This window comes from Nocardia sp. NPDC049220 (genome assembly GCF_040647855.1).
Classification (GTDB): Bacteria; Actinomycetota; Actinomycetes; order Mycobacteriales; family Mycobacteriaceae; genus Nocardia.
Window position 1 is genome coordinate 1 of sequence record NZ_JBEZDA010000001.1, and the last position, 230,686, is coordinate 230,686.

Genomic DNA, 230,686 nt, shown 5'->3' on the forward strand with positions numbered 1-230,686 from the left:
ACCGCCGAACCACTCATCACCACACCAGCAACCACCAAAACCGAGACGGTCATCGGAGCAGAAACACGCATTCGACCACACCCATCCTCGACGTCTTTGGGAGCGGTTGTCCGGGACATCCCTTGTCCGGGTAGCTCAGGACAACGGTGTCCAGGTTACCCATCGGTCAGGTAGTTGTTCGGTATTTCCGGTCAACGATCGGCGCCGGGTGGTGAATCCGGTGGCGCGGCCGGATTTCGGCCAGAGATTTTTTTGCGAGCGGGCTTTCCGGGTTTTTCCGAACGAGTCTCCTGGACCGCGGATTCCGCGGTGTCGAGCCGATCCAGGATCTCCTTCATCTCCTCTAGTTCACGGCGCAGGTAATCGCGCGTGGCCACTTCTCCGATGGCGAGTCGCAACGCCGCCAACTCACGCGCGAGGAACTCGGTGTCCGCCTTGGTCTGCGCGGCCCGCACGCGGTCCTCCTCCAAGGAGACCCGGTCGCGGTTGTCCTGCCGGTTCTGCGCAAGCAGGATCAGCGGCGCGGCGTACGCGGCCTGCGTGGAGAACGCCAGATTCAAGAGAATGAACGGATACGGGTCCCATCGCAGCGCGAGCACGAACACGTTCAAGACGATCCAGATCAGCACCACGATCGTCTGCATCGCCAGATAGCGCCCCGTGCCGAGGAACCGCGCCACCCGTTCGCTGCTGCGCGCCAGAGCCTCGGCGTCCCAGTCCAACCGGAACCGGGTCTCCATCGGTGTCTCCAGACGCTGACGCGCGCTGCTGTAGCCGACTCGCCCCGCGGGGTCTTTGTCACTCATGCCCGAGCATCCCGTCGTGCGTCTCTTCCTCGTCGCGCCAGTCCTCAGGCAGCAGGTGGTCGAGCACATCATCGACGCTGACCGCGCCGAGCAAGTGATTCTCCTCATCCACCACGGGGCCACAGACCAGGTTGTAGGTCGCGAAGTAGCGGGTCACCGCCGCTAGCGGGACATCGGGGCGCAGCGGCGCGAGGTCGGCGTCGAGAATCCCGCCGACCATGTGGGCGGGCGGCTCCCGCAGTAGTTGCTGGGTGTGCACCGAACCCAGATAGCGGCCGGTTGGCGTGGCGGTGGGTGGACGGACCACGAACACCATGGAGGCGAGCGCGGGGGTCAGATCGGGGTTGCGCACCCGGGCCAGCGCCTCGGCTACCGTGGTGGCCGGCGTCAGGATGATCGGCTTCGGCGTCATCAAGCCACCCGCGCTGTACGGGGAGTGTTCCAGCAGCCTGCGGACCGGCTCGGATTCCTCCGGGTCCATCAGTGCCAGCAGCGATTCGGCCTCTGCCGCGGGCAGTTCGCCGAGCAGGTCGGCGGCGTCGTCGGGGTCCATCGCCTCGAGCACGTCGGCTGCTCTGCTCGACTCCAGATGGCTGAGCAGTTCGACCTGTTCGTCGTCCGGAAGTTCCTGCACGACATCGGCGAGGCGTTCGTCGTCCAGTGCGAGGGACACCTCGATGCGCCGCTTCTCCGGCAGCTCGCGCAACAGATGCGCGACGTCGGCCGGACGCATCCCCTCGAACTGTTCCAGCAGTTGGGTGACGTCCTGCCCCGGCCTGCCGATTTCGTACGTGGTCAGGCCGGACACTCGGACCCAGTCGACCACGTGCACGGTCCGGCGCCGACCCAGCCTGCGATGCCCGCGCACGGCGACCCTGGTGACCAGCCAGTCCCTGGTGCGAGTCTGCTCGATGCCGAGATCGACCACGTGCACGTCGACGCCGTCCAGGTCCGGCAGGTCGGGATCCTGTACGCGCACCGTCGAGTCCACGATCTGCGCGAGCGCCAGCATTTCGCCGGGTCGCTGGGTGAAACGACGCAGGCTGACCGTTCCGGTGTTCAGCGTGACCACGCCGGGTTCGATCGCCGTCACCCGCAAGATCGGCACGAAAATACGCCGCCGGGTGGGCAGTTCGACGACGAGGCCGTGCACGCGCGGTTGCTGACGGTCGGACCGGATGGCGACGACGACATCGCGGACCCGGCCGATAGACTCGCCATCCGGCCCCAGCACCACCAGGCCGGCCAGCCTGGCGACGTACACCCTGGTAGCTGCCATGCTGCCAGGCTAGAGGTTCGCCGGCGGGTGTTCGCACCGCGCCACGATCGACGGGAGTGATCATGCAGCCGCGCCGTTCGGTGCTCGCTTGCCCCGGCAGCAACAAGAAGATGATCGACAAGGCTAAACAGCTCCCGGTCGACGAGGTGTTTCTCGATCTGGAGGACGCCGTCGCACCGGTCGCCAAGGCAGCGGCCCGCGCGAATATCGTGGCCGCTCTGAACGACTCCGGGTGGGGGAACCAGCTGCGTGTGGTCCGGGTGAACGACTGGACCACCGAATGGACCTACGCCGATGTGATCGCCGTGGTCGAGGGTGCGGGGACCGCGCTGGACGCGATCCTGCTGCCGAAGGTGACCGATGCCGGTCAGGTACGCGCGCTGGATCTGCTGCTGACCCAGCTCGAGAAGTCCTGCGGCCTCGAGGTCGGGCGTATCGGCATCGAGCCGCAGCTCGAGAACGCACTCGGCCTGCGCAACATCGACGCGATCGCCACAGCGAGTACTCGGGTGCAGGCGCTGGTCTTCGGCCCCGCCGACTTCATGGCGAGCATCAACATGCGCACCCTTGTGGTCGGTGAACAGCCGGAGGGCTATGACACCGGCGACGCCTACCACCACATCCTGATGACCATCCTGCTCGCCGCCCGCGCACATGGACTGCAGGCGATCGACGGCCCCTACCTTCAGATCCGTGACATCGAGGGCTTCCGGCGAGCGGCCGCGCGCACCGCGGCGCTCGGTTTCGACGGCAAGTGGGTGCTGCACCCCAGTCAGATCGCGGCGGCGAACGAGATCTTCAGCCCGCGCCAATCGGACTACGACCGCGCCGAGTTGATCCTGGACGCGTACGCCTTCCACACCTCGGCGGTGGGCGGCGCGCGCGGCGCGGTGCTGCTCGGCGACGAGATGATCGATGAGGCGAGTGCCAAGATGGCACAAGTGATCGCGGAGAAGGGCCGAGCGGCCGGAATGACGCGCACCACGTGGTTCGCACCACCGGAGCATCGGTCGGAATAGCACAATAGAGGCATGACGAATCCCATGGGGAGCTCCAATCGCGCGCGGCAGGGCTTGCCCACGCCGCCGTCTGGCTGGCCGGTCGCCTCGTACCCGACCTACGCCGAGGCGCAGAAAGCGGTCGACTATCTGGCCGACAACCAGTTTCCGGTGCAGGACGTGACGATCGTCGGTGTCGACCTGATGCAGGTCGAGCGGGTCCTCTACCGGCTGACCTGGGGCAAGGTCATCGGAGGTGGCGTGGTGTCGGGGGCTTGGCTCGGCCTTTTCCTCGGCCTGCTGTTGAGCCTGTTCACCACCAGCGGCGCGCTGGGTCCGCTGGTGGTCGGCTTGATCGGCGGCATCATCTTCGGTGTCATCTCGACCTCGATCCCGTACGCGGCGACCAGAGGGCAACGTGATTTCGCGTCCACCATGCAGTTGGTCGCGGGCCGCTACGACGTGCTGTGCGACCCGAAATCGGCCGAGCAGGCGCGCGACATGCTCGCGCGGCTGGCCATCTGACGCATGGATGTGCTGGCGTCGGTCCGCGCCGATGTGCTGGACCATTTCGGGGTGGACGCCGCGCGCGTGGACGCGGCGTCGGTGACTTTCCTCGGTGTCGAGCCGATCGAGATCCTGCGCATCGTGGCCGGCGATCTGGTGCACTACGTGACGCTGGGCGGGTCTCGGCATCCGATGGGCGATCCCACGGCGCTGCTCGCGGATCCGTTGCGCGGGCCGCGGGCGGAGCTGGTTTTGACGCTGCGATCCGGGGTTGGTGCGAGTTCCGGGCTGGCCAAGTCGCTCGGCATCCTTGCTGCCGCGCCCGTGGTAGAAGGCGTTGTCCTGCAAGCGGACGCGTTGATGGAGTTGGGTGAGTCGATGTGGCATGACGCGCCGTTCACCTCGGTCCTGCTCGGTGACAGTGACATTCCCGACGTGGTATTGCCGGATCCGGCCGAGCCCGTGCGGTACTTCACGGTGACGCCGGTGACTGCTACCGAAGCGGCGTGGGTACGGGTGCGTGGCGCGCAGGCACTGCGGGATGCGTGGCAGGAGGCGGGTATCGACGTGCGCGATCCGACGCGTCCGGCGGCCAACTTGTGATCGCCGACCGCGACCGAGCGGCTACAGCCACTTGTTGCGATGGAAGTTGAGGTATAGACCCGTGCACACGATGATGATGACCAGCCACACCGCCGGGTAACCCCAGACCTGGTGCAATTCCCACATGTGGTCGAAGTTCATGCCGTAGATGCCCGCGATCATCGTCGGCACGGCCGCGATCGCGACCCACGCCGAGATCTTGCGCATGTCGGTGTTCTGCTGCACGCCGATCTTCGCCAGCGCGGCGCTGATCAGCGCACTGAGCGCCTCGTCGAAATCGTTGATTCGTTCGGCGACGGTGGTGTGGTGCTCGGCGACGTCGCGCAGATAGCGGCGAACCTCCTTGGGCAACGGTAGATCCGGTTTATGGCCGAGTAGTTGTAGGGCCGCCGCGAGTGGGTTCACCGCGCGTCGAAGCTCCACCACCTCGCGTTTGAGCTGATAGATCGATTCGACGGTGATCTTGCTGCGCGGGGTGAAGACTTCCTCTTCCATTTCGTCGATGTCGTTCTCGACCGACTGCGCCACTTCGATATACGAGTCGACCACCCGGTCGGCGATCGCGTGCAACACGGCGCCGGGACCGAGCGACAGTTGGGCCGGAGTCTCTTCCAATGCACTGCGGACCTCGGCGAGCCCGGAATGTTCGCCATGCCGGACCGCGACCACGAAGTCGGGTCCGGTGAACACGACGATCTCACCGGTCTCGACGATCTCGCTGACGCTGTGCAATTCGTGCTCGACGTAGCTCACGGTGCGCAACACCAGCAGCAGCAGGTCGTCGTAGCGCTCCAGCTTCGGCCGCTGGTGGGGCTGTACGACGTTCTCCACGGCCAACTGGTGCAGCCCGAAGGTGCTCGCGATATCGGCCATCTGCGTCCGGTCCGGATCATGCAGACCGACCCAGACGAATCCGGTCCCGCGACCACGGACTTCTTCCAGCGCTTGCCGGTGCGTGAACCGGCCCGGGAGACGCTTGCCCTCCACGTACACGGCGCAGTCGACGATCGCCCGAGCCGTCGGTACCGGGATGGGCTGCCGCGGCTGCGTCGTCCGGCCGGGACCGCGGAAGGACGACAGCGAGGAAAAGGAGGCCACGGTGCGATGCTACGTCCCGGTGTGCCGCGGCGGGCGCCTGCGCGTGTGGGCAGGGATGCGAGCACTGTAAGACTGGGGGAGTGCGCATCGACCTGCATACTCATTCGACCGCTTCCGACGGTACCGACACTCCGGCCGAACTGGTGCGGAACGCGGCCGCCGCGGGACTGGATGTGGTCGCGATCACCGACCACGATACGACGGCAGGATGGGCGGAGGCGGTTGACGCACTGCCGAAAGGGATGACCCTGGTCCGCGGTATGGAGATGTCGTGTGTCGGACTCGGTGCGGATGGCTGGCCGGTTCCGGTCCACCTGCTCGCCTACCTGTTCGACCCGGCCGATCGCATTTTCGCCGATGAACGCGAGCGGCTACGCGCCGAGCGGGTGAATCGTCTACGGGCCATGGCGGAGCGGATGGCGGCCGATGGGCTCCCGATCGACCCCGACGCCGTGCTCGCCTCGGCCGGGCCGTCCGCTGGTCGTCCGCATCTGGCGCGGGCGCTGGTCGAGGCGGGCGTGGTGGCGAGCGTGGACGCGGCATTCGCCGAACTGCTCGCCCCGCACGGGCGCTACTACGCGGAGAAGGCCGATACCCCGCTGCGTCGCGCGGTCGAGATGATCGCCTCGGCCGGTGGCGTGAGCGTGCTCGCGCACACCAGGGCGCGCAAGCGGGGCCGGTTGCTCGCGCTCTCGGACATCCGCGAGCTGGCCGCGCTCGGGCTCGGCGGTCTGGAGATCGCCCACCCGGACCACTCCGAGGCCGATCGCGTGCTGCTGACCGACCTGGCCGCCGAACTCGGTCTGCTCACCACCGGCTCGTCGGACTATCACGGCGCCAACAAGACCATTCGGCTCGGTGAATTCACCACCGATCCCGCGCACTTCGAGGAGTTGGCGGGCAAGGCGACCGGAGTGCCGGTGGTCGCCTCGTGAGACCGGTGCGTGGGCTGAGTGGAATCGTCGCCGCCGGCACCGTCGTCCTCATGCTCGTGGTGGTGGGTACCGCTGTCATCGCCGACCGGCGCGGGTTTCCCGGGCCGGGCGGGGAGTCGGTGACCTGGCACGTGGTGGCGGCCGTCATTGCCGTTGCGGCGCAGATGTATTCGGATAGACATCGGGGTTCGGCCGCCTTTTCCGGATCAGCGGTCGTTTTTATCGTGGCCGGATTATTGCTCTGGACACAATGGTGGAGCTGAGATCCCGGTTTTAGTTGCGGCCGGGTGAATTGTGGCCGAACATTTCTCTTTGTGGATGTACTCGAGACGGACGTCCTGATCCTCGGCGGTGGCCCCGCCGGGACTTGGGCCGCCGTCTCGGCCGCTGCCACGGGGATGGGCGTCGTTGTCGCCGACAAAGCGCGCTGTGGGTCCAGTGGACCGACCGCGTTCGGTACCACGTCGCTGTGGAACATTCCGCCCGGACCCGCACGGGACGAGGCGGTCCACCACGAATACGCGCATGGTGGCGGACTCGGCGATCCGGATTGGATGTACCGCGTCCTGGAGGAAACCCACCAGCGCGTGGAACAGCTGGCCAGGTGGGGCAATCGGCTGCCGGCTGGGGCATCCGACGGCGGGCCGCGGCGGCTGTACCTGGACGGTGCGGGCTATCTGCGTCGCATGCGCCGCGGCGTACTCGCGGCCGGGGTGCGGATTCTGGACCACCATCCGGCGATGCAACTGCTCGTCGATCGGGACGGTGTGGTGTGCGGTGCGACCGGGTTGGCTCCGCACGAGGGCTTTCGGCGGTGGACCGTGCGTGCGCGCGCGGTCGTGGTCGCCACGGGGGGTTGCGCGTTCCTGTCGGGTAGGGCGGGCACCGACGTGGACACCGGCGACGGGCTGCTGTTCGCCGCGGAAGCGGGCGCCGAACTGTCGGGTATGGAGTTCTCCAACGCCTATGGTCTGACCGCGTTGCCGCGCGCCAGGACGTCCGCGGCGCGTTCGAGTTTCGCGTCCGGACTTGCCCTGCGGTTCGCCACGTTCTACGACGAATCCGGTGCCGTCGTCGACGGGCATCGGGCCGAGGCGTTCGCGGCCATCGCCGACGGGCGCCAGGTGTTCGCGGCATTCGACGACGTCCCGGAGGCGGTCCGCCGCTGGCTGGCGCGCCACGGCGTGCTCGACCACACCGGACGGGTGCCGCTGCACGCCGTCCTGGAGGGCACCGTGCGCGGCACCGGCGGCCTGCGGATCACCGGACCGGACTGCGCCACCACCGTCGCCGGGCTCTACGCCGCGGGCGACGTCACCACCCGAGAGCCGATCACCGGCGCGATCAGTGGGCTCGGTGGCCAGGGTGGCGCGTGGGCCATCGCCTCCGGTGTCTGGGCGGGTACGGCGGCGGCGGGGTTCGCGCGTGGCGCGGATCGGCGCGGGCCCGCGTACGAGGTGCCCGGCGCCGGGCTCAACGCCGTGGCCCGGATCGACCCCCGGGCAGTGGTCGGGCTGGTGCAGGAGCACACCTTGCCGCTGCGGCGCAGCTACTGGCGCAGCGCTGGTAGCTTGCGCGACAGCATCGGCGAGCTCGACGGGATGTGGCCGGGAGCGGAATTCGATCTCGGCGGCAGTGGCGTGGATCGGTTGCGCGCCAGACAGGCCGCCGCGCTGCTGGCGGTGGCGCGGTGGACGAAATACAGCGCGCTGATGCGAGCCGAGAGTCGTGGCATGCACCGCCGTACCGATCATCCCGGTGCGGCGGAGAGTTGGCGGGTGCGGCTGATGTCTGGTGGGATGCGCAGCGTGTGGGTGCGACCGGAAGGCCGCAGGATGATGCCGAGGGAGCACGCGTGCGAAATCGTCGCCTAGGTCTGCTCTCCGCTCGGCGTCACGCGATGGGGCAGCTCACCCGACAGCCGCCGTGAGCTTCCAGTTTCCGCTGACCCGACAATTTTTCCGCCGCGAGCACCGCGGCTCGACGGCGCGCGACACGGCCCAGCGAAACCAGTTTGGCAACTCGCCTACCGAACTGGCAGAATGTGTCGGATTCCTACTCGAGCCACCGCCGGGTAGGGGAGTACGGAGATCTCCGCCTCACGACGCACCGTCGCGACTCGAGGATCATGCCGCATGTTCTGTCCGGACTCACCCGTCCGGTTCTCGCTCCGAGGACCAGTGCCGCGACACGTCTTCGAGATTTCGGCAAGCCGCGTTCGTTTGCGCGTAGCCATCTCGAAACCTCCCGTTCAGCGCACCCGATGAGCGTAATGAATCACCTTTTGCTAATTACCCGGTGGTAACCGTCCCCCGGTTTAGCCCGATCCGAGCAGGAGTGAAATCGTGTCACCTGTGACTGACGCACCGAATGCCACCGAAAGCCTTTCCGAAATCACGCACGACGAAATTTTCGCGGGACACCTCGGCGGCAAACTTTCGGTCGAACTCAGCTCTCCGTTGGAGACGCAGCGCGACCTCTCGATCGCCTACACCCCGGGTGTCGCGCAGGTAAGCCGCGCGATCGCACAGGAGGAGGCGCTCGCCAAGCGCTACACCTGGACCGACCGGCTGGTGGTCGTGGTCAGCGATGGCACCGCGGTCCTCGGCCTCGGTGACATCGGCCCCCGCGCCTCGCTGCCCGTCATGGAGGGCAAAGCCGCGCTGTTCAAGAAGTTCGCCGACCTGAACTCGATCCCGATCGTCCTGGACACCAAGGACGTCGACGAGATCGTCGATACGCTGATCCGCCTTCGCCCGAGCTTCGGCGCGGTGAACCTGGAGGACATCTCCGCGCCGCGCTGCTTCGAGATCGAGAAGCGGGTCATCGAAGCGCTGGACTGCCCGGTCATGCACGACGACCAGCACGGTACTGCCATCGTGGTGCTCGCCGCGCTCAACGGCGCGGCGAAGGTGCAGGGTCGCGATATCGCGGGCCTGAAGGTCGTGGTGTCCGGAGCGGGCGCGGCCGGTGTCGCGTGCACGAACATCCTGCTGGCCGCCGGTGTTCAGGACGTCATCGTGTTGGACTCGAGGGGCATCGTCAGCCGCGACCGCGGTGACCTCAATGAGGTGAAGGCGGAACTGGCCACCCGGACCAACCCCAGGGACCTCACCGGGGGAGCCGCTGAGGCGCTCGCGGGCGCTGATGTGTTCCTCGGCCTGTCCGCCGGTCTGATCGCCGAAGAGCTCATCGGTTCCATGGCGCCGGAGTCGATCGTGTTCGCCATGTCCAACCCGGACCCAGAGATCCACCCCGACGTCGCGCGCAAGTACGCCGCGATCGTGGCCACCGGCCGGAGTGACTTCCCGAACCAGATCAACAACGTGCTGGCGTTTCCGGGCGTCTTCAAGGGTGCGCTGGACGCGGGCGCGCGCCGCATCACGGAGGGCATGAAGATCGCCGCCGCCAACGCGATTCTCGGCGTCGTCGCTGACGAGCTGGGCCCCGAGAAGATCGTGCCCAGTCCGCTCGACCCACGGGTCGCGCCGGCTGTCGCCGAGGCCGTCGCCGCCGCTGCCCGCGCCGAGGGCGTCGCGTAGCAGCTCGGCTCGATCGACCGAAGGCGCTCCGCTCGTTTCGAGCGGAGCGCCTTCGCGGTTTGTCGCGGGTTCGCGTGCGGCCCCGATGAATTCAGGCCGCGGTCGGCAAGTCGATCGCGGGAGCGATTGTCGGTCGCGGTGATCGGCGCAGCCGACCGGTGCCCGGCGCGCCGGCCCACACGGTGAAGGCCAGCAGGCCATCGAGCAGCATCGCAAGGACTGCCACCAGGAGGGCGCCGACCAGCACCCGGTCGTAGCGGTACAGGCTGATGCCGTCGAAGATGTAGCGACCGAGCCCGCCGAGGTTGACGTAGGCGGCGATGGTCGCGGTGGCGACGACCTGGAGGGTGGCGCCCCGGAGGCCGGTGAGCAGAATGGGCAGTGCGTTGGGCACTTCCACCCGGAACAAGATCTGGCGTTCGGTCATGCCCATGGCGCGTGAGGCGTCCACGACATCGGCTGGGACGTTCGCGATCCCGGCGTAGGCGCCCGCCAGCAGTGGTGGGATACCGACCGTGACCAGGGCCAGCAGTGGCGGGATCAGCCCAAGCCCGAGTAACAGCACCAGAAATGTCAGCAGGCCGAGTGTCGGCAGGGCGCGCATGGCGTTGGCGAAGCCGACCAGCACCGCCGCTCCGCGCCTGGTATGGCCGATGACCAAGCCCAGCGGCACCGCGATCACCGTGGAGATGGCGATGGTCAGGACGCTGTACCAGAGGTGCTGGGCGATCCTGGTGCCGATGCCTGCCGGGCCGCTCCAGTTCGCACCGTCGGTCAGATAGTGCCAGGCGTCGAGGAAAAAGGTCATGCGGCAGTGCCTTTCGCTTTCGCGGTTCTGGCGTCGGCTCGTACCCACGGCGTCGCCCAACGCCCGAGGCCGTACACCACCCGGTCCGCGAGTAAGGCGAGCACCAGCGTCACGATGATGCCCGCGATGATCTCATCCGGATAGTCGCGCTGATACCCCTGGGTGAACAGCTTCCCGAGTCCGCCGACGCCGATCAACGCGCCGACCGACACCATCGCGATGTTGGTGACCACCACCACCCGCAGACTGGACACGAAAACCGGGAGAGCAAGCGGCATGTCGACGGTGAGCGTCCGGCGCAGCGAACTGAAACCAACCGCGTCGGCCGCATCGAGCACGGTGACGGGCGCCGAATCCAAGGCGGCGGGGACCGCGATCACCAGCAGCGCCGTCGAGTAGATGGTGAGCGCGATGATCACATTGAACGGATCGATGGTCGAAATCCCCACCAGCGGAGGGATGATCACGAACAGTGCCAGCGACGGAATGGTGTATGCCAAACTCGCCACGGTCACCGTGACCCGCCGCAGCCACGACACCCGGCGAACGAGCGCGCCGATCGGAATCGCGATCACCAGCGCGAGCAGCAGCGGCACCAGCGCGAGATACAGATGGGTTCCGGTGAAACCCATGATCTCCGCGAAGTTGTCGATGAGATACTTCATGTCGCCTTCCGGATCTCGTTCACCCGGTCGTTCACGACACGTCCTGTTCGAAGAAGTGCCGGTTGCGTTCCGCGTCCTCGGCGGCGCGCTGGCCGGCCAGTTGCTGCAACACTTCGGTGGCCAAGACCCCACCACGCACCGATCCGGAATCATCCACGGCGACACCGATCCCGGAGGGTGAGGAGATCGCGGCGTCCAGCGCCTGGCGCAGATCCCCCGTCGAGGTGAACAGCGAGCCGCCCGCGGCCATGCTGTCGCTGAGTGCGCGCCCGGAACGCAGCGACTCGACGCCGGTCACATCCACCCAACCGAGCGGTTTGCCGGCATCGTCGACCACCAGCACCCATTCGCCGCGGTCCAGCCGCAGCGAACCCACCTGCTCCGCGACCGCGGTCCGGATCTCGTGCAGCGGTACCTCGTTCGCGGTGCGGAAGGACAGTCCGCGATACCCGCGGTCGCGGCCGACGAAGTCGGCAACGAAGTCCGTGGCAGGCTGGGCGAGTAGGTACCCAGGGGGGTCATATTGCTGCAGCACCCCGCCGCGGCCGAATACCGCCACTCGGTCACCCAGCGTGATCGCCTCGTCGATGTCGTGTGTGACGAACACGATGGTTTTATTCAGTTCCGCCTGTAGCCTTTGCATTTCGACCTGCAGTTCGGCCCGTACCACCGGATCGACGGCGCTGAACGGTTCGTCCATCAGCAACACCGGCGGATCGGCGGCCAGTGCACGGGCCACACCGACGCGCTGCTGTTGACCGCCGGACAGCTGCGCCGGGTATCGCCCGGCCAGCGATCGGTCCAGGCCGACTCGGTCGAGAAGGTCGAGCGCCGCGGCGCGTGCCGCACGGCGTGAGTCACCGCGCAGCATCGGAACGGTGGCGACGTTGTCGATGATCGTGCGGTGCGGCAGCAACCCGCCGCTTTGGATCACGTACCCGATGCCGAGGCGCAGCCGCACCGGATCGACCGCCGAAATATCCTGTCCAGCAATGGTGATCGTGCCGGAGCTGGGGGTGATCATCCGGTTGATCATCCGCATCGAGGTGGTCTTTCCACAGCCGGACGGGCCGACGAACACGGTGAACGAACCGGATTGAATGTGCAGGTCGAGGTTGGTCACGGCGTGTGTGCCGTCTGGATAGGTCTTGCTGATACCGGAGAACTCGATATCGGACAACAGTTCTCTCCTAGCCGATCGGTGTGTTCAGCCCCTGGGCGGCGACCCAGGCCACTGCGGCGGCGCGCGGCTCGGTTTTGCCGGTGCCCGAGACGGCCTCGTTCAGCTTGGTCAGCTCGGTGGTGGTCAGCTTGGCCGACGCCGCGGCGAGCGTCGCGAGCGCCTTGTCCGACTTCTTGGCCGCGTTGAACAGCGGGACGATGTTCTGTGCCGCGAAATTGTGCTTCGGGTCGGTCAGCACCACGAGATCGTTTTGCGCGATGGCGGGCGAGGTGGTGAAGATGTTGGCCGCGGTGACCTGACCGTCGACCAAGGCGCGCACCGTCGCGGGGCCGCCGCCGTCGGCGATCGGCACGAAGTTGTTCGCGGCGATGTCGAGACCGTAGTTCTTCTTCAGGCCGGGCAGCCCGCCCGCGCGCTCTTGGAATTCGGCGGGTGCGCCGAACTTCACCTCGGCGGCATGCGCGGCCAGATCGGCGATGGTGTGCAGGTTCCAGCGTTCGGCGGTAGCGCGGGTCACCACGACGGCGTCGGAGTCCTCGCCGGGCGCGGGGGTGCCGATGGCCAGGTCGGAGCCGAGTGCCTTGCCGAGCGCAGTGTCCACGTCGGTCGCGGTCGTCGCGGTCGCGCCGTTGTCCAAGTACTGCAGGAGGTTGCCGGTGTACTCGGGAAGCACCGAGATGGCGCACTGCCGCAGCGCGGGGATGTAGGCTTCGCGGCTACCGATGTTGAGTTTGGTGTCGACGGCGAATCCGTTGACCCGGAGCACCTCCGCGTACACATTGGCCACGGTCTCGGACTCCGGGAAATTCGCCGAACCGACGATCAGTCCATCGCCTGCGCAGTTGCCGGTGCCACCGAGCGGATCAGAAGTGCCGCACCCGGACAGGATCATGGCTGTCGCGAGCACCGCCGCGGCGGCGACGAGTCGGGAGGCTCGTGGCACGGAGGGCCCGTGCCAGGCGGCAGCGGGAGTTCTGGTGGATTTCACGGGAGTCCTTCCGGCATGACGGGCGGTGCGCAGTCTCGGGGCCGAACGACCACCGGTACATTCTGGGTGTCCATACTGCCCGCTTCGGAATGTTCCTGTCGGCTGAGTCGGTCTGTCGGAGAGTTGGTGTCGTCGGATGGTGGTGGCCGCGTCGGTGCGGATGATGGCTCGATCCCTGGTCATCGCGGCCGTCACGGTCGCGGTGTCATGCGGGAACGACGCGTCGGTGCCGTTCATCACGGTCGGTGCGGGCGATTCGGTGGAGTCCGCGGTACTCGCCGAGATCTACGCAGGCGCGCTGGCGCGCACGGGTGCGCGGACCGCGGTCCAATCGGGCCTGGGCGGCCGCTCCAACTATCTGGCCGCGCTCGACGCGGATCGGGTTCAGCTGGTTGGCGAGCACACCGGCGCGTTGCTCGCCTATCTCGATGAGCATGCGGCCGCACGCCTGCCACAGAAAGTCGAGGCCGCGTTGAGTGCCGCGCTGCCCGAGGGACTCGTGGTCTCCGATATCGCCGATGGTGCTGATCTCCGGCCGCGAGTGCTGCTGACCGAGCAGATGTCGACGGTTGACAGCGTGCGATCCATCGGAGATCTGATCCCGCGCTGCGGGGTGCTGACCGTCGGCGTGGTGTCCGCGCCCGGCCCGCTGCCGCTGCCGGCTGGGTCGGATCAGGTGACCGGGTGCGCCTTCGCGTCCACCGTGGCGTTTCCGGATTCGGCCGCGCTTCGAAAGGCTTTGCTGGACGGTCAGGTTCAAGCCGGAGTGCTGACCGGTCCGCCCGAACTCACCCCTGGTGTGACTGACGGGATCACTGTGCTGACCGACGACGACTACGCCGTGCGCGCCGAAAATGTGCTGCCGCTGTTCCGCAAAGGGTTGCTCGACCAGCAGCGGATCAAGAAGCTGAATTACGTCGCGGGCGAGTTGCGGACCGACGATCTCGCGGTCATGATCCGCCGTGTCCGGGACGAGGGCGCCGCGCCCGGCGAGGTCGCGCGGACCTGGTTGGACGCACACGCGTTGTAGGGACCCGTCGCAGACGGGACTTCACCGGGTCGCGGACAATACTTCGCCTGGTCACGGCAATTTCGCGAGCGGAGCGGAATCTCCGCTGATCCGTCGCTGCATTCGGTGTCCTTCGGCCAGGCCGTGAAGGTGACAAGTCTTCCCCAGCGCGAATTGCGCGAGCGCGTCGCCGGCTGCTCGGAACACCGGTCCAAATCGTCGACGCATCCATCGGACGTGGGGGTCGTCGCGGGGCCAAAAGGTGTGTTCGCGGCCCTACGTGCTCATCGCCGAACTGTCGGTGCTGGCGCCGACTCGTGTGCGCCGATCGGTACGGCAGACGCCCGTGTGGTCAACGAGTGATTGACCGCGCGGTGCCGTGTCCGCGCTGCGCAGTTCGGCACCGCGCCCATCGCACGCTGAATGTGGACTCCGACGGCTTGCCGTCTGTTGTTTCGCACCGTATATTCCACATGGAATATTAGAAGCGGAGTATGTCGGTGGCAGGGGCTAGCGTGCATCCGCAATGGTCTCGGCTCGTCGATGACAGCGGACCGGAGGACGGCGAGGCGATCTATGGGAGGTGACCGGACATGGCGCAGCAGGCGTACCCGCCGGCGACGCCGTTGGCGATCGCCGTACTCGCACTACTCGAAGAGCGGCCGATGCATCCGTACGAGATGTATCAGACGCTGATCACCCGCCGGGAGGACATGCTGATCAAGGTGCGGCCCGGCTCGCTGTATCACACCGTGGCCAGGCTGGCCGACCAGGAACTTGTTCGTTCCGAAGGCGTCGACCGGGCGGGAAACCGCCCCGAACGCACCACCTACCGGATCACCGCGCGCGGCAGGGACGCGCTACGCGATCGGATCGCCGAGATCGTGCGCAGGCCGATCGCGGAGTACCCGATATTCCCGGTGGCGCTCGGGGAATTGCACAACCTTCCCAAGCGGGACGTTCTCGCGCTGCTGCGTGAACGGCTCGGCCATCTGGACACCGAGATCGCCGATGTCGACATGCTGATCGCGTGGGCGGAGGAGCACGTCGTCCCACGTCGCTACTGGATCGCACTCCCGTATCTGCGCACCTCGCTCGACGCCGAGGCTGCCTGGGTACGCGATTTCATCGCCGAATTGGACAGTGGCGCAGTCGAATGGGCCGAATTCGACCCGGAGACCGGCGCGCGCAGCACCCAACCCGACCAGACGTGGGCGGACATCGGCTCGCGGCCGCCGCCCGTGCAGCGCAGGTCGGCGGCAAACTCCCCAGCGGATCTCAGCGTTTCGAAACCGAGTTAGGAACCGAATACATGTCCATACAACGTAATCCGTGGCATGCGCTGTCTGCGCTGGTCGTTGGATTCTTCATGATTCTGCTGGACATGACGATCGTCGCGGTCGCCAATCCCGCGATACTTTCTGATCTGCACGCCGATATCTCCCAAGTGATCTGGGTGACCAGTGCCTATCTGCTCAGCTACGCGGTGCCGCTACTGGTCACCGGCCGGCTGGGGGATCGCTTCGGCCCCAAGAACATTTATCTGATCGGTCTCACGGTGTTCACCGCCGCCTCGTTGTGGTGCGGTCTGGCCGGCACCATCGGGATGCTGATCGCCGCGCGTGCCGCGCAGGGGATCGGCGCCGCGCTGATGACACCGCAGACCATGGCGGTGATCACCAGGACTTTCCCGCCGGACCGGCGCGGCGCGGCCATGGGTCTGTGGGGCGGCGTCGCCGGTCTGGCGACCCTGGTCGGCCCGATTCTCGGCGGCGTGCTGGTCGACGGACTCGGATGGCAGTGGATCTTCATCGTGAACGTCCCGGTCGGCATCATCGCCTTCGCACTGGCGGTGTGGTTGGTGCCCGCCCTGCCGACCAGCGAGCACAAGTTCGACATTCTCGGTGTGGTGCTGAGCGGTGTCGGCATGTTCCTGCTGGTGTTCGGTATCCAAGAGGGCAACAGCTACGACTGGTCACCGCGTATCTGGTTGCTGATCGGCGCGGGCCTGCTCGTGCTCGCGGTGTTCGTGGTCACCCAGGCGCGCAGCACCGGTGAGCCGTTGTTGCCGCTCAGCCTGTTCCGCGACCGCAACTTCGCGCTGTCCAACGTGGCAATCGCCGCGATGGGAGCGGCGGTGACCTCGCTGATGGTGCCGCTGTACTTCTATCTGCAGGCGGTGCGCGAGATGTCACCGACCAAGTCCGCGCTGGTGTTCGCGCCGATGGCGGTCATGACCGGCGTCGCGGCCCCGCTGATCGGCAAGTTCGCCGACAAACTGCACCCGAGGATCGTGCCCACCGTTGGCTTCGCCCTGTTGGCGCTGTCGGTGTTCTGGTTCTCCACGCTGATGGAACCGGACTCCTCGCTCGCCTGGTTCCTGGTGTCCGCGGCGCTGGGAGGCTTCGCCAACGCGTGTATCTGGGCTCCGCTGGCGGCCACCGCCACGCACAACCTGCCGGTGCAGCAGGCGGGTGCGGGCGCTGGTATCTACAACACCACCCGCCAGGTGGGTTCGGTGCTCGGCAGCGCGGCGATCAGTGCGCTGGTAGCGGCCAGAATGACCGCGAACGGGCTCGGCGGCGGCCAAGGCGCCGAGGGCGGCGCGGGCCAAGGGCCGATCCCGGAGTTCGTGAAGGATACGTTCAGCACGGCGCTGCGCGAGTCCACGCTGCTTCCGGCAGGCATTCTGCTCATCGGAGTCGTCGCTTCGGCGCTGTTCCTCCGCCACGGTCGGGCCGCCCCGGCGGGCGTCCAGAAAATCCGCGCAAAGGCCGATTCCCTGGCTGACTGACGTCGTCGACTCCGTGCCCCGCCAGACCTGTATGCGCAGGGCACGGATCATCGACGCGTCGGCCGATCACTCGAGTGCGACGGCGCTAGGCCGGGTTCGAGATGTGATCACAGCGCTTGCTGCATCAGGGCGAGTTAGACAGTCTGGTGGTCTGTCAGGCGACCGTCCCGCCCGCGTTGCGGATCAGCCGATGGAGCACTTTCACCGTGGTGACGTAGTCCGCGTCGTCGATGCCCTCGTGGAGGGCGGCGCGGATCGCGGGCGCGTTGCGTGCGAGGTCGACGCGGGCCTGTTCCCCCTCCTCGGTCAGCCATAGCCGGTGCTCGGCGTCCCGGGTCAGCCAGCCACGCCCCAGTAGCGCCTCGGCCTCCGCTGCCAGATCGTCTTCGGGGCGGATATAGGAGGTCATAGCCTCCTGTAGCTCGGGCAGGGTCATCCCCTCGCCGTCGGGAGAGATGTCGTTGGCCGACAGATTGCGTAGCAGCCAGAACTGGGGCTGGGTGTAGCCCTTTTCGGCCTGCTGAGCCCGGGTGTACGCGATGAGCGCCTCGTAGGCGACACCGGTCCAGTACGCGGCTGGTTGTCCGGCGAGTTCGGCGTCGGAAACCTGTGGGGTCGTCATGGGGTCCATTCCTGATATTTCGGTGCGGAGCCTGCGCGCTGTGCAGGTCGTGGTGAGAAGGTAGGACATCACGTTTGGTTGAGGTCAAGGAGGTGATCCTTCGGACGCCATCGGTGCGAACACGGAATCCAGCCTCAGGTGCGAGCCGAGGCGGGTGCAAGGGTGATCAAGCCCGTGGAACGATCCAGGCATGGCTCGCGGGGATCTGACGGACGAACAATGGTCGTGCCTGGAGGTGGTGTTACCGCCGCTGCCGCAGATGGGACGCAAGCCGAGGGTTCGACGGCAGGTTTCGACGCCATCTGATGGCGGTCGAGAACTGGCTCGCCCCGGCGGGATGTTCGCCAGCGGTACAGGCCGTGGGAGACCGCGTACACGGTGTTCCGGCAGCCGGTCGACCGCCGGATCGGTCTGCTCGAAGTTCAGCGAACGTAGTGATATGGCGGTCACCCAAGCGCCGATCGACCACCCTTTGCCTACCATCGGCAACTCTCACCCACTGTTGGCGCTCTCGTCTGGTAGTGCGGAGGTCTTCGCGAGCGACCAGTGCGGAGGGGCGTTGGGAAGCTCACCTTGTATTGATCTTTGTCTGCCCGGACGTTGCTGCTCGAGCACGGTCCTGGGGCGGACGTTTCAAGCGGGAATCAATTGACCTGGACGGTGACCGCGGGGTAGCCGGTCGCGCCGTCGGGGACGACATCGCTGCGCTCGGACGTCTGGGTTTCGCCGCTGCCGTCGGTGGCGCGGGCTCGGATGGTGTGCGGGCCGACAGTGGCATCCCAGTCGAAGACCCACTGCCGCCAGGTGTCGACGGATGGTTCGTCGGCGACGCGGGTCTGCTGCCATGCGCCGTTGTCGATCTGCACCTCGACGCCGCGGATTCCGCGATGTTGCGCCCAGGCGACACCGGCGATGGGGACGCGGCCCGGCGTGATGCGACTGCGGCCACGCGGGGTATCGATACGCGTGCCGGTCTTGATCGGGCCGCGGGCCGACCAACCGCGGCGGGTCCAGTAGGCAGTGGCGCGGTCGAACCGAGTAACTTCCAGTTCGGTCACCCATTTGGTTGCGGAGACATAGCCGTAGAGACCGGGGACGACCAGACGAGCAGGGTAACCGTGTTGCGCCGGAAGGGGTTCGCCGTTCATACCGACGGCCAGTAAGGCGTCGCGTCCGTCGGTGAGAATCGATAGCGGCGTGCCCGCCGTCCAGCCGTCGGTACTGTGCGAGAGCACCATGTCGGCGTCCTGATGCGGTCCCGCCGCGGCGAGCAGTTGCGCCAGGCGATATCCGAGCCAGCGGGCGTTGCCGATCAGGTCGCCGCCGACTGGATTCGACACACAGGCGAGGGTGACGAAGTGTTCCTCCGCGGGCAGCTTCGCCAAATCCGCCCAACTGAGGTGGATCTCGCGATCCACCATGCCGTGGATACGTAGCGACCAGTCGTCGGTGGACACCTGCGGCACGATCAGCGCGGTGTCGATCCGGTAGAAGTCGTTGTTCGAGGTCAGGTACGGCGTCAGCCCAGGGACGCGCAAATCGACGCCGGGTGCGAGTGGTGGTGCGGGGGTGCTGGGCCGCGGCAACCGCACCGCGGCCCGCTCGCCGGAAATGTCGCGCCGCCGGGAGCCGAGAAGGCGCCCGCCGACACCGGTGGCCGCGGCCAACCCACCGGCCACCAACAGACCTTGCAAAACCTGTCTGCGCTCCGGTGCGACTTGCCGTCCCGCACTGTCGAGCGCCGTCGGGGATGACGCCGGAGCAGACGGCACCGCAGTGGTGTCCGACGGCGATGATGCTTCCTCACCGTCGACGGATCCAGACCCGGCGTCGTCGGTGTCGTGGCATTGCTGCCCAGCGGCGGCGGACGCGGGCAACGGGGGAGCCGGCGTCGCCCGGGTACGCTGCGCTGTCGGGGTTCGCGAAGCGGTGGCCGCTCGGCCTTCCCGGTCAGCAGCAAGTTTTTCGACCTGGGCCGCATTCTCGATTCGACGTGTCAGCACGCGCAGCGCGTAGATTCCGACAGCGACGCCGATGACGGTCGGCAGCGCGGCGGAAATTCCGGTGCCGGTTACCGCCGCGACGGTGGTGATCACTCCGAAGGAGGCCAGCAGCCATGATCCGGCGGAACGTGTTGTGCGTTCCACCGCTCCGGCCAGGCCGGCGAGGAGAATGGCGACCACGCCCATGATCAGGTACAACACGACTTTGTCGTTCGTGCCGAATGTCGTGATCGCCCATTCGCGCATCCTGTCGGGCGTGTGGTCGACCACGACAGCGCCCAGGGCGTTGAGCGGTGCGCTGTCGGCACCGACGAAAGACGCGAGCAGTTCCGCGACGCCGAGCGTCAGTCCCGCTGAGACGATCCCAGCCACTACCCGTAGTCGCAGATCGGCCATGAATCGAGCCTACTGGTGGTCCGCCCGACAAATTGTGACCATTCGATGACGTGCGAACCCGCCGGTGCTACTGGGCGAACTCAGCGGCGCGGTGTTGCCGGCTCTCGTCGCCGCGCCGGAACTGTTTCCGGCGCGCTCGACGATGTCGGTTCGCTGAGTTGGTAATGGTCTGAGGTTGGTGCCCACGTCCGGATACGCGAAAGGTGCTGCCCGCATGCGTATCGCGGGTAGCACCTTTCGGGGACCGTCAGCTATAGATCTTCGCCACGTCGGCGGAGTGCTGCTTCATCACGACCGCGCGCTTGAGCGACATCTTCGGGGTGAGCTCACCGCTCTCCTGCGTCCAGTCGACGGTCAGGATGCGAATCTTCTTGATCTGTTCGGCGTGTGAGACCTTCTTGTTCGTCTCGGCTACCGCGGTGTCGATCTCGTCGATCAGGTCCGGGTTCTCGATCAGCTTCTCCACCGGGGTGTCCGCGGGCAGACTGTGGCGTTCCTTCCAGCCGGGCAGCGACTCGGGGTCGAGAGTGATCAGCGCGCCGATGAACGGCTGGCCGTCGCCGACCACCATCACCTGACTGATCAGCGGGTGCGCCCGCAACGAGTCCTCGAGCATCGCGGGAGAGACGTTCTTGCCACCGGCGGTGACGATGATCTCTTTCTTGCGGCCGGTGATCGTGATGTAACCGTCCGCGTCGATGGCGCCGAGGTCACCGGTTTTGAACCACCCGTCCACGAGGCTGTCCTCGGTCGCCGCCTCGTTGCCCCAGTAGCCGTTGAACACCACCGAGCCGCGCAACAGCAGCTCACCATCCTCCGCGATCTTGGCGGCATGACCCTCGATCGGCCTGCCGACCGAGCCGACTCGAATGTGCCCCGGGGCGTTCGCGGCGACGGCGGCCGTGGTCTCGGTGAGGCCGTAGCCCTCGTAGATGGTCACCCCGACGCCGCGGAAGAAATGGCCGAGGCGCGCGCCGAGTGGGCCGCCGCCGGACATGGCCACCTCGCACCGGCCGCCGAGTGCCGCCCGCAGTTTGCTGTAGACCAGCTTGTCGAACAGCGCGTGCTTCAACTTGAGCGCGATCCCGGGCCCGCCGTTGTCGATCGACTCGCTCCACGCGATGGCGGTGTCGGCCGCGGCGTCGAAGATTTTGCCCTTGCCGCCGTCATGTGCCTTCTGTTTGGCGCTGTTGAACACCTTCTCGAAGACGCGCGGCACCGACACGACGAAGTCCGGCTGATAACTGCTGAACTGCTCGACCAAGGTGGACCAGTCGGCGGTGTGCGCGACCGCCACTTTGGCGTCGAACGCGGTCAATGCCAGGCCGCGTGCGTAGACGTGCGCCAGCGGCAGGAACGCGAGGGTCTTCTTGCCCTCGGTGATGTGCTTGTCGAACGCGATCCGGGTGGACGCCGACTCGGCGTAGAGGTTGGCATGCGAGAGCATGACGCCTTTGGGCCTGCCGGTGGTGCCGGAGGTGTAGATCAGGGTGGCCGGCGACGCGGCATTGACCTGAGCGCGGCGGTCGTGCACGACTTGGTCGTCCAGCTCGGCGCCCCGGGTGATCAGCTCGTCCACCGCGCCCTTGTCGATCTGCAGGACCTCCTGCAGATCCGGCAGCGACCCGGTGCCGATCTCGTCGATCACCTTGCGGTGCGTGTCGTTGTCCAGGACGAGCAGCTTGGTCGCGGAGTCCTGCAGGATCCACTTGGCCTGCTCGGCGGCGGAGCTGTCGTAGATGGCGACGGTGCAACCGCCGGCGGCCCAGATGGCGAAGTCGAAGACGGCCCACTCGTATCGGTTCGGGGCCATGAGGCCGATGCGATCGCCGAGTTCGATGCCGGAGGCGATAAGGCCTTTGGCGACCCGGGTAACGGTTTCCGCGAATTCGGTGGCCGTCACGTCCCGCCAGCCGCCACTGACGTTCGGTACGTTGAACAGCACCACGGTCGGTGACTGCTCGGCATGGCGGAAGACGTTATCGGAATTGTTCGCGTCATCCGGGACGGTGTAAGAAGCCGGGACTTCGAACTCTCGCATGTGGGCCCTTCCACGTGGGTTTACTCGCCAGTAATGTACGACACCTGTGTCAGGGCCGTGCGCCGACCACCGAAAACAGATCCGAAAGCGATCGCGGACTACGGGACCGCTCCGTATTCATCCTAAGTCGCGCAGGTGCACCGGTCGGATAGCTTCGCGCAGGAATTCGGCGAGTTCGCACAATGCGGCTGACGCGGGCGCCACCAGCGCGGCCTGCAATTGCGCCACGTGCCAAAGGTTCGTGCTTTCCGAATAACGAACCCGCACATCCGCTGCCCGCAGCGCGACGACCAACTCGACGCACTGCCCATGCAGCAGTTCGCCGACATCGACCTGGACGTAGGTCGGCGGCAGACCGCGCAGCTCGCCGTTCAGCGGAGCGTAGCCGGGGTCGGCCGGGTCGCCGGCGCCGAGGTAGGCGGCCGCGCAGGCGCGCGACCAGCGCTTACTGGTCACCAGATCGCGTTCGCGGTCCGGGATCCGGTTGGGGTCGGTCCATGGCGCGATCAGCCCGAGCGCGGCCGGCCTGGTCCCGTGCCGTGCGATCAGCCGCTGCGCCAGCGCCAACGAGAGGCCACCGCCGGCGGAGTCACCGGACACGGCGATCTGGTCGGGGCGGTAGCCGGTGCTGGATACCAGCTCCAGGAACGCTGACTCGGCATCGTCGAGCGCCGCGGGGAAAGGATGCTCCGGGGCCAGTCGGTAGTCGAGAGCGTAGACCGCGCAGCCGGTATCGCGCGCTAGCCGGGCCGCCAGCGAACGGTGCGTCGCGATCGAACCGACCGTGTACCCGCCGCCGTGCAGGTAGAGGACGGCGCCGTGGGCGGAGGTGCTCGCGAACCCGATCCGTTCGGCTGGTCGGCCGCCCAGGCGCAACGTCTGCACGACGGTCTGCGCGGGCAGCAGTTGGGCTCGCGAACTCATGTCCAGCAGCCTGCGCTGCATCGGAAACGGCAACCGCTGGTCGAGCGTGATCCGGTAGATCGAATGCAGCACCGCCCGTGCCACGGGCAGCGGAAGGTTGATGTCCCGCATGGATGCTCCTTGGATTAGTCAGGGTAAGAAGCGGCGTTCGACCTCGGCCGCGATGCGCTGGTACCCCGAGGCTGTCACCCGGACGAACAGGTCCAGCAGCTTGGCTTCCGCGCCGACCAGTACCCGGCCGTGGCCCTTGCGTACCCCTTCGGTAATGGTCTGCGCGGCCATCTCGGCGGTGTGGACGGCCAACTTCTTATCGAACGTCGAGGCGGCTGACGCGGCGTCGATGCCCTCGGCGTAGGTCGCATTGCGCGCCACCGCGGTCTTGATGCCGCCGGGGTGCACGCAGGTGACCTTGACCGGGTTCCGCGCGACCAACATTTCTTGCCGCAGCGACTCGGTGAAGCCGCGGACAGCGAACTTGGCTGCGTTGTACGCGCTTTGGCCGGGGACCGCGATCAGGCCGAACAGGCTGGACACATTGACGATGTGACCGTCACCGGATTCGATGACCATCGGCAGGAAAGCCTTGGTGCCATTCACAACGCCCCAGAAGTCGACGTCCATGACGCGCTCGAAGTCTTTGAACTCGGAGCGGATCACCTCGCCGTGGTGGGCGATACCTGCATTGTTGTACACCTGGTGCACCGTGCCGAAGTGCGCCTGCACCGCATCGGCGTAGCGCAGCACCGCTTCGCGTTCGACGACGTTCAGCCGATCGGACTCCACCTCGGCGCCGCGCTCTGCGCAGCGTCGGGCGGTTTCGGCCAGTCCCTCGGTGTCGATATCCGACAGCGCCAGTCGCGCGCCTCGCCTGGCCAGATTCTCCGCCAGCGCACGGCCGATTCCGGACCCCGCTCCGGTGATCACACATACTTTGTTGTCGAAGTAAGCGTCATTGCTCACGGCGCCACCGCTTCCTGGTCGGCTCGGAAGGTCGATGTGTCGTAGGCCGCCACATCGAAAATCTTTGTCATTCTGCGGAATTCGAAAGTGAAATCAGGCCACAACGTGGTGTTGTTCCCGTGCTTGTCCAGATACCAGCTCGAGCATCCGCCGGTCAGCCAGACACTGCCGGCCAGCTTCGCCTGCAGGTCTTTGTTATAGGCATCCTGCACGTCCCGGCGCACCTCGACGGTACGTAGTTTCATCCGGTCGACGGTGGCCAGCGCGTCGGCGATGTAATTGATCTGCGATTCGATCATGTACACCATCGACGAGTGCCCGAGGCCGACGTTCGGTCCGAGCAGGAAGAACATATTGGGGAAGTTGGCGATCGAACTGCCCTTGTAGCCTTGCTGGCCGCTGTCATCGAACACCTCTGACAGGGTGCGGCCGTCGCGGCCCACGATCGTGTCATAGGTCGGCGAGTCGGTGACGTGAAAGCCGGTCGCGACGATCAGGGCGTCGATCTCGCGCTCGGTGCCGTCCTCGGTGCGGATCGAGTTCTTGCGTACCTCGGCGATCGGGTCGGTGACCACGTCGACATGGGGGCGAGTCAGCGTCGGGTAGTAGTCGTTGGAGATCAGCATGCGCTTGCAGCCGATCCGGAAGTTCGGGGTGACTTTGGCGCGCAACTCTCGATCGCGGATCTCGTGTCTGAGTTTGCCCTTCGCGATCATTTCGAACAGCCGCATCAGTCCGGGGAATTTGGCGAGACCCAGAACCTGGGTCTCGCGTGCGGCGTAAACCCCGGCGCGATACATGCGCTGGAAACCGGGCACATACTGGAAGGCGAGCCGTTCGGCCGTGGTGTACGGGCGGTCGTAACGAGGTAGCAACCACGGCGCCGTGCGCTGATAAATGTCCAGGTGGTCGACCTCGGGGGCGATGGCAGGCACGATCTGGATGGCCGAGGCGCCGGTGCCGATGACGGCGACCCGCTTGCCGGTCAGATCGGCGTCATGATTCCAGCGTGCGGAATGGAAGACCTCGCCTTCGAACTCGCTGATGCCCTTGATGTCCGGCAGCGCGGGTTCACACAGTGCACCGACGGCGCAGACCACGGTGTCGGCGGTGAAACTGCCCTGGGTGGATTCGATCTCCCACACCGAGCGGTCGTTGTTCCACCGTGCGCTGGTCACGTCGCAATCGAAGATGTGTCGATCGCGCACACCGTAACGCTGGGACACCGCTTGGATGTATCGCTGGATCTCGCCTTGTCGGGAGAACGAGCGCGACCAGTTCGGATTCAGCGCGAACGAATACGAATACAGCTGGGAGGGGACGTCACAGGCCGCGCCGGGATAGGTGTTGTCGCGCCAGGTGCCGCCGACGTCGCCGCCGCGCTCCAGTACGAGGTAATCGCGCCGCCCCTGCTCGGTCAGTCGGATGGCTAGGCCCAGACCCGCGAATCCGCTACCGATGATGATCGTCTTGACATGGCGCGCGGGCCGGTTGACGACAGCTTTGTCTGTGACCTTGCGACTCATATACGTGAGCGTACGATTTTGTCGAGCGTGGGTCAACGATATTGACCAACGTTCAGTAGGGTGGCCCCGTGGGTAGTAGAAATCCGGGTACCACAAGTCCGGGTACCACAAGTCCGGGAGAAGCCACGAAGCGTACCCGGCTCAGTCCGGACCAACGCCGCGAGCAATTGATCGCGTTGGGCGCCGAGATGCTCGGCCAGCGCGCCTACGAGGATATCTCCGTCAGCGAAATCGCTGCCCAGGCCGGCATCTCGCGCGGCCTGCTGTTCCACTACTTCCCGACCAAGCAGGACTTCCGGCTGGCGATCGTGCGGCACGCCAACGCTGAACTACTGCACCGGATCGCACCCGACCGTCGACTCGCTGCGTTCGCGATGCTGCATGATTCGGTCGATCGTTACATCGACTACGTCAGCGAGAACCGCACGTCTTACCTCGCGCTGCTGCGCGGCCCTACCAGCGTCAGCCCGGACCTGGCCCCACTGGTCGACCAGACCCGCGACGCCATTGTCGACATCCTCCTCACCGAGGCGCCGGTCTCGGACGCCGACCACCCCCGCCTCGCGCTCGCCGTCCGCGGCTGGATCGCCTTCGTCGAGGAGGTCACGCTGAGCTGGATCCGCGCCGAGTCCATCCCGCGCGAGCAGCTGATCGACCTGTTGGTCGAGTCGTTGATCGCTATCGCGTACTCCCTCGACCCGGCGTTGGCTGCCGCGCTCCGCGGCCGATGAGCCTTCAGGTCCGTCGACGGGGTGGACGACCGCCACGATCGTTGCCCGTCCACTGTGGCGCGCCTTCCGCTCCATCATGTGACCTCGCGTCCCGGATCGAGCATTGATCACGATCCGCCCCGGCGCAGCCGAGGATCGGACGCAGACGCCTGGCCATCGCCACGGACAGCGCAGACATTCGCAGGTGGGTGGCAAGGGGCGGCGATGGTGTGCCGCTTCGACCGTCGTCGATGCGCACACCGTCGCGTCGGCCCCGTCGGCATGTCGCCCGCGGAGTGCCCTTTCGTCGTCAATACCCTGCTCTTACAGTGCCTTTCGGGATTTCGTAGAGTGTTGCGCCGAGTACCGTCAAGTGGTCGATGGTATGGGACGCGATGGAGGTGGCCGCCGGTGTTGGTCATCAGCGAACGAACGACGGCACCACGATCCGGGCAGCGTGTGCTCGGCTGGATGCGGTCCTGGACCGGGCAGTACGTCATTGTGGGAGTGGCGATATCGGGGTGCTCCTTACCCGACCGTATCGGCGAGGGCGAACTGCGAGAAGCCGACTTGGTCGTGATCACGCCCAGGGCCGCGGTCGTCGTCGACGCGCAGGGAACGGTGCCGGAAGCCACTGCCGGTGTTCTCTCGGTGCAGGCCGACGGGCGGTGGCGACTGTCCGAGTTCGACGGCGACCCGATTCAGGTGCGCGACACCGATGGCAGTCCATTCGATCAGGTGATGAACAACGTCGCCACTCTGACGGAACTGGTGCGCGATCACCACGCCGATGCCGTCGTCGACGGCCTGATCGTGGTGGTGCCACCCAGGGAGTCGACCCTCACGCTCAACATCCAATCACGCAGACGTGGTTGCGGGGTGGTGCTCGGATCCGCACCCGTCGATCTGCGCGCCTGGTTTCACCGCACCGCGAGCCGAAAGCTCGTCTGGACCGCCGAGCGCGTGCACGCCCTGCTCGGCGACCTCGACCTGGGCGCGGAGGTCTCCATCGAAGACCTTGTGGCGGACGGATTTCCGGCGGAGCGGCGGCAGTACATCGGGACCACGTCAGTGGCCGGTGCGGCGCACGAGCCGCCTCCGGTCGACGACGTATCGGCCGCCGATGCTTCGCGCGCCATCGGTAGCCCCGCGAAACCGGACATGCCGTTCTCGCGTTGCACACCCGGACAGCCGGACCTCATGCCGATCGCGCCGCAATCCAACACATCAGCGCCGAAGCGCCCGATCGAATTCGATGACGTACCAGACGAGGACGATCAGGCAGCGTGGGCGTCGGACCGACCGGTGCTGCCACCCGCCGCGAAACCCGCCCCGACGCATTTCGCCGAGTCGGAACCCTACGCGCCAGATTCCGCCGAGCCGGAACTCTTTCCAGCGGATTCTGCCGAGCCGGATTCCTACGCACCAGAACCTGCCGCGCCGGACCCCCTGTCGTCGGGCGCGGCGATCGATCCCGCGGCGCCGTCGATCTCGTCAACCTTCACCGACCAGTGGTCGTCCTGGATCGAATCCGACGATGGTCGCCCATTGCGGACGCGCCCCGCGCCGTCACCTCCGCCGACCCGGCGGCCATGGTGGTCGGACGAGGGTGCCGAAGAGCGGCCACCGCGGCGGTCCGCCGCACGGACCATCGTCGAGCGTCGCCCGCGGCTGTCGGACCTTCGACGATTGTCCGCCGTGCTCGCATGTTCGCCCGGCCGCACCACCGGAGCGCCGAAGCCGGTTACGCATCGCGCGCAACAGATCGCTGCGGTGGCATCGATCGCGGTCATCATCGGTGCCGTGTGGCTGTTATCCGCTGCCTGCTCGACTCCGCACGGTGACTCCGGCGAACAGCGACCTTTGCCCGTGTCGACCACGGAGGACGTCGCACCACCTCCGATCGTCACAAAAACCCCGGCTCAACTGAACCTGCTGCCGCTGTGTCTTCCGTTTCGATCCGATTGTTGACCCCTGCGGACCGGTGACGACGCTGGGCATGCGCGATGCCCAACTTTGCCGACCCACGGTTATCGCTACAACAGCCGGCCTCGGCGAAGTTCCCAGTTGGGGGAAGCCGGCTTTCACGTTTCGCCACATCTGTCGATTAGCGTTTCGGCGCCCGGCTCTCGTCTCCTGGTGGAGGTATTGATGACACTCGCGCCCCTGTCCACATCGGTCGCTCCCGGGCCCCGTCCGTCGGCGTCGCTCTCGACGACCATTGCATTTCAACGAGATCCGCTCGGGTACCTGTCGAAAGCGTTGGAGCGGTACGGGAACGTGGTCCGCGTGCCCGTCCTCGGCATGCCGATGGTGGTGATCAATCATCCGGACGATGTCAAGAAAGTGCTGCAGGACAACCATGTCGACTTCGACAAGGATGCGAAGATTTTCGAACTGGTGAGTCCGCTGCTCGGTGATGGACTGATCAGTGTGGTGGGCGGGGCCAGTTGGATGAGCCGGCGTCGCCTGCTGCAGCCCGCGTTCCATCGCAGGCGCATCGAGGACATGATGCGGGTGATGTCGGCACACACCGAGGACATGCTCCAACGGTGGAGCGGATTCGCCTCGGGCGGTACGGATATCGATGTCGGTCGCGAAATGTCGAACCTTACGCTGCGCATCGTGGCTCGCACGCTGTTCGCGATCGACATCGGCGCGGACGGACAGACGCATCCGTACGCACAGGCACTGGACGTCTTTATGAAGGAACTGTCGGCGTACCTCAAGTTCCCGGTGATTCCGCTGCGGGTACCGACGCCAAGTCATCGCAGGTTCTGGAGAAACCTCCGCATCATGGACGGTTTCGTGTACGACATGATCAGCCGGTACCGCGCGGGTACGGCGGAGGATCAAGGTGACCTGCTGTACATGCTGATCAACGCGCAGGACGCCGACACCGGCGAGAAGATGGACGACCGCCAACTGCGCGACGAAATCTCCAGCTTCCTCTTCGCCGGACACGAGACCAGTGCCAACGCCCTCACCTGGACCATCCAGACGTTGACCGAACACCCGGATGTCGAAAGTCGACTCAGAGCGGAGATCGACAGCGTGCTGGGCGACCGTGAGCCGACCATGGCTGATCTGCCGAAGTTGACCTATCTTGCCGCGGTCATCAACGAGAACCTCCGGATCAACCCGCCGATCTGGCAGATCATGCGGAACGCACGCGTCGACAACGAGCTCGGCGGCTATCGCGTCCCGGCCGGTTCCAACGTCTTCTGGAGCCCCTACCTGGTACACCGGAATCCTGATTTCTGGCCGGAACCCGAAAAGTTCGACCCGGATCGCTTCGCGCCCGAGATTGCGCGGAGCATCCACAAAGGTGCGTTTATTCCGTTCAGCGCCGGGCCGCGCATCTGTATCGGCAATACCTTCGCGCTGGCCGAGATCCAATTGATCCTGACGCGCATCCTGCAGCGCTTTCACTTCGAATCACGTACCGAGTTGCCCCTGCGCAAGGTGCCGGAGGCCACGGTGCGTCCGAACAAACCCATCCGTATCGCATTGCAGCCGCGTTAGACGTTCCAACCAGACACGAACACCGGGCCGAATCGTCCTAGCCAGGGCGAGATCGGCCCGGTGCCGGGTCGAGCGGTCGGCGCGTTTCGAACTATCGAGGATCGACATGTAGTCGAGGGCGGCGTCGGGCGACCGCACGGACGCGGCGTCGTCCGGCGTTCCGTCGGCGTGCACTTCGGTCCATCCGTTCTCGACTCGGTTGCGGCGTCGCCAGTGCTATTTGATCAACCGCACAGCGGACGTCGCCCAGTTCTGCCATCCGGCGAATCCGGAGCCGGCTGAGGCACATCGAGCGAATCGGAAGCCGAGCATGTTGGCGGTGATCGGCCAACCGCTATTCCGTAGCTTATGCTACGGTGCGGCGGATGGGGGTGCCTACGAGAATGATTCCAGGCGTGTGACTTTCATTGTCATTGCGGTCGAACGCGTCCAGCTGAAGTGCCCAAACGATATGTCGAATGGCTATATTCGCAGATCGGTTCGCTGCCAGTCGTTTTGACGCAAGTCGGCTTGCTCGAGCGTCCGGTACGGGCCACCCGGTGCTGTCGGAATCGGTGCGGGAGATGTCGGGTACGCGACTGCACTCTTCCCGCTAATCGCCCTAAGCTCCCTGTTGGCCCCGATGAGCCTCGGCAGAGTCTCTCGACCTTCACGGGGCAGAAGGGCTTTGCCATGTGTACCAACAGCTGACGACCATGTCGGGCAGTTGTGCTGCGGGACGCGAAACGGTATCGACGCCTGACGTGGGTGCGCGATGGCCGTGGAGTCGAGCCGCGGCCGAAGGCCTGATCCGCTGAATGGCGCGTCGAATATGCTGCATGCCATCGACGAACGTCGCCATGCCTTCGCGGTTATTGCGCCATGAACACACACATCCCGCGACAACGACCATCTGCTAATCACCGTCGACGCCCACCATGCTCCGTTCGGGATCGAACGCGACGACGAACTTCTGTTCCCCCCAGCGCTTCTCGTAGAATGTGCAACGAATAGTATGCCGCACGAGTTCTGCCCCTCGATTCCAGATCTAGAGACGATATCGATTCCAACTGCACGAATATCTACGTCGCCGTTACGCGCAACCTCTCGCGTGGAGGCATTCCTGAGAGACGCCGATTACGACGGCCCACGACTCGTCGTCGATCTCGACGTGGTGCGGCAGCGATATTCGGCATACGTTCACGCCATGCCGGGCACTCGGATCTACTATGCCGTAAAAGCCAACCCCGCGCCGGAAGTACTCCAGATCCTGGCCGACCTCGGCTCATGTTTCGACACCGCTTCGATACCGGAAATCGAAGCGGTCCTCGCTCTCGGCGTCGCTCCGGATCGTATCTCCTTCGGGAATACTATAAAGAAAGAAGTCGATATTTCTCGGGCGCATGCCATGGGGGTTCGCCTGTTCGCGTTCGACTCGGATGCCGAACTGGAGAAGATCGTCCGTTCGGCCCCGGGCGCGCAGGTATTCTGCCGGGTCCGCTGTGATGGAACAGGCGCGGATTGGCCGCTGTCGCGGAAATTCGGTTGTAGTACCCGTACGGCGGTAGAACTGCTACTCGAAGCACATCGGAAAGGTCTCGATGTGCAAGGTGTTTCGTTCCACGTCGGATCGCAGCAACGTCGAGCCGAGGCATGGGATGTCGCGCTGGCGACGGTCGCCGATGTCTATCGAACGTTGTGCGAGCGTGGCCTGAAAATGCCTGTGATCAATATGGGTGGCGGCTTTCCTGCTGCACAATACCGGGAAGAAGTGCCACCCATCGACGATTACGCCGCTTCGATCGATCACGCACTGCGCCGTCATTTCGATTGGACGTTGCCCGAAGCCATCATAGAGCCGGGCCGTGGCCTGGTTGCCGATGCTGGAGTGATCGAAGCCGAGGTTGTCCTGATCGCTCGAAAAGACCAATCGGGACCCCGGTGGGTTTATCTCGATATCGGTAGGTTCGGGGGCTTGGCGGAGACCGAGGATGAAGCGATCCGTTATGTCATTCGCACGCCGAAGGATGGAGACGACCTGGCGCCGGCAATCCTCGCCGGTCCCACATGTGACTCGATCGACGTCTTGTACGAGAAAGAGCCGTATTGGTTGCCGGTGTCTCTGGAAATCGGCGATCGGGTTCGTATCGAAGCTGCCGGAGCGTATACCGCTTCTTATTCCTCTGTGGGATTCAACGGTTTCGCGCCGCTTCAGTCATATTTCGTCTGACAAATACTGATCAAATATCCGATGGGACCAGGTACATGACTGCAACGGTTGGACCGGTACCGCTGGCAACTGCCAGCGCTGGCCAGCGCACGCACAACCCGCTTTGGCTGCATTTCACCCCTGAAAGCAGCCGAACCGACTTCCCCGTCATCGTTCGCGGCGAAGGAGCGCACGTATGGGACTCGAACGGCAAACGATACCTCGATGGGCTCGCCGGCTTGTTCGCTGTACAGGTCGGGCACGGGCGAGCCGAACTCGCTGAGGCTGCCGCGCGTCAGACACGAGAGCTGGGTTATTTCCCACTGTGGGGGTTTGCGCATCCCGTCGCAATCGAACTTGCCGAACGACTGATCGCCACCACGCCCGGCGACCTCGATCACGTCTTCTTCACGGTCAGCGGTGGGGAATCGGTCGAAACCGCGTGGAAGTTGGCACGTAAGTACTGGAAACTCGTCGGAAAACCGGGCAAGCACAAGGTGATCAGTCGGCACATGGCCTACCACGGGACCTCCATGGGGGCACTCTCGATCACCGGCCTTCCCGGTGCGAAGGTCGATTTCGAGCCACTGGTTCCTACCTCTACCCGCGTCCCGAACACCAATTTCTACCGTGCCGACGCGCACGCAGACGACCACGAGGCTTTCGGACGATGGGCCGCCGACCGTATCGAGGAGGCCATCGAGTTCGAGGGAGCCGACTCCGTGGCCGCGGTCTTCGTCGAGCCGGTACAGAACACCGGTGGCTGCTTCATCCCGCCACCCGGATACTTTCGGCGCGTTCGGGAGATCTGCGATAAACACGACGTCTTGCTGATTTCAGATGAGGTCATCTGCGCATTCGGTCGGCTCGGCTACGAATACGGCGCCCAACGATTCGGTTACGAGCCCGACCTCATCACCATTGCCAAAGGGCTCACGTCGGGCTACGCACCGCTCGGCGCCGTACTGATCAGCGAGCGTGTCGCCGAATCATTCCGGCATGGTGCCACTTTCATGCACGGCTCCACCTACGGCGGCCATCCCGTCTCCTGCGCGGTAGCACTCGCCAACCTCGACATCATCGAACGCGAAGGCCTCTACGAGCACGTCCGGACCAACGAAGCGTTGTTCTGCTCGACCCTCGGAAAACTGTTGGATCTGCCGGTTGTCGGAGATGTTCGCGGAGTCGGATACTTCTACGCGGTCGAGATCGTCAAGGACAAGAACACCAAGGAGTCATTCAGCGCTCAGGAGACCACACGCATCATTCAGCACCATGTGTCCAAGACGCTCTTCGAGTCCGGTTTGCATTGTCGAGCCGACGATCGCGCAGAACCGGTCATCCAGCTGGCGCCACCTCTCATCTGCGATCGAAGCCACTTCGTGGAGATCGAACAAATTCTCCGAGCGGCGTTGGAAGGGGTATCGGCCCTGCTCTGATGCGACCAGCCTCCAGCGACGCCCGTGGCCCGCAATCGTTCTCGTCAGTCGCCTGTGCCGCACGCTGGAGTCGAGACTGCCGCATTCGGCAATGTCCCCTAGTACTGCAACGGCACCTTGGATGATTCGGGGCCGATGAGTTGTGGACGGCTGCGGCGTCTGTGATGTGGAAGGGTTCCTTCGCCATCGAGGAGAGTTTGTGGTGAATTACATCGCTGGAGGTTTTGCGGTCGATCCTGACCTGGTCGACGCTGTCGAGGCGACGACGGCGGTTGTTCGTGGCACGGTTGCGCCGTCTGAGCTGCGCGACTTCTTCGATACATCGTTTCGCGTGTTGTCGGAGGTCGTCGCTGCGCAAGAAGCGGTGATCGGTGGTGGGGCGTTCGGCTTGTATCGGGGAGTGTCGGGCGGGTTGATCGACCTGGAGGTCGGGTTCCCCGTCGATCGGGTCGTCCGACCGGAACGCGGTGTCATCGCCGGTAGTCTGCCAGGCGGCCGGGTTGCTCGAGTCGTGCATCTCGGTGGCTTCGACGGTTTGAGCACCGCATGGGATCGGTTGCGGTCCTGGATCGACGAGCGTGATTGCCTCCCTGGCCCGGTGCGGTGGGAGGTGTATCACACGCGACCGGCTCCGGACATGGATCCGGCTGATCTTCGTACCGAACTCAACTGGCTCGTCAACGCTGGTTGAGGGCTGCGACCGACACTCGGGTGAGTGGGTGGCCTCGGCGTTCGTAGTGGCTGAGGCGGGCTTGGTGTTGCCGGCGGCGACGACATCGTGACCAGCCGCACTTCATCGGCTGGGTTGACAGGTCGCAGAACGAGATTCATCAGCAACCGGCGTATTTCGGGTAGGGCCAGCGCGATGCCCTCATCGTCTGGGCTGGTTTCCCTTTTGCAACAGCTCTGGAGCGGCCAGCCATGCCAGGGCGAGCATGGACAACGTGATGTGGGCATACCGGGCCCGATAGGCGCGGACCCGGTAGTCGTCGAGGCCGGCCTCGTTCTTGGCCTGCTGAAACGCCTCCTCGATGTGCCAACATGATCCGGCGACCCAGGCCAGATCGGCCAGGCGGGAGGTCTTCGGCCCGTAGCAGACGTAGTAGGCGACCTCGGTCGGGTCGCTGATCGAGCGTCGCGCCAGCAGCCAGCAGCCAGCAGCCAGCAGCCAGCAGCCAGCAGCCAGCAGCCAGCAGCCAGCAGCCAGTGGCTGCGGCCTTTGGCTCAGGTCCCGCCGATCGGTTTGCGGACCCAGTCGTATCCGCGGGTCCGTGCGCGCCCGCGCCGACCGACAGCCGCTGCCACGACGACACCGACATCTCGGCCACCAGCACATCGATCCGCTCGATCCGGCCGGGTGGCGAGCCGGTCGTCGCAGCGGGTGGCCATCACATGGAACACGTCACGCTGCTCCAGTCGTTGCCGCAGGTAACCGGCCTGGCCGTAGGCTCCGTCAGCGGTGAACCAGGAAAACGGCACCCGCGCCGCCAACACCCGCTCGAGCATGGCGATGACCTGGCGGGGCTTGGTCGCGAACTCGACCTCGTCGGGGATACCCGCCGCACGGCAGCGCTGCCGGTCCTCTGTCGACGACTGCGGGACATCCAGCTCCCGATCGATCAACGCGTGCCCGTGCCGCGACGTGTAGGCCAGGAAAACCCCGGTCTGGCAGTTCTCCGTACGTCCGGCGGTACCGGCGTATTGCCGCTGAACCCCGGCCGAGCGCACTCCCTTCTTCAAGAACCCGGTCTCATCGGCCGCCAACACCGCCTCCGGGTCACCTAGCTGCTCGACCACGTAATCACGAAGGTCATCGCGCACCCCATCGACATCCCAGCAGCATCACCCAGGTGCCGTTGCAGTACTAGGTCGCCGGGGCGTCCCTGTGCCAGCATGTTCGCCCGGCGGTCCGCAGCGTTCCACGGCTGGGGCCGGGTGAGCCGGTTGCGGTGGGTTTCGCTCGATTCTGCAATCCAGCGATAGATATCCCCAAGGCGGATAAGGTGATTCGGGTCACAACACGCTGTCTGGTAGACCGCAAGGAGCTGGGATGGTTCGCCACACCTCTGACCCGGCGCATCGACAGGTCGCAGCGGCGAATCACTGGTCCAGCGCGCGCGCCCTGATCAAGAGCGTGCGCCTATGGCCCATCGGCACCAAGGGAGCTCATCGATGTCTGTCCGCAAATCCTCAATGCTTTGGCTGGTGTTGGGGATCGTCCTGATCATCGGCGCGGTGATCATCAAGTTCGTGGCGTTGCCGTCGCTGACGAAACTGCCCGCCGACCTGAACCAGGCGCAGAAGTACGAAGGCACAGTGCAGGCGCTGAATCCGCAGGCGTTCGCGTCCAACGATCTGGCGAATCTGCTCACGCCGGAGCTGCCGATCACCGCCGACCGCTCGCTCACCGTCGACGCGGTCGACGGAGACACCGCCATCATCACCAGCAAGGCGGTACTCAACCTGCCGGACGCGTCCACGCAGGACGATGTGCACACCTATGCCGTGAACCGCGTGGACTATTCGCCGGTCGCGATTAGCGAAAGTCAACAACAGTCGCTGGTCCCCGCGGACAAGCAGGCAACGTTCGAGGCGCACAGTGGCATAGCCTTCAGCTGGCCGATGGATCCGCCGAAGGATGGCACTACCCTCTACGACTCGGTGACTCGCTCAGCCCAGGCGGCCACCTACATCGACGAGGGCACTCTCGCCGGCCGCGAGGTGTTCAACTACAAGGTGGATGCTGCCGGTCCGATCACCAGCCCGACTGTCCTCGCCCAATTCAAAGACTTCCCGAAGCAGCTTCCCAAGACGGCGGTGGCCGGCTTGTTGCAGGCGGGTGTCGTACCGGAATCATCGCGCGCGATCCTCACTGCGGCACTGCCGACCCTGCCTGACGTGGTGAACATCGGGTTCGGCAGCACGAATGTGATCGCGGCCGCGGTGGACAATCGACTCGGCGCGCCGCTGAAGGTCGACCAAGCCCAAACGATGGCGGTGACCGTTCCGGTAGACGGAAAGGACGTGCCGACGCTTCCGCTGTCGATCGTGAAGCTGCATACGGCGGACTCCGAGGTTTCCGCCGCCGCGGACACGATGTCGAAGAACTCGACGATATTGTCGGTGCTCGGAATATGGCTGCCGGTCGCTCTGGTGATCGTCGGGATCGGCCTCGCCGTGCTCGCCCTGGTCCGCTGGCGCAAGCCTCGGACGACAACTCCGTGATCTGCCGCCACCGCGCTGTCGCGGGCCTGCTCCGACACCCTCGATAGCTGTCGAGATGTCGCCGGGGCGGGACTGCCCAACTGCCGGCGACACAGTCGGTCGAAAGACGAACGCCGGGTCGAATCGCACTGAGTGAGAGAGCGATTCGACCCGGCGTCAGGTCCGGGGACTATGCGGTCGGTTCGAACGCTTCCGCGACGATCTCGGCCTGCTCCACCGCATGCACCTTGCTCGAACCCGAAGAGGGGGCCGACATGGCGCGGCGGGAAATGCGGCGCAGTCTGCCGAGGCGGTCGGGCAGAATCTCCGGGAGGTTGAGGCCGAAGAAGGGCCATGCGCCCTGGTTGGCCGGTTCCTCCTGGACCCAGACGATGTCGGTGGCGTTGGCGTAACCGGCCAGCGCCTCGTTCAGGCGGAAGGTCGGCAGCGGGTAGAGCTGCTCGATCCGTACGATCGCGACATCCTCACGCTTCTGCTTGGCCTTCTCGGCAGCCAGCTCGTAGTAGAGCTTGCCGCTGGTCAGCAGAATCCGCTTCACCTTGCTGCGGTCGCCGATGCCCTGCTCGTAGGCGGGCTCGTCGAACACCGAGCGGAACTTGCTCTCGGTGAAGTCCTTCAGGTCCGAGACCACGGCCTTGTTGCGCAGCATCGACTTCGGGGTGAAGACGATCAGCGGGCGGCGGATGCCGTCCAGTGCGTGCCTGCGCAGCAGGTGGAAGTAGTTCGCCGGGGTGGACGGCACCGCGACGGTCATCGAACCTTCCGCGCACAGCTGTAGGAAGCGCTCGATGCGGCCGGAGGTGTGGTCCGGGCCCTGGCCCTCGTGGCCGTGCGGCAGTAGCAGCACGACGTCCGACAGTTGGCCCCACTTGGCTTCACCGGAGGAGATGAACTCATCGATGATCGGCTGGGCGCCGTTGACGAAGTCACCGAACTGCGCCTCCCACAACACCAGCGCATTGGGGTTGCCCAGCGAGTAGCCGTATTCGAAACCGACAGCGGCGAATTCACTCAGGGCCGAGTCGTGCACCGCGAACCAGCCCGGGTGCTCGCTGCCGATGTTGTGCAGCGGGGTGTACTCCTCGGCGGTCTTGCGGTCGATGATCACCGCGTGCCGCTGGGTGAAGGTGCCGCGACGCGAGTCCTGACCGGTCAGGCGCACCGCGCGGCCCTCGTCGATCAGCGTGCCGAAAGCCAGCAACTCGGCGAAGGCCCAGTCGACTTTGCCCTCGTAGGCCATTTCGCGACGCTTCTCCAGCACCGGCTTGACCCGCGGATGCACGTTGAAGCCATCGGGCACGTTGAGGAACGCGTCGCCGATGCGTTGCAGGACCGTCTTGTCCACGGCGGTCACGACGGTCGCGGGCACCGTCTGGTCGCCCTCGACCGATTCGCTCGGTTCCGGCGAATACTTCTCCAGCTCACGGACCTCGTTGAACACGCGCTCCAGCTGGCCCTGGTAGTCGCGCAGCGCGTCCTCGGCCTCTTTCAGCGAGATGTCGCCACGGCCGATCAGACTCTCGGTGTAGGCCTTGCGGACCGACCGCTTGGTGTCGATGACGTCGTACATGTACGGCTGGGTCATCGACGGGTCGTCGCCCTCGTTGTGGCCGCGACGGCGGTAGCAGATCATGTCGATCACGACGTCCTTGCGGAACTTCTGCTTGAAGTCGACCGCCAGACGCGCCACCCAGTCGCACGCCTCCGGGTCGTCGCCGTTCACGTGGAAGATCGGCGCGCCGATGAACTTCGCGAGGTCGGTGGAGTACTCGGTGGAGCGGCTGTTCTCCGGCGCCGTGGTGAAGCCGATCTGGTTGTTCACCACGATGTGGATGGTGCCACCGACGCGGTAACCGCGCAGACCCGACAGGTTCAGCGTCTCGGCGACCACGCCCTGACCGGCGAACGCGGCGTCGCCGTGCAGCATCAGCGGCACAACCGAGTAGCCCTCCGGGCCATCGCCCTTGTCCAGCAGGTCCTGCTTGGCGCGGGCCAGACCCTCCAGGACCGGGTCGACCGCCTCCAGGTGGGAGGGATTGGCGGTCAGTGAGACCTCGATCTCGTTGTCGCCGAACATCTGCAGGTAGGTGCCGTGCGCGCCGAGGTGGTACTTCACGTCGCCGGAGCCGTGCGCGCCCGCCGGGTTCATGTTGCCCTCGAACTCGGTGAAGATCTTCGAGTAGGGCTTGCCGACGATGTTGGCCAGCACGTTCAGGCGGCCACGGTGCGGCATACCGATGATGACCTCGTCGAGCGAGTGCTCGGCGCACTGGTCGATGACAGCGTCCATCATCGGGATGACGGTCTCGGCGCCTTCCAGCGAGAAGCGCTTCTGCCCGACGTACTTGGTCTGCAAGAAGGTCTCGAACGCCTCGGCCGCGTTCAGCCGGTTCAGGATGTACTTCTGTTGCGCGACAGTCGGTTTCGCGTGCTTCTGCTCGGCCCGCTCCTGGATCCACTCCAGCTGCTCGGGATCGAGGATGTGGGTGTACTCCACACCGACATGGCGACAGTAGGCATCGCGCAGGACCGACAGCACGTCGCGCAGCTTCATCTGATCCTGACCGTGGAAGCCCGCCACGTTGAACGTGCGGTCCAGGTCCCAGAGGGTCAGGCCGTGCTGGGTGACGTCGAGGTCCGGGTGGCTGCGGAACTTGTCCTTGACCAGGCGCAGGGGATCGGTGTCGGCCATCAGGTGGCCGCGATTGCGGTATGCCGCGATCATTTCCATCACGCGCGCGCTCTTGTCGACACCGCGCTCCCGGACGTCCTTGCGCCAGCGCACCGGCTCGTACGGCACGCCGAGGCCGTGGAAGATCTCGTCGTAGAACTCGTCGGCGATGAGCAACTGATGGATGGTGCGCAAGAAGTCACCGGACTCCGCGCCCTGGATGATCCGGTGGTCGTAGGTGGAGGTCAGCGTCATCAGCTTGCCGATGCCGAGCTCGGCGATGCGCTCGTCGCTCATGCCCTGGAACTCGGCCGGGTACTCCATGGCGCCCGCGCCGATGATCGCGCCTTGCCCGTTCATCAGGCGGGGGACCGAATGCACGGTGCCGATGGTGCCGGGATTGGTCAGCGAGATGGTGACACCCGAGAAGTCCTCGGCGGTCAGCTTGCCTTCGCGAGCGCGGCGCACGACGTCCTCGTAGGCGGTGTGGAACTGCCCGAAGGTCATCGCCTCGCAGCCTTTGATGGCCGCGACGACCAGGGAGCGGCTGCCGTCCTTGCCCGGCAGGTCGATGGCGAGGCCGAGGTTGGTGTGCGCAGGGGTGACCGCGTTCGGCTTGCCGTCGATCTCGGCGTAGTGCCGGTTCATGTTCGGGAATGCCCGGACCGCGTGCACGATGGCGTAGCCGAGCAGATGGGTGAAGGAGATCTTGCCGCCGCGGGTGCGGGCGAGGTGATTGTTGATGACCAGGCGGTTGTCGATCATCAGCTTGGCCGGGATGGCGCGCACACTGGTCGCGGTGGGGATGGCCAGCGAAGCGGCCATGTTCTTCGCCACCGCCGCCGCGGCGCCACGCAGCACCTTGGTCTCATCGGTGGCGGTGTCGGCTTGCTTCGGACCGGAGGTGGGCGCCGCGTTCGAGGTCGGTGCCGGGGTGGTCTGCGGGGCGCGTGCGGTGACCGGGGCGGGCTTCGAGGCCGCCGCGGGGGCCGTCTTCGGGGCGGCGAGAGCAGCGACCGCGGTGGCCGGAGCTGGTGACGGCGCGGCTGCCGGAGTCGGGGCGGCATTCTGTGGCGCGGGCGCGGCGGCGGTCTGGCTGTTACCAGAATCACCGCTCACCTCAGGCGTGTAGTCGGCCAGGAACTCGTGCCAGCTCGCGTCGACCGAAGATGGATCCTGCTTGTACTTCTGATACATCTCGTCGACTAGCCACTGGTTCTGTCCGAACTGGGAAGTTGTGCTGCTCACAGCAGGTGTTCGCCTCATTTCGTTCTTTGCGCTGCGACGTGTGTGACGTGCCCGGCACGGGGATCAGCAATCGCGCCGATGCGCCCTATCCGAGGATAGGCCCAGCAGCCGATCGGCGGATCTACCGACCACCCGACACCCCCGACCACATTGGTGACGACTCGTCAGTACCTGAGAATATTCCTTCGGTCTCGTGTGCCGCTGCCCACAGCCGGGCATACGGTCCCGCGGCCGCGAGTAGTTCGACGTGCGCACCGAATTCCACGATTTTTCCGTGGTCGACCACGGCGATCTGGTCTGCGCGCGCGGCGGTGCCGAGCCGGTGCGCGACGATCACCGTGGTGCGGTTTCGACTCAGCGATCGGCTCGCTGCCAGCACCGATGCCTCGGCTTCCGGATCGAGCGTCGCGGTGGCCTCGTCGAGCAGCAGCAGATCAGGGGCCACCAGTTCGGCGCGGGCGAGCGCGATCAGTTGACGCTGTCCCGCCGAAAGTCCGCGGCCGCGCTCGCCGACCGGCTGGCCCATCCCGAGCGGCAGGGCGGCGATCATGTCGGTCGCGCCGACCGCGGCGGCGGCTGCGTCGATCTCCGCGGGGGTCGCGGACGGTTTTCCGAAGGCGATGTTGCTTGCCACGTTGCCGGTGAACAGGTGCGCTTCCTGCGGGACGATGCCGAGGCGGGCGCGGTAATCGGCGAGGCGGTAGTCGCGGATATCGACACCGTCCACGCGGATCGCGCCAGGTCGGACGGGGTCGGCACCGTTCTGTTCGGCCGCACCGGCACTGTCGCGCACGGCCGGGACCGCTCTGTTCTTCGTTGCGACAGCACCGCCGGCGGGTCCGGATCCGCCCGATGTCGAGACTTCCACCACATCGGAATCCGGCACAGCACCGTCTGTGCCGTTCGACACATCACCGGGCAGGTCATACAGACGTGCCAACAACTTGACGACGGTCGACTTGCCCGCGCCGGTCGGCCCGACCAGGGCGAGGGTGGAACCCGGCGGGATCCGCAGCGACACACCGTCCAGAGCCGGAACCGGACTGCCCGCGTACCGGAATCGGACGTCATCGAAGGCGACGTCGCCGCGTAACCCCGCCTCGATCGGCGCCGGGTCGGCCGGATCGGCGGTGATCGACGAAGGCGTGCGCAGCAACTCACCTATCCGGCGCAGGCCGACCCGGGCCTGCTGGTACCCGTCGAACACCTGGGACAGCTGCATGATCGGCCCGAACAACAGCTGCAGATACAGCACGAACGCGATCAGCGTTCCGGCGCTGGTGGCATCGGCGGCGACCTCGCGCGCCCCGACGAATACCACCGCGGCCAGCGCCAGATCCGCCCATCCGACGACGAACGCGAAATAGAGTGCGATGGCCCGTTGCGCCCGCATCCGGCTGTCGCGGTAGCGCTGCGAGTACTCGGCGAAGCGGCGGGCCGCACGTGGCTCGTGCCGGTTGGCCTGCACCGCACGCAATCCAGAGACGTTCTCCTGGAAATCGGCGTTGACTGCCGATACGTGCTCCCGCGACACCGTGTACGCGGTGGACGACACCCGTCGGAACAGTGCCGTGGCGAAGATCAGAACGGGCAGCGTCACCAGCACCACGAGCGCCAGCGAGACATCGATCACCAGCAGCGCGACCGCGATGCCCACCAGCGTCAGCACTCCGACCAGGGCGCTGGCCACCCCGGTCTGCAGGAATGTCGACAGGGCATCGACGTCGGTGGTCATCCTGGTCATGATCCGGCCGGAGAGTTCACGTTCGTAATAGTCCAGCCCTAGTCGTTGCAAGTGCGCGAAGCTGCGCACCCGCAGGGTGAACAGCACCCGCTCCCCGGTGCGCGCGGTCAGCACCGTGGTCGCCGCACCGACCGCCCATCCGGTGGCGGCCAGGGCGACCCCGAACAGGGTGGTGTGCACGAGCACCTCGGCGTGATCGCCGAGCACGCCGTCATCGATCGCGTAGCGCACCAGCGGCGGGAACGCGATGCCGATCAGCGCGTCCGCCGCCAGCAGCGCCATCACCGTCAGCACCAGCAGGCGGACCGGGCGCAGCATGCGGGTAAGCCGGAACAACGGATCGGGCGCGCGCAAGCGCTGTGCGTCCAGCTCCGGTTGCTCGGTGGCGGGTGGCAGGCGCTCGATGGCGCGGCGCAACTCGGGCGTCTCGCTCAGGTCTGCCGCCGCGCCCGCGAAAGCGCCGCCGCCGGGACGCGCGGATGGTGCCCGCCCGGTCCGGATTCCGGCAGCCCCGGTGTCCGGTGCGGCGGCGACGTGCCCGGTGGGTGCGGGCAGCCGGACGACGCGGTCAGCGTGCGCGAGAGTTGATTCCCGGTGCGCCAGGATGAGCGTGGTCCGTTCGCCGTCGTCGGGCAGCGCGTCGAAGATCGCGGCCTCGGTCACCGCGTCCACCGCGGAGGTGGCGTCGTCGAGTACCAGGATGCGCGGCCGCGCCAGCAATGCCCTGGCCAGAGCGACCCGCTGCCGCTGTCCGCCGGAGAGGGTGAGGCCACGCTCGCCGACCACGGTGTCGTATCCGTCGGGCAGTTCGGTGATGAAGTCGTCGGCGGCGGCTTGTGCCGCTGCCTGCCTGATCTCCTCGTCGGTGGCCTCCGGTCGCCCCAGCGCGATGTTGGCGGCGATGGTGTCGGAGAACAGGAAGGGGTCATCGAAGACGACACCGATCGCAGCGCGCAGGTCGGCGGCGCGGACGTCGGCGATGTCGACACCGAGCGCATCGCCTGTGCGTGACTGTTCGAGGCTGGAGTGGTCCGCTCCATTGTCGCGTTGTGCCTGCGACACGGCATAGTTGGACCACAATCGGATGCTGCCGGAATTCGGTGCGTAGAACCGGGGAAGCAGCAGGGCGAGCGTGGACTTGCCCGAGCCTGCCGGTCCGATGATCGCCACCGTCTCGCCGGGCCGCACCCGCAGATCCAACTCGCGCAGAATGGGCTGATCGGCGTCGAAGCCGAAGGTGAGTGCGTCGATTTCGATGCCGAGCGGTCCGTCCGGCAGCACGACCGGATGTTCCGGATCGGCGAGATCGGGCGCCGCGTCGATCACCTGAAAAACTCGCTCGGCCGCGGCCCTGGTCAGCTGGGCCATCACGATCACCGACGACAGGATGCGCGCGGTACCGGTCATGGTGGCGACGTAGGCGGCGAACGCGACGAAGGTACCGATCCCGATCATCCCGTGCAGCGCGAGCAGACCTCCGAGCGCGATCACCGCGACCATGCCGACCTGCGGAATCGCCGCGACGGTCGGCGCGAAAGCGGCGTCGATCCGCGCGGCGCGCATCCGCTCGGCGAACAGCCGGCGGCCGAGCCGTTCCACCAGGTCGACCATCCGCGCTTCTTGCCCGAAGCCCTTGACCACCCGCACGCCGGTGACGGTCTCCTCCACGTGCTGCGCGAGGTCGGCGGCGCGCTGTTGCGCCGACCAGGTCGCCGCGTGCAACCGGGGGCGCATCCGGTAGACCACGACCGCGATCGCGGGAACCACCAGCAGCGCGACGGCCGCCAACGGCGGCGAGAGCCAGACCATGACCGCGGCGGCGAGCACGAACTCCAGCAACGCCATGCCCGACAGCGGGGCCATCGCCAGCAGACCCTGCACCAGCTGCAGATCGGTGATCGACCGCGATACCACCTGCCCGGTGCGGATGGTGTCCTGTCCGGTGCCGTCCAGCCGCTGCAACGACCCGAGGATGTCCAACCGCAACGTGTGTTGCACGTCCAACGACAGTCGGCCGGCCAGCATCCGGCGCCCGAACCCCGCCAGGGACCGGCCGATCGCCACCAGCACGATCAATCCCGCGACCGCGCCGATCGCGGCCGTGTCAGCGCTGCCCGCGGCGTCGACCGCTCGCTTGGTCAGCAGCGGCCCCGCGGTCTCGACCATCGCGCCGACCAGTACCGCCGTCGCGATCCCGCCCAGCACCCTGCCGTGTGGCCTGCATTCGGCCCACAGCCTCCGTATCCACCCCGGACCGGCGCCCCCGTTCACGTCTGGTGCTCACCCTCTTTGCCGTCATGCGCTACTCATCGACGGTACCGATACCCGTCGATGAGTAGCGCACGCCGTCTGCTCGGCGAGGATCACAGATCGCGGGTGCGCAGGCTCCACCAGCTCGCCGCACCGAAGCCGACGGTCCACAGCAGCAGGACCACTATGGCGGCCGGCGTGGGGGCGAGGAAATCGCTGTCGGGATAGGAGCCGACCGCCACCGTGCCGATGGTGGCCGAGACCGGCAGTAGGGTCACGCTCTCGGCCATGCCGATACCGCGCGCGATCAGCCACAACAGCGGCTCGGCGACGATGATTCCGCCGAGCAGCAACCACACCGCCGTGACGGACGAACGCAGCAGGATGCCGACGCTCGCGCCGATCAGTGACCAGCAGACCGCGGCGAGCAACCCGCCGCCGAGCACGGCGACCAACTCGGCGGTGAAGCCGAATTTGCCCCGGCCGATGCCGAGCAGGGGGACGAGAGCGACCAATTCCACCAGGAACGCCGTCGCCAAGGCGAAGCACCCGGTGACCAGAAACTTGGCTGCGGCGAGCCGATCACGATCGGCGCTGAACAGCGCGGTCACCGGCATGGTGTGATGCTGATATTCCCCGCCGCCGGCTACGGCGCCGAAGACCGCGGCCGCGAGCACGAGTACCGCGAGACCCACGTAGAGCCCGATCGTCGCGGCTCCGGTGGCCGGTTCGCCCTTGGGGTCCGCCGGGCCGGCCAGGCTCGCCGACCCGATACCGGCGATCAAGGCGATGCCGAGAATCGAGTAGCCGAGTACGCGGGTCGCCGGCAAGGTGAGGGTCTTGCGGACCTCGGCGTCGACATTCGGCAGGAGGTCTGGCGGAAGGCGGGGGATCATCGTGAGATTCCGTAGGGCATCGGCGACGGTTGTTGGTTGGCGACTCCGACGGGCGCGGGCGGACCCGGATACCGCGGTGCGGGAGCGGCGGTGGGTTTGGTCAACGACGCGAGTACCCGGTCGGGGTGGATCTGGTCGGGGATGATGCTGTCCAGCCGAACGTGCGCGGCAGCGGCCGCCGCCCTGATCTGTGGCTCGGTCGCCTCGGCCACGGCGAGCCGTCCATCGGTGCGAATCACCGCGTCGGTAAAGCCTCGAGCGGCAAGCATGGTCGCCAGTGCGATCGGCGACGACGCCGCAACGACCAGCCGATCCGGATGTCCGCGCCGCAGCCGCGCCGGGCTGCCCTCGTAGATCACGGTGCCCTCGTTCAATACGATCAGGCTGTCCGCCCCGGGGAGCACCGCCGCGAGGCTTTCGCTGGACAGTAGCGCGCTGCCGCCTCGTCGGCTGTGCTCGCGCAGAAAGTCTCGCAGCCAGGCACTTTCGGCGGTGTCGAGTCCGTTCATCGGCTCGTCGAGCACGAGCAACGCGGGATCGCCGAGCAGCGCGGTCGCCAGCGCGAGCCGGGTCTGCTGCCCGAGCGACATGGCGCCGATCTTCGTCGCGGCCGCCGCGCGCAGATCGACCATCTCCAGCACCTCGAGCACCCGGGCGGCCGCGACACTCGCCGCGGCCGCGTAGATGCGCAGATGATCTCGCGCCGTCCTGGCCGGATGCAGACCGCGCGGTGCGAGCACGCCACCGACAGCATGACCGGGCGCGGACCCGGCCGCCGTGGGTCCCGCGACCGAGGCGGTTCCGGAAGTAGCGGAGGTCAGGCCGAGCAGCACTCGCAGGATGGTGGTCTTGCCCGCGCCGGGCGGACCGACCAGAGCCGCCGTCGTGCCGAACGCCACGGTGAAACTCACGTTCTCCACGGCGGTCGTCACGTCGTACCGCTTGGTCAGGGCCCGGACCGAGAGTGCGAGCTGACGCGCTCCGCTCATCGCGGCGGGGCCGGAGGTTGTGGCTTCGTCGGATCGATCGCGGCGAGCGGATCGGCGTCGACGATGAGATGCCGGTCGGTGGACCACACCACCGGCGCGGGCCCGAAGGCCTTGCGCGCGTTGGTGATCGTCGCCTTGCCCAGTGCGCGGTTGCCCGCGCCTCCGATCACCGCGCCGATGCCCGCGGGCAGCACCTTGCCCGCCATGAGCGCCGCGCGCTTGGTGATGAACCGGATGATGAACCGCTTCAACAGCGAATCGTTCATGCTCGACAGGCCGGGAATCCGGTTCGCGAACACGGCGCCCCAGTTCTTCGCCGACGTGCCGACGCTCTTCTGCACGATCTCCATACCGCTCTCACCGAGCACGACGGCGAGCACCAGCGCCCTGCGCTGCTCCTGGTCCTCCGGCGAGATGCCGTGCACGGCCGCCACCGCGAGCGTGAACACCGCCGACGCTTCCATGAAGAACGTGGTCTCGGCGCTGACCGCCGCGATCGCCGCGATGGTGCCGACACCAGGCACGGCGGCCGTCGCGCCGACCGCGCTGCCGCTACCGGTCACCACGAGCAGGTACTGCTTCTCCAACCGCTCGATGACCTGCGCGGGGCTTTCGTCCGGATGGGAGCGCCGGATTCGGTCGACGTATCTGGCGACCGCGGGTGCCTGTAGGCGGGACCCGGTATCGAGCAGCTGAACCACCGTTTTCTCGAACGCGCCTTGGTACATCGGCGGCATCCTCCTCTTCCGGTCTGCTTGGAGAACTGTAGGGCACCGGTGGCCGTCAGCTCGTCAGTACAACGAACTACCCGGCCGGATCGGTTCCACTAGTCCGGACCGGATATCGCGGGTACGCGTTCGGTCGGCCGCGGTGGAGGTGGCGGGGTCCCGTCGCCGAACGGTCTGCCGCCGAGGGCTTCCCTCCCGTGCGGCGTCAGCCAGTTCGACAGGTCGGGTCCCTGCGGGACGATCCCGGTCGGGTTGATGTCGCGGTGCACGACGTAGTAGTGCGTCTTGATCTGCCCGAAGTCGATGGTGTCGCCGAAACCGGGAGTTTGGTAGAGGTCGCGCGCGTAGGCCCAGAGCACGGGCATCTCGGTCAGTCTGGAGCGGTTGCATTTGAAGTGCCCGTGGTACACCGGATCGAATCGAGCCAGCGTGGTGAACAGCCGCACGTCGGCCTCGGTGATCGTATCGCCGACCAGATAGCGTTGCGTGGCAAGGCGTTCCGACAGCCAGTCCAGCCGGTGGAAGAGACGGTCGTAGGCGGCGTCGTACGCGTCCTGCGCCCCGGCGAAACCGCAGCGGTAGACGCCATTGTTGACGTCGCGGAACACCGCGAGACTCACCTCGTCGATCTCCGCGCGCAGCGCCTCTGGGTACAGCTGCGGCGCACCGGGCCGGTGCAGGTCGGTCCACTCCGTGGCGAAGTCCAGGGTGATCTGTGCGTAGTCGTTGGTGACGACCTGCCCGGTCGGCACGTCCACGATCGCGGGCACCGTGATGCCGCGGGGGTACTCCGGGAACCGAGCCAGATACGCGTCACGCAGCCGGGGGATCCCGAGCACCGGGTCGACTCCGCCGGGATCCAGGTCGAAGGTCCAGCTGAGCTTGTCGTGGGTGGGGCCACACAGGCCGAGCGAGAGCACCTCTTCGAGTCCGAGCAGGCGGCGCACGATCAGCGTCCGGTTGGCCCACGGGCAGGCTCGCGCGGCGACCAGCCGGTAGCGCCCCGGTTCGACCGGATAGCCGTCGCGGCCATCGGCCGTGATCCGGGTGGTGATGTAGTTGGTGTCCCGTTCGAACTCGCCGGGTTCGACGTAGGAACCGCTTTCGCTGGCCGACTTGGTCACCAGAACAGTGTCGCAGATCGAGGTCCTAGGCTGGTCGGATGAGTGCACCGAAGGCGACGCTGCTGGAACACGAGATCACCAACAGTGGCGCGGAGGTGGCGACGTTGACCCTCGCCCATCCGCCGCTCAACCTGTTCGATCGGTCGATGCTGGACGCCCTGATCGCCGATATCGCCGAGTTGTCGGCCCGCCCGCCGCGCGCGGTCCTGCTGCGCGCGGAGGGCAAGGTGGTTTCCGGCGGTGTCGATGTGCACGTGTTCGACGGACTGACCGTCGAGCAGGGCGCCGAACTGTGGCGCACGCTGTTCGCGCAGATTATCCACCCGCTGGAGGCACTGCCGTGCCCCGTGGTGTTCGCTGCGCACGGGCTGACCTTGACCGCCGCGTTCGAGATCGCGCTCGCCTGCGACATCCTGCTCGCCGCGCCGAAGGCGAAGTTCGGTCTGGTGGAGACCGTGGTCGGGCTGACCCCGTCGATGGGCGGCCCGCAGCGCCTCGCCGAGCGGGCGGGCTCCGGTCGGGCGCGAGAATTCGTGCTGACCGGTGATCTGTACGACGCGGCGACCATGGCCGATTGGGGCGTGGTGAACGCCGTGCACGACGACGTCGACACGGCGGCGAGGGCCCTGACCCACCGGCTGGCTCAAGGCCCGACGATGGCGCACGCGGCGACCAAGAAAATCATCGAAGCATGGCGTTCCGGCGGTGTGGCGCACGCGGATTCGGTGACGCCGGAGGTGTCTGCCGGACTGTTCGCCACCGACGATCTGCGCGGTGCGGTACGCAGCTTCCTCGCGGTCGGTCCGGGGAAGGCCAGTTACTCCGGCCGGTGACAGGTAGGACACGTTCACCGCCTATTCCAGCGAAATTGTGACACCCGTCATATAGTCGCAGTGCCTGCTGACCCGAGGCACGCGGAGGACGAATGTCGCCATTGCTCGTCGAATATCCCCTGCCCCGTCCACATGTCTGGGACAACCCGCTGGCCAGGGGCGCCGATGGGGTGTTGCGCTACGGAAACCTCACGCCCGCGCTGACCGAGCTGCTGGATCTGCAAGTACACGCGTTCTCCATGCGCGAGGCGGTGGTGGAGGTCGGCGGTCCGCGCCTGACCTACCGCGAGTTGTGGCACTCCGCCTCCCGGATCGCGGGCGGTTTGCAAGAGCACGGGATCGGTTACGGCGACCGGGTCGCCATCCACATGCCCGCAGGCGCGCGCTGGGTGCAGTCCTTTCTCGGCGCGTTGCTCAGTGGCGCGGTGCCGGTGCTCGTGCACGATGGGCTGCCCGAGGCGGTCGCCAAGCGGGTGATCGCCGATAGCCGCGCTGATTTCGTGCTCGGACGCGCGTGCGGTGACGCCGAATTGCCCGACGGAGCGGCGTACATCGATGACGGTGCGGCACTGGGTGATCTGGCGTTGCTGTGCTACACCAGCGGAACCGCCACGCCCAAGGGTGTCGAGTTGACCAACGAGAACCTGCTGTCGGCTGTGCGTTCGATGGTCGCCACACTGGATCTGCCGACCGACGGGCTACGCAACCTGATGCTGTTGCCGCTGGCGCATGCCAGCGGCTGTGTCGATCAAATGCTGCCGACCTTCGCGGTCGGTGGCACCGTCGTGCTCGCCCGCGGTACCCGAGCGCTCGCCGAAGCCATTGCGTCCGAACGGATCGATATGGTCTCGGCGACCCCGCGGATCTTCGCGGGCCTGCTGCCCGAACTCGCCGAGTTGCGCGCCGATGGTTTGTGCACCGACGGCATCGCCCGGATCAGCAAGGCCGGTCACCGCTCGGAACGCGCCGCCGTACCGGCCACGTCCGCCGACCTCGCGGCGCAACTGCGCGGCATGTTCCCGAGTGCCCGCCAGTGGTCGGTCTGGGGCGCGACCGAGACCAGTGGCATCGGCCTCGCCGTGGACGACGCCGAGCGGTCGGCGGGCCGGTTGGACCCTGAAGTGGTACTCGGATTTCCCTTCGGTGGTACCGAATTGGCGCTGTGGGGCCCGAAGGCGACCGTGGGCCACGGCGAGTTGCTGTGCCGTGGACCGAATGTCACGCCGCGCTACTGGAACGACCCGACCACCACTGCCGCGCGGTTCACTGGAACCTGGTTCCACACCGGCGATCAGGTGACCATCGACGCCGACGGCCTGGTGCGCAGGGATGTGGTGAGCGCCGAATGATTTCGTCTCACTCCAGCATTCGCGTGCGCAGCCGAGCGAGTAGGTCGGCGCCGAATCCGATCGCGGACAGGTAGCCGTCGAGATCACCATGCAACTCGCGCATCGCGTCGCCCGCGATGTCGAGGTACTCCTCGCGCACGCCCAGCAGGTCTACCGAGATCTCCTCACCGGCAAGCAGTTTCGAGGTGATCAGCGAGCGAAGGGCCGGAATGGCTCCGTTGCTGAGTAGGTAGTCGGCCAGAATGTCGGCCTCGGTGACGCCGACGGCGCGCAGGATCGTGGCAACGGCCCAGCCGGTCCGGTCCTTGCCCGCGGCGCAGTGCACGAGCACGGCGCCCTCGTCACGCACGATGGACTCGGCGATGGCGACGATCGCGGCGTGCGCCTCGGGCAGCGCGGGAAACATTCGATAGACCTCGAGCATGTGGGTGTAGGCGGTCTGCGCGGTCGCTTCGTGTGGCGGTGCCTCGGCCATCCTGGAGTCGAACGGAGTGACGGCGAGCCGGATGCCCTCGGGCAGCCGGTCGGCGCCGAAGTGGTCGATCTCGTGGTGTCCGCGCAGGTCGTGCACGTGGTTGATGCGCAACTCGCGCAGGGCCGCATGGCCGTCGTCGTCCAGCCCGCTCAGTTGAGCCGAGCGCAGTAGCACGCTCGGGCGAACCTTGGCGCCGTCGACCGTGCGCAACCCGCCGGTGTCCCGGAAGTTGAACGTGCCGGAGAGGAAATACTGATCGGCGGGGGGCGAGACAGTCACGGATCCAGGTTATCGGCCTGATGGCGGAAAGGCGTGGTGGCACCGGATTGGGACAAGGCCCGATTTGAGTGATTCTAATGTGTGATCGATCACAGGATGCGGTGCGCTGACAGCCGGACCGTAGAGTGGTTGACGGTTTCTCATGGAGCCGGGCACGGCTGAGATCCACCGGCATGGCAGGAATTCCGCGCGCCGAGCGGTGCCCAGACGGGCATTCCGTTTGGGTAACAAAACATTCTTCTGGTCTGGAATTACCCACTGAAACTGTTCTCAAACCCCGAAAGCGCACTACCATTGGTGAGCGTTGGACCGGGCAGCCTGGGGGGTTTCCCGAGGTTGCCCGCCATGTTCAGCGAGTCGCGCCGACGTAGGTGCGTCGCGTTCTTTCCCTGAGGGAGTCGTCGTTGAGCGTACGTGGAGAAGTGGCAGGGGCACGGCTGCGGCCGACCATCTGCGAGGCGGTCGAAGGCGCGGCGGCCGGGCTCGATTACACCGGGGTCCGTGCGCTGCGGGTCCTACTGCACGCGGGGGTCAGTGCGTACTGGCCGTTGATTACGGCCGCCCCGACCAAGCACATCAAGGCATATGAGGCGACAGTGCACACGCTGAGCGCTCGCTGGGGTCTGCGAACCTCGTGTGCGAATGACCCGACCGCGTTGGCTGCGTACCAGGAGATGGACACCGAGGTCGGCGCGTTTCTGAAGTTGTGCGCCGCGCGATCGGCGACCCAGTGGATCGAACCGGTGGAGGCGATCGCCGCCTATGTCGTCTCACTGGTCCGGGGAGCCGTTCTGCGCTGGCTGGCCGACGGCAACGATGAAACCATGCTGGTTGTCATGGACGATCTCGTCTGTTGCTTGGCAACGAAGGCCGTCGAGTTGTAGCTTACCAGGGTTACTGGACGCCTGACCAGTTTGATGGTTGAGTGATGCTGGTGACCGAGACGTCGCCGATCGCGGGGCTGGACGCCGCCACCGCAGAACTCGAACCACCCTTGGCCGCCCTCGACTTGGCCGTGTTGCGCGCGAACGCCGCCGATCTGGTCCGCCGCGCCGGCGGCACACCGATTCGTATCGCCAGTAAGTCTGTGCGCTGCCGCGCCGTCCTCGCCGAAGTGCTCGGCGCCGATCTCACCGCCGCCGGCGGTTTCGCCGGCATCATGGCCTACTCCCTGCGCGAGGCTCTTTGGCTGGTGGGCCACGGGGCCCGCGACATCCTGCTCGGCTACCCCAGTGTGGATCGGGCGGCACTGGCCGAACTGGCTGCTGACGACATCCTGGTGCGGTCGATCACGCTGATGATCGACGATGTCGCCCACCTCGAGCTGATCCGCGCCGCCGTAGGCACCGACCGAGTGCACCCGCGCGTGTGCCTGGACGTGGACGCTTCTCTGCGGATCGGCCCGCTCCACCTCGGCGTGCGCCGTTCGCCGGTGCGCTCGCCGGATCAGGCCGCCGCGCTCGCGAGCGCGGCGGTGCGCCGCGGCTTCGAGGTGGTAGGCGTGATGACCTACGAGGCCCAGATCGCCGGGCTGTCCGACGCCAATGCCGCAGTGCGCCTTATGAAGCGGGCGTCGGCGGCGGAGATCGGCAAACGCCGTGGCGCGGTGCTCGACGCGGTCCGCTCGGTGGCCGGCAAGCTGGCGATCGTGAACAGCGGTGGCACCGGATCGATCGAGGTCAGCGTGGCCGATCCGGAAGTCACGGAGGTCACCGCGGGTTCCGGCCTGTACGTGCCGACGCTGTTCGACAGCTACCGCTCCTTCACCCCGCGGCCGGCCCTGTATTTCGCCACCTCCGTGCTGCGGCGACCAGCACCGAGCGTCGCCACGGTGTTCGCGGGTGGCTATATCGCCTCCGGTCCGGCCGGGCCGTCGCGGGTGCCCAAGCCGGTCTGGCCGAGCGGAGTGAAGTTGCTCGGCGCCGAGGGCGCCGGGGAGGTACAGACTCCGCTGTCCGGCGCCGCGCGGCTGCGCATCGGTGATCGGGTGTGGTTTCGGCACGCGAAGGCCGGTGAACTCTGTGAGCGATTCGACACGGTGCATCTGGTCGACACCGACGGTTCCCGCACTTCCGTGCCGACCTACCGCGGCGAAGGTGTCTGCTTCGGCTGACCGCCGCCCAGTCGCAGAAAGCCGGCCAGGTCGGCGACCTCGTCCGGTATGGCGGGCAGGTATTCGGTGAGCAGCGGCGAGCGGATGATGACCGCCTCCCACATGGCGCGGCACAGTGCCGCGAGGATCAGGCCGCGCGACAACAGGAACGGCATGCCGTAGGGGGCGTCGGCGGGGCTGGAGGTGGTCATCGAGAGCAACACTACGGCCGCTTCCCGGCCGCGGAACCGATCCGGCGTGCCCACCAGAACGTCTTCGATCTTCGCGCGGGCCAGCAAGGTTTGGATCTGCCCGACCTGTGCGGCGTAGGGCGCCACCACGAAGATGTCGTGTGGGTGCAGCTTGCGGGTCGTCGTACCGATCGTCCACGACATGCCGAGCAACGTGCGGACCCGCCGCACCACCTCGCGTGCCTCGGCCACCGATTCGGTGGAGTTGCCGTGATGGTCGACGAGGACGGTGCGCACGCCGGGTTCCTCGCCGTCGAGTTGCCGTGCGAGCGTGATTGTTTCGTTGGCGCGCAGCCGGCCGTCGTAGTACAGCCGGGAGATTGGCTCGCACACCGCCGGATGCATGCGCCAGGTCCGGTCCAGGAAGTAGCCGCGGGCCGCGGGCAGGGTCTGGCGGCCCTCGGCCAGCCAGCCGAGTGCCGACTCGCCGACCGGGGCCGGGTGGGCGCTGCGCGCGGCCGAGAGGACGGGATCGCCGAGCAGCAGCAGGTTTCGCGCGCACGCCGCGACCGCGACGGCGTCGGCCAGCGGCAAGCGGCCGGCGTCGGCGACCACGAGCAGATCGAGGCACGCACGCGGCACTACGTCCTCGTTCGTGAAATCGGCCGGGGTGCCACCGACTACGCACCCGCTGATGGCGTTGGCCAGGAAGCGCGGATAGCGCTCGGCATCGATCACGGCCCATTCCGGAGCGAGGGCCGCGACATCCTTCTTGGCGACCAGTTCCGGAAGCACGCCGATCCGCACGATCGCGTCGAGCAGGTTCTCCACAGTCGAGTGTTCCTGTGCGACCACGCCGATCCGCCACTTGTGCCGGGTGACCAGCCGTTCGAGTACCCGGGCCACGGTCGAGGTCTTGCCGGTTCCAGATGGTCCCTGCACCGCGAGGTACGAGCGGTCGAGGTCGCGTACGGCGCGGGTGATCGCCGCGGCGTGATCGCCGTGCACCGGCGGAAGCCCGGCTGTGTCGCGCAGCCGGGGTGGGCGGCGCGCAAGAAGGTCGAAGACGGCCTCGCGCGGTATGTCCGGCAACGTCATGAGCAAGTGCTGCGCCGCGACTTCCACCGCCATCTCGGCGTTCTCGTCCCAGGCGGGCAGACCGGGCGCGATCGCGGTCGGCAGTTCTTCGTAAGGGTCGCAGCCGTCGGGTAGCCGTTCTTCCAGTCGGACGGTGTCGTCGAACTCCGCGTCCACCGAACAGCCGAGTACTGTCGCCGTCGCCGTCGCGCGTCGGCCGACGGCGGTGACCATACCGGCGGCCACCGGCCGCTCGTAGAAGGTGTAGACGGTGGTGCCAGGGGCCAGCGCGCTCGGCCCCGCAGCGCCGTTCCCGTTCGTCGCGATCCGACCGGTCAGCGTCAGGTATCGCCGCATCGTCGAACGGTCGGGGACGCGATGCCATTTGGTGTCGACCGTGCCCCACTCGGCGATCAGCACCCCGGGGGCATCGGCCCATTCGTCGACCGGATGGCTGAGTCGGTCGGCATGCGCCCACCACAACGGCTGCCGCTCGCGTCGATGGTAGCCGAGCGCGGCGGCCATCATGGCGGCGGCATGCAACGGATTATGCTGTGCCGCAGCATATTCCGTGAGCGCGGCCTCCAGTGACGATGGTCGGGACGGCGGCGCGGACTCTTCACCGGGGCCTGCTACGGCGCACCACGAGGTTGTCCGGTCCAGTGTCACCCCCCGCGGATCTATGCGCTGCTCGGCGGCGCGGTCGAGCAACCAGTCGCGCAGCCGCAACAGAGTGAGGCAATCACGTTCGGCGGCAGGCGAATGCGCCGCGTCGGGCAGCAGCCGCCGCACGCTGCGAAGTCGGTAGGACTGCTCGCCGACGATCATGGCACTGCGCACGATCGGATAGAGGTCGACGAGGACGCCGTCGCACAGGAGCTCGCCCACCATCTCCTCGCCGACGCCGTATCGCCCTGTGCAATGCTGCAGCGCCGTTCGGACGGCTGAGGTGTAGTGATAGATGTGCAAATCCGGATACATCCGCCGCCGCCGGACGAGATAGTCGAGCACCTGCTCGAGCGCCCGGCGCCGCCCGGCCGCCTCGCTGTCCGGCTCGCCTGCCACACCGAATGGACCGCGGAACGACAGATGCACGGTGCCCGGCCCACCCACCTCGACGATGAGTGGTCGCCGCCCGCCACCGGCGACGGTGAGCGAGAGATCACCGGGGGAGGCCGGCGGCAGCGCACCGAGGGCGATCGCGTCCACCAGGCTGTGCGTCGGCTGTCCCGAATCCTCACGTCGCAGTTGGATTTTCGCCTGACGTCGCAGAGCGGTCAGGGTGCGTTGCGACACGCCGGGCACGGTGATCTCGGTGACAGCCAGTCGATCGATGCTGCTCACGCCGGCGTCGCGGAGGCGGATGCGGGTCGCCGCCGGCATTCCTGCCACGAGCAGCAGATCGCGCGCGGCAGACAAGGCCGCGGTGCAGGTCGGGCAGCGGCCGCAAGCCGGATAGCGGGGATCGCCCCACTGCACCGGAAGCAGTTCGCCGAGTTTCTCGTCCAGAATGCGTTCCACGCGACGTCGGCGCGCGCGATACACGGGCAACAGCTCGCTCAGCGCGTGGGCGCTGCTATCCGCGCCCAGGTGCAGCCGCAGCAGCGGCGCGGTCAGCGCGCCGGCGCGGTCCAAGGCGTCGGCACAAGCGGCGAGTTCGATTGCGCCGCCGACCCGATCCGGCAGGGTGCGCGCGGTGCCGTGCACGGTGTAACGGACCCGATGATCCGCGCGCAGCAAGAAGTCGCAGGAGAAATCGAATCGCCCATCGAAGAACGTCGGATCGTAAATCGCCGGCGCGCCCGCGCGCAGCGCCGCGACGGTGTGCGTGTGCGCCGCGGTCAGTGTCGCTATCCATTCGGCAGGGTCCCCGACTGCGTCGGGTGGGCGTTTGACCTCCACCATCGCATCGCCGAACCGGTCGCGGTCGGCGATGCGGCGGCTCCGGTGTTCGTCGAATCCGCGCGACGATTCGGACAGGTGTTCCGCGGCACCGGGATCGACCTGGATGGTGCCCACTTCGGCGTCGAGGGCACGCAGCAGCGCGAATTCGCAGCGCGCCGCGCGCACCAAATCGACGGCGGTGCAGATGACACGATCACCGAACACGAACAAACGCGCCCCTCCTGTGTCTTCGCGGGACACCCGCTGCCAGCGTGCGCCTCATTACGCACGGACGGCAACACTGTAGCTAGCGCGTCTGACCTCGGCGAACCCTCCCCGGTTCAGGAGCGTGGCTTGCGCCGCTCCGGCCGTTTGACATGGTCGCGCTCCCGGCGCGGGCCCCGGGTGAACGAGCGGCTCTGCGGCGGGCCCTGGTCGAGTTGCAGCTGGATCAGCACACCACTGATCCTGGTGCGCCGCAATGCTTCCAGTGTTTCGGCGGGCAGTTGCGCGGGCAACTCCACCAGGCTGTGGTCGGGACGAATGCTGATATGCCCGAAATCGCTGCGCCGTAGGCCGCCCTCGTTGGCGATGGCGCCGACGATCGCGCCGGGCACCACACGATGCCGTTTGCCGACGCTGATCCGGTAGGTCGCCAGTTCTGCTCCGGTGGTGGGGTGGTGTGAAGGGCCGGCGTGGCGGTCGTCTTCGAAGCGACGCGCGGGCCGCTCACGCGGGGCTCGGTCGCGCTGCGGACGCTCGACCGGTTCCGGCTCGGGTTCCATGAAGAAGTTGTCGCCGTCGTAGGAACCGATTGCCAGCGCTGCCGCGATATCGACGAGCGGGATGTTGTGCTCGCGCTCGTAATCCTCGATCAGGGTGCGAAACAGTGCGACATTGGCCGCGGCGAGATTCTCGGTGATGGTATCGCCGAACTTGGCGACCCGCTGCGCGTTGACGTCCTCCACACTGGGCAGTTGCATCTCGGTCAGCGGGTGGCGGGTCGCCCGCTCGATCGACTTGAGCAGGTGCCGCTCGCGCGGCGCGACGAACAACAGTGCCTCGCCACTGCGCCCGGCCCGCCCGGTGCGGCCGATGCGATGCACGTAGGACTCGGTGTCATGTGGGATGTCGTAGTTGACCACGTGCGAGATGCGGTCCACGTCCAGCCCGCGTGCGGCGACATCGGTGGCGACCAGGATGTCCAGCGCACCGGACTTGAGCTGACCGATGGTGCGCTCGCGTTGGTTCTGCGCGATGTCGCCGTTGATCGCGGCGGCGGAAAAGCCCCTGGCGCGCAGCTTTTCGGCGAGTTCCTCGGTGGCCTGCTTGGTGCGCACGAAGATGATCATCGCCTCGAACGACTCGACCTCGAGGATCCTGGTGAGCGCGTCCAGCTTGCGCTGATGCGAGACCTGCACCCAACGCTGCGTGATGTTGGTGGCCGTCGAGGTCTTCGCCTTGACCGTGATCTCGACCGGATCGTGCAGATACTGCTTGGAGATCTTGCGGATCGCGGCGGGCATCGTCGCGGAGAACAACGCCACCTGCTTGTCCGACGGCGTGTCCGCGAGGATGCGTTCGACGTCCTCCTGGAAGCCCATTTTCAGCATCTCGTCGGCCTCGTCGAGCACCAGGTACTGCAACTGCGACAGGTCGAGCGTTCCCTTTTCCAGGTGATCGATCACGCGGCCCGGCGTGCCGACCACGACGTGCGCGCCACGGCGGAGGCCGGACAGCTGGACGCCGTAACTCTGGCCGCCGTAGATCGGCAGCACGTGCAGCCCCGGGATGTGCGCGGCGTAGCGGCCGAACGCCTCGGCGACCTGGATCGCCAGCTCGCGGGTCGGGGCGAGCACGAGAGCGCGGGGGTGTCGGCCGGAAGCCTCCAAGCCCATCAGGATCGGGATGGCGAAGGCGGCGGTCTTGCCGGTACCGGTCTGCGCCAGACCGACGACATCGGCGCCGGAGAGCAGCGGAGGAATCGTCGCAGCCTGGATGGGTGACGGCGACTCGTAGCCGACGTCCGCGATGGCCGCGAGGATACGGTCATCGATACCGAGGTCGGCGAAAGACGGGCCTTCGGTGTCCCTGTCGTTGTCGCCAGGAACGCTGTCGACCTGATTGGTGCTCATTGACCAGGAGTTTACTGCCTCCTGCTGGTCGTCCCGGCCACCGCCCCAATACGGTGAGACCTATGCAACTGGACACCTCGCTCGCGCATGAGAACCTGGCGCCGGATCAGCTGGACGTGGCGGTCGTCCAGTTCGCCCCCTCGACCGATCCGTCGGCCAACCTCGACGCGCTGCGCGGGTACGTGCGCACGGCCCGCGATCGTGGGGCGCGGGTGGTCGTCGCGCCGGAATACTCGATGTTTGCGGTGACGCGGCTCGATGAGCGGGTCGTAGCCGTCGCCGAACCGTTGACCGGCCCGTTCGTCACCGGCCTCGGGGCCATCGCGCGCGATTTCGGGGTGTTTCTGGTCGCTGGAACAGTGGAGGAGGTCGCCCCCGACGGCGACCGGATCCGCAACACCCTGGTCGTGCTCGGACCGGACGGCTCCCTCATCGAACGCTATCGGAAGGTGCATCTCTACGACGCCTTCGGACACCTGGAGTCCCACGTGGTCGAACCCGGCGCCATCGAGACGCCCGTCACATTCACCGTCGCGGGTGTGACATTCGGCATGCAGACCTGCTTCGATCTGCGCTTCCCCGAGGGCATCCGCCGGGTCGCCGCGGCGGGCGCGCAGGTGGTGCTGCTGCCCGCGCAGTGGATTCCCGGTCCGGCGAAAATCGACCAATGGACCACGCTCGTGCGAGCGCGCGCCATCGAGAACACCGTGTACCTCGCCGCCGCCGATCAGTCCGCCCCGCGTGGCGCGGGCGCCTCGATGATCGTCGGCCCGACCGGCGTGGTGCTCGCCGAACTCGGGGACGAGCCCGGTGTGCTCACCACCCGAATCGACCTCGCGCACCTGGCCGAGGTCCGTAGCGTCAATCCCAGTCTCGCGTTGCGTCGATTCGCGATCACCGAGCGTGCACCGGAGTAGCGTTCGAATGGATGATGTACACCGATCGGGCATCAGCCGGTCGCGCGTTGGGTGCGCGTTTGGAACACCTGCGAGACTCGAATCCGTTGGTGCTCGGCTTGCCGCGCGGCGGTGTCCCGGTCGCCGCCGCGGTGCGTGCGGTCATCGGGGGTGATCTGGACATCCTGTTGGTGCGCAAGCTCGGGGTGCCGTGGCAGCCGGAACTTGCGATGGGCGCCCTCGGCGAGGACGGGGTGCGGGTACTGAATCCGGATGTGCTGTCGCACACCGGGGTATCGCCGCAGCAGTTGGCGTCGATCGAAGATGACGAGCGCGCCGAGTTGGAGCGGCGCAAGCAGGTGCTGCGTGGCGCCACTGGAAGGATTCCGCTGCGAGGACGCACAGTGGTGATCGTGGACGACGGGATGGCGACCGGCGCCACCGTGGTGGTCGCCTGCCGGGTCGCGCGCCTGCATCAGCCCACCCGGATCGTGGCCGCGGTCCCGGTGTCTTCCGCGGAGGCGGTGCAGCGCGTCGCCGAGGACGCCGACGAGGTGGTCTGTCCGTGGGTGCCGAGGTCGCTCGGCGGTGTCGGCACCGCCTACCACGACTTCCATCAACTCGACGACGACGAGGTCACGGTGCTGCTGCGCTGAACGTGGCTCAGACCTCGGCGATCCCGGTGCGGTGGCGCTGTGCGAGTTCGGCGTAGAAGCCGGGGTTCTGCTGGATCCACAGCTGTGCGGGGGTGCCCTCGATCGGCCGCTTCACCTGCGCGGGTGATCCGGCCGCCAGCACACCATCGGGTATCTCGGTGCCGGGCTGAACCAGCGAGTGCGCGGCGATCATGGTGCCCGCGCCGATCTTGGCCAGGTCGAGCACCGTGGTGCCGTTGCCGACAATGGCCTCCGCGCCGACCGCGGCGCCGTGGAACACCACACTGTGCGCGATGGTCGCGCCTGGGCCGATCTCCATCGGTACGTCCGGCGGCACATGCAGGACCGCGTTGTCCTGAATGTTGGCGCGCTCTCGGATGGTGATCGGCGCCAGGTCGGCGCGCAGCACCGCGCCGTACCAGATCGAGGCCCCCGCCTCGACTCGCACGTCACCGATCAGGGTCGCGGTCGGCGCGATGAACGCCGTCGGATCGACCCGGGGTCGTTTGCCTTCGAATTCGTAGAGTGGCACTCGTACACCGTAAACGCTCGTCGCGCGCGATAGTTCGCGGCGGACGCCACGTGCGGGTCAGTGCTCGGCGTACGCCGAGCTGGTGCGTGCGGCCGCGGTAAGCATCGGACGCAGGTGTGCGGCGAACCGCTCGGCCGTCACCGCGACGATGTCGACATCGGCGCCGGTGCGCACCACATATCGCCCATCGCCGGCCACGTCGATCCAACACAGCACACCGAACGGGCGCGGCTCGCCCACTTCGTGGCGAGCGGAGACGACGATCTGGCCGATGCCCGCACGCGGCCGCTTCAGTAGGGTGCGGATTCTGGCCGCCGTCGAGGGCCCGGCGACCGGGACGGTCACCAGGTCGCGGCTGTCTTCGCCGACCTGAGTGCGGGGAGCGGTCAGGCGGGGGAGAGCACCCGGGGTGTTCTCCGGCAGCATCGAAACCAACCGTGCGGAAAGGCTTTTCGGAGTGCCGACGAACAGCCGCACCGCGTCGCCGCGGTCTGAGGTCTCGCCGGGACGCTGCGCCGCGACCACCGCGACATTCCCGGCGGCGCCACCGAGAATGCGTACCGGACGCACCGCCGGGCCGAGTTCTCGATCGGGGGTGCGCTCGCCTTCCTGGAGCGGCGTGCGAGGTTCGCCGTCCCGGTGTGGATCGGGGCCGTGTGTAACCGGCACCGGATCGCGCTGCCCATACACCTCGACGCGCAGGTCCGGATGCGCGAGGATCCGCAGCGCCGCCTCCAGATCCGCGTCCAGCACGCGATCACACCAGTGGTCGAGCGCGGGCAGTTGCGCAGCGCGTTCCGCGCTGTCGCGCGCGGACAGGCGGACGGCCAGCGGGTAGGGGATTCGATCTCCGTCGGTGCGTGACCAAGCCAGCGCGAACTGGTCCGGGGTCAGCGTCCAGTTCACTCGTACTCGGTCCAGTCGCCGACCACGGGCGGCGTCGTCGGATCGAGAGACCCGATGAGTTCGCCACCGTCATCGGACGGCTCGAGGTAGGTCGGGAGGTCGTCGAAGTCGAATTCGTCGTCCTCGTCGTGGTGCGCGGTCCGTGCGGTCATCGCGTTCGCGGCCACACTCTGCCCTGGTCTCGGAGTGTCCGCGGTGGTCAGCGCGCCACCCATCAGACCACCTATCGCGCCGGCACCGAGGCTGTTGACCGCGTCATTGCCCGGGGTTTCGGGGCGCCGCTCGTCGCGTTTGCGCTCCTGCTCCGACAGGGTTGGGCTACCGGTGCCCGCGGCGGTTGGGACGACGGTAGACGCGGCGGCCGTGGTCGTCGTCGGCGTGGGGCCGGTGCCGAGCGGGGGTGCGGCCAGAGCGGTGGCGGACGACGTCTCGGCGGTGGTCTGCGCGACGCGGGGCGGTGGGGGCGAGGCGTCGCCGGTGCCAGCGTCGGCGTCGGCGGCCGACGTGGCGGCGGCCGACGCCGACTCGCTGTCGGGTGTTCGGGCGGTGGGTGCCTTGGTTGTGGCAAGGCTTGCCGACTGCTCTGTCGTTTCGATCGGAATTCGCGGTAGGACGGATATTTTCGCGCCAGGACCGGTGGGCGTGCTCGACGGTGACTCGGGCTGGATTCCCTCGACCGTGTCGGGGAACGCGGGAACGTTGTCGCCGGTCTGGATGAATACGCCCGCGTAGATGTCGTTCATCGCACGCACGGCATCCTGACGTGCGTGCTCGCTCGCCTTCTGGCCGTCGACGTTGCTGGTTGCTTGATTCGGATCCAGCAGCGCCGCGGCCAGATCCGGCGCGACTGCGGACGGTTCGGCCACGGCGGCCCGCACGGCCTCCGCCGCGTCGCTCGCCTGGCCGAGGCGCTGCGCGACCACGGCGAGCACGTCGGCGAGGTCCTGGCCGCTCTGCTCGAACACGCCTACCACGGCGGCCGCGCTCGCCGCCGCGCCGCCGCGCCATCCGTCGGTGAGCGCGGCCCGAATCGCGATGTGCGCCTGCGAAACCGCGTCGGCGAGCTCGGCCGCGGAATCGGCCCAGCCCTGCCGGCCCGTCGCGAGTACGGCGGGTTCCAGCAGTTGGACCTTGGCGTGGATCTCCTCGTGGGTAAGACTATCGAAGATCTCGACGTTCGGAACGTAGGCGGGATCTGTGCGTCGGTGCGTGGCTCGCTCGAAAGCCCGCGGCATCTTACGCATGGGTCGCTCCGGTCCGGCCGATTCGGTCGACCGCCGCGGCGAGCGCGTGGTCGGCATGCTGGTAGGCGGTCGCCGCCGCGCGGAAGGTCTGGGCGAGTTCCCTGGCCGCCGTGGCGTATGCCAGCAGCCGAGCGATCGCGTCATCGGCCTTTCGCTCGAAACCGGCGCGCAGGGCGTCACCGGAAGCGAATCCGCCGAAGCCGGGTAACGAGGTTGCCGCGCTCAGGATATGGATCTGCGCCTCGACTCGGTCGGCGAGCTGCTCGTAGTGGCGCGCGCACCGTTCGGGCGCGCCGTCCGCGACGAGCAGACCATCGATCCACAGGGTCCCGTCCTCGACTGCTCGGTTCAGTGCGGCGACGTCGACACCCGGGGCCGTGACCTCGGCAAGCGGTTCCCCGCCGGACCCGTTTTCGTTCGTAGGCATCTGCGCCGTCCCCCTTCCTCGTCCGAACAGCGTGCTCGAGCGTGTCGACCCCTGAAGACACGCCGCGTCCAGTCGGTGCCGTCCGCACCGGCCCGCACATGTACCAGCTGTGCGCCAAGTCGTGCGGGGCTTCGGTGAACCTCCGCAATTCTAAGCAGAACCTTCACGTATGGATCCCTAATCGCCAGTGGGACCGTTGATTACCCGGCAGCGCAACGGTTTCAGCGGCGGAATCGAGGTTCGTCCCCCCGTGTCGACCCGTCCATCGCCGCCGCCATGATCGGTGCTTCGCGGCGGGCGCCGAGTACCGCGTCGACCCGAACATGCTCCTGCCCGCCGGGACACACTCAACCGGCGGCGGCGCGCACTCCCGTGACAACTTCGTGCATCCAGGTCGCGATGTTCGCGCCGACTCGCGCGTGCGCTGGCTCGTGCAGCAGGTCGTGCCCGGTGTCGGCATACTCCAGCAGATCTACGGACCGGTGGCGGCCGGCCCAGGCCCTGATCGCATCGACCGGTGCGCGTCGGTCCTCGACGCCGTGCACCGCGAGCACTGGAAGTGCGCGTGGCAGCGGAGTTCCCGGTGCGCCGGGCGCACCACCGCCGAGGGCCCGCTTCGGCACGCCGGACAGCACCAAACCGGCCACCGCGTGTGCGGGCAGGGCAGGCCGCAGTGGATAGTCTCGTTCCAGGGCGGGCGAATCGGTTGTCGCGCCCTGGGTATCCGGCACCGCGGCGCCGAGCATGCCCAGCGCGGTGACCGCGCCGAGCGAATGGCCCATCAGGATCAGCGGGCCTCGCGGCTGCGCCGCGCGGGCCAGATCCACCAGGCGCGACGCGTCGGCCACCAGTTCGACCAGGGTGCCCGGCTGGTTCGGATCACCTTCGCTCAACCCGTGTCCGGCGGTGTCCAACGCCCACATCTCGATGTCGACCGGCTTGATCACGCGGGCGAAGCGGTGATAATGGCCGCTGTGCTGGCCCATTCCGGGCAGTAGCACCACGGTCAGCAGAGGTTGTTCGATCGGCCACCGCCGATAGTGCATCCGGCCGCGCGCGCCGTCGAAAAATGGCATTCACCGATCTTGCCAAAGATCCTGCCGCTCAGGTGTGCCACACCTGCTCGGCAAAGAGCGCTACACTGCGCCGCAACTCCGCCCTCACCCCGCCGAGGTGCCCAGATGCGAACCTCTCGTCGTCGAGCCGCAGTGATGCTATCCGCCGCCGTCTTCACGCTGCCCGGCGTGTTCGCGCCCAGCGGCGCCGCGGATCCGGCTGCGAGGGCGATGGCCTCCTGCGCTCCCGCCTCCGTCACGACCGCCCTGCCCGCCGGACTGCCGCTGCTCGACTGGTCGGAGAACCTGGGGTACGACGCGCAGGGCAACCTGTGGGTCTCTCGGCTCTACCGCAACGAAGTCCAGCGCTATGACGCCGCCGGCACGCTGACCGCGTCCGTCCCGATCGAATTCCCCGGTGCGGTCCGGCTCGGACCGGACGGACTGCTGTACGTCGTCTATGGCGACACACCGAGCAGCGCCGTGCGCCCTGGTGGCGTGGTCCGCTTCGACCCCGCGTCCAGTGCCCCCGAGCCCGCGGTGTTCGTGTCGGGTTTCGTCATGCCGAATGGCGCGGCGTTCGATTCGAGCGGCGACTTGTATGTCGCGACCCTGTCCGGGGTAGTGCGGGTTCACGCGGACGCCACCATCGATACCGGGTGGGGCAGGTCGGCGGCCGGCGTCGCGGCGAACGGCATCGCTGTGCACGGTGAGGACCTCTACGTGACGTCCAATGGCGGTCCGCTGGGCCGGGTCGTGCGCATCCCGCTTGCCGCGCCCACCGACCGGGTGACCGTCGTGGATCTGGCGTCGCCACTCGCTGGTGTCCCGGATTTCGCCGACGATCTGCTGGCCGACCCCGCTGGCGTGCTCTTCGTGACGACTCTCGCAGGTCAGCTGATCCGCGTCGATCCCGCCACCGGTTCCGTGTGCGTGGTGCTCAGCGGCCAGCCGATGACCTCGGTCGTCGCAGTTCCCGATCATCCGGAGGAAGTGCTCGCGGGCACCGAAGGCGGCGATATCGTGCGGATCCGCCTGTCCGGTTGACCGCGGCCGGGCGGCGCAAGCGGCGCGAAGCCCGAATTCCCCACTTCTCGGATGTCGGTCGCGGCGGCTGGCGTTGCGGCGGTCTGCCGACTCCCGCAAGCGGTAGCGTCAATCGCTTCGTGACGAGGGAGTTTCCACACCCGCACGCCGCGGGCAGCCGAGGTTCTTCGCCACTGAGTGATCCGGGTCGGGGCCGGTAGCGGTGTGCTTTGTTGGAGGGTGACTCCGATGGACGCCGTGGGCGTAACGCTCGCCGCGATCTCCGTGAATTTACGCGGCGGGAGCGGTCGCGGGCGGCGGCGGCGCGATCGGCTCGGATGGGCTGGCGGGTGCACCGGTTGTCCCCTCGGGGCCCGGCCTGAGCAGGCGGGTTTCCGGCGCTTGCGGCGCCGCGGGGGTGTAGGTCGGTTTGTCCGACACCGTGAACAAGCCGACTGTCGGCGTCATCACGCAGTGTGCGAACGGGTAGTCGATGATGCCCCACATCGAGGCGATGACCGTGCCCGGACCGCTCTTGACCGTCTTGGACAGCGAAGGGAGGTGGTACTCGGTGACATCGTCGAGCGCAGCGATGCCGCTGGCGCCGGTGTTCACGTTCAACCATGCGACGACAAGACCGGAGGCGAGCGGCGCGCCAGGGTGCGAGGGGGTGGCGCTGAACCGCAGCATGCCCGGCGCGACGTTCAGGTCCTGGGCGCCACCCGGCCCATCGGTGGTCGCCGCGGCGATGATCGTCGTGATCGGCCCGTTGCTACCGCAACCGAAAGTGGGGGCCGCGTAGGCGAATGGGGTGAAAGCGCTGGAGATATCGCGCAGGTGCGCGACGTCGACCAACGAGGTGTATTGCGAGATCGCCGCGACACCCGCCGCGGCGGTCGGATCGGTTCCGGCGGCTTCGGCGAGATTGTGCTGGCCTGCGTCCAGTGGTGTCCGAGGTTGTTCGGCGGCCGCCGTGCCGGAGAGGGTCAGGACCGCGCCGATGCCGAGAGCTGTCGCGGCCGTGACGGCGCGCGCGATGGTTCTGCCGTTCAAGTCGTACTCCTCGATACCAAACCTTACGTTGTCCCCGACCCCACGACCAGCAACGTACCAGCTCGGCGGGTCATTTGCCCAGGGATAGCGGTAGTAGCAGACCGGGAGACGGGGTGCGACACCTCGGCGTATCGGCGAGGTGCCGCGACGGTGATCCACTCGACCGCGGAGAACTACCGCGGGGTAGGTTCGACTAGGACGTACGAGACACACTGGGAGATGCGTATGAAACTATCCTTGTCCCCCGATGACGCCGCTTTCCGCGACGAACTGCGTAACTTCTATCGGACCGAGATCCCGGCCGACATTCGCGAACGCGCCCGCGATGGCCGCGAACTGTCCCGCGCCGACATCGTCACCACGCACAAGATCCTCAACGACCACGGCCTCGCGGTGCCGAACTGGCCGGTCGAGTGGGGCGGCAAGGACTGGACACCGATGCGTCGGCATCTCTGGCAGGACGAGATGCAGCTCGCCTCGGTCCCCGAGCCGCTGACGTTCAACGCGCAGATGGTCGGTCCGGTGATCGCCCAGTTCGGCTCCCAAGAGCTGAAGGAGCGCTTTCTGCCACCCACCGCCGCGCTGGACATCTGGTGGTGCCAGGGTTTCTCCGAACCGGATGCCGGGTCCGACCTGGCCTCGCTGCGCACCACCGCGGTACGCGACGGTGACTCCTACATCGTCAACGGGCAGAAGATCTGGACCACGCTGGCCCAGTACGCGGACTGGATCTTCTGCCTGGTGCGTACCGACCCGAGTGCGACGAAGAAACAGGCGGGCATCTCGTTCCTGCTGTTCGACGTGAAATCGCCTGGCGTCACCATCCGTCCGATCAAGCTGATCGATGGCGGTTACGAGGTGAACGAGGTCTTCTTCGAGAATGTTCGAGTACCTGCCGATCAGCTGGTCGGCGAGGAGAATATGGGCTGGACCTACGCCAAGTTCCTGCTCGGCAACGAGCGCACCGGTATCACCGGCGTCGGCCGCACCAAAGTCAAGATCGGTGTCGCGAAACAGCATGCGGCGCAGATCAGGTCCGGCAGCGGCACCCTACTGGAGGACCCGCAGTTCGCGGCGCGGGTCGCCGAGCTGGAGAACGAGCTACTCGCGCTGGAACTCACCCAACTGCGCGTGGTATCCAACTCGTCGGACGGACGGCCCAATCCGGCCTCTTCGGTGCTCAAGTTGCGCGGCTCGGAACTTCAGCAGGCGGCCACCGAGTTGCTGCTCGATATCGCGGGACCGGATGCCATCGCGGTGGCGGCGGACGACATCGCCTCGCCGGGCTGGGCGCAGCGGAGCGGCCCGAGCTACCTGAACTATCGCAAGACAACCATCTACGGAGGCTCCAGCGAGGTGCAGCGCACCATCATCGCCTCCACGATCCTCGGATTGTGAGGCGACACCATGGATTTCGATCTGACCGATGAACAGGTCATGCTGCGTGACACGGTCCGCGACCTGCTCGCGCGCGACTACGACGCCGAATCCCGGCTGAAGACCACCGATACCGAACTGGGCTGGAGCCGCGACGTGTGGCGTCAGCTCGCCGAACTGGGCGTGCTCGGGTTGAGCTTCGCCGAGGAGGACGGCGGCGTCGGCGCGGGTCCGGTGGAGACGATGGTCGTGCTGGAGGAAGTCGGCCGCAGGTTGGCGCCGGAGCCGATCGTGGACGCTGTCCTGGTTCCGGGTGGGCTCGTCGCGGCGGCGGGGAGTGCCGGCCAGCGCAAGCGCATCCTGCCGGAGGTGGCCGCGGGCGCGTGGTTGCTCGCGTTCGCCCATGCCGAGCCCGGTGTGCGGTGGCCGTCCGCCGAGCTCGCGACCACCGCCACGGCGCACGGGGACACATACACACTGACCGGCGTCAAGAATCCCGTCCCGCACGGCGACAGTGCCGACCAACTCGTAGTCAGCGCCGTACTGCCCGGGGGCGAAGTGGGGCTGTTCTTGGTCGCTCCCAACGCGCCGGGAGTTGTTCGCAAGCCCTATCGCACGGTGGACGGTCGGCGCGCTGCGCAGTTGGAGTTCGAGAGCGCGACGGCCGAACGCCTCGGCGGCGGCGAGGTGGACGCCGCCCGAGCGATCGCATCGGTACTTGGGTACGCGCAGGCGAGCCTGTGCGCGGAATCGGTCGGCGCGATGGCGGAGACGTTGCGGCTGACCACCGAGTACTTGCGGCAGCGTAAGCAGTTCGGTGTCACGCTGTCGAAGTTCCAGACGCTCACCCAGCGGGCCGCCGACATGTACGTCTCGCTGGAGCTCGCGCGCAGTATGAGCCTGTACGCCACGGCGTCACTGGCGGACGGTACCGACGACCCGGTGATCGCGTCCCGCGCGCGGTGGCAAGTCGGCCGGGCCGCGCGACACATCGGGCAGGAAGCGATCCAGATGCACGGCGGCATCGGCGTGACCTCCGAGTACCCGGTCGCGCACTACGTGGCACGGTTGACCGCCATCGAGCGCACGCTCGGCGGAGGGCTCGAACATCTGCGGGTGCTCAGCGACAGCATCGGCGATTACGAATTGCCTGAACTGTAACGGCCGGTGTGGTGGTGCGCGTGCTGGGCGCACCACCATGAATTGCTGGTTCGTCTCGCGCGGTGGCGACTCAGCGCTGCGGCGTGGTCGGCTCGTCGGGCGTCGGGTCGCGCGGTTCGATCGCGGCTGGTGGCCGCAGGTTCTCGGCGGAAGCCGCTCCGGCGGCCTCCGGTGGCTCGGCGGCGGTTGTGCTGCTGCTGAATCCGGCGAACGGGGTTGCGCGGCGCTGCTCGTACGGGGCGACCTTCCAGGTCGGCGAGGGTGGGATGACGACCCTGGGCGCGGTCTGGCCGGTGCTGCCCTCGCGGGCCACCGGCTCGATGTACTGACCGGCCTTCAGCGGCGGGGGCGGGACGTAGGTGTCGTGTCTGCCGACGCCGCACGCACCGATGAGAACGAGTCCGATGGAAACGGCTCCTGCGGCGACCGCCGGACCGGCGATCCTGGCCCTGCTTCTCTCCATCGGTGACACTCCTCGTGTGTATCGAGTGGCCTCACCCTAATCGAGGCTGGTCGGCCAGGCCAGGTGAGTCGGACAGGAACGCGCCAGGTGGCGCTGTCAAATAGTTGTAGTTCAGATATCGAATTGGTCTCTTCGGCGTGTCGCGGGCACGTGTCGCTGTCGTCTGGCGTCCCGGAGTCGTAGCGTGTGTGAGCAAAGTTACGCGTGAGACGCCCGTATCAGAATGAGAGACACGTTGTGTGAGAGCGTGGAAGTGGTTCTCTGACCGGCGTCATCGAGGAGTAGATGATGGGAGCTTACTCGACAACGTCGCGGCGGGGTTCATCCCGCGCCGCGGAAGATGCGGTGTCGGAAACTACGCCGCATCGGGTGTCGAATCGGCAGGTACGCAAGCTGTCCAGAACGGTGTCGCGGACCATGGCCTGGTTGATCTTCGTCGGCGGACTCGTCGGGGCGGTCCTCGGCATCGCCGGCCTGCACGTCGAAATCACGGTTGCCGGGCTCATTCTCGCGTGCACCGCGGGCTTGGTCCTGCTCAAGCTCCGCGCGGGTGGCGGCGAGGTGGACTGAAACGACCGGTCGGTCTCCGATGTGACGATCTCCCCGTGCGACGAAAAATCGCGGTGTACAACGCTTTAGACGCTTACCGTGGTGGGCATGAGGATCCAGATCACCACGGACGCCGCGGAGTTCCGTTCGCGGGTCGAGCCGTTTCTACTGCGTGATCCCCTGCGGCACACGGTGCTCACGACCAGCATCGCCAACCACGCGACGGGCATCGATTCCGTTGTCGGAGTTTCGAGGTTCCTCTCCGTGCACGCCGAGGACGCCGCCGTAGTCGGCGCCGCCATGCGGCTGGCAGACCACGACCTGTATCTCGGGGAATTGCCTCGTGACAGCGTGTCCGCGGTGGCTGCGGCCCTGGCCGAGGTGGCCCCTGACAGCGCGGGCGTGGAGGGAGTACTCGAGGTGGCCACCTCGTTCGCCCAACGGTGGTGCGAACTGCTCGGCCGGGGTTTTCATCAGTCCTATACGGTCCGGTTGCACCGTCTCGGCGAGCTGCGCGTTCCGTACGTCACGGGAACTGCGCGCCGGGCCGCCGAATCCGATGTCGCGCTGTGCCGTGCCTGGACCGAGGCGATGCGCGCGGAGTTGGGCATGCCGCCGCCCGGGTTGGACGAAGCCGCGATCCGGCGTCGGGTCGCCGCCGGACGCTGGTGGCTGTGGGAATGTGACGGCGAGCCGGTAAGCCTTGCCGCCCATCAGGTTCCCGTGCACAACTGGTCGCGGATCGGGCCGGTCTACACGCCGCCGGACGCACGCGGCCACGGCTACGCCAGCGCCGTGACCGCGTCTGTGGCGAAGTCGCTTCGGGCCGACGGCTTGGACGTCTGCCTGTTCGCGGACACGTCCAACAGCACGGCGAATCGGATCTACCGAACCATCGGCTTCCATCCGACCCACGAATTCGTGCATTACGCCTTCGATTAGGTAGACGTGTCCGACCGATCGGGGCGCAGGTCCGCGAGTTCCGCTCGGGCGTCACGCTGTTCCCGGCGTCGGATCGTTCGGTGGTTTCGGTACCGACGAACGGACGCGCGCTCAGTGCACCATCGGGCCGCGCGCCCCAACGCAGGCCCGCGTCAGTTCAACGGCGCCGAGCGCCACCAGCGCAACAGCTCGTTGATCGTCGTGGAACTGAAGCCGTCGGTGTACATCAGGAACTGAGTGCGGTCCGGATCACCGGTGAACGCGGTGACCATCTTGGCGCCATCATCGACGTATTTGTAGTTGGTGTAGGACTTTCCGCCGTTGGTGTCGTGCGACTCGGCAGCCTGTGCGGGCAGCCGGTTCAGCACGTTCTGCACGTCGGCGGGCGTTTTGTAGGCGTAGATGCGGTAGTACGGATCCTTGTTGTTGCCGCCCTTGTAGCAGCGCCACTGGGCCGCCCAGGTGCCGAAGTCCGGCTCGCCCTTGGACGGAGACGGTGGCGAACTCGCCGAGGCCAACCAGCACTCGGCGCCGTTGTACCCGACATCTGCGGTCTTGGACGCGGGCACCATCCGCGGGAAGGCCGCACTGATCGACTCCGCGGTGGGATCGACGAGGTTCGGTTTCACCGCGGACGTGGTGGTCGTGCCACCGTTGTTCGAGTTCGAGTCGGCGACCGTGCCGATGATGCCGAGCACCACCAGGATCAGGAGGACGACGCCGACCGCGAGGCCGATGATCAGGCCGTTGTTCGTCTTTCGTGGCGGTCCGGCCGGTGGGTATCGATGCGCGCCGAACGGTGGTGCGGGCGGCGCGTTGAAGGAGGAGAACCCGGATTGCGGGGGGTAGGCGTTGCCGACGTTCGGCTGCGGCGCCGAGCCGGAACGCGGTGGCTGACTCACCGGCGACGCGCCGGCCATCGGCCTCGGGCCCGTTGCCGGGCGCGGACTGCTGGCGACCGACTGCGGTGGTCCGGAGCCCGGCCAGGGTCCGCCCACCATCGGCATCGAGTGCCTGCTCGGAGCGGTCAGCGCGTGCATGGCGGCCGCGGCGAGGTCCGCGCAGCTGGCGAACCGGTCGTCGGGACGCTTGGCCATCGCCCTGGCCAGCACGCCGTCCAGCGAGTAGGGCAGGCCGGGGCGAACGCTGCTCAGCGCGGGCGGGGAACCCTGCAGATGCCCCTGGATCACCGCGGCGGGGTTCGTCGCCGAGAACGGGCCGGTCCCGGTGAACAGCCAGAACATCGAGCAGGCCAGTGAGTATTGGTCGGACCGGTGGTCGAGCGAGGCACCGGTCAGCTGCTCGGGCGAGGCGTAGGCGAGGGTCGCGGTGAAGGTGCCGGTCTGGGTGAGATGACCGGTGTCGTCGCGCAGTCGCGCGATACCGAAGTCTGTGAGGTACACCCGCTCTCCGCGGCCGGGACTGGAGCGGGCCAGCAGGATGTTGGCGGGTTTCACGTCACGATGCAACACACCGCTGCCGTGCGCATGATCCAGCGCGTCCGCGGTCTCCTTGATGATCTGCACCGCGCGTTCGGGCGGAAGTAATGTCGGTTCCACCGAGGCGGCGTCGATGCCATCGACGTACTGCATCGAAATCCACAGCTGTTCGTCCTCGACTCCACGGTCGTACACCGTGACGATGTTCGGATGATCGAGCTGGGCGACCAGATCCGCCTCCCGCTCGAACCGCGCCCGCAGCTCCTTGTCGAAAAACAACTCCCGGTTCAGCAGTTTCAGCGCGGTCAGGCGCGGCAGCCGCGGATGCTTCGCCAGGTATACCGATCCCATGCCTCCGCGGCCCAGTTGCCGCTCGATGACATAGCCGGCGAAAACATCACCGCTGGCCAGCATGACTGCTCCACTTCCCGCCGCGCGCCGGGACCCGCCGGCGAACAGGCGTACAGCATAAGAACGCGTGGTCCGAGCCACGCTCCAGCACGGAAAACATCGAAACCATAGCAGCAGGTGCCGGATGACAGGTCGTGCGTCGGTTCGGGTTCGTGGCGGGTGATCGGCGACAACCGAGAACTGTCGGTGGGGGGCGCGGATCGGGTAATTGCCGGTGCCCGGCCGAGCCCGGCCGCCTCCGCAGGTCGGGCAGCTCGATCGTGCCGGGGTGCGCAGTGCGCCGCGGCGGCGGGAAACTCGGCCGCGGTCGCGGCGCCGGTTCTCGCGGCATCGCGTGGTGCGTCGCCGCGGGCTGCCATGGCACGGTCGGGGGCGCCGGAGGATGTGTCCGCGATGGTGTGACGTGCCGGTCGGCATTCATGTCGAGATGCCGAGGGGGCGAGCCGGCGGCGAGGGCGTGCCCGGCCGCGGCGGCGAACTCCGTGCAACTGGCGAACCGATCGGCCGGGCGCTTCGCCATGGCGCGTGCCAACACCGGATCCAGCGTGGCGGGCAGGCTGGGGCGCGCTCTGCTCAGCAGCGGAATCGGGGCATAGATATGGCTGTTCACCACGGCCGCCGGGGTGGCAGCGGGATAGGGGGCCGTGCCGGTAAGCATCCAGAACAGCGTGCAGGCTAGCGAATACTGGTCGCCTCGGTCGTCCAGTGGCTGGCCGGTCAGCTGTTCCGGCGCGCCGAAGGCCAGGGTCGCGGTAATCGAGCCGGACGAGTCGATCGCGGGGTCGGCGCCACGCACACCCGCGATGCCGAAGTCGGTCAGCAGTACCCGCTCCTGCTGTCCGATCGGCGCCTTGGCCAGCAGGATGTTCGCCGGTTTCACATCGCGGTGCAGCACCTGGTTGGCGTGGGCGAAATCGAGCGCGGCCGCGGTGTCGGTGGCGATCTGCACCGCGCGGCCGGGCGCGAGTACGTTGACGTCCGCGCAGGAGGCGTCCGCGCCGGGCACGTATTGCATGGAGATCCACAGCTGGCGGTGCTCGGCGCCGCGGTCGTACACCGTGACGATGTTCGGGTGGTCCAGCCGTGCGACCAGGTCGGCCTCGCGTTCGAAGCGGCGGCGACTGTCCACGTCGGAGTACAGCTCACGGTTGAGCAGTTTCAGCGCCGTCAGGCGCGGCAGCCGGGGATGTCGCGCCAGGTAGACGGTGCCCATGCCACCGAAACCGAGCACTCGCTTGATGACATAGCCGGCGAAGACGTCGCCGTTCTGCAACACCGTATGCACCCCCTCATCGTGTCGAGCATGCGGATACCAACGATGTATCTCGCTGGGCCAGCAGGATGCAACAACGGCGGTGCATCCGCAGGGCGCCGTCGGTCGCGCCTTCCGCGGTTCGGCCCGCGCGGGCTACGGGCGGAGTTCGTCCGACCGTGCCCTTAGGCTGACCCTATGCGCATTGGAGCACATGTCCGGCTCGACAGCGACCCGATCGGCTTCGGTGAGAAACTGGGTGCCGACGTCATCCAGATGTTCGTCGTCGATCCCCAGAGTTGGGACAAGCCGACCCCACATCCGCGGACCGAGGAGATCCTCGCGAGTCCGATCGATGTCGTGGTGCATTCCTCTTACCAGATCAACGTGGCAAGTCTGAACAATCGGCTGCGGATGCCCTCGCGCAACGCGGTGGCGCAGCAGGCGAAGGCGGCCGCCGAGCTCGGTGCGTTCGGCCTGGTAGTCCACGGCGGCCATGTGCGTTCGGACGCCGAAGTGGAAACCGGAATCGACAACTGGCGCAAGCTGTTCGAGCGCCAGCAGGACAAGGGCGGCTTCGCGGTGCCGATTCTGATCGAGAACACCGCGGGCGGAAACCACGCCATGGCCAGGCACTTCGACATGATCGCGCGGCTGTGGGACGCGGTCGGTGGGTACGGCGCGGGTTTCTGCCTGGACACCTGCCACGCCTGGGCCGGTGGCGAGGAGTTGCTCGGCGTCGTCGACCGGATCAAGGCGATCACCGGCCGCATCGACCTGGTGCACCTGAATTCCTCCCGGGACGAGTTCAACTCCGGCGCCGACCGGCACGCCAATTTCGCCGACGGAACGATCGATCCGCAGTTGCTCGCCGAGGTATGTTCGACGGCCGACGCCCCGGTGATCTTGGAGACCCCCGCCGACGGCGTCGCGGACGATCTGGCCTACCTGCGCGAACACCTGGCCTGATCGTCCCCGTCGCGATCAGAATGTGGCGTGGCGTCGCGCCGCGGCGGGTCGGTGGACGCGCCCGAATCAGAGCTGTGGTTTACCGGCCGGGTCACGCATCCGACCGGGTCGGCCCCGGTCTGTCTCGCCGTGGCCGTGCGCCGAGGTTCACGCCGAGTCCGTTGCGGGATGGTCCACACTGGTGACCATGAGTATTCGGCCGCTGGACGGGGTGCGCGTCCTGGAACTCGGCAACTACATCGCCGCGCCGACCGCAGGGCGCATCCTCGGCGACTTCGGCGCCGAGGTGATCAAAGTGGAACGGCCGAAAGCCGGTGACGAGCTGCGCAACTGGCGGCTCTACGGTGGCGACACCTCGATGCTCTACCGGACCATCAACCGCAACAAGAAGTCCATCACGCTGGATTTGCGCACCGAGGCGGGGCGCGGCATCGTGCTCGATCTGATCCGGCACTGTGATGTGCTGCTGGAGAACTTTCGGCCGGGCATGCTGGAGAAGTGGGGTTTGGGGCCCGACGTGGTGAACGAGGCGAATCCGGAGCTGGTGATCACCAGGATCTCCGCTTACGGGCAGACCGGTCCGCTGTCCGCACGCCCCGGTTTCGCCGCGGTGGCCGAGGCGGTCGGCGGCCTGCGGGAGCTGGTCGGTGACCCGGATCGTCCGCCGGTGCGCACCGGTGTCTCGATCGGCGATTCCATCGCCGGCATCTACGCCGCGTTCGGCACCGTGATGGCATTGTTCCAGCGCGAACGCCGCAGCACCGGGGACGCGCCGGCACCGTTGCGGGAGCGCGTGATCGATGTGGCACTCAACGAGGCGATCCTGTCGGTGATGGAGTCGCTGGTGCCGGATTATCTCGCCTACGGCATCCAACGTGAACGCGTCGGTGGCCGGATGGAGGGCATCGCGCCGAGCAACGCCTACCCGTGCGGTGATGGAACCAGCATCATCATCGGCGGTAACGGCGACGCCATCTTCCAGCGCTACATGGCCGTCATCGACCGGCCCGACCTGGCTGCCGACCCGGACCTGCGGGACAACGCCGGCCGCTGGCGCGAGCGCGAGCGGCTGGACGCGGCCATCGGCGAGTGGACGATCCGGCACACCCGCGCCGAGGCGCTCACCCTGTTGGAGGCCGCCGCCATTCCCTGCGGGCCGATCTACACCGCCGCCGACATCGTGGTCGACGAGCAGTATCGGGCGCGCAACATGATCCAGCCGTTCGCCGTCGATGTCGGCGAACCGGAGCCGAAGACGGTCGGTTTCCCCGGCATCGTCCCGGTGATCGGTGCGCAGTCCCTCCCCATCCGCACGGTCGGGCCCGACTTGGGGGAACACACCCGCGAGGTATTGTCCGAGTTGCTCGGCATGAGCGAGGCCGAGATCGACGCGCTGGGGGTGTTATGAACACACGGTCACACGATCGCAGGCGACCCGAGGGTCGTGGGGCACGGGAACTGCGATCGCCGGGCAGCAGCCGACCGGTGGTGCAACCGAATCCGACCGGAGCGGGGGAGAAACCGTGGGGCGGCGTGATGTGCGGCCGTCGCCACGTGCGGGAACAGCGATGACCGCGCCTGTCCTGCGCGACGTGACGCTGCGCGACGGGCTGCAGTTGACCGGCAAGCTATTGCCGGTCGGGCGCAAGGTGGCGGTGGTTCGCCGCCTGCTCGCACTCGGAGTGCCCGCGGTGGAGATCGGCTCCATGGCGCGGCCGGACCTGGTGGCGCCGATGGCGAACACGATGGAACTCGTCGCCGCGTTGACGCCCGAAGAGCTGCGACACTGCTGGGTGTGGGTGGCCACCCCGCGGCACGTCGAGAAGGCCGCCGCCGCGGGCGTGCGCAACTTCCAGTACTGCCTGTCGGTGTCGGATGCGCACAACCGGGCCAACCTCGGGCGCGGCACCGAGGACAGCCTCGCCGCGATGCCGGAGGCGATCCGGCTGGCCGAATCGGTGGGCGGGTCGATTCAGCTGTGTCTGGCAACGGCTTTTACCTGTCCGTTCGACGGTCCCGTCGATCCAGAGCGGGTGCTGGCCATCGCGTGCGACCCGCGTACAGCGGGTGCGGACGACATCGTTCTCGCCGACACGCTCGGGCAGGCGTATCCCGGTCAGATCGCCGCACTCGTCACCGCGGTGCGGGAACGAACACCTCGGCGGCGCATCGTCTTCCACGGTCACGACACCTGGGGGATGGGCGTGGCCAATACCCTCGCCGCGGTCGCGGCCGGCGCGGACATGGTCGACGGGGCCCTCGGTGGCCTCGGAGGTTGCCCCTTCGCGCCGGGTGCGAGCGGGAATACCGCCTCCGAAGACATTCTGTTCGCGACCAGGCCGCAGTGGTTCACCCCGGCGACACTGGCCGCGCTGGTGGCCCTGTCGGAGGAGTTGCTCACCGAACTCGGCGAATCCAACCGTTCCCGTGCCGCCGAGGGCGCACTGTCCAAGGCGGCTGCCTTCGAGTGGGTTGTCAACTGAATTCGGACCTGAGCGGCCCCGCGCGCTCGCCGGGTGCAGTCGCTGCTCGCATCGACCGATCGCGGACTCCGAGCCCTTGATAGTCATGGGCATGGGCAGCCTGCCGGGCATGTCCCTCGAGACGAGTTCTGCCGTGCATGTGCTGGCTGGGGAGCCCGGTCAGGAGGGTCTCCGGCGCCCGCTCCGGCGGTGCGCTGGAGCGAGTCGGGGACTTCCCTGATGGGCGCGCAAGCGCGAACCTGTAACACTGGACCCATGACTTCGCAAGCCATCGGCGCCGAAACCGCCGAGACGACGGCTCCGACCGATGTCGCGGCCAACGCTATCGCCCTGACCAAGGTCTACGGATCGGGAGATACCCAGGTCAGGGCGCTGGATGGCGTATCGGCCGAGTTTGCGAAGGGGGAGTTCACCGCGATCATGGGCCCGTCCGGATCGGGTAAATCGACCCTGATGCACTGCTTGGCCGGGCTCGACAGTGCCACTTCCGGATCGGTCCGGATCGGGGACACCGATCTCACCACCCTGTCCGACAAGCAGATGACGCGGCTGCGGCGGGACCGCATCGGCTTCGTCTTCCAGGCGTTCAACCTGGTGCCGACGCTCACGGCACTGGAGAACATCACGCTGCCGCTGGACATCGCCGGGCGCAAACCGGACCAGGAGTGGCTGGATACCGTTCTGAAGCGACTCGGGCTGACCGATCGGCTCACCCACCGCCCCAGCGAGTTGTCCGGCGGACAGCAGCAGCGCGTGGCGTGCGCGCGGGCGCTCGCGGGCAAGCCGGAGATCATTTTCGGTGACGAGCCGACCGGCAACCTGGACTCCCGTGCCTCGGAGGAGGTGCTCTCGATCCTGCGCGCCGCGGTGGACGAATTCGGGCAGACGGTCGTCATCGTCACCCACGAGCCGCATGCGGCTGGGTTCGCAGACCGGGTGATCTTCCTCGCCGATGGTTGCATAGTGGACGAACTGCGCGATCCGACCGCGGACACCGTACTGGACCGGATGAAGTCGTTGGAGCAGGCGTGATCGGGCTGTTGCGGAAGAACCTGGAGTGGGCGTAATGGCCGGAAGTCCGATGCGGAAGGTAGCGCTGCGCAATCTCGCCGCACACAAGGTGCGCCTTGCCTTGACCCTGTTGTCGGTCGTGCTCGGCACTGCCTTTATCGCGGGATCGTTCGTGTTCACCGATACACTGCAGCGCACCTTCGAGGGGATCTTCGCCAACGAGGCCGTCGGCGTCGATGTCAGGGTGAGTCCGAAAGAGCGCCAAGCGCAAGGTATTTCGAACAATGTGGTGGACGAACTCGAGAAGTATCCCGGCGTCCGTACGGCGGCGCCCAGTGTGAACGGCCCGGTGGTGCTGCTGGATCCCGCCGGGAAGAAAGCAGTGCAGACCGGCGGAGCGCCCAGTTTCGGCCAGTCGTACCTGCCGCCGGGCAAGGCCGTCGCGGTGCCGGACAAGTTCGTGCAGGGTGTGCCGCCTGCTCGACCCGGTGAGATCGGGCTCAACGTCGGCGGGGCCGAGCAGGCCGGGCTGCATGTCGGTGACCGAACCAAGATCCTGATCCCCTCGCAGCCCGACCCGATCGACGTGACTCTCACCGGTATCTACGAAGTCTCGTCGGACACCGGCGGTCTCATCGGTGTGTTGTTCGACGACACGCAGGCGCGCAAGCTGTTCACCGACGGCGCGCACGTCGCCTACGTGGACCTCGCCGCCGACGGTATTCCCGCTGACGAGCTACGCGACGAACTGGCCGCGGCGCTGCCGAACTACAAGGTGCAGAACGGCGAACAGGTCCGCGCCGACCTGAAGAAAGACATCTCCAACGCGCTCAATTTCATCAATTACTTCCTGCTCGCGTTCGGCGCGATCGCGCTGATCGTCGGCACCTTCATCATCTACAACACCTTCTCGATGATCGTCGCACAGCGCCTGCGCGAACTCGCTCTGCTGCGCGCGGTCGGGGCGAGCCGCAGGCAGGTCGGCCGGTCGGTGGTGGCCGAGGCGTTCGTCATCGGGTTGATCGGCAGTGCGATCGGTCTGGCGGGCGGCGTCGGATTGGCGTTCGGGTTGTCGGCGTTGCTGAATGCCTTCGACCTCGGGCTGCCCACCGGATCGCTGACGGTGCTGCCGCGCACCATTCTGATCGGCTTGCTGGTCGGTCTCGTGGTGACGATGGTCAGCGCCTACGCGCCCGCACGCCGGGCGTCGAGGATTCCGCCCGTGCAGGCTATGCGCGAGGAGTTCGCCTCTGCAGGTGAGTCGCTGCGGCGTCGCACGGCGATCGGCGCGGTGCTGGCGGTACTCGGCGTCGGGTTCGTCGTAGTGGGTGCGCGGTCCGCCGGTGGCACGGCGGCCATCACGGTGGGGGTCGGCGCGCTCGCGTTGATCTTCGCGGTGCTGCTCGCCGCGCCCGCGCTGTCGCGGCCGGTGGTGGCCTGGCTCGGGGTGCTGGTGCGCCCGTTCGGACCGATCGGCCGGATGGCACGCAACAACGCGGTGCGCAACCCCCGCCGCACCGCCGCGACGGCCTTCGCGCTCACCCTGGGACTGATGCTGGTGTCGGCGATCGGCATGCTCGGCGCGTCCGCGAAGGCCAGCGTCGGAGTTCTGGTCGACAAGGGTGTCCGGGCCGATTATGTGCTCGCGGGTCCCCAGTTGCTCGGGGTGCCGTTCGGCGCCGCAGACGCGGTCCGCGCTTCGGTGCCGGGCGTCGCCGAGGTGATCGGGATCCGCGCTGCCAGTGTGAAGATCGGTGACGACCAGGTACTCGCCGGTTCAGCGGACGGTCCACTGGACGGGGTGCTGAACTACGACATCGTGCGTGGTTCGAGCACCCTCGGCGACCGCGACGTGCACGTGTCCGATGCCGAGGCCGCCGACCGGGGCTGGCATGTCGGCGATCGGGTCGCCGTGACCAGCTTCGATGGCAAGAAGATTCCGCTCACCGTGACCGGCGTGTACAAGAAGACACCGCTGCTCGGCTCGCTGGTGGTCTCGCAGTCGGTGTACGAGGATGTGGTGCCGCTGAACTTCCGGACCGATTACCTCGTGCTGATCACAGCGAAGCCGGGCGCGAATATCCCCCAGATGCGCACCGATCTGGAAAAAGCGACCGAGCAGTTCGTCGTGGTGCAGGTGCAGGACCGCGAGCAGTTCAAGGGTGCGCAGGGGCGGCAGATCAACACGCTGCTGGCCATCCTCTACGGGCTACTCGCGCTGGCGGTGGTGATCGCGATCCTCGGCATCGTGAACACGCTCGCGTTGTCAGTGGTGGAGCGGCGGCGGGAGATCGGCATGCTGCGCGCCGTCGGTATGCGTCGTGCCCAGGTGCGCCAGTCGATCTACCTGGAGTCGATGCTGATCGCGGTGTTCGGCGCCCTGGTCGGCATGGGGCTCGGTCTCGGGTTGGGTGTCGGATTTCTGCGTACCTTGCGTGATCTGGGTCTCGACCAGATCGCGATTCCATGGTCGCAGTTGGTGCTTGTCCTGATCGGTTCCGCGGTGGTCGGCGTGCTCGCCGCGCTGTGGCCCGCGGTGCGGGCGGCGCGGACGCCGCCGCTCGCGGCCATCGCCGACCTCTGACGGATCGCGCGGCGCACGTTCGAGGTGCGCCGGGCAGTTCTTGCTGGGACTGTCGGTTCAGTATGGCGCGATCGGATCGCAACCATGGCAGGTGCGGCGACGACCTCGGCGCGCAGCGATCATTCTGATGCCGTGGCGCACGGGCGTCGGAAGAAGGTGGGAACAGCCCGGTTGCCGTGGCCGCACCTCGCTGTCGGCGGCTGGCGCCGGCATTGCCGCGCTGGGCCTACCAACTCTGGTCGGCCGCGCGCACAAGTATTTCGTTGACTGCTACGCGTCGGGGCCGGCCCACCATGTAGGTCACCGCGTCGGCGATGTCCTCGGGCATGAGCCGCTCGATGGAGTTGATCTGGGCTTGCACACCCTCGTGTAGTTCGACTCGGGTGTGCGATGCCAACTCGGTGTCGACATTGCCGGGCTCGATCACGCCGACGCGCACGCGCTGGGGTTGCAGTTCCTGTCGAAGCGCTTCGCTGAACGCGTTGACGCCGAACTTGGTGAGACTGTAAACGGCTGTCCCCGGTCGAGCCACCCGGCCCGCGGTGGAGCTGATGGTGACGATGTCGGAGACTTGGCGTGGACCGGTGTTGGTGGATTTCCGCAGATGCGGGAGCGCCGTCTGGGTGATGTACAGCGTTCCATTGACGTTCACATCGATCATTCGTTCCCATTCACCCTCGGGCGCGTCGGCGACCGGCCCTACCAGCATCGCTCCGGCGTTGTTGACGACGATGTCCAGGCGCCCGAACTCCGAGATCGCGTGCTCCACGGCACGGGTGGCCTGTGCACGCTGGGAGATGTCTGCGGTGAAGACACTGGCGGTCCCACCGCTGGCGCGAATCTGCGCCGCGACATCTTCCAGCGGGGCCGGGCGTCGCCCGACCAGGACAACCGCCGCGCCGTCTCTGGCGAGCGCGCGTGAGATCGCCGCGCCGATACCGGTCCCCGCGCCGGTGATCAGCGCAACGGTGCCTGCTAGATGTGCGTGCATGTCCGAACTCCGTTCGCGACAGTCGGATCGAGAGGGATGGCGGGTGCTCGGCCTCGCCTTCGAGGTGAGGCAGCGGTTTCCCACCATAACAGAACAGCGTTCTGCTAACAAGGGAACGGTGTTCTGTTAAAGTGGCGTGGTGTCGGAACCGGTGCCGTTCCAGCGGGCGCGCAGGCCCGCGCAGGTCGAGATGCGTCGCGTGGCGATCTTCGCCGCGGCCCGGCGCATGCTGTCGGAGCGGTCGGTGCGGGAAGTCACACTGCGGGATCTCGCCGAACACGCAGGTATGGCCAAATCGAATGTGCTGCGTTACTTCGACAGCAGAGAAGCTGTGTTCCTCGAATTATTGATCGAGGAATGGGAGTCGTGGCTCGATCATCTCGCGGTCGAAATAGCGGCCGAGCGTGATACCGCTGCCGATGATGCCGCCGGCCAGGCGCGTCGTTTGGCAGCTATGCTCGCCGAAACGCTGAGCGGCAGGCCGGTGCTGTGCGACCTGTTCGCTGCCATGTCGATCGAGTTGGAAACCAACGTGTCGTTCGCGACCGCACGATCGTTCAAGCAGCGTGCTTACGGACTCAACGATCGTCTCGTCGAACTGATCCTGCTTGCCTCGCCCGGTCTGACCGAGACCGCCGCCACCGGGATCGGTCGCGCCCTCATCATCACCGCGGCCGGTTTGTGGCCCTTCGCCCACCCCAACGACATCGTCGCGGCAGCGGCCCTCGAGTCCGGCATCCGACTCGGCCCGGAAAGATTCCAGAAGGAGTTCGGTGACATCACCACAGCACTCGTGATCGGCTTCGCGGCGCGGCGCGGCGACTGAATCCGGCCCCGGCCCCTTGGCCGTGACCGCGCTGCCGCACGGTCTCGATGACGACCCGAGCCGCCCGCCTGTGGCCGACATCGTTGGCGGCTGTACGACGTCCTTGTCGGTAACAGGCGTGAGACGGTGACGTCGTTGTCACCGCGGCCGATCGGCGCGGGAGCGCGAATTCGCCGAATCCTGTTCCCCACCTCGCGGCTCCCATTCAGCGAACACCACGGGGGTGCGACAAGTCCACGACCTGTCTCCGATGACTGATAGGCGCTGCTTCGCAACGCAGGTACGTCGCTCGCGGTGGATACCGAACCAGGGCTGGTCGGGCGTGCGCCGCGACCGCGTCAGCGGCGCAGAAACGCCTAAGCTCGACTTATGGAACTACGGCAGCTGCGGTACTTCGTCGCCGTCGCTGAGGAGCTTCATTTCGGCCGTGCCGCCGCGCGGCTGCACATCTCCGGCCCCGCGTTGTCTCAGCAGATCATCGCGTTGGAGCGGGACCTCGGAGGGCAGCTGTTCGGCCGCGACCGTCGCAGTGTGCAACTTACCGAAGCCGGACGGTCGCTGCTCGAGGACGCGCGTCAGATCCTCGCCATCGCGGCGGGCGCGCGGCAACGGGTCCGCCACCGCGCGGCCGAAGCCATACCACTGCGGCTTGGCTACGTCAGTTGGCTCCCCGACGACGTCATCGCTTGTATCGGCCCGACAGTGTCGCTGCTCATCGACGACTGGGTGCTGCCGTCACATGTGCAGGTCGGCCGTGTGGCCGAAGGCAGCCTCGACCTCGCGCTGGCTTGGACCAGCGCCCAGGACGCCGAGGCACGGGGCCTCAGCGCGCATCTGTTGCGCGCGGAACCGCTTCGGGCGGTCTGCCCCGGGGTGAGTGCGGTCGAGACGGTGCCCGCCGCCGACGTCACCGTGCTGATCGACAGCGACGATTGGGCCTGGTCGTCATGGCACCGGTTCGCTTTCGAATTCGCCACCCAGGTGGGCGCGAGCATCGCGAAAATCGATGACGGCGGGGTGTCGGGCGAAGCGTTCTACGCGCATGTCCGCGATATCAACGCACCTGTTCTCGCCTCGCCCAAACGGCACACCGCCGTCGCGCCGCCCAGCCTCCGATATCGTCCAGTCGCCGACCCGATTCCGTTGTGGACGTGGTCATTACTGCATCGCTCCGATGACGATCGCGGGAGTGTTCGGCACGCCGTCGCATCGCTACTCACCCTCGCCGGCAACCACCACTGGCCCCGCCCGCCGACCGATCGATGGTGGGTACCTTCCGACGATCCGTACCGTGCTGCGCTCACCAGCGGCGATTAGCGCGATGCCGGTGCGAAGTCCGGCCGATCACAGGTAGGACCTTCGTCCTGGACTCTGTCTCCCCGCCGGGTTTGAATCGGAGTGCGGGGTTTCCGGGAAAGGAGGGAGTGCTGATGTCACGCGACCACGTTGCGCACCATCGCGCCGAGTTCGCGAGCGCGGCCGAACCGGACGATGTGGCCGGATATCGTCGATCGACACTGACACGCACTGTGCTCGACAAACTGAATCCACAGCGATCGCGACAGCACGCAGCCGAGGGCACGATCTCGCGGGGCCCACGGTCTCGACCACACGCTCGATGGACGAGGGCGCGAGCCGTCGATGCCGACCGGGGGGCCGCGGAACGCGATGACGCGCATCGAACCGAAGTCGATGGCGTGCGGGTGACGTGGCGCTTGATCGAGCACCATCTGATCGCCATCCTCGCCGTCAACGCGTGTGACGCCTCGCCGGTCGTGTCCTTCGGTCCGGATCACTATCCGGATCTGGCGCAGGCTCGCGAATTGCTTCCAGAACTGGCGAAACTGTGGGATGCGGTGCGCCACGAATTCTGGGCCAAACTCATTCCGCCGCATCCGCGATTGTCGAGTGGTTGGCAATCGGCGTAACCGGGGGTGCGGCCGTTTCAGCGGCTGCGGGCAGCGGTCACATCCGTTGCCTGGTGCGCGCGCGCTGCGCTCGCGGGCTCACGGCGCCGAGAAGTCCGGTCAGCTCGGCGGTGGGGATCTGGTCCAGATGACGCACCGCGGCGATGATCTGCTCACGTAATCCGGAGTCGGCGAACGGTTCACCGAGCCAGTGGAATTTGTCCACGACCCGATCCCATGACATCGGTCGCGTCGGTGATCCCTCGAAGTCCGCCTGTGCACGGTGGAACTCCCGGCCGTCGTGCAGAACGACATGCACGCGCGCCGCGGTGCGTTTCGGGTATTCCGCGGTCAGGTCCGGCGCGGCGACCACGTCCACGCGCCGCAGCAGATCCTGGACGTCGGTTCGGCGGACCCGCTGGGTTCGCGTCTGGTCGGGGCCGACCTGCCCGTCGAGCAACGCGACCGCGGTGAGGTATTTCAGGTTGTAGTCGCCTTGTTCCCTGGTCCAGGGATGGTCTTTGTCGCCGTAGCGACCGCCGCCCGCAAATTCGTAGGCGCCTTGGAAGACCTCGAGGGTGACTCGGGCGACATCGGCCCCGCTGAGATTGTGCTCGTCGCGTATGGCGAGTGTCGCGTCGATGATGGCCTGACCGTGGATCAACGAGCAGTACTGCTTGAGGTAGGTCTGCTCGACAGCATGGAGCGAGCGCTTGCCGGTGTGGAAATCGATCGTCTGATCGAACAACTGGTTGAGGCCATAGGGGCCTTCGAACAGCGTCTTCGGTCCGGTGACACCGCGCTCGGCAAGCAAGGTGGTGTGGACGGCGCGCATCGCGGTATTGGCGGGCGAGACGCCTTTCCAGGTCGAGACCGGTTCAGTGTGCACGGCGGCCAGGGAAACGTTGTCCACTGTCGACGCAGCGATGGCATCCGCGGTGCGTGCCGCGTCGAGTCCGAGTAACTTGGCCGAGCCGGCGGCGACCGACATCGCCAGTTGCAACGCGTGGTTGAGGCCGTGGGCCATGACCGGAACCTGCGCGCTGAATCGACACTGGATCTCGTAGGCGATCGCGAGAGCGAGTAGAAAATCCGCCCCGCTGGCGTCGACATGTTCGGCCATCGCGAGGATGGCGCCGAAGTTGTCGGCAGGGTGACACAATCCGCCGGGAGTCAGATAGGTGTCCAGTAGATCGGAATAACGCACCAAGACCGAGTTGAAGAACGCCGCCTGGTCGACCGATGCCCGCCCGCCACTGATGAAGGTCGAGGTCGGACGACTGCTGAATTGTTCGGCGTGGGCACGTACCCCAGGGATCAGTTCGCCGTCGATCGCGCCGAGCGCACAGGCGAGGCTATCGAGTACGTTGCGTTTCAGCGTCGGCAGGATGTGTTCGGCCACATCGGTCGATCCGGCAACCACCACGAACTCCGCGAGGTCGTCGACAACATAGCTGTGTGTCATCAGTGCTCCGTCCCTTTCGAGGTCGTTTCGTCGCGATCCGCAGCGGCGCGTGACATCGATTCCTGGACAAAGCTCTGATCGGTGGTCGGCCAGACTTTCAAGGAAAGTGTTGAAAGGTCCGCTGTGGTATTTCAATCCAGCTTGGACACCTGATAATGCGTGATTCTGCCACCGTTCGCCCAGTCGGTCACCAGTACGCTGAGGTACACCGAAATTGTCGGCTTATCGGTGAAGGAAAAATCGACGGTCAAATAACCGAGAACAAGATCGTCGGCGAGTCGGCGAGTTTCCAGAATTCGGTAGACGGCCGTCATGCCGAGCGGTTGCGAAGCGTAGTACTCGGCGACGCCTTCGGGTCCGATGGTGTAGGGGTGCAGGCCCTGGAAAATCGCGTCCGCGGTGAAATTCGCGGCCACCTGCTCGGGTTCGTGCGCGTCGAGCGCGGTCTGCCACCGGTCCAGTACGCCACGCAGGATGGCTTCGTTCTCCGCCTTGTGGTTCATCCGACCCACCCGGCGGTACGGATGCCATGGGAGACGTCGCTCGCTACAGCGACTCGCGGAATGGAACTCATTGCTGAACACCTGCTTTCGATCGGGAATAGCGGCAAGAGCTGTGCTGGCTGGTGTCGCATCCCGCAGAACCGGCCGCTGTCGATCTGCTCTGGCGACGACGTCGGGCGCTTCCGGTCGCCCGCAGCACAGCTGACTAATGCAGTGCCTCGAGCAGCTTCTGCGCCAGAGGTGCGGCGGAGGCGGGGTTCTGCCCGGTGTAGAGGTTGCGGTCCACCACCGTGTACGGCTTCCAGATCTCGCCGCGCGTGAAGTTGAGGCCCATGTTGCGCACTTCGTCCTCCAGCAGCCACCGGGCCTTGACGCCCAGTCCGACGGCGTTCTCTTCATCGTTGGTGAACCCCGTGACCTGATAGCCGACGAAGGGTGAGACGCCTTTCACTCGGGTGGCCAGCAGCGCGACCGGTGCGTGGCAGACGATGGCGAGGGGCTTGCCGGACGCGAGCGCCGCGATCAGCAGCCGACCCGAGTCGGCGTCGACGCAGAGATCCTCCATCGGACCGTGGCCGCCGGGGTAGTAGACGGCGTCGTAGTCCTCCAAGCGGACGTCCGCCAGTTCGATCGGCCGCCGCAGTTCCTCGGCGGCGCGCAGGGTGCTCTCCTGCTCCAGGGCGATCTGCTCACTGCCGGCCATCGAAGGACGTAGGCTCATCACATCGACGTACGGCGTCACCCCGCCGGGTGTGGCTACCACCACCGAGTGGCCGGCCCCGGTGAGCGTGCTGTACGGTGCCGCGAACTCTTCAGCCCAGTAACCGGTCGGATGCCGGGTACCGTCTTTGAGCGTCCAATAACTCGATCCGGTCATTACGAAGAGAATCTTGGCCATCTGAGAATCGCCTCCTTGTTCCGACTGCGGCAGGTTTGGGAGGAAGCCTGTATCGAGTGATATTTTATCGCCCCGAAAGTGAATTGACGTGAATAACTACACGGGCTGGAGAGATTGTGCTCGCCCGTGACACCCGGTCGCCGGCCACCGCCGGAAACCACAGCTAGCGGCGGGCGGCGTCCGCGTCTGCCCAGGCTCGAATGTCACCGCGGTCGAGGGCCACGGCCAGCAGTGCGGGAAACTTATCGGGGGTACAGGCGAAAGCGGGAATGCCGAGGGCCGCGAGCGCGGCGGCATTCTCGTGGTCGAAGGAGGGAGCGCCGTCGTCGGAGAGGGCGAGCAGCACGACGATCTGGACACCGGACTCCTTCATCGCGGTGACGCGGCGGAGCATGTCGTCGCGGATGCCGCCTTCGTACAGGTCGGAGATGAGGACGAAGAGCGTGTTGGCGGGTCGGGTGACAAGCGACCGGCAGTAGGCCAGAGCCCGGTTGATGTCGGTGCCACCACCTAGTTGGGTTCCGAACAGCACCTCCACCGGATCGTCGAGTTTGTCTGTGAGATCGACGATTTCGGTATCGAAGACGACCAGCGATGTCCGCAGCGAGCGAACGGCCGCCAGCACCGCGCCGAACACCGCCGCGTATACGACGCTGGTGGCCATCGATCCGGATTGGTCGATGGCGAGCACCACGTCGTGCTGCACAGCCTGCGCCCTACGGCCGTAACCGATCAGGCGTTCCGGCACCACCGTGCGATGCTCGGGGAGATAGGTGGCGAGATTCTTGCGAATGGTGCGGTCCCAGTCGATATCTCGCGGTCGCGGGCGGTCGACCCGAGCCGCACGGTTCAGCGCGCCGGAGACCGCGGCGACAGTCTGGTTTGCGATGCGCTGTTCGATCTCGCGCACCACCTTCGCCACCACCACGCGCGCGGTCGCCTTGGTGGTCTCGGGCATGACCCGGTTGAGGCTCAGCAAGGTGCCGACCAGATGCACGTCCGGTTCCACCGCGTCGAGCAACTCCGGCTCCAGCAGTAGTTGGTTGAGGTTCAGCCGCTGGATGGCGTCGCGCTGCATCACCTCGACGACGGTGCCGGGGAAGTAGCCTCGAATATCGCCGAGCCAACGGGCGACCCGTGGCGCCGAGCCCTGTAGCCCGCCGGTGCGCTTGCCCGGCGACTGATCGTCCGCGGTGTTGTACAGCGCCGACAGCGCCCGATCCATGGCCGCGTCCTCGGCGGATCCGAGGCCACCGAGAACGTCCTCGGCCGCCGCGCCGAGCACCAAACGCCAACGCCGCGACTGTGTTTCGTCGATGGTGTTCACACTGTCACCCCTAGGATCTGCGCCGCGGTGTGCGCCGCGATCGTTCCCCGTTTCAGGTCGATGCCCGCGGTGGTGCCCGCTGCTGTCCGGACCGGCCCGCCGTCGCGCACCGCCTGCCCGATCGCGCGTCGCTCGCCTGATTCGAACGCGCCGAAGGTCCGGCGCAGCAGCGGCAGCGTCTCGACGAACGCGTCGTGGTCGAGTCCGCGCAGCCAATCGTCGATCAGCCGCAATAACTCTCGGTCGTGCACCAGCAGCAGTCCGCGGCCGCCGAGAAATCCATCGATCCACGCCGCCTTGGCCGTAGTCGTGGTGCCGACCGACAGGGCCGCGGCCAGCCTGCCGGCGGACTCGGCGCCGTCGAAGCGGCCTGCGTCGGCGAGCAGGCGGACAGCCCGCCCCACCAGCGCGCCATGGACGTCGTCGCGGTCGGCGAGACGGCGCAGCGCGGCCAACCACGCACCGGTCGCCCAGCTGTCGTCTCTGGTGTGGATGGCCGTGTGCGCCGCGTCGAGCAGGCGGCGCAGTTCGGTGGCTGCGTCGGTGTCCAGCGCCGTCACCGCGGTGGGCAGTCCCGCGCACACGCGCACCAACAGTGCGTCGGCCACGTGTCCGAGCGCCTTGGTGTCGGTGCCACGCACGTCGCCGTATCGCAGCGTTCTGATCAAGCCGGGCAGGACGGCGAGCAGATGGGTGACGTCGTGGTCGAGCGCGGCGGCGGATTCCAGCCGGGCGATCAGGCCATCGGTGGCGCCGCCGAGATCGGCGAGCAGGGCCACCTCCAGCGCGGCGGTGAGCTCACCGACGGTACGCTGCGCCCGGCCCGCGACATCGAGGATTTTCGCCTCGGCCGCGAGGCGAACGGTGGTGCCCCAGAGCGAGGCCTCGATGATCGAAATGGCGTACTCGGGCCGCCATTCCAGCGTCCAGGTCTCCCGGAAGGTGCCGGTGGCGCGCACCTCGCTCGTGGTGAGCGTGCCCCACCCGATGTCGAGCACGCGCAGTCTGTGCAGCAGCCGCGACCGTTCGACCTGACGGTCTTTGCGCAGGTCCAGGTCGATTGCGCGGGGGTGTGGTTCCTGTTTCATACGCAACGAGCGGATCGTGGCGCGCAGGTCCGCTGCCAGCGGCACAGTCGGGGTCGCCGCGGGAACGCTGCCGATCGCCTCGCCGACGACGAGTTCGCCGGTCACCAGACGCAGCATCGTCTCGTCGCCCGCGCACAGCACCGCTCGCGTCGCCTCGGTGACCTCTGACAGACCCGCGAGCGGACGGCCGCGCATCGCGGCGAGCGTGTCCGCGAGCCGAACGGATTCGATGATGTGCGCGGTGGAGACAGGCAGATCGTGCGCGCGCAGCACGCCGGCGACTTTCGTCAGCCACCGGACGATCGGCTGCTCGGTCGCGGTGAACAGGTGGTGATACCAACCCGGTGAGGTGACGCCCGCGCCGTACCCGGAGGTGGCGGCCAACCGCGAGTGCGTCCACGGCACCCAGGTGAGTCGCGCTCTGGTCTTCGGAAGTCCTTTCAGCAGCCGGGCATCGGCTGCGGCGGGACCGAGATCGCCCGCCAGTGCGGGCGCGTGCCATGCCCCGCACACCACCGCCAGCCGGACCGCCCCGCCGTTGTGCGCCATGCGCATGGTCTGCCGCATGTGGGCTTCGCGCCGCAGTGTGTGCGCGTCGATGATGATCGGCTCGGGCGGCGTCGGTCGGCCGATGCCGGTGTCGGCGAGTGCCTCGGCAACCGAATTCGCCTCGTGCGACTGTTCGCTGTGTGACGGTGGGTCGTTCGCCGATTCGGCCTGCGTTGCTGGGTGCTCCGCGGGGTCCGCCTCCGACGGGCATTCGGGCGCCGTCGACTCGGCGGATTCCCGTAACGCTGCCATCGCCTCGGTGATGGCGTCGAACACGTCCGCGTCGGGTGCGGATTCGACGACCGCGTCCCACCACCGCTCGGCATCGTCGTAGCCGCCCGCTTCGGCCAGGGCGGTCAGTGGATCGAACCGGTCTCCCGGTTCGTCCTCCGTGGCGAGCACGACGGTCGCGGGCAGATCACAGAATCGCACGGGCACCTCGTTGTGCACGGCATAGTGCAGGGCCTGCCACTCGGGTGAGAAGACGGCGTACGGCCAGAATGCGGCTTTGGCCGGCGTATTCGGCACATAGGCCAGCAGCGCGACCGGCGGTGTCATCCTTTCGGCCGCGATATAGCCCACCAGCGGGTCGGCGTCCGCGGGCCCCTCGATGAGGATCATGTCGGGACCGTAGGCGGCCAAGGCGAGTCGCAGCGAGCGCGCCGAGCCGGGACCATGGTGTCGAATGCCGAACACCCTGGTCACCGGCCCGGACGCGGTGCGGGAACTCACCCGGTAACTTCGCGGCAGGCCCGATAGAAATCCGACCAGTCGGGTCGTTCACGGACTACGGCCTCCAGATACTCGGTCCAGACCACGGCGTCGGCCACCGGGTCCTTGATCACCGATCCGAGCACCGCGCCCGCAATGTCGGAGGCCCGCAACACTCCGTCGCCGAAGTGGGCCGACAGCGCGATCCCGTTGGTGATCACCGAGATCGCCTCGGCGGTGGACAGCGTTCCCGACGGAGACTTGAGCTTGGTCCGCCCGTCGGCCGTGCTGCCGGAGCGCAGTTCGCGGAAGACCCGCACCACCCGCCGCACCTCCTCCGCCGCGGCGGGTACGGGGGGAAGGTCCAGGGCGGACCCCAACTGCTCGACCCGCCTGCGGACGATGGCGACCTCCTCGTCCTCGCTGGACGGCAGCGGAAGCACCACTGTGTTGAACCGGCGGCGCAGCGCGGAGGACAGGTCGTTGACTCCGCGGTCGCGGTCGTTGGCGGTGGCGATGACGTTGAATCCTTTGGCGGCCTGCACCTCCATGCCGAGTTCCGCCACTGGGAGCGTCTTCTCCGACAGCACGGTGATCAGCGCGTCCTGTACGTCGGAGGGGATGCGGGTGAGTTCCTCGATTCTGGCGATGGCGCCGGTGCGCATCGCGGTCAGCACGGGCGAGGGCACCAGCGCGCCCTCGGTCGGTCCTTCGGCGAGCAGTCGAGCGTAGTTCCAGCCGTACCGGATCGCTTCCTCAGCGGTGCCCGAGGTGCCCTGGACAAGCAACGTGGACCTTCCGCTGATGGCGGCCGAAAGATGCTCCGAGACCCAGGTTTTGGCGGTTCCCGGCACCCCGAGCAGCAGCAGCGCCCGGTCGGTGGCCAGCGTCGTGACCGCGACTTCCATCAGCCTGCGCGGCCCGACGTACTTCGGGCTGATCACGGTGCCGTCATCGAGTGTGCCGCCGAGCAGGTAGGTGACCACCGCCCAGGGCGACAGTCGCCACGACGGTGGCCGTGGCCGTTCGTCGGCCGTGGCGAGTGCGCGTAGTTCGTCGGCGTACTCCTGTTCGGCATGTGGGCGCAGTAGCGGCGGCATCGGGTCGGTCGTGGTCACTGCAACTCCTCGAGCATCATCGAGCGCTGGTTGAGGTCATCGGCGAGCTGGTCGAACGCGTGCTCCCAGGCGGGGTCGTCGCACCGGCGCGCCACTGCGCCGACGGCGCCCGCGGTGGCGACCGGGAGATGCACGGCGGCAGCGGCGAGGAGCGATCGATGCGCGTTCGGTGCGGTGCCATGCGTGTCCGGGCGGCGGGCCGCGGTACGCGCCCGCTCGAACAGCAACAGGATCAGATGCTGCGCCAGCGATTCCGGCCACGGATGGCCCATCGCGGGCAACAGCGCCTCGATTTCGGACAGCCAGGAGCCGTCCAACCGGGTCAGATGCCCCGTCCGGTGGGACGGCGGGAGCAGCGCGAACAACTCACGCCTGCGCAGCATAGCCAGATCGGTGGGCACTCCCGCCTCGAACAGCGCCCGTCCCCACGACGTGTCCTGCTGCGCCAGTGTGGCATCCACCCATCCGTCGAAAATCGGCTGGCGAAACCGGTCCTCGATCGAGGCGCGCACCACCCGCTCCGGTGTATCGAGCAGCCGTGTCCAGTGGGCCAGCGGGGTCGCCGCGACCAGCTGCCGCAATAGGGTGGCGGCATTGTCGGGCGCGCCGTTCCATCGGTAGCTGAATTCGACGGTGCGATCGGTGATCCCGTCGCGGCGGGTCGCGGCGTCGAGCGTATCCGGCAGGGCGAGAACGAGATTTGTGTGCCGGAACCGGTGTTCGACGCGTACCCATGCGTGCGCCCGGTCGCGCATGCGCCGCGCGAATGCCGAATCCGGCAGCAGCGCCAAGAGCGCGGCCGCGGTACGGCGCACGTCAGCACGCCGATCGTCCAGCGCTGCCTCCAGTAGGGGTTCGTCATCCGGCGTGATGCCCTCGGTGAGCACGGCGAGTAGCTCCGCCTTGATCGGACCGGATTCCGTCGGCCAGGCCGCGGTGAGTCGCTGCCTGGCCGCGGTGGCGTCGCACCGCCGGAGCTCGGCGAGCCAGTCGCGTCGCTCGGGCGGCTGACCGAATCGCCAGGTGTCCTCGGCACGCTCGGACATGCCGGGCTGCCGCACCAGGCTCCGCCACTCCGGACGCCACGCCGCCAGCCAACTGCCTCGGACGCCGGCCAGCCGGAGTAACGGTTCGCGCAATACGACATCGATCGTCGCGTGCTCCAGCAGTTGCCCGCTCAACGCGTCCGGGGCCCGATAGTTGTGCGGCGCTGCCGCGTCGAACCATTCGGGCAGAAAGACCGAGCGCTGCTCCAGCAGGCGGGCCAGGCGTGCCGCCGCCGCGCGTGGCAACAGGCGACGACTATCGTCCGCCGCGGGTTCGGGCGCGGTCGCGACAGACGGGCAGACGCCGCCGCGGACGAAAACATCGTGCAGCGCAGCGGATTCCAGCAGCCGCAACGCCGGATCGGTCGACAGCCGGGCCGTGGCGCGTGCCACCGGCGGCGGGAGCCGGTCGAGATCCGGTTTTTTGCGTGCCGTACCGAGCAGTGCGACGGAGGTGAGATCGGTGCCCGAGGTGGGCGCGGCAGGTGGATGCGGCGTGTCGCGGCCGACCCGGTCCGCCACCGCCAAGTCGATGACCTCGCCCGCCGTGAACACCGACATCGGAATCAGACCGCCGGTACTCCATTCGGCGGCCACCGTGACCGGGTGGCCACCGGAGACGCCGAGCAACCGCCACGACTGGTCGGTACCTGTGATAGGCAGTGCCGTCCCATCGAATTCGGTGACGTACCAGCCCTCGGCGGTCCACGTGGGAACCACATCGACCAGCAGCATCGGCCAGGTGCGCAGCCACGGGTCGCGGCCGAGCGCGGCGGCGTGGGCGGTCAGCGCGGTGGCGATCGTGTTCGGCCGCTCCGAGTCGACGGGCAGTGTGGTGAACGGTTCGGCGGCGCCGTACTGTTCGCCCCACAGCGCGCGCAGCGGTGCGGCGCCCGGGTAGTAGTGCAACTCGGCGTCGGCGAGTTCACCGGGGGCGGGGAGATCGGCGGGGAAGCTCGGGGAGCCGAAGGAGTGGTCGATGATCAGCCCCCACCGTCTGTGGACGCGCCCGTACAACCAGGTGCGCCTGGTGTAGAGCCGCTCGTCGGCCGAGATCTGTCGAGCGAACACCATCCAGCGGTCCCGCACCGGGGGCTCGGCGCGCACCAGCTCGGCCGAGGTCGGGTAGCCGATATGGGCGCGGACGCTGGCGCGCAACGCCGGCGACAAGTCGTCGAGCTGCCGGTGCGCGGCGACGAGTAGGTGTATCCGCGCGTATTCGCGCAGGACGACATCGGGCCAGTCGGCCCTGGTGACCATCGTCGTCGCCAGTCCGCGCAGGGCCGAGGCGATGCCGGGCGCTTGCGCGTCGACCATTCTCGCGGCGATGGACTCGAAGGCGTGCGACGAGCGGTCGGTCTGTGCCAATCCGGTGCGTATCTGGTCACCGAGCCAGATATCCAGTTCCACCATCCCCGCGGTGACCCGCGTCCTGCGCTGTTCGGCGGTGGCCGGGTTCGGCGTGTGGACGCGTTGTCCGACCCGGGTGGCCGCCCGGCCGCCGAGCCAGGCCGCGGCGAAGTCCGCGGTCTGCGCGACCACGGGAACCTCGCCCGCTGCCCAGGCCAGCAGCAGCGCCAACGCGTGCTGGCACGGAAACTTGCGGCTGGAGCAGGTGCAGCTGTAGGCGGGACCGGACAGCTCGATGATGGTCTGGCACGGCGTGGCGCCGCTGCCCGGATACCGTCCCCACAATGCGGTCTCGTGCTGCCCGGCATCGCGCCGACGGCCCGCGAGTTTCCGCGCCGCGGACAGTACGTTCGCGTCCGGGGCGAGCGCTGTGACCTGGTCTTCGGTCCACGGCGTCGTCATTGCGCGGCTCGATGGTGCCTCATCGCCTTCCCCGTTCCTCGGTTGACCGGATTTCTACCGCAGGCCACCGACAAGCGCCGCCCCCGATGGCGCTTGTGCACGGAATATCCTGTCTCGGCCGCACATTCGCCGGCCGAGGTGATCTTGCGTCGATCAACGCGCTCTGGCATTCTGTGCTGTTCGGCTGGGCCGAGCCACCCGGAACGGGTGTGGACACCATCGAGCTGCCCGCCGGGGTTGGCGAGGGGTGGACATCGAAACGGGGCCGAGTCGTTTCGATGGCCATATCCATCCCCGCGGGCAGATTCGCACCAGCCCTGTGGGCGAATTCGTCGGCTTCGGGTAGCGTTTCGCACAGCTTCGACAATGCTGCCGTGCACGGGGCCGGAGGACGTGGCGGCTCCGTGGTGAGGGGATTTTCGCATGCGCCCGGATCCCGACGCCGTCCATGTCGTCCACGTCGGCGGCCCCTCGGCGTCCGCACCCCGGCTGTCCGACGTGGTGACCAGGCGCCTCGCCGAGGATCCTGCGGTGACGCCGTCGGTCACCCGGACCGTGCTGCGCGCGCTCGGTGGCACCGAGTCCGATAATTCCGCAACGGAATTCGATCACTCCGGGATCTTCCTGCGTTCCATCCGGGTGCGTGGATTCCGTGGCATCGGCCCGGAGGCGACGCTGCACCTGCCGCCCGGTCCCGGCCTCACCCTGGTGGTCGGCCGCAACGGCAGCGGTAAATCCAGTTTCGCCGAAGCTGCCGAACTGGCGCTGACCGGCGGGAATCGCCGATGGGATGGCCGTTCGGCCGCGTGGCGAGAAGGCTGGCGCAACCTGCACGACGGCAGCGCGGCCCGCATCGAGTTGGCGCTGCTGACCGCGGGGGGTGCGCCCAGCTCGACCATCATGAAGGAGTGGGAACCCACCGCCGATCTGGCCGACGCGCACTGGACCGAGCAGCATCCGCCTGGTCCGCCAGCGGAATTCGACACCGACCGGTGGGCGGCCCAACTGGAGCTCTACCGTCCCTTCCTGTCCTACAGCGAGCTCGGTGCGCTGGTCGACGGCAAGCCGAGTGATCTGTTCGATGCCTTGCACCAGTTACTCGGCCTCGACGAACTCACCGTGGCGCAGGAACGAATCCGGGTTCGCCGGCTGGAATTGGAACGTGCCGTCCGAGACTCGCGCCTGGAACGCTTGGAACTGCTCGAACTGCTCGCGTCGGTGGACGACGATCGGGCGGTGCGCGTGGCCGATCTGCTGCGCCTCGCACAGCCGGATCTCGCCGCGGTCGGTCGTGAGGTGCTCGGTGTCGTCGACGACCCGGTCGGATCGGACGGGTTGCGGGCCATCGTTCGGCTCGCGCTGCCGACCGGCACGGACGTGGCGGAGGCCGCCGTCCGGCTGACGGAGTGTGGCGCGGCCCTGGCCAGGGACACGACTACCGACGCGGCGGCCGACCTTCGGGTCCTGGAGCTGTTGCGGAAGGCGCGCGATCACCGGACGGCGAGCGGGACCTGTCCGTGCCCGGTCTGCGGACGCGGCGCACTCGACGATGAGTGGTTCCGCGACACCGAGGCCGCTATCGACCAGCTCGCCGTCCGGGTCGACGCGCTCGCCACCGCGCGCGCCGACCTGGATGATGCCGTACGCGCGGCACGGGCACTGCCGAATCTCGTACCCGCGGAACTGGATTTCGATCCGCGCACGCCGCCGTCGGTGGACACCTCCGCGGTGCGCGCGGCATGGGCCGACTGGGCGGCGATATCCGGCGCCGACTACACCCCGGAACTGCCCGATCGGCTGCGTGGCGTGCACGCGCGACTGGCCGACGAGCTCGAACTGCTGCAGCAGGGGACCCGTAAGGAACTCGACCGCTTGCACGAGGTGTGGACGCCGCTGGTGCCGCGGATCGCGAGCTGGTTGGAGGGCGCCCACAAGGTCGCCGCCGACACGGCCGAACTGCGGACGGTGAAAAAGGCCGAGGACTGGCTGAAGTCGGCTACCGCGGGCTTACGGGGTGAGCGCATGACACCGTTGGCGACGACGGCGCGTTGGGTGTGGCAGACGCTGCGCCAGCAGAGCAACGTCGAGCTCGGCGCGATTCGGTTGCAGGGCAACGCGGGAACTGCGCGTCGGGTGCTGCTGGACGTGACCGTGGACGACGTGGACGGCGCCGCGCTCGGTGTGATGAGCCAGGGGGAACTGCACGCGCTCGGCCTTTCGCTGTTCCTGCCCCGGGCCACGGTCGAAGAGAGCCCCTTTCGTTTCGTCATGATCGATGACCCGGTGCAGGCGATGGACCCGGCCAAGGTGGACGGTCTGGCTCAGGTGCTCGCCACGGTCGCGTGGACCCGCCAGGTGGTGGTCTTCACCCATGACGAGCGACTCGCCGAGGCGGTGCGGCGGATGTCGCTCGACGCCACCGTGCTGGAGGTGCAGCGCCGCGACCGTTCGGTGGTCGAGGTCCGGGTGTCGAGCGATCCGATCCGCCGCTACCTCGACGACGCCCGCGCGTTGGTGCGCACTCCGCAGTTGCCCGCAGCGATCGCCGACGAACTCGTCGCCACCTGCTGCCGTTCCGCGGTTGAGGCGGCCAGCCTGGCCAGGGCCCGGCGCACCCTGCTCGCCGCGGGGATCAACCACCGCGAGGTCGAACGCCACATCGACGCCGCGCACTCCACCAGGGCAAAGGTGGCGCTCGCGGTGTTCGGGGTCGGCAGCAAGGTGGACGACTTGAACAAGAACTTGGTTGCGCGCGAGGGAAGGTGGGTGGTGGACGCGCTGCGTGACGCAACGGCGGGCGCGCATGTGCCGATCGGGCGCACTATGCGCGAGTTGATCGGCGAGACCGAGAAGTTCGTCGACTGGCTGAGCCGGTGAGGCGGCGGTGAGCGGGCGGCGTCCACCGGCCGGCGCGCGCCGTGGACCCGGGCCGCGCAACGGCTCGCGGCGCCCACGCGCGAATCGTCCTTCGGTGGCCGAGCGGTTCGACACCGTGGATCGACTGCTGGCCGGTTCGGTGACCGATGCGGGCGGCCTGTGGTCCAGGGCGGTCGCGTGGATTCTGCGCATCGCTCTGGAACAGTCGGTCGACGACCTGTGGTTGCGGCTGGCGCCCGCGTTGGCCCGCTGTCCGATGCGGGCGCAGTTGATCGCATTGCGTGCCTTCGCCGGACCGGAGGTGGCGGCCCGAGTCGCGGCATTGTGGGCGGCGCTGTCACGGGCCGCGCACTACCACGACTACGAACTCGCGCCGAGCGTCACCGATCTACGCCGGTGGCGGGAACAGGCCATCGCGCTCACCGCGGAGTTGGCGGCCGTCGACGCGCACCGTCGTTAGTCGCGCGCACCGTCCGGGAGGGCGCGGCTAGGGCGTCGACCTCGGTGGGCCGCCGATGACGTGGTCGATGATCCCGTATTCCTTGGCCTCGGCCGGACTGAACCACCGATCGCGGTCCCAGTCGGTCAGGATCTGCTCGTGCGTCCGACCGGTGCGCTCGGCGACAAGCCCGGCGAGTTGGCGCTTCATGAGCGCTTGCTGCTCGGCCATGATGAGGATGTCGGTCGCGGAGCCGCCGAGTCCGGCGGAGGGCTGATGCATCAGGATGCGCGTGTGCGCGAGCGCATGACGTTTGCCCGCGGTGCCGCAGGTGAGCAGGACCTGCGCCATCGACCCGGCCAAACCCATCGCGTAGGTCGCGATGTCGCAGCCGACGTAGGTCATCGTGTCGTAGATGGCCATGCCCGCGTCCACCGAGCCGCCCGGGGAGTTGATGTAGAAGCTGATATCGCGGTTCGGATCTTCTGCGGCGAGCAGCAGCAACTGCGCGCACAGCCGGTTGGCGATGTCGTCGTCGACCTGTCGGCCGAGAAAGATGACGCGTTCACAAAGGAGTCGTTCGTACACCGCGTCGTCGAAGGTGAGTCCACTGGTAGCCATGGCCAGAGCGTAGGAGTTGGCCGAGCATCTTGGAATGGGAGTTCTCCAACAGCGAATTACGCTGTGAGCGAACGTAATTCCGCATCAGGCTACGGTTTTTCGGGGTATCGGCGACACCCGAAGCGGGTGTGTCGTTCGTCCGGCGGCAAGATCGATGGCATGAGCGAGGGCAGGCGAGGAACAGTCGAGAGCGGATCGCGTAGGTGCCCGTGCGGTCGGGGCGAGGCATTCGACGACTGCTGCGGCCCGGTGCTGCGCGGAGAACGATCCGCCGCGACGGCGGAGGCGCTGATGCGGTCGCGCTACACCGCGTTCGCGAGCGGGGACGTCGACTACCTGCTGCGTTCCTGGCATCCGCGCACCCGCCCACCGGAGGTGTGGCTCGATCCGGCGCAGCGCTGGCTGTTCCTGGAGATTCGCGCGGCCGAACGGGGCGGTTTGTTCGACGATAGCGGCACGGTGGAGTTCGTCGCGCACTATCGCGACGACAACGGTCGCGGCACGCTACACGAGGTCGGTAGGTTTGCCCGGTCCGATGGCGCATGGGTCTACCTGGACGGCACACTCCAGGCGTGATCGGTAGCGTCGGTGGGCATGGCACGCGTCGCGATCGAATACTGCACCCAATGCCGCTGGCTGTTGCGGGCGAGCTGGATGGCGCAGGAGTTGCTGAGCACCTTCGCCGCGGAATTGGGCGAGGTCGCGCTGATCCCTGGTTCCGGTGGGATATTCCGGATCACCGTCGACAGCGAGCAGATCTGGGAGCGCAAGGCCGATGGCGGGTTCCCTGAGATCGCGATGCTCAAGCAACGAGTGCGCGACCGGGTAGCGCCCGAGCGTGATCTAGGTCACGTGGATCGGCGGGACTGACGCCGGTCCCGGCCGGATCTCTCAGCCGCAGCAGCCGCCGCCGCAGCAGCCGCCCGCCGGGCCCGGCGCTGGTGCGCCGCCGCCGCTGGTGACCGTGGCGAAGGTGGTCAGCAATTTGACCGTGTCGTCGTGGCCGCGCGGACAGGTCGCGGGCGCCGAGGCTTCCGCCATCGGGCGGGTCATCTCGAACGTGTCACCGCAGCCGCGGCACCGATAGCTGTAACTCGGCATTGGGCCAGTGTAAGGCCTGTGCGACCGTGGTGTTCGGGTCGGCCCGCGCACACCCGTCTCGCTCCGTCGCATCCTCCGTGTGCCGGCATCGCGTCCGCGGCCCGATCGGCCGCGGTTGCGACGGACGTGACCGATTCGACACGGCTCATCTCGACCCGGCCTGAACAGCGGTTGATTCCTCCGGCATGCGGCAATGTGCTGGCAACGAAACGTTGTCGGCTTGATCTCCGACGTACCCTCGACAAGAGGTTATGAGGAGGTCTGAGATGAGCGCTCAGTTCTTCGAGACGGAGCCCGGTCCCGACGACCTCGCCGCACCGGTCGCGCGTACCACTTACGGCGACGTTCGTGGCGTGCGCGCGGGGTCGGTCGCGGTCTGGCGCAGCATTCCCTACGCGGCCGCGCCATCGGGAACGTCGCGATTCGCGCCCCCGCAGCCGCCATCGACCTGGGAAGGGGTGCGTGACTGCACCAACTTCGGTCAGATCGCGCCGCAGACGATGGGCGCCATGGTCCCGGTCGACTCGGATCTGACGATGGGCGAGGACTGTCTGTGGCTGAACGTCTGGTCGTCGCGGCACGACAACGCCCGGGACCGTACCTCGAACGCGGACGAGCCGCGGCCGGTCCTGGTCTGGCTGCACGGTGGTGCGTACTGCCTTGGCACCGCCGCGCAGCAGATCTACGACGGGCACAAGCTGGCTGCGACCGGCGACGTCGTGGTCGTCGGCGTGAACTATCGCTTGGGCGCGCTCGGCTTTCTCGACCTGTCATCGCTCGGCGACGACTTCGTGCCCAATCTCGGTCTGCGCGACCAGATCGCCGCGCTGGAGTGGGTGCGCGACAACATCGCCGCGTTCGGTGGCGACCCGGGCAATGTCACGCTGTTCGGTGAGTCGTCCGGCGCGGGCTGTGTCACCGCGTTGCTGACCTCGCCGCGCGCGGGCGGTCTGTTCCACAAGGCGATTGCGCAGAGTCCGCCCGCGACCACGGTCTTCGGGCAGGAGCGTGCGGCGGTGGTGGCGCGACGGTTCCTGGAGCTGATGGATTTGCCTGCTGCGCGGGCCAAAGAGCTGTTGGCATGCCCGATCGACCGGATCGTCGAGGCGGCGGGAGTGCTGCTCGACGAGATCCCGCTGAAGGAGCCGGGTAGGTTGGCGGCGGCTCCGGTAGTCGATGGCGAGTTATTGCCCACCTACCCGATCGATCGGTTCCAGCAGGGCCGCTCGCACCGGGTGCCGCTGATCATCGGCACCAACAAGGACGAGGCGTCGCTGTTCCGGTTGTTCCGCTCGCCGATCATGCCGGTGACCCCGGACGCGGTGAACGTGATGCTGCGTGACGTCGCGGCCGGCCACCCGGAGTGGTCACCAGAGCGGATCGCCGAGATCACCTCGGCCTATCCCGATCTGGCCAAGACTCGTGGCGCGCTGGCGATGTCCACCGACGCGGCCTTCCGGATGCCGGCGCACTGGGTGGCCGACGCGCACGCCCAGCACTCGCCGACCTGGATGTACCGCTTCGACTACGCCACTCCGATGCTGCGTGCGGCTCGTGTCGGTGCGGGTCACGCCACCGAATTGCCCTATGTCTTCGGCAACTTCGGTACCTTGAACCACGATCCGACCTTCTGGCTCGGTGGCCGCAAGATCGCGATGGAGGTATCCGGGCGAATGATGCGCCGCTGGGTCGCTTTCGCGACCCACGGCGTCCCCGCCGCCCTCGACGGTTCGAAACACTGGCCCCCCTACCGTCTGTCCGCCCGGACCACTCTGGTCGTCGACACCGTCGACCGAGCGGTGGACGACCCTGATCGCGAATTGCACAGCGTGTGGGGCGAACAGGCCGTGGGATTCAGCTAGTGCGGTGCCGCGACGCCATTCGTCCTGTTCGACATATTTCTGACTGCGGATCGCTGGCAGGGCGATTGCCAGCGCACCAACCTGGTGTTCGGAATGTTGTCGCTGAGTACCTGGACTCCGGCGGGTAGCTGCCGATCGGTCCGATGGGCGACGTCCGGTCTCGCAGCGACAGGCGCGGTCCCGAGGCGTTGCTGTTAACATTCGAGTCTATTTTCGCGAAAAACCGGTCGGTATATTTTTCGTGGACAGGTGTGGTGGACATGCAGGCGACCAACGTGCTGGTCATGGCCTTTCGGCGCGTGGCCGCGGACCTCGCTCGCGCAGCCGTCGAACCTCGCCCAGCCCTCGACCACGAGACACCTGCCCTCGCCTGGGCACTACGGCGTGCCGGGGAACAGGTGCGCAGAGTGATGGATGATCTGGTCGACATGGACCGCCACGGCGAAATGCGGTTGGCTACCCATGCGGGGCGGGTTGCGGAACCCAGGGAAATGACCGAAGTCTCCTCCCTACGGTGGGGCGACGACTTCGTGTGGTTCGATCCGCGATCACTGCGCTCGGACCGGGTCAACCGAGAAGTCGACGACTCCCTCGCCAGGGTGAGTCCGCATTTCGATCCAAATGATCCGCGCCGGAGGAATAACTGTGTAGCCGTGGCGACCGCCTACGAGTTGCGGCGGCGAGGGTACGACGTCGAGGCAGGGCAGGTGTCCTTCCCGTTCGAGGCCGGGTTCCCGCACAGTTTTACCGAGATCGCCTGGGAGCGCCGGTTCACGACAGTGTTTCAGCGCAGCCATCTGCGCGATGCGTTTCAGGAACCGGGTTCCCGGGGAATCGTCATCGCGGACTGGCCTCCGGGGCAGCACCTCGACCTCGGCGATTCCCATGTATTCAATGTCGAGCACGTGCCCGGTACCGGTATCCGTTTTGTCGACGGACAGCCCAATCCCCCGTTGACGGACGCCACAGAACATATCCAGCGGGCGGCAGCGTTGCGCTATCTGCGGGTGGATGATCTGCCGGACCCGGAGCCGAGCATCGTCAACTACCTCGGAATACATACGCCGCGTCGCTGATGGGGCGGTTCGGATCGGCATGCGCCGGACCACCATTCGACACGGTCCGGCTACACGTCTGTTGAGAAGCGGATTCCGCCGTCCGGGATCACGACGCCGGGCCAGACCCGGGCCCCGCGCAGCAATTCGCAGCGCGCGCCGATGTTCGCGCCGTCGCCGATGACGCCGTCACGAACCAGTGCGCGCGGGCCGATACGCGCACCGAAGCCGATGATGGTGCGTTCGACCGTGGCGCCCGCCTCGATCACCGCGCCGTCGAAGACGACCGCGCCGTCCAGCCGCGCGCCCGCGCCGACCTCGGCGCCGCGGCCGACCACGGTGCCGCCGATGAGCACCGCTCCCGGCGCGACACCCGCACCGGGATGAACCAACGATTCACCGCGCTGACCAGGCAGGGCGGGGGAAGGCGCGATACCGCGCACCAGGTCGGCGGAGCCGCGGACGAAGTCCTCGGGAGTGCCCATGTCACGCCAGTAGGAGGTGTCGACGTGACCCTGGACGCGGGCGCCCTCGGCGAGCAGCGACGGGAAGACCTCGCGCTCCACCGAGACCGGACGCCCGGCCGGGATCTTCTCGATGTACTCGCGGCGGAAGACGTAGCAGCCGGCGTTGATCTGGTCGGTCGGTGGATCCTGGGTCTTCTCCAGGAACGCGGTGACCCGGCCGTTCTCGTCGGTCGGCACACAGCCGAACGCGCGCGGGTCGCTGACCCGGACCAGGTGCAGTGTCACGTCGGCATCGGTGGACTCGTGGGTGTCGAGTACCGCACCGAGATCCGTGCCGCCGAGCACGTCACCGTTGAACACCATCACGTTGTCCGCGCGCAGTTTGGGCAGCACGTTGCGGATGCCGCCGCCGGTGCCGAGCGGCTCGCTCTCGGTGACGTACTCGAGGTCGAGTCCGAGTTCGGCACCGTCGCCGAAGTGCTCCTCGAACACCGCTGCCTTGAACGACGTGCCCAACACCACGTGGGTGATCCCGGCCTCCGCGATACGGGCGAGCAGATGGGTCAGGAACGGCAACCCGGCCGTCGGCAGCATCGGCTTGGGAGCCGACAGGGTCAGGGGACGCAGCCGCGTCCCCTGACCGCCCACCAGAATCACGGCGTCGGTGCCTGCATTTCCTGCCATCAAGCTCCCCTGTTCACAGTGGGTCGTTCTCGCTCATGCCTGCGCCTGGCCGACGTTCGGCTCCGTCATGGGCGATGCGCGCGGTGTCGATGATCACTCGCCGCGCTCGCTCATGTCGTTCACTCGGCGCTGCGCGCCTGTTGGCGCAGGGCAGATCGAACCGCAATCCGTGAGCGCACCGCAAGTCCGGCCCGCAACGCCAGTCGCAACGGTGCCTGCCACCAGTGCGGATGCCGGTCGGCCTGGAACCGGTAGGCGCTGGCGTGGTGCGCGGGCAGCATCAGCTCCGGATGACGGGCGGCGGCATGGCCCTTGGCATGAGTGACCTCGGCATCCGGCACGAACACGTTGTGCCAGCCCGCCTTGCCCATGCGGTCGCCGAAGTCGACGTCCTCCATATACATGAAGTAGCGCGAGTCGAAGCCGTCGATCGAGTCGAAAGCCGCGCGCCGCACCAGCAGGCACGACCCTGACAGCCAGCCGACGGCCCGCTCGGAGACCTCTTCGTTCTCCTGCCGGTACCGGCGGGTCCACGGGTTGGACTTCCACACCGCGCCGAGGATCGCGTGACCCGCGCCGTCGAGCAGCCCCGGTACCCGGCGGGCGGAGGGGTACACGCTGCCGTCCGGTTCGAGCACCATCGGCCCGAGTGCGCCCGCCCGCGGCCAGCGCTCGGCGGCGGCGAGTAGCGTGTCGATGGCGTCGCTGCCCCAGCGAATGTCCGGATTGGAGATCACGATGAACTCGATGTCCGGGTCGATCTCCGCGACTGCCAGGTTGATCGCGCCGCCGTAGCCGATGTTGCCGCCGGTGTGGAGCAGCCGCACGTGCGAATTGGCCTCGGCGACCAGCTCCGGCACCCCGTCCACCGACCCGTTGTCGGCGAGGATCACCTGCGGCTTTTCGGTGGTTGCCGCGGCGAGGGTGGTGATGAAGTGCTCGAGGTGCTCACCCGGTGAATAGGTGACGGTGACGACGGCCAGGCCCGCGGGGCCAACGGAATCGGATGCACTCACGACGCGGCCTCGCTGACGCTGGGCCTCGCCGGACGTGAAGCTGCTGGGTCTAGGGTTCGCTCGCTGCGCTCACTCACGACCACCTACCCTAGTCGGACCGTCGCGCCAGCGCGTCGCCCAGTGCCGACCGCCAATCGCGCAGCGGGGTCAGTCCGGCCTCCGTCCACGAGCGCGGCGACAACACCGAGAATGCCGGGCGCCGTGCGGGTCTCGGAAACACGGAGGAGTCACACGGACGCACACGCGTCGGCTCGGCGCCGATCCCGGCGAACACCGCGCGCGCCAACTCGAACCGACTGGCTTCGCCCGCGTTGGTAGCGTGCAGCACCCGGGGAGCCTCCGGCCGCTGCGTCAGCTCCAGCAGGGCCGCGGCCAGGTCGGGGGCGTAGGTGGGTGAGCCGACTTCGTCGTCCACCACGTCGACGGTGTCGCGTTCGCGTTCCAGCCGCAGCATGGTCGCGACGAAATCGCTGCCGCGCCCGGTGTATACCCACGCGGTGCGCACCACGTGCGCATCCGGGCACTGCGCGAGCACCGCCTGTTCGCCCGCGAGTTTGGACTTGCCGTAGACGGTGCCCGGCCCGGTGGGGTCGGAGGTGTCGTACGGCCGATCATGGGTGCCTGGAAAGACGTAGTCGGTGGACAGATGGATCAGTCGGGCACCAAGGTCGGCGCAGGTCGCGGCGAGGACGGCCGGCCCGGTCGCATTGCCCGCGTATGCCGCCTCGGTATCGGTTTCGGCGCGGTCCACGGCGGTGTAGGCGGCGCAATTCACCACCACGTCGCCGGGTGCGAGGAGCGCGCGTACCGCGGCGGCATCGGTGATATCGAGGTCGGCGCGGCCGTAGCCGAGCGCGGCCGGAGCCAGACGCAGCAGTTCTCGTCCCACCTGCCCGTGTGCCCCGGTGACAACGAGGCGTGCGGAGACGGTGGGGCCGGGCGGGGTGGGGTCGGTCACGGCCGCAAGTCTGGCACGCCGCCACACCGGCGGTTGAGGTCCTTCGCGATAACGGTTCGTTAGCCTTGAGGTATCAGGGGCTCCCGGAACCGGGTGGGGCAGGCGGAATCATCAGGGGCGGAGCGGTTGCGCACGCGTCGCCAGGACATCGAGTTTCGGCGAGAGGATGCAGAGTTGTCGCAGCGCAGGGGCACACCGATGTCGGCACGGCCAACCGGCCGCGCCGCGCCGCGGTTCAGGCCGCTGCGTTCGTTCGTCGCGGTCGCTTCGGTGCTCGTCCTCGTTCTCACCGGGTTCGCGTGGCGCAGTGTCGAAGCGCTGATCTCCGGCATCGAGCGCATCGGCGACCTCGGTCTCGGCGGTGGCCGCGACGGCGCGGTGGACATCCTGCTGGTCGGCGTGGACAGCCGCACCGACGCCCACGGCAACCCGCTGTCGGATCGCGAGCGGCTCATGCTGCACGCCGGCAACGAGGTCGGCACCAATACCGACACGATCGTGTTGCTGCGCGTGCCGAACGATGGCCGTTCCGCGACCGCGATCTCGATTCCGCGCGACTCCTATGTCAACATTCCCGGTTTCGGCATGGGCAAGATCAACTCGGCCTATGGCGCTACCAAGGAAACTCAGCGACAGAAGCTGATCGACCAGGACGTCTCGGAGGCCGACGCGGAGCAGCAGTCCACCCAGGCGGGTCGGCAGGCGCTGATCAAGACCGTGGCCAACCTGACCGGGATCACCGTCGACCACTACGCGGAGGTGAGTCTGCTCGGCTTCGTGCTGCTCACCGATGCCATCGGCGGCGTCACCGTGTGCTTGAACAACCCGGTCGACGAATGGATGTCCGGCGCCGACTTCCCCGCGGGCCGTCAGCGCCTGGACGGTCCGCACGCGCTGAGCTTCGTGCGCCAGCGCCATGATCTGGAACGCGGTGACCTCGATCGCATCGTGCGCCAGCAGGTGTTCATGGCGCAGTTGGTGCGGCAAGTGCTCAGCGCGAAGACACTGAGCAGTCCGAGCACGCTACGCCAGCTCAGCGAAGCGGTGGGTCGGACGGTCGTGCTCGACGACGATTGGGATGTATTGACGTTCCTACAGCAGTTGAAGGATCTGTCCGGCGGAGAGGTGAAGTTCGAGACCATCCCTGTTGTCGATCTCAACGGTGAGACCAGCAGCGGCGAATCGGTGGTGAAGGTGGACCCCAAGTCGGTCAAGGCGTATATCGGCTCGTTGGTCGGCGACGGCACCTCCACGCACCGCGCCGAGCCCGCTTCCGACTCGGCGACGCTGACCGTCAGCGTCTACAACGCCACCGGCATCGGTGGACTCGCTGGACAGGTGGCGCGGGTGCTGAGTGCCAAAGGGTTCCACCAAGGCGTGGTGACCAACTACACCGGGCAACGCGTCACGAGCAGTCGGGTGCTCGCCGCGGACACCGCGAACCAGAAGGCGCGAGCGGTGGCCAAGGCGCTCGGCGGGCTGACGATCCTCGCCGACCCGGATTTGTCGCCGGATTCGGTGAGTGTCGTGCTGGCGAGCGACTATTCTGGTCCGGGCTCCGCGGCAAGCAGTACGTTCGACTTGTCCGGGACGTCGACGTCGCCCACACCCGTCCCGCCCGCCCCCCCGATCGATGCAGGCCAGAACGGACCGAAATGCGTGAACTAACCCATGCGTGATATCCATCAGGTACACACCCTCACCGAAGCGGTACTCGATCCGATCCTCGCCCGCGAGCCGGCCGCGCCGCGCGTCACCTATTACGACGACGCCACCGGCGCGCGGATCGAACTGTCCGGACTGACGTTGGCGAACTGGGCGGCCAAGACCGCCAATCTGATCCGCGACGAGTTCGGCCTCAGTCCCGGTGCTCGGGTCGCCGTGCTGCTGCCCGCGCACTGGCAGACCGCCGCTGTGCTGCTCGGTTGCTGGTGGGCGGGCGCCGAAGTGGTGCTGCACCCGGACGCGGACGCCGATCTGGCCCTGGTCACCCTCGACCGAGTGGACGAGTCGGAGGGTGTCGGCGAGGTCGCCGCGCTCTCGCTGGACGCGATGGGCACCCCGGTGCGCGACCTGCCGGTGGGGGTCACCGATTTCGCGACCGCGGTGCGCGTGCACGGCGACCAATTCCTGCCCAGGGGAGCCGGTGTCGCGCTCGACGGAATGCCGGTGGCGGAGGTGCTGGCGCAAGCGCGGAAAGCGGCTGCGCGGCAGGGCTTCTCCGAGGTCGACCGGGTGCTGTCCAGTACGCCGTGGGACACGTCGGCCGAGTTGATCGACGGATATGTGGCCGTGCTCGCCGCAGGCGCTTCGTTGGTGCAGGTGGTCAATCCCGATCCGGCGCAGCGCGAACGGCGAATCATCTCGGAACGGGTGACCGCGCAGCGCGGGTGAGTCCACCCGGCGCCGCAGACATCGGTGCCCTATCGCGGTATCCGTCGGGGTCCGACCCGAAGATGTTCCACAATTGGTCCGTGTTCCGTACGGTGGAGTAATCGCACAACGACGGGGTTGGTGAATGCATGAAGCCGCAGTACTGGTTCCGCTGGTTGCAGGTGCACGGCATGCCTCGTGTCGTACTGCGGGTACAGGCTCGCCGCGGTGACCCGTTCGCCGAGCTGACGGCCGGGCCCACCGGCTACGCCGATCCCTACCCCTTGATCGAACGGCTGCGCGGTGAGGGCAGGATCATCCGCACCGCGATCGCGTTTGCCACCTTCGATCATGAACTGTGCCGTTCCCTCTTGCGCGACAACAGGTTCGGCGTGCGCACGCAGGAGAGCTTCCGTGTCCCCACATCGATGACGAAGTTCGCCGAGCGCTTCCCGCTACCACCGAACCCGGTCGAGCCGCCGTCGATGCTGGTGATCGACCCACCGGAGCACACGGCAATGCGTAAACCGGTTGCTTCGGCGTTCACGCCGCGCGCGGTCGGCAGGTTGCGTGACCGCGTCGAGTCCGTCACCGAGGAACTGCTCGACGCGCTGCCCTCGGACGGGTCCGCGGACCTGATCGAATCGTTCGCCGCACAGGTCCCGATCGCGATCATCTCCGAGATGCTCGGTTTCCCGGACGAGGACACCGCGATGTTCCTGGACTGGGGCGATCGGATGACACCGTTGCTGGACCTCGGCATTCGATGGCGTGTGCACCGGAGGGCGCTGCGGGCAATGGAAGTGATGAACGATTACCTCGACCGGCATCTCGAGCGATTGCGCCGCGACCCGGGTGAGGACATCCTCAGCAGTCTGGTCACCACGGGCGAGCTGGACGATCACGCACTCGAGGCGACCGCGAGCCTGCTCATGGGGGCGGGGTTCGAAACGACGGTCAATCTGATCGGCAACGGTGTCGTGCAGCTACTCGCCCATCCCGACCAGCAGGAGCGGCTGCGCGCCGAGCCGGAGTTGTGGCCGAACGCTATCGAGGAGATCCTGCGTTTCGACTCGCCGGTGCAGACCACGGCACGCACGGCGCTGACCGACGTGGATATCGACGGCGTGCGGATCCGCGAAGGCGACACCGTTGTGCTGTCGCTGGCGGGCGCCAACCGCGACCCGGCGGTCTTCGCCGAACCCGACCGCTTCGACGTAGGTCGCGCGAATGCCAAGGACCACCTCTCCTTCAGCAGCGGCGTGCACGTGTGCCTCGGCGCCAGCCTGGCCAGGATGGAAGGGGTCTATGCGCTGCGGGCACTGTTCGGTCGGTTCCCCGAGTTGCGACTGGACGGCCCGCCGCAGCGCCGCGAGTTGTTCACCTTGCACGGCTACCAGCGGGTGCCGATCCACCTCGGGCGCCGCGCGGCGATGCCGGAGCCGAGCGCGGTCTGATCTGCGCGGCGCGACTACTCTCAACTGGCGGATGTGGCTTTCCACACGTAGCGAGTTTTCGGTCGGCCCGCTCTCCCGTAGTCCGAGCGGCGAATGACCAGACCATCGTCGGCCAGTTTCTCCAGATAGCGCCAGGCCGTGATGCGGGAGACCCCGATCGAGGTCGCGGTATCAGCCGCGGTGACGCCCTCGGTTTCGGCGGCACGGACGGTGCGCGAGATCTCGTCGAGGGTTTGTGGCGCAACGCCTTTGGGTGTAGTAGCGCGCTGGTCCGGGGTGCGCAGCGCGCTCAGCGCCCGGTCGATGTCGTGTTGGGAGATCGCCGACTCGCCCGCCGGTAGGGCGGTGCGGAATTCGCGGTAGCGGTCCAGCTTGTCGCGGAACGCCGCGAAAGTGAACGGTTTCAGCAGGTACAGCACGACGCCGTGCGACACGGCGGTGCGCACCATGGCCAGGTCGCGTGCGGAGGTGATGGCGATGACGTCCGGTCGCGGTGCCAGGCCGGTCAGTGCGGCGGCGACATCGAGGCCGCTCGCGTCCGGCAGGCCGATGTCCATCAGCACCAGGTCGATCGGTGTGCCTTCGGCCGCGGCATCGGCCGCCGCTCGCATCGCCTCCCGTCCGGTGTGGGCGACTCCGACCGGAGTGAAGCCGGAGATGCGCTCCACGTAGGCGCGGTGCGCCTCGGCGATCAGTGGTTCGTCCTCGACGATCAGCACTCGGATCATCGTGCTTCCTTTCGTGGAATCATCACGGTCACCGCGCTTTCGGGATCCCGTTCGGTGTGGATGGTTCCGCTGTGGCGGCCCACCAGCCGGTGGACCAGTGCCAGGCCGAGCCCGTGATGGTCGGCTTTGGTCGAATAGCCACGCTGGGACGCGCGCGCGAACATCTCCGCCGACATGCCGGGCCCGCTGTCGGCGACGCGGACGAAAAATTCCGACGTGCCGGACGCTGCCGTTTCCTCGGTCTGTTGATACCGCAGGGTGATCTCGACCCAGCCGGACGAGCTGGCCGCCGCGGCGTCGATGGCGTTGTCGATGAGATTGCCGACCAGGGTGACGGCTTCGTGCGGGGACAGTGGATCCACCGAGTCGAGGGCCGTGTCCTCGGTGATCGTCAGTTCGATGCCGCGCTCGGCGGCTTGGTTCACTTTGCCGAGCAGCAGTGCGGCGAGGGCGGGCGCGCCCACCGCGGCGAGGAGTCGGTCGATCAGCGCCTGGGACAGTTCGAGTTCCGCGGTCGCGAACTCGACGGCTTCCTGGTTGCGGCCCAACTCGACCATGGTGACGACGGTGTGCAGCCGGTTGGCGGACTCGTGTGCCTGAGCCTGCAGCGACTGCGCGAAACTGCGCACCGAATCGAGTTCGCCCATGACCGAGCGCAATTCGGTGTGGTCCCGGATGGTCATCACGGTGCCGATCGTCCGACCGTTCCGCTCCACGATGTCTTGATTGACCAGCAGGATCCGGTCGGCGGTCACGTGCATCTCGTCGCGCACCACGCTCCAGCTCAACCGCTGCAGCGAGAGCGGAAGGTCGCTGCGCTGGATCGCGCCGCAGGGCAGGTCGAGCAGCCTGCGCGCCTCGTCGTTGACCACCTCCGCGTTCGCGCCGGACGGTCCGAACACGACCAGACCCTCGTGGATGGAATGCAGCACGGCGTCGTGGTGCTCGTAGAGCACGCGCAGTTCGTCGGGCGCGAGACCGTGGGTCTGCCGCCGCAGCCTACGGCTGAGCAGGAACGAGCCCGCCGCCGCCACCGCGAGTCCCGCGCCCGCGACGCCGAGAATCATCGGCAGCTGGGTGGCGACCTGGTCGCCGATCTTCGCGCGAGTCACTCCCGCGGAGACCAAAGCGACGATCTTCCCGTCGTCGTAGACAGGGGTGACCGCCCGGATGGAGGGGCCGAGGGTGCCCGCGTAGGTTTCGGTGAAGGTCGCGCCCGCCAGCGCGCGATCGATGTTTCCGCTGAACGGCAGCCCGATGATGGCGGGGTTGGTGTGCGTATAGCGGGTCCGATCCGGCGCCATGACCACGATGAAGTCCATGCCGGTCTGCTGCCGGATTCGCTCGGTCACCGGCTGCAACAGCGGCGTGGGGTCGGTGGTGCGGACCGCGGCGACGGTGGACGGCGCGTCCGCGACGCTCACCGCGACGTCGATGACCTCGCGGGTGGTGGTGACGTCGCTGTCGTGCCTTGCGTCCAGTACCGCGAGCACCGCGCCGATCGCGACCACCAGCGCCAGCACGACCAGCTGAAGGGCAAATGCCTGACCGGCCAGAGATAGCCGACCGTGTCTCACAAGCTCTTCCTTCGCTGAACGTAATGCACCAAACAGTGACCGGAATCACCCCGGCCAGCCATCATTCTGCCTGGGGTGCGTGAAGCACCTCACTTCGGTACCACTGGTAAGGGAAACCCATCGCTATGAGCGACTCGATTCGAACGCGGCGCGACCGCACTCATTGGCTATATCTGGCCGTCATTGTGGCGGTGGTCGCCGGCGTGCTCGTCGGCTGGCTGGCGCCGAGCGTCGGACAGTCGTTCGCACCACTGGGGACCATTTTCGTCAATCTCATCAAGATGATGATCGCCCCCGTCATCTTCTGCACCATCGTCCTCGGCATCGGCTCGGTGCGCGCCGCCGCCACGGTCGGCAAGGTCGGTGGACTCGCCATCGGATACTTCTTGATCATGTCGACTGTCGCACTCGGCATCGGCGTCGTGGTCGGCAACCTGCTGCAACCGGGCACCGGTTTGAACATCGCTTCGACGGTCAAGGCCGGCCAGGATCTGGCCAAGACCGCGCACAACGCGGGCGGGACCTGGGACTTCATTCAGGGAATCGTGCCGAGCACGCTGTTGTCGTCGCTTACCACGGGCAACGTGCTGCAGGCGCTGTTCGTGGCGCTGCTGGTCGGCTTCGCGGTGCAGGCCATGGGCACCTCGGGCGAGCCGATCCTGCGCGGCGTGGCAGCTATCCAGAAGCTCGTCTTCCGCATCTTGGTGATGGTCCTGTGGCTGGCTCCGGTCGGCGCCTTCGGCGCGATCGCGAACGTGGTCGGCCGGACCGGGCTCGACGCGGTGGTGAAACTGGCCACGTTGATGGCCGCGTTCTATCTGACCTGCCTGGTGTTCGTCTTCGGTGTGCTCGGCGTGCTGCTGTGGTCGGTCTCGCGGGTGTCGATCTTCAAGCTGGTCCGCTACCTGGCACGGGAGTTCCTGCTGATCCTCGCGACCTCGTCGTCGGAGTCCGCACTGCCGCGTCTGATCGCGAAGATGGACCACATGGGTGTGGACCGCACCACGGTGGGTGTTGTTGTGCCGACCGGGTATTCGTTCAACTTGGACGGCACCGCCATCTACCTGACCATGGCGTCGATCTTCATCGCCGACGCGATGGGCAAGCCGCTCGCGCTCGGCGAGCAGATCGGCCTGCTGGTGTTCATGGTCATCGCGTCCAAGGGTGCGGCGGGTGTCACGGGTGCCGGTCTCGCGACGCTGGCCGGCGGGTTGCAGAGCCACCGGCCCGAACTGCTCGACGGTGTCGGCCTGATCGTGGGCATCGACCGCTTCATGTCCGAGGCGCGTGCGTTGACCAACTTCTCGGGCAATGCGGTAGCCACCGTATTGATCGGCACCTGGACCAAGACCATCGACGTGGATCGGGTGCGCGACGTGCTCGATCGCAAGGTGCCCTTCGACGAGCGGACCATGGTCGACAACGACCACGGGACATCTCCGCAGCCGGGGGAGGCCAAGGACCTGGTCAGGGCCTGACAGCACGGTGAGGGACGAAGGGCCCGCTCTCGCGGGCCCTTCGTGCGTTGCTGGTCAGGATGCCCATTTCTCCGGGTGCAGGTGGTGCTGGGTAATCGCGGAGGCGTGACCGTGTCCGAAACCGTGCTCGGTCTTCAGCCACTCGACGAGTTCCTTGTGCGACGTCAGCCCGGTATCACGCATGGCGGCCTTCCACTCTTCGATGGTGCGGCCGTAACGAGCCTCGATGGACGGGAAGTAGGAGGCGGGGCCGTGTGCCTTGGTCGTCATGGGTCGATCTCCTTGCTTGTCTGTTCAGTTCTGGAGACGGGGCGGACTTCGGTGATTCGTCGCCGCGACAGTGAGTGTGTTCCGGATCGCACCGGAGCCGGTTCCGGGGGAGTCGCCGTCACGCGGTCGCACTCGCGCCGATCTCGTCGGACCGCTGGGTGCGATCGCGCCTACTGTGCTCGCGGATCAGCAGCACACCGGTGAGTGCGACCAATACGGCGGTCAGTCCGTGGACGCCGAGCGCGGTTGCGGTGGAACCGTTCCAGCGCAGCACGGTCAGCATGTCGCCGACCGGCACCAGCGCGATGACAAGGGTCGCGATGCCCAGCGCGTACCGCTGCCGCGCGCCGAGCAGCACCAGGATCAACACCCCGGACACCGTGTCGCGCACGCCCTTCAGGTTCATGAACGCGGCAGCGTCGCCGTCCGGCCAGGCGGGCAGCCCGAAACCGGGGGCGATGGTGTCGGGAGTGAACAGGTAGCTGATCCCGATGTAGAGGATGAAAGCGGCACCGATCAAGGACAGGACGGTGGCGATGCGGGAAAGGTTCATGGCGTGCTCCTGACGGGTCGTCCTAGCTGAAATCTAGCGTCGCTAGATATAAGAGCGACAGTAACTGAGCCTTGATAGATTGTCTAGCACTGCTAGGATTTGTGGCATGAGCACTCAGACACGGAAAGAGCGGGAGCGGACCGAACGTCGGCAACGCATTATCGATGCCGCCCGCGACCTAGCCGAAGCACAAGGGTGGGAGGCGGTGACCGTGCGCCGCCTCGCCGACCGGATCGAATACAGCCAGCCCGTGCTCTACAGCCACTTCGCGGGCAAGTCGGCGATCGTCTCGGCCGTGGCGGAACAGGGATTCGCCGACCTCGCCACCACCCTTGGGCAGGCACGCGCCGGGATGACCGGCTCGGCCGAGCGGTTGGCCGGTGCCGCGCGGGCCTACCTCGATTTCGCCGCGGTCAACCCGGCACTCTACGACGCGATGTTCTCGATGAGCACCGATCTCACCTTCGGACCGGAGGCGTCACAGCCATTGCGCGATGCCTTCGGCGAACTGGAGGCGATATTCCGCCCCCTGGTCGAGGAAGCCGACCTCGGTGCCCGCGCCGAAGTCGCCTGGAGCGCTCTGCACGGTCTGGCCACGCTCGAGCGTGGCAGGCGTCTGCGCCCCGAACTCCGAGAACGACGCCTCGCCCTCCTCGTCGCGGAATGGCTCGCCGCGATCGACGTGTCACCGGCCTGACCGCCTCGCGTCGGATCGCCATCGGGCTCGGTATCGGCCGGTAGCGTGGAGGCATGGCTGATGCGGTCGTGGTCGGGTCCGGGCCGAACGGGCTGGCCGCCGCGGTGATCCTGGCAAGGGCCGGGCTCACGGTGGACGTGTACGAGGCCGAGGCGACGGCGGGGGGTGGATCGCGGACGGCCGAGTTGACCTTGCCCGGGTACCGGCACGATGTGTGCGCCGGTGCGCATCCGATGGCGTTGGCGTCGCCGATCTTTCGCGCGTTCGACCTGGAAGCCCACGGCGTCGAGTTGCTCGCGCCGGAGGTGTCCTACGCGCATCCGCTCGACGGCGGTGCGGCCGGGCTGGCCTGGCGGGATCTGGAGCGGACCGCAGCCGGCCTCGGCCGGGACGGTGCCGCCTGGCGTTCGCTCTTCGCACCATTGGTGCGGCACTGGTCGGACGTGGTCGACGTCGCCATGTCGGACCTACGCAGGCTGCCACACGGGCTCGCGACCGCGATACGGTTCGGGCTGCGGACCCTGGAGCAGGGATCGCCAATGTGGAACAGCAGGTTTCGGGAACCGGTCGCCCCCGCCTTGCTCACCGGCATCGCCACCCACGCGATCACCCCGCCGCGCGCCGTCCCGGCCGCGGGCGCCGCACTGCTGCTCGGCACCCTGGCCCATGTCGGGGGCTGGGTGCTTCCACGCGGCGGTAGCCAGGCGATTCCGGATGCGTTGATCGCCGAACTCGAGCGCCTCGGCGGACGGGTGCACACCGGCCACCGGGTCGACACACTGGACGAGTTCGCCGGTACCCGCTCGATAATGCTCGATCTCGCCCCGGCCGAACTGCTGCGGATCGCGGGAGACCGGTTGCCCGCGCGCTACGCCCAGCGGCTGCGCGGTTTTCGCTACGGCGGCGCGGCCTGCAAGATCGACTTCGCGCTGTCCGGGCCGGTGCCGTGGCGGGCCGAGGGCTGTGAGCTGGCCGGAACGGTGCATGTGATCGGCACCAGGGCGGAGGCCATGGTGGCCGAACACGCGGTCGCCGCGGGACAGCACGCCGAACGGCCCTACGTGCTGGCTATCCAGCCCGGCGTAGTCGATCCGACCCGCGCGCCCGCCGGCGGCCACACGTTCTACACCTACGCGCACGTCCCGAACGGCTCTCCGCGCGATGTCAGCGACGCCGTGATCGCCCAGATCGAGCGTTTCGCACCAGGTTTCCGCGATGTGATCGTGGCCCGGAATGTCCGCACCGCGGCCGAGATGTCCACGCACAACGCCAACTATGTCGGCGGCGACATCTCTGCGGGCGCGATGACCTTGCGCCAGTTCGCCTTCCGTCCCGTTCCGCGCTGGAACCCGTACGCCACACCGATTCCCGGCGTGTACCTGTGCTCGTCATCGACCCCACCCGGACCCGGCGTGCACGGCATGAACGGACTGCACGCCGCCCGCCATGCCCTCCGCGAACGCTTCGCTGTGCGCACCGACCCGCTGGCGCTGTTGCGGACTCGCCCACTCCAGTATCGCTGAGTGCCTGGTGCGCGCGGACCTACTTCTCCGCGGGTTCGGTGCGGTAGAGGTCGGGTTCGAGATAGATGACGCGTGCGGCGGGGACCGCGGTGCGGACGCGGGACTCGGCATCGTCGATCGCGGTCGCGATCGCGGTGACGTCCAGGTCGGGGACCACGCCGATCTTCGCCGCCACGAGCAGCTCTTCCGGGCCGAGGTACTGGGTCTTGAGGTGGATCACCCGATCGATGCGAGTGTCGTCGACCAGGTGCGCGCGGATCAGCCGGTCCTCCTCGGGCGTGGCGCCCTCACCGATCAGCAGGCTCTGCATCTCCACGATCAGCACAACGGCGATCACGCCGAGCAGCGCGCCGATGGCGAGGGTTCCGACGCCATCCCAGACCGGATCGTGGGTGAGCATGGTCAGGCCGACGCCCGCGAACGCGAAGAGCAGACCGATCAGCGCGCCGGCGTCCTCCAGCAGCACCACCGGAAGTTCCGGGCTGCGCGAATTACGGATGAATCGCCACCAGGTGGCGTCACCCTTGAGCGGCCGGGACTCGCGCACCGCGGTCAGGAAACTGTAGGACTCCAGCCCGATCGCGAGCAGCAGGATGATGATCGCCACGATCGGCGAACTCAGCTCCTCCGGATGCTGGATCTTGTGGATGCCCTCGTAGATGGCGTAACCGGAGCCGAGCGTGAACAGCACCAGCGCCACGATGAACGAATAGAAGTAGCGGTTGCGCGCGTACCCGAAGGGGTGCAGTGCGTCCGCTTCCTTGTCGGCGCGAGCCTGCCCGAGCAGCAGCAATCCCTGATTGCCGGTGTCGGCGACGGAGTGCACGGCCTCGGCGAGCATCGACCCCGAGCCGGTGATCGCCGCGCCGACGAACTTCGCCGCGGCGATCCCCGCATTCGCGGACAACGCCGCGACAATCGCCTTCTTGCCACCACCAGCCGACATAGCAGCGTGTCCTCTCTGTTTTTCGGTCTACCCGCGAACAGACTAGGGCAGCCGGACCGGACAATCCGGATGGGTCAGGTGGTCGCGCCCACGCAGGCGCAGAACAGTTGAGCGGCGCCGGCTACCGCCTGCGCGCGGATGTCGCTGTCGGCGGCCGAGATCCACGCTGCCATGCCGCGTTCGAGTTCCAATGGCGCACCGTTCTGAATCAGCCGAACCGTACCCGCCGTGCACAAGACGATGCCCGGTCCGGCCGCGGTCAGCGGCACCTGCGCGGAGCCGGCGACGAGGTCGAAACGCCGCAGGGCGAACTCCGGCGCGGGCGTGCGGTAGCGCACCGACCCGTCGCCTGCCGGTTCCGGCAGCACGACCGGCAGGTCGATGGGCTCGAAGTCCAGCACCCGCAGCAGTTCCGGGACATCGACGTGCTTGGGCGTGAGCCCGCCGCGCAGTACGTTGTCGGAATTGGCCATGATCTCCACGCCGAGTCCGCGCAGGTAGGCGTGCAGGTTTCCGGCCGCGAGGAACAGGCCCTGGCCCGGTTCCAGGGTCAACCGGTTCAGCAGCAGAGCCGCGAGTACCCCGGCGTCGCCCGGGTAGGCCTCCGCGAGCTCGAGCGCAGTGCGTGCCTCGGCGGTGAATTCGCGCGTGCCCGTGCCGGAAAGGTACCGTACGCAGCCGTCCAGCACGGCGGGAAGCAGCGTCGCGAGCACGTTCTGTGGCAGCGTGATCCAGGTGGTGAACAGCGTGCGCAGACCTGCCGAATCTGGTTGCGCGGCAAGCAGTTCGGCATAGGAGCCGAGCCCATCCACGCGCAGCGCCCGCAACAGCTCGACTGTGCGCCGCGGATCACGAAATCCGGCCAGCGCCTCGAATCGATCCAGCGCGACGACGAGTTCGGGTTTGTGGTTCTCATCGCGATAGTTGCGCATCGGCGAATCCAGTGGCACCCGTGCCCGGTTCTCTCGTTCGAACCCGACTTCGGCCTGCGTTGTGCTCGGGTGCGCCTGCAGCGACAAGGGCTCCTCGGCGGCCAGTACCTTCAACAGAAACGGCAGTTTCTCATCGAATTGCGTTGCGACAGCGCCTAGTTCGCGGACCGGGTCAGTGGCGACCAGCTCCAGCAGGGAGATGGTGCGGTCGCCTGTTCGTACCTGCGCGGGGTCGGCGGGGTGGGCGCCGAACCACAGTTCGGCCTCCGGGTGCGCGGACGGGACGGGCCGGCCACACAACTGAGCGAGCGCGGTGCGCGATCCCCAGGCGTACGAGCGAAGCGCACCAACGAGTTCGTGCACTAGTAGCTGCCCCCGTACTGCCCCTGACCGTCGGCCGCGGCGGCGCGGGAACCGATCAGCCGTAGGTAGGCGGCGGCCATCTCCAGTCGCAGCGCGAGCACCGCGAGCTGTTCGAGTTCGGTGCCCTGCCCCAGCGCGGAGTCCTCGGCCTTGGTCTGCGCGGGCGCGGCGGGATCGGTCAGATCGGTGTGCAGTAGGTCGACGTCGGCATTCACCAGATCGGCGTCCACCAGGCTGGATCCGGTGCCGGCGAACACGGCGAGCCGGCGGCGTGCGGCGGACCGATCGCGATCGGCGCTGAGCACGAACACCCGAATGCGTTCCACCGGCGCGGGTCCGTCGAGTTCCTCGTCGTGGAACATCGGATCGAAGTCGGACGCGGATTCGCCTGCCGCCTCAGCCATTCGAGCACGCGCCGCGACAGCCTCGGCGAGATCCACTGCGGCGGACACCCGACCGGCGGACTGCAGAAGCACCTCCGCCCCATGTTCAGCCAGTTCGGCCGCGGCCGGCGAGTCACCGGCGAGCACGATGCCGTGCTGCAGCATCCGTGCCGCCAGTGTCTTGGCCGGGTTGTGGAAGACCTCGTTCTGTGGGCTGTCGCGCAGCGCCTCCGCATCGAGGACGTCGGCCAGATCGGTGAGATCGGGAACGGCGGTGCCACTGCGCGTCGGATCGACAGCGCGCAACACCGCGATTCCGGCGGCCAGGAAGCGCAGCAGGCGGTTGTGATCGAGCACCCGCACCCTCGGTTCCAGCACCGCGGCCCGACCGGCCGCAGCGGCCCGCAGTGGACCTTCGTGCGGCGCGGCGACAACCACCTCGGCGCCTCGGCGCAGGGCCCGGTCGACGGCGTCGATCAGGCGCGGATCGCCCGCGTCGTCGCCGGAGACGAGCACCACGTCCAACGGCCCGACCCACGGCGGCAAGGCCGCGGCGGGCACGACGGGTAGTCCCGCCCGATCGCCCAGCGTGGCGACCAGCAGGCTCGCGGCACGCGCCGCCCGCCCTGACCCCGCGACCAGGACCACGCTGCGTGGTCTGAGGTCGGTCAAACCGGCCAGCGCGTCCTCACCAACGGCGGCCGCGGTGGCGCGTACCTGGGCGCCGCCGGAGGCGGCCGAGCGGAGGGCGCCGTCGGCATCGGCCGCCTCGAGTGAAGCGGCATCGTCGAGGTCGAGCACCGGTGTTCCAGCGATCATCGGGCGTCCCACCTCCCCTCATCGCGCTGTGTCGTTTCCGCCCCCGCGTCCACCCGGTTCAGCTGCCACACCGAGACCGAGTTGGACGACTCCAAGGCCTGTGATTCCACTATTCCAGTCAGGAGCGGACGATGCTCAAGATCTCGGTTACGAGTGCGTCTACTTCCTCCGCCGACCGGGCCTCGACGTTGAGCCGGAGCAGCGGTTCAGTGTTCGACGCGCGCAGATTGAACCAGGCGTTGTCGACCAGTTGCACGGTCACTCCGTCCAGTCGGTCCACGGCGTGTGCCCGGTCCGCGAACGCGTCCACCACCGCCATCGTCCGCCCCTGGGCGTCTCGCACGGTGGAATTGATTTCGCCGGAGGCCGCGTAGGTCGCATAGGACGACATCAGCTCCGAGATCGGCCGGTCCTTCTCGCCGAGCGCGGCCAGGACATGCAGCGCCGCGAGCATGCCGGAGTCGGCGCCCCAGAAGTCCCGGAAGTAGTAGTGCGCGGAGTGTTCGCCGCCGAAAACGGCTCCGGTGGCGGCCATCTGCTGCTTGATGAACGAGTGGCCGACTCTGGTACGCATCGGTGTGCCGCCGAGTTCGTGGACGAGTTCGGGCACCGCGCGCGAGGTGATCAGGTTGTGGATGATCACCGCACCCGGTTCCTTGGCCAGCTCGCGCTCGGCGACGAGGGCGGTGATCACCGAGGGTGACACCGGATCGCCGTTCTCGTCCACCACGAAGCAGCGGTCGGCATCGCCGTCGAAGGCGAGGCCGATATCCGCCCCGGACGAGCGCACCAGTTTCTGCAGGTCCACCAAGTTCGCCGGATCGAGCGGATTGGCCTCGTGGTTGGGAAAACTTCCGTCCAGTTCGAAGTACAGCGGGACGATGGTCACCTGGGGCAGCGCGCCGAGCACCGCGGGGACGGTGTGGCCGCCCATGCCGTTGCCCGCGTCCACCGCGATGGTCAGCGGGCGGATGCTACCGAGATCGACGAGCCCGCGCAGGAAGTTCGCGTACTCGGCGAGCAGGTCGAGTTCGGTCGCGGTGCCGCGGGGGCCTTCGTAGCCCGGTACCCCCTCGATCATCTCCGCTGCGATGGTCGCCAGACCGGTGTCCTGCCCGACCGGAAGAGCCTTGGCCCGACAGAGTTTGATGCCGTTGTAGCGGGCCGGATTGTGGCTGGCGGTGAACATGGCGCCCGGGCAGTTCAGCTGACCGGAGGCGAAGTACAACTGGTCGGTCGAGGCGAGGCCGATGTGCGTGACATCGAGGCCCTGACCGAGCACACCGTCGGCGAAGGCGGCGGACAGTTCGGGCGAGGAGTCGCGCATATCGTGTCCGATGACGACTCGGCCGGCACCCTCCGCGCGCATCAGACGGGCGAAGGCCGCTCCGACATCTCCGACGAATTCCGCGTCGATCTGATCACCGACCACGCCGCGAACGTCATAGGCCTTGATCACCGCGTTCACGAATTCGGCAGAGCGGGCGACTGTCATGCCCAACACCCTAGTGGTTGCGCCAGGTCGGTCCGACATCGTCCCGGTCTGGTTCAGGAAGGCGGGTCGGGGAGGACGCGAAGATGGCCGCGGCGGCCGGTGCGCGTGGTACGCGGCGGTGGGGGAGCGTAGTCATGGTATCCGCGCTGCTCATGTTCCGGCGGGCGACGGCGTAGTCCGGCTTCGCGGACTGCTTCGGCGAGCGCGGTCAGATCATCGTCGTCCGGTGTGCTGGAGGAGAATCCGCCTTCGTGGCGAACCAGCTCCCAGCCCTTCGGGGCGGTGATTCGTGAGCCGTGCGTTTCACAGAGATCCCAGGAGTGCGGTTCGGCGACCGTCGCGAGGGGCCCGACCACCGCCGTCGAGTCCGAATACACATAGGTGAGCGTCGCAACAGCCGGATTCTTGCAGCCTGGTCGGCAGCAACGACGCATCGGGATCACGCCGATGAGAGTAACCCCCCTGGCATGGCGATGGGGTCAGACACGCTTGAATAATCTTGGTCCGCTCTCCGCGGAGTGCGGGCATCACGAGGTCGGTGGGACGCGCGCAGCGCCCCCACGGCGTGTTCCGCGGTGGAGAGTCCGAGTACCCACCCGCGACCGATCGCGATGCACATCGTTCGCGCTTACCCCGCAACGCCATTCGACGAGCGCGGGTGCGTGGATGGGTGCGAATTGCGCGTCTTCCGGAGTTACTGGTCTTCCGGAGTTACTCCTCTTCCGGATCGATCACATCCGGGTCGACGCCCAGATAGGTCGCGACCTGCTGGACCAGCACCTCGCGCAACAGGTCGACCAGGTCGTCGGGATCGCTGGCGCGCAGCTCGAGCGGCTTGCGGAACAGCACCACTCTCGCGCGGGTCGCCGCGCCGTGGCGGTCGACACCGGCCGGGATGAGTCGCGACAGCGGGACCGGGCCGTCGGCGACCACCTCGTCCGGCCAGGTGACCGAATCGGGGTGCAACGGACGAATTTTCGGGACATCGTCGACCGCGATGTCGAGCTTGGTGAGCCGGTCGTGCCAGCGGGTGTCCAACGGGGCGAACGCCTCCAGCACCAGCCGGTCGAACTTCTGGCCCCGGGTCCGCCAGGCCGGCACCGTGGGTGGCAGCATCGGCCCGCGCACCCCGCGGCCGCGGCGAATCACCGACCTGGCGGTCGGTGGTCGACGGTTACGGGAACGTGCCATGACACAAAATCTAGGGCAGCCGACCCTCGTCCGGTGCATCGAGGCGGCGTGATCGGTCTGGTCGTGTCGCCACCGCGTCGAAGAATGTCGGGTCGGCCGTGCCGCGGACGAACGGTCGGGTACCGGCTCGGCCGGCCCGCGTTCCCGGAGTCGCCCTGGTGGGGGCGGGCAACTCCGGGCATCGCGGACGTCTCAGCCGATGCCGCGCTTGAGGCGGCGGCGCTCCCGCTCGGAGAGGCCGCCCCAGATGCCGAAGCGCTCATCGTGTGCGAGTGCGTACTCCAGGCACTCGTCGCGTACCTCGCAGCCCATGCAGATCCGTTTCGCCTCGCGGGTCGAGCCGCCCTTCTCGGGGAAGAACGCCTCCGGATCGGTCTGCGCGCACAGGGCACGCTCCTGCCATTGCTCTTCGATGGACTCGAACATCTCGTCGAAGCCGGTCACGACCAGGCTGAGCCGGGCTGACGAGACCGCGTCACCCCCCTCTTCATCCCTCCAGTCGTTGTCTGCGCAGACGCCACGTGCTGCGCCTGCTGTGGAATCGGTCGGCGAGACCATCTCGTTGGCCATCGCTCCGCCTCCTCACTGTGTGTTAGCGCAGAATGATTCTTTCCGTCGGACCAACACGCATACCGACGGCCATACCCCGCGACGTTGTCCCGCGGACGTCCCCGAGCCTGTCACCCCTATGCGAACATCTGTTCGAAAACTCGCTCACGCCTTGCACTCTCGCGCGAGTACCGGAATGACATGTCTGTGATTAGACACGCCGGACGTGGGGGTGGTCAAGCCGCCGACGCTATTCCGTTACTATCCGCAGCTGCATTCCGAACTGATCTTGTTACCTGCAATAGCAAATGACCAGCAAATTTGCCGGGAATCGGACCGGCACGGGCACCGCATAGGCTGTGCGGATGTGACTGGACAACAAGCGGACGCCGTACCCGCGAGCGTGCCCCGGATCGCCGTCCTCGTCGGCGGTGTGGGAGGCGCGCGGTTCCTCCAGGGCGTTCGGGAGCTACTGCCCGCGGCGGAAGTTTCCGCGATCGTGAACGTCGGTGACGACGTCTGGATGCACGGCCTTCGGATCTGCCCCGACCTCGATACCTGCATGTACACCCTCGGTGGTGGCATCGACACCGAGCGCGGCTGGGGCCGGATCGGCGAGACATGGCACGCGAAGGAAGAGCTCGCGAAATATTCTGCCCAGCCGGACTGGTTCGGCCTGGGGGACAGGGATATCGCCACACACCTGATCCGAACCGAAATGTTACGTGCCGGGTACCCGCTCTCCGCGGTCACCGAGGCGCTGTGTAACCGATGGCAGCCCGGCGTAAAACTCATCCCCGCAACCGATGATCGATGCGAAACGCATGTCGTTGTGTCCGACCCGGACAGTCCTGGCGAACGGCGCGCGATCCATTTTCAAGAGTGGTGGGTCCGCTACCGCGCGAACATCGATACCCATGGATTCGCCACAATTGGCGCCGAAGACGCCCGACCGGCGCCAAATGTGACAGAGATCATAGAATCCGCTGATGTGGTTCTGCTCGCCCCGTCGAACCCGGTCGTGAGCATCGGCGCCATCCTCGCGGTGCCGGGTATTCGGGGAGCGCTGCGCACCTCCGCCGCCAAGGTGATCGGTGTGTCCGGCGTGATCGACGGGAAACCGCTGCGCGGCATGGCCGACGAGTGCCTGTCGGTGATCGGGGTGGACACCACCTCCGAGGCCATCGGCCGGTACTACGGTGCTCGCTCGGCCACCGGAATCCTGGATGGCTGGCTGATCCACACCACCGACACCGCCGACGTGCCCGGCGTGGAGGTGCGTAGCGTGCCTTTGCTGATGACCGACCCGCCGACCACCGCTGAAATGGTGCGTCAGGCACTGGATCTCGCGGGAGTGAAGCCATGACGACACCGACCGACCACGCGGCAGGCGAGCTGCGCATCCTGCCGATCACCAGCCTTCCGGAGTTCCGGCCCGGCGACGACCTGGCCGAGCAGATCGCGCGTTGCGCGCCCTGGCTGGCCGACGGAGACGTGCTTGTGGTCACCAGCAAGATCGTCGCGAAGGTCGAGGGCCGGATCGTGGAGGCGCCGCTCGACCCGGACGAGCGTGATGCCGCCCGGCGCACGCTCGTCGACCAAGAGGCGGTGCGAGTACTCGCGCGCAAGGGTCGCACGATGATCACGGAGAACAAGCTCGGTATAGTGCAGGCGGCCTCCGGTGTCGACGGCTCGAATGTCGAACAGGGCGAACTGGTCCTGCTGCCCACCGATCCGGATGCCAGCGCCAAGGCGCTACGGTCCGCCCTGGCCGCGCGGCTCGGTGTGACCGTCGGGGTAGTGATCACCGACACCATGGGGCGCGCGTGGCGCAACGGGCAGACCGACGCGGCGATCGGCGCGGCCGGGCTTCGGGTGCTGCACGACTACGCGGGCGCGGTCGACGGTCAGGGCAACGAGCTGTTCGTCACCCAGGTCGCGGTGGCTGACGAGTTGGCCGCCGCCGCCGACCTGGTGAAGGGCAAGCTCGGCGGCGTGCCTGTCGCCGTGGTGCGCGGGTTTCCGGTGGTCGACGACGGGTCCAGCGCCGCCGATCTGCTGCGCGGTGGCACCGACGACCTGTTCTGGCTCGGCACCGCGGAGGCGATCGAGCAGGGACGGCGGGAGGCGATCCTGCTCCGTCGTTCGATTCGCCGGTTCGCCGACACTCCCGTCGATCCCGAACGCATCCGGGCGGCGGTATCGGTCGCGTTGACCGCCCCCGCCCCGCATCACACCCGCCCGGTACGGTTCGTCTGGGTGCGGAAACCGGGCCTGCGCGCCCAACTGCTGGAGGCGATGGCGCAGAAGTGGCGCGCCGACCTCACCGCCGACGGGCTCGCGCCGGATCGGGTCGAGCGTCGAGTTGCCCGCGGCCGGATTCTGTTCGACGCTCCCGAGGTGATCATCCCGTTCTGCGTGCCGGACGGCGCGCACGACTATCCGGACGAGCGGCGACGCGCTGATGAGCGCACCATGTTCACCGTCGCAGTGGGCGCGGCGGTGCAAGGTTTGCTCGTCGGGTTGGCCACCGAGGGGATCGGCAGTTGCTGGATCGGGTCGACCATCTTCGCCCCCGAGGTGACCCGTGACGTGCTCGGTCTGGGCGATGAGTGGAGCCCGTTGGGCGCCATCGCCATCGGCCATCCGCTCGAAGAGCTGACTCCGCGCCCGGTGCCCGGCGCCGGTGTCGGGCTGGTTGAACTGTGAGGCGGGTCGTGCGTCGGATGGCGCTGGAGGAGCTGGTTCCGCGTCCGGTGTGTGGCGCCGGTGTCGGGTTGGTTGAACTGTGAGGCGGGTTGTGCGTCGGATGGCCGGACGAAGGAGCGGGCGGTGAGCGCGGAATCCCTGCACGCCTCGGCGACCGCCCTGCTCGAATCGTGGTATCCGGCCCTCGATTCGGATCGGTCGCTGCGTGAGGCGATGCTGGCATTCCTCGGATCCGCGCCGCGCGGGTGCCTGCGTGAGCACGCAGCCGGGCATATCACCGCCTCCGCGGTGATCTTCTCACCCGACGGTGGCGAGGTGCTGCTGACCCTGCATCCCAGGGTCGGCCGCTGGATCCAGCTAGGCGGCCACTGTGAGGAGAACGACGCCACCATCGCGGCTGCCGCGCTGCGTGAGGCGATCGAGGAGTCCGGCATCGAGGAACTCCGGATGGCGCCGGAGCTATACGGCGCCCAGGCGCACCCGATCACCTGCTCACTAGGTGTGCCCACCCGACATCTGGACCTGCTGTTCCGGATCACCGCGCCGGCCGACGCCGTGCCGGTGCGCAGCAGCGAGTCCACCGATCTGCGCTGGTGGCCGGTGGACGCGCTGCCCGCGAATGCCGACGTCCTGCTGCGCTGAAACGAGATCGATCCCGAAGACCTATCGCACACCTGTCACTGCGGACGGCACTGGACCGTACTGGGCGGCACCGGACCGCATAGGGCGATTCGGGTGGTGGTTCGGGCGACGCTGGATAGTTTCGCGTGGCGCTGGCTGGCGTCGGGCACTTCGGACGGCATCGCGGTCGGTGGTCTCGCCGGTGACCGCAACCGCGTCGATCCCGCCGGTGCCGCCCCGTTATTCCCACTTCTTGGCGGGAGTTGGATGGTGCCTCTGCACACATTTCGGGTCGCCACTTCACTACGTCCGCTATGGAATTGTGCAGGAATGCGGAAGTGCCTGGTTGGGGTGGTATCAGGCCGGTGGCAGTGGGGTGGTTTCGCCTAATTTCGCGTAGCGCTGGCTGGCATCGCGCTGCCATGGTCTCACCAATGGCCGCAATCACGTCGATCCCGCCGGTGCCGCCCGTTATTCCCACTTCTTGACGGGAGTTGGATGGTGCCTCTGCGCACATTTCGGGTCTCCACATCACTACGCTCGGTGCGGAATTTGCGGCTGTGCGGGGTGGGGTGATGGCTGGTTGGGGGGCGGAATCAGGGCGGGGATGTGACTCGGTGCTGCCGGCGGTGGATCGGGCGGCGGGTCGCGAGGGCGGCGGAATCCTCGGATATCGGCGGTAGTGCCCGCGCCCGTCGGCTGAATCCATGACGTCGATGTTCGTTGCGCGGTTGAAGCAGCGGTGTGGTGAAGCCGAATCGCGGCCGGTGTGCTTCGGCGCTGGTCGCGGGCGCTCAGATCGGGCTGTGCGATAGGTCGTACTCGTTCTTTACAAAATCTCTGATTTGTCTAGACAGGCGACAAATATAGAGATATTGTCAATCTTGGATGTCATGCACGTCACACATGACGTGCCGCCTTGAACGGAGACGACGATGTCGACAGACGCCGACATGGCCGCGCAGCCGGTCGATGTGCCGGCTTGGCGTGACCGCAAGCGCTACATGTGGCTGTGGGGGCTGTTCGCTCCGACCGGCCTGTTCACGATCGGCCTCCCGCTGATCTGGGCGTTCAACGAACTCGGCTGGCCCCGCGTGGCCCAGGTGCCGTTCTGGCTGGGGCCGATCCTGATCTACCTGCTGATTCCGCTGGCCGACCTCTTCTTCGGCCCGGACGGCGACAATGCGCCGGACGAGGTGATGGAGTACTTGGAGAACGACAAGTACTACCGACATCTGACCTACCTATACCTCCCGTTCCAGTACGCGACGTTGCTGCTCGCCGCCTACCTGATCACCGCCGACAACGTGAGCTGGTTGGGCATCGACGGCGGCCTGCATCTGGTGGACAAGATCGGCCTGGCGATCACGGTCGGCATGATCGGTGGCATCGGGATCAATACCGCGCACGAACTCGGCCACAAGAAGGTGAACCTGGAGCGCTGGCTGTCGCGCATCGCGTTGGCGCAATCGTTCTACGGGCACTTCTACATCGAGCACAATCGTGGCCATCATGTGCGCGTCGCGACGCCCGAGGACCCGGCGAGTTCCCGGGTCGGCGAGACATTTTGGGCATTTTGGCCGCGCACTGTGTGGGGCAGCCTGAAGTCGTCCTTGCGCCTGGAGAAGGTTCGGCTGGAGCGGCTCGGTAAGAGGCCGCTGAGCCTGCGAAACGAGGTGCTCAGTGCCTGGCTGATGTCGGCGGTGCTGTACGCGGCATTGCTCGCGATCTTCGGAATCGAGTTGCTTCCGTATCTGGTCCTGCAGGCGGTAATCGGCTTCAGCCTGCTGGAGTCGGTCAACTACCTGGAGCACTACGGCCTGGTACGGCAGCGCACGGCCGGCGGACGCTATGAGCGACCCGCTCCGGTGCACAGCTGGAACAGCGACCACATCGTCACCAACATCTTCCTGTACCACCTGCAGCGGCACAGCGACCACCACGCCTATCCAACCCGGCGCTACCAGACTCTGCGCAGCTGGGACGGCGCGCCCAACCTGCCGAGTGGCTACGCGAGCATGATCTTGCTCGCTTATTTCCCTCCACTGTGGCGCCGCGTCATGGACAAGCGAGTGCTCGCACACTACGGCGGCGACATCACCCGCGCCAACGTGCAACCGGGCAAGCGGGACACAGTGTTCGCGCGCTACGGCGCGGAGGTGGCGACCGGCGGCGCGGAAGGAATCGGTGCATGAGCGCGTTTCGGTGTCCGGTCTGCGATTATGTCTTCGATGAGATGAAAGGCGCGCCGCACGAGGGTTTTCCGGCGGGAACCCGGTGGGAGATCGTGCCGGACGACTGGTGTTGTCCCGACTGTGGTGTGCGGGAAAAGATCGACTTCGAGCCGATAGGGGTGAGGAAATGACCGAATACAAGCTCTACCAGTGCATCCAGTGCGGATTCGAATATGACGAGGCCACGGGCTGGCCGGAGGACGGTATCGCGCCGGGCACCCGCTGGGATGACATCCCGGCTGACTGGACCTGCCCGGACTGTGGTGCCGCCAAGGCGGACTTCTACATGGTCGAGATCGAACGGTCGTGAGGTTTTGACCGCGGTAAACGCCCGTGACAGTGTCGCGGGTATGCCGCGCAACGGGACCAGGAGTTCCTATCAGGAAGCCGCGCGCGAACTGCTGCGTACGTCGGTCCTCGATGCGATGCGTGAGCTGCTGACCGAGCGAGACTGGTCCAAGATCACGCTCGGTGATATCGCGGCCCGCGCCGGGGTGAGCAGGCAGACGCTCTACAACGAGTTCGGCTCGCGCAACGGTCTCTCGCAGGCTTACGCGCTGCGTCTGGCGGATGATTTGGTCGACCATGTCGACGCGGCGATCACCGGCAATGTCGATGACGTTCGAGCGGCGTTCCGTGAGGGGGTGGCCAATTTCGTCGCCGACGCGGCCGCTGATCCGTTGGTGCGGTCGCTGCTGGCCGGCGAGGTGAAGTTGGACCTGTTGCGGCTGATCACGCTTGATGCCGGCCCGCTGCTCGATCACGCGACGGAGCGATTGTCGAGTGCGTTCCAGCACAGCTGGGTAGCGGCGACGCCGGCCGAATCGACGGTGATCGCACACGCGCTGGTGCGGATCGCGCTCAGCTATATCCCGACTCCGCCCGGCCCGGGGCGGGATGCGCCGGAAGAGTTGAGTATGCTCTTGAGTCCGTACGTCGAGGCGATTCTCGCGGCGCGCGTGCGAAACTGAACCGTGTGGCAACCAGGGTGCGACTCATGCGATGATCGTGCTCACCTGTGAAGCTGCTGAGAATGTGACTGGCCGGCATGTAACTGCCGCCATGTCTACGCGGTCAACTGGGTGTAACAGACGTACAGTCTGCAAGTATTCTCCAGGCGTCAAATAAGGGTCTTCAGGGTCTTTCATTTAGCGGGGCAAACGTGCAAACGGTTGGCAAACCGGCGGGGTCGGTCGATCCCAAACGCCATCTGTGGGTTTTGGGCCTGATCGCCCCGTCGTCGGCATTGCTGCCGTCGCAACTGGTACTGCATACCGGCGCGACGGTGTTCTGGTGGATCGGACCGATCATCGTGTTGGTCGTGATCCCGTTGCTGGACTGGACGATCGGAGAGGACGGCAGCAACCCGCGGGACGAGGACTACGAGTTGCTGTCGAAAGACAGGTACTACCGGTGGTGTACGTACCTGTTTTTGCCGATCCAGCTGATCGGTTTGGGTGTCGCGTGCTACATGTGGGCAGGCCACGAGTTGAGCGTGGTCGACAAGCTCGGGTTGGCCGCCACCTTGGGATTCGTCAGCGGCATCGGGATCAATGCCGCGCACGAACTCGGGCACCGGGTCGAGCGCTTGGAGCGTTGGCTGGCCAAGATCGCTCTCGCCCAGTCCGGGTACGGGCATTTCTTCGTCGAGCACAACCGCGGACATCACGTGCGGGTGGCGACGCCGGAGGACCCGGCCAGCGGTCGGCTGGGCGAGTCGCTCTGGGAGTTTTTGCCGCGCAGCGTGTCGGGGAGTTTCCGCTCGGCGATCGGTCTGGAGCGTGCGCGGCTGGCCCGCAAGGGCAAGCGCTGGTGGAGCGTGGGCAACCACATCTTGCAGGCGTGGTCGATGACCTTGATCCTGTTCGGCGGCTTGGTCGTGGGCTTCGGCCCAGCAGTGCTGCCGTGGCTCGCACTGCAGGCCGTGGTCGGCATCGCCCTGCTGGAGACGGTGAACTACGTCGAGCACTACGGCCTGCTGCGCGCACGGCGCCCGAACGGGCTCTATGCGCGCTGCTCCCCTGGTGACAGCTGGAACAGCGACCACCTGGTTACCAACATTTTCCTGTTCCATCTGCAGCGCCACAGCGACCACCACGCCAATCCCGGTCGTCGGTACCAGACGTTGCGCAGTTCGGAGGAGGCTCCGCAACTGCCCTCGGGGTACGCGACGATGATCCTGCTCGCCGCCATTCCGCCGCTGTGGCGGCGGGTGATGGACAAGCGGGTTCTCGGCCACTACGACGGCGACGTCACATTGGCGAACATCCAACCGCGCAAGCGCCGCCGCATACTGTCGGCCTACGGGCTGACCGCGTAATCCGCTCGCGAAATTCAGCGACTAGCGTTACTTCGGTACTTGCCGAACCAGGAGAGGCTGATGACGACCTCAGAACTTCCCGCACGCACGTCCATGACCGCCGATGTCCGTAACGGCATCGACTACAAGGTGGCGGACTTGGCTCTGGCCGAATTCGGCCGCAAGGAGATCCGCCTCGCCGAACACGAGATGCCTGGTCTGATGGCGCTGCGCCGTGAGTACGCCGAGGTGCGGCCGCTGCAGGGCGCGCGCATCTCGGGCTCGCTGCACATGACCGTTCAGACCGCGGTGCTCATCGAGACCCTGACGGAGCTGGGCGCGCGGGTGCGCTGGGCTTCGTGCAATATCTTCTCCACCCAGGACCATGCGGCCGCCGCGGTGGTCGTCGGCCCGCACGGCACCGTCGACGAGCCCGAGGGCACGCCCGTGTTCGCCTGGAAGGGCGAGACCCTGGAGGAGTACTGGTGGGCGGCCGAGCAGATGCTCACCTGGCCTTCCGCTGCAGACGGAGCGCCGCTTCATGCCAACATGATCCTCGACGACGGCGGCGACGCCACGATGCTCGTGCTGCGCGGCGCGCAGTTCGAGAAGGCGGGCGTGGTCCCGCCGGAGGACGAGGACCACTCCGCCGAGTTCAAGGTGTTCCTGAGTCTGCTGCGCGAGCGGTTCGAGAGCGATAAGGACAAATGGAGCACGATCGCCGAGTCGGTTCGCGGTGTCACCGAGGAGACCACCACCGGCGTGCTGCGGCTGTATCAGTTCGCGGCGGCGGGCGAGCTGGTGTTTCCGGCGATCAACGTCAATGACTCGGTCACCAAGAGCAAGTTCGACAACAAGTACGGCACTCGCCACTCGCTGATCGACGGCATCAACCGCGGTACCGACGTGCTGATCGGCGGCAAGAAGATATTGATCTGCGGCTACGGCGACGTCGGAAAGGGCTGCGCGGAATCGCTTGCCGGACAGGGCGCACGCGTGCAGGTCACCGAGATCGACCCGATCAACGCGCTGCAGGCACTGATGGACGGCTACGACGTGGTGACCGTGGCGAAGGCGATCGGTGACGCCGACATCGTCATCACCGCGACCGGCAACAAGGACATCATCACCCTCGAGCACATGAAGGCGATGAAGGACCAGGCCATCCTGGGCAATATCGGTCACTTCGACAACGAGATCGATATGGCCGCGCTGGAGCATTCCGACGCAACGAAATTGACGATCAAGCCGCAGGTCGACCTGTGGACGTTCAAAGGGTCCGGGCGCTCGATCCTGGTGCTGTCGGAGGGACGCCTGCTGAATCTGGGCAACGCGACCGGCCACCCGTCGTTCGTGATGTCGAACAGCTTCTCCAACCAGGTGATCGCGCAGATCGAGCTGTGGACCAAGCCGCAGGAGTACGACAACGAGGTCTACCGCCTGCCGAAGCACCTGGATGAGAAGGTCGCGCGCATCCACGTCGAGGCGCTCGGCGGCGAGTTGACCAAGCTCAGCAAGGATCAGGCCGAGTACATCGGTGTGGACGTCGAGGGGCCGTACAAGCCGGAGCACTACCGCTACTGAGCGGTGCGCACGGGATGTCGCGCCGACCGTCCGATCGGCGCGACGTCCCCCGGCTGGTCACCACGCCGCGCCCGGCCACGTGACCCGCCATCGGCCCTGGTCAGTCGGCTACGGCGGAGCAATGGCGACGGAGTACCCTGCGTGGCTATGGGAGTGCTGATTGCGGTCGAGGGCCTGGACGGCGCGGGCAAGCGAACGCTGATCGACCGGGTCGTCGCCGAGCTGCGCGGGCGGGGGCTACGCGCCGCGACGATGGCCTTCCCGCGCTACGGTCACTCGGTGCACGCGGATCTGGCCGCCGAGGCGCTGCGCGGCGCACATGGCGATCTCGCGGACTCGGTCTGCGGCATGGCGGTGCTGTTCGCGCTGGACCGCGCGGGCGCCCACGACGAACTGTCGAAGCTATTGGCCGACAACGACGTTGTCATCCTCGACCGCTACGCCGCGTCCAACGCCGCCTATTCCGCCGCGCGGCTCGGGCAGTCCGCCGACGGCGAAATCATCGACTGGGTGGCTGAATTGGAGTTCGACAGGTTCGCCCTGCCCGCGCCGGCAGTGCAGGTGCTGCTCGACATACCTGTCGAGGTCGCGGCTGAGCGTGCCCGCAGGCGAGGCGAACTCGACGCCGACCGTGCGCTGGATGTCTACGAGCGCGATGGCGGTCTGCAACACCGCACCGGTGCGGTGTACCGTGAGCTGGCCGCACGCGACTGGCACGGACCATGGTGGACATACCGATCCGATGACGATCCGGCTAAGCTGTCCGCGCGGATCGCCGAACTCGTTGGTCGGTAAGGTTGGATTACGCGCGGGTTCACACGAGTGTTGGCGTGGCGGCCCGATCCTGGCCTGGGAGATGACAACATAGTAATTATGAAGCCGAAGATTCTGGTCGTCGACGACGATATGGCACTCGCTGAGATGCTCACGATCGTCTTGCGCGGGGAAGGGTTCGACCCGCATGTGGTCGGCGACGGCACACAGGCCCTTGCGGCGGTTCGGGAGATCCGCCCCGATCTGGTGTTGCTGGACCTGATGCTGCCTGGCATGAACGGCATCGATGTGTGCCGGGTGCTGCGGGCCGATTCCGGGGTTCCGATCGTGATGCTCACGGCCAAGACCGACACGGTCGACGTCGTGCTCGGTCTCGAGTCCGGTGCCGACGATTACATCGTCAAGCCGTTCAAGCCGAAAGAACTCGTCGCCCGCGTGCGAGCTCGTCTCCGCCGGACCGAGGACGAGCCCGCCGAGCTGCTGTCGATCGCGGATATCGTGATCGACGTGCCCGCGCACAAGGTCAGCCGCGGCGGCGCGCAGATCTCGCTGACGCCGCTGGAGTTCGATCTGCTGGTCGCGCTGGCGCGGAAGCCGCGGCAGGTGTTCACCCGCGAGGTCCTGCTCGAGCAGGTCTGGGGGTATCGGCACGCCGCCGATACCCGTCTGGTGAACGTCCACGTGCAGCGGCTGCGGGCGAAGGTGGAGAAAGATCCCGAGAATCCGGAGATCGTGCTCACCGTCCGTGGTGTCGGCTACAAGGCCGGACCGCCGTGATCCGGCCTGAGCTCATGGCCTGGAGGCGCTAGTTTGCGTGACCACGAAGGGCCCCGCGAAGGCCGGAATTCGGACACCGACGGCGTGGTCACGCGTCTTCGACGGTCGCTGGTACCCGTGGTTGCGTGGTCCCAAGCGGTAGGCAGCGCCTTGGGGCACCTCTGGCGCCGCTCGCTGCAGTTGCGCGTCATCGTGTCGACGTTGACCCTGTCGCTGATCGTCATCACGATTCTCGGCGTGGTGCTGACCAGTCAGATCACCGACCGTCTCCTGGATGCCAAGATCAACGCGGCGGTGGAGGAGATGGGCCGGGCGCGCAATACGGTGCAGAGCCAGTTGGTCGGCGTGCACGACATCGGGACCCAGCAACAGCGCTTGCAGGAGGCCCGCAACGCGTTGTCCAACCGCGGCGGTACCGGCCAATCCACCGGCGCCGCAGGCAGTTTCGACTCGGCGCTGAGCATCATCAGCGGCACGCCACAGCAGCAGATCTCCGCTGGTCCGATCCAGGAGGTGCCGGACGAGCTGCGTCGGTTCGTACAGCGCAACCAGGTCAGTTACCAGTTCGCCACGGTCGCCGATTCGGATGGCTACCACGGCCGCGCGCTGATCATCGGCAGCCCGAGCGCGGACATCCCCACCCTGGAGATATACCTGATCTTCCCGCTGTCCAACGAGGAACGCAGCCTGGCGCTGATGCGCGGCACCATGCTCGTCGGCGGCATCGTGCTGTTGGTGTTGTTGGCCGCGATCACCGCGCTCGTGACAAGACAGGTGGTGCTGCCGATCCGTTCCGCGGCCAGGATCGCGGGCCGGTTCGCGGACGGCAGGCTCAAGGAACGCATGCTGGTGCGCGGCGAGGACGACATGGCGCGGCTGGCCCAGGTGTTCAACGAGATGGCCGAAAGCTTGTCCAACCAGATCACCCAGTTGGAGGAGTTCGGCAACCTGCAGCGCCGGTTCACCTCCGACGTCAGCCATGAACTGCGCACGCCGCTCACCACGGTGCGCATGGCGGCCGACCTGATCCACGGCAGCAGCGACGACCTCGACCCCGCCCTGGCTCGCAGCGCCGAGCTGCTGGTCAACGAGCTGGACCGGTTCGAGGGCCTGCTCAACGATCTGCTCGAGATCAGTCGCCACGACGCGGGCGTCGCCGAACTCCAGGTCGAATCACTCGACGTGCGGATGTGTGCGCGGGCCGCGATCTCCACCGTGCGGCACCTGGCCAAGGACACCGGTGTCGAGGTGATCGTCGACCTGCCGGATGATCCGTTGGTCGCCGAGGTGGACCCACGCCGGGTGGAACGGGTTTTGCGCAATCTGCTGGCCAATGCGCTCGACCACAGTGAGGGCAAGCCGGTGCTGATCCGGATGCGCGGCGATGTCCTCGCGAACGCGGTCGCTGTCGTCGTCCGCGACCACGGTGTCGGTCTGCGGCCCGGCGAGGAAAAATTGGTCTTCAATCGGTTCTGGCGCTCGGACCCATCTCGGATGCGCCGTTCCGGTGGTACCGGCCTCGGCCTGTCGATCAGTGTGGAGGACGCGAATCTGCACGAGGGCAGGTTGGAGGCGTGGGGCGAGGCAGGCGTGGGCGCCAGTTTTCGGTTGACCTTGCCGCTGGTACGCGGGAGGAAGCTCGGCGTGAGTCCGCTGCCGCTGGAACCCGCCCGCAAGTCGATGCGACTCGTCGAACCGGAACCGCCCGCCGAGGAACCGATTGTGGTTGAGCCGGTCGGCGTGGAACCGGACGTCGTGGGCGCTCCGGCGTCGCCATCCAGCGATCCCGCGTCGGAATCTGCTATGGGATCTGCGTCGAGTGATACGTCCACATCCGGTGGTGCGCTGGAACCGGGTGCGCCTCGATCGGGTGACGGTTCTGGCTCTGATCGTGCGCGTGCGGGTGAGTCGGTGTCCGGTGGTTCATCGGTGCTCGGTGATGGGCCCGCCGCTGGTGACCGGACGGTATCTGGTGATTCGCCGGAGTCTGGTGACGGTTGGGCTGCTGGTGATCCGTCGACCGGTGACCAGTCGCCCTCGGACGATGCCTCCGGTCCGGCGTCCATGTCCAGCGACGGACCGGTGTCCGGTGCCGAACCCGTATTCGGGTTCGGTAGCACGCCCGCGGCCAGTGCGAATGGATCGCAGGCGCCGCTGTCGGCACCGGATCACGGTGGAGTGGCGCGTACTTCCAGGGACATACAGTCATGAGAATCCGTGCCGGGTCAGCGATGATGCGACGGCTGCCCGCGCTGGTCGCGGTCGCCGTCGCGACAGTCTTGACGCTCACCGGATGCGCCAGCCTGCCCGAGTCGTCCGCGCCGCAGGCGCTGGGCACCATCAACCGCGAGCCCACCTTGGAGGGCCCGCCGCCACCGATCGCCAACCGGGATCCGGATCTACTGCTGCGCGACTTCTTGCAGGCCACCGCGGACCCGGCCAATCGTCATCTGGCCGCGCGCCAGTACATGACCCCCGCGGCCTCGGTCCAGTGGGACGACGCGGCGAGCACTGCGATCGTGGAGAAGCCGGACACGCTGCGGGAGTCCCGTGCCGGCGATCAGGCGACGTATCGGATCCGTGCGCGCAAGGTCGGTGAGCTGTCCGCGGACGGTGGGTACCGCCCCAGTGACGACATCATCGAGAACAAGATCGAGATGACCAAGGTCGATGGCGAGTGGCGCATCGACGATCTGCCGGATGGTGTCGTGATGGACTCCACCGCGTTCGCCAAGTCCTACCGGCGCTACGTGTTGTACTTCGTCGACCCGAGCGGAACGACGGTCGTGCCGGATCTGCGCTGGATCTCGGTGCCCAAGGCGCAGCTTGCCCAGAAGTTGCTAAGCCTGCTGATCGCGGGCCCGCAGCCGGCACTCACCCCGGTACTGCACAATGAGTTGGCCGCTCCGGTCGCGTTACGCGGCACGATCACCAAGGCGAACGGCGACCCGGATGATGTCGGGGTCGGGCTCGGCGGCGTCAAGATCGACTTCGCCGGCGCGTCGGCGCTGAGCCCACGTGATCGTGATCTGTTGGCCGCCCAGGTGGTGATCACCCTGTCCGGCGCCGACATCCTCGGACCGTACGTCCTGCTCGCCGACGGCAAACCGCTCGACGAGCGGTTCGCCGTGAACGGGTGGACAGTCGCCGACGTCCAGCAATTCAGCCCGGCGGCGTCGCGCAGCCAGATCGGGTTGCATGCGCTCCGCGGTGGCGGACTGGTGCAATTCCGGGAGAACGGCGCCATCACGCCGGCGCCGGGGTACTTCGGCGGGGTGAGCACCCTGCAGTCTGCGGCGCTGTCCGACGACGGCCAGCTGGTGGCCGCGGTGGCGGAGACCGGACGGCCCGAGCAGCCGCGCATGTTGATGGTGGGCACCTACGGCGGCAATGCCTTCCCGGTTGCCGCAGGCTCGACGATCACCCGACCGTCGTGGGCCCCTGACGGTGGTTCGGCGTGGGCGGTGGTCGACGGCGACCGAGTGATCCGGGCGGTGAACGACCGGGCCACCTCGACGGTCTCCGTGCAGGATATCGACACCTCGGCGCTGGCGACGGTGTCGTCCGGCATCGCGCCGAGATCGCCGATCACCGAGTTGCAAATCTCCAGCAGCGGCGTTCGCGCGGCGCTGATCGCCGACGGCAGGGTCTATGTCGCGGTGGTGGTACGGCGACCGGACGGCCGCTACGCGCTCACCTCGCCGCAGCAGATCGCGATCACTCTGAGCACCCGCGCGGTATCGCTCAGCTGGCTCAACCTGGACACCATCATGATCGCCCGAGAAGGCGAGGTCGACCCGGTGAATACCGTCGGGGTGGATGGTTCCCAGCCTGCGCCCCAGACCAGCCGGAACTTGACGGCGCCGGTGCGGGAGGTCAGCGCGACACCGGACCACCAATATGTTGTGGACTCCCGCGCGGTGCTCGAACTGACCAGTAATCCGGATGGCGGCGAGCCGTACTGGCGCGAGGTGCCCGGTCTCGGCGCTAATGCCGTTCCGGTGCTACCCGGCTGACATTGTGCGCCGCGTCCCCGCACCGACGCGCCGAAGGCGGTGCCGGGCCGCTCGAGCATCGAGTCGATTGCGCGTGGGTGGATGACCGGTCAGCTGCCGTAACCGTTCGGCGGGCAGCGATGTTACGGGCTCTGTCGTAATCCGTTCCGCGGGAGGTGAGCCCGCCACCGTGGCCGAGTGAAGTTGTCGGTGTGCCAATGCAGACTCGGGCGATGGGGATGCTGCTGGAGCTGATTCTGCCGACGGCGTGTGGTGGGTGCGGTCTGCCTGGAACAGGGTGGTGTGCCGACTGCGCCGCCGCGTTGGACGTGCCCCCGGTGCGGGTGCGGCCGCGCATGGATCCGGGCGTGCCGTGCTGGGCGCTCGGTCCTTATCGTGGCCCGGCCAGACGCGCGGTGCTTGCGGCCAAGGAACGGGGGCGGCGGGATCTGGTCGAACCGCTGGGAGTAGCGCTGGCGGGCGGGCTGGCGCGACTGCGGTCGGTCGATCGGTCGTTGGTGCTGGTACCCGCGCCGAGCAGAACCGCGGCGGCACGGCGTCGGGGCGGAGATCCGGTGCTGCGGACAGCGCGCGTCGCCGCGAGGCGACTGCCAGAGAGCCGGGTGGTGCCAGTGTTGCGCGTGTGGCGAGGCGTCCGCGATTCGGTGGGCTTGACGCCGGATGAACGGGTACACAATCTGCGCGGTCGGGTCATGACTGTGCCAGGTTTCGGGACCGACTGGACGCTGCCGGTAAACGCCGAGGTGGTGGTGGTCGACGATGTCCTGACAACCGGCGCGACGGTCCGCGAATCGGTTCGCGCGCTGGCGCGAATCGGCCTACCGGCACAGGGTGTCTTGGTCACTTGTGCTGCTTGACTGGGGAAAATTTGCGTGAACACTGGCGGTCGGCCCGTAGTCGTACTAGCGTCGCGAGCACACACCCGAACCGGGAGTTTGGAGGTGGCGCCTCGGACAACTTGTGCCGCGCAATTGTCGATCGGCACAGCTCAATCCCGCCGCATGTGCATTGGTGTGTGCGGCCATATCCGGGAGGTACGCGTGACGACTTCTTCACGAACGTCAGTGAAAGAATCTGCTCCTTCGGTGCTGGATGCCGGCACCCAGGACGCGATAGAGCAATCCGCAACAGACAGTCAACGGGCGACCCGCGCCGATGTCGTGGTGAAAGGCCGCAACGTCGAGGTGCCCGACCATTTTCGAATCTACGTCGCGGAGAAACTCTCCCGCCTCGAGCGCTTCGACCCGTCGATCTTTCTCTTCGACGTGGAGCTGTTCCACGAACGTAACCGTCGTCAGCGCAAGAGTTGCCAGCGCGTCGAAATCACCGCGCGCGGTAAGGGGCCCGTCGTTCGGGCCGAGGCCTGCGCGGACAGCTTCTACGCCGCTTTCGAGTCGGTGACCGCGAAACTGGAGAGCAGACTACGCCGCACCAAGGATCGGCGCCGGGTGCACTACGGAGATAAGACCCCCGTCTCCGTCGCCCAGGCCACGGCCGACCTGGTGGACGACTCCTTGTTCGAGCGGCCGAGCGGGTCGAGCGCCGCACACGATCATCCCGAGGGCGAAACCCGCCGCGTCGACGAAGCGGCGGAGATCCCGGATTACGCCGTCGGCCCTGGCCATATCGTGCGCACGAAGGCGCACTCGGCGACCCCGATGTCCGTTGACGACGCCCTCTATCAGATGGAACTCGTCGGGCACGACTTCTTCCTCTTCCAGGACAAGGAGACCGACCGGCCGTCGGTCGTCTATCGGCGCCATGCCTTCGACTATGGCCTGATCCGGCTCGCCTGACCTGGCCTTTCCCTCGTTGCTCCGGGTACTCGGCCCCGCGGTCGGGTGCCCGGAGAACTTTGTTCGAAAGTTTTTCGCGCCCTTGCCTATCGGCGCGTCGTTAGCCGCCGCCGCTGATCCGAGTCCATGGCGACCGCATCCCGCATGTGTTCATCGCCGCGCGATCGGCGGTAGCGCAAGGGTCGCCCAGCCGATCGATATATGCCCGAAAGTCGTTGTCGACCAATGTGATAGCGAGGATCGGCTGGCTGTCGCGGGATGCGCCGGAGTACGAAGATCGCCACCGCACGCGAACCGACGACGATCACCGCGATGCGGTTTGTCACGCTGAATCGTCCAGGGTCGGTTCGCCGATGGGTGGCGGGTACCGCCCGGACAGATGGAACTCGCGTGCGACGTCCTCGTGCACGCGCCACCGCTGTCGAGTAACGGGTCGCGAACCATCCGGCCCGGCTACCAACAGGTTGCGGTTCCACGCCAATCAGGGGTGGCCGACATCGACCTCGCGGTGGTACTGGGACGAGCAGGTCGTTCGTCGGGACGGCCGTCTGCGGCCTATCGTGCGATGGCATGCGGTGCGGCAGACCGGTTCAGCGGCGGTGGAGGGGATGGTCGCTGGCCGGTGTCCACCCTCGGCGAGCGAGGCGCACTAGGCTTGTGACTGCTCCGGCGGGCGCGGCCGACGAACGCGCCCCTCGTCGGCGATGAGCCGCAAACAGGTGTCGTAATCCGTTTCGCCGGGTGCGCTCTCCCGGCGCAAGCGCAACGCCGCCTGCACCAGGTCGATGCCCAGCTCGTTCGACAGCCGAATAGCATCAACCTTGGCCACTGCACAAACCTCCTGAAACGAAGCAGACTGCCTACGAAGCAGTTCCGCCTTGTCGTACCCACTCGCCCGGCATTTGAATCATGAATGATCCACTCTGCCGGGTGAACTCGACGCACCGGTGTCGGCGCGGGTGGAGATCCGCACCGCAAGACTCGACGGCACGGCCGAGCGCGCGGAGTTCGCAGTGGTGAGCGCTCGACGGATCGTCAACCGCGATACTTCTCTCGGTGCACGGCATCGGTCAGCGGTCGTCTGGTGCGCCAACCGAAGCGCTCCAGGTCGGGGATGAGCTGGAATCGGTGGACCGGGCCCACACACAACCAGGCGACCGGACGGATGCCGTTGGGCAGGCCGACCAGTTCGGTGAGGAACGCGGGGTCGTAGAACGACACCCAGCCGACGCCGACCCCTTCGGCGGTGGCGGCCAACCAAAGGTTCTGAATCGCGAGCACGGTCGAATAGATCCCGGTCTCGGGCACGGTCGCTCGACCGAGTATCTGTGGTCCACCGCGGCCGTGGTCATAGCTGACCGTGATGCCGGTGCCGCTCTCGATGATGCCTTCTACCTTGATCGGGTCGAACGTCGCGGCCCGCTCGGGCGGCAACGTGCTCCGGAATTCGACGCGCTTGCTCGCCACGTGGTCGGCGAACTCTCGTAGTGTCGCCGGGTCGCGGACGACGACGAAGTCCCACGGCTGGGAGTTTCCGACGCTGGGCGCCTGATGTGCGGCCTCGAGAATCCGCCACAGCGTCACGTCGTCCACGATGTCGCCGGTGAACTCCGCGCGCACGTCGCGACGGAGCCGGATCGCCTCGTAGACGCTCAGATCATCAGCACACACGATCCTCAGTCAACCAGCAGCGCCAGCACGCCTGTACCGCCCGGGGGCGGGTCGCCGAGCGGTACAGGTCGCCGTGCGGTCAGCCGAGGGCGGCCGAGCGCCGCGTGAACCGGCGTCGGCTCTTCGCGATAGCGGTCCGCAGTCCCCGTCGTTTGCCGGTGACCGGGTCGATGGTGGCCGCCGCGTTGCCGCCGAACTTGCGCTCGGACGCGGTCTCGGGGGCGTCGTCGACGGTGGCACGCAGGTATTTGTTCGGCAGTGACAACTTGAGAATGGTTCGCCAGGCCTTGAAGTACTGCACCGGGAGCGAGCCGGTGGTGTAGGGCAGGTCGTACTTGTCGGCCAGCTCGCGCACCCGCACCGCGATGTCGGCGTACCGGTTGCTCGGCAGGTCGGGGAACAGATGGTGCTCGATCTGATGACTCAGGTTGCCGGTCATGAAGTGCATGACCGGTCCGCCGGAGATGTTGGCGCTGCCGAGCATCTGGCGCAAATACCACTGGCCCTGCGTCTCGCCGTCGATGTCGGCCTTGGTGAACTTCTCCGCGCCATCGGGGAAGTGCCCGCAGAAGATCACCGCGTTGGTCCACACGTTGCGGACCGCGTTCGCGGCCAGGTTGGCGGTCAGGGTGGAGAAGAATGCCGGACCGGTGAGCGCGGGGAAGATCACGTAGTCCTTGACGACCTGCTTGCCGATCTTGCTGAACGCCTCGCCGCGCTTGCGCTTGAACTCGTCGCGCTCCGGGCTGCCCGGCTTGTACCGGCCTGCGGCAAGTTTGCCCAGTTCCAGATGCTGGATGGCCACGCCGTACTCGAAGAACAGCTGTAGCAGCAGGTTGAAGACCGGGTTGCCCAGGTTGAACGGCTTCCATCGCTGATCGCGGGTCACCCGAAGCAGGCCGTAGCCGATGTCGTCGTCCATGCCGAGCACGTTGGTGTACTTGTGGTGCAGGTAGTTGTGCGTGTGTTTCCAGTGCTTGGACGGGCCCGTGTTGTCCCATTCCCAGGAGCTGGAGTGGATCTCCGGATCGTTCATCCAGTCCCACTGACCGTGCATGACGTTGTGCCCGATCTCCATGTTCTCGATGATCTTGGAGGTGCTGAGCAGTGCCACGCCGGCCAGCCAGGCCGGGCGCGCGGAGCTCGCGAACAGCACCGCGCGCCCGCTGATCTCCAGTGCGCGTTGGAGCCGGATGACACGGCGGATGTACTTCGCGTCGCGCTCGCCGCGCGAAGCTTCGATTTCCCGTCGAATCGCGTCGAACTCCGCGCCGAGTGCTTCCACATCGGCCTCGGTCAGGTGCGCGTATTCCTTGACATCCGAGATCGCCATGCCGGTTACTCTACCGTAAGTTACGAGACCGTAGGTTGTGTGGAAATGGTCACAACCACGCCCGGGGCCGCATTACGGCCCGGACGGTCCGCCGTCGGTCGAAGTCACCTGCGGCTGAAGCGAAAAGACTTGTCCCGCACGGCCTTCCGGCTCAGTGCCGCCTGTTCCTGGGCGCGTTCCTGCAGTGCGTGGGTGGCCTCGCGAAGTAGCGCCCGCTCGTGCTTGGCCTTCTCCCGCAATGTCGCCTTCGCCTCGCGCAGCATCTGCTTCTCCTGGCGTGCCTTCTCTTTGAGTGCGACCTTCGCTTCGCGCAGCGCCGAACGCAGACCGCGACGCTTGCCGGTCTCTGGGTCGATGCGCAACCAATGCGTGGACTCCGCGGCCGGCAGCGGTAGATCGCCGAGTGACGGCAGCGTGATGCCGACGAATTTGCGTTCCGAGGAGGTTTCGGGGGCATTATCGGCGGTCGCCTTGAGCAGCCGGTCCGGCAGAGCGAGCTTGTGGATAGTGCGGAAGGCGAGTAGATACTGCTTGCCCAGCGAACCGGTGGTGTAGGGCAGGTCGTACTTGTCGCACAGTTCGCGTACCCGTGCCGCGATCTCCGGATACCGGTTGCTGGGGAGGTCCGGGAACAGGTGGTGCTCGATCTGGTAGCACAGATTGCCACTCATGAACGCCATCGCGGGGCCGGCTTTGAAATTGGCGCTGCCCAGCATCTGACGCAGGTACCACTCGCCGCTGGTTTCGTTCTCGAGTTGCTCGATGGTGAACTTCTCCGCGCCGTCCGGGAAATGGCCACAGAAGATCACCGCGTATGCCCACAGGTTGCGCACCAGATTGGCCGTCGCGTTCGCCTTCAGGGTCTGCTTGAAGGCCGGTCCGGTGAGTGCGGGGTAGATCAGGAAGTCCTTGGCCAACTGCCGGGAGATCTTGCGGCCGAATTCCCGGTTCGGCGGCGACATGAGCTGTCGGGGCGGGGTGCCCGCCAGCTCTTTCTCGATGCTCCAGTCGTGCAGCGCGATGCCCCACTCGAACGTCGCGGCCAGCACCAGGTTCGCCAGGGGTTGTACCAGGTGGACCGGCCGCCACGGTTCGTCGCGGGTCATCCGCAAAATGCCGAAGCCGAGGTCCTCGTCCTTGCCGAGGACGTTGGTGTAGGTGTGATGGGAGTAGTTGTGCGCGCGGCGCCACTGTGACGAGGGGCCGGTCATGTCCCACTCCCAAGAGCTGGAGTGGATCTCCGGGTCGTTCATCCAGTCCCACTGCCCGTGGCTGACATTGTGCCCGAGCTCCATGTTCTCGATGATCTTGGCGACCGAGAGCAGCGCGGTGCCGGTCAGCCAGGCCCAGCGGTCGCGGCTGCCGAACAATACGACACGTCCGGCCACCTCCAGACCACGCTGTGCGGCGATCGTGCGTCGGATGTACTTCGCGTCTCGCGCACCGCGGGACAGCTCGATCGAGCGCCGGATCGAATCCAGCTCCTGCCCCAGGGTTTCGATGTCGCCTGCCGTGAGGTGGGCGAACGCCTTGATATCGGTGATGGCCACCGGGGTCCTTTCACTACTCGATTTAGATCGAGGGTACCTGCCGGACTACACGTCCAGGGTGCAGTCGCCGGCGGCCGCCGAGATGCAGGTTTGCACCTTGTCGCCCTCGCGGTGCTCGTCGCCGTTGCGCAGATCGCGGACATGGCCGGACCGCAACGTGACGACACAGGTTTGGCAGATGCCCATGCGGCAGCCGAACGGCATCTGGACACCAACCGACTCGCCCGCCTCCAGCAGGCTGGTCGCGCCGTCCACCTCGGTGGTGCGTCCGGTCTTACCGAAGGTGACCGTGCCGCCCTCGCCGACCGCCGAGCGTTCGATCTCGAACCGCTCCACATGCAGCCGGTCGGACAGGTCCGCGTCGCGCCAGTACTTTTCGATCTCGTCCAGCATGGCGGCGGGCCCGCACGCCCAGGTCTGCCGCTCACGCCAGTCCGGGAACGTCGTGTCGAGGTCGGCGAGCGCGAACTTACCGTGCTCGCCGGTCAGATGCAGCTGTGAGCGGAAACTCGGATTCCGATCGTGCAGTGCGCGCAACTCCGCAGCGAACATCACGTCGTCGGCGGTGCGAGCGGAGTGCAGATGCACTACATCGGTGACCAGTTCGCGACGGTCCATCGCGCGCAGCATCGACATGACCGGAGTGATGCCACTGCCCGCGGTGAGGAACAAAACCCGTTCCGGCGGCGGGTAGGGCAGCACGAATCCGCCCTGCGGCGCCGCGAGCCGGACCACGGTGCCGACCGGAACGCCGCTGACCAGGTGGCTGGACAGAAACCCCTCCGGCATCGCCTTCACCGCGATCGAAATCAGTCGCTTGCCGCCGTGTCCCGGTTCGGACCAGTTCGGCGGACAGGTCAACGAGTACGAGCGCCAGTGCCAGCGGCCGTCGATCAGGATGCCGATGCCGATGTACTGACCGGGTTGGTACTTGAAGTCGAACCCCCAGCCCGGCTTGATCACCAGGGTCGCGGAGTCGGTGGTTTCCTTGCGCACCTCGACGATGCGCCCGCGCAGTTCCCGCGCCGACCACAGCGGGTTGGCCAGGTGCAGATAGTCGTCCGGCAGCAGCGGGGTGGTCATCCTGGCGACGGCGCCGCGCAGCACGTTCAGCTTGCCACCGCGTTCGGCGACACTCGCGGCAGGCGCCTCCAGCCACGCACGGACGCCCCGCACCGAGAATGCCGCTTTTTTCGAGCCCATCGCTGCCGTTCGTCTCCTCGTCGTCGGATGCGTCGGCCACCGTCGAACCGATCGGACACCGCCTCGGCAGCAAGGTTACGGCATCGTAGGTTGACGCGGCGAGTAAGCCTCGGCGAACCCGCGCCGAACACCGATCGGGCCCGCCGGCTCACGGCTCAGAGCAGATCGAGCAGGAAGGGCAGTTCCTGCGCGGCGTACCAGGCCAGCTGATGGTCTTCGGCATCGCCGAGCACGAACTCGGCGTCGATATCGCCGAGATCGGCCGCGTCGATCACGTCGACAGCCTTGGCCACGGCCGGCTCCGCGTCGGCCAGGTCGACGTGCACCGAGGCGATCTGCTGGTAGCTGATCGGACCCGCGAGTCGCACGACAGCGTCGTCGAGGTCGGGGCGCAGTTTCGTGCCGTTCACGTCGGCGGCGATCACCGCCCGCCGGTAGACCGGGCTGCCGGACGAGAACGGCGCGTCGTCATCGGTCGATACTGGTGGCGCTGTCGGTTCTGTGTGTTCCTCTTCTTCACCCGGCTCCGTGATCTGCTCGCGCTCGGCGGCGAGCAGGCGTAGCGAGGCGAGGGCGGCTTCGGCCATGGCCACTTCGCCGAGTTCCTCGTCGTCACCGGCGGCGTACGCCTCACGCAGCGCGGGCGTGACCGCGAACGCGGTGCCGCTGACGGCGGCCAGCTCCCGGTTCGTGACCAGTTCGCGCAGCATCGGCACCGTCGCCGGGATGTAAACCCGTAGCTTCGTGTCGTCAGACGCAGGCACCGAGCATCTCCTCCATGGACTCGCGCACCGCCGCGGCGAGCACGTCGATGTCGGCCATCGCGTCGCGGTCGGCGTTGAGTCCGTAGAAGACGCGTCCGTCGTAGGACGTGATCCCGATACTCGACGCCTGATTGCGCAGCAGTGGCGACACCGGGTACATCTCCAGCATCCGCGCGCCGCCGATGAACATCGGCGTCTGCGGACCCGGCGCGTTGGTGATCACCAAGTTGAACGTGTGCTCTGCGAACGTACTCGCCGCGCGCACGCTCATCGCATGCAGGCTGGCTGGAGCGAACCCGGCCAGATGGACGAGGGTGCGCGCGCGGATGCCGCGCCGCTGTCTGCCGTTGAGTTCGGTGGCGTGTGCGATGTGCGACAACCGCATCACGGGATTCGGCTCGCCGACCGGAAGATCGATCAGGAACGACGACACCTCGGCCTCGGGTTTCAGCTGGTCCCCGTCGCTTCCTTCGACATACACCGACATCGGAACGACTGCCCGCAGCGTGGTCGACTCGGTGAGCGCCTCGCCACGCGAGAGCAGCCAGTTACGCAGCGCACCGGTGACCACCGCGAGGATCGCGTCGTTGATCGAGCAGTTGAAGCGCCCGCGGATCGTGCGGTAGTCCGCCAGATCGGTCCGCACCACATCGAAGCGCCGGTTGCGGGAGGTGCGGGTGTTGAGCGGACTGTCCGGTGCGCCGGTGGCCGCTGTCCGCACCGCCGAGACCACCGAGTCCACCGCGCGCCCCGCCGTGCCGATCACCGCGAAGGCTCCGGCGCTCGCGTCGCGCGCCACCTCCCAAGCCTTGCGCGGCTGCGCGGCGAGATGAGTCAGCGCGCCGACCAGCAGTTCGACATCGCTGGGTTCGCGGGGCGCGATCCAGGCGTCGTCGGCCAGTTCCCGAGGTGAAGGCCCGGTGTCGAGGATCACATGGCCGATCTCCAGCGCGGTATCCCCGTCGACCAGCGCCGAATGCGACTTGGTGAAGATCGCGCAGCGGCCCTCGGACAGGCCCTCGATCAGATGCATCTCCCATAACGGCCTGCTCTGATCCAACGGATACGAGGCGAGTCGAGCGACCAGATCGTGCAGCTGTTCGTCGGTGCCGGGATCAGGGAGCGCCGAGCGCCGGATGTGGTAGGTGATGTCGAATCGGCTGTCCTCGACCCAAACCGGCCGCCCGAGCGCCAGCGGGATCTCGCGCACCCTGCGCCGGTACCTCGGTACCAGCGGGAGCCTGCTCTCGACCAGGTCGACCAACCGGTCGTAGTTCAGGATCGGTGGGCCGGCGCCGTCGCCGGCGTCGGTGCTGCGGACGATCGCGAGGGAGCCGATATGGATCGGATTGCTGCTCGACTCGAGCCGGTAGAACTCCGCGTCTTGCGGCGTCAGTCTCGTGATCACGCTGCCCGGTACTCCTTTTCCCGATGCCGTCCCCATCCATTGTGCTGCCGCATCAGCGGTTGCCTCGCCTGTTGTGGCATATCCGGTGAAATCAGTGCCGCTTCCCCGCCCGGGTGGTCCGTGCCACGCTCTTGCGTTCGAGCTCGAGAACCCGATTCGATCACAGCGGGAAGCAGGATGCACCGTGGACGATCGTACGGTCGCTCAGCGTGTCGGTCGCCGCGCCGGATCTGAGGAACCCCGCCTGTCCACCGCCACCCGGTCGGTGCGTTCAGCCGGGTCGACGTTGTGGGACGGGCACAGCGCGGGATCAATGTTCGTCCACGCTGAGACGACCGCGGGAAACAGGTTCCGGGGCAAGGGATTCGCGGGGAGTTCGCTGTCCGCGTGGACAGTGCCGATGCCGTGCGCAGGTGGCCGGCTTCCCCGGATAGCGCGTCCCGCGGACGGACGCCACCCGCGTCCGGCGCGTACCGTGAGAGAGGGCGTGCTCGTCAGGGGGCGTGACGACCTGGGTGAGGCGGCACATCGCTGCTCGTCGACGCCTACCATGGGTGCCGCATTACCATGAAGCGTGCAGCGGATTCCACGCGACCGTGTGGGTCCGCACACCGGCCCGGGGGGCCGACGAGACGACTGACACACCGACCAGAGGACTGACGAGACCCGTGCCTGCGCTGACACTGACGAGGTTGCTACGGATTGGTGAGGGTCGCATGGTCAAGCGACTGTCGAACTTCGCCGACCAAGTCCTCGACCTCGAGTCGGAATACGAGGATCTCACCGACGCCGAGCTGCGCGGCAAGACCGACGAGTTCCGCGAGCGCTACGCCGACATGGTCGAGGACGGCGAAGTCGACCCGCTCGGCCAGCTCATGGCCGAGGCCTTCGCGGTGGCCCGCGAGGCATCCTGGCGCGTGCTGAACCAGAAGCACTACAAGGTCCAGATGATGGGTGGCGCGGCGCTGCACACCGGCAACATCGCCGAGATGAAGACCGGTGAGGGCAAGACTCTCACCTCGGTGCTCCCCGCCTACCTCAACGCGATCAGCGGTGACGGCGTGCACGTGGTAACCACCAACGATTACCTGGCCAAGCGCGACTCCGAGTGGATGGGCCGGGTGCACCGCTTCCTGGGCCTCGAGGTGGGCGTGATCTTGTCCGGTATGACCCCCGCTCAACGGCGGGTGGCCTACAACGCCGATATCACCTACGGCACGAACAACGAGTTCGGCTTCGACTACTTGCGCGACAACATGACCCACTCGCTGGAAGACCTGGTGCAGCGCGGGCACAATTTCGCCATCGTCGACGAGGTCGACTCCATCCTGATCGACGAGGCGCGCACCCCGCTGATCATCTCGGGTCCGGCCGACGCCTCGTCCAAGTGGTACGCCGAGTTCGCGCGCATCGCCCCGCTGCTGAAGAAGGACCTGCACTACGAGGTCGACATCAAGAAGCGCACCATCGGCGTGCACGAGGCAGGCGTCGAGTTCGTCGAGGATCAGCTCGGCATCGACAACCTGTACGAGGCCGCCAACTCACCGCTGGTGAGCTACCTGAACAACGCCATCAAGGCCAAGGAGCTCTACACCCGCGACAAGGATTACATCGTCCGCGACGGCGAAGTGATCATCGTCGATGAGTTCACCGGCCGCATCCTGGTGGGACGCCGCTACAACGAGGGCATGCACCAGGCGATCGAGGCCAAGGAAGAGGTCGAGATCCAGGCGGAGAACCAGACCCTCGCCACGATCACGTTGCAGAACTACTTCCGCCTCTACGACAAGCTGTCCGGCATGACCGGTACCGCCGAGACCGAGGCCGCCGAGCTGCACCAGATCTACCACCTCGGCGTTGTTCCGATCCCGACGAACAGGCCGATGGTCCGCGCCGACCAGTCCGATCTGATCTACAAGACCGAAGAGGCCAAGTTCGCCGCCGTAGTGGACGACGTCACCGAGCGGCACGAGAACGGCCAGCCGGTGCTGATCGGTACCACCAGCGTCGAGCGCTCGGAGTACCTGTCGAAACAGTTCACCAAGCGCGGCATCCCGCACAACGTGCTGAACGCGAAGTTCCACGAGAAGGAAGCCGAGATCATCGCCGAGGCCGGTCGTCCGGGCGCGGTGACGGTCGCGACGAACATGGCCGGTCGCGGTACCGACATCGTGCTCGGCGGCAACCCGGACATCGTCACTGACGTCCTGCTGCGCAAGCAGGGGCTCGACCCGGTCGAGACGCCCGACGATTACGAGCGGGCGTGGCTGCCTACCTTGGAGCAGGTCAAGGCGCAAACCGCTGAGGACGCGGAGGCGGTTCGCGACGCGGGTGGCCTGTATGTGCTGGGCACCGAGCGCCATGAGTCGCGCCGCATCGACAACCAGTTGCGCGGCCGCTCCGGTCGTCAGGGCGACCCGGGCGAGTCCCGCTTCTACCTGTCGCTGGGCGACGAGTTGATGCGCCGCTTCAACGGCGCAGCGCTGGAAGCGATCATGACCCGGTTGAACCTGCCCGACGATGTGCCGATCGAGGCGAAGATGGTCTCCAAGGCCATCAAGAGCGCGCAGACCCAGGTCGAGCAGCAGAACTTCGAGATCCGCAAGAACGTGCTCAAGTACGACGAGGTGATGAATCAGCAGCGCACCATCATCTACGCGGAGCGCGAACGGATCCTGCGCGGCGAGGACATGGAGGGCCAGGTCCAGAGCATGATCACGGATGTGATCACCGCGTACGTGGACGGTGCCACCGCCGAGGGCTATGTCGAGGACTGGGACCTGGACAAGTTGTGGACGGCGCTCAAGACGCTGTACCCGGTGGGGATCGCCTACCAGGATCTGACCGGCGAAACCGAGATCGGGGAAGCGGGCGAACTATCACGCGAAGAACTGCTCGAGGCGCTGCTGGATGACGCGCACGATGCCTACGAGCGTCGCGAATCCGAGATCGACGGCCTCGCGGGTGTGGGCAGCATGCGCAATCTCGAACGGCAAGTGCTGCTGTCGGTACTCGATCGCAAGTGGCGCGAGCACCTCTACGAGATGGATTACCTCAAGGAAGGGATCGGCCTGCGCGCCATGGCACAGCGCGACCCGTTGGTCGAGTATCAGCGGGAGGGCTTCGACATGTTCACCGCTATGCTCGACGGCCTGAAGGAGGAGTCCGTCGGATTCCTGTTCAACCTCCAGGTCGAAGTGCAGCAGCCGCAGCCGGAAGGCGTCGCGGTCGACCCCGGCCTGCGTTCGCCGGTCGGCGCCATGACCGCGCCGCGCCCGCTGCCCACCGAAGAGGCTCGGGTCGCCAACGGCCACGGCGCCCCAGCCGCCTTGCGCGCCAAGGGCATCGACCAGGCCGGAGCCCGCGGATTCAGCTACTCGGGCCCCAATGAGGGCGGCCGCGCAGAGGTGCACAGCGACGCCGAGGAATACGGTGCCGACACGACCCAGCCCACCCGTCGCGAGCGTCGCGAGGCGGCCCGGTCGGAGGCGAAAGGCACGCGTGCGCCGAAGACCCGCCGTCGGCACTGAGGTCATCGGCTGAGCGCGCAGGCGCCCGGGGATTCCCCGGGCGCCTGCGCTGTCACTGTGCGCGGATCATGAGCCAGTGGTGTGCCGATCACGGCATGGCTGGGAGCTCGATTCAGAATCGATTCCACGGGCAATACGCTTCAACCGCCGCACCCAGGAACAAGAATGGGTAGTCGACGAATTTGTTGGTCTCGTCGGCCAGATAGATCCGATTGCCGGCGGTGTTGCCGTGCTTGTTCAGGTAGTCGCATTCGGTTCGAGCCAGTTCGATGACAGCGTTCTGCATGCTGTAACTGGCGTCCTCGTAGTAGCTTTCGCGCAGGAACTGCCGGTCGGCGCTACTGCGCGCCGGGCTGGAAGTGCCACTCGCCGAACTGGGGTTCGGCGCGGCGATCGCGGTGTGCGCGCCGCCGAAGATCAGCGCGGTGCAGAAGACGCTGGCGATGACGAGATTGCGCATGGGTCCTTCCGGGATCGGAATCGGGTTGAATGAGCTGGTTACTGGCCTGCGGCGGCGGTAGCTCGCGGCGTCCGTCGCTGTCGCTATCGAGACCTGGACCGGGTCATGTCCCCGGACCCCTGTTCTGCGAGCGCGCAGAGCGCAGTTGCATAACCCCTGGTAGCAGCGTATGGACGCTAGCGGAAAACGCTGCGCGGTAGCGAATTTCGCGGACCTTCCGTCGAATCTTTCGGGTGTCGACCTGCCTGGGGTTTGGACTCGCCGCGATCGGCTTGTCCGCAGTCCATCGCCGACCGCCGAAACCGGGAGCCATCCGAACGGTGCACCGCAGCTTGCCGGGCGACCCCGGGCCGAAATCGACGTAGAGCCGGTATGCGCGTTGCCCGAGTTCGCTGACCTGTGCTGCCGTCGCGTAGGAGATGGCGTTCCTCGAAGTCTGGCGGAGAACTCCGGTCCACCGAGTGCCGAAGGGACTGGTCGGGCACGACACTCGGCGGTTCGCGGAATGCGCGTGCGACACGGGGAACGGGGGTAGTTTGCTGGCGTGGACCGCGCGGCTGTCGAAGCATGGGTTGCCGGATACGAACGGGCTTGGCGGGCGCCGGGTACCGAACGGCTCGCTGATCTCTTCACCGCTGATGCCGGATATCTGATTTCGCCATGGGCCGAGCCACTGATCGGGCTGACCTCGCTGGCCGATTTCTGGGCGGGCGGTCGGGACGGGCCGGGCGAGGCGTTCACGATGGAGACCGAGGTGGTTGCCGTGGACTGGCCGAACGCGGTGGTCCGTGTCGAGGTCGAGTACGCGAAGGACGAGCCGTCGCGCTGGCGCGATCTGTGGGTACTGCGATTCGACGGCGACGGGCGCTGCGCCTGGTTCGAGGAATGGCCCTTCGCGCCACGACAGCCCAACGGACACTAGGGCGGCAGCATCATCCGATATGCGCTCGCGGGATTCGCCGCGTTACGACCAACTGTCATTGGAGTTGAGGGCGGTCAACAATATCCGGATGGCGGCCACCCGGCGTTGTTTGCCGGGGAGGTGGTCGAGGGCGCATTCGGGATCGGCAGGTGGGCCGAGATGGGTGCAGCCACGGGGACAGTCGTCGATGGCGGCGGCGAGGTCGTCGAAGGCAGCGATGACATCGTCGGGGTTGATGTGGGCCAGGCCGAACGAGCGGACGCCTGGGGTGTCGATCACCCAGCCGCCGTCGGGGAGGGGGAGCGCCACCGACTGGGTGGATGTGTGTTTGCCCTTGCCGACGCCGGAGACCTCGCCGACCGCCCGAGCCGCCTCCGGCACAAGGCGATTCACCAACGTCGACTTGCCCACACCGGAGTGTCCGATGAGGGCGGTGAGCCTGCCGTCGAGTAGCTCGAGAACCGGCGCCAGCGGGTCGTCGACGCCACCGTAGATGATGGTGAGGTCCAGATCGTCGAAGGACGACGCGAACTCGGAGTCGGCGGCCAAGTCGTATTTGGTCAGGCACAGGATCGGCCGCAGCCCACCGGCATACGCCGCGACCATCGCACGCTCGACGAATCCGGTACGCGGCGGCGGGTCGGCCAAGGCGACCACGATGAACAGCTGCTCGGCGTTGCCGACCACGATCCGCTCGAAGGGATCGGTGTCATCGGCGGTGCGGCGCAACACCGTTGTCCGGTCGGCGACTCGCACGATGCGGGCGAGAGTGTCCGGCTTCCCGGATCGGTCGCCGACCACGTCGACCTGGTCGCCCACCACGATCGGGGTGCGTCCGAGTTCCCTGGCCCGCATCGCCACGATCCGGCGAGCCGGATCACCATCGAGCACACACCCCCAGCGCCCCCGATCGACCGAGACCACCATGGCGGCTTCGGCATCGTTGTGCCGCGGCCGGGTCTTGGTGCGCGGGCGCGAAGTCCGACCGGGCCGGATGCGGACGTCGGATTCGTCGTAGCTGGCGGTCGCGCGTCCTGCCCGGTTCAGTGCGCCGCCCCCGCATCGGATGACGTGGAATCGAGCATCCGCTCCCACAGCGAGACAAAGTTCGGCAGGGTCTTCGCGGTGGTCCCGATGTCCTCGATCTCGACGCCGGGAACCCGAAGGCCGAGAATCGCACCCGCCGTCGCCATGCGGTGATCGGCGTAGGAGTGCCAGGTGCCGCGGTGCAACTCGGCTGGCATGATCTCCAAACCGTCCTCGGTCTCGGTGACCGTGCCGCCGAGTCGGTTGATCTCGGTGGACAGTGCGGCCAGCCGGTCCGTCTCATGCCCGCGCAGATGCCCGATACCACGCAACCGAGACGGGGAGTCGGCCAGCGCGGCCAGGGCCGCGACGGTCGGGGTCAATTCGCCCACGTCGTGCAGATCGATATCGATGCCCGCCAAGCGATCGGGGCCACGCACAGTCAGCACGCTGTCGGAGAACCGCGCCTCAGCGCCCATCCGCACCAGAATCTCGCGGATCACGTCCCCCGGTTGGGTAGTCAGCCGCGGCCAATGCGGAATGCTGACCACGCCGCCGGTGACCGCGGCCGCGGCGAGGAACGGGGTGGCGTTGGACAGATCCGGCTCGACCTCCCAGTCCACCGCTCGGATCGGTCCGGGTTGTACGATCCAGGTCTGCGCTTTGCGGCTGTCCACGGGCGCCTGCACCTGCACGTCGGCACGGCGCAGCATCTCCACGGTCATTTCGATATGCGGCATCGAGGGCAGCGGCTTCCCGTCGTGATGCACGACCAGGCCCTCCTCGAAACGGGCGGCCGACAGCAGCAGGCCCGAGACGAACTGCGACGACCCCGACGCATCGATCGTCACCGTGCCGCCGCGCAGCGCGCCGGTGCCGTGCACGGTGAACGGTAGCGCGTCACCGTCGATATCCGCGCCGAGGCTGCGCAACGCTTGCAGGATGGTGCGCAGCGGGCGGATCCGAGCCTGCTCGTCACCGTCGAATGCCACATCGCCCGACGCCAACGTCGCGACCGGCGGGAGGAAACGCATCACCGTGCCCGCGAGGCCGCAATCGACCGTGCCGCCGCCCAACAGGGCCGGAGTGACGGTCACCGTGTCGCCGTCATCGTCGATACTCGCGCCCAGCGTGCGCAACGCGGCGATCATGAGGTTCGTGTCCCGGCTACGCAGCGCACCAGAGATCGTCGACGGACCGTCGGCAAGAGTCGCCAGGATCAAGGCCCGATTGGTGATCGATTTGGATCCGGGCAGGGTCACGGTCGCGTGCACGGGTACATCGACATGGGGCGCTGGCCAGAAAGTCACTCGTCCATCATCGCCCATCGGTTGTGTTGGTTCGGCAGCGCCTGCGGCGCCGCGGGTTCGCGAGCCCGGCCGCGAACGGGCGATGCTCGATCTCGCTTCGCTCGGAAGTGATGGTTGAGCTGGTTGGGGTGGATTTGGTCGGCAGTGCCTGGGTGTTGGGAGTGTGCGGCTTGTCGTTACTTGTGGCGTCCGTGCAGCAACGGCACCAGTTTACGCAGCAGCTTCATGGTGAAGGCGGTGCGAGAGTAACTCAGCAGCGCCAGGCCAGGGATGGCGAAGCGCTGCCGTGCGATCGAGTGCGAGCGCACGAATTCCCGCAGGCCGGGCTCGCCGTGGATGCGACCGATGCCGGAGTCTCCGACGCCGCCGAAGGGAAGGCCGGGAATGGCGGCGAAGGCGAGTACCGAATTCACCGAGGTGGCGCCGGTGCGCAGCCTGCGTGCGATCGCCAGGCCGTTCTGCTTCGAATACACCGCCGAGGACAGACCGTACTTGGCGTTGTTGGCCAGTTCGACCGCTTCGTCCGCGCTGTTCACGGTGCGGATCGTGACCGTGGGGCCGAACGTCTCCTCGCGCACCGCCTCGGCGTTCTCGTCCACGTCCACGAGCACGACCGGCTCGATGAACGGGGCCTTGACGGACTCGAGTCCGCCGAGCACGGCGGTGCCCCCGTTCTCCAGTGCGTCCGCGATGTGGCGGCGCACGACGTCGACCTGGCTCGGCATAATCATCGGGCCGTAGGCGGCCTTGTCGTCGGAACCGGGCCGGATGACGCTGAGGATGCGGGTGACCTCGGCGATGAACTCCTCGCGCACCGCCCGATCCACGTACACGCGCTCCACGCCCGCACAGGTCTGTCCGCTATTGGCGGTGGCGCCCCAGGCGACCGCGTCGGCAGCGGCCTTGATGTCGGCATCGGCCGCGACGATCACCGCGTCCTTGCCGCCGCACTCCAGCAGGACAGGGGTGAGATTCTCCGCCGCGGCGGCCATGATCCGTTTGCCGGTGGCGGTGGAGCCGGTGAAGGCGATCTTGTCGACGTCCGAGTGCACCAGCGCCGCGCCCGTGCGGCCGTAGCCGTTGATCGTGCGGAACACGCCCTCGGGCAACTCCGGGTTGGCCTCGGCGAACGCGTCGGCGAGAAAATTGCCGACGCTCGTGGCGAATTCGCTCGGCTTGAACACCACGGTGTTGCCCGCGGCCAGCGCGTAGGCGATCGAGCCGTTCGGCGTGTAGACGGGATAGTTCCACGGTCCGATCACGCCGATGACGCCGAGCGGGCGTTGTTCGATCCGCGCGGCGAAGTTCGACATCAGCGCGCCGGGAAAGACGGTTTTTGGGGCCAGCGCCTTCTTGGCATTCTTGGCCGCCCAGGCGATGTGCTCGAGCGCGAGCGTCAGCTCCAGGTAGGCGTCGTCGAGTGGTTTGCCGTTCTCGGCGTGGATCAGCGCGCAGAACGTCTCAGAGTTCTGCACCAACTTGCTCGACCAGCGCAGCAGATGCGTGCGCCGCGCGTCGAAACTCAGCGTGCCCCAGGTGGCCGCCGCCGCACGAGCCTTGGCGACCGCCGCGGTCACCGCAGCGTCGTCGGCGATGACGTGCCTGCCGATCACCTCGCCGGTCGCCGGATTGACCGACGTGAGCGCCGTATCGTGGTCGGCCGGTGTGGTGTCGGTGGATGTCACGATGGTTCTCCTTTTGCCGTCTGCGGGGCAGGTTCGTGCGCACGCACCACGGACGGGCGCGGTCGACCACCCATGCCCTGAGAGAATGTTATGCCAGAACTCTCAGGCAGTCACCTGGCTACGGACCAATTGTCCCCGAGATTGTCGGTCACGGGTGGGAGTATCGGGATATGTGCGGACGATATGCGACCACCACCGACCCGGGCAGGTTGGCGGTCGAGTTGGATGCGATCGATGAAACCGGTGCCACCGGTGACCAGGGCGCCTTCGCCAACTACAACGTCGCCCCGACCACCCAGATCCTTACCGTCGTCGAGCGGCACGAGCACGGACGCACCGACGATGAGCCGGCATTGCGCGTCCGACGCATGCGCTGGGGACTCATTCCAGGCTGGACCAAGACCGCCGAGCCCGGCGTCCCGGTGAAGGGCAAGCCGCTGTTCAACGCCCGCGCGGATAAGGCGGCCGGCGCCCCCTCGTTCCGTGACGCGGTGAAATACCGGCGCTGCCTGGTGCCGATGGACGGCTGGTACGAGTGGGTCGTCGAGCCGGACGCCGCCGGTGCGAAGGGCAAGGTCGCCAAACATCCGTACTACATGGCGAACGCGGACGGTTCGCGGCTGTACATGGCAGGTTTGTGGTCGGTGTGGCGTGATCGTGCCAAGTCGGAGAGCGAACCGCTGCTGTCCTGCGCCATCCTGACTACCGATGCGATCGGCGATCTGACTCGCATCCATGACCGGATGCCGCTGCCCATGCCGAAACAGCACTGGGAGGCTTGGTTGGATCCGGATCACCCGGCGCCGGCGAGCCTGTTGGCGACGCCTGGTGCCGAAGTGGTTGCGGGTATCGTGGCGCGGCCAGTGCCCATGCTGGTCAACAGCGTGCGCAACAACGGGCCGGAATTGCTTGCCCGGGTGACGGATCAAGCCGAGGCCGGGCAGATCGGTCTGCTCTGATCCGCCCCGCCTCGGGCGCGGAACCGGGCAACCGAACTGCCCAGTTCCAGATCAGCGACTCACAACTTGCACTTCACGCTCGGGGTCGCGATGTTCAATCCGCACTTGATGATCCCGGTAATGAGGTCGATGACCTTGGTGGTGACATTCCCGCCGAGTTTCTCTGCTTTCTCGGAACTGTCGTCCTTCTTCGAACTACTCCCGCCGCTTTGAGCGCCATGGGTGCCCTCACCGGCGAAGGGGTAGTCGCTGACCTGCGTGAGCGACGGAGTGTTCGGTGCGGCGGCGGCCTGCGGGCCGAGCAATGTCATCGAACCGAGAGCCAAGACGACAGCTCCGAACAACGCGACGATCATGGTGCGCAAACGCTGCTGCGCGGACATTCGCATCACCTCTTCGAGTCGAATGAATCTGGCCAGTTCAGTAACGCATAGATCAAGCTCGATCGGGCCGAATCACACGGATGTGACCGGTGCTGTCACCGCGGCGGTGAGCCGGATCAGGTCGGCGGGCGCCAACTCGATCTCCAGTCCGCGCCGCCCCGCGCTGCACAGCACCCGATCCCAGGACAACGCCGAGGCGTCGATCACGGTGGGCAGCGACTTCCGTTGACCGAGCGGGGAGATCCCGCCGAGTACATATCCGGTCGTCTTCTCCGCCCGTGTCTTGTCGGCCATACCCGCCTTCGACGCACCGAGCGCCGCTGCGGCGGATTTGAGCGACAACGTATTCGGCACCGGGAGCACCGCCACCGCGAGCGAGCCGGTGGCCAGCTCGATGACGAGAGTCTTGAAGACCTGCTCGGCGGCAACCCCCAGTTCGGCGGCCAGCGCGTCGACCGCCTCGGCGCCGTAGGAGTCGGCGCGCGGATCGTGTTTGTAGGCGTGCACGCGATGGGCAACCTTGGCCTGGGTCAGGGTGCGGATCGCCGGGGTCGAGGCTGCTGCCATGGCGGAAACCTTAGCGGTGTGACCCCGGAGGCCGGCAACGGGAATCTGGCGCATCACCGTGGTCACGGGAACACCGCGCGGCCTGCACATGTTGTAGCGGATACATCACGATCGGAGGGCGTTTCCACCGCCCCGTCGTGCGTGAGCAAACTTTGATGAACGACGTGAAGGAGATGTCGGTGCCCGTTCTGCTCGACGAACGTCCAGTGCCGATTGTGGCGTCACCGACCGAAGCCGGGTTCTCGCTCGATATGCCGTTGCCGGTAGATTTGGCTAGTACGGCGATCGAAGGGACAGGTGTGACGAGCGACGATGACGTGGTGACCGGCGATGTCGCCGCGGTCGACGATGCCGAGCTGGCACAGCGATTCGAGCGGGACGCGCTCCCGTTGCTCGACCAGCTCTACGGCGCCGCGCTGCGCATGACCAGGAACCCGGCCGACGCCGAAGACCTGGTACAGGAGACCTACGTCAAGGCTTTCCAGGGATTCAAATCCTTCAAAGAGGGCACCAACCTCCGTGCCTGGCTATATCGCATTCTGACCAACACCTACATCAACTCCTACCGCAAGAAGCAACGTCAGCCCGCGCAATACCCGACCGACGAGATCACCGACTGGCAGCTGGCCGCGACAGCCGAGCACACCTCGCAAGGGCTGCGCTCGGCCGAGGTCGAGGCGTTGGACGCACTGCCGGACGACGACATCAAGACCGCGTTGCAGGAACTGCCGGAGGAATTCCGGATGGCGGTGTATTACGCGGACGTCGAGGGCTTCCCGTATAAGGAAATCGCCGACATCATGGGCACCCCCATCGGTACGGTGATGTCCCGGCTGCACCGGGGTCGCAAGCAACTGAAAGGTTTGCTCGCCGATGTGGCGCGCGAGCGTGGATTCAACCGTTCGGGGGAACGCCAGGAGGTCAAGCAGTGAGCGAGCGGAGCGAGCGAACCACACACGCAGCCACTCCGGTGGTGACGACGGAGTCCGGCGCCGACGAGGTGACGTTGTGAGTACCGAGCGGGACCCCGACCTCGAGCTCGACTGCACGGCCGTACTCGCCGATGTGTGGTTGATGCTGGACGGCGAATGCGACGACAATACTCGTGCTCGGTTGCGCCACCACATGGAACACTGCAGTCCCTGCATCGAGGCCTACGGCATCGAAGAGAAGATCAAGGGTTTGCTCAGCCGCAAGTGCGGCGGCGACCGTGCGCCGGATTCGCTGCGCGAACGGCTGACCATCGAGATCCGGCGATCGATCAGGGTTATCGAGAGCACCGTGGACAGCCCGGAGTAGTTCGGCTGGAAAATGCCGAGCGGCACGCCTTCCCAGCGGGGGAGGCGTGCCGCTCCGTGCTCTCGGCCGAGCGTTTCGCTCAGGCGTTGGGCCGCTTGCCGTGGTTGGCCGCATTGCCCTTCCGGCTACGCTTCTTACGTCCGCGCTTACCCATGTGTAGTCTCCCTTCTCGTTGAGGGCCAGTATTTCACGTGTGGTTGGCTGTAGTTTCAGCGGATGCTGGCCAACGAGTGAATGGGGTGCCATGGCCGAGGAAGTACTCGCCGAGCTGGTATCGGTCGTCTATCAGGTGGTTGTCACGGAAGGCGACGAGGTGCAAGAGGGTGACACCCTGGTGATCCTCGAGTCGATGAAAATGGAGATCCCGGTGCTCGCGGAGTCCGGCGGCACGGTGACCGCGGTCGGTGTCAAGGAAGGTGACGCGATCAAGGCCGGTCATGTGATCGCCGTCATTTCCTGATCGTTTGCGGCGGTAGACCTTCATGGCGACTCTGAGCGAGCTTCTGGCCGAGCACACCGATCTCCCCGGTGTCGCGGTAGATCATCTGCAGCGTGTGGTGGGTGATTGGCAATTGCTCGCCGATCTGTCCTTCGCGGATCTGCTGCTGTGGGTCGGCGCGGGTCCGGTGTCCGAGGGCGCCGACATCGTGTGCGTCGCCCAGTGTCGCCCCACCACAGCGCCGACCGTGCACCAGGAGGACCTGGTCGGCATGCTTGCCCTGCGCGACGACCATCCCCAGGTGATCGACGCGCTGCTGACCGGCAATATCGTGCGCGCGGACAGTGATGTCGAGGCCTCCGGCGTCTATCATCCGCGCCCGGTGCACGCGGTCCGCGAGGCCATCCCGGTGCGGTGTGGCGAGGACGTGATCGCGGTGCTCAGCCGCGATACCGATCTGCAACGCTCCCGGGTGCGCAGCTCACTGGAGATCGCTTACGTCGCTTGCTCCGATGACTTGTGCCAGATGATCGCCGACGGCACCTTCCCGACCACCGAGGACCGTGCCGCGACGCATTCCAGCCCCCGCGCCGGGGACGGTTTCATCCGGCTCGATACCGAGGGCATCGTGGTCTACGCCAGTCCGAACGCCCTGTCGGCCTACCATCGGATGGGGTTGCAGGCCGACCTCGCCGGGCAGGATCTCGCTGTCACCACCCGCTCGCTGATCACGGACCCGTTCGACGCGCAGGAGGTGGTCGGCGATATCCAAGCCGCTCTGGCCGGCCGGACCGGACGGCGCATGGAAGTGGAGGCGCGCGGCGCGACCGTGCTGCTACGGACCCTTGTGCTGCGTCCGCACGGTGAACTGGCCGGCGCGGCAGTGCTGGTCCGCGATGTCACCGAGGTCAAGCGGCGCGACCGCGCGCTGCTCAGCAAGGACGCCACCATCCGTGAGATTCACCATCGGGTGAAGAACAATTTGCAGACCGTCGCGGCCCTGCTGCGTCTGCAGGCTCGCCGTACCGAGAACGAGGAAGCGCAGGTCGCGCTCACCGAGTCGGTGCGCAGGGTCACCTCGATCGCGTCGGTACACGAGATGTTGTCGATGTCGGTGGACGAAGAAGTCGATCTCGACGAGGTTGTCGATCGCTTGCTGCCGATCATGGCCGATGTCGCGACCGTGCACACCGCCCGCATCAAGGTGCGCCGCGCCGGCTCACTCGGGGTGTTCTCCGCGGAACGCGCGACCCCGCTGGTGATGGTGCTGACCGAACTGGTGCAGAACGCCATCGAGCACGCTTTCGATTCCGGTGAGAACGGCACCGTCACCATCCGTTCCGAACGCTCGGCCCGCTGGCTCGATGTGATCATCAGCGACGACGGCCGCGGCCTTCCCCCCGGTTTCAGTCTGGAATCTTCCGACCGCCTCGGCCTCCAAATCGTCCGCACCCTGGTCACAGCCGAGCTGGGCGGTTCCATCGGTCTACACCCCGGCGCCGATATCGGCACCGACGCAGTCCTGCGCGTCCCCCTCGGCCGCCGCTCCGCTCGCTGACCCGGGCAACCGCCGCTGACCCGTGCGGTGGCGCCACACGCGAGACCGGCTCACTCGACTACGGAGATCGGACCGCCCTTTTCGTTCTCGTCCGGAGTCGAGGCCGGTGTCCGAGCCGCCTATTCCAAGCCCGCGGAGTTTGTCGTGCCGAGTTCGGCCCGGTCGTTGCCTCGCCGCGAGCCCCCCACGCCGAGATCGAAGCGGCATCAGTCGGATTGTGCAGGAGCCAACCAAACAACCCCCAACAACGCTCGCGTCGCTTCCCATCTGGCGCGGGCGTCTGGCACAGGCCACCCTCTCAGCCGATGGTCACCGAACGAGAGTCCTGCCGATCCACGCGATCGCCGCATTGGACGCGCTCCGGTCCCTCGCGCGACAGGCCGCCGGTATTCCGAAGGTGATCACGCGGCCGTAGTACACCAACGTGTGGATTCGGTGATCAGCGTCGGCCGCTGACGCGCTTGCCGAGAACAGTGTCCGACCAACCGGTTCCGATTTGTCCCAATGCCGCCCGGGTGGATGTCCTTGCCGCACATGCTGCCTGGATACAGACCCGCGCGGTCACATCAACGCAATCGGCTCCCCGCAGCCGACGAGCCGTCCGCAGCCCGACGAGGAGCACCCGCGCATCAACCGCGTGGGTGCCCGGACCGCCAGGTTACAACTTCCAGCAGGTAGTGAATACGCCGCGATCGGGACCGGTGGGCTCTGGCACGTCGCGCCGGCAGCCAAATCTCAGCACCCCCGCGGCCATCCATTCCTCCACCGCTCGCGGACAGCGTCCGACCACCAGCTCTGAGATCACCCGACTTCCGCTCCGAAAGTCATCTCCGACACGAAATGGCGAATTCCCCTCACCCGCAACGAGCCGCGCGGCGCCCCTGACCATCTTCGCTGCCCCCGCCACAATCCCCCTATGCCAACGGAACCGCTTGGCAAACAACAACTTCTGAGGGTAGTGAGACCGAGCATTCCCCGTTCGCGGCCCGACGCGAGCCACAAAGGGGCCGCGAACAGCGCAGCGCCGCAGGCACTGCCGAACAACACAGCTGCCGAACAACACAGCTGCCAAAAACAAAGAGCCCGGCACCTCGTGGGTGCCGGGCTGAAATGCGTTACCGGGCCGGGCTGAATGGCCCGGTAAGGCTGATCGTCTCGCTAGACGACGGTGCGGGTGCGGGTGCGCGCGTTGCGACGCTTGAGCGCCCGGCGCTCGTCCTCGCTCATACCACCCCACACACCGGCATCCTGTCCGGACTTCAGGGCCCAGGACAGGCAGTCGGCGGTTACGGGGCAGCGAGCGCAGACCAGCTTGGCATCGGCAATCTGCGCGAGCGCCGGACCACTGTTCCCCACCGGGAAGAACAGCTCGGGGTCCTCATCGCGACAGATGGCCTTGTGGCGCCAGTCCATTCCTCTGCTCCTTTGCTGGGCGCCGCAGACGGCGCCGATGGTTTGTGGATCGTTCACTTGTGCGACTCGAATGTTTCCGCACGGTTGCTTGTGAATGCTTTCACGAACACCGTAGATGTCAATAGCCACGCGGTGCACCGTGGGGAAGCTCACGCTCTCTAGCTCCTATGGGGAGCCAACCCGGTCCTTTGTACTCGCTCTACTCGGTTTTTGCAGCACAACCACGATGTTTTTTTGTGATCTTTCGCGGTCAGTTCGGCTGCGGTGCGACGACACTCAGGACGTTGGGCATCGAGGTGAAATCCACCACGTTGCGCTTCCCGATGAAGTCGCCATCGATTTGCAGGCCGATGGGCTCTGTGCTCTCGATGCGTACGGCGGGAACGTCGTCTTCGCGAAATAATCTGCGGGATTTGGGCTTTCCGGCGGCGGCGAGAAGTTGACGCGCGAGTAGGAGGGTGCGGACCACTGCCATCGAGCGCACGGCGAACACGCCGAGTCCTGTCTCGAATCGGGTGTCCGGGTTGGTGTGTACCGGCGTGGCGTTCAGGTAGGTCCATGGTGTCGTGTTCGTTACGAAGGCGTAATGAACACCCTCCACGGCCGGGCGGCCTGGGATCTCGATCCGAACGGTCGGTTCTTTGCGCCGGGCTCGGAAGAACTGTCGCACGGTTGTTCGAATGTAGCGCGCGGGGGTGGCGGCGTGGCCATCGGCGCGACTGGCGTCGATGGCCTCGCAGACGTCGGCATCCAGGCCGACGCCCGCGCTGAAGCAGAACCAGCGGTCGTCAGCCATGCCGAGGCCGATGCGGCGGTCCTTGTCCAGCGTGAGCAGGTCGATGAGCTGGTTGGTTGCGGTGACCGGGTCGGGTGAGATGCCCAGTGCCCTGGCGAAGACGTTCGCCGAGCCGCCGGGGATGACACCGAGGCGGGGCAGCCAGGCCTGGCCGTCGTCGAGTTCGGGCAGCGGCAGGAAGCCGTTGATGGTCTCGTTGACCGTCCCGTCGCCGCCGTGCACGACGATCAGATCCATTTGGTTGGTTGATGCCCATTGCGCCAGTTCGGCGGCGTGGCCGCGATGCTGGGTGTGCGCAACGGTCAACTGGGTGCGGCTCTCCAGTGCGTGCGCCAACAGGTCCCGGGTCGCCGGTGTAGTCGAGGTGGCGTTCGGGTTCACGATCAGCAACGTCCGCACGTTCGCAGCCTAGTTGGCTCCGCGCGCGCGCCGGAAACGGCGAAGGAGACCACCGGTCCGCCGATCGCGTTCGCCTGCCGACGCCACAGCGGTGTCCCGCTGGTTCGAGTCGTACGCTTGCCGCGTGAGCGAGCGTCAGCGAGTGTATCGAGGATACGGTGCGCGATCGCGCCCGACGGAGCCGAGCCCGAGTGGTGCGCAGTCGTGAGTGACCGAGGTACGAATTCGGTGAGTGTGCCGACGACGGTGCGTGCCGCCGGCGCTCTGGTGACGCTGGAGGGTGTGGTCGCCGCGGTCGTCGTGGTCGTACTGATCGTGCGTGGGGTGGCCGGCCATGACCAGAGCGCGGCGAGCGGGTACGGCACCGCCGCCTGGTTCGGCATTCTGGGCGGCGCGGTATCGGCCGCGGGCGTCGGGTTGCTGCTCGGGAAGCGCTGGGGTCGCGCGATCGCGGTCATCGCCCAGTTGCTCCTGCTTCCGGTCACCTGGTCGTTGCTGACCGATTCGCATCAGCCCGTCTACGGCGCGCTGCTCGGCACTGTCGCGGTGGTCGCACTGGTTCTGCTGTTCGCGCCGCCGTCGATCCGCTGGCTGGCGCAGGATTACGGGGCTGAACCGGAGTAGTCCGGCCCGAAGCGAGGCGAGGTCTGCGTGGACCTTTGTGCGTGTAACGCCGCACGGCAGAGGTGGTCGGCATGCCTGGTGGTCTCGGGCAGCCGGAAGTGTGGGGTGATGGCCAGCACCTGCGCGCAGGCGGTGTCCAGGTCGATGCGGTGTCCGACGGACACGAAGACCGGTTTCACCGCGGTCCGGGTGCGCAGTGCGCGTCCGACGATCTCGCCGTCGATGGTGATATCGGTGCTGGCGCCGCGTCCCCGGCCGGGCTGGGCGTAGTCGCCCCATGCGGTCTTCGCGACGCCGATCGTCGGCACACCGGTGAGTAGTCCGATGTGGCAGGCCAGCCCGAAACGGCGCGGGTGCGCGAGCCCCTGCCCATCGCAGACCAGCAGGTCCGGTGCGGTGTCGAGTTCTGCCAGGGCGGCGAGGGTGGTCGGGATCTCGCGGAAGGCGAGCAGGCCGGGCACGTACGGGAAGGTGGTGACGCCGTGCGCGACCGCGGAGGTAACAGGTTTCAGCGTGGTGGCATCCAGTACGACGACCGCCGCGGCGACGGCGCCGGTGCTGTCATAGGCGGAGTCGACCCCCGCCACCGTGCGGAACCGTGTGCCGGGCCCGCCGACCGGATCGACCTGCGGTCGCAAGTCGTCTTGGATCGCCATGGCCGCCGCGGCGGTCGTCGGCCAGGGATGGTGATCGACCCGCGCGAGCCATGACATCGCTCGAACCGTTACCGGGACTCGGCGGCCAGCGCGCCGAGGGCGGCGCCGGCGAGTCGGTAGCCGACCCACTCGTCCTGAGCTACCGCACCGATCGATTCGTAGAAGTCGATCGAGGGCGTGTTCCAGGTCAGCACCGACCAGGCGACCCGGCTGTAGCTGTTGTCGACGGCTTCCTTCGCCAGCGCCGCCAACAGCGCCTTGCCGTAGCCCTTGCCGCGGGTCTCCGGCTTGACGTAGAGGTCCTCCAGGTAGATGCCGTGCACGCCATCCCAGGTGGAGAAGTTGAGGAACCAGATGGCGCAGCCGACCAGATCCGTCCGCTCGGCGACAACGTGGGCGAAGACCTTCGGTTGCGGCCCGAACAGTGCGGCGTTCAGGTGCTCGGTGGTGACCGTGCATTCGTGCCGGGCCTTCTCATATTCGGCCAGGTCGTAGATGAGAGTTACCAGCGCGGGTACGTCGGAGGGGACAGCACGACGCAGCACGGCGTCGCCCGAGCCGAGGGCGGGTGAGGCGGCGGCCGGGTCGGTGGCGGTGGGGCCGGATCGGGTCACAATGTCGCTCCGTCGGGTACCAGGTTGTGTTCATGGATGGTTCGCACGTCGTGTTCGTAGCCGAGCACGGTCAGCGCGCCGGTCGACATCGCGAAGCGGCGGCCTTCCCGCACGCCGAATTCGGCCCACCGGGCAATCAACGCCCGGGAGAAGTGGCCGTGCCCGACCAGCACGATATCGCGCTGCGGCAGGACGTCCCGCATCGAGGCGAGCACCCGGTCGGCTCGCGCGCACACCTCATCGGCGGTCTCGCCATCGGGGACGTCGCCAGTCCAGATCGTCCAACCGGGCGCGGACTCGCGGATCTGCGGGGTGGTCAATCCTTCGTAGGCGCCGTAGTCCCATTCGACCAGGTCGTCATCGACCGTGGCATCGGCGAGCCCGGCCAGCGCAGCGGTCTGCACCGCGCGATGCCGCGGGCTGGTCAAGGTGCGCGGGTTTCGCAGCCGCAGCGCGATCAGGAGGGAACCCGCCGCCCTGGCCTGTACCTCGCCGCGTTCGGTGAGCGGCAGATCGGTGCGGCTGGTGTGCCTGCCCTGCGTGGACCAGCTGGTCTCGCCGTGCCGGAGCAGGACAACGCGGGCGTCGTCGAGTGCGGACATGAATCCATCATGGGCTATCCGATGATCACGGTGTGTCGCGGTCGGGAGCGATCCGACGCACCGCTCGCCCGGTGCCGGATCAGCCGAGGGCGACGAGTTCGGTACCGCGTTTCTCCAGCACAGTCGTGCCGACTGCCGCCAGCGAGAGGGGGGATCCGTCGTACTGGCTGCGCGTCACAGGGATTCGTCCCACTTCGGTGCCCGAAGCGGGATCGAGAACGGCGATCGCGCCCGTCGTAGGCAGCAACAGCTTGCCCGCCATCAGAATGGGCGCGCCGAGGGCTCCGCCCGCGGTCCACAGCGGGTCGAAGGTGCCACCGTTCAGGGCGATCACGCTGTTGCCGGTGAACACCAGGTAGGCCGAGCCGATCCGGGTCGTCGTGGTCTGCTCGCTCAGCGGTGCCGAAAGCTCGTGCGTCGCAATCGGATTCGCGTTCCCGTCGTATACGGCCAGCCGCGGGGGGAGCTTGTCCGCGCCCGCGGTGGTGGCCGGCAGAGACAGAACGATCCGGTTGTCGGATACCGCGACCACCACCGCCTCGGGGGAGTCGGTGCCGGGACCGGTCAAGACGTGCGAACCGAACTCTTCGGGCACGGTGTTGTCCTTGGGCGCCGGGTTGAGCACGGTCAGTCGGTCGGCCGGGTCGGCGGGGCAGCGTTCGAGCACAGCGAGCCGGGACGGGCTGGAACCCGCCGACAGCAACGCGCAGCCCTTGCGCGGTTGGGTCTTCACGTTCACCGGTGCGTCGACGAAGCCGTACTCCAGAGTGCGGACCAGATCCGAGCGCCACATCTCCAGCCGCTGTGGGCCCTGCGCGAGGACATAGGTCCCATCGACCGACAGTCGCAGGTCCGGATCCATGTAGCTGCTGCGCGCGGTCCGCCGGGCGCCGCTGTCGCCGGCGAGCAGTGTCGCCTGGCTACAGCCGCGGTGGTCGCGATACACCGCGACCACCATGCCGAACTGGCCCTCGATCCCGCACAGCGGCATATCGCGCCGGTACTTCCACAGTTGGTCGCCGGTGTGCGGGTCGCGCCCGGTCACGGTGCCGTCGTCACCGGTCACCACGACGCCGCCGGACACGAGCGCTCGCGCGCTCGCGTTGTCCGGCGCGCGCCACAACTCGCGCAATGCGCCGGGCAGCTGATCTGCCGCTGCCGGGGTCGGCACACTGGTCGGCGCGGTAACCGATTCGGTACCGCGAGCGTCGCCGCGCGCCCACACCACGACCCCCGCGACCACCAGGAGAACCACGATGGCTACGGCGGCGGTGATGTCGGCGCGCGTCCGCCGCTCGGGTGCGAGCACGAATGCGAGACTAGCGGATCCGGCCGATCACGCCGTCGCGGCCGTCGCGGGCTCGGAGTTGCTTTCCGTGGCCCCCTCGCCCTCGGTGGGCTTGCGGCGCCTGCGCCGACGACGCGCGGGACGGTCGGCCGTCTCGGTGTCACCCGCACCGCGGTCGTGCGCGGTGGCGGCATCGGTGTCGGCTGTCGCGTCCGACGGGGTGTCGTTGTCGGAGGTTCCGCTGTCGGGCACGTCACCGGTGGCCTTGCGCCGTCTGCGCCTGCGGCGTGCGGGCTTGTCGGCGTCCTCGGCCGTCTCCGACACCGGCCGGGCTTCGTCGCCGGCTTCGTCGCCGGTCTCATTCGGCTCGACGCTGTCGATCGGCTGGCCGCCGCGAGTGCGCCTGCGGTTGCGCTTGCGCGGCGCCCGGGCGCCGCGCTCCACCACGACCGCGTCCGGGTCGCGTTCCGGCTTCGGCGTGCGGACCACGCCGGTCACGCCTTCCGGAATGCCGAGGTCCGAGTGCAGGTGCGGTGAGCGCGAATACGTCTCGACCGGATCGGGGATGCCGAGGCCGAGTGCGGTGTTGATCGAGGACCAGCGGTTCAGTTCGTCCCAGTCGATCAAGGTCACCGCGACACCGGTGCGGCCGGCTCGGCCGGTGCGGCCGATCCGATGCACATAGGTCTTCTCGTCCTCGGGGCACTGGTAGTTGATGACGTGCGTGACGTCGTCGATGTCGATGCCGCGCGCTGCGACATCGGTCGCGACCAGCACGTCGATCGTGCCCTTGCGGAACTTGGTCAGCGCCTTCTCGCGGGCGATCTGACCGAGGTCGCCGTGCACCGCGCCGACCGCGAAGCCGCGCTCGGACATGTCGTCGGCCACCTTCTGCGCGGTGCGTTTGGTCCGGGTGAAGACCATTGTGGCGCCCCGGCCCTCCGCCTGTAGCACACGGGCGATCAGCTCGCTCTTGTCCAGCGCGTGCGCACGGTAGACGAACTGAGCGGTGCGTTCGTGTATGGCGGAGTCGTGCGGTTCCTCGGCCCGGATGTGTGTCGGGCGGGTCAAGAAGGTGCGTGCCAGCGTGATGATCGGCCCGGGCATGGTCGCCGAGAACAGCATCGTCTGGCGCTTGTCCGGGACCATCCCGAGAATGCGTTCGATGTCGGGCAGGAAGCCGAGGTCGAGCATCTCGTCGGCCTCGTCGAGTACCAGCACGCCGACCTTGCCGAGAATCAGGTGTTGTTGGTCGGCGAGGTCGAGTAGTCGGCCGGGGGTGCCGACCACCACGTCGACGCCCGAGCGCAGCGCCTGAATCTGTGCCTCATACGGGCGGCCGCCGTAGATCGATGCGACGCTCAGCGGACCCTGGTGATTGGTCAGGTATTTACCTGCATTTTCCAGGTCCTGGGTGACCTGGATGCACAATTCCCGGGTCGGCACGATGACCAACGCCCGGGGCGTACCGTCCAGCGGTGTCGTGCCGGATTCGGCGGTCGCGATCCGGTGCAGCAGTGGCACGCCGAATCCGAAGGTTTTTCCCATGCCGGTGCGGGCTTGGCCGATGAGATCCTCACCGCCGAGCGCCAGCGGGAGGGTCAGTTCTTGAATGGCGAAAGTACGTTCGATACCGATCTCGCCGAGTGCGCGGACGATTTCGTCGCGAACTCCCAATTCTGCGAAAGTCGGGGCGGTATGCGTTGCGTCCAGTTCGGCCGTCAACAGGGTATCCGCCAGTCCCGGTTCCTGATCGACTGTGATCTTGCTCAGGTTCGTGCCTTCCTCGTAATCGCGTCACGCGCGCACGAAGTGGGGCGGACCGGCTGGTCCGCGACAACCACGACCCCGCCTGCGATACTCACCCGGCCACGCTCTGGATGTCGTGCCGGCCGTGAAAAACGGCGGCTACCTCGAAAGACATCGGCGCGGCGCACTGGTGACGCGGATCTGGTGCGCGCACATTTTCTTGTCCAACGAAAACCTCGGACCCGAAACCGGTCGGCGTTCGTGACGCGTTCCCGCGATGTTCGCGGGCATGGCATCCGGCAACTCTCTCAGGTGGGAATTTTCGCTGTCCGCAGAGATTGTAGCGTGATAATGTGCGCGGCTCGAATTGTCGACAGGGTGCGTTGCCGAATTTCCCGCAAGCCGGCGCGCGCTTTCGTGCCGAATCGTGCCGACGTACACTGCGCCACATGGTAATTCATCCGGCGCGGCAAATCTGGACCACTCTCGAGCCGGTCCATGATGTCGTGTATTTCGGGGCCGGCGTCAAGGAGGCGGGCGTCGGGATCGGGCTGCGTGGTTACTGGCAAACCTACTTCGCCTTCCGTGCCGCGCCGCTCGGCGCGGTGACACCCGCCACGGTGCAGGCCGCCTTCGCCGGATTTCATCCGGACATGGTGCGCAGGGCGCTGCCGGAGGCGTGGGAACGAGCCAACCCGCAGCGCTGCCTCGACGCCAGGCTCGCACTCGCCACCGGGCTGCTGCGCGGCCTCGGCGCCGCCGTGGCGGATTGCGCTCGCGCGGTCGAACTGCTCGCGCCTGCGCGGAGCGCGGCCGACGCGACCGGTCGCGTGTTGTTCGCCGCGAATGCGGCGCTGCCGTTGCCCGCTGACCCGGTAGCCGCGCTGTGGCAGCTGGCCACCGCGTTGCGCGAGCACCGCGGTGACGGCCATGTCGCGGCTCTGGTCACGCGCGGCTTGACCGGATGGCAGGCGTTGGTTATGCAGGTGGCGGCGGGGAAAGTGCCTGAGTCGGTGCTGCGGCCTGCGCGCGGAGTTTCGGAAACGGAGTGGTCGGACACTGTCGACGAGCTGCGGGCCAGGGGATTGATCGAGGGCGAGCCACTGGCTCCCGTTCTCACCGGCAGCGGCGCCGAATTGTTGGCGCGGGTGGAAGCCGACACCGACGAGGCGGCGTGGACCGGCGCGCTCGCCGTACTGTCCGCGGACGCGGTCGCGGAGTTGACAACTTCGCTCGCGCCTCTGGTGCGGAGCGCGCGCGAGGGCATGGTCGCGCCGGTGCAGCGGATTGCTTCGGGGGAGCGCTGAGCGCATCCGGGACTTGCCTGTTACCGCCGGTACCGGCATGTGCGACATTCTTCGGTGTGACCCTCGCAGACACTGTCGCCACCGCCGTCCGCAATGCCTGGGCATTGACCTTCGGCTCCGGCATCGAGGCGCCGGACCGCACCGCGTCGACGGTGCTGTGGGACATGCCGCATCGTCGACTGCTCCGGTTCGAGGACGCCGACGGTATCGCGCCGGTCGACGGTTCGGCCGTACTGCTGGTTCCGCCCCTGGCCGCACCCGCCACCTGCTTCGACCTCCGGCCCGACCAGAGCCTTGCCCGATTCCTGCTGGCGACCGGTCGCCACCCGTATGTCATCGACTACGGCGAGATCACCTTCGACGACCGGCGCATGGGTTTCGAAGACTGGATCGACGACATCCTGCCCGAGGCGGTGCTGCGGGTCAGCGCCGACCGTGCCGGGCGTCCCGTCGATCTGGTGGGGTGGTCGATCGGCGGCACACTTGCCTTGCTGGCCGCGGCGGCACATGCCGAACTGCCGATTCGGTCCATCACCGCTGTCGGCTCGCCGCTGGATTACGATGAGATGACCGGCATCCCACAGCTGCGTAAGGTCGCGAAACTCACCGGGGGACTGGTCACTTCGATGGTCATCCGCGCGGCCGGAGGTGTGCCCGCACCGCTCACCAGGATCGGTTACAAGATCACCGCGCTGGACCGTGAACTCACCCGCCCATGGTTCGTCGCGAGCAATATCACCCGCACCGAGACGCTCGCCAGAATGGAGGCGGTCGACCGCTTCATGGCCGAAATGCCCGGCTATCCGGGCCGTTTCTACGGTCAGCTGTGGGGCAGGCTGATCCTGAACAACGACATCGGCCGCGGCATAGTCCGGCTCGGCGCCCGCCGGATCGAGTTGGCGAAGGTCACCGCGCCCGTCCTGCTGGTCGGCGGGCCCGACGACGTGATCACTCCAGCCGCCGCCGTGCGGGCGGGTACCCGGACGCTCGACGGTTCGGCCATGGTTCGCTACGAAACGGCGCCGGGCGGGCACCTCGGCATCCTGGCCGGACCTGCGGCACGGGACACGACATGGAGTTACCTGGACAAATTCTTGGCCGAGACGGCGTGATCGGAGCGGAGTACTACGCTGGGGCGCATGGGAGCACAGTCACCTGCCGCGTTAGGTGTTTCGTCGACCGACCCAGCAAACCTCTCCATCCCCGCCAGCCACCCCGGCGTGACCGACCTGTTCGCGGTTCTCGCCTACGGTGAGATCTCCGCGTTCTATCGGCTGGCCGAGGAGGCCAAGCTGTCACCGTCGCTGCGCGGCAAGGTGGCCGTGGCCACGATGGCCGCCGCCGAGATGGAGCACTTCAAGACGCTCGAGTCCGCGCTCGCCGAGCGTGGCGCCGACATCTTCGAGGCCATGGCGCCATTTGTGCGGGCGCTGGACGCGTTTCACGCCTCGACCGATCCCTCGACGTGGCTCGAGTCGATGGTGAAGTTCTATGTGGGTGACGGCATCGCCGCCGACTTCTACACCGAGATCGCCGGAGTACTCACGCCTGAGGTCGCCGCAGTGGTCCGTGATGTGCTCGCCGAGACCAACCATTCGGAGTTCGTGGTGGAAGAGGTCCGTCGCGCCGTCACGGCCAGTCGCGCCGAGCGCGATCGACTCACCCTGTGGGGCAGGCGCCTGCTCGGCGAGGCGATCACCCAGGCCCAATACGTGATGGCGCAGCGCGACGAACTCACCGATCTGGTTCTCACCGCCACCGGTGATCTCAACGGCATCGCCGCGCTCTTCGAGCGTATGCAGAACAGCTACGCCGAACGCATGGCGGTGCTCGGCATCTGATACCTGGTGCGGGTGCGGTGCCGTCCTGCGGCTCTTGACGTTTCGCAGCGGCGATCGCGTGGTGCTCGCCGTGCGGATTGTTACTCGTTCACCGCACGGTTGGGGACCAGACGCAGGCCTGGCGAGTGGATGCGGGCGCGGTCGGCCAGCCAGACGATGAGGCTTTGATCACGATCGGCCTCCAGTGTCTCGAAGGGTACGTCGATCGGCCCGTGGACGGGATGGTCGAGACGCAGGATCCCGGAGACGGCGGCGCCGACCTGCTGTGGCTTCCACCGCTGCGCGAAGTCCGGGTGGCGGTGCAGCGTCTCGATGGTCTCCAACAGCGAATTATCGCCTGGCCAGCGCAATTTGGCGCGGCGTAGTACGGCGGAGAAGATATCGGCGGCCTCGTCCCAGTTTCGCAGGACGCGCCGTGCGGCCGGATGCGTGAAGGTGTACTCGGCCAGGTTGGGCTGATCGTCGCCATCCAACAGGCCGAGCGGGGCGACCAGGTCGGCCCATGCCTTATTCCAGCCGAGCACGTTCAGCCGACGGCCGACCACGAACGCGGGTGTCGGGTGCAGTGCGTGCAGAATTGTCTCGATCGTCTCGGCAATTCGTTCCTCCGCGGATTCGCTGCCAGGGCAGCGGGATTCGTTTCCGGAGGCCAACGCGAGCAAGCTGAAATGATGGCGGCCCTCGCCGTGCAACAGCAGCGCGTCGGCCAAGGCTTCGATGACCGCGCCAGACGGGTTGGTGTCGCGGCCCTGCTCCAGCCGAGCCAGGTAGTCGGCGCTGACGCCCGCGCGGACGGCGACCTCCTCGCGGCGCAGGCCGGGCGTTCGGCGCCGACCGCCCCCGGGCATCCCGATATCCGACGGCCGCAGTTCGGCGCGCCGTGCGATGAGGAATTCCGCGAATCCGTTACGAGCCATGTCTCCCATCGTGCCCTGTCCCGGGACTGTTAGCCGCGCCCTGGCAGGTCCAGGATAACCGCGGTCTGGTTAACGGACCGCGGTCCGGCAATCGTCGACCGCATGACAACTTCGGAATCCACTACTGCCAGCCAGCTGCTGAAGACCGGATCGTGGGCGCTGGACGCCGCACACTCTTCGGTCGCGTTCACCATTCGTCACCTCGGCATCTCCAAGGTGCGCGGCGGGTTCACCCGGTTCGAGACCGACTTCGTGGTCGACGAGTCCGGGGCTGTGTCGCTAGGCGCGACAATCCACCTCGACTCGTTCGACACCGGGAATGCGGATCGGGACGCGCACATCCGCAACGCCGACTTCCTCGACGTCGCCAACCGTCCCACCCTCACCTTCCATGCGACCCACCCCGTCGTCGTCGCGGAGACCTTCGAAGTACAGGGCCAGGTCACGCTCGGTGCGGTAACCAAGCCGGTCACCCTGGAGGTCGAGTGGGGCGGTCTCCAGGAGTTCGGCCCGTCCGGCGACCGGCACGCGGGCTTCTCGGCCACCGGCACCATCAAGCGGACCGATTTCGGCGTCGGCGGCCTGATGCCCGGCATGCTCAGCGACACGGTGAAGATCGAACTGGAGATCCAGTTGGTCGAGCCGAAATAAGACCTGTGGACGGACCGCCGGGACGGTGTTCGCGAAAGGCGAACACCGTCCGGCCCGATCAGCCGACATGATCTTCGAGTACCCGGCATCGCGACTGATTTCGCAGGTACACACGTAACTCGTCGGGTACGCGCAGCACGCGAGTGGCACAGACGCAGGGCCTGAACGCAAATCCCGCGCCACCTGACCGGCACAGTCTGAATACTCGCAGCGGCGGACTGGCACTAGCCTTGGATCGACAGCACAGGACTCTTAGGTTCGGAGGTTGACCGTGGAGGTCAAGATCGGTATTTCGGATAGCCCGCGCGAACTGGTGATCAACAGCGCGCAGTCCCCGGACGAGGTCGAAAAGCTGGTGTCCGGTGCATTGAGCGGTGACAACGGCGTCGTGTCGCTCACTGACGAGAAGGGCCGGAAGTTTCTGATCCAGGCTTCGAAGGTCGCCTACGTCGAGATCGGCACGGCCACCGGCGGCCGGGTCGGATTCGCCGCAGTCTGATCCCAGCCTCCGGCCCACACGCATCGAGCCCCTGTTTCCCGATCGCTCGGGGACAGGGGCTCGTTCGTCGATGCGACGCTCAGGCGATCGGGTGCAGCGGCACGTGCTTGAGGCCGCCCCACGCCAGCTGAACGGTGGTGTCGACCGCCTCTTCCTTCGGGATCGGCCGATCGGCCTCGAGCCAGTAGCGTGCCGTGAACTGACTCGCGCCGACCAAACCGACGGCCAGTATGCGCGCACGGTATGGGTCCAGACCCGAGTCGTGCGCCACCAGGTCGAAGACCGCGTCCACACAGGACTCGGTGGCCTGCTCGACCCGGCGCTGCACCTGCGGCTCGCTGGTCAGATCGGACTCGAAGACCAGGCGGAATCCCTGCATCTCGTTGTCCACGAAATCGAAGTAGGCCTGCACCGCCGCGCGCACGCGTTGCTTGTTGTCGGTGGTCGACCGCAGCGCCTGCCGGACGCTGGACACCAGGATGTCCACATAGTTCTGCAACACCGCCAGGTACAGCTCCAACTTGCTGCTGAAGTGTTGGTACAGCACCGGCTTGCTCACGCCCGCGCACTGCGAGATCTCGTCCATCCCCGCGGCGTGGTAACCGCGTTGCACGAAGACTTCGCTTGCCGCCAGGAGGAGCTGCTGACGTCTCTCATCGCGCGGAAGCCGGGTACCGCGTTTGGCGCGTGCCATGGCCTCGGACGACGATCTGCGGGACGTCATCCGGTCCACGAGGTCAGTCATTTCGGCTCTCCCAGTCGATTCCCCGGCAAAAGGGGTGTGCACCGGGTTATCCCATGAACGATACCCGTTAGTCGCCTGCCCGCAGATCGGGGCGGGGCAACTGGTGCCACCTGAGGACAATTGTCGCACCGAAGCAGGTCCTCCTGTGCCCGTCGGTGGGGGCTTCCGCGCTGTGAGACGCTGGTCTTTGTGACCGACCGACCGGAGCGACCGTCCGGCGGGAGGCGCACAGCGCGCCACCCGGCTGGCTCCGGCACGTCCGGTTCCGTAGGGTCGGACGCCGTGGCGAGAACCGGCCCAGACGCACTATCGGGCACACCGGCTCGACCCGACACCGCGAAGCGGTGGGGAGTCGGTAGTCGATTATCCGGCCGCGGTGCGGCCGCCGAGAATCAGAAGCGCTCGACTCGCATCCCCGAACCGCCTGAGCAGCAGCCTGATTCGAAGCAGGCACCCGCCGATGACGACGGCGTCGAGATCTACGATCCACTCGGCCTCTACCGCACCGGCAACGGATCGCACCAACCGCTGCGCGCCCACTGGGATCCCACCGCCCAGGCCGAGGGGCGGGTGCGGGCCCGCCCCGAACGGGACGCGAAGAAGCAAAGTGCGCTCGGCAGATTCGTTTCCACCTACGGCTGGCGGGCGTACGCGCTCCCGGTGCTCTTCGTGATCACCGTGCTGGTGGTTGTGGACGCGGTCCGCGGCACCGACACCGCGGTCGTCGCGGGCGGCTCTCCCGGACTCGGACGACTGAGCTCGCGCGCCGCAACCGCGGGCATCATCGGCGCCCCGCCGGGGGACGGTCATTTTCCCACCGATCTGCCGACCGGGGCACTGCCCGAGGGGGGCGCGTTCGCCGAGACCGGCGCCGACACCTGGCGCATGGTGCGGGGCGGCACCGATCAGGTCGGCGTCGGGGCGGATGCGGTCTTCCGCTACACCGTGGAGATCGAGAACGGCATGGACACTTCCGGTTTCGGTGGCGACGAGTCGTTCGCCACCATGGTCGACTCCACGCTCGCCAACCCGAAGAGCTGGGCGCACGATCCGAAGTTCGCGTTCCGGCGGGTCGACCAGGGCGCCGTCGATTTCCGTGTCTCGCTCACCTCCCGCGAATCCAGCCGCAGGGAATGCGGCTTCGACATCCCGATCGACACCTCCTGCTACAACGCCAACAGCCGCAGAGTCGTACTCTCCGAGGTCCGCTGGGTGCGGGGCGCGCTGGCCTTCGACGGAGACATCGGGTCGTATCGGCAATACCAGATCAACCACGAGGTGGGCCACGCCATCGGCTACCACCAGCATCAGCCCTGCGAGACCGACGACGGCCTCGCGCCGGTGATGATGCAGCAGACCTTCGGAACCTCGAACAACGACATAGCCGCCCTCGACCCACACGGCGTCGTCCCGATGGACGGCAAGCGCTGTCGCTTCAACCCCTGGCCCTACCCGCGTGGGTAGTGCCGAATCCGGTGCGCGACGATAGAGCGCGGGAAGAACGGTTCGGTCGCCGGTGTTGCACTGATGAGTAGCCAGTAAGGGGCCGACTGTCGCTGCGATCGGCCCACGTGATTCGAGGAGTCCTGGACGTGTCATCACCGAAGTCCCTGCCGCCACTTGTCGCGCCGGCCGCGGAGCTGTCCAAGGACGAGGTCGCCCGCTACAGCCGGCACCTGATCATCCCGGATCTCGGCGTCGACGGGCAGAAGCGGCTGAAGAACGCCAAGGTGCTGGTGATCGGCGCGGGCGGCCTGGGCTCGCCCGCCCTGCTGTACCTCGCCGCCGCGGGTGTCGGCACCCTCGGCATCGTCGAGTTCGACGAGGTCGATGCCTCCAATTTGCAGCGCCAGATCATCCACGGCGAATCCGACATCGGCCGCCCGAAGGCCGACAGCGCGCGCGACTCGATCCTGGAGATCAATTCCGGTATCGACGTGCGACTGCACAAGATCCGGTTGGAGCCGGACAACGCGGTCGAACTGTTTCGCGAGTACGACCTCATCGTCGACGGCACCGACAACTTCGCGACCCGCTATTTGGTCAACGACGCCGCGGTACTCGCGGGAAAGCCCTACGTGTGGGGCTCGATCTATCGCTTCGAAGGCCAGGTCTCGGTGTTCTGGGAGGACGCGCCGGACGGCCGCGGCATCAACTACCGCGATCTGTACCCGGAGGCCCCGCCGCCCGGCATGGTGCCCTCATGCGCCGAAGGCGGCGTGCTCGGCGTGCTGTGCGCATCGATCGGATCGGTCATGGTGACCGAGGCGATCAAACTGATCACCGGCATCGGCGAGCCACTGCTCGGCAGGCTCATGGTGTACGACGCACTGGACATGAACTACCGGACGATCAAGTTGCGCCGCGATCCGGAGCGTCAGCCGATCACAGAACTGATCGACTACGAGGCGTTCTGCGGCGTGGTGTCCGAGGAAGGCCAGGCCGCGGCCGTCGGCGCGACGATCACCGCCCGCGAGCTCAAGGAACTGATCGACGCGGGCAAACCGATCGAACTGATCGATGTACGCGAGCCGGTCGAGTGGGACATCGTGCACATCGAGGGCGCCAAGCTGATCCCGAAGGACCGCATCCTGTCCGGTGAAGCCCTGTCCGAACTGCCACAGAACCGCCCCATCGTGCTGCACTGCAAGACCGGTATCCGCTCCGCGGAGGCCCTGGCCGCGCTCAAACGCGCGGGCTTCGCCGACGCCACCCATCTGCAAGGTGGCGTGATCGCGTGGGCCAACCAGGTGGATACATCACTGCCGGTGTACTAGCTGTGTTGGTTTGGCAGCGCCTGCGGCGCTGCGTGTTCGCGGCCCCTGTGTGGCTCGCGTCCGAGTGACCGCTGCTTGCGACTTCGTCGCGGGCGCATCGGTCGCTCGGAGGCGAGCCGGGCCGCGAACGGGCAATGCTAGGTCTTGCTTCGCTCGGAAATTGGGTGGGGTGCTGTGGTCGCCTCGGGGGCGCGTTGTCGATCTGTAGTGCTTGCGCGCTATGTGTTCGCGTTGTGTTTGCGGGTGTGGTTCGGCGTGGTGTGGTTGTTCCTTCGGGCTTCACCTCGTCGACCCGACCACGCGCTGGTGACGATGTGTTTCTTCGGGGGTTGGCACCTTGCTAGGTGATCGCGAGCGATCCGTGGAGTGTTCGCCTGAGTCTCATCTCGTCGACCCGCTCACCGGCTGGGGACGATGTGTCTCGCTCTGGCGGGGCGGCAACCGCCGGTAATCCGTCTGTCGATCGGCGGTGAGTAGGTGGGAACTGCGGGCCGGTAGGCGGGTAGGCATGGCGTCCCCATCGAGTGTTGCCTGCGCTCGCCGGCCGGGGAGCTACCGTGCTAGTCGCCGGGTAGGTACGGCGTTGTCCCTTGTGGAGATGCTGGAACTCAGGGCCTTTTCGACGCTTGGCGGACATTCTCGACGCTTCGCGACGCAGTTGTCGCACAGGCGGGGAATTACCAGCCACCTCACAGTTTGATCGACGCTATCAGCCAGCTTTCCTTCCTAGGGTCATGCTTGCTCCACATCCGTGGTGTCAGCAGGACAAGGATTGGATCAATCATGTTGGGAAGAAAGACCTCAACACGTCGGAAGTTGGCCGGAGCCGCCATCCTCGGCTCTTTGGTCGCGTTGCCCGCCGGCTTGGTCGCGGCCCCCGCGATGGCGGCTCCGGTGGCGCATACCGGCTGGAATCATGATCACGGATGGGATCGCGACTGCGACCACACGGGCAACTTCCGCTGGAATCCCGGCCGTGGCCACAACGAATGGAACGACTGCGACTTCGGTCGTGGCTACTGGGAATGGCACGGCTTCCGCGACGGGCATTGGGACTGGAGTTGGCATCACGGCCGCTGATCCGACCACCCCTGCGTGTGCTTCGAACCGACAATGGCGGCCCTGAGAGGTGGTGATCGTCTCGGTGTCGGGCAACAGCGCCAGGAACTTCGCGGGTAGCGGGTCGATGACGCACGACGCGACGACAGGCACGGTGACTCCCACACAGGGGCCGCGAACACGCGGCGCGGTAGGCGCTGCCAAACGATTACACCCCGGCGTGCCGAAGGCGCGCCTGATGAGACGGAGCGTTACGGTACGGCCGTGACTTCTGTGGAACCCCCCGAGCATGTGCGTGCCACGTTCGGTCTGCGCGAAGTGACCCCGGTTTCACTCGGTGACTGGGAGGGTGGCTGGCGTTGCGGGGACGTGGTGCTCAGTCCGGTCGCCGATCATGCGCGTGCGGCGTGGTCGGCGCGGGTGCGTGAGTCGCTGAAGGTGGACGGGTTGCGGGTGGCCCGGCCGGTGCGGGCTACCGATGGCCGCTACGTGGTGTCGGGCTGGCGTGCGGATACCTATGTGGAGGGTACGCCCGAGCCCCGGCACGACGAGGTCGTTTCGGTGTCGCTTCGCTTGCACGAAGCCACGGCGACGTTGGAGCGGCCGCGGTTTCTGGTGCAGCCGCCGGCCGCGCCGTGGGTGGATGTGGATGTGTTCGTCGCGGCGGACCGCGCGGCGTGGGAGGCGATGCCCTTGCACAGCCTCGATGCGGGTGGTGTGCCGCTGTCGACCTCGCCGGACGGCCGGCGCAGCATCGAGCTGATCGGTCAGCTCGCCACGTTGCGCAAGCCGTTGCGGACGCCGTCGCAACTGGTGCACGGTGACCTGTTCGGCACGGTCTTGTTCGCGGGTACGCACACCCCCGGCCTCACCGACATCACGCCGTACTGGCGGCCTGTGCCGTGGGCGGCGGGCGTGATCGTGGTGGATGCGCTGGCTTGGGGCGGAGCGGACGACGGTTTGCTGGATCGGTGGGCGGAGCTGCCGGAGTGGCCGCAGATGCTGTTGCGGGCGGTCATGTTCCGGCTCGCGGTGCACGCGCTGCACCCACGTTCCATGCCGGAGGCCTTTCCCGGTTTGGCGCGCACTGCCGACATGGTGCGGCTGACGCTCTGAATTCGGAATACTGCCGTTCGGAATGGCTGTGCGCGCAGTGCGATATCGAATTGCGCGGAGCTCGACGCCGCGGGTCGGGCCCGTGCTAAGTTTTGCCCAGTATCGCCGTCGGGGGTCTCTGCTGGGCTGGAGGCCGGTGCGGCTCGCGACGAGGGGTGAGGGATAGGGGCAGGTGAGAATTCAACCGAGGCAACAGATTCTGGATCTGTGGCGTTCGGTGCTGTCCGCGTCGTGGGATGGCGGTCAGTGGCGCTGGGGTGGTCGTGGACCGGCGAACTCGATCAGTGATTCAGAGCAGTTGCTGTGTCTGCTCTACCCGGCGACCGAGATCGAAAGCCTCGCACTGGATCGTCCCGACGGTATGGCCGATGACGTCAGTTCGGTGCTTTCGCCGTTCGGCGGTCAGACGAGGATCGGCACCGTCGTTGTCCTCTTGCTGGAGGAGTACATCTTCCGCAATACCCAGCGCGTGGGTCCGGACGGCGCACCCGACAGTTCCGGCGAACCGGACGGGAAGCCCCTGTTCGCCGGAGGCAGCTACCTGCGCTCCGCTGACGAGCGTGAACCCACTGCGGCGCAGCAGGATATCGAAGTCGTCGACGCGTATTCCATGTCGTTGACGCTGTGCCTCGCGGGGCTGCGTTTTCTCCGGGTTTATGAGGGGTGGGTGCGTGCGGAGGCGCGGACCAACCTGGCTGATCGGATCGAACGGCTCACCGAGCGGCTCAGCGTTCGACTCACCGCCGCGATGACCGGGCTGGTCCGCAGTTTCGTGGTCAAGACGGTCGCGCCGAAATCCGATGCGGGGCAAATAATGCTCGGCATGCTCAATCAGAGCGACCTGCCGGAGCGGGCGGTTGTCGAGGGCGTCACCCGCAGTCTGGAGCGGGTCCGGGCGCGGTTGCGCAACGACATCACGTTGGGCCAGACTCCGGACACCGAACTCGACGATGAGGATTTGCTGTTCGAATGCGGCTGGAGCTGGGGTTTGGTTCGGGAGGCTGCTCCGGTCGAATTCGTGGACGGCGATATCGCCAGAAAGCCGGGAATCGCCGATCCGCGCCCCTACCTGTACTTCACGGTGATCGCGCTGGACGGTATCAACGACCTGATCTCGCAGCGCACCAGGGAGCTGGACCTGCTCGACGAGCAGCAGTACCGGCTGGCCGAGGCATTGCGCATTCGCTGGGATCTGACCCAGCGCTATTGGTCGACGGTCGCCCGATTCGGTTCCGGCTCGTGGCCGTTGGAGGACATCCCCTGGCGCACCTCCGATGGCGAGGAATCGGACTATTTCAGTCTCATCGTGTCCGCGGTGCTGATCCAGGATCTGGTCAACCGCACGGCCTCGGACGACGACTTGACCAGAGCCGTCGCGATTTTCGACGAGCTCGCCAGACGCGGACGGATCATCCGCCGGACCACGCGCGACGATCCCGCGGTGGAAATGCACGCTCCTGGTGTTCGGTTGGGTTTGCGCGGCAGTGAGACCGTGGACGACGGGCCGCTGCTGCAGTGGGAGGTGTCGGATTTCGCGCCGGTGCTGTTGAAGCGCCTGTTGCAGGCGGCCCGGCTGTCTCGCAACATCACCGCCCGCGATCGGCTGATGGATCTGGCCAAGTCGACGATGGATCATCTGGAAGCGCGAATGATCAGCACCGGCGCCGCGTCCGGGCTCTGGGATGATCCCGCCGGTGCGTTCGGTAACGGGACGCCACGCGAGACCGAGCCATCCTGGTACATGACGGAGCGGGTGATCGAATGCCTGGTCACCGCCGACCGGACCTTCCGCGAGCCGCCGCTGACCTCGCCCGCGATGGTGGTGCGCGCGGTCGAATTGCTCAACGAGGCCGAGCATCTGCTCAACCAGGAGATGCTCGGCGTCAGTATCGACGATTTCTCGGAGCACCGGATCACCCTCGACCGGGTGGAGGAGCACCTCGAACAGGCCAGGCAACTGGTGGTGCGCAGACAGGCGGGCACCGCGTTCGTGCTGGCCGCCGACGCGCTGCGCGAACTGCATCGTCTGGCCTATGCCCGAATGGACGCGACAAGGAGCACGTGACCGCATGATCGTGTTCGCGACCTCCGACAAAGGCGGCACCGGACGTTCGGTGACCAGCTGCAATCTCGCCTACCGGCTGTGCCTGAGCGGCATGAGCGTGGCATACCTCGATTTCGACTTCGGTTCGCCAACCGCGGGCGCCCTATTCGAGATCGGCTCCCTGGAGCGGGGAACGCCCGATCGGGACGGGCTGCACGAATACCTGCTCGGGAAGAACGGGATCGCCCGGCAGATCGACGTGCGTGCCAAAACCGATCGCGGTGGCCTGCGCAAGATGCGGACCAGGACCGGACGGCTCGTGCTGTTTCCCGGTGATGAAGGTGGCGCCGAGTTCGACAGCCTCAACGACGACGTGGTCAAGCGTTGCGCTGAACTGCTTGTCGGTCTCGAACAGGAATTCAAGGTCTGTTTCGTGGATCTGAGCGCGGGCCGCTCGCTGGCGATGGAGTTGGTCCTGCGCGCGACGGCGGCGCCGCAGCTGGCCTCGAAGACGGTGCGCTGGCTGGTCTTCCACCGCTGGACCCGCCAGCACATCTTGGCGGCGAGCGGATTGGTGCACGGGCCGCACGGGTTGTTGGAGACCGGCAGCCAGTGGAAACACGATCCGAAAAAGCTTCTCGCGAACATCCGCTACGTGCGTACCGCGGTGCCACAATTGAACGATATGATCGGCGGTCCAGGCGCGGCGCAGGTCAAGTGGTTGCAGGAACAGAATGGAGCATTGGTCACGTTGGCCGGGAAGAACCGGCTCGGCGCGACATCCTTGCTCGGCAAGACCCCGGTGGAGCCGGTGCTGCAATGGCGCGAGCAGATCATTCTCGATGCCGATGTAGCCAACAGTATTGCCAACGAGGACACCGCCGCGGCGTTCAACCAGCTTGCCGGTCGCCTCGTGCACGCCGCGACCTGGGAATAGATCCGCACTCGCCGACGCTGTGCGAAAGCGCCATCCTGGAAGGGTTTTCGATCACCAGTGGACCACGTAGCAGGTTATAGCGAGGCGGCCGAGCAGGCGCGGGTCGCCAAGGTTCCGTTGTCCCACCTGTCCATCGAGGTCGGACACTTCTACATGAACGATCTCTGCAACGGCGAGGATCGTATCCGCGCGCAGTTCCGCAAGATCGCTCCGCTGGTCACCGCCTTTACCGCGGCGGCGCAAGCCGAGTTCGGGCCGCGCGCGCGGGTGAGCACCTGCTTCCTGATCGACGACTATTTCCGGCATGACACCGATCCAGCCGAGATCCTCGGCACACTGCTCGCCACCGCCGCGGAGTGTGGCGTGCGGATCGACTATCTGGCTCGCGAGGCGGGCTGCTGGGAGACGCCGTCGGGCTCGGCCGGTGAGCACCGCATCCAGTTGGCCGAGATGGTCGCCGCACGCATCGTGGCCGAACCGCCGGAGGGGTCGAACGGGCGCCGCCCGCCCACCGCGGAGTCGGGCTGGCTGTGCAACGGCCGTCGCGCCTCCGACGACGAGCCGGGCCAGGCCATGCATCGCTCGCCCTACGAGCCGCCGGAGGAGTTCGGCCGACGCGAGCATTCGATCTTCCTCGATGTGCAGATGTGGGCCAAACAGACCAAGAAGGTGAACGGGCGGGCCGAGGTGCACACCAAATGGTCGTGCCCGTTCCTGGCGTCGATTTGGCAGTTGCTGCGGCTCGGAATGCTGCGCTATGACGGTGAACCGATCGTGAATCCGCAGCTGTGGCGTCCGGAGGACGGCTGGCCGCAACAGTGGTGGGAAATGCCCGCCGTGGTGAAACTCAATCCGCGAGCCACTCCGTTCGCCGCCTATCGCTCGCTGTCGTTGCTGCCGCAGCGGTACTTGGGAATCGAACACGCGGTGCGGGTGATCCTGGATCACATCGATCTCGAAGAAGAAGTGGTCGACCAGATCATCGAGCGAGGCAAGAACGAGGACATCGCGATGACGGTGCCGCGCAAGGCGACCGAGCGGATGAGCCACGTGCTGCTGGATGGTTCCTGATATGGACGCGGCAACGGACTCCTGTTCCGACGCCCACCGGCCCGCGCATGGCGAGCGGCTGCGCCGGTTGGCGGCAGTGGCGCGTGCCAGACGCGACCGTCGGCCGGTTCGGCAGCCTCCGCTGGCGGGTAGGTCCGCTCGCTCGAGTGACGAAAAGCCCATAGCGTCAGCACCTTCCGGCAACGCACCGCTGATCCTGCTCGGGGAGGTCCGCACCTGCCTGGTACCGGATTCGACTGCGCTCGGCCGTGACATGCTGGAGGAACTACTCGCACTGATCCCGGGCCGACGGATGCGGTGGCGGGAGCGGCCGACCACGCTCGCCACCTCGCCGACCACCGCTGTCGGGGTGGATTGTCAGCTGGCCACCCGACCCGGCGGCGGTGTCCGCGCGGTCGGGACGGTGGCGACCAACGCGCTGGTTTTCGGTGGACGAGTGCTACAGAGTTCGGTGCACACCACGGTCGTTCCGGCCGAGGCGAGTAATCGGCAGACCTGGTCGCACTATCTGACCCGAGTCGGGGTGATGGAGGTGATCTCGCGGGTCACCGCCGCGACCGGCGCCGAGCTGGCCAACACTTTTCTCGCCGCGGGGGAGCAGCCCGACGGCACGCTGGATCTGGCCTCGATCAGCCAGCGGCTGCTCGCCAGAATCCGGATGGACATGCGGCTCGACCAGCACCCGCCGATGCAGACGCGGACGGCGCGCCTGCGCTGGGCCGCGCGGATCGCCGATGTGCCGCAGCCGATGCTGACCTTCCAGCTCCAAGACGAGTTGGTGCGCACGGTGCTGGTGACCGTGCGCGACGAGTCGGAACTCGCTGTGGCGCATCGCTTCTGCGAGGAGCTCGCGTTGCACGACTGGCTGCTCACGGTCGCCGACTCGGTGGTCGAGGAGGCCGATCTCTACCCGCCGTCCAGCCCGGAGTCCGCCGAGCTCATCGCGCCCCTGATCACCCATCTGGCGCACCTCTGGATGCCCGGCGCGCATGCGCCCGCGCCGTTGCGCGGGCTATGGAAGCAGCTGGATCACGAACCCGGTTTCACCCGGGAATGGCAGGCACGGGTGGGCCAACTGCGCGACCGGATGTCGGTGGCGATACTGGCCGCCATGCGGCCCTCAGCGATCAACACCCCGGATTGACCTCCGGCCTACCTACAGTCGAAACCATCGGCGGACGAGCAGCGCGAAAAAGACCGAGGTGGAGACGATCCCGGCGTACGCCTCGAGGATGAGCACGGGGCGGCCGACGCGGCCGACCTCCTCGAGGTCGCCGAGCCCCAGTGGATTGAGGAAGTTGATCAGGCACATGTGCAGCGATGTGGTGATCGAAATGGGCGTGGCAAGCCACAGTGCGATGGTGAACACAAGCAACTGCGCGGCGATCCAACCGAGTAGCTGGAAGGGACGATAGCCATAGCCGCACAACAGATCCGAGGCCCAGCCGGGACTCCGGCGCCAGGCCGGGTAGGTCGCCGACCGGCGCGCTCTGGCCAGCGCGAGGCCGCAGCGGTCCTGTGCGTCGATATCTTCATTGAGCGCATGCAGACCGGAAGCGCGCAGAAAGGCCATGGCCGCGTGTCCTGGGAGAAAGCTCTTGACCCGTTGACCGGGCCGCTCGGCCGCAAGGAGATGGCGACCGAGCTTTTCGTAGGTATCGGCCAACCGCATGTTCTGGGTGCGGCTCAGACGCAGCGGGCCGCGCAGTTCGACCTCCGCGGCCAGCAGTGCCATCAGTAACTCGATGTGCGCCCGCTGCAGGACCTCGTCCATCGCGGTGCTGGCGGCCTCAGCGGCGGCGTAGATATCGGAAAAGAGCAGGCTGTCACCGCGGTGCTTGACCTTCGAATGGTCGAACGCGGTGACCACCTTTTCGACGTGATTGTTGAACGAGTCGAGCAGTGGCTTCTCGTCCGGTTTTCTGGTCGCGGCACTCAACTCGTCGAGGTAGTCTGCGACTTCTTGGGCGTAGCCCGTGGCGTGTTGATCGATCCAGATGTCGGGCGAATTCCGGAATTGCACATGGGTGACCACGTCCTCGTGTTCGGTCATAGGCGTTCCTCCCCCGGGTCGGCGCATCAGCGCGCCGTGATATCCACCATAGCAACGGATTTCGTCATCTAATCGGGCCGTGAGCCGCGCTTGCGCCAGATGTTCGAGGTCGGATCGCTGATCGACCGGGCGCCGGGACGGTACTGGATTCGACAGACCAAGACGTCGCGCGGTTCACCCGCGCCGAAGTAGCGCTCCTCATGCCCGGTCCAGACGAACCCGGTCTTCTGGTACAGGTTCGACGCAGAGTGATCGGTGGGCCGGACAGTGAGGAACACATCGTCCACTTGGGCGACCTGGCAGCGGGCCAGCGCGCCGTTCAGGAGCGTACGTCCGTAACCGCGGCCCCGGCACTGGGGTGCGACGGCGAGCCCGATCACCCAGGCGTGCTGTGGCGAGCCGAGTGCCACCATCACATAGCCGCACACCGATCCGTCGAGATCGGCGACCACCCATTGTGTTCCGTGCAGATCGAAGAGCTGGCGCAGCGCGAAGTACGGGTACGCGAGGTCGGCGAATTCGGTCTGCTCGAGCGTGGCGATATTCGGAAGATCACCCAGCGTCGCAGACCGGAATACCGGCGCCGCGGCCTCGTTCGCGATTGTCACATGCTCACCTCTGTCGCCCCGTTGTGAGTTCGGCTTCCAGAGTAGAGCGCTGGTGTGGCGCGTGGGTGAAAAGCCATACACGGTGAATGTGATTCAGGCAGTGTGACTTTCGCCTAGACATGGAGCGGGCGTGCCGCGACCCACTCGAGGATGGGCATCAGCGAGTGGAGCGGCGTCCCGTGCGCGGTTGGTAAATTCCCGTACGGGGGGCTTACCAACCTCCGGCGACGCCGCCGCACCGAGACCCCCAGGGGTCGTTTCGGCGATGGCTTCAGTGTTGCGAGAAGGGCAGTGTGGCAGACGAATCGAACGAGGCGAACGACGAAGGCCCACTCGTCGACGCTCTTATTACCCAGGCTCCCGCGGGCTGGCATCAGGCGGATGCGGTCTTCGCGGTCACCGCGACCTCCGAAGTCGGCCATGTCGTGTACTCCGTCGGTGCGCACACCGTATCGATGAGGCCGACTGATGGGATGTTCACGATTGTCCGGCGACAACGGTCCGTCGCGGCCCGATCGGGTGTGCGTCCCTGGTGGCGAATACTTGTGGTGCTGACCAGTTCCGGCGAGATCGACCTCCGCTATGACTACGGCGACTATCCGTTCCCGTCGGGGCAGCTGTTCGGCCCGCAGGTCTACCGCGCGGACCTGGACGCCCATCCGCGCGAGCGGGTGCCGATCTGGATGGCCGCGTATATCGGTCACGGCGGCCGGCAACTGCGTAGTCCACAACAAGCGGCAGCGCAGGCGCGCGCCGACCGGTCCAGTCAGGTATGGGCGACTCTGGCCATAGACGAGTTTCCGCCTTTTCCCGCGATGTGGGCGCGGTGGGCGACGATCGCCGCGGCCTTCGTGGCCGTCGGGTCGGACCAGGGTCCGCGGATGCTGCCGTGGACCGGCCTGTTCGAGAGCGATACGTTGAGCGGGGCGACGCTGCACGCGCTGCCGGCGGGACGGGCCGTCCTGTCGGGTGGGGTGTGGAACGCACCCAGCTTGGACGCGGTCTACACCGATGGTGCTCCGATGCCGAATCTCTACGCGGGCGCGCCCGATTGGGTGACCGATCAGGCGCTGAACGCTCGCGCCTCCTCCGGCCTGCTGTCGTTCTGCTACTGGTGGGAGTCGGGGCGGTGGTATCGCGGGCAGTCACCTTCGGGTGCGGACTGCGCCGCGGCGGTCCCAGGCATGTGGACCCGCGACACGGTGATCGCGATCGCCGCTGGTCTCGTCCCGGACCTAGGCGACGAGCCGCGCGCCGCGATCGCGTCGTTGGTGTCCGCGGCCGAGGCGGGCACGGTGACTCGCGCGACGCTGCTCGAGGTGTTCGGCGATACCGAGCGTTTCGATGTCGACGGCGCCCTCTACCAGTACTCGTCGGCTGGTTTGGTGCCACCGATCCCGGAACGGATGTCGGCGGCGGAGGCGATCTCCCGGGTCCGGGACTACGTCATCGGGTGGCGGCTGGACACTACGGGATATCCGCTGTCGCAGTTGGTCGCCGAACGGTTCAGCGTCGGTTGGATGGTGTTCGTGCCGGTGCCGGAGGGGCACATCGCGATCGGTCGGGCGATTTTCTACGTCGGTGACGACGGCGTGCTCGAACATTCGTCGTCCTCCATTGCGCCGGAGGTCTACCTGGCCGAGTTCGAGGATCGTTTCGCCGAACGGCACGGCTCGGTGCGCTGAGACGAAGCCTCCGAGTCCCATCTCGTCCGGCTCCGGAATAAGCCGAGGCACCGATGACTATCGCGCTGAGTTGTGCATGCTGGCGTGCCGCCCTTGCACAACTGCCCTGGGAGCGCAACGGTGTGAATATCAGTCTTACCCCCGCCGGGTTCGTCAGACGAACCGACGGACCGACGAAATCTTGGGAGGAAATATGGCGACCAGGTGGACGGAGCGAGACATACCAGATCAGCAGGGCCGAGTGGCGATTGTCACCGGAGCCAATAGCGGACTCGGGTTCGCCGCCGCTCGGGCACTCGCGGCGCACGGCGCATCGGTCGTGTTGGCGGTGCGCGATGTGGACAAGGGCAAACATGCCGCCGCCCGCATCGCCGATGCCGTCCCGGGCGCGGACACCACCGTCCAGCACCTCGATCTCACCTCGCTGGAATCCGTGCGCAATGCCGCCGAACAGCTCAGGGCCGCCTATTCGACGATCGATCTGTTGGTCAACAACGCCGGGGTGATGTACCCGCCGAGGCAGACCACCCGTGACGGGTTCGAGCTGCAATTCGGTACGAATCATCTGGGACACTTCGCGCTCACCGGGCTGTTGCTCGACAGAATGCTGTCGGTACCGGGCTCGCGGGTGGTCACGGTCAGCAGCGTCGGCCATCGAATCCGCGCGCGGATACATTTCGACGATCTGCAGGGCGAACGGTCCTACAACCGGGTCGAGGCATACGGCCAGTCCAAGCTGGCGAATCTGATGTTCACCTACGAGTTGCAGCGTCGCCTCTCCGGCACCGCCAGTACGATCGCCGTCGCCGCGCACCCAGGTGCCGCCAACACCGATTTGATGCGCTACACGCCGACCCCGCTGCGCGCGCTCGTGCCCGTTCTCGCGCCCATCGTCACGCAGAGCGCGGCGATGGGCGCCTTGCCGGTACTGCGCGCGGCCACTGGTCCCGACGTGCGCGGTGGTCAGTACTACGGACCGGGCGGATTCTTGGAGACCCGCGGGTACCCGAAAATTGTCGAATCGAGTCGACAATCGCATGACACGGCGATTCAGCAACGCCTGTGGACGGTCTCGGAGGATTTGACTGGAGTCACCTTTCCGGTCTGAGGGCGGGACCGGCCATCACGCTGTGCCATTTCGAACGGACCCGGGGTCTTTCTCCGACGTGCTGGCCGGTCTGCTGTCGACGTCCCGGTGGGGATTCGTCCGCAATACCGCCGAAGGTATCAGTTCAGCGTCCTCATGGTGTCCGTAGCCGGGCTACGGTGGCGTGGTTGCCGTCCGGGTCCAGCGCTATCGCCGCCGCCCACGCGTGCGCCGCGACGGCACGCTGATCGAACAGGGCGATCCAAGAGTCGGTGGACTTGCGTGTGTCGTTGATCCAGGTGGGGGTCGGCCCGAGTTCGGGTAGGTGGGTATAGGTCAGTGCGGTGTATGACCATGCGCGGGCATCGAAAATCGTTGCCGCGTACATTTCGTCGGCGCCAGCGCGTTCGTTCAGTCTGCCCGACCTCGCCGCCCTGATCGCGTCCTCGGGTACGCCATCGGTTCCGGCGAACATCTCGCCGACCGTCCGGTACGCCAACCCGAACCCCCATAGGCGGCCGGAGAGTCTCCGCATCAGCCATGCGGCCGAATCCAGGATCGGTGAGCGCTCGGCGTCAGGATCGAGGACTATCGCGGTATGAGCCGTCTCTTGTGCCATCAGGTTGTCCGCGCTGGCGAATCCCCAGAAGTGAACGGTGTCGATATTCGGGTCGGCCGTGTCGGCCTTGCGTTCGGCCATCATGGCCGTGAGTAGCGCGTCGATCGTGGCACGGGGCGGGTAGCGGATGGTGGGGCCGGTCCGCTCCGGTTGGCGCAACGTTGTCGGATTGTGCCGCGGTCGATTTCGTCGTTTGGACATTCTTCCTTCTTTCGGATAGGCGACCCGCATCAGGTCGCTGGTGCGTTAGGCGACCCCGCCGCGTCCGGCGGATCGGTAGGACGGGGGATCCGCGGTTCTGAGGAGTGGCACACCACAGCGGGGCCTACTCGCGTTATCGCGCAGTCATGTGCCACTCGTCGGGCGGCGGGTGCCGCCCGGGGGCAACAACGCGTCCCAGAATTGCGCCCGCACCGCATCCCACAGTCGGAAGTGGTGTGGGAACCATTCCCGCGCCTGAGCCAGATCAGGCAACGCGCGCTCGTCGAACGCGACAAGACCGCACCGCCCCAACGGAATCGGGACGATATCGCCGTTATCGCGTAGCCGGTAGGCGGGTGTGGGGTCGGCGTCGTCGCGCAAGAACAGGATTTCGATGCGATGACCCACCATTCGCCAACCGGTATGTATGTCTCCGATCGTGGTCCGATGCACCCGTTTCACCCCTGCCGCGGTTCCGGTGGCGTGGCCAACTCCGACAGCCGTTCGAGCACCTCATGCAGCGTCTCCGCGACCGGGCTCCGATCGGCGCGGCCGGGCTCTTCCACGGGCGGATAATGCGCGCTGCGCGCGGCGGCGCGCTCGTGCGGGCTCACCGCCTGCGGCGTGAGCCGCCCCGTAGACACCAGTGTGTGATACGCCGCCGCTTTCCAAGCACACCGTTCGACCCGGCAGTCCCGATGCATCCGCATCTGCTCATGCGCCAGCCGCACATCGGCGTGACCACAGACTTCGGTGGGTGTGCGCAGAGCGTCCCGATTCATCGCCCCGCCACCTCGGCGATGGTTGGTGCTGATGCGGTGGCCCGCGCCCACCTGCCCGGCGGGCACACTGTTTCCAGGTCGAAGTCCGCGCAGACCCGCGCCGGCTGGTCATCGACATGGGCCAGGTCGGAGACCACGATCGCGTCCACGTTCAGCCCGACCGCGATAGCCAGCACGAACCCGATCGGGTCGGCGTTGTCACGCGGGGGCGTGACGGTGTACACGTACCGATAGCCCAGTGAGCGGGCGTGACATCGGACGGCGACCGCGTGTCGCGGTGCATACGGCCCCGACACCTCACCCCGCACAAACCCCACCGCGTTCGGTTGGGTGCGGGGATCGGGTGAATTCGGTTCTGCCGATTGCGTTTGCGAACGTTCGGAGTTCTCATTCATGTCGTTGGTCATGCCCTTATGCTGCGGAGAGTGCTCATGAAGGCGGGCGGGAAATCGACGGCGTACCGCAATCCATGCATATGCCCTGCGAGTTTCCCGAGTTCGGCACACGAGAACTCTCGCCGTGGGAAAAAGCAGGGCACATCGTGAGAACAAGGGGAGGACACAGCGGAGTGGTGGGTACGAAGTCAGACCTCAGCAGGACGACGCTGCCGCGTCGCCAGTTGGGCCGGGCGCTACGCGACGCGCGGCAGGCCAGTGGTCACACCCTCGAACAGGTAGCCGAAGTTTTGGAGATCAGCCGGTCCACGCTCAGTCGGCTCGAACTCGGCCAGAACGAGAAGGTCAAGGTTCGGGATGTCGAATTCATCTGTCAGTTCTACGGGCTACCGGCGGACATGACAGAGTATCTCAAATCGCTTGTAACGCATTCAAATGCGAAGGTATGGTGGCAGCACTTCCGGAGTCTGATTCGACCGGGATTCAACACGTATCTGCAACTGGAAGCAGTAGCAACCGAATTGCACTTCTTTCAATCTCTGATCATACCGGGGCTGCTGCAAACCGCCGACTATGCACGAAACGTCGAAGTATATCTCCGTACAGATACAAGGGAAGAGATGGAGCGGCGCGTTGAGCTGCGATTGCAACGGGCGAGAATACTGACTCGCCGGCACAAGCCAGTGCGTGCCGAGTTTATACTGCATGAATCGGTGTTGCGTACCGTTGTCGGCTCCGATCGGGTCATGTCCTCAGTACTTCGCCATGTTGCCGATATGGGTACGCGAGAGAACGTCTCGGTCCGGATACTACCGTCCGCAGCGGGGTTCCCGACCGGAGGCGCGCAACCACCGCACATCATCATCGACTTCCCGCGCACCGAACCGTCCGTTGTCTACACCGAAAGTGCCACAGGGACAATAATCTTCGAGGAGAATGATGACGTGGAGCGTTATCGCGAGATCTACGAAACACTTCGAGGTGCTGCACTGGAGGAACGGCCTTCGAGAGATTTGCTCAGGAACATAGCAAGGAGATACGAATAGTGACCAGCGACCTATCCGGCGCGCAGTGGTTCAAGTCGGGCTGGAGTTCCGGTGGTGAGGCGTGTGTCGAAGTAGCGTGGCTCGCCGCCGGGCAGGTTGGAATCCGTGATTCGAAAAACCCGGCGGGTCCGGCACTGATCTTCACTTCGGGCGAGTGGGACGCCTTCACTGCGGGTGTGATGGACAACGAATTCCAATCGCCCGCGTGACCAGTCGAATTGCATCACGAGCAGGCGGTGATCCCGATTCCAACGCGCCACGACTGAGGTGGTCGTCTGCTAGTGTTTGCGCAACCTGAGTTTTCACGGGTCGAGAGGTGGGAATGGTCCGTCGAATCACGTTGGTACTGCTCGGCTTTCTACTTGCACTGAGCGTCGCAGGGTGTGGGGATACCACGAGCGGATCGCCCGCCACAGACACCGCCGCAGTCAAGGCGCTGTTCGACCCGTGCACGGGGATTCCTGATGATGCAGTGCGGGAGGCGGGCGCAGACCCGGTGACCAAGGAGCCCGGTATCGCCGGAGTGCATCAGTCGGGCTGGGAGATCTGTGGTTGGAAGGGACCCACGTATTTCATCACGGTGTACTCCACCGGTCGCACCGTGTCCGAGTTCGAGCGCAAGCCTGGGAACGTCGAGTTCAAGGATGTAACCGTCGCAGGCCGTCAAGGTAGGCAATTCAGGGTCGAGGGCGCATCGAAATATCTTGGGTGCGACGTCCTGTTCGCCGCATCCCAGGGTGTCCTGCAATTGGCTGTCACGAACCGACCTGGCCAGGACAGTCTCGAGGACCCGTGCACTGTCCTGTATCGCGTCGGTGAGCCAATCGTGCCCTTGCTTCCACGCTGATCAGGGAGGCGTCGGATGAGCGAGGACGATGCTGCGGTGTGGAGTCGGCTTGCCAGCCAGGCCCGTTCCGGAGAGTTGTATCTGGACGACGAGAATGCCGCGTATCACTGTGCGAAGGCCTGTGACCAGCGCATCGCGGACCTGGAAGACATACTCGCTGCGGCTCGCAGAACTCAGAACGTCTCCGGTTTCGGCGACTTCAAGATGGCCCAAGATCTGGAAAATAAGTTCCTGAAGCAGGCAACGGGCGACGACAACTCGATTGACAGGGTCATCCTCGAACACATCGAGACTGTGAAGGACATGCGGGAGGTCATGGCGATCTCCTTCAAGCGCATCACCGGTCAGGATGTCGAGAACGCGACTCGGATCGTGAATACCACCGATCAAGGGGGCTGATTATCGACACGTTCGGTGCGGGTTCGGCGGTGTCCGGCGCGACGGGCGGGATCACGGGCATTGAGGCCGGCGGGCCTGCGCTGGCGGATCTATTCACGGCAGCTGCGGAGAATATGCGGGAAAAGGGCATCGTGTCTAACGAACTCGAGAATCTTCGAAACAACCCATGCGTCCTACCGAAAATAGATGGCCGAGCTCTGTGTCCAATACATTCGAGGACTGCTATCGTTGCCGCAGCCCGAGTCGGGACGGAGAGGGTGGGGATGGGCCGTCGAATCGTGTTGATGCTGCTCGGTTTCCCGCTTGCGTCGGGTGCCGTTCGGTACAGGGCCGACGGTACGGAAGGGTCGCTCGCCACGAATACCACTTGCGCGAATACCACGTGGCCGGTGGGCTGATGGGTAACCCGTTCAGTGGTCTGGAAAAGATCGACCTCGGCTCGATTGTGCTCCGCAACATTACCGATTGGATTTCCGGTGCGGAGTTGCGGCCGGATGCCGATCCATACGATGTGCAGGACAGATACAACCAGCAGCGGGATGGCGTGCGTAGCCGGACCGCCGATATCGGATTCCAGGGCCAATTCCGGCCGCGAGAAGTGCTCGACATCGATGAGTTCGAGAGGCACGACGTCGCGGCGTTGCGCGGCAAGGTCGACCACATCGATCTGAATTCAGTCGGTGACCTGATAGCCAGCTGGAACAGCATCGCCGATCGTGCCCAGGCTTCACTCGACGTCTTCACAAAGGAAATGGCCCGCGGAACCGATGAGAGTGTGTGGCGCGGTGCGGCACGCGACGCGGCGGTGAACGGGGTTCGCGACTATGCCGCCCAGGGTGCGCAGGTCTCGAACGCGGCCCGATTGACCAGCGGCAAGCTGGCGGAATTGCGGACCGGGTTGGAGCCGACAAAACAACTGGTCCCCCATGCGCCGCAACATCAGAGCGGAGTGGACAACTTCCGTTCCTGGGTAGCCGGACGTGGCTGGCGCAATGACGATGTCGCCGAACATAATGCCAAGACCGAGGCGTTGCGGGTGCTGCGCACCGTGTACGCCCCGGTCGTGATGGAGTCCGATATCAATGTGCCGGTGATCCCCCGTCCGGCGCCGGCCACGAATCCGGGCGACAGCCACCCAGTCATCGATAATGGCGGCAACAACTCCGGTGGTACCGCTACTGGCGGCGGAAGATTCTCGGGCACATCATCATCCGGCTCGAACCCTTCCGACTCCGCCGAGGATTCGACCACTCCCACGAGCACGCGGGTCACGGACGATCGTGCCGGGACACCGCAGTCGACCACCGATTCCACGTCCACGACGCCGGCTTCGACCACACCCGCTTCGACCGCACCAGCCCCGAGCACCGTGCCCAGCACCACCGGCAGCCCGCTTCACGGCACGCCGGGCAGCATCGGAAGTCCCGCCAGCCCAACTGGTCCCGGCGCACCAGGCGTTTCGGTGCCACCCAGGGGTACACCGAACACCTCGACGGCGGCCCCGGCCGCGGCAACCGCTCCCGGCCGCGCAGGCATGGGCGGCGCGCCAGGCGGAATGGGGACCGGTGCGCGCAATGGCAAATCCGATGAGGAGTCCAGCAAGGGCATTCCGGAGTACCTGATCACTCAGGAACACGGCGATGAGCTCACCGGGCTGGCGGACATACCCAAGGCCGTGCCACCGGTCATCGGCGAATAGCCCGGCACAATAAGGAAACACCCATGACTGCTGAGCGGAGCTGGCGGTTCACCGCGCTCGAATTCCGGACTCTGTGGGAATCCACCGGCCGTGACGTGCTGCCCTATCCGTTGCGGCACCAGTACACGACAAAGTTCCGGTCGGAGAGTCTGCGGTTGCGGCAGGCGGCGGCGCGGTCACTGCGTCCGCATCTTGGCGACGATCTGCTGCGCGCGATCGAAGTGCTGCTGGCGCCGGAGGCTCGGGTGGAACTCGCCGGGTTCGTCGGTGCGTGCCGGGACCGCACACTGCGTGCACATGCCGGGGTGCACGACCTGCACGGAGTGGTGGCGGTGCAGGAACCGGGGCCGGACCACAAGCAGGGCGGTGATGTGGTGTTGACGCTGCTGCCGCCGGGCGAGGTGGCGCGCTCGGTGGTCGACGTGCTCCCCGCGTGCGCCGCGGGGCGGGGTAAACCGTTGCAGGCTTCGGTCGAGGAGTTGGAGCGGCCACGGCCACCGGTGCGCGACGCTTGGCGACCGACACCGCGGGAGGAGTTCGAACAGTTCTTCACCCGTGCGATGACCACGATCTCGCATGTCGGGGTGTACGCGATGGGCAGCGTAGACAATCGGCATATACACGGTCGCAAGGATTTCCAGGTCAACGACGTGGAAGATGACGGCCGCTACGTCACCTTCGGCACCCAGACGCTGACCATCAAACCCACCACAGCCGAGCGGATCATCGCCACCTTGCAGCAGCTGATCACCCGGACCGTCACCGAAGTGCGCGACGGTGTTCACCGACCGTACTGAGCCACGCGCGGACGGACCCGCCCAACGCGCAGTGAGCGATGGTTGTCGATGATAGGCAAAGGGTGGTCGATCGGCGTCGCGTGGCTGGCATTTCACTACGTTCGCTGAGCGAGGCGATGAGCGGGCCTGCGCTGGATGTTCGCTGCCGGTTGGTGTAGTGCGGTGGAGCGCGGAGCGATTGCCGTTGCTTTCCACTGGTGCGAGATCGGGAAGTGGCGAGGTGCCGTGTCTTCGGGATGTGCAGTACGGGTGGCGCTTTCACCTTTGGCTTCGATCGGTGTAAGGAATCTCTGGTGTCGTAACCCTCCAGGGCGCCGGAGCGACAGACAGGTATGCAGACGAACAGGATCACCGATGGCATCATCCGGCTGGCTGCGATCACCAGCATCGCGTGCACAGCGCTGATCGGTGGGGCGGGCGTCGCGGCGGCCGACGAATGGCCGCCCGAACCGACGCAGCCGAGCCCTACCGCTCCCTACGAGACCAAGAACTTCCTCACCCCAACCGACCTGGCGTATTGGAACCCGCTCGACACCAGGAGCAGACTCACCTCGCCATACGGCACGAGCACCCGCATCGTGTGCACCGGCTTCCATGGTGTCACCTACGGCTGCTGGCAGGCAGACCGCGACGGCAACCCGCACAAACTGATCGCGCTGCCGTTCAACTTCCCTGCGATCACCGGCTCCGCCCAACCGGGTGGCGGCGCGTCCCATTACATTTACCCCGGTCTCGGATGAAGGAACGAGGGGTCGTCACACTGTCGGCCCCTCACTCCATCCGGGCGATCGATGCGCGTGTGCCGCAAGGTGTTCGGGTGACGCTCGGGCAGTTGCCAAGTCCGCACGCCATGGCTTCGGGCGTCCTACCCACGATGGTGCGCAGCTACCGCGCGTCCGGGTATTCCGCGATCAAGGACTGGAGAAAGCACTGGGTAGCCGAGGCGGACCGCTCGGAGTCGCCATCGATCACCGCGTGCACCAATTCCGCGTGCTCGTCTGTATAGGAGTCGTCGGACTTCAAAGTCCGTGCGCGGATGACCTGTTCGATGATCGGTAGCAGTGAGTCGTAGAACTCGAGGTACACCGTGTTGTGGCTCGCGACGACGATCGCGCGGTGCAACTCGACATCCGCGGTGACCCCGGCGGCCGGGTCGTCTTCCCATTGTTTGTCGCGTTCGTCGAGCAGGCGGAGCAAATTCGCGATGTCGGTGTCGTCGCGGCGGCGCGCCGCTAGTGCGGCCGCGGTGGTATCCAAGGCCAACCGCAGCTCCAGCACATCGCGTTCCTCGGCGTCGGCGAAGTATTTCGCCAGGGTGCCGCCGAGGTCGGAGGCTGCGATCACGTAGGTTCCCGAGCCTTGCCGCCGCTCCAGCATGCCGGCGTGCACGAGGGCTTGGACGGCCTCGCGTACGGTGTTTCGGCCGGTCCCGGTGAGCTCGGTGAGTTCCGGTTCGGTGGGGATGCGGGAGCCGATCGGCCAACGACCGGAGCGAATTTCGGCACGCAGCTGTTCGGTGACCTGAGCGATGAGGCTGGTACGCCGGACGTGTTGCACACCGACAGAGTACCGCCCATCACAAACCGTTGCCCTCCATCATCCGGTCATCCTATGATTTCGCAGTGACTGCGACCCTCTCCGAAACTTCCGCCGGCCAGGAATCTGTCCTGGTCGAGCGCCGTCGACGCGCTTTGACGGAGGGTCGCCTGCTGGTCCTTACCGCCATTGTGATGTCCGCGCTCACCCTGCGGGTCGCCGTCACCGCGTTCAGCCCCCTTGCCGAGCAGATCGGCGCCGAGATCGGTTACGGCGCCGTCGTTGTCGGGGTGTTCGGCATGATCCCGACCGCGATGTTCGCGCTGTCCGGACTGCTCACCCCGATTCTGGCGCGCCGGCTCGGGTTGGAGCGGACCGCGCTGACCGCCATGCTGATGGCCGGCGCGGGCATGCTGATCCGGGTGTTGTTGTCGGGCACCGTGGGATTGCTCACCTTCTCCGCGCTCGCGCTCGCCGGGATGGGTATCGGCAACGTGGTTATTCCGCCGTTGGTCAAGCGGTACTTTCCCGATCGCCTCGCGGTGGTGAGTTCGCTGTACATCGTGATGGTCCAGATCGGCAGCATCGTGCCTGCGTTCGCCGCGATCCCGGTCGCCGACGCGTACGGCTGGCGAGTGTCGCTCGGAATGTGGGCGCTGGCCGGGTTCGCTGCGGCGCTGCCGTGGATCGCGATCCTGCTGGGCCGGCGCGGTCGCGACCGGATGGACACGACGGCCGTACCGGCGCCGACCCCGCGCGTCGGACGTGTCTGGCGTTCGCCGATCGCCTGGGGAATGGCCGGTATGTTCGGCATGACATCGTTGACCACTTATGCCATGTTCACCTGGCTGCCGAAGATCCTGCGCGAGGCGGGCGCGAGCGCCGGGTTCGGCGGCGCGATGGTCGGACTGTTCTCTGTGGTCGGTCTGGTCGCGGCGCTCACCGCGCCTACGGTGGTCGCTCGGTTCCGGAACCCGTATCTGGTCGTGGTGGTCTGCGCGGTGTTCTTCTACGCCGCGTTCGCGGGGCTGCTGATCGCCCCGATGGGCGCGCCGATCCTGTGGGTTGTGCTGCTCGGCCTCGGCCCGAGCACCTTCCCGATGGCGCTGACGCTGATCAACCTGCGCACTCGCACGCCAGGCGGGTCGGCCGCGCTGTCCGGGTTCACCCAGGGTGTCGGGTATGCGGTGGCCTGCGTCGGTCCGCTGCTGTTCGGCATGTTGCGCACGGCGACCGACGGATGGCTCGCCCCGTTCACGATGCTCGGCGTCGCGGTGCTCATTCTGCTCGCGGGCGCCTGGCAGGCGTGCAAGCCGCGCATGCTCGAAGATACCTGGTGAATCGGTGCTGGGCGGGCTTCGGCGCTGCGACCGCCTCACCCGGTGCGGTGCGCAGGCGTGAGCAACCTTTGATTTGACGGTCATTTCGCGCAGCATTTCGGCAATACCCGTTACCTACCGTTGGGCCAACCTAATTGTGGGAGGCCCTGATGAGCTCGCTGACGCGTCACCGCCCGGGAGCGCCGGAACGAACGAAGATCCGGCGGTCGCCGATCGAGCAGTGGGATGCCGAGGATGTCGTGGCCTGGGAAGCGGGCGGCAAGGACATCGCCAAGCGCAACCTGGTCTGGTCGGTCGTCGCCGAACACATGGGATTCTCGATCTGGTCGATTTGGTCGGTGATGGTGCTGTTCATGCCCACCGACCAGTTCGGTATCGACGCGGCGGGCAAGTTCTTCCTGGTCGCGATGCCGACGCTCGTCGGCGCGTTGCTTCGGATTCCCTACACCGTCGCGACCGCGCGGTTCGGCGGACGCAACTGGACAGTGTTCAGCGCGCTGCTGCTGCTGGTCCCGACCCTGCTCACGCTGTATTTCATCAACCAACCGGGTACCTCGTACGCCACGTTTCTCGTGGTCGCGGCGTTCGCGGGCTTCGGCGGCGGCAACTTCGCCTCGTCGATGACAAACATCAACGCCTTCTACCCGCAGCGGCTCAAGGGTTGGGCGCTCGGCCTGAACGCGGGCGGCGGCAATATCGGTGTTCCGGTGATCCAGCTGATCGGTCTGCTGGTCATCGCGATGCTCGGCAACGGGTACGCCTCGGTGGTCTGTGCGGTCTACTTGGTGCTGGTCGCGCTGGCCGGGCTCGGCGCGGCCCGGTACATGGACAACCTGCCCAATCAACATGCCGATCTGTCCGCTCTGGTCACCGCGCTGAAGGTGCCGCAGTCCTGGGCGATCGCGTTCCTTTATATCGGCACCTTCGGTTCGTTCATCGGCTACAGCTTCGCCTTCGGCCAGGTGCTACAGATCAGTTTCAAGGCCGGTGGTGACACTGTCGCGCAGGCCACCCTGCACGCCGCGCAGATCGCGTTCCTCGGTCCGTTGCTCGGTTCGCTGGCCAGGCCTTACGGCGGCAAATGGGCCGACCGGATCGGCGGTAGCCGGGTCACCCTGTTCGTGTTCGCCGCCATGACGGCGGCCGCGGTGCTGGTCGCGGTGGCCGCCGCGATGGCCGACCAGCACGGCGGTGTGGCGAGCGGAATCGTGCTGACCGCCCTCGTCGTCGGCTTCATCGCGTTGTTCGTGCTGTCGGGCATCGGCAACGGATCGGTCACCAAGATCATTCCGTCGGTCTTCGAAGCGAAGTCCCACAGCCTGGACGCCACTGCCGCGGCGCGGGCCGAGTGGTCGCGCAACACCTCCGGTGCGGTGATCGGCTTCGTCGGCGCCGTCGGCGCGCTCGGGGGTGTCGCGATCAACCTCGTGCTGCGCTCCTCGTACTCCTCGACAGCCTCGGCTACCACAGCGTTCTGGGTGTTCACGGCGTTCTATGTGGTGTGCGCCGTGGCGGTTTGGGCGGTATTCCTGCGCCGTCCCGGCGCCGGCGGCGTGTCCGCCGACCCCGGTGTCGTCGCGGCGGCCGAGACAGTGGCGCTCGCCGCCGATGCCGCCCGTTCCGGGCCGGGCGGCGCCCCGTCCGAGTCCGCCGTGTCGGTCCGCGCCTGACACCCGATCCAGTCCAGGAGGACCACCAGATGCAGCCCACAGTCGATCGCAAGACCGCGGTGGTGGTCGGCCATGGGATGGTCGGGCACCGGTTCGTCGAGGCGCTGCGCTCGCGCGACAGCGACGGCCGCTGGCAGGTCGTCATCCTCGGCGAGGAGCGGCTACCCGCTTATGACCGGGTCGGCCTCTCGTCCTACGTCGGCGCCTGGGACGCGAACTCACTCGCGCTGCCGGGCAACGAGTACGTCGGTGACGGCCTGATCGAACTGCGGCTCGGTGAGCGGGCCGAGACGATCGACCGTACGGCGCGCACGGTGACCACCTCGGCGGGGGACACCCTTGCCTACGACGCGCTGGTGCTCGCCACCGGCTCCTACCCGTTCGTGCCGCCGGTGCCCGGCCACGACCACCCGGCGTGCTTCGTCTACCGGACCATCGACGACTTGGACGGCATCCGCGCGGCCGCCGAAGCGGCGGGCCCCGGCGCGGCCGGCGTGGTGGTCGGCGGCGGCCTGCTCGGTCTGGAGGCGGCGAACGCGCTGCGGCTGCTCGGGCTCACCCCGCACGTGGTCGAGTTCAACGCCAGGTTGATGCCTGCCCAGGTGGATGCGGGAGGCGGCGCGATCCTGGAGCGGCTGGTCGCCGATCTCGGCCTGCGAGTGCGCACCGGCGTCGGTACCTCGTCGATCGAAACGGGTGATCAGGGTGTGCGGGTCACGCTGTCGGACGGATCGGTCATCGAGGCCGGGCTGGTGGTGTTCTCCGCCGGCGTCCGCCCGCGCGACCAGATCGCCCACGACGCGGGCCTCGAGGTCGGACCGCGCGGTGGCATCGTCACCGACCTCGGGATGCGGACCAGCGACCCGAACATCTGGGCCATCGGGGAGTGCGCCGCCGTGCAGGGCGTGTGCTACGGGCTGGTCGCGCCCGGTTACAGCACCGCCGAGGTCGTCGCGGACCGACTACTCGGCGGCGCGGGCGAATTCCCCGGCGCGGACCTGTCGACCAAGCTCAAACTGCTCGGCGTGGACGTGGCCAGTTTCGGTGATGCGCACGGCAGCACCGACGGCGCGCTGTCGGTCGTGCTGCACGACGCGGCCAAGGGCACCTACGCGAAGCTTGTCGTCTCCGATGACGCGAAGATCCTGCTCGGCGGCATCCTGGTCGGCGATGCCACCGCCTACGCGGCGCTGCGCCCACTGGTCGGCCGTCCGCTGCCCGCGGAACCCGCCGCGCTGATCTCGCCCGCGGGCCGGGAGCTCGGCGCGGACGCGCTGCCGGACGACGCGCAGATCTGCTCCTGCAACAACGTGACGAAGGGCGCGATCCGCGGTGCGATCGCCGACGGCGCCTGCGACATCCCCGGCATCAAGACGTGCACCGCCGCCGGGACCTCGTGCGGCGGTTGCGTTCCCATGCTCGCGAAGTTGCTCGAGCAGTCCGGTGTGCAGCTGTCCAAAGCACTATGCGAGCACTTCGAGCAGTCCCGCGCCGAGCTGTTCCAGATCGTCCAGGTGACCGGCATCCGTACCTTCTCCGGCCTGATCACCAAGTACGGTAAGGGCACCGGTTGCGATATCTGCAAGCCGACCGTCGCCTCCATTCTCGCCTCCACCTCGAGCGAGCACATCCTCGACGGCGAGCAGGCCGCCCTGCAGGACACCAACGACCACTTCCTGGCCAACTTGCAGAAGAACGGCACCTACTCGGTGGTGCCGCGGATGCCGGGGGGCGAAGTCACCGCCGAGCAGTTGATCACCATCGGCGAGGTGGCCAAAGAATTCGGCCTGTATGTGAAGGTGACCGGCGGCCAGCGCATCGACCTGTTCGGCGCCCGCGTCGAACAACTCCCGGTGATCTGGCGGCGACTGGTCGACGCGGGCATGGAATCCGGTCACGCGTACGGCAAGTCGTTGCGCACCGTGAAGAGCTGCGTCGGTTCTGCCTGGTGCCGTTACGGCCAGCAGGATTCGGTCGGCATGGCCGTGCTGCTGGAGAAGCGCTACCGAGGTCTGCGCTCGCCGCACAAGTTGAAACTGGCCGTCTCCGGCTGCGCCCGCGAATGCGCCGAGGCCCGCGGCAAGGACGTCGGTGTGATCGCCACCGAGAACGGCTGGAACCTGTATGTCGGTGGCAACGGCGGCCTCACTCCCCAACATGGCGTGCTGCTCGCGGGCGATCTCGATGACGAGACCCTGATCAAGTACATCGACCGCTATCTGATGTTCTACATCCGCACCGCCGATCGGCTGCAGCGCACCGCGCCGTGGCAAGCGGCGCTGGAGGGCGGCCTGACTCAGCTTCGACGGGTGATCTGCGAGGACGGCCTCAGCATCGCCGACGATCTGGAGGCGGCGATGGCCCAGCATGTCGCCGGCTACCGCGACGAGTGGGCCGCGGTGCTGGACGACGACGAGAAGCTGTCTCGCTTCGTCTCGTTCGTCAACGCCCCTGAGGAAGCCGATCCGACGATTTCCTTCGACGAAACCGGCGAGCGGAAGGTGCCCGTCCTGCTCGGACTGCCGGAAATACCGGTTGCCACGCAGGGGCAATGATCGCTTAACCGCACAGAAACAGAACGCCGGTACGAATGGTCAAGGCGTTTGGAGGATGACACCGATGACTGTGATCGATACTCCCGGCATCGCCGCAGCTACCGCCACGGGGTGGACGCAGGCATGTCGGCTCGACTACCTGATTCCCGGCCGCGGCGTCGCGGTGTTGTTGAAAGGTGGCCGACAGGCCGCTCTGTTCCTATTAGCCGACGGCATGCTCTACGCCGTTGGCAATATCGACCCGATCGGCCGGGCCGCGGTCATCTCGCGCGGGATCGTCGGCGATCGCGGCGGCGTGCCCGTCGTCGCGTCACCTTTGCTGAAGCAGGCCTTCTCGCTGGTCGACGGGCGCTGCCTGGACGACGAATCGGCGATGCTGCCGGTGTACGCGGTGCGCGTGGGTGACGGCATCGTCTCGGTCTCCAACGAACCGGTGATCCCCGGGCTCGGCTCGGAGGAATGACAGCATGACCACCCTCGCGGCGGATGCCTGTCTGGCCGGGTTCACCATCGGCATCACGGCGTCCAGACGGGCCGAAGAGTTCGCCACGCTGCTGCGGCGACGGGGCGCGGAGATCGTGTTCGCACCGGCCATCCGGATCATTCCGCTCGCCGACGACACCGAACTGGAGCGGGTCACCCGGCTGCTGGTCGCCGAACCGCCCCAGATCACCGTGGCCACCACCGGCATCGGCTTCCGCGGGTGGATGGAGGCGGCTGAAGGCTGGGGATTGGCCGACGATCTGCGGAACACCCTCGGCGCCACTCGGATGCTCGCGCGCGGTCCGAAGGCCAAAGGCGCGATCCGCGCCGCGGAACTGCGTGAGGAATGGTCGCCCGGCTCCGAGTCTTCCGCCGAAGTGCTCGACCATCTGCTCGCCGAAGGTGTGTCGGGTGTGCGGATCGCGGTGCAGTTGCATGGCGCGACCACCGAGTGGGAACCGGTTCCCGACTTCTGCGAGGTATTGCGGTGCGCCGGCGCGGATGTCGTCCCGGTTCCGGTGTACCGATGGGTTCCCCCGGACGACCAGGGCCCGTTGGATCAGCTGATCGAGGCCGTCGTCACCTCCGGTCTGGACTGCGTCACCTTCACCAGCGCGCCCGCCGTCGCGTCGATGTTGATGCGCGCCAACGGAACCGGCCTGCTCGAACGACTGGTGTACGCACTGCGCGGTCGGGTGCTCGCGGCGTGCGTCGGCCCGATCACGGCGGCGCCGCTGGAAGAACTCGGGGTGCCCACCTCGATGCCGGGCCGGGCGCGGCTCGGCGCGCTGGCCCGCCACGTCGCCGAGGAACTGCCACGGCGCGCCAACCGGATTCACGCCGCCGGGCATCACATCAGCGTGCGCGGCGCCGGTGTGGTGGTCGACGGCCAGGTGCGCCAGCTGGCGCCGGCGCCGATGGCCTTGATGCGTGCGCTGGCCGGGCAGCCCGGTCGGGTCGTCTCCCGCGAGGACCTACTTGCCGCGCTGCCCGGCGGCGGTGAGGACACCCACGCGGTAGAAACCGCCATCGCTCGCCTGCGTGCCGGGCTCGGGACACCCAAAGTGATTCAGACCGTGGTCAAACGTGGATATCGGCTCGCGCTGGACCCAGCGGAATACGCCGACGACAATCCACCCCATCAGATGGCCGGAGGCCAGCGGGCGCCCGGAGTCGACCTTCCGCCCCGGGGCCCGCAGTATGTCCAGCCTGCGGGCAACTGGTGACCGCGCCAGCCTTGGTGCTGGTGGCGCACGGGACTCGCAGCAGCAAGGGCGTGCAGATGATCGCGGCGCTCGCCGAGGCCGTGTCGAAGGAACTCGGCGCCGGGATTTCTGGGCGTGGCACCACGCCGACACCTAGAGTGCGTACGGCCTTCGTCGACGTGCTGGGTCCTTCGCCCGCCGAAGTGCTGCGCGGTCTGGTGACGCCGTCCGGGAAATTCGAGTCCGCCGTGGTGGTTCCGGCGTTCCTGGCCTCGGGATATCACGTCTACCAGGACGTGCCGCGCGAGGTGGCCGACAGTGCCCATCCGGCGGTGGTGGTCACCGCCGCGATGGGGCCCGATCGCGCGTTGGCGCGGATCATGGCCGTGCGCCTGCGTGCCGCGGGTTGGGGGCCGGGTGATGCGGTGGTCTTCGCCGCGGCGGGCTCGTCGGACGCCCGCGCCCGCGCGGATATTCGGCGTGCGGCCGCGCTGCTGGCCGAATATCTCGGTGCTCCGGTCCGCATCGGTTATGTCGCGACCGGCGCGCCACGGATACCGGAGGTGGTCGCCGAGCTACGTGCCACCGGCGCGCGGCGGGTGCTCATCGCCTCGTACCTGCTGGCGCACGGACTGTTCCACCAGCGTTTGTCCGAGGCGGGCGCGGACGGCGTCGCCGAACCCATCGGGGTTCATCCGGCAGCGGTCCGGCTGCTCGCCGACCGATACCGGACCGCTGCGCGCGAGATGGTCCGGGTGCGGGCGCGCTGAGTATTCGACAGTTCCGCTGGGGAATCGGGTGCCGCGCCGAGCGCATTCCGCGGGGTGCGTAACCGATTGTCCTACACCCGGATCGGAGAGCGCCGATGACGGTTCCAGGTTCGTAGACATCGAGATCGCCTCGGAAAGAGACGGTCAGCTAGGGAATGCCTCGTCATTGCGGTCCCGGCACGGCGCCGCGTACCGGACGGCGGTCGGCGCGGACGTGAAGAGCATTCGCGCGGCGTCGGCCGTACGAATCCGCAAACGTCGCTGATAAATAGCTGCGCCGCTGCATATTCTCGAGTCCACCGAATGTATCACTGCTGAACTGCGCTTATGCTCCGATTGGATAACGTGCCCGAAGGATGCTGTATGGGTTTGGCTGGCGTGATACAAACTCGATCCATGTACCGGCCCATGCGATGCCTGGTTTCCCTCCTCGCGGTCTGCGCCGCACTCCTTCCGGCCGCGAAGGCCGCCGCCGACCCTGGCTCACAGATTCTCGACGTTCGGCCGCTGGGCGGGCGGCAGTTCGAAGTCGTCGTGCATTCGGCCGCGATGGACCGTCCCATCACCCTGTGGATGTCGCATCCCGGGGCCGGCGCCCCCGCGCTGTACCTCCTGAACGCGGTGGACGGTGGCGAGGATGGTGGACCGTGGATGCGGCGCACCGACGTCGCGGAGTTCTTCGCCGACAAGCCGGTCAACGTGATCGTGCCGATGGGCGGGCGCGCCAGCTACTACACCGACTGGCTGCACGACGATCCGGTCCTCGGCCGCAATCGGTGGACCACCTTCCTGACCAAGGAACTGCCCCCTTTGCTGGAATCCAGGTTCGGGATGAACGGACGTAACGCCGTCGCCGGCACGTCCATGTCGGCGACGTCCGCGTTGAACCTGGCGATCGGTGCGCCGGGCATGTACCGCGCGGTCGGCGCGTACAGCGGATGCCCGCGCATCAGCGACCCGGTGTCGCAGGCATACGTCAACTCGCAGCTCGCGGTATTCGGCGCGAACGCGAGCAACATGTGGGGCGGGCCGGAGGATCCGGCCTGGGCCGAGCACGATCCGATGGTGCAGGCGGAGCGGCTGCGCGGCGTGGCGCTGTATATCTCGTCGGGTTCCGGCGTCGCGGGCGAGCACGAGACGCTCGATGACACGGGTATCGAGGGCAACCCGATCCGGCTGCTGGATCGGATTTTGGTCGGCGGTCTCATGGAGACGGTGGTCAACGGATGCGCCCGCCCGCTGGTAGACCGGCTGGAGTCCCTAGGCATCCCGGTCACCGCCAATTTCCGTCCGGCGGGCACACACGCCTGGTCGTATTGGCAGGACGATGTGCACCAGTCCTGGCCGCTGTTCGCCGCGGCGCTCGGCGTATAGCGGCGAACCTGTCGTACCCGAGGTGGACAATCCCGCCATGGCATACGACGAGGAACTGGCCGAGCGAATCCGTGAGTTGATCGTGCCGGGGCCGGAACTCACCGAGCAGCGGATGTTCGGCGGCCTGGCGTTCCTGATCGGCGGCAACATGGCGGTGGCGGCCAGTGGCCGAGGCGGCCTGCTGGTCCGGGTCGACCCGGAGGAGGGGGAGCGGCTAGTCGGCGCCGCGGTCGAGCCCATGATCATGGGTGGTCGCGAGATGGTCGGCTGGCTTCGGGTCGACCCAGCGGCGGCCGACGACGACGAAGTGCTGCGGGAGTGGGTTGGGCGCGGCATCGCCTACGCCCGGACCCTCCCACCGAAAAGGGCGAAGAAATAGCGCGTCAGGGCCGGACCTGGCGGCGGAAGGTCACCCGGTCGAACTCGCGGCCGTACTCGTCGACCGCGACCACGTCCATCTCGCTGGCGAAGACGCCGGGGCGCACGTCGACGCGCAGGAACGAGTAGTTCCGGAAGCGGACCCGCGACCATGGTGCGGCCTCATCCTGCTTGCCACCGTCGGGCGTCCAGACATAGCTGTTGGGCACCGTGGTGTCGGGCAATTCATTGCCACGGAAGGACTCCAGCGAACCGGGTTGGAAGTCGTAGCGCGGGCGTCCGCCGCCTCCGACGGTGTAGTAGACGGTCCCCTCGGTGTCGGGGTAGACGATCGAGTTGTCGCCCGCGACTTTCGTCGCACTCCCACCGCGGATCGGATCGGTGCGCTCATAGACGTGGTTGTGGCCCTGCAATACCAGATCCACCTGGTACCGGTCGAACAGTCCGACCCAGGCGTCGCGCACCCCGCCGTCGCTGGCGTGCGCCTCGGTGGTCGAGTAGGCACAGTGGTGGAAGAAACAGACGATGAAATCGATGTCGCGATCGGCGCGGTAGGCCGCGAGCGTGCGCTCCACCCAACTTGTCTGCGTGCCAACGGAATAACCGGTGTTGGCACGGATCTCGTAGGTGACGTCGTTGGCATCGAGCGAGAGCACCGCGACATTGCCGTAGGTGAACGAATACGCCGAGGGGCAGCCCGCCGGACCGTTGCCCGGAGGGTCGAGTCGCGCGAGATGTCCGCCGTAGCCGTTGTTCCCGTACGTCGCTTCCATGTCGTGGTTGCCGGTGGCGAACATCCACGGCGTCTGCGCGGCGCTGACCTCGATGGCGCCGAAATAGACATCCCAGACATAGGGGTTGTACTTGTCGAACCCGCTCACCGGTTGTGCTTCGTGGCCGACGAATTGACCTGGTTTGCCTGCGCCGGAGGGGTCGGCGTAGGCGATGTCGCCCGCCAGGATGTGGAAATCCGGCCGGGCCGCCGCGATCTGGCGCAGCACGTTGTCCGCGTGGGAAACGGTCGGATCGTTGTCGGCTTTGTAGTACTTGTCGTCGTAGTCGCCCGCGGCGACACCGTCCGGCAGCCCAGGAGTCGCGTCGGTCCCCTGGTCGCCCATCATGGTGAAGCGGAACGGCAGGATTGCGGCCCGTCCGGTCGGCATCGCCGGTGCGGCGGCGCGGATGTCGCCGACGAATCCGTCGGAGGTCCGCCAGCGGTAGAAATGCGGCACTCGGCCGGGCAGGCCGTCCACCGGGGCGTGGACGTAGAACTGTTCCGCCGCGAGGACTCCGCCGTCGGCCGTGGGCACCTGAGTGAGCAAATTGCGCACTTCGGCCTCGACTGTCGCGCCCAGGGCAGGGGAGGGGCCATGATCGAGGTACACCGTGGCGCCTGCCGGTCGCCGGGACAATTGGCCGGCGAAGCGCAGCTGGCTCGCGGCGTCCTGCCCGTATCCGACATGTCGTCCGCCGACCGCGAGCGGGGCGTCCTCGGCGTAGGCGCGCCGGCCGAACGGCGAAACACCGACCGTGGCGACGGCGGCGGCCGCGGCGGCGCCCCGCAGGATGTTGCGCCGCGACACCGGATGGCGGCGCAGATAGGCGCGGTGCCACTCGTGTTGTTCCGTCATTGTCATATCGGCGGCGAGACGGCCAGGGATTCCGGTGTCCGGAATGTCGCCTGCTGGGTTCAGCGGAGTGGACGGCATACCGCCGATGCTGTACGGACTGAGCATTTTCAGCAACTTGACCAGCACCGTGTGCGGGAATAACGGATCAACCGCGCCCGTCTGTGTTTGTTACCACTGGATAGCTCCGGACAATCCGCGCAAACATCACAAAACCCTGATTCTGGACCGGTTCTCGCTCGGGTGACGGATTCGGCGCACCGCTCGAGTTTCCGGCGCCCGGTCATGAGCTGTTCCTCGAGCGCAGTCGACAGGTGGTCATCAGGGGGCAGAACAGCAGCCATCACACTGCGCTCACCGAGCAGCCGGGGCGTCAGCACCACAACGTATTTGGACCAGGAACTAGGCTGCGCGGATGGCGATTTTCACCCGTTCCGCCGTCGCGGTGGCCGTGCTCGTCGGCTCGCCGGTGCTGGCGGCGAACGCTCACGCGACCCCAGGTAGCGACATCACCGCGGTCACCCTCAGCCAGGCGCAGATTCCCGCGGGACTGCTCCCCTTCGTCGCCGGCACCGACTTCGTCGTCCGCGAGATCACCATCGGCCCCGGCGGTTCCACCGGCTGGCACCACCATGACGGCCCGGTTTTCGGATTCGTCCGCGCCGGTACCCTCACCCATCCCGGGCCCGAGTGTGACGCGCCGGTCTACCGAGCGGGCGATTTCATCTTCGAGCCCGCCGGCGAGTGGAACGTGCACATCGGCCACAATCTCGGCCGCGAACCGCTGATCCTCGACGTGGTCTACGCCCCACCCACCGGAATGCCGCTGTTCGTGGACGAACCCGCGCCGCCCTGTGCGTAGTTGACGTTCGCGCACCATCGGCCGCCATCGCCCGCGCGGGGAGAGGCACGGAGCCCGTGTTGCACCAGCGATTGTGCGAGGTTCGGAAGAAAGTTCGCGAAATGTGTCGAACGCGCACCGACAGTTCCGACCAACGGGCGACAACAGGACACACACCGACAGAGGAGCACATCATGTCCGTCAACACTTTCTTCTGGTTCGACGGCGGCGCCGAGGAGGCCGCTGCCCGCTACACCTCGGTGGTGCCGAACTCGCGGATCGTCGATATCGCGCGCAACTCCGACGGGTCCGCGTTCATCGTCTCGATCGACCTGGACGGTCAGGCGATCACGCTCATGAACGGCGGCCCGGACCACCCGCTCACCGAGGCGGCTTCGCTGCAGATCGTCGTGGACACCCAGGACGAGGTCGACCGGCTGTGGGATGCCCTCACCGCGGACGGTGGGAAGCCAGGTCCCTGCGGTTGGCTGACCGACCGTTACGGTCTGTCCTGGCAGGTGGTGCCCTCCGTGCTGCCGAAATTGATGAGCGGCGCGGACTCCGCCAAGACCATCGCTGTCGGCACCGCACTGCGCGGCATGTCCAAACTCGACATCGCGGCGCTCCGGGACGCCTACGACAACGCCTGACCCGGATGGGGACCCGCCCGGCCCGCGCATTCCGCTCCCGGGTGGGTCTTCTCGCGCACCGCCGCCGCGGTCACTCAGCGGGATCCACGTCCGCGAACGTGTCGACCCAGCGATGGGGCGGCCGTGGCGGATTGGGCTCGCCGGCGCGGTCGAGACCGACGACCCGCCAGCCGGCCGCGACGGCTGCGTCGAGCTCATCCGGGTGGTCCGACAAGAACAGGATGCGTTCGGCCGGGAGGCCGATCGCGCTCGCGATCTTCGCGTACGAGGACGGTTCGCGTTTGCCGCCTGCCGTTGTCAGGTCGAAATATCCGCTGATCAGCGCGGACAGGCTGCCGCCGCGCGCGAAGGCGAACCAATCCTGTTGATTGCGAACCGTTCCCGAGGAATAGACATACAGCGCAGCGCCCGCGGCATGCCATGCGGCGAGCGCGGGCGGCACATCTGCGAAGAATTCGCCGTGCAGCGCGCCGCCGCGGAAGCCCTCCGCGCAGATCAGGCCCTGCGCGGTCTTGAGCGGTTCGGCCTTCACATCCGAATCGAGCCAGGTGCGCAAGATCTCGGCGATCTCGGCCGTATCGGCGTTCGGCCGCCCCGCCAGTCGCCTGGTCGCGGCGAGGATCGGCGCCGCCGCCGCGGAGCCGTGCTCGGCCAGCCAGGCCGCAAGCCGTTCTCGGGTGTAGCCGTACAGGTCCTCGCGGACCGAACTGGTCGGACTGGTGGTGCCCTCGATGTCGATGACGACGGCGCCGATCACGGCGCGGTCAGCAGCTCGTCGAGGGTCGGGAAGCCCGCGCTGATTCGGTCGCCGGTGAAATCGCCGACCCAGCCGTCCGCCTCCTCGAAGAAGCGGATAGCGATGAAGTCCGGGCGGGCGCCCATGTCGAACCAATGCAGCGTTCCGGCGGGCACCGAGAGCAGGTCGCCGCCCTCGCACACCACAGCGAGGACCTCGCCGTCGAGGTGCAGGTAGAAGCAGCCGCGGCCGGCGGCGAAGAAACGCACCTCGTCCTCGGCGTGCCGGTGCTCGTCGAGGAACTTCTCGCGCGCGCCCTTGGCGACCTGCGGCCATTGCGGGTCGGCGTCGTCGGGATGGATGCGGGCGACGTCGATGTGCTGGTAGCGCCCGGACTCGTTCAGCTCGGCGACCTCGGCGGCGTAATGCGCGAGCAGATCATCGGAGGAGCGAGACGCGGCGTCCTCCACCACCGGCCAGCGGCCGAAGGTGATGCCGTGCCTGGCCAATTCGGTGCCGATCAGCTCGTCGTCGGTCGTACGCACACGCACGTCGGCCGCATTGCCGGCGGCCATCACCTGGAGCAGGGTCATGTCAGTCCAATCTCGAGAACATCCGCACGAGTGCCGAACGCCGCCGGGCTGCCGGTGTGCGACACCAGCTCACACAGCGCTTCCAGACATTCGGCGCGATCGCGCGCCTGCGAGAGATTATCCCCCCACGCGGTGATCCCGTGGCCCGCGATGAACAGGATCGGGGCAGCGTCGGGGTGGTCGAGGAGATAGCGCTCGATGTCCGCGCCGATCCGCGGTACGTCGGGCCAATTCGGGAACACCGGGATGTCGATGGCGGCCGGATCGGCGCCACCGAGCCCCTTGATGAGCTCGTAGTCGGTGATGCGCACGGTGCCGACCGTGCCGGGAACGGCCGAACGGGTGGCCAGTGCCGTGGCGTACGGCGGATGGATGTGCACCACGGCCCGCGCCGGGCCGGTCCGGTAGACAGCGGTGTGAATCGTGGTCTCCGCCGAGGGACGACGGCCGCGGTCGGACACCGCCGCCGAGTCCTCGACGCGGACGGTGACCATATCGTGCTCGGTGAGTTCGCCTTTGGACAAACCGCTTCCGGTGACAACGGCGGTCTCGCCGGTGCGCACCGAGATGTTGCCCGCCGTGCCTGGCATCCAGCCGCGCTGGTAGAGCTCGCGTGCGAGGTCGGCGATCGCCGTGCCGGGCGCGGGATCCGAGCGATGGACCACGCCGCGCTCGGTGATCACCGCCGTCACCAGGTCTCCCGGTGTCACGTCGAAGGCGGGATTGAAGACCTCGGTGTCCACGGGAGCCGTTGCGACGCCGGCGAATCCGGTTATTTCGGTCGCCGCGCGCTCCTCGACGACGATCTCGCGGCCGGTGGCCATCGTCAGATCGCGGGTCGACTCCGGGGCGACCACGAGAAACGGGATGCCGTGGTGGCGGGCCGCGAGTGCCAGGGCGTAGGTACCGATCTTGTTGGCGACGTCGCCGTTCGCCGTCACGCGGTCGGCGCCGACCAGGACGCAGTCGACCTGACCGGTCGCCATCGCCCACGCGGCGGCGGAGTCGATGGTCAGCCGATGCGGGATGCCTGCCTCGGCCAGTTCCCAGGTGGTCAGCCGGGCGCCTTGCAGCAGCGGTCGGGTCTCGTCGACCAGGACGTGTTCGATCGCGCCGCGCTCGGACAGCACCCGCAGCGCGCCGATGGCGGTGCCGAACGCGCTGGTCGCGAGCCTTCCAGTGTTGCAATGGGTCAGCACGCGCAGCGGCCGGCGGGGGCAGAGTTCTTGCACGAGGTCCGCGGCATTGGCCGCGGCGGCCCGGTTCACCCTGCCGTCCTCGGCGAGCATGGCGAGCGTTTCGGCGAGCACCGCATCGGTACCCTGCGCCACTTTTGCCCGGACGCGCTCGACTGCCCAAGCCAGGTTGACCGCGGTCGGGCGGGCCTTCGTGATCCGATCGGCGTCGGCCAGTACCGCCGGTTCGTCGAGCACCCCCTCGGTGGTGTGCGCCGCAGCGGCGATGACGACGCCGAACGCACCCGCGATGCCGATGGCGGGCGCGCCGCGGATGGCCAGTGTCTTGATCGCGTCGATCACCTGGTCGACCGTGCTCAGGCGCAGTTCGCGCACTTCGTGCGGCAGTCCGCGCTGGTCGATAGTGACCAGCGCACCATCCTCCCAGGTCAGAGAACTGTCCTCCATCCGGCCATCCTTCATCGCGTCGAGCCTTGTTGTGCCTGGTCAACGGTATCGGACGGCGCTCGATGGGCGAAAGTCCCGTCAGGTGGTGGTCCCGGATGCCTCGGCGCGCAGTTTCGCGGCGCGTTCGCGCGGGTCGTAGTGCGGGCCGACGCCCTCGATCAGCAGTAGGTCGCCCTCGATGTGGTCGGCGCGCAGCGGCAGGATCGCCTGATAGGCGGCCGAGTGGTACCACTCTCGGGCCTCGGCCAGGTCAGGGAATTCGATCAGCACCATGCTGCCCGGCCAGGCGCCCTCCAGGACTTCGGTCGGCGGTCCGTGGATGACGAATCGGCCGCCGAACGGATCGAGCGTTGCCTGGATTCGCTGTAGATACTCGAGGATGTCGGTATGCGGTGTGCGACTGCGCAGGTGGGCGAAACCATAAGCGGGCATGGGATTCCGTTCCTCGGTCCGATGACACCGAAGGGCATCGAACCGAACCTAGGCCCGTGCGGCCGTGGGTCGCAATTACCTCTCAGGTAGGCGCCACATCACCGAATCGGCGCTGTCACCTGTGTGTTTCGCGTCGAGGAGGCTCGCGGCGAGCGGCGTGCACCCGACGGTCGGTTCGGCCGACGAATCCGTGTCGGCCAGAAGATCGTTCGACAATCGGCATCGGCGGGTCCGCACGACCGCCGCCGGCCCCCGGGGAGGACGGGAACCGGCGGCGGAGGTGGCGCAGATCAGTTAGTGGCCGAGGCGGCGGTCCTGCTCGCCGCGCCGTTCGGGTGCGTCCGACTGGCGCTGGCTGCCCTGCCGGCGGCCTTCGTTCGCGTCGGGCATGCCCTGCTCCTGACGCTGTTGCTGCTGTTGCCTCGGCATCTGCTTCGGCATTTTCTTAGGCGCTTTCTTAGACTTTTCAGCCATCTTCCACTCGGTCCTTTCCGGGTGATTGATATTCGCCTAACAAAACACACGATAGCGACCGGATATCAGTTGTGGAAGAGGACCGGAAAAATATGGGCTGTAGCGGCCATCCATGCTGGTAGACAGCCTATTGATGGTGAGATTAGATAAGGAATCGGGACGTGTGGGCGGCGTATAGGTTCATTGTGTGTCGAAAACGTCGACGGGCTCGACGATTCTCGGTTTCAGTGCGGTCAGGCGACATCCGGCGGGTGTTGTGCGCGAAGTGCTCGACCGCAGATATTTGAACGGCATATTCGGGATTCGAAAACCGGGTGTGGTCGGGGCGGTGCGGCGCGGAAGTGTCTCTGTCGCACCGGCGCGCACCGCGGAGCGATCCGATCGGCAAGCGCCACGGCCACTTTCGTCAGCGCATCGCGTCACTGCGCGGCCACCGACTCTGCGCCCGCTGGATCAACACGTAAGCCGGGCGAATCCATCCCTCGTTCGGGGAATCGCACAAGCCTGCCCGCTGTGCTGACGAGCACATATTCCGGTTTACGCACGGAGACGAGCGCCAGGTGCGTGGCGTTGGTGGTCGTGTTCTGGGTGCTGCCGCGCTCGACCTCGGTGGGAGAACTGCCCGCGGGCTTCGGTGCACCGCACAGGATGTGTTGGAGGAGCCAGAAGTTCGTCGGCTCGCTGGGCTGGGTGGGTTCCGGAGGATTGGATTCGAACGCTTGCACCGGTCCAACGGTGCGGACCAATACTTTTCGCGTGGCGTGGTCACCTTGTGTTGATCACGGTGTTGTAGATGACCGATGCGTCGTCCGGTCAGGAGCGTGCGCGTGCCCAGCTCGACGCGGTGCTCCGCTGCCTGCCTGGACTCTCGCGCGTGCTTCCGGCATGTCGGGCCAGGTGAAAAAGTACACGTCGACGTATGAGAACTCGGCACACGGGCCGCTGCGCGGGCGTGAAAGCACCCGGTACACAACTTCCACGTCCAAAACGCCGGACTTGCAACGGTTGCGGCGCGAGATCTACTACCCGACCGTCGACCGGCATCCCGCGATGGCCCAGCAGCGACCTCAGCGGCGCAGTGGGAGGAATTCGACGATCGCGTCGTCGACGGCATGCTCCCCGACAACGACCAGGCCGTCGCGGTCGATCAGGCCACCGAGGTGGGCGGTCCGGGTGGCGGGGTCGCCGACCCAGCCACCCTCGTCGGCGACGCGGACCGGAACGATGCGGGGAATCGGGCCTGCGACAGCGGCCGCATTGCGCAGCGGACCGCGCAGCGGACGGGCGGGAACCGCGCCGGTCCTACCCGTCACGATGGCGGGCGCCATGGTCATCAGGGCCGCGACGGCCGCGAACGGGTTGCCGGGGAGGCCGAGGACGGTGGTGCCGGAGGCGAGTTCGGCGATTACGGTGGAGCCGCCCGGGCGCAGCCGCAGGCGCCGCACCAGAATCCGGGCGTCGGCGCGGGCCAACGCCGCCCGCAATTGATCGGCGGCGCCGCCGCCGGTCGCGCCGACGACCACCAGCAGATCGCGATCCGGCGCGTCGGCCAAGAGTTCGTCGAAGCCGTGCGGGGTATCGCGCAGATGCACGTGGTCGGTGCTGCGAATGCCATACCAGGACAACAGGTCCGGCAGGATCGGTCCGAGCGAGTCGCGGGTCTGGCCCGCCTGTAGTGGCCCCTCGCCACGGATCTCGTCGCCGGTCATGACGATGCGCGCGCGCACCGGGCCGCGCACCAGAGCGGTGGTGACCTCGACGCTGGCCGCCGCGGAGACCAGCGCCGCGGTGACCGGAGTGCCTTCGGGCGCGACGAGATCGCCGATTTCACGGTCTTCGCCGTGATGGCGGATGTCGTCGCGAAGCGGGGTGTCCGGCAGCCGGTGGAGGGTGTCGTCGGCGGTATGGGCGAACTCGTCGCGGAGCACGCCGGTGGTGCCATCCGGCACATGTGCGCCGGTCGCGACCCGCACGGCCTCGCCGGACACCAGTCCGACCGGACGCTGTCCACCCGCGAAGCCGATATCGCGCCGCAGCCGCCACGGGCCGTTGCCCGCCACCGCGTAGCCATCCATCGCCGACACGTCGAAGCGGGGCAGTGGCGCCGCGGCCGTCAGCGGTCCCGCGAGCGTCGCGCCGCTGACCGAGCGCAGGTCGGCCGGATAGGCGGTGAGTCGCGACAGCGCGCCACGCACAATGTTTCGTGCCTCGTCGAGGTCGACCGGCAGGTGTCGGCGCGGCGTGCCGACCGCCGCCCTGGCCCGCCGCACCTGCTCCTCGGTGTCGCAGTCGGTGACGCCTGGCAGCGCGATGATCGCCGAATCTGCCGGAACGAGTGCTTTCATCGGCTGATTGATCAGCGAGTCCAGCCCGTCCAGCGCGGCCACCAGCGCGGAGCGTCGCCACACCCCGATCAAGTACTGGGGGCGTCCGGACTCGTCGGCCGCGAACACCGCGTCCGCGCCGGATTCGGTGCAGTGTCGGATGAGTTCACTCATCGTCCGCCCCGACACGAACGGCAGATCTGCGGCGAGCACCAGCACCAACGGCGCGGCCGCGCCGAGCGCGCGCAGGCCCGCGCCGAGCGCGGACACCGGCCCCGACCCCGGAGGCACCTCGGTGACCTGTCGGATCTCCGGGGGCAGCTCGGGACGATGCGGTCCGACGACCACGGTGTGCGCGCAGCAGGCCACCGCGGCCAGCGCCGCCTCGAGCATGGAGCGGCCACCGATGACAATCGCGGGCTTGTCCACGCCGCCCATCCGGCTGGCCCGTCCGCCCGCGAGCACGATCGCGTCGGCGGCAGTCACACGCCACGACCTAGGTACACCATGGCGACATGCTAAGTCGTCGCTACCAGGAGGGCGGGCAGCGGATGGCGCCGATCACGTGGTCGACCAGTCATGCGCCAGCCAGCGCAGGCGGAACTCGTTGGTCTCCGGGTCGGTGAGCGCCAGGCAGTTCACACGGTCGGAGTCGATCGGGGTCGCACCGGCGGCGCGGAGCCGGTCCAGCTCGGCGGCCTGGTCAACGGCCGGAAACGCGGCGAGATCCAGGGACAGCCGGCACCGGCCGGGACTCGGCTGCGCGCTGTGTACGAACTCCAGCCAGGAGCCGAGTCCGGTCGCCGAACGCAACCCGGTCAGCCGCGCGGCGTGGCGGGTCACCGGCCACCCCGACGCGGCCGACCAGAAATCGGCGAGGCGTACATGGTCGCGCGTGTCGACGACGATGGCCGCCACGGCGCCGGCGTCCACGTACTCCGCCCTCGGCTCCAACACACAGAACTCGTTGCCCTCCGGATCGGCGAGCACCACCCAGGGGACCACGCCCTGGCCGATGTCGACGGGATGCGCGCCGAGTGCCAACGCCTGGTCCACCTGGGTGCGTTGATGGTCGAGTGAGCGGCTGGCCAGATCGAGGTGTAGGCGGTTCTTGCCGCGCTTGGCGCGCGTCGACGGCAGGAAGGTGAGGGCGAGTTCCGGGCTGTCGGGGTCGGGTGCCGCGACGTCCACTTGGTCGGGCCGATCGAGAGTTACCGTCCAGCCGAGTAGCTCAGCCCAGAAGCCCGCGACGGACCGTGGCCGGTCCGCGTCGAACACGACACATGCCAGGCGGGTGGACATGAAATCCACGGTACTGGGCGCGGCTCGATCGGGACGGCTTTCGACCGGGTGTGAATCAGCGCGCGGGCGTATCGGGGAAACGAAAGCGCGCGGCGGGCAGATCCACTCGTCCATCCCGGACCGGAACGCCCTCCTCGACGAGTAGGCGTAGCTGGCGGTGGGCCAAGTGCGCGGCGGGCTTGCCACCCGCGCCGATCACCCGATGCCAAGGGAGGTCGGCAGCGTCGGTGCGCATGATCCAACCGACCGTGCGCGGCGTGGACAGTCCCGCGGCCATGGCGATGTCGCCGTAGGTGGCCACGCGGCCCGCGGGGATCGAGGCGACCAGGGCACGTACCTGCTCGACCTGGGCATCGGTGGTGGCCACCGGTTACAGCACCGAGCGCACGAGTTCGCCGGTCTCGACCGGATGCGCCTGAGCGACCATGTGATCGCTGTTCCATTCGAGCACGGTCGAATTCGGGCCCAGGTGCGCGACGAGCGCCGCGCGGAACTCCGGTGTGACGAACGGCGGATCGACCTTCATCGCCTGCACCAGCACCGTCGGCAGGTCGGCGGGTGGCAGCACCCACTGACGCGCCAACTGCCCCCAGTAGGAGTTGATCGCGGGCAGACTCACCCGCCACCCGAAGCGCCCGTCCGTGCGGGACATCAGGTGCTCGGTGAGCTCGGCCTCCAGTAGCCGCGGCGCCACGTCGCCCCAACCGGTGTCCAGTTTGTCCTGGCGAGCCTGCTCGACGCTGTCGTAATCGGCAGATACCAGGGTGGACAGCGCGATCTCGTTGAGCCATTCCGGTGCCAGCGCGATGGCCGGGTCGAGCAGGACGAGCGCGCGCACCAGTTCCGGATGATGGTGGGCCAGATGCAGCGCACACGCGCCGCCGAACGAGTGCGCCAAGACAACCACCGGCCCGTCGGCCTCCGCGGTGAGCAATTCGACCAGGTCGGCGACGATGGTCTCGAAGTTCCACGGCGGCAGCGCCGTCGAGCCGCCGTGTCCGCGCAGGTCGGGCGCCAGCACGCGCAGGTCGGGCAGTTGTCGGGTGGCCAGGTCCGCCCAGCGTCCGCCGTGACCGGTGATGCCGTGTAGCGCGAGCACCACCGGCGCTGTCGTCGGACCGAATCGGTGCACATTCAAGGCAGACACCGGTCCATTCTGGCCTGCGCCGGAATCGGTCGCAGAGCGAGTCGCGCCGAGCGGGGTACCGGCGTGTCGGTCGTGTCTGTTGCAATAGCCCGCGTGGTGCGATCGGATGGCGCGGTGCGACTTGTTCGCCGGAATGTGGTGGCGCCCCGGCCGCGGGTCTGGGGCGCCGAGGTCCGGGCGCTGGTGGATGCCGCGACCGAGGCGGGGCCGTCGCGCCCGGGATGGCAGGCCTGGCAGGTGCTCGGCGGACCAGGCACGGGTAAGACGGCCTTGCTCGTCGATGTCGCCGCCGCGCGCATCGCGGCCGGGGTCGACCCCGAATCGGTGCTGGTACTTGCCCACTCGAAGCAGGCGGTGCGCGCCCTGCGCGACGCGATCACCCAACGGCTGGCCGGGCCGGAACCCGGCGCCGCCGGCGGGGTGCCCGGCGCCACTCGTGAGCCGCTGGTCCGCACGCTGCACTCGTACGCGTTCTCCGTCCTGCGCCGGCAGGCGACAGCGCACGGCAACCCGCCGCCACGTTTGCTCACCGGTGCCGAGCAGGACGCGGTGCTGCGCGAGATGCTGCGCGGCGACTTGGCCGACATCGCGGACGGCGCGCAGGGGCTGTGGCCGGAACGGCTGCGGCCCGCGCTCGCGCTCGGTGGGTTCGCCGAGGAGTTGCGCGACCTGATGCTCCGGGCCACCGAACGCGGTATCGGCCCGGAAGATCTGGTGCGGCTCGGGCGCGAGCGCGCCAGGCCGGAATGGGTGGCGGCGGGCAGGTTCGCGCTGCGTTACGAACAGACGATGCTGCTGCGCTGGTCGGTCGGTGTGACGGCGCCGGAGGCGACGGCGCCCGCGCTGGATGCCGCCGAACTGGTCGGCGCTGCACTGGACGCGCTTGCCGCCGATCCGAATCTGCTGGCCGCCGAGCGCGCCAGGATCAGGTACCTGCTGGTCGACGATGCGCAGCACCTCGACCCGCAGGCGGCGATCCTGGTCAAGGCGATCGGACGCAGCGCGCGAACCACGGTGATAGCGGGGGATCCCGATCAAAGCGTCTTCGCCTTCCGCGGCGCCGACGCGGGCTTTCTCGCCGACCTCGACGCACCGGACGGGCAGCGCATCGTCTTGCGCGACAGTCATCGATTCACCGGCCAGTTGCGACTCGCGGTCGCGCGGATCGCGGCGCGCTTGCCCGGTAGTGCGCCGCATCGTTTCGTCATACCGCACCGCGCGGTCGAACCGGGGGACGACGGCACCGAGGTCCGGGTTCGGGTACTCGCCACTCCCGCGAAGGAGGGTGCGCTCATCGCCGACCATTTGCGCCGCGCGCACCTGACCGCCGGGGTGCCGTGGTCGCGGATGGCGGTGATCGTGCGTTCGGTGCCGTTGTCCTTGGCGCCACTGCGGCGCGCGCTGCTCGCGGCGGGGGTGCCGGTGCAGCAGCCCGCACTCGATACGCCGCTGGCCCGCAGGCGCGGCGCCGCCTGGATGTTGCTGTCGCTGCGCGCGGTGCTGGCGGCCGACGACGCGCGCGGGCGCGGCGCGCCGGCGGTGTTCGAACCGGAGGACGCCCTCGATCTGCTGGCCGGCCCACTCGGCGGCGCCGACCAGATTGCGTTGCGCCGGTTGCGGCGTGGCATCCGGCGTGCGGCACTCGACGTGCAACGCATCGGGTCGAAAGCCGCACCGATGTCGGACGACGCCGAGTCGGATACCGCCGGACAACCGCCGGATCGCGGCGGGGAGATCGATCGCCCTTCCGCGCAGGTGCTGCGCGACCTGCTGATCGGGATCGGTGAGCAGGCGATTCTGGACCGCCTGACCGAGGTCGAGGCGGCGCCGCTGCGCCGGGTGCTCGACGCGCTGGAGCGGGCGCGCAAGGCACATCGGCGCGGCGCCGGCCTGGAGGATGTGCTGTGGGCACTGTGGACCGGTTCCCGGTTGGAACGGCGCTGGGTGGCTCAATCCGGGCGCGGCGGGGCGGTCGCGATGCAGGCCGACCGCGATCTGGACGCCGCGGTGGGGCTGTTCGACGCGGCCGCCGCCTATGTCGACCGGCTGCCGCGCGCGAGCATCGAGGGCTTCGTCGACTACCAGAGCAGGCAGGAGATCCCGAGCGATGCCGCGGCACGCACCCCGGCGGGGGACGCGGTCGCGTTGCTGAGCGCACACGCCGCCGCGGGCCGCGAATGGGATGTGGTCGCGGTCGCCGCTGTGCAGGAGGGAATTTGGCCCAACCCTCGTTCGCGCGGCACCATACTGCGCACGGAGGATCTGGTCGATCTCACCGCGGGCGTGGCCGATGCCGGCGAGCGGGTGAGCCGCGTGGCGCCGATCCTCGCCGAAGAGCGCAGGTTGCTGCTCGTCGCGTGCAGCAGGGCGCGGCGGTCGCTGCTGGTGACCGCCGTGGAGTCGGTGTCGGGGGAGCGCGACCTGGTGCCGTCCCGGTTTCTGGCCGAATTGCTCGGGCATGACGAAGACGACGCTGCCGGCGCGACCGGCGCGGTTGCGGTGGTCGATCCCGGCCGTGCCCTGGTGATGCACTCGCTGGTGGCCGAATTGCGCGGTGTGGTCTGTGATCCCGAGTCCGACACGCAGCGCAGGCGCCGCGCCGCGCACCAGCTGGCGCGGCTCGCGGACGCGGGTGTGCCCGGCACCCATCCCGACGACTGGTACGGCACCGCCGAACTCAGTTCGGCGCGTCCGCTGTGGACCGACGACGACGGCGCGGTGGGGCTTTCCCCCTCCACTGTCGAGTTGCTGCGCACCTGCCCGCTGCGCTGGGCGCTGGAACGCCACGGCGGCACCGATGGCGACAACCGGCACGCCGTGCAGGGCAACCTGGTGCACACACTGGTGCAGGCCCTGGCGGGGCAGGTGTCCGACGCCGAGGTGCGCGCGGCGCTGGACCGGACATGGCGCGCGGTGGATCCCGGGTCCGGCTGGCATTCCCGGCAGGAGTTGCGCCGCACCGAGGCGATGCTGGAGACCTTCCTGTCCTGGGTCCGCACTACTCGAGGCGAACTCACCCAGGCCGGAGTGGAGGTGCCGGTCGACTGTGTCTTGCCCGCGCGCACCGACGGCGAACGGGAGGTGCGGATCAAGGGGCGGGTCGACCGTCTGGAGCGGGATGCACTGGGGCGCTTCGTGATCGTCGACGTGAAGACCGGGAAGACGCCCGTGACCAAGCAGGCCGCCGTCGATCACGCCCAGTTGGCGACCTACCAGGTGGCGGCCGCGATGGGTGCGCTCGATGTCGCGGACGGATCCGAGGTCGCCGTGGACCGAGCCGAGCCGATCGGTGAGCCCGGCGGCGCACGCCTGGTGTACGTCGCCAAACCGAGTAGCAAAGAGGGTGCGGCGCAGCGTATGCAGCCCGCGCTGGACTCCGAGGCGATCGACAAGTGGCGCACGACGATTCACGAGGCCGCCGCGGCCACCCAGGGCCCGAACTACCTCGCCGTGCGCAACGACGGGTGCCGCCACTGCGCAGTCGCGGGCAGCTGCCCCGTACAGGACCGTGGAAGGCAGGTGACCGACGAGTGAACGAGCCGACCGCGGGTGCGCCGTCCCCCGCGAAGGCGCGGATCGCTGGGGAGGCGCGGTCGTGACCGGCCTGGTGACACCGCACCAACTGGCGGAGGCGCTCGGCCTGCCGCCGCCGACCGCCGAGCAGGCTGCCGTGATCGCGGCGGCGCCGGGTCCGACGCTGGTGGTCGCTGGCGCTGGCGCGGGCAAAACCGAGACGATGGCCGCGCGCGTGGTGTGGATGGTCGCGAATCGGCTCGTGCGGCCCGACGAGGTGCTCGGGCTGACTTTCACGCGTAAGGCCGCACAGCAGTTGACCGCCCGTATCCGCACCAGGCTGGCCCGGCTCGCGGGCGCCCCGCTGCTGCGTGAACTCGACGTGACCGGCCGGCTGCGTGCCGAGCTCGCTGGCGCGGAGCCGGAGATCAGCACCTATCACTCGTACGCGGGCAGGTTGCTCGGCGAACACGGACTGCTGCTGCCCGTGGAACCCTCGGCGACGCTGCTCACCGCGACCCAGCTCTGGCAGTTGGCGCACCAGGTAGTTCGTGGCTGGGACGGCGACTTGGACACCGATCGCACGCCGGTGTCGGTAACCGAGGCGGTGCTGGCGCTGTCCGGGCAGTTGGCCGAGCATCTGGTCGAGGCAGAGCAGTTGGCCGAGGCGCACACCGAGCTGGAGAAGCTGGTGCACACGCTGCCCGCTGGTCCGCGCCAGCGGGGCGGGCCGAGTCAGACACTATTGAACATTCTGCGGGTACAACGCGAACGGGTCACCCTGCTGCCGCTGCTGCGCCAACTCACGGATGCGCTGCGCCGCCGCGGCGCACTGGATTTCGGTGCACAGATGTCGCTTGCGGCGCGGCTGGCCGCCGAGCATCCCGAGGTCGCCGCCGCCGAGCGTGCCCGTTTCCGGTTGGTTCTGCTCGACGAATACCAGGACACCGGCCATGCCCAGCGTGTGCTGCTCGCCGCACTGTTCGGGGGCGTGCCCGAGGCCGCGAATTCGGAGGTCGAGCCCGAAACGCCCCGAGGCGCCGACGCGGTCCGCCCTTCCGAACCGTCGGCGTGGTCCGTGCCGAAACATGAGGACACGCTGCTGTCCCGCGCTGATACCGAGGACCAGCTGGAACCTCCGGACGAGCCGCGCAGCAGACCACTCGCCGTGACAGCGGTCGGCGACCCGATGCAGTCGATCTATGGCTGGCGCGGCGCCTCCGCGGCGAACCTGCCCCGGTTCGCCACCGACTTCCCCAGCGCGCCGGGGATTCCCGCCCCCACGCTGCCGCTGTTGACCAGCTGGCGCAATCCGCCGGAGGCGCTGGCACTGGCGAATCTGGTAGCGGAACCATTGCGGCGCACCGCGATCGAGGCCGGCGGTGTGACCGTCGACGCGCTGCGCGCCAAGCCTGACGCGGGACCGGGTGTCGTGGCGTCGGCGCTGACCGACACCATTGCCGCCGAACGCGAGTGGGTAGCCGAGCGGATCGCGGCGGAATGGTCGGCTCGGCGGGCGGCGGGCCGGGAGCCACCGACGTCGGCGGTGTTGGTGCGGCGCAACGCCGATGCCGCGCCGCTCGCGGAAGCGCTTCGCGAGCAGGGACTTCCGGTGGAGATTGTGGGGCTCGGTGGTCTGTTGGCTACACCGGAGGTGGCCGACATCGTCGCTACGCTGCGGTTGATCGCCGAGCCCGGGGCAGGCAGCGCGGCTGTGCGAGTGCTGACCGGCGCACGCTGGCGTATCGGCGTCGCCGACCTCGCCGCCTTGGCCCGCCGGGCCAGAGACCTGTCGATCCGTCATCCGGTCTCCGGGAACGCGGCCGAGATCGCCGATCGTGCGTCGCTGGACGCCGCGTTGCGCGAGGTGGCGCCGGAACCCGCGGAGCAGGCCGGGCTGGCCGACGCGATCGCGGATCCCGGTCCGGCCGGGCAGTATTCGGTGGCCGGATTCGCCAGGATCCAGGCGCTGGGTCGGGAGTTGGCCGCGTTGCGCGAGCGCAGTGGGCAGCCGTTGGCGGAGTTGGTGGCCGATGTCGAACGCACCATCGGTGTGGGGGTGGAGACCCAGGCGCGTCGCGCCATGGCGGGTACGGGCGCGGGACGCGAACACTTGGACGCGTTCGCCGAGGTGGTCGCCGGATATGCCGCGGACACCGGGGTTTCGCTGGGCGGGCTGCTCGCGTTCCTCGCCGCGGCGGAAGAAGTCGAGAACGGGCTGGAGCCGGGCGAAGTGGAGGTCGCCCGGGATCGGGTGCAGGTGCTGACCGTACACGCCGCCAAGGGCCTGGAATGGGAAGTCGTCGCGGTCCCGCACGTGGTCGGTGGTGTGTTTCCGTCCAAGGTCGGTTCCGGCACGTGGCTCGGCGCACTCGCCGAGCTGCCGACGACGCTGCGTGGCGACCGCAGACAAGACGACGCCGCCGAAGGCGTCCCGGTGCTCGACCTCGCCGACCTGTACGACCGCGCGGACCTCGACCGCGCGATCACAGCGCACAAGGAGGCGCTGGAGCGCCGCCGGATCGACGAGGAGCGCCGCCTTTTCTATGTAGCGCTCACCAGAACCGAACGCGTCCTTCTCGTTTCGGCCCATCACTGGGCCGAAACCGGAACGTCGCCCAAAGGGCCGTCGGACTTTCTCCTGGAGCTGAAGCGCGCGGGGGAAGACCCCGACAGTCCCGCGTACGGCGTCCTGGAGGTCGCCCGGTGGGACGACCCACCCGCACCGGACGCGGTCAACCCGTTCACCGACAACCCTGCTGCCGCGCACTGGCCACGCGACCCGCTCGGTCCCCGTCGCGACCCTATCGAGCAGGGCGCCGCGCTGGTCCGCGCCGCGCTCGCCGAACTCCGAACCCACCCCGCCGCCACGGTGTCCGCGGCGCGGGAACCAGGAGTGCGCGGCGTCGGTCCGGATCGCCGTGCGCAGCAGCCCGTCCTCGACGTCGGCGACCCCACCGCGTCCACCGCTGCCGACATCGAGGAATACCCGGACGCAGCTGAGCCCAGCAGCGCCTTCTCCGACTACTATCCGCCGGACGACGAGTATCCCCCGGACCAGATGGACGAGTTCGCGGAAGTCCCCGACATCTCCCTCGCCACCGCGGAATACGCCGACCCGTTCGCGGATATCGAACCGGACTATGGCGCGGACCTGCCCCCTGACCTGGCGGCGGAGTATCCAGCGGCCGACGATCGGGCGTTCGACGCGCATTTCGCCCACCCGCCGGAGAATCCGGACGATCCCGAAGGCTGGGCTGCCGATGTCGACGCCCTGCTCGCCGAACACCAGGCCGTCGCGGTCGCTGCCGAAGCGGTGGAACTCCCCGGCCAGATCGCGGCGACGGCCATGGTCGAGCTGCGTGCCGACCCGGCGAGACTCGCCGCCCGTCTGCGCCGACCGCTGCCGTATCCGCCGAATCCGTTGGCCCGCCGCGGCACCGCGTTCCACGCCTGGGTGCAGCGCTGGTTCGGCGCCACCCGCCTCCTCGGCCTGGACGAATTGCCCGGCGCGGCCGACGGCGGTACGGCCGACGCGGGCCTGGACGCCGAGTTGACCGCCATGCAGGATGCGTTCCTGAACTCGCCGTGGGCCAACCGCAGCCCGATCGAGGTCGAGGTCCCGTTCGAGACCTCGATCGCGGGCACCGTGATCCGCGGGCGAATGGACGCGGTGTTCGCCGAACCGGGCGGCGGCTGGCTCATCGTCGACTGGAAGACCGGCGCCGAGCCGACCCCCGCCGAGGAACCTGCCGTCGCCATGCAACTGGCCGTCTATCGCCTGGCCTGGGCTCGGCTGATGGCCGCCCGCGAGGGCCGGCCCGAGCAGCAGATGCTGGACCGGATCGGCGCCGCGTTCCACTACGTGCGTACCGGGCGCACCATCGCGCCCGCGACGCTGGCCGGTCCGGCCGAACTGGCCGAGCTGATCACAGCAGCCGCACCCGTCGACCCACCGCAAGCGGCGACCGAATGATCAGTGGGTCCGCGGCGGCGAACTCGCGCGCCGATCCGATCCTGACCAGCGGTGGCACCATCTTCGGCACAGCACGTCAACGGTGAACTGGGCGTCCGCCGAGAACACCGAACATGAACAGCAGCGCGGCGAGGGTCCCGCCGATACCACCGATCCCCCGGCGCCGCGCCGCCCACGATATAGGGCTACCTGGCGCGCGTCCGGTGCGCTACGGCTCTGGCGATGGCATGGGTTTCGCCAGCAGCTACTTCTATGCCGCGGTCTACCAAGCGATCCGGCCTTCGAACCTGATCGCGAAGGAGCATGGCGCTGCCTCGGCGGGTTTCCCGAATCGAAGTACGCCATCGTTGAGCACTTCGACCCGTACATCGAGCAGGTGTGGGAGACGAAGACCGAGCCGATACGTCAACTCGTCGCCGCCGGCGTGCACATCCCGACCGAAGCAGACTGGCGTGAGCTGAGGCACCGTACGCCGTGGTCAGGTCCCGCCCAGATGACAAGCGACATCATCGAGTCGATGGAATGGACCAACCCCCGACACCCCGCAGGCCAGCACGGCACCTCGAGCCCGGCGACGATGATGTGACCGGTCACCACGCCGTCGACGTCGAACGCATCCCACCAGCACCCCTCCCTTTCTCCCTCCTCCCACTCCGCTCCCACTCCGCTCCCACTCCGCTCCCACTCCGCTCCCACTCCGCTCCCGTTTCCGAGTGAAGCGAGACCGAGCATTCCCCGTTCGCGGCCCGGTTCGCGTCCGAGCGGTCGACGCGCCCGCGACGAAGTCGCAAGCGGCGGTCGCTCGGACGCGAGTCACACAGGGGCCGCGAACCCGCAGCGCCGCAGGCGCTGCAAAGACAAACACAGTAGGCTCCCGTGCTGTGCCGGAGGGACGAGGAAGGTCGGGGTTGACCGACGCGAGCGGCGAGATGGTGGGTGTGTTCGGTGTTCGGTGATCGGACGCGCGGGATCGGGGTGGCGGGCCGCCCGGACTTCGCGCTGGTCGGTGTGCTGCGGATCCCGGAGATTCAGACGAGTCCATGGATTTCGTTGACCCGGAGGGTGTTGTTCGCGACCGGCCTGCTGTTTCTGGCCGCGCTGGTGGTGTATCTCGGTCGCCACGGGTATCACGACAATTCGGGTGACGAACTGTCCTTCCTGGACGCGCTCTACTACGCGACGGTGTCGCTGTCGACCACCGGATACGGCGATATCGCTCCGGTGACCGCCGAGGCGCGTCTGACGAACATCATCATCATTACCCCGCTGCGGATCCTGTTCCTCATCGTCCTCGTCGGAACCACGCTCGGCGTGCTGACGGAACGCTCCCGGCAGGCTTTCAAGATTCAGCGATGGAGGCACAGCGTGCGCAATCACACCGTGGTCGTCGGATATGGCACGAAGGGCCGGACCGCGATCGACGCCATGCTCGGTGACGGCGTGCAGCCTGCCGACATCGTGGTGGTCGACACCGATGTCGTCGCGCTGGAGGCCGCCGCGAACGCTGGACTGGTCACGGTGCACGGCTCGGCCACCAAGTCCGACGTGTTGCGGCTGTCCGGTGTGCAGAATGCCTCCTCGGTGGTGGTCGCCACCAATCGCGACGACACAGCGGTGCTGGTTACTCTGACCGCCCGCGAGTTGAACAAATCCGCCAAGATCGTGGTCGCGATCCGGGAGGCGGAGAACACCCACTTGGTGCGCCAGTCGGGCGCCGATTCGGTGGTGGTGTCCTCCGAGACTGCCGGACGGTTGCTCGGCATCGCGACAACTACGCCGACGGTGGTGGAGATGATGGAGGATCTGCTCACCCCGCAGGAGGGTTTCGCCGTCGCCGAACGTGAGGTCGATTTCGCTGAGATCGGCGGTTCGCCACGGCATCTCAGCGATCTGGTGCTCGGTGTTGTGCGCGGTGGTGAGTTGATTCGGGTCGGGGAGCCGGAGGTCGACGCGATCGAGGCGGGCGACAAACTGTTGTACATCCGCCGTTCGGGCAAGTGACACCGGCGCGAGCGGGACGGTAACTCGGGCGCGATAGTCTCGAAGCGTGCCCGCATTTCAGCTCAATGGCGTTCCTCTGCTGTCC

Annotated in this window: 203 protein-coding genes and 1 pseudogene (1 of these 204 cut by a window edge); 108 read left to right on the plus strand and 96 right to left on the minus strand. The window is 67.2% G+C overall.

Annotated elements, in window-relative coordinates; translation table 11 throughout:
• Nucleotides 1-191: 191 nt before the first annotated feature.
• Both AB0C34_RS00005 and AB0C34_RS00010 read right to left on the minus strand, forming a co-directional pair.
• The gene (locus AB0C34_RS00005; RefSeq protein WP_357065542.1) at nucleotides 192-806 is read right to left on the minus strand and encodes a DUF1003 domain-containing protein; all 615 of its coding nucleotides are present in this window, start codon (nucleotides 804-806) and stop codon (nucleotides 192-194) included.
• A complete protein-coding gene (locus AB0C34_RS00010) occupies nucleotides 799-2,085 on the minus strand; it encodes a CBS domain-containing protein (RefSeq protein ID WP_357065545.1) in 1,287 nt (428 codons plus the stop codon). The genes AB0C34_RS00005 and AB0C34_RS00010 overlap by 8 nt, the downstream gene beginning before the upstream one ends.
• Before the next feature lie 62 nt (nucleotides 2,086-2,147).
• Between AB0C34_RS00010 and AB0C34_RS00015 the strand changes: the two genes are divergently transcribed.
• The 3 genes from AB0C34_RS00015 to AB0C34_RS00025 are packed head-to-tail and all read left to right on the plus strand — an operon-like array spanning nucleotide 2,148 to nucleotide 4,193.
• The gene (locus AB0C34_RS00015) at nucleotides 2,148-3,104 is read left to right on the plus strand and encodes a CoA ester lyase (RefSeq protein ID WP_357068356.1); all 957 of its coding nucleotides are present in this window, start codon (nucleotides 2,148-2,150) and stop codon (nucleotides 3,102-3,104) included.
• 12 nt (nucleotides 3,105-3,116) lie between these two features.
• Complete coding sequence (locus tag AB0C34_RS00020; RefSeq protein ID WP_357065548.1) at nucleotides 3,117-3,608, plus strand: general stress protein; 492 nt, start codon at nucleotides 3,117-3,119, stop codon at nucleotides 3,606-3,608.
• Between the two features lie 3 nt (nucleotides 3,609-3,611).
• Complete coding sequence (locus AB0C34_RS00025; RefSeq protein ID WP_357065551.1) at nucleotides 3,612-4,193, plus strand: suppressor of fused domain protein; 582 nt, start codon at nucleotides 3,612-3,614, stop codon at nucleotides 4,191-4,193.
• Nucleotides 4,194-4,214: 21 nt separating this feature from the next.
• Here AB0C34_RS00025 and AB0C34_RS00030 read toward each other — a convergent pair whose 3' ends face one another.
• Complete coding sequence (locus tag AB0C34_RS00030; RefSeq protein ID WP_357065554.1) at nucleotides 4,215-5,291, minus strand: magnesium and cobalt transport protein CorA; 1,077 nt, start codon at nucleotides 5,289-5,291, stop codon at nucleotides 4,215-4,217.
• A gap of 80 nt (nucleotides 5,292-5,371) precedes the next feature.
• Here AB0C34_RS00030 and AB0C34_RS00035 point away from each other — a divergent pair, with 80 nt between their 5' ends.
• The 4 genes from AB0C34_RS00035 to AB0C34_RS00050 all read left to right on the plus strand — a co-directional run bounded on the left by AB0C34_RS00035 (nucleotide 5,372) and on the right by AB0C34_RS00050 (nucleotide 9,768).
• The gene (locus AB0C34_RS00035) at nucleotides 5,372-6,226 is read left to right on the plus strand and encodes a PHP domain-containing protein (RefSeq protein WP_357065557.1); all 855 of its coding nucleotides are present in this window, start codon (nucleotides 5,372-5,374) and stop codon (nucleotides 6,224-6,226) included.
• Nucleotides 6,223-6,489 carry a hypothetical protein gene (locus AB0C34_RS00040; RefSeq protein ID WP_357065560.1) on the plus strand — a complete coding sequence of 89 codons (267 nt, stop codon included), beginning with the start codon at nucleotides 6,223-6,225 and terminating at the stop codon, nucleotides 6,487-6,489. Before AB0C34_RS00035 ends, AB0C34_RS00040 begins: the two co-directional genes overlap by 4 nt.
• Nucleotides 6,490-6,540: 51 nt before the next feature.
• Nucleotides 6,541-8,100, plus strand: coding sequence for an FAD-binding protein (locus tag AB0C34_RS00045; RefSeq protein WP_357065562.1), 1,560 nt, complete (start codon nucleotides 6,541-6,543; stop codon nucleotides 8,098-8,100).
• 471 nt (nucleotides 8,101-8,571) lie between these two features.
• Nucleotides 8,572-9,768 carry an NADP-dependent malic enzyme gene (locus AB0C34_RS00050; protein WP_357065565.1) on the plus strand — a complete coding sequence of 399 codons (1,197 nt, stop codon included), beginning with the start codon at nucleotides 8,572-8,574 and terminating at the stop codon, nucleotides 9,766-9,768.
• Between the two features lie 91 nt (nucleotides 9,769-9,859).
• Here AB0C34_RS00050 and AB0C34_RS00055 read toward each other — a convergent pair whose 3' ends face one another.
• From AB0C34_RS00055 to AB0C34_RS00070, 4 genes are read right to left on the minus strand one after another with little or no spacing between them, the layout of a single operon-like run.
• Nucleotides 9,860-10,576 (minus strand): ABC transporter permease, encoded by a 717-nt coding sequence (locus AB0C34_RS00055; RefSeq protein WP_357065568.1) that lies wholly within the window; start codon nucleotides 10,574-10,576, stop codon nucleotides 9,860-9,862.
• A complete protein-coding gene (locus tag AB0C34_RS00060) occupies nucleotides 10,573-11,241 on the minus strand; it encodes an ABC transporter permease (protein ID WP_357065571.1) in 669 nt (222 codons plus the stop codon). The genes AB0C34_RS00055 and AB0C34_RS00060 overlap by 4 nt, the downstream gene beginning before the upstream one ends.
• 31 nt (nucleotides 11,242-11,272) lie before the next feature.
• Entirely contained in the window at nucleotides 11,273-12,421 is a 1,149-nt protein-coding gene (locus AB0C34_RS00065) for an ATP-binding cassette domain-containing protein (RefSeq protein ID WP_357065574.1), read from the minus strand.
• Nucleotides 12,422-12,431: 10 nt separating this feature from the next.
• Nucleotides 12,432-13,316, minus strand: a complete 885-nt coding sequence (locus AB0C34_RS00070; protein ID WP_357068358.1) for an ABC transporter substrate-binding protein — start codon at nucleotides 13,314-13,316, stop codon at nucleotides 12,432-12,434.
• A 232-nt stretch (nucleotides 13,317-13,548) separates the two neighbouring features.
• On the opposite strand from AB0C34_RS00070, the gene AB0C34_RS00075 reads away from it, so the two are divergent.
• The 3 genes from AB0C34_RS00075 (at nucleotide 13,549) to AB0C34_RS00085 (ending at nucleotide 17,215) form a co-directional block, all read left to right on the plus strand.
• Complete coding sequence (locus tag AB0C34_RS00075) at nucleotides 13,549-14,442, plus strand: glycine betaine ABC transporter substrate-binding protein (RefSeq protein WP_357065577.1); 894 nt, start codon at nucleotides 13,549-13,551, stop codon at nucleotides 14,440-14,442.
• 572 nt (nucleotides 14,443-15,014) lie between these two features.
• Nucleotides 15,015-15,722 (plus strand): PadR family transcriptional regulator, encoded by a 708-nt coding sequence (locus AB0C34_RS00080; RefSeq protein ID WP_357065580.1) that lies wholly within the window; start codon nucleotides 15,015-15,017, stop codon nucleotides 15,720-15,722.
• Nucleotides 15,723-15,733: 11 nt separating this feature from the next.
• Nucleotides 15,734-17,215: a DHA2 family efflux MFS transporter permease subunit gene (locus AB0C34_RS00085; protein WP_357065582.1), complete on the plus strand. Its 1,482-nt coding sequence runs from the start codon at nucleotides 15,734-15,736 to the stop codon at nucleotides 17,213-17,215.
• A gap of 154 nt (nucleotides 17,216-17,369) precedes the next feature.
• On the opposite strand, the gene AB0C34_RS00090 is transcribed toward AB0C34_RS00085, so the two are convergent.
• From AB0C34_RS00090 to AB0C34_RS00115, 6 genes are all read right to left on the minus strand, one after another.
• On the minus strand, nucleotides 17,370-17,837 hold the full coding sequence (locus AB0C34_RS00090; protein WP_357065585.1) for a MarR family winged helix-turn-helix transcriptional regulator: 468 nt from the start codon (nucleotides 17,835-17,837) through the stop codon (nucleotides 17,370-17,372).
• A 644-nt stretch (nucleotides 17,838-18,481) separates the two neighbouring features.
• Entirely contained in the window at nucleotides 18,482-20,236 is a 1,755-nt protein-coding gene (locus AB0C34_RS00095; RefSeq protein ID WP_357065588.1) for a molybdopterin-dependent oxidoreductase, read from the minus strand.
• 247 nt (nucleotides 20,237-20,483) lie between these two features.
• Nucleotides 20,484-22,277: a long-chain fatty acid--CoA ligase gene (locus AB0C34_RS00100; RefSeq protein ID WP_357065591.1), complete on the minus strand. Its 1,794-nt coding sequence runs from the start codon at nucleotides 22,275-22,277 to the stop codon at nucleotides 20,484-20,486.
• A gap of 117 nt (nucleotides 22,278-22,394) precedes the next feature.
• Nucleotides 22,395-23,312, minus strand: a complete 918-nt coding sequence (locus tag AB0C34_RS00105; protein WP_357065594.1) for an alpha/beta hydrolase — start codon at nucleotides 23,310-23,312, stop codon at nucleotides 22,395-22,397.
• An 18-nt stretch (nucleotides 23,313-23,330) separates the two neighbouring features.
• Nucleotides 23,331-24,161 (minus strand): SDR family NAD(P)-dependent oxidoreductase, encoded by an 831-nt coding sequence (locus AB0C34_RS00110; RefSeq protein ID WP_357065597.1) that lies wholly within the window; start codon nucleotides 24,159-24,161, stop codon nucleotides 23,331-23,333.
• Entirely contained in the window at nucleotides 24,158-25,687 is a 1,530-nt protein-coding gene (locus tag AB0C34_RS00115; protein WP_357065600.1) for an NAD(P)/FAD-dependent oxidoreductase, read from the minus strand. Before AB0C34_RS00115 ends, AB0C34_RS00110 begins: the two co-directional genes overlap by 4 nt.
• 68 nt (nucleotides 25,688-25,755) lie before the next feature.
• On the opposite strand from AB0C34_RS00115, the gene AB0C34_RS00120 reads away from it, so the two are divergent.
• The 6 genes from AB0C34_RS00120 to AB0C34_RS00145 all read left to right on the plus strand — a co-directional run bounded on the left by AB0C34_RS00120 (nucleotide 25,756) and on the right by AB0C34_RS00145 (nucleotide 34,240).
• Nucleotides 25,756-26,418 carry a TetR/AcrR family transcriptional regulator gene (locus AB0C34_RS00120; RefSeq protein ID WP_357065603.1) on the plus strand — a complete coding sequence of 221 codons (663 nt, stop codon included), beginning with the start codon at nucleotides 25,756-25,758 and terminating at the stop codon, nucleotides 26,416-26,418.
• A 390-nt stretch (nucleotides 26,419-26,808) separates the two neighbouring features.
• The gene (locus AB0C34_RS00125; RefSeq protein WP_357065606.1) at nucleotides 26,809-28,368 is read left to right on the plus strand and encodes a hypothetical protein; all 1,560 of its coding nucleotides are present in this window, start codon (nucleotides 26,809-26,811) and stop codon (nucleotides 28,366-28,368) included.
• Between the two features lie 180 nt (nucleotides 28,369-28,548).
• A complete protein-coding gene (locus tag AB0C34_RS00130; protein ID WP_357065609.1) occupies nucleotides 28,549-29,922 on the plus strand; it encodes a cytochrome P450 in 1,374 nt (457 codons plus the stop codon).
• Between the two features lie 994 nt (nucleotides 29,923-30,916).
• A complete protein-coding gene (locus AB0C34_RS00135) occupies nucleotides 30,917-32,131 on the plus strand; it encodes a type III PLP-dependent enzyme (protein WP_357065612.1) in 1,215 nt (404 codons plus the stop codon).
• 35 nt (nucleotides 32,132-32,166) lie between these two features.
• The gene (locus tag AB0C34_RS00140; protein ID WP_357065615.1) at nucleotides 32,167-33,549 is read left to right on the plus strand and encodes an aspartate aminotransferase family protein; all 1,383 of its coding nucleotides are present in this window, start codon (nucleotides 32,167-32,169) and stop codon (nucleotides 33,547-33,549) included.
• Between the two features lie 202 nt (nucleotides 33,550-33,751).
• The gene (locus AB0C34_RS00145) at nucleotides 33,752-34,240 is read left to right on the plus strand and encodes a GyrI-like domain-containing protein (RefSeq protein ID WP_357065618.1); all 489 of its coding nucleotides are present in this window, start codon (nucleotides 33,752-33,754) and stop codon (nucleotides 34,238-34,240) included.
• Between the two features lie 180 nt (nucleotides 34,241-34,420).
• Here AB0C34_RS00145 and AB0C34_RS00150 read toward each other — a convergent pair.
• Nucleotides 34,421-35,411 (minus strand): annotated as a pseudogene (locus AB0C34_RS00150) (IS701 family transposase); the annotation flags it as partial.
• 310 nt (nucleotides 35,412-35,721) lie between these two features.
• On the opposite strand from AB0C34_RS00150, the gene AB0C34_RS00155 reads away from it, so the two are divergent.
• Complete coding sequence (locus AB0C34_RS00155; protein WP_357065620.1) at nucleotides 35,722-36,774, plus strand: porin PorA family protein; 1,053 nt, start codon at nucleotides 35,722-35,724, stop codon at nucleotides 36,772-36,774.
• A gap of 169 nt (nucleotides 36,775-36,943) precedes the next feature.
• On the opposite strand, the gene AB0C34_RS00160 is transcribed toward AB0C34_RS00155, so the two are convergent.
• From AB0C34_RS00160 to AB0C34_RS00185, 6 genes are all read right to left on the minus strand, one after another.
• Nucleotides 36,944-40,711 carry a multifunctional oxoglutarate decarboxylase/oxoglutarate dehydrogenase thiamine pyrophosphate-binding subunit/dihydrolipoyllysine-residue succinyltransferase subunit gene (locus AB0C34_RS00160; RefSeq protein WP_357065623.1) on the minus strand — a complete coding sequence of 1,256 codons (3,768 nt, stop codon included), beginning with the start codon at nucleotides 40,709-40,711 and terminating at the stop codon, nucleotides 36,944-36,946.
• A gap of 103 nt (nucleotides 40,712-40,814) precedes the next feature.
• Entirely contained in the window at nucleotides 40,815-44,708 is a 3,894-nt protein-coding gene (locus AB0C34_RS00165; protein ID WP_357065626.1) for an ABC transporter ATP-binding protein, read from the minus strand.
• 92 nt (nucleotides 44,709-44,800) lie between these two features.
• The gene (locus tag AB0C34_RS00170; RefSeq protein WP_357065627.1) at nucleotides 44,801-45,583 is read right to left on the minus strand and encodes an ABC transporter permease; all 783 of its coding nucleotides are present in this window, start codon (nucleotides 45,581-45,583) and stop codon (nucleotides 44,801-44,803) included.
• Entirely contained in the window at nucleotides 45,580-46,572 is a 993-nt protein-coding gene (locus AB0C34_RS00175; protein WP_357065630.1) for an ATP-binding cassette domain-containing protein, read from the minus strand. Before AB0C34_RS00175 ends, AB0C34_RS00170 begins: the two co-directional genes overlap by 4 nt.
• Complete coding sequence (locus tag AB0C34_RS00180) at nucleotides 46,569-47,300, minus strand: hypothetical protein (RefSeq protein WP_357065632.1); 732 nt, start codon at nucleotides 47,298-47,300, stop codon at nucleotides 46,569-46,571. The genes AB0C34_RS00175 and AB0C34_RS00180 overlap by 4 nt, the downstream gene beginning before the upstream one ends.
• A gap of 98 nt (nucleotides 47,301-47,398) precedes the next feature.
• Nucleotides 47,399-48,424: a glutathione S-transferase C-terminal domain-containing protein gene (locus AB0C34_RS00185; protein WP_357065635.1), complete on the minus strand. Its 1,026-nt coding sequence runs from the start codon at nucleotides 48,422-48,424 to the stop codon at nucleotides 47,399-47,401.
• Between the two features lie 38 nt (nucleotides 48,425-48,462).
• On the opposite strand from AB0C34_RS00185, the gene AB0C34_RS00190 reads away from it, so the two are divergent.
• Together AB0C34_RS00190 and AB0C34_RS00195 are read left to right on the plus strand one after the other, a co-directional pair.
• Entirely contained in the window at nucleotides 48,463-49,257 is a 795-nt protein-coding gene (locus AB0C34_RS00190) for an enoyl-CoA hydratase/isomerase family protein (RefSeq protein WP_357065638.1), read from the plus strand.
• 92 nt (nucleotides 49,258-49,349) lie between these two features.
• Nucleotides 49,350-50,606, plus strand: a complete 1,257-nt coding sequence (locus AB0C34_RS00195; RefSeq protein WP_357065640.1) for an AMP-binding protein — start codon at nucleotides 49,350-49,352, stop codon at nucleotides 50,604-50,606.
• Between the two features lie 7 nt (nucleotides 50,607-50,613).
• On the opposite strand, the gene AB0C34_RS00200 is transcribed toward AB0C34_RS00195, so the two are convergent.
• Nucleotides 50,614-51,360, minus strand: coding sequence for a tyrosine-protein phosphatase (locus AB0C34_RS00200; protein ID WP_357065643.1), 747 nt, complete (start codon nucleotides 51,358-51,360; stop codon nucleotides 50,614-50,616).
• Nucleotides 51,361-51,764: 404 nt separating this feature from the next.
• Here AB0C34_RS00200 and AB0C34_RS00205 point away from each other — a divergent pair, with 404 nt between their 5' ends.
• Together AB0C34_RS00205 and AB0C34_RS00210 are read left to right on the plus strand one after the other, a co-directional pair.
• The gene (locus AB0C34_RS00205) at nucleotides 51,765-52,244 is read left to right on the plus strand and encodes a TetR family transcriptional regulator (RefSeq protein ID WP_357065646.1); all 480 of its coding nucleotides are present in this window, start codon (nucleotides 51,765-51,767) and stop codon (nucleotides 52,242-52,244) included.
• A gap of 44 nt (nucleotides 52,245-52,288) precedes the next feature.
• Nucleotides 52,289-53,473, plus strand: a complete 1,185-nt coding sequence (locus AB0C34_RS00210; RefSeq protein WP_357065649.1) for an amino acid deaminase/aldolase — start codon at nucleotides 52,289-52,291, stop codon at nucleotides 53,471-53,473.
• Here AB0C34_RS00210 and AB0C34_RS00215 read toward each other — a convergent pair.
• Nucleotides 53,443-56,829 (minus strand): AAA domain-containing protein, encoded by a 3,387-nt coding sequence (locus tag AB0C34_RS00215; RefSeq protein WP_357068360.1) that lies wholly within the window; start codon nucleotides 56,827-56,829, stop codon nucleotides 53,443-53,445. The genes AB0C34_RS00210 and AB0C34_RS00215 overlap by 31 nt on opposite strands.
• 116 nt (nucleotides 56,830-56,945) lie before the next feature.
• The gene (locus tag AB0C34_RS00220) at nucleotides 56,946-58,739 is read right to left on the minus strand and encodes a DEAD/DEAH box helicase (protein ID WP_357065652.1); all 1,794 of its coding nucleotides are present in this window, start codon (nucleotides 58,737-58,739) and stop codon (nucleotides 56,946-56,948) included.
• A 62-nt stretch (nucleotides 58,740-58,801) separates the two neighbouring features.
• On the opposite strand from AB0C34_RS00220, the gene AB0C34_RS00225 reads away from it, so the two are divergent.
• Together AB0C34_RS00225 and AB0C34_RS00230 are read left to right on the plus strand one after the other, a co-directional pair.
• Nucleotides 58,802-59,656, plus strand: a complete 855-nt coding sequence (locus AB0C34_RS00225; RefSeq protein WP_357065654.1) for a carbon-nitrogen hydrolase family protein — start codon at nucleotides 58,802-58,804, stop codon at nucleotides 59,654-59,656.
• Between the two features lie 11 nt (nucleotides 59,657-59,667).
• Complete coding sequence (locus tag AB0C34_RS00230; RefSeq protein ID WP_357065656.1) at nucleotides 59,668-60,291, plus strand: phosphoribosyltransferase family protein; 624 nt, start codon at nucleotides 59,668-59,670, stop codon at nucleotides 60,289-60,291.
• A 7-nt stretch (nucleotides 60,292-60,298) separates the two neighbouring features.
• On the opposite strand, the gene AB0C34_RS00235 is transcribed toward AB0C34_RS00230, so the two are convergent.
• From AB0C34_RS00235 to AB0C34_RS00255, 5 genes are all read right to left on the minus strand, one after another.
• The gene (locus AB0C34_RS00235; RefSeq protein WP_357065659.1) at nucleotides 60,299-60,823 is read right to left on the minus strand and encodes a gamma carbonic anhydrase family protein; all 525 of its coding nucleotides are present in this window, start codon (nucleotides 60,821-60,823) and stop codon (nucleotides 60,299-60,301) included.
• A 57-nt stretch (nucleotides 60,824-60,880) separates the two neighbouring features.
• Nucleotides 60,881-61,729: an ESX secretion-associated protein EspG gene (locus AB0C34_RS00240; RefSeq protein ID WP_357065662.1), complete on the minus strand. Its 849-nt coding sequence runs from the start codon at nucleotides 61,727-61,729 to the stop codon at nucleotides 60,881-60,883.
• Nucleotides 61,726-62,973: a hypothetical protein gene (locus AB0C34_RS00245; RefSeq protein ID WP_357065664.1), complete on the minus strand. Its 1,248-nt coding sequence runs from the start codon at nucleotides 62,971-62,973 to the stop codon at nucleotides 61,726-61,728. Before AB0C34_RS00245 ends, AB0C34_RS00240 begins: the two co-directional genes overlap by 4 nt.
• Nucleotides 62,966-63,400, minus strand: coding sequence for a hypothetical protein (locus AB0C34_RS00250; protein ID WP_357065666.1), 435 nt, complete (start codon nucleotides 63,398-63,400; stop codon nucleotides 62,966-62,968). The genes AB0C34_RS00245 and AB0C34_RS00250 overlap by 8 nt, the downstream gene beginning before the upstream one ends.
• Nucleotides 63,401-63,747: 347 nt before the next feature.
• The gene (locus AB0C34_RS00255; RefSeq protein ID WP_357065669.1) at nucleotides 63,748-64,476 is read right to left on the minus strand and encodes an alpha/beta fold hydrolase; all 729 of its coding nucleotides are present in this window, start codon (nucleotides 64,474-64,476) and stop codon (nucleotides 63,748-63,750) included.
• Between the two features lie 105 nt (nucleotides 64,477-64,581).
• On the opposite strand from AB0C34_RS00255, the gene AB0C34_RS00260 reads away from it, so the two are divergent.
• A complete protein-coding gene (locus AB0C34_RS00260; RefSeq protein ID WP_357065671.1) occupies nucleotides 64,582-65,502 on the plus strand; it encodes a hypothetical protein in 921 nt (306 codons plus the stop codon).
• Nucleotides 65,503-65,772: 270 nt separating this feature from the next.
• Here AB0C34_RS00260 and AB0C34_RS00265 read toward each other — a convergent pair whose 3' ends face one another.
• Nucleotides 65,773-66,534 carry a hypothetical protein gene (locus AB0C34_RS00265; protein ID WP_357065674.1) on the minus strand — a complete coding sequence of 254 codons (762 nt, stop codon included), beginning with the start codon at nucleotides 66,532-66,534 and terminating at the stop codon, nucleotides 65,773-65,775.
• A gap of 225 nt (nucleotides 66,535-66,759) precedes the next feature.
• On the opposite strand from AB0C34_RS00265, the gene AB0C34_RS00270 reads away from it, so the two are divergent.
• Both AB0C34_RS00270 and AB0C34_RS00275 read left to right on the plus strand, forming a co-directional pair.
• On the plus strand, nucleotides 66,760-67,932 hold the full coding sequence (locus AB0C34_RS00270; RefSeq protein ID WP_357065677.1) for an acyl-CoA dehydrogenase family protein: 1,173 nt from the start codon (nucleotides 66,760-66,762) through the stop codon (nucleotides 67,930-67,932).
• Nucleotides 67,933-67,941: 9 nt separating this feature from the next.
• Nucleotides 67,942-69,072, plus strand: a complete 1,131-nt coding sequence (locus tag AB0C34_RS00275) for an acyl-CoA dehydrogenase family protein (RefSeq protein WP_357065679.1) — start codon at nucleotides 67,942-67,944, stop codon at nucleotides 69,070-69,072.
• Nucleotides 69,073-69,142: 70 nt separating this feature from the next.
• On the opposite strand, the gene AB0C34_RS00280 is transcribed toward AB0C34_RS00275, so the two are convergent.
• Nucleotides 69,143-69,535 carry a hypothetical protein gene (locus tag AB0C34_RS00280; RefSeq protein WP_357065682.1) on the minus strand — a complete coding sequence of 131 codons (393 nt, stop codon included), beginning with the start codon at nucleotides 69,533-69,535 and terminating at the stop codon, nucleotides 69,143-69,145.
• Between the two features lie 345 nt (nucleotides 69,536-69,880).
• On the opposite strand from AB0C34_RS00280, the gene AB0C34_RS00285 reads away from it, so the two are divergent.
• Both AB0C34_RS00285 and AB0C34_RS00290 read left to right on the plus strand, forming a co-directional pair.
• Nucleotides 69,881-70,105 carry a hypothetical protein gene (locus AB0C34_RS00285; protein WP_357065685.1) on the plus strand — a complete coding sequence of 75 codons (225 nt, stop codon included), beginning with the start codon at nucleotides 69,881-69,883 and terminating at the stop codon, nucleotides 70,103-70,105.
• An 87-nt stretch (nucleotides 70,106-70,192) separates the two neighbouring features.
• Entirely contained in the window at nucleotides 70,193-71,026 is an 834-nt protein-coding gene (locus AB0C34_RS00290; protein WP_357065688.1) for a GNAT family N-acetyltransferase, read from the plus strand.
• A 152-nt stretch (nucleotides 71,027-71,178) separates the two neighbouring features.
• Here the strand turns inward: AB0C34_RS00290 and AB0C34_RS00295 are convergent, their stop codons facing one another.
• Both AB0C34_RS00295 and AB0C34_RS00300 read right to left on the minus strand, forming a co-directional pair.
• On the minus strand, nucleotides 71,179-72,879 hold the full coding sequence (locus tag AB0C34_RS00295; RefSeq protein ID WP_357065691.1) for a serine/threonine-protein kinase: 1,701 nt from the start codon (nucleotides 72,877-72,879) through the stop codon (nucleotides 71,179-71,181).
• On the minus strand, nucleotides 72,863-74,161 hold the full coding sequence (locus tag AB0C34_RS00300) for a serine/threonine-protein kinase (protein WP_357065693.1): 1,299 nt from the start codon (nucleotides 74,159-74,161) through the stop codon (nucleotides 72,863-72,865). The genes AB0C34_RS00295 and AB0C34_RS00300 overlap by 17 nt, the downstream gene beginning before the upstream one ends.
• 165 nt (nucleotides 74,162-74,326) lie before the next feature.
• Between AB0C34_RS00300 and AB0C34_RS00305 the strand changes: the two genes are divergently transcribed.
• The 5 genes from AB0C34_RS00305 to AB0C34_RS00325 all read left to right on the plus strand — a co-directional run bounded on the left by AB0C34_RS00305 (nucleotide 74,327) and on the right by AB0C34_RS00325 (nucleotide 81,175).
• Complete coding sequence (locus AB0C34_RS00305; RefSeq protein ID WP_357065696.1) at nucleotides 74,327-75,097, plus strand: deoxyribonuclease IV; 771 nt, start codon at nucleotides 74,327-74,329, stop codon at nucleotides 75,095-75,097.
• A gap of 187 nt (nucleotides 75,098-75,284) precedes the next feature.
• Nucleotides 75,285-76,505: a CoA transferase gene (locus tag AB0C34_RS00310; RefSeq protein WP_357065699.1), complete on the plus strand. Its 1,221-nt coding sequence runs from the start codon at nucleotides 75,285-75,287 to the stop codon at nucleotides 76,503-76,505.
• A gap of 160 nt (nucleotides 76,506-76,665) precedes the next feature.
• Entirely contained in the window at nucleotides 76,666-77,580 is a 915-nt protein-coding gene (locus tag AB0C34_RS00315; RefSeq protein ID WP_357065701.1) for a hydroxymethylglutaryl-CoA lyase, read from the plus strand.
• A gap of 255 nt (nucleotides 77,581-77,835) precedes the next feature.
• Complete coding sequence (locus tag AB0C34_RS00320; RefSeq protein WP_357065704.1) at nucleotides 77,836-78,612, plus strand: ABC transporter ATP-binding protein; 777 nt, start codon at nucleotides 77,836-77,838, stop codon at nucleotides 78,610-78,612.
• A 34-nt stretch (nucleotides 78,613-78,646) separates the two neighbouring features.
• The gene (locus AB0C34_RS00325) at nucleotides 78,647-81,175 is read left to right on the plus strand and encodes an FtsX-like permease family protein (protein ID WP_357065707.1); all 2,529 of its coding nucleotides are present in this window, start codon (nucleotides 78,647-78,649) and stop codon (nucleotides 81,173-81,175) included.
• Nucleotides 81,176-81,401: 226 nt separating this feature from the next.
• Here AB0C34_RS00325 and AB0C34_RS00330 read toward each other — a convergent pair whose 3' ends face one another.
• Nucleotides 81,402-82,166 (minus strand): SDR family NAD(P)-dependent oxidoreductase, encoded by a 765-nt coding sequence (locus AB0C34_RS00330; RefSeq protein ID WP_357065710.1) that lies wholly within the window; start codon nucleotides 82,164-82,166, stop codon nucleotides 81,402-81,404.
• Between the two features lie 139 nt (nucleotides 82,167-82,305).
• Between AB0C34_RS00330 and AB0C34_RS00335 the strand changes: the two genes are divergently transcribed.
• The 3 genes from AB0C34_RS00335 (at nucleotide 82,306) to AB0C34_RS00345 (ending at nucleotide 84,920) form a co-directional block, all read left to right on the plus strand.
• Nucleotides 82,306-82,992 carry a TetR family transcriptional regulator gene (locus AB0C34_RS00335; RefSeq protein ID WP_357065713.1) on the plus strand — a complete coding sequence of 229 codons (687 nt, stop codon included), beginning with the start codon at nucleotides 82,306-82,308 and terminating at the stop codon, nucleotides 82,990-82,992.
• Nucleotides 82,993-83,361: 369 nt separating this feature from the next.
• Nucleotides 83,362-84,309, plus strand: coding sequence for a LysR family transcriptional regulator (locus AB0C34_RS00340; protein WP_357065715.1), 948 nt, complete (start codon nucleotides 83,362-83,364; stop codon nucleotides 84,307-84,309).
• 113 nt (nucleotides 84,310-84,422) lie between these two features.
• A complete protein-coding gene (locus AB0C34_RS00345; protein WP_357065718.1) occupies nucleotides 84,423-84,920 on the plus strand; it encodes a hypothetical protein in 498 nt (165 codons plus the stop codon).
• Between the two features lie 37 nt (nucleotides 84,921-84,957).
• Here AB0C34_RS00345 and AB0C34_RS00350 read toward each other — a convergent pair whose 3' ends face one another.
• The 7 genes from AB0C34_RS00350 to AB0C34_RS00380 all read right to left on the minus strand — a co-directional run bounded on the left by AB0C34_RS00350 (nucleotide 84,958) and on the right by AB0C34_RS00380 (nucleotide 95,416).
• Nucleotides 84,958-86,364, minus strand: a complete 1,407-nt coding sequence (locus AB0C34_RS00350; protein ID WP_357065721.1) for an MmgE/PrpD family protein — start codon at nucleotides 86,362-86,364, stop codon at nucleotides 84,958-84,960.
• A 131-nt stretch (nucleotides 86,365-86,495) separates the two neighbouring features.
• Nucleotides 86,496-86,867, minus strand: a complete 372-nt coding sequence (locus AB0C34_RS00355) for a hypothetical protein (RefSeq protein WP_357065723.1) — start codon at nucleotides 86,865-86,867, stop codon at nucleotides 86,496-86,498.
• Between the two features lie 205 nt (nucleotides 86,868-87,072).
• Nucleotides 87,073-87,765 carry a type 1 glutamine amidotransferase domain-containing protein gene (locus tag AB0C34_RS00360; protein WP_357065725.1) on the minus strand — a complete coding sequence of 231 codons (693 nt, stop codon included), beginning with the start codon at nucleotides 87,763-87,765 and terminating at the stop codon, nucleotides 87,073-87,075.
• A 163-nt stretch (nucleotides 87,766-87,928) separates the two neighbouring features.
• A complete protein-coding gene (locus AB0C34_RS00365) occupies nucleotides 87,929-89,092 on the minus strand; it encodes a VWA domain-containing protein (RefSeq protein WP_357065728.1) in 1,164 nt (387 codons plus the stop codon).
• Entirely contained in the window at nucleotides 89,089-91,461 is a 2,373-nt protein-coding gene (locus tag AB0C34_RS00370) for a DUF5682 family protein (RefSeq protein ID WP_357065731.1), read from the minus strand. Before AB0C34_RS00370 ends, AB0C34_RS00365 begins: the two co-directional genes overlap by 4 nt.
• Entirely contained in the window at nucleotides 91,458-92,540 is a 1,083-nt protein-coding gene (locus AB0C34_RS00375) for an AAA family ATPase (protein ID WP_357068362.1), read from the minus strand. Before AB0C34_RS00375 ends, AB0C34_RS00370 begins: the two co-directional genes overlap by 4 nt.
• A gap of 14 nt (nucleotides 92,541-92,554) precedes the next feature.
• Nucleotides 92,555-95,416, minus strand: a complete 2,862-nt coding sequence (locus AB0C34_RS00380; RefSeq protein ID WP_357065734.1) for a DUF5691 domain-containing protein — start codon at nucleotides 95,414-95,416, stop codon at nucleotides 92,555-92,557.
• Nucleotides 95,417-95,839: 423 nt separating this feature from the next.
• On the opposite strand from AB0C34_RS00380, the gene AB0C34_RS00385 reads away from it, so the two are divergent.
• Both AB0C34_RS00385 and AB0C34_RS00390 read left to right on the plus strand, forming a co-directional pair.
• Entirely contained in the window at nucleotides 95,840-98,293 is a 2,454-nt protein-coding gene (locus AB0C34_RS00385; RefSeq protein ID WP_357065736.1) for an AAA family ATPase, read from the plus strand.
• A 94-nt stretch (nucleotides 98,294-98,387) separates the two neighbouring features.
• The gene (locus AB0C34_RS00390) at nucleotides 98,388-98,753 is read left to right on the plus strand and encodes a hypothetical protein (protein ID WP_357065739.1); all 366 of its coding nucleotides are present in this window, start codon (nucleotides 98,388-98,390) and stop codon (nucleotides 98,751-98,753) included.
• A gap of 27 nt (nucleotides 98,754-98,780) precedes the next feature.
• Here AB0C34_RS00390 and AB0C34_RS00395 read toward each other — a convergent pair whose 3' ends face one another.
• Nucleotides 98,781-99,353 (minus strand): ATP-dependent Clp protease proteolytic subunit, encoded by a 573-nt coding sequence (locus AB0C34_RS00395; protein ID WP_357065742.1) that lies wholly within the window; start codon nucleotides 99,351-99,353, stop codon nucleotides 98,781-98,783.
• A gap of 159 nt (nucleotides 99,354-99,512) precedes the next feature.
• Between AB0C34_RS00395 and AB0C34_RS00400 the strand changes: the two genes are divergently transcribed.
• Both AB0C34_RS00400 and AB0C34_RS00405 read left to right on the plus strand, forming a co-directional pair.
• Entirely contained in the window at nucleotides 99,513-99,929 is a 417-nt protein-coding gene (locus AB0C34_RS00400; protein WP_357065745.1) for a YchJ family metal-binding protein, read from the plus strand.
• Nucleotides 99,930-99,947: 18 nt separating this feature from the next.
• Nucleotides 99,948-100,223, plus strand: coding sequence for a SelT/SelW/SelH family protein (locus AB0C34_RS00405; protein ID WP_357065747.1), 276 nt, complete (start codon nucleotides 99,948-99,950; stop codon nucleotides 100,221-100,223).
• Between the two features lie 21 nt (nucleotides 100,224-100,244).
• Here the strand turns inward: AB0C34_RS00405 and AB0C34_RS00410 are convergent, their stop codons facing one another.
• Entirely contained in the window at nucleotides 100,245-100,454 is a 210-nt protein-coding gene (locus tag AB0C34_RS00410) for a zinc ribbon domain-containing protein (protein WP_357065750.1), read from the minus strand.
• Nucleotides 100,455-100,720: 266 nt separating this feature from the next.
• Here AB0C34_RS00410 and AB0C34_RS00415 point away from each other — a divergent pair, with 266 nt between their 5' ends.
• Together AB0C34_RS00415 and AB0C34_RS00420 are read left to right on the plus strand one after the other, a co-directional pair.
• Complete coding sequence (locus AB0C34_RS00415) at nucleotides 100,721-102,316, plus strand: carboxylesterase/lipase family protein (RefSeq protein WP_357065753.1); 1,596 nt, start codon at nucleotides 100,721-100,723, stop codon at nucleotides 102,314-102,316.
• A gap of 260 nt (nucleotides 102,317-102,576) precedes the next feature.
• On the plus strand, nucleotides 102,577-103,392 hold the full coding sequence (locus tag AB0C34_RS00420) for a toxin glutamine deamidase domain-containing protein (protein WP_357065756.1): 816 nt from the start codon (nucleotides 102,577-102,579) through the stop codon (nucleotides 103,390-103,392).
• Nucleotides 103,393-103,442: 50 nt separating this feature from the next.
• Here AB0C34_RS00420 and AB0C34_RS00425 read toward each other — a convergent pair whose 3' ends face one another.
• From AB0C34_RS00425 to rfbD, 3 genes are all read right to left on the minus strand, one after another.
• Nucleotides 103,443-104,522, minus strand: a complete 1,080-nt coding sequence (locus AB0C34_RS00425; RefSeq protein WP_357065758.1) for an NDP-sugar synthase — start codon at nucleotides 104,520-104,522, stop codon at nucleotides 103,443-103,445.
• 119 nt (nucleotides 104,523-104,641) lie between these two features.
• Nucleotides 104,642-105,538: a glycosyltransferase family 2 protein gene (locus tag AB0C34_RS00430; RefSeq protein ID WP_357065760.1), complete on the minus strand. Its 897-nt coding sequence runs from the start codon at nucleotides 105,536-105,538 to the stop codon at nucleotides 104,642-104,644.
• Between the two features lie 88 nt (nucleotides 105,539-105,626).
• Nucleotides 105,627-106,496 (minus strand): dTDP-4-dehydrorhamnose reductase, encoded by an 870-nt coding sequence (gene rfbD / locus AB0C34_RS00435; protein ID WP_357065762.1) that lies wholly within the window; start codon nucleotides 106,494-106,496, stop codon nucleotides 105,627-105,629.
• A 198-nt stretch (nucleotides 106,497-106,694) separates the two neighbouring features.
• Between rfbD and AB0C34_RS00440 the strand changes: the two genes are divergently transcribed.
• The 3 genes from AB0C34_RS00440 to AB0C34_RS00450 all read left to right on the plus strand — a co-directional run bounded on the left by AB0C34_RS00440 (nucleotide 106,695) and on the right by AB0C34_RS00450 (nucleotide 110,326).
• Nucleotides 106,695-108,164 carry an LCP family protein gene (locus AB0C34_RS00440; protein ID WP_357065765.1) on the plus strand — a complete coding sequence of 490 codons (1,470 nt, stop codon included), beginning with the start codon at nucleotides 106,695-106,697 and terminating at the stop codon, nucleotides 108,162-108,164.
• A 3-nt stretch (nucleotides 108,165-108,167) separates the two neighbouring features.
• Nucleotides 108,168-108,890, plus strand: coding sequence for a TIGR03089 family protein (locus AB0C34_RS00445; RefSeq protein WP_357065768.1), 723 nt, complete (start codon nucleotides 108,168-108,170; stop codon nucleotides 108,888-108,890).
• A 128-nt stretch (nucleotides 108,891-109,018) separates the two neighbouring features.
• A complete protein-coding gene (locus tag AB0C34_RS00450; RefSeq protein ID WP_357065770.1) occupies nucleotides 109,019-110,326 on the plus strand; it encodes a cytochrome P450 in 1,308 nt (435 codons plus the stop codon).
• A 20-nt stretch (nucleotides 110,327-110,346) separates the two neighbouring features.
• Here the strand turns inward: AB0C34_RS00450 and AB0C34_RS00455 are convergent, their stop codons facing one another.
• On the minus strand, nucleotides 110,347-111,054 hold the full coding sequence (locus AB0C34_RS00455) for a response regulator (RefSeq protein WP_357065772.1): 708 nt from the start codon (nucleotides 111,052-111,054) through the stop codon (nucleotides 110,347-110,349).
• On the minus strand, nucleotides 111,051-112,631 hold the full coding sequence (locus AB0C34_RS00460) for an ATP-binding protein (protein WP_357065775.1): 1,581 nt from the start codon (nucleotides 112,629-112,631) through the stop codon (nucleotides 111,051-111,053). Before AB0C34_RS00460 ends, AB0C34_RS00455 begins: the two co-directional genes overlap by 4 nt.
• A gap of 125 nt (nucleotides 112,632-112,756) precedes the next feature.
• On the opposite strand from AB0C34_RS00460, the gene AB0C34_RS00465 reads away from it, so the two are divergent.
• Entirely contained in the window at nucleotides 112,757-114,109 is a 1,353-nt protein-coding gene (locus AB0C34_RS00465; protein ID WP_357065779.1) for a cation:dicarboxylase symporter family transporter, read from the plus strand.
• A gap of 54 nt (nucleotides 114,110-114,163) precedes the next feature.
• Here the strand turns inward: AB0C34_RS00465 and AB0C34_RS00470 are convergent, their stop codons facing one another.
• Both AB0C34_RS00470 and AB0C34_RS00475 read right to left on the minus strand, forming a co-directional pair.
• A complete protein-coding gene (locus AB0C34_RS00470; RefSeq protein ID WP_357065782.1) occupies nucleotides 114,164-114,379 on the minus strand; it encodes a DUF4287 domain-containing protein in 216 nt (71 codons plus the stop codon).
• A gap of 118 nt (nucleotides 114,380-114,497) precedes the next feature.
• On the minus strand, nucleotides 114,498-114,932 hold the full coding sequence (locus AB0C34_RS00475) for a DUF4267 domain-containing protein (RefSeq protein WP_357065784.1): 435 nt from the start codon (nucleotides 114,930-114,932) through the stop codon (nucleotides 114,498-114,500).
• Between the two features lie 106 nt (nucleotides 114,933-115,038).
• Here AB0C34_RS00475 and AB0C34_RS00480 point away from each other — a divergent pair, with 106 nt between their 5' ends.
• Together AB0C34_RS00480 and AB0C34_RS00485 are read left to right on the plus strand one after the other, a co-directional pair.
• Complete coding sequence (locus AB0C34_RS00480; protein ID WP_357065787.1) at nucleotides 115,039-115,629, plus strand: TetR/AcrR family transcriptional regulator; 591 nt, start codon at nucleotides 115,039-115,041, stop codon at nucleotides 115,627-115,629.
• A 53-nt stretch (nucleotides 115,630-115,682) separates the two neighbouring features.
• A complete protein-coding gene (locus tag AB0C34_RS00485) occupies nucleotides 115,683-117,152 on the plus strand; it encodes an NAD(P)/FAD-dependent oxidoreductase (RefSeq protein ID WP_357065790.1) in 1,470 nt (489 codons plus the stop codon).
• 19 nt (nucleotides 117,153-117,171) lie between these two features.
• On the opposite strand, the gene AB0C34_RS00490 is transcribed toward AB0C34_RS00485, so the two are convergent.
• The 7 genes from AB0C34_RS00490 to AB0C34_RS00520 form a co-directional block, all read right to left on the minus strand.
• A complete protein-coding gene (locus AB0C34_RS00490; protein WP_357065793.1) occupies nucleotides 117,172-118,098 on the minus strand; it encodes a cation diffusion facilitator family transporter in 927 nt (308 codons plus the stop codon).
• 74 nt (nucleotides 118,099-118,172) lie between these two features.
• A complete protein-coding gene (gene manA / locus AB0C34_RS00495) occupies nucleotides 118,173-119,393 on the minus strand; it encodes a mannose-6-phosphate isomerase, class I (RefSeq protein WP_357065796.1) in 1,221 nt (406 codons plus the stop codon).
• Entirely contained in the window at nucleotides 119,393-120,595 is a 1,203-nt protein-coding gene (locus AB0C34_RS00500) for a tobH protein (RefSeq protein ID WP_357065798.1), read from the minus strand. The genes manA and AB0C34_RS00500 overlap by 1 nt, the downstream gene beginning before the upstream one ends.
• A gap of 118 nt (nucleotides 120,596-120,713) precedes the next feature.
• On the minus strand, nucleotides 120,714-122,090 hold the full coding sequence (locus tag AB0C34_RS00505; RefSeq protein WP_357065800.1) for a phosphomannomutase/phosphoglucomutase: 1,377 nt from the start codon (nucleotides 122,088-122,090) through the stop codon (nucleotides 120,714-120,716).
• 53 nt (nucleotides 122,091-122,143) lie between these two features.
• On the minus strand, nucleotides 122,144-122,533 hold the full coding sequence (locus AB0C34_RS00510; RefSeq protein WP_357065803.1) for a DUF3499 domain-containing protein: 390 nt from the start codon (nucleotides 122,531-122,533) through the stop codon (nucleotides 122,144-122,146).
• Nucleotides 122,534-122,801: 268 nt separating this feature from the next.
• Complete coding sequence (locus AB0C34_RS00515) at nucleotides 122,802-123,281, minus strand: metallopeptidase family protein (protein ID WP_357065806.1); 480 nt, start codon at nucleotides 123,279-123,281, stop codon at nucleotides 122,802-122,804.
• 192 nt (nucleotides 123,282-123,473) lie between these two features.
• Nucleotides 123,474-123,707, minus strand: coding sequence for a WhiB family transcriptional regulator (locus tag AB0C34_RS00520; protein WP_029901515.1), 234 nt, complete (start codon nucleotides 123,705-123,707; stop codon nucleotides 123,474-123,476).
• Nucleotides 123,708-124,197: 490 nt separating this feature from the next.
• Between AB0C34_RS00520 and cofD the strand changes: the two genes are divergently transcribed.
• From cofD to raiA, 15 genes are all read left to right on the plus strand, one after another.
• Complete coding sequence (cofD, locus tag AB0C34_RS00525; protein ID WP_357065809.1) at nucleotides 124,198-125,196, plus strand: 2-phospho-L-lactate transferase; 999 nt, start codon at nucleotides 124,198-124,200, stop codon at nucleotides 125,194-125,196.
• On the plus strand, nucleotides 125,193-126,539 hold the full coding sequence (locus tag AB0C34_RS00530) for a coenzyme F420-0:L-glutamate ligase (RefSeq protein WP_357065812.1): 1,347 nt from the start codon (nucleotides 125,193-125,195) through the stop codon (nucleotides 126,537-126,539). The genes cofD and AB0C34_RS00530 overlap by 4 nt, the downstream gene beginning before the upstream one ends.
• 123 nt (nucleotides 126,540-126,662) lie before the next feature.
• Nucleotides 126,663-127,181: an NUDIX domain-containing protein gene (locus tag AB0C34_RS00535; RefSeq protein ID WP_357065815.1), complete on the plus strand. Its 519-nt coding sequence runs from the start codon at nucleotides 126,663-126,665 to the stop codon at nucleotides 127,179-127,181.
• 914 nt (nucleotides 127,182-128,095) lie between these two features.
• Nucleotides 128,096-129,355 (plus strand): alkane 1-monooxygenase, encoded by a 1,260-nt coding sequence (locus tag AB0C34_RS00540; RefSeq protein WP_357065818.1) that lies wholly within the window; start codon nucleotides 128,096-128,098, stop codon nucleotides 129,353-129,355.
• On the plus strand, nucleotides 129,352-129,525 hold the full coding sequence (locus tag AB0C34_RS00545) for a rubredoxin (protein ID WP_357065820.1): 174 nt from the start codon (nucleotides 129,352-129,354) through the stop codon (nucleotides 129,523-129,525). Before AB0C34_RS00540 ends, AB0C34_RS00545 begins: the two co-directional genes overlap by 4 nt.
• Nucleotides 129,522-129,704, plus strand: a complete 183-nt coding sequence (locus AB0C34_RS00550; protein WP_357065823.1) for a rubredoxin — start codon at nucleotides 129,522-129,524, stop codon at nucleotides 129,702-129,704. The genes AB0C34_RS00545 and AB0C34_RS00550 overlap by 4 nt, the downstream gene beginning before the upstream one ends.
• Before the next feature lie 40 nt (nucleotides 129,705-129,744).
• On the plus strand, nucleotides 129,745-130,365 hold the full coding sequence (locus AB0C34_RS00555; protein WP_357065825.1) for a TetR family transcriptional regulator: 621 nt from the start codon (nucleotides 129,745-129,747) through the stop codon (nucleotides 130,363-130,365).
• A gap of 191 nt (nucleotides 130,366-130,556) precedes the next feature.
• Nucleotides 130,557-131,714: an alkane 1-monooxygenase gene (locus tag AB0C34_RS00560; RefSeq protein ID WP_357065828.1), complete on the plus strand. Its 1,158-nt coding sequence runs from the start codon at nucleotides 130,557-130,559 to the stop codon at nucleotides 131,712-131,714.
• A 60-nt stretch (nucleotides 131,715-131,774) separates the two neighbouring features.
• Nucleotides 131,775-133,277, plus strand: a complete 1,503-nt coding sequence (ahcY, locus tag AB0C34_RS00565) for an adenosylhomocysteinase (protein WP_357065830.1) — start codon at nucleotides 131,775-131,777, stop codon at nucleotides 133,275-133,277.
• Nucleotides 133,278-133,424: 147 nt separating this feature from the next.
• Nucleotides 133,425-134,072, plus strand: a complete 648-nt coding sequence (locus AB0C34_RS00570) for a dTMP kinase (RefSeq protein ID WP_357065833.1) — start codon at nucleotides 133,425-133,427, stop codon at nucleotides 134,070-134,072.
• Nucleotides 134,073-134,141: 69 nt separating this feature from the next.
• Entirely contained in the window at nucleotides 134,142-134,828 is a 687-nt protein-coding gene (mtrA, locus tag AB0C34_RS00575) for an MtrAB system response regulator MtrA (RefSeq protein ID WP_357068364.1), read from the plus strand.
• Nucleotides 134,829-134,978: 150 nt separating this feature from the next.
• Nucleotides 134,979-137,039 (plus strand): MtrAB system histidine kinase MtrB, encoded by a 2,061-nt coding sequence (mtrB, locus tag AB0C34_RS00580; RefSeq protein WP_357065836.1) that lies wholly within the window; start codon nucleotides 134,979-134,981, stop codon nucleotides 137,037-137,039.
• The gene (gene lpqB, locus AB0C34_RS00585) at nucleotides 137,036-138,844 is read left to right on the plus strand and encodes an MtrAB system accessory lipoprotein LpqB (RefSeq protein WP_357065839.1); all 1,809 of its coding nucleotides are present in this window, start codon (nucleotides 137,036-137,038) and stop codon (nucleotides 138,842-138,844) included. The genes mtrB and lpqB overlap by 4 nt, the downstream gene beginning before the upstream one ends.
• Before the next feature lie 212 nt (nucleotides 138,845-139,056).
• The gene (locus AB0C34_RS00590; RefSeq protein WP_357065842.1) at nucleotides 139,057-139,701 is read left to right on the plus strand and encodes a ComF family protein; all 645 of its coding nucleotides are present in this window, start codon (nucleotides 139,057-139,059) and stop codon (nucleotides 139,699-139,701) included.
• Nucleotides 139,702-139,908: 207 nt separating this feature from the next.
• Entirely contained in the window at nucleotides 139,909-140,640 is a 732-nt protein-coding gene (gene raiA, locus AB0C34_RS00595) for a ribosome-associated translation inhibitor RaiA (protein WP_357065845.1), read from the plus strand.
• Between the two features lie 649 nt (nucleotides 140,641-141,289).
• Here raiA and AB0C34_RS00600 read toward each other — a convergent pair.
• The 7 genes from AB0C34_RS00600 to AB0C34_RS00630 form a co-directional block, all read right to left on the minus strand.
• The gene (locus AB0C34_RS00600) at nucleotides 141,290-141,469 is read right to left on the minus strand and encodes a hypothetical protein (RefSeq protein ID WP_357065848.1); all 180 of its coding nucleotides are present in this window, start codon (nucleotides 141,467-141,469) and stop codon (nucleotides 141,290-141,292) included.
• Nucleotides 141,470-141,675: 206 nt separating this feature from the next.
• Complete coding sequence (bluB, locus tag AB0C34_RS00605) at nucleotides 141,676-142,311, minus strand: 5,6-dimethylbenzimidazole synthase (RefSeq protein WP_357065850.1); 636 nt, start codon at nucleotides 142,309-142,311, stop codon at nucleotides 141,676-141,678.
• Nucleotides 142,312-142,390: 79 nt separating this feature from the next.
• On the minus strand, nucleotides 142,391-143,644 hold the full coding sequence (locus AB0C34_RS00610) for a fatty acid desaturase (RefSeq protein WP_357065853.1): 1,254 nt from the start codon (nucleotides 143,642-143,644) through the stop codon (nucleotides 142,391-142,393).
• 104 nt (nucleotides 143,645-143,748) lie between these two features.
• On the minus strand, nucleotides 143,749-145,194 hold the full coding sequence (locus tag AB0C34_RS00615; RefSeq protein WP_357065856.1) for a fatty acid desaturase: 1,446 nt from the start codon (nucleotides 145,192-145,194) through the stop codon (nucleotides 143,749-143,751).
• Between the two features lie 45 nt (nucleotides 145,195-145,239).
• The gene (locus AB0C34_RS00620) at nucleotides 145,240-146,397 is read right to left on the minus strand and encodes a ferredoxin reductase (protein WP_357065859.1); all 1,158 of its coding nucleotides are present in this window, start codon (nucleotides 146,395-146,397) and stop codon (nucleotides 145,240-145,242) included.
• 155 nt (nucleotides 146,398-146,552) lie between these two features.
• Nucleotides 146,553-147,107, minus strand: coding sequence for a hypothetical protein (locus tag AB0C34_RS00625; RefSeq protein WP_357068366.1), 555 nt, complete (start codon nucleotides 147,105-147,107; stop codon nucleotides 146,553-146,555).
• A gap of 40 nt (nucleotides 147,108-147,147) precedes the next feature.
• Complete coding sequence (locus tag AB0C34_RS00630) at nucleotides 147,148-148,569, minus strand: wax ester/triacylglycerol synthase family O-acyltransferase (RefSeq protein ID WP_357065861.1); 1,422 nt, start codon at nucleotides 148,567-148,569, stop codon at nucleotides 147,148-147,150.
• Between the two features lie 668 nt (nucleotides 148,570-149,237).
• On the opposite strand from AB0C34_RS00630, the gene secA reads away from it, so the two are divergent.
• Nucleotides 149,238-152,099, plus strand: coding sequence for a preprotein translocase subunit SecA (secA, locus tag AB0C34_RS00635; RefSeq protein WP_357065864.1), 2,862 nt, complete (start codon nucleotides 149,238-149,240; stop codon nucleotides 152,097-152,099).
• A gap of 112 nt (nucleotides 152,100-152,211) precedes the next feature.
• Here the strand turns inward: secA and AB0C34_RS00640 are convergent, their stop codons facing one another.
• Nucleotides 152,212-152,559 carry a DUF732 domain-containing protein gene (locus AB0C34_RS00640; RefSeq protein WP_357065867.1) on the minus strand — a complete coding sequence of 116 codons (348 nt, stop codon included), beginning with the start codon at nucleotides 152,557-152,559 and terminating at the stop codon, nucleotides 152,212-152,214.
• Between the two features lie 544 nt (nucleotides 152,560-153,103).
• On the opposite strand from AB0C34_RS00640, the gene AB0C34_RS00645 reads away from it, so the two are divergent.
• Entirely contained in the window at nucleotides 153,104-153,481 is a 378-nt protein-coding gene (locus AB0C34_RS00645) for a nuclear transport factor 2 family protein (protein ID WP_357065870.1), read from the plus strand.
• Nucleotides 153,482-153,523: 42 nt separating this feature from the next.
• Here the strand turns inward: AB0C34_RS00645 and rsgA are convergent, their stop codons facing one another.
• The 3 genes from rsgA to AB0C34_RS00660 form a co-directional block, all read right to left on the minus strand.
• Entirely contained in the window at nucleotides 153,524-154,528 is a 1,005-nt protein-coding gene (gene rsgA, locus AB0C34_RS00650) for a ribosome small subunit-dependent GTPase A (protein ID WP_357068368.1), read from the minus strand.
• Nucleotides 154,525-155,835, minus strand: a complete 1,311-nt coding sequence (gene aroA, locus AB0C34_RS00655) for a 3-phosphoshikimate 1-carboxyvinyltransferase (RefSeq protein ID WP_357065872.1) — start codon at nucleotides 155,833-155,835, stop codon at nucleotides 154,525-154,527. The genes rsgA and aroA overlap by 4 nt, the downstream gene beginning before the upstream one ends.
• Before the next feature lie 158 nt (nucleotides 155,836-155,993).
• Nucleotides 155,994-157,502: an aldehyde dehydrogenase family protein gene (locus tag AB0C34_RS00660; protein ID WP_357065875.1), complete on the minus strand. Its 1,509-nt coding sequence runs from the start codon at nucleotides 157,500-157,502 to the stop codon at nucleotides 155,994-155,996.
• Nucleotides 157,503-157,672: 170 nt separating this feature from the next.
• Here AB0C34_RS00660 and AB0C34_RS00665 point away from each other — a divergent pair, with 170 nt between their 5' ends.
• Entirely contained in the window at nucleotides 157,673-158,461 is a 789-nt protein-coding gene (locus AB0C34_RS00665; RefSeq protein ID WP_357065878.1) for an SOS response-associated peptidase, read from the plus strand.
• A gap of 59 nt (nucleotides 158,462-158,520) precedes the next feature.
• Here AB0C34_RS00665 and AB0C34_RS00670 read toward each other — a convergent pair whose 3' ends face one another.
• Together AB0C34_RS00670 and ybaK are read right to left on the minus strand one after the other, a co-directional pair.
• On the minus strand, nucleotides 158,521-158,844 hold the full coding sequence (locus tag AB0C34_RS00670) for a hypothetical protein (RefSeq protein ID WP_357065881.1): 324 nt from the start codon (nucleotides 158,842-158,844) through the stop codon (nucleotides 158,521-158,523).
• Nucleotides 158,845-158,916: 72 nt separating this feature from the next.
• Nucleotides 158,917-159,411, minus strand: a complete 495-nt coding sequence (gene ybaK, locus AB0C34_RS00675) for a Cys-tRNA(Pro) deacylase (RefSeq protein WP_357065883.1) — start codon at nucleotides 159,409-159,411, stop codon at nucleotides 158,917-158,919.
• 251 nt (nucleotides 159,412-159,662) lie between these two features.
• Between ybaK and AB0C34_RS00680 the strand changes: the two genes are divergently transcribed.
• From AB0C34_RS00680 to AB0C34_RS00695, 4 genes are all read left to right on the plus strand, one after another.
• Nucleotides 159,663-160,343, plus strand: coding sequence for a sigma-70 family RNA polymerase sigma factor (locus AB0C34_RS00680; RefSeq protein ID WP_357068370.1), 681 nt, complete (start codon nucleotides 159,663-159,665; stop codon nucleotides 160,341-160,343).
• 76 nt (nucleotides 160,344-160,419) lie between these two features.
• Nucleotides 160,420-160,710 carry a mycothiol system anti-sigma-R factor gene (rsrA, locus tag AB0C34_RS00685; protein WP_357065886.1) on the plus strand — a complete coding sequence of 97 codons (291 nt, stop codon included), beginning with the start codon at nucleotides 160,420-160,422 and terminating at the stop codon, nucleotides 160,708-160,710.
• A gap of 244 nt (nucleotides 160,711-160,954) precedes the next feature.
• A complete protein-coding gene (locus AB0C34_RS00690) occupies nucleotides 160,955-161,170 on the plus strand; it encodes a biotin/lipoyl-binding carrier protein (protein WP_357065889.1) in 216 nt (71 codons plus the stop codon).
• Between the two features lie 22 nt (nucleotides 161,171-161,192).
• A complete protein-coding gene (locus AB0C34_RS00695) occupies nucleotides 161,193-162,707 on the plus strand; it encodes a histidine kinase N-terminal domain-containing protein (RefSeq protein ID WP_357065891.1) in 1,515 nt (504 codons plus the stop codon).
• 1,158 nt (nucleotides 162,708-163,865) lie between these two features.
• Here the strand turns inward: AB0C34_RS00695 and AB0C34_RS00700 are convergent.
• Entirely contained in the window at nucleotides 163,866-164,120 is a 255-nt protein-coding gene (locus AB0C34_RS00700) for a WhiB family transcriptional regulator (RefSeq protein ID WP_011211115.1), read from the minus strand.
• 250 nt (nucleotides 164,121-164,370) lie between these two features.
• Nucleotides 164,371-165,315 (minus strand): diacylglycerol kinase family protein, encoded by a 945-nt coding sequence (locus AB0C34_RS00705; RefSeq protein ID WP_357065894.1) that lies wholly within the window; start codon nucleotides 165,313-165,315, stop codon nucleotides 164,371-164,373.
• Nucleotides 165,316-165,549: 234 nt separating this feature from the next.
• Between AB0C34_RS00705 and AB0C34_RS00710 the strand changes: the two genes are divergently transcribed.
• Nucleotides 165,550-165,939: a hypothetical protein gene (locus tag AB0C34_RS00710; RefSeq protein ID WP_357068372.1), complete on the plus strand. Its 390-nt coding sequence runs from the start codon at nucleotides 165,550-165,552 to the stop codon at nucleotides 165,937-165,939.
• Here AB0C34_RS00710 and AB0C34_RS00715 read toward each other — a convergent pair.
• The 5 genes from AB0C34_RS00715 to AB0C34_RS00735 all read right to left on the minus strand — a co-directional run bounded on the left by AB0C34_RS00715 (nucleotide 165,918) and on the right by AB0C34_RS00735 (nucleotide 170,839).
• Nucleotides 165,918-166,652, minus strand: a complete 735-nt coding sequence (locus AB0C34_RS00715) for an endonuclease V (RefSeq protein ID WP_357065897.1) — start codon at nucleotides 166,650-166,652, stop codon at nucleotides 165,918-165,920. The genes AB0C34_RS00710 and AB0C34_RS00715 overlap by 22 nt on opposite strands.
• Before the next feature lie 11 nt (nucleotides 166,653-166,663).
• Nucleotides 166,664-167,140 carry a GNAT family N-acetyltransferase gene (locus AB0C34_RS00720; RefSeq protein WP_357068374.1) on the minus strand — a complete coding sequence of 159 codons (477 nt, stop codon included), beginning with the start codon at nucleotides 167,138-167,140 and terminating at the stop codon, nucleotides 166,664-166,666.
• 65 nt (nucleotides 167,141-167,205) lie between these two features.
• The gene (locus AB0C34_RS00725; RefSeq protein ID WP_357065900.1) at nucleotides 167,206-167,811 is read right to left on the minus strand and encodes an acid phosphatase; all 606 of its coding nucleotides are present in this window, start codon (nucleotides 167,809-167,811) and stop codon (nucleotides 167,206-167,208) included.
• Nucleotides 167,812-167,890: 79 nt separating this feature from the next.
• Nucleotides 167,891-169,120 carry a PQQ-binding-like beta-propeller repeat protein gene (locus AB0C34_RS00730; RefSeq protein ID WP_357065902.1) on the minus strand — a complete coding sequence of 410 codons (1,230 nt, stop codon included), beginning with the start codon at nucleotides 169,118-169,120 and terminating at the stop codon, nucleotides 167,891-167,893.
• Between the two features lie 27 nt (nucleotides 169,121-169,147).
• A complete protein-coding gene (locus tag AB0C34_RS00735; protein WP_357068376.1) occupies nucleotides 169,148-170,839 on the minus strand; it encodes a DEAD/DEAH box helicase in 1,692 nt (563 codons plus the stop codon).
• 458 nt (nucleotides 170,840-171,297) lie between these two features.
• On the opposite strand from AB0C34_RS00735, the gene AB0C34_RS00740 reads away from it, so the two are divergent.
• The 3 genes from AB0C34_RS00740 to AB0C34_RS00750 are packed head-to-tail and all read left to right on the plus strand — an operon-like array spanning nucleotide 171,298 to nucleotide 173,996.
• On the plus strand, nucleotides 171,298-172,155 hold the full coding sequence (locus AB0C34_RS00740) for a hypothetical protein (RefSeq protein ID WP_357065905.1): 858 nt from the start codon (nucleotides 171,298-171,300) through the stop codon (nucleotides 172,153-172,155).
• A 56-nt stretch (nucleotides 172,156-172,211) separates the two neighbouring features.
• A complete protein-coding gene (locus AB0C34_RS00745; RefSeq protein ID WP_357065908.1) occupies nucleotides 172,212-173,267 on the plus strand; it encodes an alpha/beta fold hydrolase in 1,056 nt (351 codons plus the stop codon).
• A gap of 27 nt (nucleotides 173,268-173,294) precedes the next feature.
• Nucleotides 173,295-173,996 (plus strand): ferritin-like fold-containing protein, encoded by a 702-nt coding sequence (locus AB0C34_RS00750; RefSeq protein ID WP_357065911.1) that lies wholly within the window; start codon nucleotides 173,295-173,297, stop codon nucleotides 173,994-173,996.
• Between the two features lie 80 nt (nucleotides 173,997-174,076).
• Here AB0C34_RS00750 and AB0C34_RS00755 read toward each other — a convergent pair whose 3' ends face one another.
• Complete coding sequence (locus AB0C34_RS00755; protein ID WP_357065914.1) at nucleotides 174,077-174,913, minus strand: helix-turn-helix transcriptional regulator; 837 nt, start codon at nucleotides 174,911-174,913, stop codon at nucleotides 174,077-174,079.
• Between the two features lie 102 nt (nucleotides 174,914-175,015).
• Here AB0C34_RS00755 and AB0C34_RS00760 point away from each other — a divergent pair, with 102 nt between their 5' ends.
• Together AB0C34_RS00760 and AB0C34_RS00765 are read left to right on the plus strand one after the other, a co-directional pair.
• Nucleotides 175,016-175,564 carry a YceI family protein gene (locus AB0C34_RS00760; RefSeq protein WP_357065917.1) on the plus strand — a complete coding sequence of 183 codons (549 nt, stop codon included), beginning with the start codon at nucleotides 175,016-175,018 and terminating at the stop codon, nucleotides 175,562-175,564.
• A gap of 271 nt (nucleotides 175,565-175,835) precedes the next feature.
• On the plus strand, nucleotides 175,836-176,063 hold the full coding sequence (locus tag AB0C34_RS00765; RefSeq protein ID WP_357068378.1) for a DUF3107 domain-containing protein: 228 nt from the start codon (nucleotides 175,836-175,838) through the stop codon (nucleotides 176,061-176,063).
• 79 nt (nucleotides 176,064-176,142) lie between these two features.
• Here the strand turns inward: AB0C34_RS00765 and AB0C34_RS00770 are convergent, their stop codons facing one another.
• Complete coding sequence (locus AB0C34_RS00770; protein ID WP_357065920.1) at nucleotides 176,143-176,808, minus strand: TetR/AcrR family transcriptional regulator; 666 nt, start codon at nucleotides 176,806-176,808, stop codon at nucleotides 176,143-176,145.
• 477 nt (nucleotides 176,809-177,285) lie between these two features.
• Here AB0C34_RS00770 and AB0C34_RS00775 point away from each other — a divergent pair, with 477 nt between their 5' ends.
• From AB0C34_RS00775 to AB0C34_RS00810, 8 genes are all read left to right on the plus strand, one after another.
• Nucleotides 177,286-178,272, plus strand: coding sequence for a DUF3152 domain-containing protein (locus AB0C34_RS00775; protein WP_357068380.1), 987 nt, complete (start codon nucleotides 177,286-177,288; stop codon nucleotides 178,270-178,272).
• A 128-nt stretch (nucleotides 178,273-178,400) separates the two neighbouring features.
• Nucleotides 178,401-179,585: an adenylyltransferase/sulfurtransferase MoeZ gene (moeZ, locus tag AB0C34_RS00780; RefSeq protein ID WP_357065922.1), complete on the plus strand. Its 1,185-nt coding sequence runs from the start codon at nucleotides 178,401-178,403 to the stop codon at nucleotides 179,583-179,585.
• Nucleotides 179,586-180,368: 783 nt separating this feature from the next.
• Complete coding sequence (locus AB0C34_RS00785; protein ID WP_357065925.1) at nucleotides 180,369-180,665, plus strand: hypothetical protein; 297 nt, start codon at nucleotides 180,369-180,371, stop codon at nucleotides 180,663-180,665.
• A gap of 243 nt (nucleotides 180,666-180,908) precedes the next feature.
• A complete protein-coding gene (locus tag AB0C34_RS00790; protein ID WP_357065928.1) occupies nucleotides 180,909-181,760 on the plus strand; it encodes a TIGR02569 family protein in 852 nt (283 codons plus the stop codon).
• 172 nt (nucleotides 181,761-181,932) lie between these two features.
• Entirely contained in the window at nucleotides 181,933-183,825 is a 1,893-nt protein-coding gene (locus tag AB0C34_RS00795; RefSeq protein ID WP_357065931.1) for an SCO2524 family protein, read from the plus strand.
• Nucleotides 183,826-183,829: 4 nt separating this feature from the next.
• Entirely contained in the window at nucleotides 183,830-184,741 is a 912-nt protein-coding gene (locus tag AB0C34_RS00800; protein ID WP_357065934.1) for an SCO2523 family variant P-loop protein, read from the plus strand.
• A 57-nt stretch (nucleotides 184,742-184,798) separates the two neighbouring features.
• Complete coding sequence (locus tag AB0C34_RS00805; protein ID WP_357065937.1) at nucleotides 184,799-185,812, plus strand: SCO2522 family protein; 1,014 nt, start codon at nucleotides 184,799-184,801, stop codon at nucleotides 185,810-185,812.
• 1 nt (nucleotide 185,813) lies between these two features.
• Nucleotides 185,814-186,956: an SCO2521 family protein gene (locus AB0C34_RS00810; protein ID WP_357065940.1), complete on the plus strand. Its 1,143-nt coding sequence runs from the start codon at nucleotides 185,814-185,816 to the stop codon at nucleotides 186,954-186,956.
• A gap of 12 nt (nucleotides 186,957-186,968) precedes the next feature.
• On the opposite strand, the gene AB0C34_RS00815 is transcribed toward AB0C34_RS00810, so the two are convergent.
• Together AB0C34_RS00815 and AB0C34_RS00820 are read right to left on the minus strand one after the other, a co-directional pair.
• Nucleotides 186,969-187,865, minus strand: a complete 897-nt coding sequence (locus AB0C34_RS00815; RefSeq protein ID WP_357065942.1) for a hypothetical protein — start codon at nucleotides 187,863-187,865, stop codon at nucleotides 186,969-186,971.
• Between the two features lie 68 nt (nucleotides 187,866-187,933).
• On the minus strand, nucleotides 187,934-188,473 hold the full coding sequence (locus tag AB0C34_RS00820; RefSeq protein WP_357065945.1) for a GNAT family N-acetyltransferase: 540 nt from the start codon (nucleotides 188,471-188,473) through the stop codon (nucleotides 187,934-187,936).
• Between the two features lie 293 nt (nucleotides 188,474-188,766).
• On the opposite strand from AB0C34_RS00820, the gene AB0C34_RS00825 reads away from it, so the two are divergent.
• Both AB0C34_RS00825 and AB0C34_RS00830 read left to right on the plus strand, forming a co-directional pair.
• A complete protein-coding gene (locus AB0C34_RS00825; RefSeq protein ID WP_357065948.1) occupies nucleotides 188,767-190,158 on the plus strand; it encodes a hypothetical protein in 1,392 nt (463 codons plus the stop codon).
• 193 nt (nucleotides 190,159-190,351) lie between these two features.
• Nucleotides 190,352-191,266 (plus strand): SDR family NAD(P)-dependent oxidoreductase, encoded by a 915-nt coding sequence (locus AB0C34_RS00830; protein ID WP_357065951.1) that lies wholly within the window; start codon nucleotides 190,352-190,354, stop codon nucleotides 191,264-191,266.
• A 133-nt stretch (nucleotides 191,267-191,399) separates the two neighbouring features.
• Here the strand turns inward: AB0C34_RS00830 and AB0C34_RS00835 are convergent, their stop codons facing one another.
• From AB0C34_RS00835 to AB0C34_RS00850, 4 genes are all read right to left on the minus strand, one after another.
• Nucleotides 191,400-192,065 (minus strand): hypothetical protein, encoded by a 666-nt coding sequence (locus AB0C34_RS00835; protein WP_357065954.1) that lies wholly within the window; start codon nucleotides 192,063-192,065, stop codon nucleotides 191,400-191,402.
• A gap of 144 nt (nucleotides 192,066-192,209) precedes the next feature.
• Nucleotides 192,210-192,476, minus strand: a complete 267-nt coding sequence (locus AB0C34_RS00840; RefSeq protein ID WP_357065957.1) for a hypothetical protein — start codon at nucleotides 192,474-192,476, stop codon at nucleotides 192,210-192,212.
• Between the two features lie 47 nt (nucleotides 192,477-192,523).
• Nucleotides 192,524-192,847 carry a hypothetical protein gene (locus AB0C34_RS00845; RefSeq protein WP_357065959.1) on the minus strand — a complete coding sequence of 108 codons (324 nt, stop codon included), beginning with the start codon at nucleotides 192,845-192,847 and terminating at the stop codon, nucleotides 192,524-192,526.
• A complete protein-coding gene (locus AB0C34_RS00850; RefSeq protein ID WP_357065962.1) occupies nucleotides 192,844-193,254 on the minus strand; it encodes a hypothetical protein in 411 nt (136 codons plus the stop codon). The genes AB0C34_RS00845 and AB0C34_RS00850 overlap by 4 nt, the downstream gene beginning before the upstream one ends.
• Nucleotides 193,255-193,415: 161 nt before the next feature.
• Here AB0C34_RS00850 and AB0C34_RS00855 point away from each other — a divergent pair, with 161 nt between their 5' ends.
• The 7 genes from AB0C34_RS00855 to AB0C34_RS00885 all read left to right on the plus strand — a co-directional run bounded on the left by AB0C34_RS00855 (nucleotide 193,416) and on the right by AB0C34_RS00885 (nucleotide 198,770).
• Nucleotides 193,416-194,288 (plus strand): helix-turn-helix transcriptional regulator, encoded by an 873-nt coding sequence (locus AB0C34_RS00855; RefSeq protein WP_357065964.1) that lies wholly within the window; start codon nucleotides 193,416-193,418, stop codon nucleotides 194,286-194,288.
• On the plus strand, nucleotides 194,288-194,497 hold the full coding sequence (locus AB0C34_RS00860; RefSeq protein WP_357065967.1) for a DUF397 domain-containing protein: 210 nt from the start codon (nucleotides 194,288-194,290) through the stop codon (nucleotides 194,495-194,497). The genes AB0C34_RS00855 and AB0C34_RS00860 overlap by 1 nt, the downstream gene beginning before the upstream one ends.
• 113 nt (nucleotides 194,498-194,610) lie before the next feature.
• Nucleotides 194,611-195,135 (plus strand): DUF3558 domain-containing protein, encoded by a 525-nt coding sequence (locus AB0C34_RS00865; protein WP_357065969.1) that lies wholly within the window; start codon nucleotides 194,611-194,613, stop codon nucleotides 195,133-195,135.
• A 15-nt stretch (nucleotides 195,136-195,150) separates the two neighbouring features.
• On the plus strand, nucleotides 195,151-195,534 hold the full coding sequence (locus tag AB0C34_RS00870; RefSeq protein WP_357065972.1) for a hypothetical protein: 384 nt from the start codon (nucleotides 195,151-195,153) through the stop codon (nucleotides 195,532-195,534).
• A 367-nt stretch (nucleotides 195,535-195,901) separates the two neighbouring features.
• Nucleotides 195,902-197,233, plus strand: a complete 1,332-nt coding sequence (locus AB0C34_RS00875) for a hypothetical protein (protein ID WP_357065974.1) — start codon at nucleotides 195,902-195,904, stop codon at nucleotides 197,231-197,233.
• 23 nt (nucleotides 197,234-197,256) lie between these two features.
• Nucleotides 197,257-198,030, plus strand: coding sequence for an ESX secretion-associated protein EspG (locus tag AB0C34_RS00880; RefSeq protein ID WP_357065976.1), 774 nt, complete (start codon nucleotides 197,257-197,259; stop codon nucleotides 198,028-198,030).
• A 332-nt stretch (nucleotides 198,031-198,362) separates the two neighbouring features.
• Entirely contained in the window at nucleotides 198,363-198,770 is a 408-nt protein-coding gene (locus AB0C34_RS00885; RefSeq protein WP_357065979.1) for a hypothetical protein, read from the plus strand.
• Between the two features lie 145 nt (nucleotides 198,771-198,915).
• Here AB0C34_RS00885 and AB0C34_RS00890 read toward each other — a convergent pair whose 3' ends face one another.
• Nucleotides 198,916-199,587, minus strand: coding sequence for an FCD domain-containing protein (locus AB0C34_RS00890; RefSeq protein WP_357065982.1), 672 nt, complete (start codon nucleotides 199,585-199,587; stop codon nucleotides 198,916-198,918).
• Nucleotides 199,588-199,652: 65 nt separating this feature from the next.
• Between AB0C34_RS00890 and AB0C34_RS00895 the strand changes: the two genes are divergently transcribed.
• The 8 genes from AB0C34_RS00895 (at nucleotide 199,653) to AB0C34_RS00930 (ending at nucleotide 209,342) form a co-directional block, all read left to right on the plus strand.
• Nucleotides 199,653-200,906, plus strand: coding sequence for an MFS transporter (locus tag AB0C34_RS00895; protein ID WP_357065985.1), 1,254 nt, complete (start codon nucleotides 199,653-199,655; stop codon nucleotides 200,904-200,906).
• A 149-nt stretch (nucleotides 200,907-201,055) separates the two neighbouring features.
• Nucleotides 201,056-202,576 (plus strand): nitrate/nitrite transporter, encoded by a 1,521-nt coding sequence (locus AB0C34_RS00900; RefSeq protein WP_357065988.1) that lies wholly within the window; start codon nucleotides 201,056-201,058, stop codon nucleotides 202,574-202,576.
• A 29-nt stretch (nucleotides 202,577-202,605) separates the two neighbouring features.
• Entirely contained in the window at nucleotides 202,606-205,131 is a 2,526-nt protein-coding gene (gene nirB / locus AB0C34_RS00905) for a nitrite reductase large subunit NirB (protein ID WP_357065990.1), read from the plus strand.
• A gap of 64 nt (nucleotides 205,132-205,195) precedes the next feature.
• Entirely contained in the window at nucleotides 205,196-205,594 is a 399-nt protein-coding gene (nirD, locus tag AB0C34_RS00910; RefSeq protein WP_357065993.1) for a nitrite reductase small subunit NirD, read from the plus strand.
• A gap of 4 nt (nucleotides 205,595-205,598) precedes the next feature.
• A complete protein-coding gene (locus AB0C34_RS00915) occupies nucleotides 205,599-206,840 on the plus strand; it encodes a uroporphyrinogen-III synthase (protein ID WP_357065996.1) in 1,242 nt (413 codons plus the stop codon).
• A complete protein-coding gene (locus AB0C34_RS00920; RefSeq protein ID WP_357065999.1) occupies nucleotides 206,837-207,589 on the plus strand; it encodes a sirohydrochlorin chelatase in 753 nt (250 codons plus the stop codon). Before AB0C34_RS00915 ends, AB0C34_RS00920 begins: the two co-directional genes overlap by 4 nt.
• Nucleotides 207,590-207,985: 396 nt before the next feature.
• On the plus strand, nucleotides 207,986-208,963 hold the full coding sequence (locus AB0C34_RS00925; protein WP_357066001.1) for an alpha/beta hydrolase family protein: 978 nt from the start codon (nucleotides 207,986-207,988) through the stop codon (nucleotides 208,961-208,963).
• A 37-nt stretch (nucleotides 208,964-209,000) separates the two neighbouring features.
• Nucleotides 209,001-209,342, plus strand: a complete 342-nt coding sequence (locus AB0C34_RS00930) for a TfoX/Sxy family protein (protein ID WP_357066004.1) — start codon at nucleotides 209,001-209,003, stop codon at nucleotides 209,340-209,342.
• A 4-nt stretch (nucleotides 209,343-209,346) separates the two neighbouring features.
• On the opposite strand, the gene AB0C34_RS00935 is transcribed toward AB0C34_RS00930, so the two are convergent.
• Nucleotides 209,347-211,050 carry a metallophosphoesterase gene (locus tag AB0C34_RS00935; protein WP_357068382.1) on the minus strand — a complete coding sequence of 568 codons (1,704 nt, stop codon included), beginning with the start codon at nucleotides 211,048-211,050 and terminating at the stop codon, nucleotides 209,347-209,349.
• A gap of 334 nt (nucleotides 211,051-211,384) precedes the next feature.
• Between AB0C34_RS00935 and AB0C34_RS00940 the strand changes: the two genes are divergently transcribed.
• Both AB0C34_RS00940 and AB0C34_RS00945 read left to right on the plus strand, forming a co-directional pair.
• Nucleotides 211,385-211,831: a cupin domain-containing protein gene (locus AB0C34_RS00940; protein WP_357066007.1), complete on the plus strand. Its 447-nt coding sequence runs from the start codon at nucleotides 211,385-211,387 to the stop codon at nucleotides 211,829-211,831.
• A 173-nt stretch (nucleotides 211,832-212,004) separates the two neighbouring features.
• Complete coding sequence (locus AB0C34_RS00945) at nucleotides 212,005-212,460, plus strand: VOC family protein (protein WP_357066009.1); 456 nt, start codon at nucleotides 212,005-212,007, stop codon at nucleotides 212,458-212,460.
• Between the two features lie 70 nt (nucleotides 212,461-212,530).
• Here AB0C34_RS00945 and mtnC read toward each other — a convergent pair whose 3' ends face one another.
• The 10 genes from mtnC to AB0C34_RS00995 all read right to left on the minus strand — a co-directional run bounded on the left by mtnC (nucleotide 212,531) and on the right by AB0C34_RS00995 (nucleotide 221,111).
• Nucleotides 212,531-213,217, minus strand: coding sequence for an acireductone synthase (gene mtnC, locus AB0C34_RS00950; RefSeq protein ID WP_357066011.1), 687 nt, complete (start codon nucleotides 213,215-213,217; stop codon nucleotides 212,531-212,533).
• The gene (locus tag AB0C34_RS00955) at nucleotides 213,214-213,789 is read right to left on the minus strand and encodes a cupin (protein WP_357066014.1); all 576 of its coding nucleotides are present in this window, start codon (nucleotides 213,787-213,789) and stop codon (nucleotides 213,214-213,216) included. Before AB0C34_RS00955 ends, mtnC begins: the two co-directional genes overlap by 4 nt.
• Nucleotides 213,786-215,432, minus strand: a complete 1,647-nt coding sequence (gene mtnA, locus AB0C34_RS00960) for an S-methyl-5-thioribose-1-phosphate isomerase (protein ID WP_357066017.1) — start codon at nucleotides 215,430-215,432, stop codon at nucleotides 213,786-213,788. Before mtnA ends, AB0C34_RS00955 begins: the two co-directional genes overlap by 4 nt.
• 78 nt (nucleotides 215,433-215,510) lie before the next feature.
• Nucleotides 215,511-215,864: a DUF1330 domain-containing protein gene (locus tag AB0C34_RS00965; RefSeq protein ID WP_357066020.1), complete on the minus strand. Its 354-nt coding sequence runs from the start codon at nucleotides 215,862-215,864 to the stop codon at nucleotides 215,511-215,513.
• A gap of 294 nt (nucleotides 215,865-216,158) precedes the next feature.
• The gene (locus AB0C34_RS00970; RefSeq protein ID WP_357066023.1) at nucleotides 216,159-216,338 is read right to left on the minus strand and encodes a hypothetical protein; all 180 of its coding nucleotides are present in this window, start codon (nucleotides 216,336-216,338) and stop codon (nucleotides 216,159-216,161) included.
• Nucleotides 216,339-216,757: 419 nt separating this feature from the next.
• Nucleotides 216,758-217,063, minus strand: coding sequence for a hypothetical protein (locus AB0C34_RS00975; RefSeq protein ID WP_357066026.1), 306 nt, complete (start codon nucleotides 217,061-217,063; stop codon nucleotides 216,758-216,760).
• A 342-nt stretch (nucleotides 217,064-217,405) separates the two neighbouring features.
• The gene (locus AB0C34_RS00980) at nucleotides 217,406-219,148 is read right to left on the minus strand and encodes an NTP transferase domain-containing protein (RefSeq protein ID WP_357066029.1); all 1,743 of its coding nucleotides are present in this window, start codon (nucleotides 219,146-219,148) and stop codon (nucleotides 217,406-217,408) included.
• Between the two features lie 75 nt (nucleotides 219,149-219,223).
• Nucleotides 219,224-219,964, minus strand: coding sequence for a VOC family protein (locus AB0C34_RS00985; RefSeq protein ID WP_357066030.1), 741 nt, complete (start codon nucleotides 219,962-219,964; stop codon nucleotides 219,224-219,226).
• A gap of 55 nt (nucleotides 219,965-220,019) precedes the next feature.
• Nucleotides 220,020-220,331: an MGMT family protein gene (locus AB0C34_RS00990; RefSeq protein WP_357066032.1), complete on the minus strand. Its 312-nt coding sequence runs from the start codon at nucleotides 220,329-220,331 to the stop codon at nucleotides 220,020-220,022.
• A gap of 3 nt (nucleotides 220,332-220,334) precedes the next feature.
• Entirely contained in the window at nucleotides 220,335-221,111 is a 777-nt protein-coding gene (locus AB0C34_RS00995) for an alpha/beta fold hydrolase (RefSeq protein WP_357066035.1), read from the minus strand.
• 183 nt (nucleotides 221,112-221,294) lie between these two features.
• Between AB0C34_RS00995 and AB0C34_RS01000 the strand changes: the two genes are divergently transcribed.
• The 5 genes from AB0C34_RS01000 to nudC all read left to right on the plus strand — a co-directional run.
• A complete protein-coding gene (locus AB0C34_RS01000) occupies nucleotides 221,295-224,645 on the plus strand; it encodes an ATP-dependent DNA helicase (protein ID WP_357068384.1) in 3,351 nt (1,116 codons plus the stop codon).
• Between the two features lie 61 nt (nucleotides 224,646-224,706).
• Nucleotides 224,707-228,600 (plus strand): ATP-dependent DNA helicase, encoded by a 3,894-nt coding sequence (locus AB0C34_RS01005; RefSeq protein ID WP_357066038.1) that lies wholly within the window; start codon nucleotides 224,707-224,709, stop codon nucleotides 228,598-228,600.
• A gap of 82 nt (nucleotides 228,601-228,682) precedes the next feature.
• A complete protein-coding gene (locus AB0C34_RS01010) occupies nucleotides 228,683-229,186 on the plus strand; it encodes a hypothetical protein (protein WP_357066041.1) in 504 nt (167 codons plus the stop codon).
• 359 nt (nucleotides 229,187-229,545) lie between these two features.
• Nucleotides 229,546-230,601: an NAD-binding protein gene (locus AB0C34_RS01015; RefSeq protein WP_357066044.1), complete on the plus strand. Its 1,056-nt coding sequence runs from the start codon at nucleotides 229,546-229,548 to the stop codon at nucleotides 230,599-230,601.
• 46 nt (nucleotides 230,602-230,647) lie between these two features.
• On the plus strand, nucleotides 230,648-230,686 hold the 5' end (the start) of the coding sequence (nudC, locus tag AB0C34_RS01020) for an NAD(+) diphosphatase (protein WP_357066047.1). The gene runs 867 nt beyond the window's last position; only the first 39 of its 906 coding nucleotides appear in the window; the start codon lies at nucleotides 230,648-230,650; its stop codon lies beyond the right edge, outside the window.

Coding starts and splice junctions, on each gene's coding strand:
- AB0C34_RS00100 (WP_357065591.1), bottom strand. CDS start 22,277: ATGCGAGAGTTCGAAGTCCCGGCTTCTTACACCGTCCCGGATGACGCG.
- AB0C34_RS00835 (WP_357065954.1), bottom strand. CDS start 192,065: ATGTCCAAACGACGAAATCGACCGCGGCACAATCCGACAACGTTGCGC.
- AB0C34_RS00060 (WP_357065571.1), bottom strand. CDS start 11,241: ATGAAGTATCTCATCGACAACTTCGCGGAGATCATGGGTTTCACCGGA.
- AB0C34_RS00425 (WP_357065758.1), bottom strand. CDS start 104,522: ATGGCAGGAAATGCAGGCACCGACGCCGTGATTCTGGTGGGCGGTCAG.
- AB0C34_RS00520 (WP_029901515.1), bottom strand. CDS start 123,707: ATGTTCGAGTCCATCGAAGAGCAATGGCAGGAGCGTGCCCTGTGCGCG.
- AB0C34_RS00625 (WP_357068366.1), bottom strand. CDS start 147,107: ATGCTGCGCGAACTGGTCACGAACCGGGAGCTGGCCGCCGTCAGCGGC.
- AB0C34_RS00700 (WP_011211115.1), bottom strand. CDS start 164,120: ATGGACTGGCGCCACAAGGCCATCTGTCGCGATGAGGACCCCGAGCTG.
- AB0C34_RS00310 (WP_357065699.1), top strand. CDS start 75,285: ATGAGTATTCGGCCGCTGGACGGGGTGCGCGTCCTGGAACTCGGCAAC.
- AB0C34_RS00935 (WP_357068382.1), bottom strand. CDS start 211,050: ATGCCGTCCACTCCGCTGAACCCAGCAGGCGACATTCCGGACACCGGA.
- AB0C34_RS00415 (WP_357065753.1), top strand. CDS start 100,721: ATGAGCGCTCAGTTCTTCGAGACGGAGCCCGGTCCCGACGACCTCGCC.
- AB0C34_RS00275 (WP_357065679.1), top strand. CDS start 67,942: ATGGATTTCGATCTGACCGATGAACAGGTCATGCTGCGTGACACGGTC.
- AB0C34_RS00010 (WP_357065545.1), bottom strand. CDS start 2,085: ATGGCAGCTACCAGGGTGTACGTCGCCAGGCTGGCCGGCCTGGTGGTG.
- AB0C34_RS00505 (WP_357065800.1), bottom strand. CDS start 122,090: ATGACAGTCGCCCGCTCTGCCGAATTCGTGAACGCGGTGATCAAGGCC.
- AB0C34_RS00810 (WP_357065940.1), top strand. CDS start 185,814: ATGGACGCGGCAACGGACTCCTGTTCCGACGCCCACCGGCCCGCGCAT.
- AB0C34_RS00830 (WP_357065951.1), top strand. CDS start 190,352: ATGGCGACCAGGTGGACGGAGCGAGACATACCAGATCAGCAGGGCCGA.
- AB0C34_RS00590 (WP_357065842.1), top strand. CDS start 139,057: ATGGGGATGCTGCTGGAGCTGATTCTGCCGACGGCGTGTGGTGGGTGC.
- AB0C34_RS00025 (WP_357065551.1), top strand. CDS start 3,612: ATGGATGTGCTGGCGTCGGTCCGCGCCGATGTGCTGGACCATTTCGGG.
- AB0C34_RS00340 (WP_357065715.1), top strand. CDS start 83,362: ATGGAACTACGGCAGCTGCGGTACTTCGTCGCCGTCGCTGAGGAGCTT.
- AB0C34_RS00455 (WP_357065772.1), bottom strand. CDS start 111,054: ATGATCCGAGTGCTGATCGTCGAGGACGAACCACTGATCGCCGAGGCG.
- AB0C34_RS00220 (WP_357065652.1), bottom strand. CDS start 58,739: ATGAGCACCAATCAGGTCGACAGCGTTCCTGGCGACAACGACAGGGAC.
- AB0C34_RS00410 (WP_357065750.1), bottom strand. CDS start 100,454: ATGCCGAGTTACAGCTATCGGTGCCGCGGCTGCGGTGACACGTTCGAG.
- AB0C34_RS00020 (WP_357065548.1), top strand. CDS start 3,117: ATGACGAATCCCATGGGGAGCTCCAATCGCGCGCGGCAGGGCTTGCCC.
- AB0C34_RS00350 (WP_357065721.1), bottom strand. CDS start 86,364: ATGACACACAGCTATGTTGTCGACGACCTCGCGGAGTTCGTGGTGGTT.
- AB0C34_RS00260 (WP_357065671.1), top strand. CDS start 64,582: ATGCGAACCTCTCGTCGTCGAGCCGCAGTGATGCTATCCGCCGCCGTC.
- AB0C34_RS00190 (WP_357065638.1), top strand. CDS start 48,463: ATGAGTGCACCGAAGGCGACGCTGCTGGAACACGAGATCACCAACAGT.
- AB0C34_RS00470 (WP_357065782.1), bottom strand. CDS start 114,379: ATGACGACCAAGGCACACGGCCCCGCCTCCTACTTCCCGTCCATCGAG.
- ahcY (WP_357065830.1), top strand. CDS start 131,775: ATGACGACCTCAGAACTTCCCGCACGCACGTCCATGACCGCCGATGTC.
- AB0C34_RS00945 (WP_357066009.1), top strand. CDS start 212,005: ATGTCCGTCAACACTTTCTTCTGGTTCGACGGCGGCGCCGAGGAGGCC.
- AB0C34_RS00465 (WP_357065779.1), top strand. CDS start 112,757: ATGAGCGACTCGATTCGAACGCGGCGCGACCGCACTCATTGGCTATAT.
- AB0C34_RS00295 (WP_357065691.1), bottom strand. CDS start 72,879: ATGCTGGCCAGCGGTGATGTTTTCGCCGGCTATGTCATCGAGCGGCAA.
- AB0C34_RS00360 (WP_357065725.1), bottom strand. CDS start 87,765: ATGGCCAAGATTCTCTTCGTAATGACCGGATCGAGTTATTGGACGCTC.
- AB0C34_RS00620 (WP_357065859.1), bottom strand. CDS start 146,397: ATGGGCTCGAAAAAAGCGGCATTCTCGGTGCGGGGCGTCCGTGCGTGG.
- AB0C34_RS00550 (WP_357065823.1), top strand. CDS start 129,522: ATGACCGAATACAAGCTCTACCAGTGCATCCAGTGCGGATTCGAATAT.
- AB0C34_RS00250 (WP_357065666.1), bottom strand. CDS start 63,400: ATGCCTACGAACGAAAACGGGTCCGGCGGGGAACCGCTTGCCGAGGTC.
- AB0C34_RS00445 (WP_357065768.1), top strand. CDS start 108,168: ATGCGTGATATCCATCAGGTACACACCCTCACCGAAGCGGTACTCGAT.
- AB0C34_RS00770 (WP_357065920.1), bottom strand. CDS start 176,808: ATGACTGACCTCGTGGACCGGATGACGTCCCGCAGATCGTCGTCCGAG.
- AB0C34_RS00570 (WP_357065833.1), top strand. CDS start 133,425: ATGGGAGTGCTGATTGCGGTCGAGGGCCTGGACGGCGCGGGCAAGCGA.
- AB0C34_RS00725 (WP_357065900.1), bottom strand. CDS start 167,811: ATGTCCGCACTCGACGACGCCCGCGTTGTCCTGCTCCGGCACGGCGAG.
- AB0C34_RS00320 (WP_357065704.1), top strand. CDS start 77,836: ATGACTTCGCAAGCCATCGGCGCCGAAACCGCCGAGACGACGGCTCCG.
- AB0C34_RS00715 (WP_357065897.1), bottom strand. CDS start 166,652: ATGTCATGGCTCGCGCGGGTCGATCACCATCCCTGGCCGACGACCGCC.
- AB0C34_RS00670 (WP_357065881.1), bottom strand. CDS start 158,844: ATGTCCGCGCAGCAGCGTTTGCGCACCATGATCGTCGCGTTGTTCGGA.
- AB0C34_RS00090 (WP_357065585.1), bottom strand. CDS start 17,837: ATGACGACCCCACAGGTTTCCGACGCCGAACTCGCCGGACAACCAGCC.
- AB0C34_RS00290 (WP_357065688.1), top strand. CDS start 70,193: ATGAGGATCCAGATCACCACGGACGCCGCGGAGTTCCGTTCGCGGGTC.
- AB0C34_RS00105 (WP_357065594.1), bottom strand. CDS start 23,312: ATGCGGGACATCAACCTTCCGCTGCCCGTGGCACGGGCGGTGCTGCAT.
- AB0C34_RS00315 (WP_357065701.1), top strand. CDS start 76,666: ATGACCGCGCCTGTCCTGCGCGACGTGACGCTGCGCGACGGGCTGCAG.
- AB0C34_RS00270 (WP_357065677.1), top strand. CDS start 66,760: ATGAAACTATCCTTGTCCCCCGATGACGCCGCTTTCCGCGACGAACTG.
- mtnA (WP_357066017.1), bottom strand. CDS start 215,432: ATGGAGGACAGTTCTCTGACCTGGGAGGATGGTGCGCTGGTCACTATC.
- AB0C34_RS00800 (WP_357065934.1), top strand. CDS start 183,830: ATGATCGTGTTCGCGACCTCCGACAAAGGCGGCACCGGACGTTCGGTG.
- AB0C34_RS00755 (WP_357065914.1), bottom strand. CDS start 174,913: ATGGCTCGTAACGGATTCGCGGAATTCCTCATCGCACGGCGCGCCGAA.
- AB0C34_RS00055 (WP_357065568.1), bottom strand. CDS start 10,576: ATGACCTTTTTCCTCGACGCCTGGCACTATCTGACCGACGGTGCGAAC.
- AB0C34_RS00330 (WP_357065710.1), bottom strand. CDS start 82,166: ATGCACGCACATCTAGCAGGCACCGTTGCGCTGATCACCGGCGCGGGG.
- AB0C34_RS00955 (WP_357066014.1), bottom strand. CDS start 213,789: ATGACCCTGCTCCAGGTGATGGCCGCCGGCAATGCGGCCGACGTGCGT.
- AB0C34_RS00665 (WP_357065878.1), top strand. CDS start 157,673: ATGTGCGGACGATATGCGACCACCACCGACCCGGGCAGGTTGGCGGTC.
- AB0C34_RS00085 (WP_357065582.1), top strand. CDS start 15,734: ATGTCCATACAACGTAATCCGTGGCATGCGCTGTCTGCGCTGGTCGTT.
- AB0C34_RS00785 (WP_357065925.1), top strand. CDS start 180,369: ATGTTGGGAAGAAAGACCTCAACACGTCGGAAGTTGGCCGGAGCCGCC.
- AB0C34_RS00985 (WP_357066030.1), bottom strand. CDS start 219,964: ATGTCCACCCGCCTGGCATGTGTCGTGTTCGACGCGGACCGGCCACGG.
- AB0C34_RS00075 (WP_357065577.1), top strand. CDS start 13,549: ATGGTGGTGGCCGCGTCGGTGCGGATGATGGCTCGATCCCTGGTCATC.
- AB0C34_RS00325 (WP_357065707.1), top strand. CDS start 78,647: ATGGCCGGAAGTCCGATGCGGAAGGTAGCGCTGCGCAATCTCGCCGCA.
- AB0C34_RS00850 (WP_357065962.1), bottom strand. CDS start 193,254: ATGACCAACGACATGAATGAGAACTCCGAACGTTCGCAAACGCAATCG.
- AB0C34_RS00880 (WP_357065976.1), top strand. CDS start 197,257: ATGACTGCTGAGCGGAGCTGGCGGTTCACCGCGCTCGAATTCCGGACT.
- AB0C34_RS00680 (WP_357068370.1), top strand. CDS start 159,663: ATGCCGTTGCCGGTAGATTTGGCTAGTACGGCGATCGAAGGGACAGGT.
- AB0C34_RS00740 (WP_357065905.1), top strand. CDS start 171,298: ATGGTAATTCATCCGGCGCGGCAAATCTGGACCACTCTCGAGCCGGTC.
- AB0C34_RS00385 (WP_357065736.1), top strand. CDS start 95,840: ATGCGCCCGGATCCCGACGCCGTCCATGTCGTCCACGTCGGCGGCCCC.
- AB0C34_RS00225 (WP_357065654.1), top strand. CDS start 58,802: ATGCAACTGGACACCTCGCTCGCGCATGAGAACCTGGCGCCGGATCAG.
- AB0C34_RS00640 (WP_357065867.1), bottom strand. CDS start 152,559: ATGCGCAATCTCGTCATCGCCAGCGTCTTCTGCACCGCGCTGATCTTC.
- AB0C34_RS00900 (WP_357065988.1), top strand. CDS start 201,056: ATGAGCTCGCTGACGCGTCACCGCCCGGGAGCGCCGGAACGAACGAAG.
- AB0C34_RS00695 (WP_357065891.1), top strand. CDS start 161,193: ATGGCGACTCTGAGCGAGCTTCTGGCCGAGCACACCGATCTCCCCGGT.
- AB0C34_RS00475 (WP_357065784.1), bottom strand. CDS start 114,932: ATGAACCTTTCCCGCATCGCCACCGTCCTGTCCTTGATCGGTGCCGCT.
- AB0C34_RS00965 (WP_357066020.1), bottom strand. CDS start 215,864: ATGCCCGCTTATGGTTTCGCCCACCTGCGCAGTCGCACACCGCATACC.
- AB0C34_RS00420 (WP_357065756.1), top strand. CDS start 102,577: ATGCAGGCGACCAACGTGCTGGTCATGGCCTTTCGGCGCGTGGCCGCG.
- AB0C34_RS00515 (WP_357065806.1), bottom strand. CDS start 123,281: ATGGCACGTTCCCGTAACCGTCGACCACCGACCGCCAGGTCGGTGATT.
- aroA (WP_357065872.1), bottom strand. CDS start 155,835: ATGGGCGATGATGGACGAGTGACTTTCTGGCCAGCGCCCCATGTCGAT.
- AB0C34_RS00175 (WP_357065630.1), bottom strand. CDS start 46,572: ATGAGCGGAGCGCGTCAGCTCGCACTCTCGGTCCGGGCCCTGACCAAG.
- AB0C34_RS00530 (WP_357065812.1), top strand. CDS start 125,193: ATGACGACACCGACCGACCACGCGGCAGGCGAGCTGCGCATCCTGCCG.
- AB0C34_RS00080 (WP_357065580.1), top strand. CDS start 15,015: ATGGCGCAGCAGGCGTACCCGCCGGCGACGCCGTTGGCGATCGCCGTA.
- AB0C34_RS00490 (WP_357065793.1), bottom strand. CDS start 118,098: ATGTCGGCTGGTGGTGGCAAGAAGGCGATTGTCGCGGCGTTGTCCGCG.
- AB0C34_RS00355 (WP_357065723.1), bottom strand. CDS start 86,867: ATGAACCACAAGGCGGAGAACGAAGCCATCCTGCGTGGCGTACTGGAC.
- AB0C34_RS00845 (WP_357065959.1), bottom strand. CDS start 192,847: ATGAATCGGGACGCTCTGCGCACACCCACCGAAGTCTGTGGTCACGCC.
- AB0C34_RS00345 (WP_357065718.1), top strand. CDS start 84,423: ATGTCACGCGACCACGTTGCGCACCATCGCGCCGAGTTCGCGAGCGCG.
- AB0C34_RS00245 (WP_357065664.1), bottom strand. CDS start 62,973: ATGCGTAAGATGCCGCGGGCTTTCGAGCGAGCCACGCACCGACGCACA.
- AB0C34_RS00210 (WP_357065649.1), top strand. CDS start 52,289: ATGCTGGTGACCGAGACGTCGCCGATCGCGGGGCTGGACGCCGCCACC.
- AB0C34_RS00610 (WP_357065853.1), bottom strand. CDS start 143,644: ATGGCGATCTCGGATGTCAAGGAATACGCGCACCTGACCGAGGCCGAT.
- AB0C34_RS00005 (WP_357065542.1), bottom strand. CDS start 806: ATGAGTGACAAAGACCCCGCGGGGCGAGTCGGCTACAGCAGCGCGCGT.
- ybaK (WP_357065883.1), bottom strand. CDS start 159,411: ATGGCAGCAGCCTCGACCCCGGCGATCCGCACCCTGACCCAGGCCAAG.
- AB0C34_RS00280 (WP_357065682.1), bottom strand. CDS start 69,535: ATGGAGAGAAGCAGGGCCAGGATCGCCGGTCCGGCGGTCGCCGCAGGA.
- AB0C34_RS00480 (WP_357065787.1), top strand. CDS start 115,039: ATGAGCACTCAGACACGGAAAGAGCGGGAGCGGACCGAACGTCGGCAA.
- AB0C34_RS00500 (WP_357065798.1), bottom strand. CDS start 120,595: ATGATCGCTGGAACACCGGTGCTCGACCTCGACGATGCCGCTTCACTC.
- AB0C34_RS00885 (WP_357065979.1), top strand. CDS start 198,363: ATGCAGACGAACAGGATCACCGATGGCATCATCCGGCTGGCTGCGATC.
- AB0C34_RS00255 (WP_357065669.1), bottom strand. CDS start 64,476: ATGCCATTTTTCGACGGCGCGCGCGGCCGGATGCACTATCGGCGGTGG.
- AB0C34_RS00305 (WP_357065696.1), top strand. CDS start 74,327: ATGCGCATTGGAGCACATGTCCGGCTCGACAGCGACCCGATCGGCTTC.
- AB0C34_RS00405 (WP_357065747.1), top strand. CDS start 99,948: ATGGCACGCGTCGCGATCGAATACTGCACCCAATGCCGCTGGCTGTTG.
- AB0C34_RS00760 (WP_357065917.1), top strand. CDS start 175,016: ATGACAACTTCGGAATCCACTACTGCCAGCCAGCTGCTGAAGACCGGA.
- AB0C34_RS00865 (WP_357065969.1), top strand. CDS start 194,611: ATGGTCCGTCGAATCACGTTGGTACTGCTCGGCTTTCTACTTGCACTG.
- AB0C34_RS00440 (WP_357065765.1), top strand. CDS start 106,695: ATGTCGGCACGGCCAACCGGCCGCGCCGCGCCGCGGTTCAGGCCGCTG.
- AB0C34_RS00930 (WP_357066004.1), top strand. CDS start 209,001: ATGGCATACGACGAGGAACTGGCCGAGCGAATCCGTGAGTTGATCGTG.
- AB0C34_RS00230 (WP_357065656.1), top strand. CDS start 59,668: ATGATGTACACCGATCGGGCATCAGCCGGTCGCGCGTTGGGTGCGCGT.
- AB0C34_RS00555 (WP_357065825.1), top strand. CDS start 129,745: ATGCCGCGCAACGGGACCAGGAGTTCCTATCAGGAAGCCGCGCGCGAA.
- AB0C34_RS00155 (WP_357065620.1), top strand. CDS start 35,722: ATGTCTGTCCGCAAATCCTCAATGCTTTGGCTGGTGTTGGGGATCGTC.
- AB0C34_RS00840 (WP_357065957.1), bottom strand. CDS start 192,476: ATGGTGGGTCATCGCATCGAAATCCTGTTCTTGCGCGACGACGCCGAC.
- AB0C34_RS00970 (WP_357066023.1), bottom strand. CDS start 216,338: ATGGCTGAAAAGTCTAAGAAAGCGCCTAAGAAAATGCCGAAGCAGATG.
- AB0C34_RS00690 (WP_357065889.1), top strand. CDS start 160,955: ATGGCCGAGGAAGTACTCGCCGAGCTGGTATCGGTCGTCTATCAGGTG.
- nirD (WP_357065993.1), top strand. CDS start 205,196: ATGACTGTGATCGATACTCCCGGCATCGCCGCAGCTACCGCCACGGGG.
- nirB (WP_357065990.1), top strand. CDS start 202,606: ATGCAGCCCACAGTCGATCGCAAGACCGCGGTGGTGGTCGGCCATGGG.
- AB0C34_RS00115 (WP_357065600.1), bottom strand. CDS start 25,687: ATGAGTCGCAAGGTCACAGACAAAGCTGTCGTCAACCGGCCCGCGCGC.
- lpqB (WP_357065839.1), top strand. CDS start 137,036: ATGAGAATCCGTGCCGGGTCAGCGATGATGCGACGGCTGCCCGCGCTG.
- AB0C34_RS00180 (WP_357065632.1), bottom strand. CDS start 47,300: ATGTACCAAGGCGCGTTCGAGAAAACGGTGGTTCAGCTGCTCGATACC.
- AB0C34_RS00380 (WP_357065734.1), bottom strand. CDS start 95,416: ATGACGACGCCGTGGACCGAAGACCAGGTCACAGCGCTCGCCCCGGAC.
- AB0C34_RS00915 (WP_357065996.1), top strand. CDS start 205,599: ATGACCACCCTCGCGGCGGATGCCTGTCTGGCCGGGTTCACCATCGGC.
- AB0C34_RS00140 (WP_357065615.1), top strand. CDS start 32,167: ATGACTGCAACGGTTGGACCGGTACCGCTGGCAACTGCCAGCGCTGGC.
- AB0C34_RS00450 (WP_357065770.1), top strand. CDS start 109,019: ATGAAGCCGCAGTACTGGTTCCGCTGGTTGCAGGTGCACGGCATGCCT.
- AB0C34_RS00400 (WP_357065745.1), top strand. CDS start 99,513: ATGAGCGAGGGCAGGCGAGGAACAGTCGAGAGCGGATCGCGTAGGTGC.
- AB0C34_RS00395 (WP_357065742.1), bottom strand. CDS start 99,353: ATGGCTACCAGTGGACTCACCTTCGACGACGCGGTGTACGAACGACTC.
- AB0C34_RS00750 (WP_357065911.1), top strand. CDS start 173,295: ATGGGAGCACAGTCACCTGCCGCGTTAGGTGTTTCGTCGACCGACCCA.
- AB0C34_RS00170 (WP_357065627.1), bottom strand. CDS start 45,583: ATGATCCCCCGCCTTCCGCCAGACCTCCTGCCGAATGTCGACGCCGAG.
- AB0C34_RS00015 (WP_357068356.1), top strand. CDS start 2,148: ATGCAGCCGCGCCGTTCGGTGCTCGCTTGCCCCGGCAGCAACAAGAAG.
- AB0C34_RS00940 (WP_357066007.1), top strand. CDS start 211,385: ATGGCGATTTTCACCCGTTCCGCCGTCGCGGTGGCCGTGCTCGTCGGC.
- AB0C34_RS00870 (WP_357065972.1), top strand. CDS start 195,151: ATGAGCGAGGACGATGCTGCGGTGTGGAGTCGGCTTGCCAGCCAGGCC.
- AB0C34_RS00195 (WP_357065640.1), top strand. CDS start 49,350: ATGTCGCCATTGCTCGTCGAATATCCCCTGCCCCGTCCACATGTCTGG.
- AB0C34_RS00095 (WP_357065588.1), bottom strand. CDS start 20,236: ATGGCCGATCTGCGACTACGGGTAGTGGCTGGGATCGTCTCAGCGGGA.
- AB0C34_RS00815 (WP_357065942.1), bottom strand. CDS start 187,865: ATGACCGAACACGAGGACGTGGTCACCCATGTGCAATTCCGGAATTCG.
- AB0C34_RS00375 (WP_357068362.1), bottom strand. CDS start 92,540: ATGCCGCCGCTACTGCGCCCACATGCCGAACAGGAGTACGCCGACGAA.
- AB0C34_RS00545 (WP_357065820.1), top strand. CDS start 129,352: ATGAGCGCGTTTCGGTGTCCGGTCTGCGATTATGTCTTCGATGAGATG.
- AB0C34_RS00925 (WP_357066001.1), top strand. CDS start 207,986: ATGTACCGGCCCATGCGATGCCTGGTTTCCCTCCTCGCGGTCTGCGCC.
- AB0C34_RS00070 (WP_357068358.1), bottom strand. CDS start 13,316: ATGATCCTGTCCGGGTGCGGCACTTCTGATCCGCTCGGTGGCACCGGC.
- AB0C34_RS00540 (WP_357065818.1), top strand. CDS start 128,096: ATGTCGACAGACGCCGACATGGCCGCGCAGCCGGTCGATGTGCCGGCT.
- AB0C34_RS00485 (WP_357065790.1), top strand. CDS start 115,683: ATGGCTGATGCGGTCGTGGTCGGGTCCGGGCCGAACGGGCTGGCCGCC.
- AB0C34_RS00160 (WP_357065623.1), bottom strand. CDS start 40,711: ATGAGGCGAACACCTGCTGTGAGCAGCACAACTTCCCAGTTCGGACAG.
- AB0C34_RS00130 (WP_357065609.1), top strand. CDS start 28,549: ATGACACTCGCGCCCCTGTCCACATCGGTCGCTCCCGGGCCCCGTCCG.
- AB0C34_RS00135 (WP_357065612.1), top strand. CDS start 30,917: ATGCCGCACGAGTTCTGCCCCTCGATTCCAGATCTAGAGACGATATCG.